The organism is Fictibacillus sp. b24, assembly GCF_030348825.1.
Lineage (GTDB): Bacteria > Bacillota > Bacilli > Bacillales > Fictibacillaceae > Fictibacillus.
Genome location: NZ_JAUCES010000005.1, coordinates 460617 through 691302, shown reverse-complemented (window position 1 = coordinate 691302; position 230686 = coordinate 460617). Strand labels below are relative to the sequence as shown.

The 230686-nt window shown below is 39.5% G+C and carries 193 protein-coding genes and 1 riboswitch (1 of these 194 running past the window's edge); of the genes, 40 read left to right on the top strand and 153 right to left on the bottom strand.

Going from position 1 to position 230686, the window contains the following annotated elements; genetic code table 11:
* The 6 genes from QUF49_RS03425 to QUF49_RS03400 form a co-directional block, all read right to left on the bottom strand.
* A protein-coding gene (locus QUF49_RS03425; protein ID WP_289494348.1) for a GlcG/HbpS family heme-binding protein crosses the window boundary here: on the bottom strand, positions 1-14 show its 5' end (the start). Its footprint begins 466 nt before the window's first position; 14 of the gene's 480 nt are visible here — the first part of the coding sequence; it begins with the start codon at positions 12-14; its stop codon lies beyond the left edge, outside the window.
* Between the two features lie 21 nt (positions 15-35).
* Complete coding sequence (locus tag QUF49_RS03420; protein WP_289494347.1) at positions 36-1499, bottom strand: aldehyde dehydrogenase family protein; 1464 nt, start codon at positions 1497-1499, stop codon at positions 36-38.
* A 96-nt stretch (positions 1500-1595) separates the two neighbouring features.
* The gene (locus tag QUF49_RS03415) at positions 1596-2315 is read right to left on the bottom strand and encodes a TenA family transcriptional regulator (RefSeq protein ID WP_289494346.1); all 720 of its coding nucleotides are present in this window, start codon (positions 2313-2315) and stop codon (positions 1596-1598) included.
* Positions 2316-2469: 154 nt separating this feature from the next.
* Positions 2470-3933 carry a hypothetical protein gene (locus tag QUF49_RS03410; RefSeq protein WP_289494345.1) on the bottom strand — a complete coding sequence of 488 codons (1464 nt, stop codon included), beginning with the start codon at positions 3931-3933 and terminating at the stop codon, positions 2470-2472.
* 38 nt (positions 3934-3971) lie between these two features.
* On the bottom strand, positions 3972-4736 hold the full coding sequence (locus tag QUF49_RS03405) for a creatininase family protein (RefSeq protein WP_289494344.1): 765 nt from the start codon (positions 4734-4736) through the stop codon (positions 3972-3974).
* A gap of 39 nt (positions 4737-4775) precedes the next feature.
* Positions 4776-5108 carry a 2Fe-2S iron-sulfur cluster-binding protein gene (locus tag QUF49_RS03400; RefSeq protein WP_289494343.1) on the bottom strand — a complete coding sequence of 111 codons (333 nt, stop codon included), beginning with the start codon at positions 5106-5108 and terminating at the stop codon, positions 4776-4778.
* A 232-nt stretch (positions 5109-5340) separates the two neighbouring features.
* On the opposite strand from QUF49_RS03400, the gene QUF49_RS03395 reads away from it, so the two are divergent.
* Positions 5341-5676 (top strand): hypothetical protein, encoded by a 336-nt coding sequence (locus QUF49_RS03395; protein WP_289494342.1) that lies wholly within the window; start codon positions 5341-5343, stop codon positions 5674-5676.
* Positions 5677-5734: 58 nt separating this feature from the next.
* On the opposite strand, the gene QUF49_RS03390 is transcribed toward QUF49_RS03395, so the two are convergent.
* The 4 genes from QUF49_RS03390 to QUF49_RS03375 form a co-directional block, all read right to left on the bottom strand.
* Entirely contained in the window at positions 5735-7117 is a 1383-nt protein-coding gene (locus QUF49_RS03390; protein WP_289494341.1) for a hypothetical protein, read from the bottom strand.
* Between the two features lie 128 nt (positions 7118-7245).
* On the bottom strand, positions 7246-8751 hold the full coding sequence (gene argH / locus QUF49_RS03385) for an argininosuccinate lyase (protein ID WP_289494340.1): 1506 nt from the start codon (positions 8749-8751) through the stop codon (positions 7246-7248).
* A gap of 205 nt (positions 8752-8956) precedes the next feature.
* Positions 8957-9079: a hypothetical protein gene (locus QUF49_RS03380; RefSeq protein WP_289494339.1), complete on the bottom strand. Its 123-nt coding sequence runs from the start codon at positions 9077-9079 to the stop codon at positions 8957-8959.
* A gap of 148 nt (positions 9080-9227) precedes the next feature.
* Positions 9228-9752, bottom strand: a complete 525-nt coding sequence (locus tag QUF49_RS03375) for a type 1 glutamine amidotransferase domain-containing protein (RefSeq protein ID WP_289494338.1) — start codon at positions 9750-9752, stop codon at positions 9228-9230.
* A gap of 139 nt (positions 9753-9891) precedes the next feature.
* Between QUF49_RS03375 and QUF49_RS03370 the strand changes: the two genes are divergently transcribed.
* Both QUF49_RS03370 and bglX read left to right on the top strand, forming a co-directional pair.
* Positions 9892-10119, top strand: coding sequence for a hypothetical protein (locus QUF49_RS03370; protein ID WP_289494337.1), 228 nt, complete (start codon positions 9892-9894; stop codon positions 10117-10119).
* Between the two features lie 216 nt (positions 10120-10335).
* Positions 10336-12507, top strand: coding sequence for a beta-glucosidase BglX (gene bglX / locus QUF49_RS03365; RefSeq protein WP_289494336.1), 2172 nt, complete (start codon positions 10336-10338; stop codon positions 12505-12507).
* Between the two features lie 37 nt (positions 12508-12544).
* Here bglX and QUF49_RS03360 read toward each other — a convergent pair whose 3' ends face one another.
* The 29 genes from QUF49_RS03360 to manA all read right to left on the bottom strand — a co-directional run bounded on the left by QUF49_RS03360 (position 12545) and on the right by manA (position 53090).
* Entirely contained in the window at positions 12545-12985 is a 441-nt protein-coding gene (locus tag QUF49_RS03360) for a hypothetical protein (protein WP_289494335.1), read from the bottom strand.
* Positions 12986-13427: 442 nt separating this feature from the next.
* Positions 13428-15839, bottom strand: coding sequence for a beta-galactosidase (locus QUF49_RS03355; protein ID WP_289494334.1), 2412 nt, complete (start codon positions 15837-15839; stop codon positions 13428-13430).
* Complete coding sequence (locus QUF49_RS03350) at positions 15836-17056, bottom strand: glucoamylase family protein (protein ID WP_289494333.1); 1221 nt, start codon at positions 17054-17056, stop codon at positions 15836-15838. The genes QUF49_RS03355 and QUF49_RS03350 overlap by 4 nt, the downstream gene beginning before the upstream one ends.
* A gap of 242 nt (positions 17057-17298) precedes the next feature.
* The gene (locus QUF49_RS03345) at positions 17299-18249 is read right to left on the bottom strand and encodes a carbohydrate ABC transporter permease (RefSeq protein WP_289494332.1); all 951 of its coding nucleotides are present in this window, start codon (positions 18247-18249) and stop codon (positions 17299-17301) included.
* 15 nt (positions 18250-18264) lie between these two features.
* On the bottom strand, positions 18265-19125 hold the full coding sequence (locus tag QUF49_RS03340; RefSeq protein ID WP_289494331.1) for a carbohydrate ABC transporter permease: 861 nt from the start codon (positions 19123-19125) through the stop codon (positions 18265-18267).
* Positions 19103-21391, bottom strand: coding sequence for a DUF5696 domain-containing protein (locus QUF49_RS03335; RefSeq protein ID WP_289494330.1), 2289 nt, complete (start codon positions 21389-21391; stop codon positions 19103-19105). The genes QUF49_RS03340 and QUF49_RS03335 overlap by 23 nt, the downstream gene beginning before the upstream one ends.
* Positions 21384-23399, bottom strand: a complete 2016-nt coding sequence (locus QUF49_RS03330) for a YIP1 family protein (RefSeq protein WP_289494329.1) — start codon at positions 23397-23399, stop codon at positions 21384-21386. The genes QUF49_RS03335 and QUF49_RS03330 overlap by 8 nt, the downstream gene beginning before the upstream one ends.
* Positions 23400-23419: 20 nt before the next feature.
* Complete coding sequence (locus tag QUF49_RS03325; protein ID WP_289494328.1) at positions 23420-24298, bottom strand: carbohydrate ABC transporter permease; 879 nt, start codon at positions 24296-24298, stop codon at positions 23420-23422.
* A 19-nt stretch (positions 24299-24317) separates the two neighbouring features.
* On the bottom strand, positions 24318-25214 hold the full coding sequence (locus QUF49_RS03320) for a carbohydrate ABC transporter permease (RefSeq protein ID WP_289494327.1): 897 nt from the start codon (positions 25212-25214) through the stop codon (positions 24318-24320).
* Positions 25195-28155 (bottom strand): extracellular solute-binding protein, encoded by a 2961-nt coding sequence (locus QUF49_RS03315; RefSeq protein WP_289494326.1) that lies wholly within the window; start codon positions 28153-28155, stop codon positions 25195-25197. Before QUF49_RS03315 ends, QUF49_RS03320 begins: the two co-directional genes overlap by 20 nt.
* Before the next feature lie 31 nt (positions 28156-28186).
* The gene (locus QUF49_RS03310; protein WP_289494325.1) at positions 28187-29557 is read right to left on the bottom strand and encodes an ABC transporter substrate-binding protein; all 1371 of its coding nucleotides are present in this window, start codon (positions 29555-29557) and stop codon (positions 28187-28189) included.
* Positions 29558-29802: 245 nt separating this feature from the next.
* Positions 29803-32193, bottom strand: coding sequence for a beta-galactosidase (locus tag QUF49_RS03305; RefSeq protein ID WP_289494324.1), 2391 nt, complete (start codon positions 32191-32193; stop codon positions 29803-29805).
* Positions 32194-32793: 600 nt separating this feature from the next.
* Positions 32794-33660, bottom strand: coding sequence for an ROK family protein (locus tag QUF49_RS03300; protein ID WP_289494323.1), 867 nt, complete (start codon positions 33658-33660; stop codon positions 32794-32796).
* Positions 33657-35189, bottom strand: a complete 1533-nt coding sequence (locus tag QUF49_RS03295; protein ID WP_289494322.1) for a DUF4127 family protein — start codon at positions 35187-35189, stop codon at positions 33657-33659. The genes QUF49_RS03300 and QUF49_RS03295 overlap by 4 nt, the downstream gene beginning before the upstream one ends.
* Positions 35161-36159 carry an acetylxylan esterase gene (locus tag QUF49_RS03290; RefSeq protein ID WP_289494321.1) on the bottom strand — a complete coding sequence of 333 codons (999 nt, stop codon included), beginning with the start codon at positions 36157-36159 and terminating at the stop codon, positions 35161-35163. The genes QUF49_RS03295 and QUF49_RS03290 overlap by 29 nt, the downstream gene beginning before the upstream one ends.
* Before the next feature lie 206 nt (positions 36160-36365).
* Positions 36366-36497: a hypothetical protein gene (locus QUF49_RS03285; protein WP_289494320.1), complete on the bottom strand. Its 132-nt coding sequence runs from the start codon at positions 36495-36497 to the stop codon at positions 36366-36368.
* Positions 36498-36607: 110 nt separating this feature from the next.
* Positions 36608-38293, bottom strand: coding sequence for an ROK family protein (locus tag QUF49_RS03280; protein ID WP_289494319.1), 1686 nt, complete (start codon positions 38291-38293; stop codon positions 36608-36610).
* 42 nt (positions 38294-38335) lie between these two features.
* On the bottom strand, positions 38336-40885 hold the full coding sequence (locus tag QUF49_RS03275) for a glycoside hydrolase family 38 C-terminal domain-containing protein (protein WP_289494318.1): 2550 nt from the start codon (positions 40883-40885) through the stop codon (positions 38336-38338).
* Positions 40886-42241, bottom strand: a complete 1356-nt coding sequence (locus tag QUF49_RS03270; RefSeq protein WP_289494317.1) for an FAD-dependent oxidoreductase — start codon at positions 42239-42241, stop codon at positions 40886-40888.
* Between the two features lie 40 nt (positions 42242-42281).
* Complete coding sequence (locus QUF49_RS03265; protein ID WP_289494316.1) at positions 42282-43103, bottom strand: carbohydrate ABC transporter permease; 822 nt, start codon at positions 43101-43103, stop codon at positions 42282-42284.
* Between the two features lie 19 nt (positions 43104-43122).
* Positions 43123-44067 (bottom strand): carbohydrate ABC transporter permease, encoded by a 945-nt coding sequence (locus QUF49_RS03260; protein WP_289494315.1) that lies wholly within the window; start codon positions 44065-44067, stop codon positions 43123-43125.
* 68 nt (positions 44068-44135) lie between these two features.
* Positions 44136-45464, bottom strand: a complete 1329-nt coding sequence (locus tag QUF49_RS03255; protein ID WP_289494314.1) for an ABC transporter substrate-binding protein — start codon at positions 45462-45464, stop codon at positions 44136-44138.
* A gap of 313 nt (positions 45465-45777) precedes the next feature.
* Positions 45778-48141 carry a glycoside hydrolase family 10 protein gene (locus tag QUF49_RS03250; RefSeq protein WP_289494313.1) on the bottom strand — a complete coding sequence of 788 codons (2364 nt, stop codon included), beginning with the start codon at positions 48139-48141 and terminating at the stop codon, positions 45778-45780.
* 175 nt (positions 48142-48316) lie between these two features.
* A complete protein-coding gene (gene nagB, locus QUF49_RS03245; protein ID WP_289494312.1) occupies positions 48317-49069 on the bottom strand; it encodes a glucosamine-6-phosphate deaminase in 753 nt (250 codons plus the stop codon).
* Positions 49066-50253: an N-acetylglucosamine-6-phosphate deacetylase gene (nagA, locus tag QUF49_RS03240; RefSeq protein WP_289494311.1), complete on the bottom strand. Its 1188-nt coding sequence runs from the start codon at positions 50251-50253 to the stop codon at positions 49066-49068. Before nagA ends, nagB begins: the two co-directional genes overlap by 4 nt.
* Before the next feature lie 33 nt (positions 50254-50286).
* A complete protein-coding gene (locus QUF49_RS03235; RefSeq protein WP_289494310.1) occupies positions 50287-51084 on the bottom strand; it encodes a MurR/RpiR family transcriptional regulator in 798 nt (265 codons plus the stop codon).
* A 15-nt stretch (positions 51085-51099) separates the two neighbouring features.
* A complete protein-coding gene (locus QUF49_RS03230) occupies positions 51100-51780 on the bottom strand; it encodes an N-acetylmannosamine-6-phosphate 2-epimerase (protein WP_289494309.1) in 681 nt (226 codons plus the stop codon).
* A 149-nt stretch (positions 51781-51929) separates the two neighbouring features.
* Positions 51930-52070: a hypothetical protein gene (locus QUF49_RS03225; RefSeq protein ID WP_289494308.1), complete on the bottom strand. Its 141-nt coding sequence runs from the start codon at positions 52068-52070 to the stop codon at positions 51930-51932.
* A 60-nt stretch (positions 52071-52130) separates the two neighbouring features.
* On the bottom strand, positions 52131-53090 hold the full coding sequence (manA, locus tag QUF49_RS03220) for a mannose-6-phosphate isomerase, class I (RefSeq protein WP_289494307.1): 960 nt from the start codon (positions 53088-53090) through the stop codon (positions 52131-52133).
* 215 nt (positions 53091-53305) lie between these two features.
* Between manA and pxpB the strand changes: the two genes are divergently transcribed.
* From pxpB to QUF49_RS03200, 4 genes are read left to right on the top strand one after another with little or no spacing between them, the layout of a single operon-like run.
* Entirely contained in the window at positions 53306-54007 is a 702-nt protein-coding gene (gene pxpB, locus QUF49_RS03215; RefSeq protein ID WP_289494306.1) for a 5-oxoprolinase subunit PxpB, read from the top strand.
* A complete protein-coding gene (locus QUF49_RS03210) occupies positions 54004-55017 on the top strand; it encodes a biotin-dependent carboxyltransferase family protein (RefSeq protein WP_289494305.1) in 1014 nt (337 codons plus the stop codon). Before pxpB ends, QUF49_RS03210 begins: the two co-directional genes overlap by 4 nt.
* A 15-nt stretch (positions 55018-55032) precedes the next feature.
* A complete protein-coding gene (locus QUF49_RS03205; RefSeq protein ID WP_289494304.1) occupies positions 55033-56223 on the top strand; it encodes an NRAMP family divalent metal transporter in 1191 nt (396 codons plus the stop codon).
* A 24-nt stretch (positions 56224-56247) separates the two neighbouring features.
* The gene (locus QUF49_RS03200; protein ID WP_289494303.1) at positions 56248-57039 is read left to right on the top strand and encodes a putative hydro-lyase; all 792 of its coding nucleotides are present in this window, start codon (positions 56248-56250) and stop codon (positions 57037-57039) included.
* 272 nt (positions 57040-57311) lie between these two features.
* On the opposite strand, the gene QUF49_RS03195 is transcribed toward QUF49_RS03200, so the two are convergent.
* Entirely contained in the window at positions 57312-58115 is an 804-nt protein-coding gene (locus tag QUF49_RS03195) for a YihY/virulence factor BrkB family protein (RefSeq protein WP_289494302.1), read from the bottom strand.
* 112 nt (positions 58116-58227) lie between these two features.
* Positions 58228-58365, bottom strand: coding sequence for a hypothetical protein (locus tag QUF49_RS03190; protein WP_289494301.1), 138 nt, complete (start codon positions 58363-58365; stop codon positions 58228-58230).
* Positions 58366-58545: 180 nt separating this feature from the next.
* On the opposite strand from QUF49_RS03190, the gene QUF49_RS03185 reads away from it, so the two are divergent.
* Both QUF49_RS03185 and QUF49_RS03180 read left to right on the top strand, forming a co-directional pair.
* Positions 58546-59949 (top strand): DHA2 family efflux MFS transporter permease subunit, encoded by a 1404-nt coding sequence (locus tag QUF49_RS03185; protein WP_289494300.1) that lies wholly within the window; start codon positions 58546-58548, stop codon positions 59947-59949.
* A gap of 157 nt (positions 59950-60106) precedes the next feature.
* A complete protein-coding gene (locus QUF49_RS03180; RefSeq protein WP_289494299.1) occupies positions 60107-60559 on the top strand; it encodes a hypothetical protein in 453 nt (150 codons plus the stop codon).
* A gap of 40 nt (positions 60560-60599) precedes the next feature.
* Here QUF49_RS03180 and QUF49_RS03175 read toward each other — a convergent pair whose 3' ends face one another.
* Positions 60600-61115, bottom strand: coding sequence for a DUF3189 family protein (locus tag QUF49_RS03175; protein WP_289494298.1), 516 nt, complete (start codon positions 61113-61115; stop codon positions 60600-60602).
* 163 nt (positions 61116-61278) lie between these two features.
* Between QUF49_RS03175 and QUF49_RS03170 the strand changes: the two genes are divergently transcribed.
* Positions 61279-62799: an ATP-binding protein gene (locus tag QUF49_RS03170; RefSeq protein WP_289494297.1), complete on the top strand. Its 1521-nt coding sequence runs from the start codon at positions 61279-61281 to the stop codon at positions 62797-62799.
* 402 nt (positions 62800-63201) lie between these two features.
* Here QUF49_RS03170 and QUF49_RS03165 read toward each other — a convergent pair whose 3' ends face one another.
* From QUF49_RS03165 to QUF49_RS03150, 4 genes are all read right to left on the bottom strand, one after another.
* Positions 63202-64575 carry a GntP family permease gene (locus QUF49_RS03165; RefSeq protein WP_289494296.1) on the bottom strand — a complete coding sequence of 458 codons (1374 nt, stop codon included), beginning with the start codon at positions 64573-64575 and terminating at the stop codon, positions 63202-63204.
* 90 nt (positions 64576-64665) lie between these two features.
* A complete protein-coding gene (gene pdxA / locus QUF49_RS03160; RefSeq protein WP_289494295.1) occupies positions 64666-65700 on the bottom strand; it encodes a 4-hydroxythreonine-4-phosphate dehydrogenase PdxA in 1035 nt (344 codons plus the stop codon).
* Between the two features lie 30 nt (positions 65701-65730).
* Positions 65731-67038 (bottom strand): four-carbon acid sugar kinase family protein, encoded by a 1308-nt coding sequence (locus QUF49_RS03155; RefSeq protein ID WP_289494294.1) that lies wholly within the window; start codon positions 67036-67038, stop codon positions 65731-65733.
* On the bottom strand, positions 67035-67832 hold the full coding sequence (locus QUF49_RS03150; protein WP_353958296.1) for a DeoR/GlpR family DNA-binding transcription regulator: 798 nt from the start codon (positions 67830-67832) through the stop codon (positions 67035-67037). The genes QUF49_RS03155 and QUF49_RS03150 overlap by 4 nt, the downstream gene beginning before the upstream one ends.
* Before the next feature lie 389 nt (positions 67833-68221).
* Here QUF49_RS03150 and QUF49_RS03145 point away from each other — a divergent pair, with 389 nt between their 5' ends.
* Both QUF49_RS03145 and QUF49_RS03140 read left to right on the top strand, forming a co-directional pair.
* The gene (locus QUF49_RS03145) at positions 68222-69352 is read left to right on the top strand and encodes a fused response regulator/phosphatase (RefSeq protein ID WP_289494293.1); all 1131 of its coding nucleotides are present in this window, start codon (positions 68222-68224) and stop codon (positions 69350-69352) included.
* A 98-nt stretch (positions 69353-69450) separates the two neighbouring features.
* Positions 69451-69588, top strand: coding sequence for a hypothetical protein (locus tag QUF49_RS03140; protein WP_289494292.1), 138 nt, complete (start codon positions 69451-69453; stop codon positions 69586-69588).
* Positions 69589-69613: 25 nt separating this feature from the next.
* On the opposite strand, the gene QUF49_RS03135 is transcribed toward QUF49_RS03140, so the two are convergent.
* The 3 genes from QUF49_RS03135 to QUF49_RS03125 form a co-directional block, all read right to left on the bottom strand.
* On the bottom strand, positions 69614-70468 hold the full coding sequence (locus QUF49_RS03135) for a CheR family methyltransferase (RefSeq protein WP_289494291.1): 855 nt from the start codon (positions 70466-70468) through the stop codon (positions 69614-69616).
* 13 nt (positions 70469-70481) lie between these two features.
* A complete protein-coding gene (locus QUF49_RS03130; protein WP_289494290.1) occupies positions 70482-73238 on the bottom strand; it encodes an ATP-binding protein in 2757 nt (918 codons plus the stop codon).
* Positions 73239-73625: 387 nt separating this feature from the next.
* Positions 73626-74393, bottom strand: coding sequence for a LamB/YcsF family protein (locus QUF49_RS03125; protein WP_289494289.1), 768 nt, complete (start codon positions 74391-74393; stop codon positions 73626-73628).
* Positions 74394-74500: 107 nt separating this feature from the next.
* On the opposite strand from QUF49_RS03125, the gene QUF49_RS03120 reads away from it, so the two are divergent.
* Positions 74501-74878, top strand: coding sequence for a hypothetical protein (locus QUF49_RS03120; protein WP_289494288.1), 378 nt, complete (start codon positions 74501-74503; stop codon positions 74876-74878).
* Positions 74879-74994: 116 nt separating this feature from the next.
* Here QUF49_RS03120 and QUF49_RS03115 read toward each other — a convergent pair whose 3' ends face one another.
* The gene (locus tag QUF49_RS03115) at positions 74995-76137 is read right to left on the bottom strand and encodes a glycerate kinase (protein ID WP_289494287.1); all 1143 of its coding nucleotides are present in this window, start codon (positions 76135-76137) and stop codon (positions 74995-74997) included.
* Between the two features lie 100 nt (positions 76138-76237).
* Between QUF49_RS03115 and QUF49_RS03110 the strand changes: the two genes are divergently transcribed.
* Positions 76238-76372 (top strand): hypothetical protein, encoded by a 135-nt coding sequence (locus QUF49_RS03110; protein WP_289494286.1) that lies wholly within the window; start codon positions 76238-76240, stop codon positions 76370-76372.
* A gap of 12 nt (positions 76373-76384) precedes the next feature.
* Here QUF49_RS03110 and QUF49_RS03105 read toward each other — a convergent pair whose 3' ends face one another.
* From QUF49_RS03105 to QUF49_RS03095, 3 genes are all read right to left on the bottom strand, one after another.
* Positions 76385-78058 (bottom strand): alpha-amylase family glycosyl hydrolase, encoded by a 1674-nt coding sequence (locus QUF49_RS03105; RefSeq protein ID WP_289494285.1) that lies wholly within the window; start codon positions 78056-78058, stop codon positions 76385-76387.
* Complete coding sequence (locus tag QUF49_RS03100; protein WP_289494284.1) at positions 78058-80721, bottom strand: glycoside hydrolase family 38 C-terminal domain-containing protein; 2664 nt, start codon at positions 80719-80721, stop codon at positions 78058-78060. The genes QUF49_RS03105 and QUF49_RS03100 overlap by 1 nt, the downstream gene beginning before the upstream one ends.
* Before the next feature lie 454 nt (positions 80722-81175).
* The gene (locus QUF49_RS03095; protein ID WP_289494283.1) at positions 81176-83137 is read right to left on the bottom strand and encodes a fructose-specific PTS transporter subunit EIIC; all 1962 of its coding nucleotides are present in this window, start codon (positions 83135-83137) and stop codon (positions 81176-81178) included.
* Between the two features lie 167 nt (positions 83138-83304).
* On the opposite strand from QUF49_RS03095, the gene QUF49_RS03090 reads away from it, so the two are divergent.
* The 4 genes from QUF49_RS03090 (at position 83305) to QUF49_RS03075 (ending at position 86016) form a co-directional block, all read left to right on the top strand.
* Entirely contained in the window at positions 83305-84051 is a 747-nt protein-coding gene (locus tag QUF49_RS03090) for a MurR/RpiR family transcriptional regulator (protein ID WP_289494282.1), read from the top strand.
* Between the two features lie 429 nt (positions 84052-84480).
* Positions 84481-85206, top strand: coding sequence for a CDP-diacylglycerol--serine O-phosphatidyltransferase (pssA, locus tag QUF49_RS03085; protein WP_289494281.1), 726 nt, complete (start codon positions 84481-84483; stop codon positions 85204-85206).
* 76 nt (positions 85207-85282) lie between these two features.
* On the top strand, positions 85283-85558 hold the full coding sequence (locus tag QUF49_RS03080; protein ID WP_289494280.1) for a hypothetical protein: 276 nt from the start codon (positions 85283-85285) through the stop codon (positions 85556-85558).
* A gap of 98 nt (positions 85559-85656) precedes the next feature.
* Positions 85657-86016 (top strand): hypothetical protein, encoded by a 360-nt coding sequence (locus QUF49_RS03075; protein ID WP_289494279.1) that lies wholly within the window; start codon positions 85657-85659, stop codon positions 86014-86016.
* 169 nt (positions 86017-86185) lie between these two features.
* On the opposite strand, the gene QUF49_RS20785 is transcribed toward QUF49_RS03075, so the two are convergent.
* Positions 86186-87247 carry an acyltransferase family protein gene (locus QUF49_RS20785; RefSeq protein ID WP_353958295.1) on the bottom strand — a complete coding sequence of 354 codons (1062 nt, stop codon included), beginning with the start codon at positions 87245-87247 and terminating at the stop codon, positions 86186-86188.
* 281 nt (positions 87248-87528) lie between these two features.
* A complete protein-coding gene (locus QUF49_RS03070) occupies positions 87529-87690 on the bottom strand; it encodes a hypothetical protein (RefSeq protein ID WP_289494278.1) in 162 nt (53 codons plus the stop codon).
* Positions 87691-87911: 221 nt separating this feature from the next.
* Between QUF49_RS03070 and QUF49_RS03065 the strand changes: the two genes are divergently transcribed.
* From QUF49_RS03065 to QUF49_RS03050, 4 genes are all read left to right on the top strand, one after another.
* The gene (locus QUF49_RS03065; protein ID WP_289494277.1) at positions 87912-89189 is read left to right on the top strand and encodes a helix-turn-helix transcriptional regulator; all 1278 of its coding nucleotides are present in this window, start codon (positions 87912-87914) and stop codon (positions 89187-89189) included.
* Between the two features lie 364 nt (positions 89190-89553).
* Positions 89554-90957 carry a spore germination protein gene (locus QUF49_RS03060; RefSeq protein ID WP_289494276.1) on the top strand — a complete coding sequence of 468 codons (1404 nt, stop codon included), beginning with the start codon at positions 89554-89556 and terminating at the stop codon, positions 90955-90957.
* Entirely contained in the window at positions 90944-92005 is a 1062-nt protein-coding gene (locus QUF49_RS03055) for a GerAB/ArcD/ProY family transporter (protein ID WP_289494275.1), read from the top strand. The genes QUF49_RS03060 and QUF49_RS03055 overlap by 14 nt, the downstream gene beginning before the upstream one ends.
* A complete protein-coding gene (locus QUF49_RS03050; RefSeq protein WP_289494274.1) occupies positions 92002-93120 on the top strand; it encodes a Ger(x)C family spore germination protein in 1119 nt (372 codons plus the stop codon). The genes QUF49_RS03055 and QUF49_RS03050 overlap by 4 nt, the downstream gene beginning before the upstream one ends.
* 94 nt (positions 93121-93214) lie before the next feature.
* On the opposite strand, the gene QUF49_RS03045 is transcribed toward QUF49_RS03050, so the two are convergent.
* Genes QUF49_RS03045 through QUF49_RS03030 form a run of 4 tightly spaced genes read right to left on the bottom strand, consistent with a single transcriptional unit; the run spans position 93215 to position 96651 of the window.
* Positions 93215-93508 carry a ferredoxin family protein gene (locus tag QUF49_RS03045; RefSeq protein ID WP_082820778.1) on the bottom strand — a complete coding sequence of 98 codons (294 nt, stop codon included), beginning with the start codon at positions 93506-93508 and terminating at the stop codon, positions 93215-93217.
* Positions 93509-94804, bottom strand: coding sequence for an FAD-dependent oxidoreductase (locus tag QUF49_RS03040; protein ID WP_289494273.1), 1296 nt, complete (start codon positions 94802-94804; stop codon positions 93509-93511).
* A complete protein-coding gene (locus tag QUF49_RS03035) occupies positions 94797-95822 on the bottom strand; it encodes an electron transfer flavoprotein subunit alpha/FixB family protein (RefSeq protein WP_289494272.1) in 1026 nt (341 codons plus the stop codon). The genes QUF49_RS03040 and QUF49_RS03035 overlap by 8 nt, the downstream gene beginning before the upstream one ends.
* Positions 95812-96651 carry an electron transfer flavoprotein subunit beta/FixA family protein gene (locus QUF49_RS03030; RefSeq protein WP_289494271.1) on the bottom strand — a complete coding sequence of 280 codons (840 nt, stop codon included), beginning with the start codon at positions 96649-96651 and terminating at the stop codon, positions 95812-95814. The genes QUF49_RS03035 and QUF49_RS03030 overlap by 11 nt, the downstream gene beginning before the upstream one ends.
* A gap of 379 nt (positions 96652-97030) precedes the next feature.
* Here QUF49_RS03030 and QUF49_RS03025 point away from each other — a divergent pair, with 379 nt between their 5' ends.
* Positions 97031-99004 carry a M6 family metalloprotease domain-containing protein gene (locus QUF49_RS03025; protein ID WP_289494270.1) on the top strand — a complete coding sequence of 658 codons (1974 nt, stop codon included), beginning with the start codon at positions 97031-97033 and terminating at the stop codon, positions 99002-99004.
* A gap of 41 nt (positions 99005-99045) precedes the next feature.
* Here QUF49_RS03025 and QUF49_RS03020 read toward each other — a convergent pair whose 3' ends face one another.
* Entirely contained in the window at positions 99046-99402 is a 357-nt protein-coding gene (locus QUF49_RS03020; protein ID WP_289494269.1) for a hypothetical protein, read from the bottom strand.
* A 208-nt stretch (positions 99403-99610) separates the two neighbouring features.
* Here QUF49_RS03020 and QUF49_RS03015 point away from each other — a divergent pair, with 208 nt between their 5' ends.
* Entirely contained in the window at positions 99611-100780 is a 1170-nt protein-coding gene (locus QUF49_RS03015) for an MFS transporter (RefSeq protein ID WP_289494268.1), read from the top strand.
* 90 nt (positions 100781-100870) lie between these two features.
* Entirely contained in the window at positions 100871-101584 is a 714-nt protein-coding gene (gene deoD / locus QUF49_RS03010; protein ID WP_289494267.1) for a purine-nucleoside phosphorylase, read from the top strand.
* A gap of 74 nt (positions 101585-101658) precedes the next feature.
* Here deoD and QUF49_RS03005 read toward each other — a convergent pair whose 3' ends face one another.
* The 3 genes from QUF49_RS03005 to QUF49_RS02995 form a co-directional block, all read right to left on the bottom strand.
* On the bottom strand, positions 101659-102480 hold the full coding sequence (locus tag QUF49_RS03005) for a hypothetical protein (protein WP_289494266.1): 822 nt from the start codon (positions 102478-102480) through the stop codon (positions 101659-101661).
* The gene (locus tag QUF49_RS03000; RefSeq protein ID WP_289494265.1) at positions 102470-103033 is read right to left on the bottom strand and encodes a sigma-70 family RNA polymerase sigma factor; all 564 of its coding nucleotides are present in this window, start codon (positions 103031-103033) and stop codon (positions 102470-102472) included. Before QUF49_RS03000 ends, QUF49_RS03005 begins: the two co-directional genes overlap by 11 nt.
* Before the next feature lie 131 nt (positions 103034-103164).
* Positions 103165-103923, bottom strand: a complete 759-nt coding sequence (locus QUF49_RS02995; protein WP_289494264.1) for a TrmB family transcriptional regulator — start codon at positions 103921-103923, stop codon at positions 103165-103167.
* 622 nt (positions 103924-104545) lie between these two features.
* Here QUF49_RS02995 and QUF49_RS02990 point away from each other — a divergent pair.
* On the top strand, positions 104546-105055 hold the full coding sequence (locus QUF49_RS02990; protein ID WP_289494263.1) for a hypothetical protein: 510 nt from the start codon (positions 104546-104548) through the stop codon (positions 105053-105055).
* 35 nt (positions 105056-105090) lie between these two features.
* Here the strand turns inward: QUF49_RS02990 and QUF49_RS02985 are convergent, their stop codons facing one another.
* From QUF49_RS02985 to QUF49_RS02945, 9 genes are all read right to left on the bottom strand, one after another.
* The gene (locus tag QUF49_RS02985; RefSeq protein ID WP_289494262.1) at positions 105091-106251 is read right to left on the bottom strand and encodes an O-antigen ligase family protein; all 1161 of its coding nucleotides are present in this window, start codon (positions 106249-106251) and stop codon (positions 105091-105093) included.
* Positions 106252-106533: 282 nt separating this feature from the next.
* Positions 106534-106767 (bottom strand): Ig-like domain-containing protein, encoded by a 234-nt coding sequence (locus tag QUF49_RS02980; RefSeq protein ID WP_289494261.1) that lies wholly within the window; start codon positions 106765-106767, stop codon positions 106534-106536.
* Between the two features lie 15 nt (positions 106768-106782).
* Positions 106783-109167, bottom strand: coding sequence for a S8 family peptidase (locus QUF49_RS02975; RefSeq protein ID WP_289494260.1), 2385 nt, complete (start codon positions 109165-109167; stop codon positions 106783-106785).
* 295 nt (positions 109168-109462) lie between these two features.
* Positions 109463-109903, bottom strand: coding sequence for a hypothetical protein (locus QUF49_RS02970; RefSeq protein WP_289494259.1), 441 nt, complete (start codon positions 109901-109903; stop codon positions 109463-109465).
* 38 nt (positions 109904-109941) lie between these two features.
* Positions 109942-110976: a hypothetical protein gene (locus QUF49_RS02965; RefSeq protein ID WP_289494258.1), complete on the bottom strand. Its 1035-nt coding sequence runs from the start codon at positions 110974-110976 to the stop codon at positions 109942-109944.
* Between the two features lie 18 nt (positions 110977-110994).
* Positions 110995-112530, bottom strand: a complete 1536-nt coding sequence (locus QUF49_RS02960) for a hypothetical protein (protein WP_289494257.1) — start codon at positions 112528-112530, stop codon at positions 110995-110997.
* Between the two features lie 373 nt (positions 112531-112903).
* Positions 112904-114781, bottom strand: a complete 1878-nt coding sequence (locus tag QUF49_RS02955) for a SpoIID/LytB domain-containing protein (RefSeq protein ID WP_289494256.1) — start codon at positions 114779-114781, stop codon at positions 112904-112906.
* A 147-nt stretch (positions 114782-114928) separates the two neighbouring features.
* On the bottom strand, positions 114929-115054 hold the full coding sequence (locus QUF49_RS02950; protein ID WP_289494255.1) for a hypothetical protein: 126 nt from the start codon (positions 115052-115054) through the stop codon (positions 114929-114931).
* Positions 115055-115211: 157 nt separating this feature from the next.
* Positions 115212-123485 (bottom strand): Ig-like domain-containing protein, encoded by an 8274-nt coding sequence (locus QUF49_RS02945; RefSeq protein WP_289494254.1) that lies wholly within the window; start codon positions 123483-123485, stop codon positions 115212-115214.
* Positions 123486-123670: 185 nt separating this feature from the next.
* On the opposite strand from QUF49_RS02945, the gene QUF49_RS02940 reads away from it, so the two are divergent.
* On the top strand, positions 123671-125842 hold the full coding sequence (locus tag QUF49_RS02940; RefSeq protein WP_289494253.1) for a S8 family serine peptidase: 2172 nt from the start codon (positions 123671-123673) through the stop codon (positions 125840-125842).
* 127 nt (positions 125843-125969) lie between these two features.
* Here the strand turns inward: QUF49_RS02940 and QUF49_RS02935 are convergent, their stop codons facing one another.
* The 12 genes from QUF49_RS02935 to QUF49_RS02880 form a co-directional block, all read right to left on the bottom strand.
* Complete coding sequence (locus QUF49_RS02935; RefSeq protein ID WP_289494252.1) at positions 125970-127997, bottom strand: hypothetical protein; 2028 nt, start codon at positions 127995-127997, stop codon at positions 125970-125972.
* A gap of 260 nt (positions 127998-128257) precedes the next feature.
* The gene (locus tag QUF49_RS02930; protein WP_289494251.1) at positions 128258-129217 is read right to left on the bottom strand and encodes a glycosyltransferase family 2 protein; all 960 of its coding nucleotides are present in this window, start codon (positions 129215-129217) and stop codon (positions 128258-128260) included.
* Between the two features lie 27 nt (positions 129218-129244).
* Positions 129245-129622 carry a GtrA family protein gene (locus QUF49_RS02925; RefSeq protein ID WP_289494250.1) on the bottom strand — a complete coding sequence of 126 codons (378 nt, stop codon included), beginning with the start codon at positions 129620-129622 and terminating at the stop codon, positions 129245-129247.
* Positions 129623-129640: 18 nt separating this feature from the next.
* A complete protein-coding gene (gene galE / locus QUF49_RS02920; RefSeq protein ID WP_289494249.1) occupies positions 129641-130633 on the bottom strand; it encodes a UDP-glucose 4-epimerase GalE in 993 nt (330 codons plus the stop codon).
* A gap of 20 nt (positions 130634-130653) precedes the next feature.
* Entirely contained in the window at positions 130654-132324 is a 1671-nt protein-coding gene (locus QUF49_RS02915; RefSeq protein ID WP_289494248.1) for a hypothetical protein, read from the bottom strand.
* A 165-nt stretch (positions 132325-132489) separates the two neighbouring features.
* Entirely contained in the window at positions 132490-132753 is a 264-nt protein-coding gene (locus QUF49_RS02910; protein WP_289494247.1) for an excalibur calcium-binding domain-containing protein, read from the bottom strand.
* 367 nt (positions 132754-133120) lie between these two features.
* Complete coding sequence (locus QUF49_RS02905; protein WP_289494246.1) at positions 133121-133567, bottom strand: VanZ family protein; 447 nt, start codon at positions 133565-133567, stop codon at positions 133121-133123.
* A 991-nt stretch (positions 133568-134558) separates the two neighbouring features.
* Positions 134559-135884, bottom strand: a complete 1326-nt coding sequence (locus QUF49_RS02900; RefSeq protein WP_289494245.1) for a hypothetical protein — start codon at positions 135882-135884, stop codon at positions 134559-134561.
* The gene (locus tag QUF49_RS02895) at positions 135881-136423 is read right to left on the bottom strand and encodes a sigma-70 family RNA polymerase sigma factor (RefSeq protein ID WP_289494244.1); all 543 of its coding nucleotides are present in this window, start codon (positions 136421-136423) and stop codon (positions 135881-135883) included. Before QUF49_RS02895 ends, QUF49_RS02900 begins: the two co-directional genes overlap by 4 nt.
* Positions 136424-136823: 400 nt before the next feature.
* Entirely contained in the window at positions 136824-137888 is a 1065-nt protein-coding gene (locus QUF49_RS02890) for an HIRAN domain-containing protein (RefSeq protein ID WP_289494243.1), read from the bottom strand.
* Positions 137889-138218: 330 nt separating this feature from the next.
* Positions 138219-138833 carry a tetratricopeptide repeat protein gene (locus QUF49_RS02885; protein ID WP_289494242.1) on the bottom strand — a complete coding sequence of 205 codons (615 nt, stop codon included), beginning with the start codon at positions 138831-138833 and terminating at the stop codon, positions 138219-138221.
* Between the two features lie 290 nt (positions 138834-139123).
* Complete coding sequence (locus QUF49_RS02880) at positions 139124-141208, bottom strand: ATP-dependent helicase (RefSeq protein WP_289497571.1); 2085 nt, start codon at positions 141206-141208, stop codon at positions 139124-139126.
* A 215-nt stretch (positions 141209-141423) separates the two neighbouring features.
* On the opposite strand from QUF49_RS02880, the gene QUF49_RS02875 reads away from it, so the two are divergent.
* Positions 141424-141843: a YbjN domain-containing protein gene (locus QUF49_RS02875; protein WP_289494241.1), complete on the top strand. Its 420-nt coding sequence runs from the start codon at positions 141424-141426 to the stop codon at positions 141841-141843.
* Positions 141844-142142: 299 nt separating this feature from the next.
* Here QUF49_RS02875 and QUF49_RS02870 read toward each other — a convergent pair whose 3' ends face one another.
* From QUF49_RS02870 to QUF49_RS02770, 21 genes are all read right to left on the bottom strand, one after another.
* The gene (locus QUF49_RS02870; RefSeq protein WP_289494240.1) at positions 142143-143270 is read right to left on the bottom strand and encodes a hypothetical protein; all 1128 of its coding nucleotides are present in this window, start codon (positions 143268-143270) and stop codon (positions 142143-142145) included.
* A gap of 310 nt (positions 143271-143580) precedes the next feature.
* The gene (locus QUF49_RS02865) at positions 143581-144714 is read right to left on the bottom strand and encodes a M20 family metallopeptidase (protein ID WP_289494239.1); all 1134 of its coding nucleotides are present in this window, start codon (positions 144712-144714) and stop codon (positions 143581-143583) included.
* A 41-nt stretch (positions 144715-144755) separates the two neighbouring features.
* On the bottom strand, positions 144756-145739 hold the full coding sequence (locus tag QUF49_RS02860; RefSeq protein ID WP_289494238.1) for an ABC transporter ATP-binding protein: 984 nt from the start codon (positions 145737-145739) through the stop codon (positions 144756-144758).
* Entirely contained in the window at positions 145739-146728 is a 990-nt protein-coding gene (locus QUF49_RS02855) for an ABC transporter ATP-binding protein (protein WP_289494237.1), read from the bottom strand. The genes QUF49_RS02860 and QUF49_RS02855 overlap by 1 nt, the downstream gene beginning before the upstream one ends.
* Positions 146729-146741: 13 nt before the next feature.
* Positions 146742-147668, bottom strand: a complete 927-nt coding sequence (locus QUF49_RS02850; RefSeq protein ID WP_289494236.1) for an ABC transporter permease — start codon at positions 147666-147668, stop codon at positions 146742-146744.
* A gap of 16 nt (positions 147669-147684) precedes the next feature.
* Positions 147685-148602, bottom strand: a complete 918-nt coding sequence (locus QUF49_RS02845) for an ABC transporter permease (RefSeq protein WP_289494235.1) — start codon at positions 148600-148602, stop codon at positions 147685-147687.
* A 57-nt stretch (positions 148603-148659) separates the two neighbouring features.
* Positions 148660-150231, bottom strand: a complete 1572-nt coding sequence (locus QUF49_RS02840) for an ABC transporter substrate-binding protein (protein ID WP_289494234.1) — start codon at positions 150229-150231, stop codon at positions 148660-148662.
* A 550-nt stretch (positions 150232-150781) separates the two neighbouring features.
* The gene (galE, locus tag QUF49_RS02835; RefSeq protein WP_289494233.1) at positions 150782-151792 is read right to left on the bottom strand and encodes a UDP-glucose 4-epimerase GalE; all 1011 of its coding nucleotides are present in this window, start codon (positions 151790-151792) and stop codon (positions 150782-150784) included.
* Positions 151793-151885: 93 nt separating this feature from the next.
* Complete coding sequence (locus QUF49_RS02830; RefSeq protein WP_289494232.1) at positions 151886-152950, bottom strand: N-acetylneuraminate synthase family protein; 1065 nt, start codon at positions 152948-152950, stop codon at positions 151886-151888.
* A 3-nt stretch (positions 152951-152953) separates the two neighbouring features.
* On the bottom strand, positions 152954-154585 hold the full coding sequence (locus QUF49_RS02825; protein WP_289494231.1) for a cytidylyltransferase domain-containing protein: 1632 nt from the start codon (positions 154583-154585) through the stop codon (positions 152954-152956).
* Between the two features lie 209 nt (positions 154586-154794).
* Positions 154795-155220 (bottom strand): serine O-acetyltransferase, encoded by a 426-nt coding sequence (locus tag QUF49_RS02820; RefSeq protein WP_289494230.1) that lies wholly within the window; start codon positions 155218-155220, stop codon positions 154795-154797.
* A 40-nt stretch (positions 155221-155260) separates the two neighbouring features.
* Complete coding sequence (locus QUF49_RS02815; RefSeq protein ID WP_289494229.1) at positions 155261-156082, bottom strand: 6-hydroxymethylpterin diphosphokinase MptE-like protein; 822 nt, start codon at positions 156080-156082, stop codon at positions 155261-155263.
* Between the two features lie 16 nt (positions 156083-156098).
* Positions 156099-157541: a flippase gene (locus QUF49_RS02810; RefSeq protein WP_289494228.1), complete on the bottom strand. Its 1443-nt coding sequence runs from the start codon at positions 157539-157541 to the stop codon at positions 156099-156101.
* Positions 157519-158757 (bottom strand): O-antigen ligase family protein, encoded by a 1239-nt coding sequence (locus QUF49_RS02805; protein ID WP_289494227.1) that lies wholly within the window; start codon positions 158755-158757, stop codon positions 157519-157521. The genes QUF49_RS02810 and QUF49_RS02805 overlap by 23 nt, the downstream gene beginning before the upstream one ends.
* Before the next feature lie 311 nt (positions 158758-159068).
* Positions 159069-160199 (bottom strand): UDP-galactopyranose mutase, encoded by a 1131-nt coding sequence (gene glf, locus QUF49_RS02800; protein WP_289494226.1) that lies wholly within the window; start codon positions 160197-160199, stop codon positions 159069-159071.
* Positions 160200-160295: 96 nt separating this feature from the next.
* On the bottom strand, positions 160296-161414 hold the full coding sequence (locus tag QUF49_RS02795) for a glycosyltransferase family 1 protein (protein WP_289494225.1): 1119 nt from the start codon (positions 161412-161414) through the stop codon (positions 160296-160298).
* 84 nt (positions 161415-161498) lie between these two features.
* Complete coding sequence (locus QUF49_RS02790) at positions 161499-162185, bottom strand: sugar transferase (RefSeq protein WP_425590451.1); 687 nt, start codon at positions 162183-162185, stop codon at positions 161499-161501.
* A gap of 434 nt (positions 162186-162619) precedes the next feature.
* Positions 162620-163504: a UTP--glucose-1-phosphate uridylyltransferase GalU gene (gene galU, locus QUF49_RS02785; RefSeq protein ID WP_289494224.1), complete on the bottom strand. Its 885-nt coding sequence runs from the start codon at positions 163502-163504 to the stop codon at positions 162620-162622.
* Between the two features lie 25 nt (positions 163505-163529).
* Complete coding sequence (locus QUF49_RS02780; protein ID WP_289494223.1) at positions 163530-164297, bottom strand: tyrosine-protein phosphatase; 768 nt, start codon at positions 164295-164297, stop codon at positions 163530-163532.
* Positions 164298-164477: 180 nt separating this feature from the next.
* Positions 164478-165239 carry a CpsD/CapB family tyrosine-protein kinase gene (locus QUF49_RS02775; RefSeq protein ID WP_425590450.1) on the bottom strand — a complete coding sequence of 254 codons (762 nt, stop codon included), beginning with the start codon at positions 165237-165239 and terminating at the stop codon, positions 164478-164480.
* Positions 165169-165918, bottom strand: coding sequence for a YveK family protein (locus tag QUF49_RS02770; RefSeq protein ID WP_289494222.1), 750 nt, complete (start codon positions 165916-165918; stop codon positions 165169-165171). Before QUF49_RS02770 ends, QUF49_RS02775 begins: the two co-directional genes overlap by 71 nt.
* Before the next feature lie 180 nt (positions 165919-166098).
* Between QUF49_RS02770 and QUF49_RS02765 the strand changes: the two genes are divergently transcribed.
* The 3 genes from QUF49_RS02765 to QUF49_RS02755 all read left to right on the top strand — a co-directional run bounded on the left by QUF49_RS02765 (position 166099) and on the right by QUF49_RS02755 (position 169440).
* On the top strand, positions 166099-167040 hold the full coding sequence (locus tag QUF49_RS02765; RefSeq protein ID WP_289494221.1) for an LCP family protein: 942 nt from the start codon (positions 166099-166101) through the stop codon (positions 167038-167040).
* Between the two features lie 233 nt (positions 167041-167273).
* Positions 167274-167576, top strand: a complete 303-nt coding sequence (locus QUF49_RS02760) for a hypothetical protein (RefSeq protein WP_289494220.1) — start codon at positions 167274-167276, stop codon at positions 167574-167576.
* A 190-nt stretch (positions 167577-167766) separates the two neighbouring features.
* Positions 167767-169440: a bifunctional metallophosphatase/5'-nucleotidase gene (locus QUF49_RS02755; RefSeq protein WP_289494219.1), complete on the top strand. Its 1674-nt coding sequence runs from the start codon at positions 167767-167769 to the stop codon at positions 169438-169440.
* Between the two features lie 49 nt (positions 169441-169489).
* Here the strand turns inward: QUF49_RS02755 and QUF49_RS02750 are convergent, their stop codons facing one another.
* The 4 genes from QUF49_RS02750 to galU (QUF49_RS02735) all read right to left on the bottom strand — a co-directional run bounded on the left by QUF49_RS02750 (position 169490) and on the right by galU (QUF49_RS02735) (position 172829).
* On the bottom strand, positions 169490-170365 hold the full coding sequence (locus tag QUF49_RS02750; RefSeq protein WP_289494218.1) for a hypothetical protein: 876 nt from the start codon (positions 170363-170365) through the stop codon (positions 169490-169492).
* Between the two features lie 113 nt (positions 170366-170478).
* The gene (locus tag QUF49_RS02745; protein WP_289494217.1) at positions 170479-170712 is read right to left on the bottom strand and encodes a hypothetical protein; all 234 of its coding nucleotides are present in this window, start codon (positions 170710-170712) and stop codon (positions 170479-170481) included.
* A 144-nt stretch (positions 170713-170856) separates the two neighbouring features.
* The gene (gene galE / locus QUF49_RS02740; protein ID WP_289494216.1) at positions 170857-171870 is read right to left on the bottom strand and encodes a UDP-glucose 4-epimerase GalE; all 1014 of its coding nucleotides are present in this window, start codon (positions 171868-171870) and stop codon (positions 170857-170859) included.
* 68 nt (positions 171871-171938) lie between these two features.
* On the bottom strand, positions 171939-172829 hold the full coding sequence (gene galU, locus QUF49_RS02735; protein ID WP_289494215.1) for a UTP--glucose-1-phosphate uridylyltransferase GalU: 891 nt from the start codon (positions 172827-172829) through the stop codon (positions 171939-171941).
* A gap of 497 nt (positions 172830-173326) precedes the next feature.
* Here galU (QUF49_RS02735) and QUF49_RS02730 point away from each other — a divergent pair, with 497 nt between their 5' ends.
* Positions 173327-174193: an SDR family oxidoreductase gene (locus QUF49_RS02730; protein ID WP_289494214.1), complete on the top strand. Its 867-nt coding sequence runs from the start codon at positions 173327-173329 to the stop codon at positions 174191-174193.
* 459 nt (positions 174194-174652) lie between these two features.
* Complete coding sequence (locus QUF49_RS02725) at positions 174653-175597, top strand: hypothetical protein (protein WP_289494213.1); 945 nt, start codon at positions 174653-174655, stop codon at positions 175595-175597.
* A 127-nt stretch (positions 175598-175724) separates the two neighbouring features.
* Here the strand turns inward: QUF49_RS02725 and QUF49_RS02720 are convergent, their stop codons facing one another.
* Positions 175725-176720 carry a hypothetical protein gene (locus QUF49_RS02720; RefSeq protein WP_289494212.1) on the bottom strand — a complete coding sequence of 332 codons (996 nt, stop codon included), beginning with the start codon at positions 176718-176720 and terminating at the stop codon, positions 175725-175727.
* A gap of 307 nt (positions 176721-177027) precedes the next feature.
* On the bottom strand, positions 177028-179340 hold the full coding sequence (locus tag QUF49_RS02715; protein WP_289494211.1) for a glycerophosphodiester phosphodiesterase family protein: 2313 nt from the start codon (positions 179338-179340) through the stop codon (positions 177028-177030).
* A gap of 180 nt (positions 179341-179520) precedes the next feature.
* On the opposite strand from QUF49_RS02715, the gene QUF49_RS02710 reads away from it, so the two are divergent.
* Entirely contained in the window at positions 179521-180084 is a 564-nt protein-coding gene (locus QUF49_RS02710; RefSeq protein ID WP_289494210.1) for a glycerol-3-phosphate responsive antiterminator, read from the top strand.
* Here QUF49_RS02710 and QUF49_RS02705 read toward each other — a convergent pair.
* The 8 genes from QUF49_RS02705 to QUF49_RS02670 form a co-directional block, all read right to left on the bottom strand.
* Complete coding sequence (locus QUF49_RS02705; RefSeq protein WP_289494209.1) at positions 180079-180855, bottom strand: HAD-IIA family hydrolase; 777 nt, start codon at positions 180853-180855, stop codon at positions 180079-180081. The genes QUF49_RS02710 and QUF49_RS02705 overlap by 6 nt on opposite strands.
* 22 nt (positions 180856-180877) lie before the next feature.
* Positions 180878-182578 (bottom strand): ABC transporter permease, encoded by a 1701-nt coding sequence (locus tag QUF49_RS02700; protein WP_289494208.1) that lies wholly within the window; start codon positions 182576-182578, stop codon positions 180878-180880.
* Positions 182575-183705, bottom strand: coding sequence for an ABC transporter ATP-binding protein (locus QUF49_RS02695; RefSeq protein ID WP_289494207.1), 1131 nt, complete (start codon positions 183703-183705; stop codon positions 182575-182577). Before QUF49_RS02695 ends, QUF49_RS02700 begins: the two co-directional genes overlap by 4 nt.
* 22 nt (positions 183706-183727) lie before the next feature.
* Positions 183728-184762 (bottom strand): ABC transporter substrate-binding protein, encoded by a 1035-nt coding sequence (locus tag QUF49_RS02690; RefSeq protein ID WP_289494206.1) that lies wholly within the window; start codon positions 184760-184762, stop codon positions 183728-183730.
* A 263-nt stretch (positions 184763-185025) separates the two neighbouring features.
* Positions 185026-186174: a non-hydrolyzing UDP-N-acetylglucosamine 2-epimerase gene (gene wecB / locus QUF49_RS02685; protein WP_289494205.1), complete on the bottom strand. Its 1149-nt coding sequence runs from the start codon at positions 186172-186174 to the stop codon at positions 185026-185028.
* 19 nt (positions 186175-186193) lie between these two features.
* The gene (tagH, locus tag QUF49_RS02680; RefSeq protein ID WP_289494204.1) at positions 186194-187864 is read right to left on the bottom strand and encodes a teichoic acids export ABC transporter ATP-binding subunit TagH; all 1671 of its coding nucleotides are present in this window, start codon (positions 187862-187864) and stop codon (positions 186194-186196) included.
* 11 nt (positions 187865-187875) lie between these two features.
* The gene (locus QUF49_RS02675; RefSeq protein ID WP_289494203.1) at positions 187876-188685 is read right to left on the bottom strand and encodes an ABC transporter permease; all 810 of its coding nucleotides are present in this window, start codon (positions 188683-188685) and stop codon (positions 187876-187878) included.
* Positions 188682-189959 (bottom strand): nucleotide sugar dehydrogenase, encoded by a 1278-nt coding sequence (locus QUF49_RS02670; RefSeq protein WP_289494202.1) that lies wholly within the window; start codon positions 189957-189959, stop codon positions 188682-188684. Before QUF49_RS02670 ends, QUF49_RS02675 begins: the two co-directional genes overlap by 4 nt.
* Before the next feature lie 482 nt (positions 189960-190441).
* On the opposite strand from QUF49_RS02670, the gene QUF49_RS02665 reads away from it, so the two are divergent.
* The gene (locus tag QUF49_RS02665; RefSeq protein WP_289494201.1) at positions 190442-192322 is read left to right on the top strand and encodes a hypothetical protein; all 1881 of its coding nucleotides are present in this window, start codon (positions 190442-190444) and stop codon (positions 192320-192322) included.
* A 41-nt stretch (positions 192323-192363) separates the two neighbouring features.
* Here the strand turns inward: QUF49_RS02665 and QUF49_RS02660 are convergent, their stop codons facing one another.
* The 8 genes from QUF49_RS02660 to QUF49_RS02625 form a co-directional block, all read right to left on the bottom strand.
* A complete protein-coding gene (locus tag QUF49_RS02660) occupies positions 192364-193341 on the bottom strand; it encodes a Two component regulator three Y domain-containing protein (RefSeq protein ID WP_289494200.1) in 978 nt (325 codons plus the stop codon).
* Between the two features lie 61 nt (positions 193342-193402).
* Positions 193403-196162: a glycosyltransferase gene (locus QUF49_RS02655; protein WP_289494199.1), complete on the bottom strand. Its 2760-nt coding sequence runs from the start codon at positions 196160-196162 to the stop codon at positions 193403-193405.
* A 1-nt stretch (position 196163) separates the two neighbouring features.
* A complete protein-coding gene (locus tag QUF49_RS02650; RefSeq protein ID WP_289494198.1) occupies positions 196164-197414 on the bottom strand; it encodes a methyltransferase domain-containing protein in 1251 nt (416 codons plus the stop codon).
* Between the two features lie 30 nt (positions 197415-197444).
* Entirely contained in the window at positions 197445-198734 is a 1290-nt protein-coding gene (locus tag QUF49_RS02645; RefSeq protein WP_289494197.1) for a glycosyltransferase, read from the bottom strand.
* The gene (locus QUF49_RS02640; protein ID WP_289494196.1) at positions 198688-199926 is read right to left on the bottom strand and encodes a glycosyltransferase family 4 protein; all 1239 of its coding nucleotides are present in this window, start codon (positions 199924-199926) and stop codon (positions 198688-198690) included. The genes QUF49_RS02645 and QUF49_RS02640 overlap by 47 nt, the downstream gene beginning before the upstream one ends.
* Positions 199927-200268: 342 nt before the next feature.
* Positions 200269-201426 carry an NPCBM/NEW2 domain-containing protein gene (locus QUF49_RS02635; RefSeq protein WP_289494195.1) on the bottom strand — a complete coding sequence of 386 codons (1158 nt, stop codon included), beginning with the start codon at positions 201424-201426 and terminating at the stop codon, positions 200269-200271.
* A gap of 51 nt (positions 201427-201477) precedes the next feature.
* Entirely contained in the window at positions 201478-201702 is a 225-nt protein-coding gene (locus QUF49_RS02630) for a hypothetical protein (RefSeq protein ID WP_289494194.1), read from the bottom strand.
* A gap of 135 nt (positions 201703-201837) precedes the next feature.
* On the bottom strand, positions 201838-202101 hold the full coding sequence (locus QUF49_RS02625) for a hypothetical protein (protein WP_289494193.1): 264 nt from the start codon (positions 202099-202101) through the stop codon (positions 201838-201840).
* A 376-nt stretch (positions 202102-202477) separates the two neighbouring features.
* Between QUF49_RS02625 and QUF49_RS02620 the strand changes: the two genes are divergently transcribed.
* Positions 202478-202681 carry a hypothetical protein gene (locus tag QUF49_RS02620; protein WP_289494192.1) on the top strand — a complete coding sequence of 68 codons (204 nt, stop codon included), beginning with the start codon at positions 202478-202480 and terminating at the stop codon, positions 202679-202681.
* 242 nt (positions 202682-202923) lie between these two features.
* On the opposite strand, the gene QUF49_RS02615 is transcribed toward QUF49_RS02620, so the two are convergent.
* The 9 genes from QUF49_RS02615 to QUF49_RS02575 all read right to left on the bottom strand — a co-directional run bounded on the left by QUF49_RS02615 (position 202924) and on the right by QUF49_RS02575 (position 209988).
* Entirely contained in the window at positions 202924-203856 is a 933-nt protein-coding gene (locus QUF49_RS02615; protein WP_289494191.1) for a type II secretion system F family protein, read from the bottom strand.
* 3 nt (positions 203857-203859) lie between these two features.
* Positions 203860-204831: a type II secretion system F family protein gene (locus tag QUF49_RS02610; protein WP_289494190.1), complete on the bottom strand. Its 972-nt coding sequence runs from the start codon at positions 204829-204831 to the stop codon at positions 203860-203862.
* A 1-nt stretch (position 204832) separates the two neighbouring features.
* Complete coding sequence (locus QUF49_RS02605) at positions 204833-206173, bottom strand: CpaF family protein (protein WP_289494189.1); 1341 nt, start codon at positions 206171-206173, stop codon at positions 204833-204835.
* Between the two features lie 23 nt (positions 206174-206196).
* A complete protein-coding gene (locus QUF49_RS02600) occupies positions 206197-207375 on the bottom strand; it encodes an AAA family ATPase (protein ID WP_289494188.1) in 1179 nt (392 codons plus the stop codon).
* Positions 207362-207958: an RcpC/CpaB family pilus assembly protein gene (locus tag QUF49_RS02595; protein ID WP_289494187.1), complete on the bottom strand. Its 597-nt coding sequence runs from the start codon at positions 207956-207958 to the stop codon at positions 207362-207364. The genes QUF49_RS02600 and QUF49_RS02595 overlap by 14 nt, the downstream gene beginning before the upstream one ends.
* Positions 207959-207993: 35 nt before the next feature.
* Entirely contained in the window at positions 207994-208896 is a 903-nt protein-coding gene (locus tag QUF49_RS02590; protein WP_289494186.1) for a pilus assembly protein TadG-related protein, read from the bottom strand.
* The gene (locus QUF49_RS02585) at positions 208893-209246 is read right to left on the bottom strand and encodes a TadE/TadG family type IV pilus assembly protein (RefSeq protein ID WP_289494185.1); all 354 of its coding nucleotides are present in this window, start codon (positions 209244-209246) and stop codon (positions 208893-208895) included. Before QUF49_RS02585 ends, QUF49_RS02590 begins: the two co-directional genes overlap by 4 nt.
* Positions 209243-209758, bottom strand: a complete 516-nt coding sequence (locus tag QUF49_RS02580) for an A24 family peptidase (RefSeq protein WP_289494184.1) — start codon at positions 209756-209758, stop codon at positions 209243-209245. The genes QUF49_RS02585 and QUF49_RS02580 overlap by 4 nt, the downstream gene beginning before the upstream one ends.
* Before the next feature lie 74 nt (positions 209759-209832).
* On the bottom strand, positions 209833-209988 hold the full coding sequence (locus QUF49_RS02575; RefSeq protein WP_289494183.1) for a Flp family type IVb pilin: 156 nt from the start codon (positions 209986-209988) through the stop codon (positions 209833-209835).
* A gap of 239 nt (positions 209989-210227) precedes the next feature.
* On the opposite strand from QUF49_RS02575, the gene QUF49_RS02570 reads away from it, so the two are divergent.
* The gene (locus tag QUF49_RS02570; RefSeq protein WP_289494182.1) at positions 210228-210569 is read left to right on the top strand and encodes a DUF192 domain-containing protein; all 342 of its coding nucleotides are present in this window, start codon (positions 210228-210230) and stop codon (positions 210567-210569) included.
* A 301-nt stretch (positions 210570-210870) separates the two neighbouring features.
* Here QUF49_RS02570 and QUF49_RS02565 read toward each other — a convergent pair whose 3' ends face one another.
* The 11 genes from QUF49_RS02565 to QUF49_RS02515 form a co-directional block, all read right to left on the bottom strand.
* The gene (locus QUF49_RS02565; RefSeq protein ID WP_289494181.1) at positions 210871-211197 is read right to left on the bottom strand and encodes a helix-turn-helix domain-containing protein; all 327 of its coding nucleotides are present in this window, start codon (positions 211195-211197) and stop codon (positions 210871-210873) included.
* 54 nt (positions 211198-211251) lie between these two features.
* Positions 211252-212625 (bottom strand): sugar transferase, encoded by a 1374-nt coding sequence (locus QUF49_RS02560; RefSeq protein WP_289494180.1) that lies wholly within the window; start codon positions 212623-212625, stop codon positions 211252-211254.
* 81 nt (positions 212626-212706) lie between these two features.
* Complete coding sequence (locus tag QUF49_RS02555; protein WP_289494179.1) at positions 212707-213759, bottom strand: glycosyltransferase family 4 protein; 1053 nt, start codon at positions 213757-213759, stop codon at positions 212707-212709.
* Positions 213756-214991 (bottom strand): O-antigen ligase family protein, encoded by a 1236-nt coding sequence (locus QUF49_RS02550; protein WP_289494178.1) that lies wholly within the window; start codon positions 214989-214991, stop codon positions 213756-213758. Before QUF49_RS02550 ends, QUF49_RS02555 begins: the two co-directional genes overlap by 4 nt.
* Complete coding sequence (locus QUF49_RS02545; RefSeq protein WP_289494177.1) at positions 214975-216444, bottom strand: oligosaccharide flippase family protein; 1470 nt, start codon at positions 216442-216444, stop codon at positions 214975-214977. The genes QUF49_RS02550 and QUF49_RS02545 overlap by 17 nt, the downstream gene beginning before the upstream one ends.
* Positions 216445-216452: 8 nt before the next feature.
* Entirely contained in the window at positions 216453-217085 is a 633-nt protein-coding gene (locus QUF49_RS02540; protein ID WP_289494176.1) for a CpsD/CapB family tyrosine-protein kinase, read from the bottom strand.
* On the bottom strand, positions 217072-217800 hold the full coding sequence (locus tag QUF49_RS02535) for a YveK family protein (protein ID WP_289494175.1): 729 nt from the start codon (positions 217798-217800) through the stop codon (positions 217072-217074). The genes QUF49_RS02540 and QUF49_RS02535 overlap by 14 nt, the downstream gene beginning before the upstream one ends.
* 52 nt (positions 217801-217852) lie before the next feature.
* The gene (locus tag QUF49_RS02530) at positions 217853-218776 is read right to left on the bottom strand and encodes a hypothetical protein (RefSeq protein ID WP_289494174.1); all 924 of its coding nucleotides are present in this window, start codon (positions 218774-218776) and stop codon (positions 217853-217855) included.
* A 47-nt stretch (positions 218777-218823) separates the two neighbouring features.
* Positions 218824-219663: a hypothetical protein gene (locus QUF49_RS02525; RefSeq protein ID WP_289494173.1), complete on the bottom strand. Its 840-nt coding sequence runs from the start codon at positions 219661-219663 to the stop codon at positions 218824-218826.
* 126 nt (positions 219664-219789) lie between these two features.
* Positions 219790-221169, bottom strand: coding sequence for a sugar phosphate nucleotidyltransferase (locus QUF49_RS02520; protein ID WP_289494172.1), 1380 nt, complete (start codon positions 221167-221169; stop codon positions 219790-219792).
* Positions 221166-222398 (bottom strand): glycosyltransferase, encoded by a 1233-nt coding sequence (locus QUF49_RS02515; RefSeq protein ID WP_289494171.1) that lies wholly within the window; start codon positions 222396-222398, stop codon positions 221166-221168. The genes QUF49_RS02520 and QUF49_RS02515 overlap by 4 nt, the downstream gene beginning before the upstream one ends.
* A 342-nt stretch (positions 222399-222740) precedes the next feature.
* Here QUF49_RS02515 and QUF49_RS02510 point away from each other — a divergent pair, with 342 nt between their 5' ends.
* Positions 222741-222866: an anti-repressor SinI family protein gene (locus QUF49_RS02510; protein ID WP_289494170.1), complete on the top strand. Its 126-nt coding sequence runs from the start codon at positions 222741-222743 to the stop codon at positions 222864-222866.
* A gap of 133 nt (positions 222867-222999) precedes the next feature.
* Here QUF49_RS02510 and QUF49_RS02505 read toward each other — a convergent pair whose 3' ends face one another.
* The 6 genes from QUF49_RS02505 to QUF49_RS02480 all read right to left on the bottom strand — a co-directional run bounded on the left by QUF49_RS02505 (position 223000) and on the right by QUF49_RS02480 (position 229701).
* A complete protein-coding gene (locus QUF49_RS02505) occupies positions 223000-224466 on the bottom strand; it encodes a zinc ribbon domain-containing protein (RefSeq protein ID WP_289494169.1) in 1467 nt (488 codons plus the stop codon).
* 69 nt (positions 224467-224535) lie between these two features.
* The gene (locus tag QUF49_RS02500; protein ID WP_289494168.1) at positions 224536-225942 is read right to left on the bottom strand and encodes a hypothetical protein; all 1407 of its coding nucleotides are present in this window, start codon (positions 225940-225942) and stop codon (positions 224536-224538) included.
* 209 nt (positions 225943-226151) lie between these two features.
* Positions 226152-226637: a zinc ribbon domain-containing protein gene (locus tag QUF49_RS02495; protein ID WP_289494167.1), complete on the bottom strand. Its 486-nt coding sequence runs from the start codon at positions 226635-226637 to the stop codon at positions 226152-226154.
* Positions 226638-227037: 400 nt separating this feature from the next.
* Positions 227038-227463 (bottom strand): hypothetical protein, encoded by a 426-nt coding sequence (locus tag QUF49_RS02490; RefSeq protein WP_289494166.1) that lies wholly within the window; start codon positions 227461-227463, stop codon positions 227038-227040.
* 537 nt (positions 227464-228000) lie between these two features.
* Positions 228001-228366, bottom strand: a complete 366-nt coding sequence (locus QUF49_RS02485) for a hypothetical protein (protein WP_289494165.1) — start codon at positions 228364-228366, stop codon at positions 228001-228003.
* A gap of 360 nt (positions 228367-228726) precedes the next feature.
* A complete protein-coding gene (locus tag QUF49_RS02480) occupies positions 228727-229701 on the bottom strand; it encodes an NAD(P)H-dependent flavin oxidoreductase (protein WP_289494164.1) in 975 nt (324 codons plus the stop codon).
* Positions 229702-229910: 209 nt separating this feature from the next.
* A riboswitch (cyclic di-GMP riboswitch) is annotated at positions 229911-229997 on the top strand.
* Between the two features lie 29 nt (positions 229998-230026).
* Here QUF49_RS02480 and QUF49_RS02475 point away from each other — a divergent pair.
* Together QUF49_RS02475 and QUF49_RS02470 are read left to right on the top strand one after the other, a co-directional pair.
* Positions 230027-230170, top strand: coding sequence for an anti-repressor SinI family protein (locus tag QUF49_RS02475; protein ID WP_289494163.1), 144 nt, complete (start codon positions 230027-230029; stop codon positions 230168-230170).
* A gap of 90 nt (positions 230171-230260) precedes the next feature.
* On the top strand, positions 230261-230581 hold the full coding sequence (locus QUF49_RS02470) for a helix-turn-helix domain-containing protein (protein WP_066245730.1): 321 nt from the start codon (positions 230261-230263) through the stop codon (positions 230579-230581).
* Positions 230582-230686 lie beyond the last annotated feature (105 nt).

Here is a 230686-nt window from a genome sequence, read left to right as displayed (position 1 = left end):
ATAGCTGTTCTCATTGTATTATCCCCCTTACTCTTTTAATAGCCAACATAGACCGTCTTGGTTTGTGTGAAAAACTCGAGACCTACTCTACCGGACTCACGGAACGTCGATGTACTTGATTTTTTTAAGCCTCCAAACGGTGCGTTCATTAAGTTTCCTGTCGTTGTACGGTTTACTTTAACTGTTCCAGCTTGTATGTTTTTAATAAATTGTTCAGCTAGCTGTATGTTATTTGTCACAATAGATGCAGACAATCCATACTCAATATCATTAGCGATATTAATCGCTTCTTCATAAGAATTTGCTTCCATAACAGCCACAACTGGACCAAAGATTTCTTCCTGTGCGATTCGCATGTTAGGTGTGACACTCGAGAATACCGCGGGGCTTACATAATACCCTTTTTCGAATTCAGACGATGTAAGGTGCTCGCCGCCACATAAAAGGTCTGCCCCTTCGTCGACACCGATTTGAATATAGTTTCGTACATTCTTTAACTGTTTTTCATTAGCAAGAGGTCCGATGAACGCATCGTTATTAAAACCATGCCCCACCGTTAGATCCTTTGTTCGCTGTACTAGTTTTTCTAAATAAGCATCTTTTACAGAACGCATAACAATAACACGGCTCGTACCTGTACACGCCTGACCAGTTAGAGAAAACCCACCATTAATCGTTAACGAGACAGCCTCATCCAAATCAGCATCATCCATTACAATAAGGGGATTTTTACCTCCAAGTTCCATTTGAGTTCGTGTTGTCATGGAAACCGTACGGTGAATTTCTTCTCCAGCACGTGTTGATCCTGTAAATGTCACCGCTCTGATCGCTGGATGCTTTACTAGAACCTCACCAATTTCAGACGATGAACCCGTAACAAAATTCAATACGCCAGCTGGAATACCCGCTTCATGAAACGCTTCTGCTAAACGGTAGCCAATCAGCGGTGTATCAGATGAAGGTTTAAATACAACCGTATTTCCTGTAACGAGTGCCGGAGCGATTTTCCGTGCAGGAATTGAGAGCGGAAAATTCCAGGGTGTTATAACCGAAATAACACCGAGCGGCTCTTTTTCGGTATACACTCTCATCTTAGGATCGTCACTCGGAAATGTTTCACCTGTGTAGGTCTGGCCTTCAACCGCATAAAAGCGAAGTGTATCCGCGGAACGTTTTACTTCACCTAAACTTGCTTTGTAAGGCTTCCCTTCTTCTCTCGTTAATTCTTCTGCAATTTCGTTCAAGCGGCTCTCTAGTAGATCCGCTGCTTTATTTAATAGTGTAGCTCTTTTAGAAGTGGATAGAGAAGACCACGCTGGAAATGCTTTTGCAGCTGCTTCAATGGCTCTCACTGCTTCTTCTGAAGAAGTAGATTGAAAGTTTCCCACCACTTCCTCTTTGTTTGCAGGGTTTAAGCTTTGAAATGTTTTGTTCGTATCTGACTTTACCCATTGCCCGTTAATATAGTTGTCGTACGTTTTCACTTGAGTGGACAGCATACAGAATCTCTCCTTTTTCTTCGATATAAAAAATGAGGGCAGCTTCCCTCATAGCGAGAAACTGCCTTTTATCAGGTAGCTAGTTATTTTAGTAGTTTACGATTTTACTGGATCCAGGTCTTTTGCAACATATGTGCTATAAAGACCGTCCATGTACATGCGGCGCATCTTTGCACCTGTTCTTACGACCTCTAAACAACGCTGCTGAAGTTCAACAGTGTCTGCACAATCTAGCACGATCTTGTACCCACGCTCACCGTGAATTTCATCCGATACGATGTGAAGATCAAAGAATTCAATTTCCTCATCACTAAATCCGTATTTTTCACGTAAAACAGGCGTTTGTTTACGATAGATGTCTGGCACTTGAGACTCAAGTCCAACAACTAAAGCAGCCGTTGCGACAACAAAGTTCTCACGCATCGCTACTGCATAGCACCAGCTTTGCAATCCTAGCGTTGTTGGTGCAATGTTATGTGGATCTTCTACTCGTTCACGAGTTGTTCCGCATGTTTCTGCAAAACGGATAAGCAAGTCTGTATGTCTGTCAGCTGCAATTTCTTCTTCATACATATTTTGAAGAGTGAAATCTTTAGCATCCGTATATTTTTCAGGAGTACTTGCATAAATGTAAGCCAGATAGTCTGCAAACGGCCCCACATAGTGATAGTGGTTTTCTGCCCAGCGAGCAAAATGCTCTCGAGTTAGCTTACCTGTTGCCCAAGCTTCTGTAAAAGGTGCTTTCTGACTATGATTACCTTTGATCGCTTCTTCTAATTGCTTTCGGAACTCATCTTTAGATAATAATTCTGCCATTGTGGAACTCCTCCTTAGAATAGTAACCGTGGTATGTATGATTGTATTACATCCACTTGGTATTTTGTATTTGGTATACCAACTTTAACACTATAGTACCTCTTATCTTTTTGTTAAGTCAACCCTTTTGTATGAATTTTCTAACTATTTTTTCTTACCAAATGAGAATAGCTAAGAATGTCGCTAGAAATAAGCCTGTTATAACCGGTAAAAAATTCTTTCGCGCCAAGTCCAAAACAGGAACACCACAAAATCCTGCAACTGCCACTAGTGAAGACCACGCAATAATGGTTCCTCCTCCAGTCCAGATCGCACCCATCTGACCGATGGCTGCTAACGTCGTTGGCTCGATTCCAGTTCCTTGATGAAGAGCTCCAGCTAACGCACCCGTTAATGGCAGTCCAGAAAAGCCCGAACCATCGAGTCCCGTAATGATACCGATGATTAGAATGCCGAACGCTGTTAAAAATCCGTTTTGAGGAATTGTGCTTTGAGCAGCTTGTACAAGATCAAACAAAAAAGCTGGTTTCAAAGCGTCGTCTGCTAATGAAAGAATGCCCCCTGCGAAATCACCGGAACCAAGGAAAAAGAATCCTGCGATCGGTATTACAGGCCCCATAGCACGAAACGCAAAAACAAACCCTTCTGTTATATAATCGCTGATTTTATCAAGTGCATGCATACGTGCAAAAGCCAGTGAGGCTAAGACAAGTAATACGATTGCTACTCCGCCTACAAAAGCAGCTCCGTCTCCACCCTCAAGTGCGACAGCTTTTCCACCCAATTTAGTAGAAAACATGTACAGCATAACCGCCAGCATTGACAGAGGAACAAGCACAGCGAACACTTTACCCCAAACGTTTAACTCTTTGTCCGAGATATATTTTTCTGTAGTAGCGGATACTTGTGATGCGGTTTCAAGTTCTAGCTGCAAATTGTATGCGCTTACATGTTCTGATACGTCGTTTTTTACTTCACTTGGCTTTTTGATATCTTTTCTAATCATGAGATAGATAATGCTTAATGCCGTAACTCCTGTAAATAAAGACATAACAAAAGCCTTTGTGGCTACAACTTCTGTCGATACACCTGCTGCTTTTGCAGAAAGCATAGGGGCAACTTGCATGATGTAGTCAGAAGACAAAGCCATGCCCTGTCCTGCCATTGCAACCGCCATTGCTGCACCCATCGCCGGCAAGCCTGCACGAATAGCTGCAGGAACTAGGAGTGCACAAATGAGCGGAATCGCTGGAGTCGGCCAAAAGAACAGTGAAATGACAAAAGTAATTCCGATTAAAACTAGAAAAGCAACGTGTCCATTTACCATAATCCGTTGAATCGGAGCGATCATCTTTTGATCGGATCCTAGATCTTTCAATGATTTTAATAATGCCACCATAAACGTAATAATTAGAAATATACTAAACAACTCTTTTGCAGCCACAAGGTTTGCATTAAAGACTGCTTTTAATCCGCCGATCATCGATCCTGAATAGACCCATGCCACAAGCAGTGTTCCAAGCAAGGTTGGCAGGACTACCCCTTTACGAAAAAGCATTGTTGTGATTACAGCTAATGTGACAAATGCATACAACCAATGAGCAAATGTTAACTCCATCCTAGCACCTTCTTCCTATTTGAAATAAAAAAGGAATATCAGACTTCTATTGTTGTTAACTCCAGTATTTCTTTGATTGTTTTTTCAACATTGTTCAGTGCTTCTTCAACAATTTCTCTGCCTATTTCTTCGCTTGCTTGAGTAGCGTCCCCAATACATCCATTCGCTGTCATTTCTTCATATTGATAGGGACCTTGAACAGCTTTATTCGGTCGCAACTCACGCCAGATACCAGGCTGTATGTCACCTTTTTGCAGGCGATCAAGCTTAACTAAGTAAGGTGCAAGATATAGCGCTTCGGAAACTTCACGCTCACAGCTGTGCCCAAATAAAGCTGATTTCACATAAGTGGAAATGGCGTTTTTAGCAGAAGCTGTTGTTTTTGCATAATAAATTTTAACGTTTAGTTCATGAGAAAGTTCTAAACTTGCTACACTTAGCGTCGATTGATTGCCACCATGTGCGTTTAAAAGTAAATAATTCGATATTCCGTGGGTCTTCAAAGACTCAATCATATCCTTTATGATGGAGATGAGTGTGGATGGCCGGAGCGAGATCGTACCGGCAAAATTCAAGTGATGATGGGACACTCCCATGTTTACCGTTGGAGTTACGATTACGTCTGGATATAATCGTTCAGCTAGTTTAATCGCCATTTTTTCTGCTAGTACACTATCACAGCTTTCAAGCATATGCGGACCGTGCTGTTCGTGTGCACCAATTGGAATGATGGCTAATTTCACCGTCTTTAAGGCTTTTTCCACTTCTGGATAGGTCATCTCTGTTAAGAGATAGGAATTCACTTGCGGATCACCCCTTTCTCAATCATTAGACAGTTCGCATTACTTTGTGGCTAGTTTGGAATATTGTATACCTTTCAAGTTAAAATTTTTATCCTGTACCAATTCAAGATCATCTCTTACTGTCAGCTGGCAAGTTAAACGAAAACCTTCCTGAAGACGATCTCCAAGCATCTTTTCCTCCTTCCAGTTAGGCGGATTTAACTGCTCAGCCCCACCTGTCACTTTGCATGCGCATTTCGTACATTTCCCCATGCCACATCCGTATCTTAATTTAGGAAACTGTTTAATGCCCGCTAAAACAACTAGATTGCTATTTTCTTTCACTTCTTGCTCAATAAGTTCTCCATCTTGAAATAAGCGAACAGTTGGCATTTTGTACACCTCTTTCTTGTATTTAAAAGTTTGAAATTTCTGAAACTTATTTCTGATTATATCATTTGCCCGCTTTTTGTAAAATGCAAATTTCGTAAAAAAAGAGAGATATAACAGGAATAAGGTCTTTTTTACTAAATATTCAATCTATTCTAAAAATAATTGCTTTCATAGTTTCGGTTAGGTAAAATAGAGTAGTATGGTATACAAAATACAATAGTGAGGTGTAGAAATGGAAAAGTATATTATTTTAACGAACAAAGATACGTATCAAACAACCATTAAAGGCGAAGGGTTAGAGCCGGTTGAAACTTATGATTTTATCTTTTTTGAAGAAATAAAAGCAAGCTACACCATTGCCAAAGTAACAGATGATTCTATTAAAATCAGACTATATGAAAAGTATGAAGGAAAAGAATTTGTAAATGAGATTCGTGTCAAGTTCTTTGAATCCTTCGAAACAGTAGAAGGTGCACGAGCAGAACTGGATGAGATGATCGCCGCTTCTGGCTCCGGTCCAGATTCAAAATATACGAAACTTGTACTCCGAGAAACATCCGCTGTTTAATTAAAGAAGCAGCTCCCTGAACATACAGGGAGCTGCTTTTTATTTGGGTCTGTTTACCTTAAAAAATAACTTGTAAAAGTAGTATGAATGCCATCAATAAACCAAGATAAGCCATTGTAAACGGTGCATTCCAGTTTGATAGTTTATAAGGGCTCTCTTCTACTATTGTGGCCATGAGTCCAATCGTTGCGTTAAAAGGCCCCATAAGAAATGCCCCCACGGCACCGCCCAACATGGACAGCGTCAACAGCTGACTTGAAATCTGCAGTGATGAAGGATCAAGTGATTCAGCCATTAATGCCACAGCTACTGCTGGATGCAGTCCCATAAATGCTAAAACCAGTGGAACGATTGGGAGCAAGACTAAAAACAGCTCAACGCCTATTGCATCCTTTATCTGTAATAGTCCCACATTGAATAGGTAATCGGTGTTAGAAAATTTCATTGCAGATATAAAGAACCCTGCTGATAAAAAGATGACAAACTGTCCGCTCATTTTCACTACATGCGTTTGAAAATGCTCTCCCATTCCTTTTATAAAGGATTTACCTTGTCTTAGAAGTAAGCTCCAAAAAAAAGCGACTGGTATAACAAGCAGCGTTACAATAAATAGAAAACTATACGATGTACGATATTCAATAATGGATACGACCAGGTTAAATAAGATTAAGGCAATTAAAATGTGAAACAATCTGCTTGTCCGATTTGCTTGTATCGCATGAACTTCAATTGCGGCAGCTGTTTCTTTTTCAGTAAACATGGCTGATTTCCGATGCTTATGATATTGACGAGTGGCAAGCAGCCAATCAAGTGTTAGTCCCATCAAACTTAACGGGATTAAATAAGGAAGCATAGACGCCCAGCTTACACCGTTCATTTCAATCACAATACCAACGATTGGCGTGACCGGTGTCCAAAGGAGCGGCATAGAAAAACCGTGTGTGATGGCTCTGCTCATAAAACGATATTCATTTGCTACGGAATAGCGTGCTAAAGAAGGTTTTATCGCGTGATAGGTCATAGGTAAACTAGCTAAATTGATAAAACTGCTAAAAAAGTAAGAAAGCCCTGATGTCATAAAATAAAGCTGCTTCGGGTTTCTGACATTCTTTCTGATGATCTCTTGTATAGATTCAGCATAGTTTCCTAATCGGATGGGATAAGCTAGAAGCGGAACAACCATAAATAAACACAAAAGGTTCAGCATGGGTCCGAATGACAGCAGATAATCATTCCATCTTGCATTACTCGACCAAAGCATAGCTAGTCCCATTATTAAAAAGAGTGAGCTTATGACTGTAACCGTCTTCCCTACACTTTTCAAATACATTGCAACAATGAGCAAACAAAGGGTAGATACTGCCAATTGCAATAGATGAGCGGGAAAGACAACGGATAATAAATATAAAGCCATACAAACAATAAATATTAAATACTTCATCCTATCACCACATGGCGCTTATTTTTCTGAATTATATTACAAAAAGAATGAATTGGGAAGTCTTAGGAAAAGAAAAGAACCTGCAGTTAGAAGAGCGGCAACAGGTTCTTTGATCAATGCTATGGAGTTTAATCGGTGATAAGCTGCTGTACTGCGTCCATTAGGAGTTTTTGTGCGAGTTTTAGTCGTGCTTTTTCATTGAAGAGTGTTGTTTGTACTCTTTGTAGATAACCATCCCGCTCTTTGGCCATCCTCCTCACTTCATCCGGATTCGGCCCGCCTTGTATACTGCGCCGCCGTACAAATTCAATCGGACAGATGATCTCTTCCCATTCTTTTTGAGTGAGGTGTACATTTTGGTGGTTGCGAATGAGTTCATTAACTGTTTGCAACCGTAGTTCGTATAGCTCGATACTTTGTTGTGAGCATTTTTTTGCGATAGCACTTGCGATTTGGTGAGCGGTTCGAAACGGGACGTGCTTTTCTTTTGCGAGAAAGTCGGCGAGCTCCGTAATCGTGATGCATGACGTTTTTGCCCGTTTGAGCGCGGTTTCTTTGTTTATTTCCATCGTTCGGATAACCGCATGCATAAGGTGAAGCACGCGGTTCGCTTTTTCATAGCTTCGGTAAAGATGGGGCTGAAGATCATCTTCTGTATCGACGATGTCTCCGAACGGTGTGTTGTGAATCATATGGATTGCCGCGAGTGCTTCTCCTGCTGCGGAACTGGCGAGTGCGCGCGAATGCTCGATAGAAACAGGGTTTCGTTTTTGCGGCATAATTGAGCTGATTTGCACGTATGGCTCAGCTACTTTAATGATGTTATGTTCACGGGTTACGAGTTGGAGGAGATCTTGGATCCACCTGCCGCTGTTCGTCATCAGAGTTAAGACCGCTGTTGCAGATTCTATCAGGTAATCGGCCCCAGCTACCGCGTCATAGGAGTTTTCGATGAGTTGATGAAAACCGAGCAGTTCTGAGACGCGGTTTCGATTAATCGGAAAGCTTGTTGTTGATAAGGCGGCCGCACCCATTGGAGAAGAGTTCACTGTTTCGTAAGCGGAATGAAGTCGTTTAATATCACGCAGGAGTATGTCTAGGATCGCCGTTAAATAGTGCCCGAGCGTTGTCGGCTGTGCAGGCTGGGTGTGGGTGTACGCGGTTATAACGGTTTCGGCATGTTCGTCGATTTTTTCTAAAAGGGCTGTTGCTAAAGACAGTGAGCTTTCTGTGAGGGTCAGGATGTGCTCTCTCAAAGCGAGACGGTACATGGCGATTCCCATGTCGTTTCGACTTCGTGCCATGTGCATTTTTCCGGCGAGATCTGGTCCAATTATGTTGCTGATTTTGTGTTCTATCATGAAAAAAAGATCTTCAAATTGAGGGTCATATTGGAGGGATTGCGGGTCAGTTTTAGCGACAGATTCTACTCCTTGCAAAATTTTTGCGGCTTCACCTTTATCTAGGATCTCCTGTTCCGCAAGCATCACAACGTGTGCGCGGTGAATGTTAAACATATATTTAAAAAGATAGTCTCTTTGGTCATTAAAGACGGGGCGCAGCAGGTGTTCAACGTACGTTTTTCCCGGAAACACCGTGCCCTCGGCTTTTATAAAGTCATCCTTAGACTGCATGTCAGTCACTCCTAACGGTAAAGGAATACGTGTTAGTAGTGTATAGAGATTGTGGTGGGTTGGGAACTCGGTTTTAAAAGTGATGTTAACATTAGAAACCCCGTCGTCATGAAGCGTCAGGTTTCTGTTTTTATAAAATTGTGTACCTGGTTGGATGGGATTTTGTTTTTGTAGCGATTTTATCTAGAGGATCATTAATTCTGTTTTAGTTGGAAGATTTCGAGGTCTTGTTCAGCAATTCAGCCAAATCGTCTTTTATTTCTAGGATTGTTTGATGAATTTGTTTATTCAATTCAAAGATTTGTTCTAACAATTCTCGGTCGCTCACCTTGCTCACCTCCTTCAATCTCATCATATCAAAAATCATGGTGGTCATCTGCTGTTAAAACAAATCACTTAAACACAATAACTCGTTCCAAAAACAAAAGAAAAACACCCGAATTTTATAAAACTCGGGTGTTCACCTCTACATGACATCATTTCTTTTCCAAAACTGCAACAAACTCTCTCATATAGTCCGGCAGATCTGGCGGACGGCGGCTAGAAACGAGATGGCCATCAACCACAACTGGTTCATCGATCCACTCAGCACCAGCGTTCTCCATATCATCCTTGATTCCTGGCGTGCTTGTCACTTTTTTACCATCTAGTACTTTTGCCGATACGAGAACCCAGCCGGCATGGCAGATCTGGCCGATCGGCTTCTGCTGTTCCTCCATATGCTGAACCATGGCGATCACTTCTGGAAAACGGCGCAGCTTGTCTGGTGCCCATCCGCCAGGAACGAGGATCGCGTCATATTGACTCGCATCCACATCACCAAAAGCAAAATTGGCTTCTGCGGGAACACCGTATTTTCCAATGTATGTTTCTCCTGCCTTCTCACCGGCAAGTTCCACCACTGCTCCTTCTTCACGTAATCGAAGAATGGGATACCACAATTCTAGATCCTCAAAATCATGGTGCACAAGACTCAGCACTTTTTTACCTTTTAAACGCATGTTTAACACCTCCATTATTTTTATATCCTAATTAGCGTAACATGAATCCTAGTCAAGACACTATTCTTTCACCAGCACCTGATCTATGATACGATTTCTTCACTAATTACAGCTACATATAGAGGGGGGTATTTTTAAAATGGGCAAATGCACGATTGACCACACGTTAGAAGATGTGAAGCAAAAGCTAGCCGAACAATCAGCTTTTATGCCGCGTGAACTGGTGATTGAGGTTGGCGATTCTTTATCTGCTGATGCTGATCAAGACTACTTAAACGAAGTCTTTCATCTTTTGAAGAAGTATGACCTAGCGGATGAAAAGGAAAGACAAGAACGTGATGCTAAACTAATTAAACTAGTAAAATGAGAAACCCGGTATCGAGACCGGGTTTTTGTTTTTTTATCGACCACTAACTGATAGATGCCACCTCTTTTTAGTCCTCTTTATTTTCTAGTGAATCGTTTCGATTTTTCATTGACTCTCAAAATGAAAGCGCTTATAATTTTTATTAACAGATTTATCGAAACGTTTCGATTAGCTCACCATTATACATTTAAAAGATATCCAGGAGGTACTTTCTTTATGCTTAAGCAGAACGTGCAACATTTAATTCAAGACATGACATTAGAAGAAAAGATTAGCCAGTTGGTTCAGCTTGCTACCCCTTTCTTTAAAGGTTCATCTGATCAAGGCTTTATCACGGGTCCCATGCAGGAGATGGGGATTTCGGATGAAGTGATCCGCAATACAGGGTCTGTTCTTGGTGGATCAGGAGCTCGTGAGACGAGAAACATTCAAGACGCACATTTAAAAGAAAACCGTCATGGCATTCCTTTATTGATGATGGCTGATATCGTACATGGTTTTAAGACGATCTTTCCTGTCCCTCTTGCGATTGGTTGTTCGTGGGATATTGATCTAGCTGAAAAGAGTGCAGAGATCGCTGCAAAAGAAGCTTCCGTTTCTGGTGTTCACGTTACGTTCGCGCCAATGGTCGACCTAGTTCGTGACCCGCGCTGGGGCCGTGTGATGGAATCAACGGGTGAAGATGGTTTCCTGAACAGTGAGTTTGCACGCGCATTCGTTCGTGGTTTTCAAGGAACGGATTTAACGAACGACAAAGACCGCGTGGCTGCTTGTGTAAAACACTTTGCGGCATACGGTGCACCTGAAGGCGGACGCGATTACAATACGGTGAACATGTCTGAACGCCAGCTTCGCGAATCTTATCTGCCTGCTTATAAAGCCGCACTCGATGAGGGCTGTGAGATGGTGATGACGGCGTTCAACACGGTAGACGGTATTCCGGCAACGGCGAACAAGAAGCTGATGCGCGATCTTCTTCGTGATGAGTGGGGCTTTAACGGTGTGATTATCTCGGACTGGGGTGCTGTAAAAGAGCAGCTTCCGCACGGTGTGGCTGAAGACGAAGCAGAAGCGGCATATAAAGCGCTCACTGCTGGTGTTGACATCGAGATGATGACAACGTGCTACATCGACCACGTGAAAGAGCTCGTGGAAAGCGGCAAGTTATCTGAATCTCTAGTTGATGAATCAGTAGAACGTATTTTAACGTTGAAGCAGAAGCTCGGACTTTTTGAGGATCCGTATCGCGGTGCTGATGAGAAGCGTGCGGAGGAAGTTATTTTGTGTGATGAGCACCGTGATGTAGCTCGTGAACTTGCTGCGAAATCTTGTGTACTTTTGAAAAATGAAGGTAACGTTCTTCCTCTTCAATCGACGCAAAAAATTGCACTTATCGGACCTTTTGCTACAAATGGCGATCTGATGGGACCATGGTCTTGGCAAGGTGCTTATGATGACGTGGTAAAAGTAGACACGGGTCTATTAAATAAGTTGGCTGATCCTTCTCTTTTAACTGTTGCGGATGGTTGTGAGGTTGAGTCAGTAACGGCTGAGCAATTGGAAAAAGCGGTTCGTGTTGCAAGTGATGCGGACGTAATCGTGTTGGCACTTGGAGAAGCTTCATTCATGAGCGGTGAAGCGGGTTGCCGTGCTGACATTAGTCTGCCTGAACCTCAGCTTCAACTGATTCAGGAAATGAAAAAGTTAGGCAAGCCCGTCGTGACTGTTCTGTTTAACGGCCGACCGCTTGACCTGCATGGTGTTGCAGATCAAGTAGACGCTGTGCTGGAAGCTTGGTATCCAGGGACTGAAGCGGGTGCTGCCATCGCGGATCTTTTATTCGGAGACGTGAATCCGTCTGGACGTTTATCGATGTCGTTCCCGTACTCTGTTGGACAGGTACCCGTTTATTACAACCACTTCAACACAGGTCGTCCACAGCCGACTCCTGACAATAAAGAGCGCTATCTGTCACACTATCTGGACATTCCGAACGAGCCTCTGTTCCCGTTCGGTTTCGGGTTGAGCTATACAGAGTTCAAGTATGACGATGTGAAGCTGTCTAATGATGTGTTGACGGAGGATGGATCCATTGCGGCTTCGGTAACCGTTACAAATACAGGGGATGTTGCTGGTGAAGAGCTTGTTCAGCTGTATATTCGTGATATTGCAGGTGATGTTGTTCGTCCAGTAAAAGAGTTGAAAGGCTATAAGAAGATTGTTCTTGAGCCAGGCGCATCTCTTGAAGTTACGTTCGAGATCACAGAGGAAATGCTTCGCTACCACCATGAAAACCTTGAGTTTAAGAGTGATGCTGGCAAGTTTGAGGCGTTTATCGGAAAGAACAGCCATGATGTGGTAAGTGTTCCGTTTAAATTAGTAAAGTAATAGAAATTGTGGACTTCTCGTTTTGAGAAGTCCCTTTTTATGGATGCATTAATCCAATAAGCATAATCAGAAAAAGCAGCCATCCAAAAAAGACATAGCTTGCTGCTCGTTTAAATGTTCTCATTTCATAGGGTAGAAGCCATTTGATTTGAAAATAAGGAATGACAGAGATTCCTACGATAAATATAGGGAAAAAGAACCCCGCAACTAAAGCAACGTTACCCAAAACCTCCAAGGTCATTTCACGGTCTGCCCCACCTGCGAGAAGAAGGATAAACCCAGCAAAATACACAAACCAAATCGATTTAAAAAAGCGCTTTAACTCTTGACTCGATTCATAACGAAGGACGCCTATTAGCAACAAACAGGACAACACATAAATCCACCATTCATTCAAATAGCTTGTCACAATAACAGTAACGCCGATTGTAGCGATAGAATTCCTTCTTATTTTGCTGTTTTTCTTTAACACATCCATTTTCACCGCTCCCCTATAGGTAATTTATACCAGTTAAGAAGAGTTCCGTAAATATATTTATTCGTTTTACGGTACGTGTTCTTATATTTATTCCACGTTCGCGCAGACGTGGGCTCTTTTCGCTCAATAGATCCTCCGTTTCGCTCAGTGAACCTCTGTTTTCGCTCCAACAACAATGCGTTTCGCTCCAACTGCCTTCCTTTTCGCTCAAGCGCCCAATATCACTGGTAGTCCGCATAAAATTTACCAATATTTTCTCTATAAAAAGTTTGAAGATGCTTACAATAGCTATAAATTAGAATAATGTTCAATTATATACACTTTTTTGTGTCTATTTTTAACTTCTATGATTAACTTTTCACCTAAATACAAAAAGCTGACTCCTAACAATTAACAATCTAAAAATAGAAAAAGACTGCTCCAAAAGAGCAGTCTTACCTAACTATCCCACCAAAATCCGCAACTGATCATCCACTTTTGCGTGTTTCTTGCTGCGAACGAGCGTCAACTCATTATTTTCTTCAATTACATAATCTTCACTCGGTAAAATCTTCGTTCCACTATCAAACGCGATCACATCTTCCACCTGTGTTAAGCGGAAATCAATATGATCCGCACTCACACCTGTAATCTCTGCTGTCGCGTAAGCTATCTTCGCGTTGCCTACTGCTAGATTCACAGGCAGCATCACACCGTCCTTGCTCTGCAACAACAGTTTCCTTCCACCAAACAACGCTTCTCCATCTTCATAAATGGTGAATTCCTTATCAAATCCATCCAGGTTCAGAAGATGGATGAACCGTTCACCGTCAACATTAGAGGTAGAGGTCATAAAGATTCCGTGATAATGACAGTCGTTAGTGAGCTTCGCACGTGAACCCAATCGTTCAAGCGCTTTTTTAAAGAACGGCAGATCGCAACGGTAAGATCCTGCTACAACGATTGCACACCCGTTACCGACCTCAGATTCAAAACCGCACACATCATTTGATCCGTACACTCGTAAAATCGGAGTCACACCTTCTGCTACTTCAAACCCTTGCGCAAAACCAGATCGAATCTCTGGCTGCCCCGACGCCCAATTGTCTCCATAAATAGAAAGATAGTTTTTGTAGCGGTCACGGTGATAACCCTTGCTTGTTACTCCAAGCGCATCCGCTAGAATCGTACATTCCTTCCCTTCCATATCAAAAAGTGAAACCTCACCATATAGAAGAATTTTTCCGCCATCGTTTAAATAGTTTACGAGCTTCTGCTGAATCGCACTGTCCATATAACGAGCAGACGGTAACGCGAGGACGGGTGTTTTTGTCACATCAAGCGGTTTGTTCTGAACATCAACCGCTGTAAACCGATAACCGTTGAGCAACATTGCACGACCCATGATCTCCCAAGCACCAGCACCGCGGTTTGCCTCGATGTTCGAGAGGATCTCTCGCATCACTTCACTCTTCGGATACCGATATTCTGTCATGTAATAGTCCGGAATGAACGCGAACGATACATCATCACGCTCTTCGTCCATTTGCGCAAGCTTATCACTTACTGCCATCACACTTTGGTTCACGCGTGACATGCGCGGGAACGTATAGTTGTAGTCGCCTTCTGGACCGATTGGTGCCGCAAAACCATGGCGTTCACCTGTTGAGGCGATGCGGTCGTTTCCGTCGTCAACTAGCGTATCGAGCCTAGTATTTTTCCCGCCGGCAAACAGATAATAGTTGATCAGTCGGTTTCCTTGAGCAAGACACATTCTAAATTTAAAATCTGCCGCTGATGGATCATAGCGCTCACCTAGCGTCTCACCAAAGTTTCCGTCACCACAGTTGAACTCAACAGACGTTAACGGTTGATCTTCGTTATGAACGGCTTCCATCAGACCGTTGATGATATAGAGATCTTGAAACGTTTTCATGTCAAGATCGCCAAAATAAATATCAGAGCCAGAGATGTATCCAGGTGCTTGGTTATACGTTTCATAAAGCTGACTGATTCCGATCGGATACGTGAAGCCTCGTCCTCCACCTGTTCCGTGGATGTTTACGACGAACGGAATGTCTTTCACCCCGAACTCTTCTGCGTACTCTCTTAAAATCGAGATATATTTTGCGAATCGATAGCGCATGTAATAGCCAAGATCTTTTAACAGCTGTGCCGCATACTCTTCTTTCGGAGAACGGAATGCAGCATTTCGCTCAGCACTTTCTTCCAACGAAAACGGATAGCGATCAGAAACGTTATCGCCGTATCGTTCGCACAACCAATTTGAGAAATCGTTCAGCACATTGTCTGTCAAATCGGGTGTGTTGCTCACCCAGGACAGCATTCCGATCTCGTTATCAAGCTGAAACGCAATGATTTTTCCGCCGTTCGGATAGATGCGCGGCGTGACAACTTCCATCACTTTTTCATAATACTTACGAACTTCTTGTAAAAATCCTGGTGCGAGATAATCCACGGTCGGCGTGGTTGGCTCGCTCCCGTCCCAGCCTACCGGAATGATTTCAGGATGCTTTTCGTACACCCAATATGGCAGTCCTTCATTTTTCATCTCGGCCATGATAAATGGACCTGGGCGAACGAAGAAATAAAAGCCGTTTTCCGTACACAGGTCGATGAACCCGGCAAGGTCTGTTTCAGGACGTGTTTTACCCGTAAAATCAAACTGCCCTTCGACCGGCTCATGCCAAAGCCAAGGCACATAAGTGGCCACGGCGTTACATCCTGTTTCTTTTAACTTGTCCAACCGGTCTTGCCAATCACTTTTATCAAGACGGTAGTAATGAATCTCACCGCACGTGATCAGAACGGGCTTACCGTCGATGATGATCTGTTTGTTCTTAATATCAATCATTTTGCCGGACTTCCTTCTGTCTTTTTCCAACCTAACAGGTCAGCACCTTGTTTCACATACTTGTTTTTCATAAACAGATCCCACACGAGACCTGATTGATAGTTTTCGATCATGAGAAGCGTGATACCCTTGTCGATTCCGATGACATGGTCTGCATACCATGCTGGGGTTACATCCAGGTTATAAGAATCTTGAAAACCATACTCACCCCAAAGCTTTGGATGTTCTTCATAAAAGTACTTCATCGCTGAGATCGACTCTTCTGGCGTAAACACGATTGAACCCCCAGCTCCTGTTGGGGCGATCGTACCTTCAAGCTCAGGCGTACACCCTTCGTAATAAGGAGGAGCACCTGGAACACGGTAGCCGGTAGGACTTGCACAAGCTGTTAATCCCCACGCGTTCTCGTGATACGTCTTGAACTCACTCGATTTTTCTTTACAAAACGCACGGTTCGCAAGGGATGCTTTTACCGAGTTCTCGAACCAGTTGATTCCGTCTCCGTCGACGATATTTCTAAAATCGATGAACGCATGCGAATATTGGTGAACGAACATCGCGTTTCCTGGTGCATGGATGTACTCGTAATCTTTGTACGTTCCTTTTCTGCGTTCAAACCCTTCATAAATTTTTGCAGGAACCGGATGGGTAGGTGAAGCCACGCCGAGTACGTATGTCATCATCTGTTCTGCGTACATGTCCCAATGGTGGAAACCGCCTGTTTCTGGGTTATAGCCCATGAAGAACTGATTGACCGGCTCATCATAGTATACATTCCAGTCGATGCGAGCATAGATTTTCTCGAACAGTTCCGCGATCTCTCCGCCAAAGTATTCAGCAGATGTTACGGCACCACACAAAAAGATTCCGGTATCGATGATCGACGCACAATCGTACCACTCTTCGTTTTTCTTCGCTGTTTGCATGTTTAAGAAGTGGTAAAAGAAGCCGCTCGCATGTTCCACGTTGTTCAGAAATGTCTCTAGCGTACCTTTCGTTCGTTCGTAGCCTTCTTCTTTCGTGATCCAGCCACGCTCAATCCCGATGATGATCGCAGTAAGACCGAACCCGTTTGATGCGATACTTGCTACTTTTTTATTCGCTGACTGATCCAGGATCAACCCATATCCCGGGCTATTTTTATCCGTGTTTGCTTCGTTCCAAAAAAAATCAAAGCATCCTTTTGCTTCAAGGTCCAATAGTTTCTGTGTATCCATCGTTATTCCCCTCTCTATCTTTAATTTTGAATTTTTCTATAAAAGATCGTGGATTGTATAAAGGTTTTGGTTTTGCATCATTGATAAGTTGATTGGAGTGTAAGGCGCGAGACTCCTGGGGGATCAGCGGGACAGGTGAGACACCTAACAGCGCAAGGCGCTAGGTGGCTCACCGCACGCCCCCCGGAAAGCGATCGCCTGGAACGCAAATCAACCACCCACATTACCCACATCAATAACTTTTACTCCCCCGTAATCCCCGAACGGTCTACACCTTCAACAAACCAACGCTGCGTGATAAAGTACACGATTAATAATGGAAGGATCGACAGAACGGTTCCTGCCATCTTAATTCCTTCGTTCAACTGGTTGCCGCCACTCACTCCCATCTCAGCCGGGAACATCTGCTGATACGTCGCAACGAACTTCTGCAGCTGCAGCGGTAGAGTTGTTAATGCATCTCCAAAATAGATTGCGGCCAAGTACGTCTCGTTCCAATACCAAACGAATGAGAACAAAAACGAGATGATGATCGCAGGCAATGCCATCGGTAGTGCTATCGTGAAGAAGATTCGAAAATGCCCTGCGCCGTCAAGCTGAGCTGCTTCTTCCAAAGCTTTTGGTACGGCTCTAAAAAACTGATAAAAAATCAAGATAAAGATTGCGCTGTTCAACCCTTGTCCGAACGTTGCCGGAAGCAAGAACGCACTCAAACTGCCGAGAATGTTCAGCTCATTAAAGAAGATGTACCTTGGAATAAGCGTCACCTGCGGCGGAATGATAAACGTTGCGAGCACAAGTACGAACATGATCTTTTTACCGCGAAAATCAAACCGAGCGAGTCCATATCCGACAACTGCTGCGACTGCTGTCTGCGCCAATGCAGGAAGAACAGTCACATACAACGTTTCCATCAATGTTGAGAAAAAGTTCAGAACCTTATTTGCCTGCTCATAGTTTCCTGTATAAAACTGTGTTGGAATCCAGTTAACCAGCGGGTTCAACAGATCATCCAAACTTTTAAAGCTGTACACACCCATGTAGAGAAGCGGATAGAGATACACGAATCCGATCCCCACCAAGAGTCCGTAGATCAAGAGCTTGTAAAGAAGACCATCTGTCCCCTGCATGCCCAAAAACATGCGTTTTGTTTTTAAGTAATACTTGTTCACTTGCTGTATTTTGGTTTGCACATTGATCACATCCTCTTAGGTGTATTTTTTCTTTCTTTTTACCGTCATCACACCAACAGCGATCGCAAGCGCTGCCGCGATGATTAGGAAGTAGATCCAAGATAGTGCTGAGGCATAGCCATAACCTGTGTCTACTTTAAACATGTTTTTCTGAATATGTTCGATGATCGGATTCAACGAGAATACCGAATACGTCACGATCGTGTAGATCAAGTTAACGATGATCATCGGCGTTAGGCTTGGCAGTGTGATCTTCCAAAAGAACTCCCAGTTGCTCGCACCGTCGATCTTCGCTGCTTCAAAGATCTGCTTGTCCATCTTTTGAAGAGCAGCTAAGAAAATTAAAATCTGCACGCCTGAATACCATAGGATTACGATCAGGTTTTTTATCAGATATAGAAGGATTCCGTTAAAGAAACCATCCGGGTTATCACTTAACGCCTGGTAGATCGCGTACTGTTCAATAGAAGGAATCGTCGTGATTCCTTGATCGATCAGCTCTTTGATCACCGGTCCGCTCGCGATGATAACGGGAAGGAAGAAAATCGTACGGAACAATCCGCGGAACTTAATCTTTTGGTTCAACAAAAGGGCGATAATCAATGAAAAGACGATGATAATCGGAACCGAGATGACCATCTCTTCTAGATATTTTAGGACGCGGTCTACGAATGTTCCGTCTACCGAAAACGCATATTCATAGTTTCCAAAGCTTACAAAGTTCGTTTTGATGCCATCTGTCGTGATCTTCACTTCCTGAAAGCTTAAAAAGAGCGAGTATAGAAGCGGAAACGCGGTAAAGATGAGAAAGCCGATAATCCATGGTGAAACAAACAGCAATCCTGTAAGGTTTCTATTGTTGCTTAGTCGTTTCATCGCTTCCGCCCCCCTCTGTTACCGCAAAATCTTTCGCTCCAACTTCCATTCCGTTTCGTTTATAAGAAGCGTTCGTATAATTGACGATGATCACTTTTCCGTTTGAGTATTCTACTTCCACGATGCCTGTTTGAGGCACATTACGGCTAACGATCTCTTCGCCTTCTACCTCACCAAGACTTTTCTTAATGTTTTCGTACTGATACAAAATCTTTTCTTTCCAGATCGAGTATTCCGATGTATAAACGTCACTCGATGCAGTTTTAGCGAGCAGATGTGACGCTTCTTTCGTTAAAAGATACGATGGATATGCCCCGTACTCAATCATGCGCAGCATCTGATCTTCTGAATCTGACTGAAAGTTCGAGAATGGTGCGTAGTATGGCATGTATCCTTTTAATACGATCTGCATGAAAGGTACGGTGTCTGTTTCAAACACGTAGTTAGACGCGTTCATCGGGATGTCGAGATAGCGGTCGGTCTGATTCCATAGATACGTGTTCGGTTCATAAAGAGCGACGTTCCCCACTTCTTTATTTAATGTGCCGAACAGCTTTTGATACGTTTTGATCGTCTGATTTCGCTCGCTCGATTTTTTTCCGCTAAAGTCAGAGAACAACGTGTATCCGCTCGTATCGATCGCTACGTTTGAGATGCCTTGTTCCTTAAAATCTTTTACATCCTCTTTCGCGATCGCTAGAGATTTTTCTGGTGATAGATAATACAATGTCTTCTTATCTTCACTGTGTGAGATCGTCTCGGCACTGATCTTCTTCGCTACGTCTTTGCTGCCGGAATAGCCGGATGCTCCGTCGTACGCTTTTGTGTAGTCGCTATAAAAATAGAGCGGAATGTTATCTTTTTTAAGACTGTCGATCGTGTCCTTTACGTCGTCACTGTTTCCGAGTTTACTTTCAAACGGAAACTTCTGAGGCAATGTGCCCGTTAGGCCGCCTTCCGACCAGCCTTTATAGACGACAAACAAATCATCGATATCTTTTTTGAGCTCAGATGTCATGCTTGGAATGTCTGTGACTTTCGTCATCGGCAGAACAGAGTCCCACAACAGACCTTCCTTCACTTCACCACCTAAAAACTCAAGTCTTACACCGGTTTGATCATCTTTCTTTTCTAGCTGTTTTGTCTCAGAAAGATAGTTTTGAAACGCTTTGGCCATCCCTACATAATCAGCGTCATCTTCTTGTAAGAACATGTATCTCAGCTTTACGCCAAACGGGTTCTTTGTTTTTTGATATACGTTTAGACCCTTCATGTTCTTACTCGTCGGCTGATAATATTCTTTTCTAAAATGGAATTCAGAAGAGATCCAGTTAAAATCAGTCGAAACACCTGACGGATACGCTAAAATGTCACCATGTGTGTAGCCTTCTTCGATCACGGCAAGAAATCCGTTCTGCTTCACACCATGAACCGTTCCGAATACTGGCATCTTGATCTGCTCAACCGGTGTTACTTTTTCTTCTTCTTCCTTCTTCACTTTCGTTTTCAAAAAGGCTTCATCATCACCGTAAATGGATCCCGTAAACGGCGCATCGGCTTTTGTTCCGTTCTTTTCATAACGAATCAATGCACCTGATCCGTCTGGTATGAACATATAGCCGTTAATCTCACTCTTGTTCACAGCACCTAAAAACGGATAAACGCGCATGGAGATGAGCTTTGTGTATTTGTTTTCTTTGATCTCATTCTCAGGAATAGTAACAACAAGGTCATTTTCTTGAAGTTCCACGTTCACTTCAAACTCTAATTTTGATTGATTCATGTAAAGCGAGGCCGTGAACCCTTTATCGTTCATCTTCACACGTGGTCTAGAATCGTTCGTCGTAATACTCTCGGTTTTCACCTTCCCGCGTCGATCCATATAATCAACGGTTATCGCTGATTGAGCCATCTGTTCCCACGTTTTGTTCAGTCGGTACTGATCGGGGCTATCGAGTCCGGAGTTCCAGACGTATTTCGTTTTTTTGTTTTCTACCTTGATTGCGAGCGTTTCTTCGTTCACATAAAGAGCAAGATTATTGTTCTCGGCTGCTTTTTCAAAACCTTCAAACGAGTTTTTCTGTTTGATCGGAGCACCATTCTCTTTCTCAGGCTTCGTAAACGATGAAGACGTATACTTCATCACGTTTTGACTACTTTCCGTTGGTACGGGAGGCTGCTCGGTACTTTTCTTATCATCTTGCGCGGCGAATACAGAGATCGGTACGAGCAAGGTAAGAAGCGCGATACTTATCTTTTTATACACGAAGAACAGCCTCCTTTATGATGGAATAAACAAAATCGTACACTTGGTCGATCAACACGAACACGATGAACACAACAAGAAGCATGATCACCATTCCGAACAGCGTGACGAAGATGTTTCGGATCGTGTCTGAGAACGTGTAGTTATGAATCTCTTTTAGCATGATGAAAAGGATGATCAGACACCATAAGTAGATGATGCGGATCGAGAAAACATAAATAAACGCTTCATTGTATGTGAGCACGTTCGATAAAAGGGTCAGAATCGGACTGAACACAAGGAACGGAGCGAGCGAATAGATCGTTCCGATATAGATGTCCTTGAACCTTCCTTCACCATCGTTAATTGTACTAACGAGATAGTTCACCACAATGAACAGTGCGAGCGGTACGAGTAATAAGAGAAGCTCGCCGACTAAGTTCGCATCGTTGCTCACCGTTTTAAAGATAAATCCGGTATAAAACCGGCTGTAAATATACTCGACGATTAAGATTACATATAGGATCGTCGCTGACAGGATCGACGCGTATCGTTTCTTTTTCAGATAATAAAAACTATCGATCGGATGACGGAAGAACTTGAACAGGAAGAGCAGTTCTCCTATCAATCTCTGTTTCTTAATCGCTCCGATCCTTCTGCGAGGCTGATCCAAGATACCTTTCTTTTTGTCGATCACTTTTACGACATAGTACAAAATGGCGAAGAAAATTAACGCGAATAACACCGTTTCCAGGTTCTCTTGCATCCACGCGTGACGGACTTCCCAGAACGAGTCGGAATAACCGTACACGTCGTTAGCAAACTGATATTCTTCTAACGCCTTATCATAGTCTTGCTGTTTGTAGTAAGCAGAACCCATGGCAGAATGCGCAAGACCGAACGAAGAGTTCATCTCCAGCACTTCTTCCCAATACTTCTGACTCTCTACATAACGGCCTTCTTTAAAAAGCGCGATTCCTTCATGCACTTGTTTTGAGAAAGCAGTAGATTCAAAGACTTGGATCATGCCGCGTTCTTTGTCTGTAACGTACAGTCTCCCGTCAGGATCGATCGTGATGCCTGTCGGCTGCTTGAACAACCCAAGACGATTCGTCCCGTCGTCTTTACCGCCGAAGATGAATAGTAAATTTCCGAAGCTATCATATTCATAGATCTCTCCGGTGCTTGATACGACGAACATGTTTCCGTCAGGATCGACCGCGATATCTTGCAGTGACTTCTCATCTGAGATATCCGGAAACAGCATGTTCTTGCCGGCAACGTTCAGCTTTTTGATGACTTCGTTCGTCGTTCCTTCTGTTACGGAATAGACGAGACCTTGATCATCAAGCGCGATGTTGTCTGGCGCGGGAGGTGTCTTCATGAACATATTTGCTTTTTTGCTCTCTGATGTGAGAAGCTTCTGCAAAAACGTGCCAAACGATCCTTCTGTGCTGTTTACGCCGTAATAACCGAGAAACCCGCCATCCTTACTAAGCTGAATGATTCCGTTCGTTGACCCTTCACTGATCACATAGATGCTGCCGCGACGGTCAACCGCTACTTTTTGTGGTTTAAAAGAAGAGCTTTTACCGAAAAGCGGTGAATCTGGCTTTCCATATTGCTCTTCGACCTTGCCGTCTTGTGAAAAGCGGAATACCTTTTCTTCTTCATAATCCGCTACAAAGATTTTTTCATTTTCGTCCACATAGACGCCAGTTGGTGATTTAAGAACACCTTTTCCGATCTCGCGTAAAAATTTCCCGTTCTTGTCAGCGACTAGAATCTTCTTGGCACCAGAATCCGCGATATAAAGGTTTCCTTTTGTATCAGAGAAAATATCTTCCGGGCTCATGATCTCAACGTCTGGTAACAATGTGCCGACCGGTGTGTAAGCAGTCTGTGTTTCGATCGTCTGACCGTCTGCTGATAACGTTTCTGTCTGATAAGGGACAGAAGCAGAAGCGATAGATGAGATCGGAACAAGCAGGAATACCAATAATGCTACAAATTGGGCAATGCGCTTCATTTCTCCCCCCTCCTACTTTCTTACTTGATTCCTGAGTGGGCCATCGTGTTCATCACCTGGCTCTGCAGAATTATAAAAATGATTAGATTTGGTACGAACATGATCAAGGAAGCCGCCGCTGCGAGTCCTTGTCCTGCTACGTTGTTTCCTTCAACGGTTGAAGTTAACGTCGACATGTAGAACGAGAACGTCTTCAGTCCTTCGTCGTTCACATAAAGCGACGAGCTCTCAACGCTGTTCCAAACGAGCTGGAACGATAGAATCGCAATGGTAGCGATCGCTGGTTTGACGAGCGGTATGATGATTCGTACGAAAATCTGAAAATCAGATGCTCCGTCTAGCCTTGCCGCTTCAAGCAGTTCATCCGGTATCTGATCGATGAACTGTTTGACGAGAAACAGACCGATCGGCATCGCGAGTAACGGTAGGATATGAACCAAAAACGTATTGATCAAGCCAAGTTCGTCGATCAACAGGTAACGCGGAATCATAACCGCTGCCGGTACGAACATGAGCGCTAACGTGTTGATCTCAAAGATCGCTTTTTTCATTCTAAAATTTTTCTTAGATAGCGCGTAGCCTGCCATCGTGCTGATGATAACGGTCAGAACGACAACGATAAGCGTAATCACAACAGAGTTGAACAAAAAGCGCGACATCGGAACACCGGTATCGTTCGTCTTTGTAAAAAGGTCTACAAAGTTTTGAAATGTCGGGTTATCTACAAAAAAGCGCGGTGGATACGCGAACAGTTCGTCGATCGGTTTGAACGCATGAAAGAATATATAGACGATTGGCAAAGCCATAAAGATAGCCAGTGGAATTAAAAATGCAAGAAACTTCAGCTGACTTCTATGAAACTTTGACGGGTTCATTCTTGTCCCTTGAAAGGCTGACATGTTGATCACTCCTTTTTCGCTAGTCCTTCTCTCCAAACAGCCTCCAGGCTACTTTCGAGAACAGATATACAACGATGAGCAGCACGACCGAGATCGCTGCTGCGTAACCCATCTCATAACGGATAAAACCATAATCCTCCAAATGGTTGACCATAAGCTGACCCGCATATTGCGGTGTCGGGTTAGCACCCGAAAGCGCTACCCCGATCGCACCAGCCTGAAACGTTCCAACGACTGCCATGACCGCTCCGAACAACATCTGCGGCTTCATGGACGGAATCGTGATATAGATGATCTCTTGAAAACGGTTGTTGATGCCATCGATGTATCCTGCTTCATAGATCTCGGTGTTAATGTTTAGAACACCTGATAACATCGCGAGGAATCCAACACCCATAGAGCCCCAAAGCGTTACAAAAATCATGATCTTCATCAAATACTCAGGTGACTGCAGCCATTGGATCGGCTCTAACAGCACACCCATCGTGAGAAGCAAGCTGTTTAGATAACCTGTTTCATCTCCAGAGAAGATGATCGTCCAAACAACGGCCATCGCAACACCTGCTGTCATGGATGGCGAGTAGATGATCAGTGCTAAGACCGTTCGCATGCGCTTTGGTACTTGAGCGAGCGCCCAAGCGAGTATGAACGATAAGATATACCCGCCCGGGCCCACTATCAATGCGAACGTTAAGGTGTTTGGCAGAATCTTCTGCATGAACACTTCATCCTGTGTGATCAGACCGACATAGTTGCTCAACCCGATGAACGTCGGTGTTTCGATCGCGTTAAAATACGTAAATGACAAAAGGATTGCCGCTGCAACAGGTATGATGATAAACGTTGTAAAAAAGATGATATACGGAGCAAGGAACATCCACGGTGAATAATCTCGTTTATTTGCTTTCTTTTTCATTCTCATCGCCTGCCCAACTTTTCACTTGTTCTATCGTAGGAATCGGATACGGCTTGACCATCTTGCCGTCTTTCACATATCCGAACTCTTCCATCTTTCGCTTGATCTCCCGGTCGATCGCAACGACTGAATCATCAACTGCCGATCTCGGGTTCACACCGTCGAACACGATGCGGTTCCAGATGTTCGAAAGCTCACGCTCAATCATGTACGAACCTGGATTCTTCGGTACTTCGTATAGATACTCCCATTGCTTCAGAATCGTTTTCTTATGCTGCTCTGGCCACGGAAGGTTCTTGAACGCCTCTAGGTTCGACGTGTTCCACATGTATTCTGGTCCATACAGCATCTGAAGATTGGTCGCGAACTCGGTCTGCGTATCTTCTGACAGCCACCATTTTAAAAGCTCCCACGAATCTTCCTTACTCTTTGTACCTTTGAAGATCATCGCAGACTGACCTGAACCAGTTGCCCAGCGCTCTACCGTTCCGTCTTCTTTTTTCACACCCGGATGTGGAGCAATATCCCACCATCCTGCGATCTCTGGAGCAGCAGCCGTAAGTTGCGTGTACGTCGTAAAGTTTGCTGTTCCGATCGGAAGTGTTGAATATCGGAAATGGTTATAAAAGTTTGGCACTTGTAACGGCATGCTGTAGATCGTGTTCAGCTCTGCCATGAACTGAATGCCTTTTAGCGATTCTTCTGTTCCGATCGCCGTCTTCATCCCATTTTTTCCGTACAGATCTCCGTCAAACTGATACACGAACGGAGCGGTCGCTTGGAACGGCTTAAAGCCTGTTGCACCAGCGATATGCGTATAATAGTTCATCCCAAAACGCTGCAGTTCTGGCAAGATGCCCTTCACGTCATCCCACGTATCCGGAACCGGAAGACCGAGTGCTTGCATAATATCTTTTCGGTAAAACTGCACAAAGAAATCTTGTGTTTCTGGCATCGCATAAACCGAATCACCGATCATGAGCGGAAGAAAAGCTCCTGGTGAGAACTGCTTGCTGAATTTTTCGAAGTCATCAAACTGATGCAGATCAACGGCTGCACCACGAATGGATAGCTCATATGGCAGCCACGTACTAATGCCAAGTGCGACATCTGGCTGTTTGTTCGATGCACTTGCTAAAATAAGCTTCTGTTCTTCCGGCATGATGGAGAATTTTACTTTGATTCCTGTCTCTGGTGTAAAGTTTTGATCGGATAGGTTTTGTAAAAGCTCTACATATTGACGTGGCCGGTTCACCCAAACCTCTAACGTATCTTCTTCAGCTTCACTCGCTGAATAATTTTCAGAGAAGAACGATAAGAAGAAGCGTTGAATCGAATCGATCAGCTTTTCCCAAAAACCAGCTTCTGCGTTCGGTACTTCTTTTTCATCACCATGCACGTAGAAGCGGTCGACCGTTAACGGCTGTTCGGGCAAAGTCACGAGCATGTTTCCGAGCAGCTGTGCCGCTGAAGACGATCCTTCTGACAGCTCTGTAAGTCGGCTTGGAATCTCATTCGGCTTTTTGCTAAGTGCTCTTAGCTTTTGAACCGCCATCTCAAGCGAGACCATATCTTTTGAATCTTCTTTTGTTTTATCAAGTGTTCTGAGATAGTTTAGTTCTTTCTCTAGCTCATCAGCCCAGCCAGAAAGTTTTTTATCGATACCTGGAATGTACTCGCTGATCTTCCAGCCACGAGACGTATCTGTCTGATTCCCTGTAAGCTTTCTGATTTCAAGCGTCAGCTCTTCCATCTCACGCATCACTTTGTTCGTCGTATGAAGAACTGGTTCAACAGGTGCGGCGTCAGCTTCTAGACCGATCTGATGCTTTCCTTTTGATAAATAAAACAGATATGCTTTTCCATCTTCGTCTTCTAACGTGACGTTATCCCAGTTTTTATTGAATGGGAACGTGACCGGTGAAGCTTCTTGAAACGGAACTTTGCCATCAATTAAAAGTTTTCGAAAAACCGGACCACCCGTCTCTTTGTTCTGCAGCACTTTAAATGTTAGCTTGTAAAAACCTTCTTTCTTCACGTTGACGTTCCAGTTCACCGTCTGTCCGGAGTCTTTCCACGATTCAGAACCTAGCGTGTTCAGAAGAAGGTTCTTTGGAGAACTCGGTATCGTTGATGAATCATCCGCCGCAAAAGGACGTATGTACGAGCTGTTCTTTTCATAGTCCTTCTCGGCTTCACGCGTGATCATTGTTTCGGCCAATTTTACGTTTTCATGCTTTTTTACGTAATCTTTATAGCTTGGTAGTTTGCTAGGTGATTTGACGTACGCTTTTCCTAGTAGCATCTCGCCTGATAGGTTCGTAAGCTGGATCGTATTTCTTCCTTTTTTCAGTTCGTAACGAAGTGGTTCTGGCTGAAGCTGACTCGCATCTTCCGCTGTTAACGTGTTCCAACGCTCGATCCGCTTCTGCTTCGGAATCATGTCGTTGTCGAACCGATCTTTCTCGAAGCTGTTTTTCTCGTTTTTCCAATCGGCCGGAAACACGATTCTGCGGCTTTCATAAAAAGGATAGTTACCGTTTACCTGAATGGCGCCCTCTATTGGAACAACCTCATTGCTCAGTGGATAATAATCAAACGCTAGCTCATATAGTCCTGCTTCTTCCACATTCACTTCATAAGAAACGGACTCACGGTTATGCCAATAGAAAACACGATCGTTATAGCCAATACTCTCTGAATCTGACAAAAGGTTCTTTTTGTCTTTGATCTTAAAATCAGAAGGAGAGACAGACGCTTCAAAATCTGAAGCGTCCCCTGTCCCTTTCTTCTCCCAACTGTTAAGGACGGTATGATAGTTTTCCTCCACGACTTGTTCGGCAGGCTTATTATCCTGACTGTTGCCTTCAGCAGATGCATATGGTTGTGGGAAAATGAGACACAGCGCTAAACCTAACCAAAGAAATCTTCTAAACTTCATACTATCAACCTCCCCTTAAACTTCAGGCTTTCTATTTATCTTTTAAAGCCTCACTTGCTTCTTTACTCTTTTGGTCTGCTAACTGATCAAGCTGTTTTGCATAGTCTTCGATCTTCAGGTTTCCTTTGATCACGTTATCTAAAATCACGGCCACTTTCGCGTTTGCTTCTTCTCCAACCTTCACGCCTGTTGGTGCTTCCCAACGTGCATCTACATAGCCAGGTACGGTCTTAACAGGCTCAACGACTGCGTTGTCTAAGTTGTCATAAGCTGTCTTGATTCCGGGCACTTCATTGATTGCGAAGTACTCATCTAAAATTTCAGGATCTGCGTTAACTGGTAGTGTGTTCAATGCTTTTCCTTCTTTTTCAGCGATCTCCATACGTTTCATGAAACCTTCTTTACCGAATGACATCCACTTAGAGAAAAGGAATGCTTCTTCAGCGTGCTTACTCGTTTTTGAGATTCCAACAAAGTCGTTCGTTACACCCGTTCTTCCACCCGGAAGTCCGATGAAGTCAAAATCAAAGGTTCCTTTTTCAACAAGTGCAGGAACTCCCCAAGTGCCGTCCCATTTCACAGCGACTTGTCCGTTCATCCATACTTCTTCTGGGTTTTCACCTTTAAAGTTAGCCTTCAAGTCATCTGGAAGTGACTCGTACGCGTAGTTGTTCGTTGTGATTTCTTTTGCAAGATTAGCTCCTGCGATGAATTCTTTTGAATCAAGAGAATATTGTCCGTCTTTAACCGTATACCAGCCCATGTCTGGGTTTGCCGCAGCCGGATACCAGTCGGTTACTGAAAACGCGTGGTTCGTTCCAGCTACACCTTTGTTGATGTTCGTTACTTCTTTAATAGATTTCGTGTACTCTTCTAGTGAAAAACCAAACTCCGGGTAATCTAGGTTCGCTTCGTTAAACAGATCTTTGTTTACTAAGTAGCCTAAGAAATGCTGTGCGAATGGAACTGCATACACTTTATCGTTATAAGTCGCTGATTCACGAACCGCTTCTGGAATGTTAGCAAAATCTTTATCTTTTTCTGTCATTTTCGTGATGTCCATCAACCAGTCGTTTGAAAGTGATGATGGAATCTGTGGCAGAGCAAAAACGTCTGGCATCTTGCCAGCACTTGCTGCAGCAGCGAGTGTTCCGTTCCAGTCTGTTGTGCTAATTGATTCATCGATCTTAACTTTAATGTTTGGATACTTTTTCTCAAACGCTTTGATCATAAGGCGCTCAAGGTTCTGTTCTTTTTCAGTACCAAGTGACCAGCTTGCATACGAGATCGTTACGTTTTCTTTTTTGCTGTCACCGTCAGTGCTTGCTTTTTCATCTGAACTACATGCAGATACTGAAAACAACAATGCGATGATCATGAAAAGAGCTAAAACTTTCTTCATACCTATCAACTCCTGATTTTTGATTTTTTTGGTTATTTCTACGTTGCTCCTGTAAGTGTTGATATCCGTTTCGGGTGCTTCGCTTTCCGCGGGGCAGGCGGTGAGCCCCTTGCCGCTATGCGCCATTAAGGGTCTCACCTGACCGCTTGTCCCGCAGGAGTCTCGCCCCCTACACTCCAATCAACTTATTCAGGGATGAGAATGAACAAAACGCCTTAGTTGCAACATTTAGAAATAGCCTTGTTTTATGGTTGAATAGCGTTCGCGAACGCCGGTTGAAACCGAATGGATGCTGTGTCTTCTGTTGTTTGAATCAGCACTTTAAACGTGTGTTCCTGAACTTCCTCAATGGTGATTCCTTCACTGTCTACAGGTTTCCAAGTAGAAGAACGGAAAATGAACTCTTCTTCTCGTTGGATTACTTTTAGCGTGAGTGAAATTTCATCCTGATGATGTTCAATCTCATAGATCTCACCCGTTCCGTATATGATGAACAAGTCCTCATTTAATGGAACGTTAACCAGAAGCATGAGTCCGCTTCTCATCGGAATTGAAATTTCTTTCCCGCCGAAAAGTGTTTTGCCGTCGTAAGTGATTGTCGTCGTCTTCTTATACTCATCAAAGTTTTGAAGGAAGAAGAAATCTCCCTTATCCGGATGAGATCGAATCGTGATATCAAGTTCTTCATGGAGGCTGAAGCGACTCTCGATACCCGCTCGTTTCGCAAGCTCGACGATAATGTCGTTCTGATAATGAAAGCCGTGATCCATTCCAACGCCGAACATGTAGAGCTGTCCTTTTCCAAGCTGCTTTTCAAAAGCGATCACTTGGTGAGGCTTGTCCTCAATATGTGCAAACACGCCACCCTTTGTCTCATAGATTTCAGCCCGGTCGATCAACACGTTGTCCGTCTGATCAATCTGACCGAACACACGATTGCTTACTCCTTTAACCGAAACGTCGATGTAATCTTTGAGGATCGTGCACGGTACGTTTTTTAGTGTTTTAGTCGGAATGGTCGGGAACAAGATGAGCTTACCGCCGTTCTCAAGATACGAGACAAGTTTTCGTTGAATGTACTCATCCATCCACTCGGTAGTAAACATCCAGAGAGAAGGAATCTGGCTCGGATCGATCTCATCATCAGCCTGCACGTTAACCGCATCATAGATAATGTTGTTCAGTCTAAGTGCCTTCGCGATTCCGTTCGCCATATACGTTTCACGATCGCGCTGAATCTGATCGACCATTGCTTTCGTATGCTCATCATGAAACTCAGTCATGTAATAATCCGGATAAAAACCGAGATGCGTATCGATCACTGGCTTCGTTTGGAGCAGTGAGCTCTCGAATGTCTGCAGCATCTTACCGATATGCTGAATCACAGGATAGTGCGGATTTCTTTGGCCGGTCTTAGTGAGCGGCGCCTGCCAATCATGCCGTCTTCCGAACAGTCCGATATTTTCATAGTTTTCACCAGCACCAAACATGTAATAGTTCACACCGTTCATACCGTCAGCGATACATAAACGCGTCGTTAGATCGAATGTCGTCGGTTGGAGCTTCGGCTTGTCGTGAATACTTCCACCTTGAAACTCAGCTGAGAACAGCGGTTGCTCTTTCCACTGAATCGCTTTTGTAAACGCGTTAGCCAGAACGATGTCAACGTAGCTGTCATACTCGATGTTCCCAATGTAATAGTCGCCAGCCATGAGCGTATTCTCAATCTTGGCGGTCTCGAGCAGCTGCGAAATCCCGATCGGGTACATCGTTCCCCGCTTTAAAATATCGATGCCGTGAAATCCATGAATGTTCACCACGAACGGAACGTCAATGCCTTTTTCTTCTGCTGACTGTTTAAGGTGCTCGATGAACCGCTTATAGTGCTGACGTAAAAAGAGTCCAAATTCATTTCGGAGTGCGTGAGCGAAAATCGCTTCAGGTTTTTTTGTCATGTTCTCCGCGAATGACTGGATGTCTCCATATGGAATGCGGAACGTATCTTGAAACGATTGCTCCGTGTAGTTTGTTTTCAAATGCTGCTGAAACTCTTGAAGAGTCGAAGCATTATAATCCGGCTGGTTCGTAACCCAATGGAACATCCCCACTTCGTTATCGAGCTGGAATAGGATGACCGGACCGCCGTTCGTTACAAGGAAAGGTTTAATGACCGAGCAAACCTCTTTATACCAAAGCTCCGTTTTTTCTAAAAATGTCGGATGACTGTAGCTCACGACTCGTGTTGGATGGATCTCGCCTGCGTTCGTTTTCGCTACCGCTTCTGGGTAGTTTTCAATGAACCACGTTGGAACACCATGGTCGATGATTTCCGCCATCACGTACGGGCCTGGCCGCACTAAGCAATACATCCCTTCCTCTTTTACGAGCTGAAGGAACGTTTGAAAATCACGCTCTGGACGAGAAGTCCCCGTCAAATCCGTTACGCCTTCCTCATACTCATGAAAGATCCAAGGTACATAAGTGCTGATCATATTGGCTCCTGCTTCTTTCACTTGTTGGATGCGCGTCCGCCAATCTTGTTTTGGAATACGAAAGTAGTGAAGTTCTCCTCCAAATAAGAAAACTTCCTTCCCCTCGACGATCACCTTCTCATCTTTTATCGTTACGCTTTTCATAAATCACCTCTTTATCCGGAAATCCGGTTTTGTAAAATAATTGTGTTTAATCGAAACGTTTCGATTAAACACAAAAAAATATGTTACTTCGAAAAATATAAACGTTTCAAATCTCTCGAAAAGAGTGAAATCCTCATTTTACCAATAGAAACGTTTCGCTTTTAGATATTATAAAACAACTTGTAAACGGTTACAATAAAATTTTCTAAAAATTATGACCGGGCGTGATCAAAGTTGATCAGCTAGTTGGATATGGTACGTGTTCTTATAATTGTTACACGTTTGCGCAGACGTGGGCTCTTTTCGCTCAATAGACCCTTCGTTTCGCTCAGTGAACCACTGTTTTCGCTCAAACAGCAATGCGTTTCGCTCAAACTGGTTACCTTTTCGCTCAAGCAGCCAATATCTCTAGTAATCCTCATAAAATTCACCAGTATTTTCTCTATAAAAAACCTTAAAATGCTTACAAAAGTCATAAATTAGAATAATGTTCAATTAAACACAACTTTCCTGTCTATTTTTAACCACTAACATCAACTTTTCAGCCTAATGCAAAAAGCTGACTCCTAATAAACTGGAATCAGCTTCATCATCAATCATCTATAGTCCTTTCGCTAACGCTAATGCCCCGCACACCCCTGCATTGTCACCCAAGCCAGGTGGCACAATATACTGATCAATATTTTTTACTATATTGTCATGCTGAATATACCCGTTTAACAACTTAATCGTATGTTCTCGTACAAACGGGAAAAGCTGTTCCTGCTTCATCACGCCACCGCCGATAATAATCTTCTTAGGCGAGAGTATTAGTATATAATTCACGAGTGCTTGTGCCAGATAGTACGCTTCAAGTTCCCACACTCTAGATTCACCTGCAAGTTCCACACCTTTTATTCCCCAGCGTGCTTCAATCGCAGGTCCTGCCGCCATTCCTTCTAGACAATCGTCGTGATAAGGACAGCTGCCACGAAACCCATCCTCTTCATGCCGCCTTACCAAAATGTGGCCCATCTCTGGGTGCAGCATGCCGTGAATGAGCTTTCCTTCCGCAACAGCCCCAACGCCAATACCCGTTCCAACGGTCATATATAAGCAGCTGTCGAGTCCTTTAGCTGCACCCCAAACCGATTCGCCTAGTGCTGCCGCGTTCACATCCGTATCAAACCCGATCGGAATTTTAAAATGCTTTTTCAGTTCGCCGACTAAGTTGAATTGATTCCAATATTTTTTTGGAGTGCTTGTGATATAGCCATACGTTGAGCTTGCCGGATCAAGATCAACTGGTCCGAATGAACCCACTCCAAGCGCATCAATCTCTTTCTCTTTAAAAAAGTCGATCACCTGCCCGAGAGTCTCTTCCGGCGTTGTTGTTGGGATGGAAATTCTTTCAATGACTTCTCCTTGTTCGGTACCGATTCCGCAAACAAACTTCGTGCCTCCCGCTTCAATCGCTCCTAGTCTCATTTAGAATCACTTCTTTCTTTCAACTTAAAGGAAAGTCCACATTCAAACATTCGGTTCCATGGCGCGAACGTTTCCAAATTCTCCACCTTATATGCTTGAAAGCTATTCAGAATCATCTCATTGAATCTACTTAACATCCGTTGATTGCGCTCTTCATTTACAATGTCTGCAGCCTCTTTTAAATCAAAATAATTCAAATCATACTTCGGCAGATAATCTGTGTTCATTTCCATACGAATCTCTGCTTGATAAAAATAATCATCAAAAAGGTGGTAAATTAGATTTTTTTGAATCTCCGTCTGCTTACCTTCAGCCCCCAACACACCTTGGCAGATTGTTGTGCCTAGCGTATTACAGTTCGTGTTCCACCCTTTGTATGACAGAAGCTGATCAAGAATACCCTCTTCATCTAAAAGGGTGATCAACTCGCGGTCTCCGCCATTCGCATATGCGGAATCCGCCACAATGACGTTTTTACCTGAATCTATAAAATGCTTAATTTCATCCACAAACGTGAGCATATTTCTAAAACTCGTGTACGTAATGTCTTTTACATTTTGTTCCCATGACTCTTGCATGACGCGTCCTGGCATATTATAAGCGAGCACTAGATCGGCATCCTCCGCACGATCCACCAACTGACACCCTGCTGCTAAAACATGCGCTTTTAAACTTTCTGCAAAAGGACGATCTTCATACATGGGCACAAGCTGCGGGCCGAGCGTACTGCTCCATATAGGAAAAATTTTAGGTTTCTGCCCCTTCAAATCATTATAAACCCTCGCTAATAAAGTCGCTCCTACTTCATCTGCACCAGGGTACATGTGAACTTTTTTATATAAACGCAGCTGTTCTCGTTTTGTCACCACCGCGCTTTGATCAATCGCAGTATATCCGAATTCGGAACTATCATCCTGAGGAATGGACATAAACGTCAGCACGCCTTCCTGAACCAAATCTAACATCTGTAAATTCATATTTGAGTTGAAGACACGTCTCGTCTCATAGTCTTCGATGTGTTCTTTTGGCAGCTTTTCTTGTATTTCGCTAAGCTGTTTCGCCTCATCTTCTGTTAACTTTTCTCGCTTTTCTTTATCCAGTAGATAAGCGCGTAAAAACAATTCTCTGCCCCAATGTTCATAATAATCCGGTTCCTCGTCACTCGAACTGTATTTTGGTGTACGCATGATTAAATTTGATGCGTAGATTCCTAGATTCGGATGTTCCTGGCGCAGCGAGCGTAAGCGTTCAATCCATACCGTACTCTCTTTTTGAGTCAAATAATGAAGTCTGGACGGAAGCAGCCCGCCGTAAACCAGCATATCAATGCTTAAAATAAGAGCATCCACTTTCCCTGCTAGATTCTTTAGCCAGTTCCACAAACCTTCTGTATTCGCCGCCTTTTTTTTATAACCTAAGAGTTCAGGTCCAGGAACAAACAACTCTACATCATGTGAAGACTCCGCAATCATCTGGACATATGTGATGTTGCAAGGGCGTTCATCTATTGGTAAATAAGCAATCTTCATGGATTTGGCCTTCTTTCGCTACATACTTTTTATGAATAAATTTCAGCTTTTCTTCCTCATGAAGCATAGGGACTTCGTGGCCGTATTCACGGTACGTTCTGATTTCCTTTGGACCGCCTAAATGATGATACAAAGCAAAAGCGCTTAACGGCGGACATACGGGATCAATCATCCCCACCGATAAAAGGACCGGACATGTTACAAAGGTTGCTAAATTCATCGTGTCCACATAACTGAGCGTTTCAAAGATTTTAGCTACCGTTAGATGCTGTGGATCGTGTACTTTAAAATAATGCGCAATCTCTGTATAAGGTCCTTCTGCAGCAAGTCCAACCGAACGTTCAAAGTCCGTCATAAACGGAATGTCGCATAACGTTAAGGTGATGTCCTCCTGCAAAGCAGCAGTGGCGATGGCCAATCCTCCACCTTGACTGCCGCCTTCCAGATAAACGTCTCTTTTTCCTGACAGTTCGCGAACAACGTCAACACTTCGGTAACAATCCATATAAACGTGCGTGTAATAATATTGGTCAGGATCGAAAATTCCTTGTGTGAGCCAGCCGGCTGCCCCTCCATTTTCGTAGTTGTTCTTGTCCGCGGATTTCACACTCTGTCCTCTTACATCTACTAATAAAACAGGCACACCTTGAATCACATGCTTAAACGTATAATGCGGCTGCAGCGTGTTCCAGTTGTAGCCATGAAAGATGACGGCAGCTGGAGCATCGTACTTAACAATTTCTGGTGTCACGTAAACACCGTGGATGCGAGAATTGCGAAATCCGTCAAATGCCACGTCATAGACTTTTACGCCCGGAACGCTGTATGCTCGCTCCTTTACTTCAACATTTAGCGGATACTCGTGATTTTCAACTTTTAACCTATCCCAAAATGCATCAAAATCAGCTTTTTTCGTCTGCTGAGGTTTGTAATTTCGCAGTTGTTCTATCGCTTCATCGTAAGCATTCATGACTGTTCACCCTTCATACGTAAAAAGGAGAAAATATTTGGTAGTATCATATTTTCTCCTTTCTTTTCAATTCGTTTTTATATAAAGCGTGCAGGCGCAAATGGTGCGATTGCACGCCCGGAAGTCGCCAGTTGGCTTCATTCCTTATCGGAACTGCAATTTGTCTGTTTTTACGGTACGTGTTCTCTTATTTATTACACGTTCGCTCAAACAAGGCCGCTTTTCGCTCCAATCACCTTCTGTTTCGCCCCGTGGACCAACTGTTTCGCTCCAATTGACCAGCGTTTCGCCCAGTGGACCCCTCGTTTCGCTCCAATACCCCAAAACACAAACTTCATCCCTCTTTTACCGCTTTAAAACCCTGTCCCACCCCTAAGTAAACATGTAAGATCAGCTCATTTACAACAGAATGGTTAATTTTAAGCGTAATTTGAGACGAAACAGCCAATTAAATAATCTCTTTTTGATGATTTTCTGCCTTATAGTCATTGCGCAGTTCTTTTAAAATAACATCCATCAGGTAGAATGCTGATACTTCACAAATAGAGTTATCATCACCCGCGATATCGTCTGTCGCTGGAATGAGTAAACGCGTATTCGAAACCTCTGATAACGGTGAATCCTGCTGGCTCGTCACTCCGATCGTTTCGCACCCTAACTTCTTCGCTTGCCTCAGCATACCAACCACTTCTGAATCATAACCAGAAGCACTGAGTCCGATTACCAGCGTGTCTTGGTTTAGTGTGTATGATGACAATTCCATCTCATAAGCGGACGAAAACGTATCGGCTCTCTTGCCAAGTCTCATTAGCTTGTATTTCATTTGATCCGCGATAAAAGACAGCTTGTTTCCGCCATACAAGTAAATTTGTTCGGCGTTTGCTACTTGATGTTTTACTTTTTCTACATCCTTCAATTCGTACAGCGTATCAAATTTTTTGAGCATACTCACATACGTCTCTTTAACACCTGTTAAATTGTGACTTTCAGAATGTTCAAATAGTCTTATGCTCACAGAAGCTTCTTTTGCCATCAATCGAAGCTTGTTGTATGAACCAAACTCGAGCTTTTGGCAGAACCTTGTAATCGTCGCTTCTGATACGTCGATCTGTCGTGACAGTTCTGAAATGGTTCTGTTCGGGAATGACTCTAGATTCGTGATAATGTATTTTGCGATCATCTGCTCGCGTTTCGTCAGCTTGTGTCTGTTCGATTCGATCATTGTCGTGATGCTCTTCAAAGGCTGCAGAGATTCTTGAAGCAAGAAATGTCGTAGAGCTCCGACCATGCCTGCATTATTTAAGTTGCGGGCGATCTCGATCTTCGTTTTTGCTAAAATGGCTGGAATCACATCGATCTCGAGCTGTTTCATGATTAAAGGCATAAGGTAATCCTTTTGAGCCGTAATGCCTCCGCCGATAATAATCGTTTCAGGATTCATCATGTATGCAATCGTTGCGATTCCTTTTGAAAGATAGTACACAAGGCGTTCAATTTCCTCGATGCATATTTCGTCACCTTTTTGCGCCATCTCAAAAATCATTTTGCCATCAAGCTCAGACTCCGCTACTTCTTTACGTTGTGTAACATTTTTTATTAAAACCCGTGTCGAAGCTAGTTCTTCAAACTGACCGCCTTCGATCGGAATATAACCGATCTCACCACCGCTAAAGCTGTGGCCGGTGTGAAGTTTGTTATCTAAAATATAGCTTCCGCCGATTCCTGTACCAATCGTCAGACAGAACAAGCTCTTCGAATCTTTTCCTGTTCCGATCCATGACTCCGCAAGTCCCGCACAGTTCACATCGTTTTCTACTTCTACTGGCAAGTTAAAGTGTTCCTCTAGTTCCTGCTTTAACTTAGTTCCGGTGTAATTTGGAATTAGAGAAGAAGCAAAAAGAATGACGCCTTCTTTGGAGTCTACTTGGCCAGCTGTGCTGACACAGATCCCGCTTATGTCATGCTTATCGATCAACTGCTCTCCACATTGCTTCACTTTTTGGACGATAACAGGTCCGCCAAGCTGCGCTTCTGTTGGCACTTCATATTTTTCGATAAACGTCCCATCTTCTGAAATAACACCGTATTTAATTAATGTCCCGCCTATGTCAAATGCTACAAACTTTCTCATCATGATCACCTTCATTTTCTAAGGACGGAGTATTTGATCCCTTCATTACCGGCCTTTCCTTTTTACACGAATGGTTTTGATTTGTTTAGGGCCAAACGTAATGGCTGTTTGTTTTGCTGCGGAAACGCTGGAAATGATTTTCCCAGTAAAATCAACTTCATACAGCTCTTCAGGATCAAAACCAAGAATTAAATCTGTGTTCACATCCTCAGCAGAAGGATTGAACAGACGAATATCAAACGTATTTTCTTCCTTCAACATGAATGAGGAAAAAGCAACACCTGCTGATGAAAGATTAAATAGCTTTTGATCCTCTTTTTTTACATATGATTGCTGAGTCAACACGTGCTGACGCAAAAATTTTCCGTTGTTTAAACTCATGTTGTTCTTACCAAGAACCAACCCGTATTCAAATTCGTACTCACCGAGGCATTGTGCGCCTGGTGTTTCAAAGCCTGGCCCAGCCCCATTTCCACGCGTACGCAGATCACGTCTCGACAACCATCCAACACTTCGGATCATCGTTAAGAAAATGTGGTCACTTCCTTCAAACTCGTCAACCTCGTATTCTTGTAAACCTCGGTGAAGAAGTTGATGTTCATTTGCGATCACTGTAGATTGAGTTGGATATTGATTCATGATCGCTTCTTTATTTTTCGGCATATCGAATTTCTTATCTCGAAGCGTTTCCCGTTGGATCAGGTCAAACGCTGTGTCTGCATAGCTTATATCGGCTTTAGCTGTAGAGAATCCAACCTTCAGCTTTTGGTCTTTCGCCGAATTGTTTATCTTCGTTTTAAAATAAATAAATCTTTTCCCTTTATGAAGGGTTATCGTTGTTCTTATCTTATTTGTGGTTTCAGTGTCACTTGCACCTGATCGGTCTTCGTTCAGTGAAGCAGGCAATTTCATCTCATAATGCACCGTAACGGACTGGAACGTCTCACCCTTACGAATATCCGATATTGCCGTAATAACAGCTTTACTGATTTTATCATTCAGAGGAGGTGAATAGTTGTACGTGTCTCCAGCATCTAAGGACGAAGTAAAATGATGCTGATCACCATGTGTCACGCCGGTTTCAAGGTCAGTGATGGATAAACTGTCGTCATTCCATTCTATTTTATAAAAGTCATTTTGAATGAACGGCAGCGAATGACTTTCAACAACTTTCGAGTCATCTTCCACCGTATCAATTTTAATCGCCTTTATTTCAGCTCCATCAAAAGGAATTGAAAAGCTTACATCATAGACCACATAATCTCCATAGTGAGGTTCAGCTAAAATATGATGAATAAATTCTTCCCGACGTTCTCTTTTCAACACGTCAAACGCAATATCCTCTTCGTTATGAAACAGTTTGATCGAACCTTTGTCTAATGGAGCTGGAATGCGGATCGATGCTGTTACAGGATAACGTGAGGCAATCGGTGTATTGTTAACCACATATAAGTAGCCGTTTTCTACTGAATCGTCAAGATACTCAAAGGGAAATTCATCGTGAAGGGTATCTTTTGAAAATCGGCTGATTGCATTTAACACTTTTTGCGTTCGTGTTTCCATCTCATCATGAACCGCGTCTACACTGCAACCGCAAATGCTGTCATGCGGCTGGTTCTGTAAGATCAGTTTCCACACATACTCCATGAACTTTGCAGAATCTGAAGAACCATACGTCCAAACGTTTAATGCTTCCATGATTCCAACTGCTTGGTCTTCGCACATTTGGTTTTGATTTTTCAAATAAGATCTCGTGGAATACACGCCAGGAAGAATGAAAATTTTTGATGGATCGCGTTGTTCTCCTGAGATTGTTGCCTCTGGTTCCACTCCAGCGAATGAGTTCACATACTCCGACATCAACGTTTGCTTAAACGCAATATGGGGCATTTCCTCACTCAACTTCTTCACTCTTTCATTTACATCAGAGCTTGTAAACGTATGATCCGCTCCGTTCATGATTAAAGCATTACCCGAAGTTAAATAAGGAGCATTTCCTTCTAGATAGGTTTTCGTCTTTTCAACAAAATCCTTAGATTTAAGGAATGTTTGATAATAACCTTCAAATAGCGGCAGTACGATCGTAAATACCTTTGTTCCGTCTGCACCTTCCCATGTGTTTTCAAAACGGTCCGATATGGCACCACGGAAAATGAGAGCAGAATCAATTCGATAATGGCATAAAATTTGCGGCATCTGACTGATGTGTCCAAACGTATCTGGCAAATATCCGATGTTATACGGTGAACCTAGTTTCTTGGCAGTACTTGTTCCGATCTCCAAGTTCTTGATCATGGACTCACCTGAAACGAGAAACTCATCCGCTAAAAGATACCATGGGCCAACTTCTATTTTTCCTTCTCTTATAAAAGTAAGCAGGCGGGCATACTCTTCATCACTTACAATCTCTTGGTAATCATCCAGAACGATCGTCTGTCCGTCTAAAAAGAAGTTATCGATCTTCCCCTCATTCAACAGGTCCTGTGTATAGCGTAGTCCGTTGCGAAGTCTGAAACGAAACTCTTCAAACGTTTCGTACCATTCACGGTCCCAATGCGTATGGTTCAATATGTTTACTGTATTTATGTTCTTCATTTAAAACTCCTCCACCATTTGAAGCTGCTGTTTCAGATGTGCACCGTTCAATGTGTTTAATGCCGTGTTGTTTTTAATTGAATACGCGCAGGCCATTCCTGCCGCTTGACCCATATCACGAACAGTCGGCTGAATGCGAAGAGAGGCTTGCATCAAAAATGTGCTAGAGATGTGTCTGCCTACAACAACTAAGTTTTCCACTTCAAACGTGATAAGTGAACGGTAAGGAATTTCGTAATATTCTCCACGAGAAAATTTCGCTTCGTTTACCGATTCCTTTGTAACACTGTGAACATCAATGTACCAGTCGCCTCGAGCAATTCCGTCTTCAAATCGAGCGCGATTCACATAATCCTGTTCAGTAAGTACGTATTGACCAACGATGCGGTATGATTCACGAATACCAAGCTGGTTCGCTTCTTTCAATAGAAAAGCGTTCTGGAATCCAGGAATGTATTTTGGTAAGAATTTTGCGAGTCTACGAATCATTTGTCTACCTTTTACAACAGCCTCTGAACGAAGGTTTGGATCTGTTGTTTTCGTTATGCCTGGAATGTGCGGGCAGTTAAATGACATGACCGTGGGTTTTCCCGGCTGGGTAAACGCTTGGAAATAGCGCAAATCTTCCTCAAGTAAGTCACCGTTTGCGAATGCTTCTCGGAAGTAAGGTTCTAATACATGCCCTTTACCAGGAACCATGGCAATCTCAAAAAAGTCAGGATTCTCAATCTTACAAAACGTCTCGTTCTGAGAGAGGATGAACGTCCTTAACTCTGGGATATCAATACCTCCCATTTCAAAACGGAATGAGATTTGCTGATTTTCTCCATCGTTATTTCCACTCACCACTCCAACACCTGCTGAACGAGAAAGAACGGCATCTGCTGTAGCATCAACGAACGTTTTTCCTGAAATTGCAGCAAGTCCATTGCATGTGTTTACGATAATATGTGTGATCTTTCCCTCTTCCTTAACGCAGTCTATAAAATTCGCATCATACAGAATGCTGCCTCCGCGCTCTGTGATGAGCTGTTCGAGCACATAACTTAATGACTCAACGTTAAACCAGCTGCATGCTGTCGTTCCGTCACTTGTTTTAACATTCTCTTTATTTAACCGTTCCGTGATCAAACCGTTGATACGCTGAGTTTTTACATGAGTCGGCATCATAGGAGAAACAAGGGAATTCGTTTGAGTTCCTCCGAGTGATATGGTTTTTTCTACGACTAGTGTAGAGAGATTTTCTTCTAATGCAGAGATCGCTGTTGCAGCGCCTCCTGTACCGCCGCCGACCACAACACAATCCACATCATGAATGACAGGTATTTCTCTTCCCCAAAAAGTTAAGGTACTCAAATGAATTCACCTCTAAAAAAAGATATCGTGATGTGACGGTTTATCCTTTTACCGCTCCGTCTGTTGCTCCTGAAATAAAGTACTTTTGCAGCCAAATGAAGATTAACAGTGTTGGAATCGTCGTTAAGATGGATGCTGCAGAAATTAATTTTAAGTTTGATCCGTCAAAGTTCTGTGAAAGCTGTGCGAGCCCAATGGATAACGTGTACATGCTGCTTTCTGTTGAATTAAGCAACGGCCATAAGTAATCGCCCCACGTGCCCATGAATGTGAAGATCGCCAACGTTACAAGTGTTGGTTTCACAAGCGGCAATACGACGAGATACCAAACTTTAAAGCGGTTTGCGCCGTCTAAGTATGCAGATTCTTCAAGTTCTTTTGGAATACGCAGATAAGCTTGGCGCATTAAAAAGATCCCGAATGCTGTTGAAACCTGCATCACAACAAGCCCAATATGTGTGTTTCTTAATCCAAGTTCTCCTGCTAGCTGAAAAAGTGGAGCCATATATAGCTGAAACGGAACCATCATGGTTGAGATGATGAGTGCCAGCACAACACTGCGTCCTTTAAAATCCATACGTGCGAGCGGATATGCCGCTAAACTGCAGAACAACAGATTTAGAGGAATCGCAATAGCTGTAATAATCGCTGTGTTCATAAAGTAAAGTCCAAAGTTTGCTTTTTCAAAGGCTGTTACGAAGTTTACGAGTGTTGGGTCTTTTGGAAGCAGACTTGTGTAGATACCTTCACTTCCAGATTTCATCGCCATAAATAACGTAATCAGAAACGGTCCGACCGTCAGTACAGTGATGAGAATCATAACGGCATAAAGCCATATTTTACTGTTTTGTTTTGATTTCATAAGTTATCCCCCCAATCGGTTAAACACGCAGATCGTCTTCGCGTTTACTTGTTAATTTCATTTGTAGAAGTGATGCTGCAATCGCAAGTATGAGCAGCACGATACCTGCAGCAGACGCGATACTTACGTCGAGACTCATAAATTTGTTATAGATGTACATAACGAGCGTCGTTGTCGCACCTGATGGACCCCCGCCCGTTGTTAAGGCGATCTCTTCAAAGACTTTCATTCCAGCAATGATTGTCATAACCGATACGAGTGTAATTGATGGTGTTAGCATCGGAATTGTAATCTTCGTAAACTGCTTCCAAACAGATGCTCCGTCAATACTTGCAGACTCATAAACATCCTTTGGAATCGATTGCAGACCTGCCAAATAAATGATCATATAATAGCCAAGCCCTTTCCATACGGTAATGGCTGCTACGGCTGTTAGTGCTGTTGATGACTGAACCAATAGATTAGTAGGACCGTCGAACACTCCTAGTTTTACTAAGAACTCAGAGATGATTCCGCTTTGTGAGTAAAGCATCTTCCACATAAGCGCGGCTACTACCATTGGTGTGATAACCGGGAGATAGTAAAGAACTCGGAACGTGCCAGCTCCTCTTATTCTTTGGTTTACAAGGACTGCTAAAATCATTGGTAAAAAGACGTTTAAGGGCAGGACGATCACAAGAAACGTCAGCGTATTGATTAACGCAACCCAAAAATACTTATCTGCAAACATCTCTTTAAAGTTAGCTAGACCAACATATTCTCCAGTACCCGCAATGATTTTATAATCCAGAAAACTCCACTTGAACGCTTCTAAAATCGGATACACTAAAAACGTTGCTAGAATTACGATAGCCGGCAGTAAAAACAGCCATGGTGTAAGGAACTTCATGCTAAACTTTTTCTTCTTTTTCGTTGTTGTGATTTTTGTTTTGACATTTGGCAGTACAACAGGTTCTCTGTTCATGTTAGAACCCCCCTTTTAAAAAGTAGAGACTAGGCTTTTTGTAAAAGCTAGTCTCTTCATCTACTACATTAGAATGTTACTTTTTCACCTGATTTTTCAAACGCTTTGTTCCACTCAGAAGCTAGTTCTTTTAACGCTTCTTTCGGAGATAGTTTACCTTGTAAGTTTTGGATGAAGATGTTCTTAGTGGCTGTACGCAGATCAGCACTGTTTTCCGTTGGAGGAATGAGTACTTCAGCACGGCTTAAAGACTTAGAAGCTTCTAACATACCAAATGCTTTTGGAGAATCTCCTGGATTCTTGAAGTAATCATCTTCTAAAGATTTCTTTGTAGCTGGAAGAACAGTTCCTGCCGTTTTAGCAAATTCTAATTGGTTTTCAGCGTTTGAAACAAACTCAGCAAGTGCAACTGCAGCATCTTCGTTCTTTGTTTTTGCTGGAACCGCAAAGTTCATAACAGCCACGTTCACTGGTGCTTCAGCTGCGTTCAACGGCTGTCCTGCTTTTGATGCTTTGTACACTTCAGGAGCCCCTGACTCGATTGGTCCTAGGAAAGTTACGCCGCCTTCAAGCATAGATACGTTTCCTGCCATGTAAAGCTCTTGACCTGTTTTAATAGATCCTTCTGCAGCTTCTTGTGGAATAATTCCTTCTTTATACATCTTCTGAGTTGCCTCGAAGAATTCTAATAGATCTTTGTTGTCTTCGATGTTTGCTTTTCCGTCCTCAACGATCGGTGTTCCGTTCGCGATTGAAACCATTTTTTCCATAATCGTGTTTCCGTCATTGATAACAGGGTAGTAAGACGGTTTTCCCGTTGCATCTTTTACTTTTTTCGCCGCTTCATAAAGTCCCTTCGTATCTGTAGGAAGCTCTGAAACGCCAGCTTTTGAGAACGCATCGCCGTTAAACCAAGAAACCGTTGTTGTTAAGTACCATGGCAAAGCATAAAGCTTATCTTCATACATACCTGATTGATACGGCCCTTCTACAAAAGAGTCCTTCGTCTCGTCACTCACCGCATCTGTAAGATCTAATAGTCCACCTTGAGCTGCAATGTTAGACATGTAGTGAGGATTCAAGTTAACAACGTCTGGAACATCGTCACCTGTAAGTGATGTCAGCACTTTTTGCTCCATTTCATTTTGAGGAACGTCTTCAATCACAACATCAAGTTTCGGATGAAGCTTTTCAAAATCCTTTTCAATGTTCTTGAAGTAAGTATCAAATGGCTCTCCTGCTAATGAAGCCGTCCAAAGCGTAACTTCTCCAGAAAGCTCTCCATCTTTAGAAGACCCTTTTGCCTTATCTTCCTCTCCGTTGCTGCACGCGATCAAACTTAATGACAACGCTGCTGCTAGTGAACCAGAAACCCAAGTTTTTGTACGTTTCTTCACTTTTCATTTCCCCCTCAGAAACATTTTGGTAAGCGTTTTCTTAATAACTCAATTATAAAAGTAAGATTGCGGAATTTCAATCCATTTTAAAAATAATTTTCGTTCGTTTTTATATTTTGAAAATAAATTTCTTTTTTTGCGTGTTAAAGTTGTCGATGCTGTTGGCGAGTCAGGAACGTGCGCTCTTTACTAAAGGTTGTTTTCGCAAACTTTGTTGCTCTTGAAAGTGATTGATTTCCGTTCCAGATGCTCGCTTTATCGCTTAGAAAAAGAACAGATCCTGGTCCTTCGATCTGTTCTTTCTATTTGCCTTCTATTTCTGATGATTTAACGAGTAATTCACCCACGTTTTTGCTTGGAGAAGATCAGCTTTAATTCTCTCTCCAACAACTGCAGCAAGTTTCTTCTCCGCAACCGCCTGCTCGACCTTCGCTACGGTAGAATCAAAAACAACAGCACTGTTCGCTATATCTTTATCCACTGCTTTATCTAGTTCCTTAATCGCTAGTTTAAGAGATATGCCGTCCTTTTCGCTTACTGCTCCTTGAGGAATATAGATTTTCATCATTTGCTTTTCAATATCTTTCAGTACAGTATGTGTCGCCAGAATCGGCTCCTCACCAGGGTTCACCGCTTGCTCACGCCAAGGCCCTTTACCGAGAGCATCTACAGACGGGGCACTCGCTTGGCCGAACGCAAACATGTTCACACCAGATGTTCCATATTTCGCAGACATGACGTCACTCACGCTCGCCATCTCACTTAAGTGATGATAGAACGAGTAGATTCCCGTGTAGTACATCGTTCCTTCTGGCATCAGCTTTTTGCTGTCTGTAACCGTTTTTTGAATGCTGTTAAAGTCGTGACCATACGCTTGCGGGATAACTCCATCGATATCTTCTTTCCAGTCGCTGATCTGTACCGCTTCAGGGCCTGGTTCAGGTGTTGCCGTCAGCATGAACTTTTTGTTCATCTCTTTTGTTTGAACGTGAAGCTTGTCCACAAAATCGTTCTCACGCTCACGCAGCCAATCCAGCCATTTTCCCCACTCATCAGGTGTTGCAGTTGGGGATAGTGTATACGGATCTATTCCAGTCTTCTCTTGATAAAGTAGTTTCGTTGCCTCACTAAACCCGTAGCTCTCTTCAAACTTATGATGAGGGTAACGCATATAATCGATGTTCAGTCCTTTAATGTCATAATCGGCTTGCATCTCTTTGTAAATGTCTAACATAAAATCCTGCACGTCAGGCTGTGCGATATCAAGCCAATAGTAGCGGCTTGCCGTGTCTGGCTTGTACATTCCTGTTGTGTTGCTGCGCTGGATGGCTGCCCACTCTGGATATTTCGCAAACTGAGAAGGAACGCCTATGCTGCTTTCCCCGATCATGAATCCATCGGTCCACGCTTGAATCGTCATGCCACGCTTTTTTCCTTCTTTTACGTAAGCTTCAAGAAGGTCTTTTCCATATTGGCCATAATCAGCATTCGCAAAACGCGGGTGCTGTGCAGGCAGACCATATTTCTCCATAACCTCACTCGGATAGATCGTGTATCCCCAGAATGTTGTTTCTAAATAGACGGAGTTAAAGCCTGCTTTTTCCATACGATCAAGAACTTGATTAACGCCAGCTAAAGTCGTCTCTTCTGGTCGATACCAAATTGCACGCTGTTCTGCTTTATGAGAAGCAAGCGAATAATAGTATGCGTCATAAGCGGATTGTGTTGCTTGTCTTGTTCTGTCCAATGATTTTACAGGATCACTTGTTTTGATCGCTTCTGCTTCAGCTAAAAGTGACTCAGCTTTTTGGATAGCTGCATCGGCTTCTTCAAACGCGACATCTAAGTACTCTGACTTCGCTTTTGCGATTGATAATTTTGCTTGATTGATCGCCTGCTGGCTTTGGTATTGGAAACTCTCTACATCTTGTACGATTTCGACAACACCGTTTGAACTCACATTAACCTTTGCACCAATAATGGAGTTAGAAGAGATCCAGTTGGAATTCACTCCATGTCCACTTACGACAAAACCGTTTTTAGGGATCTTAGAGTTTCCGCCTCCAAGTTTTGTAACAAAACCGTTCTCAACTGTTATTTCATAGCCATACTGATTCGTTTTGGTAGACTCACCGAACGCAGGAGTATAGACGATCAACTGATCGGGTCCGCGGAATCCATCAAACACAGCTCCACCTGGGTTCGATTCTCTGGTAGGGTCTACTGCATGGGACTGTTTTTGTTCACTTTTTTCAGTCGGCTCAGTCAATGTAACCGTTTCTCCCGCTTCCAATTGTGTTAAAAAGTTTCTGATTTCTGCTGTTGAAATATCTCCAGTCGATATAACAATCCCGTTCTCAGGAATAGCGCTGTCACCATCTGTGTTTTTTACAACACGGTATGTATTTACGCCCGTTTTTTCTAAGACTACTTCCATACTTCCTTTTTGTGTTTCGGTGTAATAACTAAATTCATCGTTAAATAAGATCAGCTTGTTATCATTGGCTAGCTGATTTTTGCCGTTGATTGCCATTTGATCGCCTGACTCATCTTTTACGGACAGGACATTATAAGGTACATTTTCTTGCGCTTTAACCGAACCTGACAAGTCAACAGCTGAAAAAACAAGACTTGTAGCAAGGAGAGAACCCGTTAAGACCTTAAATTTTTTCTTCATAATCAGTCTCCTTTTATTGTTTTGGTAACGCTTTCAAATAATTATAATGTCTTTCTAAATTATTTTCACTATTATTATTTTTATGAAATTTATTTTCATTTCATAGCATCCTTAGGACAGACAAGGGATTGCCGTTTGGAAACACGAAAAAAGACCCTGTAAAAAAAGGGTCTATTTACTTATATTTCAAATGTGCTTTTTTCACTAGTGAAAGCGCATTTTCATCTGCAAGAATCGTTACATTCTGATGTTTTTTCAGCGCTGAAGCTGGCAGCTGCTCATCAATTTCATTTGTTGTTAACAATCGCTTCATCACTTCTGCTTTTTTAATGCCTGAAACAAGAAGCAAAATCTGTTTCGCTTTTAAAATGGAAGCGATACCCATTGTAATGGCATGCGTTGGTACTTCTTCTAAACGTTGAAAAAACCGTGCATTCGCTTTTCGTGTTGTTTCAGCAAGCTTAACAATATGGGTGTGTGACGAAAAAGAAGTGCCAGGTTCATTAAATCCGATATGACCGTTGCTTCCGATGCCAAGAATCTGGATGTCCACGCCTTCTCCTCGGTTCAGTTCAACATCATACCGTTCACATTCAGCTTCCAGAAACTCTGCAGTACCATCAGGAATATGTATGTGAGATTCAGGAACGTTAATGTGCGCAAAGAGGTTTTTCTCCATAAAGTAACGGTAGCTGTTGGGGTCTTCGGGATCCATTCCAACATACTCATCAAGATTGTAGGTGCACACGTGATCATACGATGTACCGTTTTTTCTGTAATCTTGGATCAATTCCTTATAAAGTCCAATCGGTGTTCCGCCTGTGGCAAGTCCTAGTTTGCAATCTGGCTTAGATTTGACTTTCTCAATAATGATTCTCGATGCAATTGAGCTCATCTCATGATAATCTTTTACTTCTAAGACTTTCATGCTTCATCATCCCTCCTGTAAGCGATTTTCCCTTTACAAAAAGTCATCACCACTTCAAAGTCTTCGTCCAGAACAACGATGTCGGCATCTTTTCCTGGTGCGAGACTTCCTTTACGGTCAAAAATGTTTAGTTCCTTTGCAGGGTTAGCAGACGTCATCTGAATGATGTCAGAAATCGAACAGCCCGTAAATTGCATCATGTTCTTTACTGCTGTGTTCATCTTGATGATGCTGCCCGCGAGTGTTCCGTCTTTTAAAGTTGCTGTCTCCTTTTGAACGGTTACCTCCTGCCCGCCAAGATCATACTGCCCATCTCCGAGACACTTTGCCCGCATCGCATCTGTCACTAACACGACTTTCTCATTTCCTTTTTGTTTGAAAGTTAAAGAGATGAGCTCTGGCCTAACGTGGATTCCATCCGCGATGAGTTCAGTCGTTAGTTCATCGTGTAAAAGTGCCGCTCCGACAACTCCTGGCTCACGATGATGAAGGCCGCGCATTCCGTTATAAAGGTGTGTGACATGAGAGGCGCCGGCCTTCATTCCTTTAACCACTTCTTCATACGTTGCATCAGAATGCCCGATCGACGCAACTACATTTTTTTCACGGAGATATGAAATGACATCAAGACTTCCCTCAATCTCTGGCGCAATTGTAACGAGCTTAATGTGCCCTGAAGCTAGCTCTTGCAACTGTTTAAAAAGTTCTAAATCAGGTTTGATAATCGCACCAACAGGCTGTGCACCTGCTCTTTTTTCAGAGATAAAGGGGCCTTCCAAATGGATGCCGAGCGTTTCAGCAGTCCCCTCCACTTGCCCCGCTTCAATAAACAAGCCTGCGTTTTCCAATGCTTTTTCAATTTTGCTCTGCTCTTGAGTCATCGTTGTTGCCAGAAAGCTAGTCGTTCCTTCTTGAGGCAAAATTTTTGCAATGGTTTCGAGCGCTTCAAACGTTGCATCCATCGTGTCTGCACCAGCAGCTCCATGAATATGAACATCAATCATGCCTGGAACGATGTGATACGTTTCAGGAAGTTCAATAACCTCTGCTTCCTTATCCCCTAAATGCACGTCATGACCAAAGTCTTTAATTTTTCCTTTTAGTATCGTGATCGTGCCCTGTCTAATAATTTGGTCTTCACCGTAAACCGAAGCGTTCTTTAAAACGATTGTCTTCTCTAACATTACCCTGCCTCCTATAAATAGGTTTGGAGTTTACTAATTTTCCCGTGATTTGATCGCATCTACTGTTTCCATATATTTTTCTTGTCGTTTCTTTTCCGATAAAAAATGCAGACTAATTCGATCAATTAAATACAATGTGCTTAAGTCTAAGCCTGTTAAAAGGCTGTGATTTCTCAGCGGGTGTACAGTCCACAAAATTGCATCTGAGAGCTTGGTTAAAGGAGTTTCCCCGAACGCTGTAAAAGCAACAATCACCGCTCCATTTTCTTTTCCTTTGAACACAGACTGAAGCAGATCTGCCGTTTGCCCCGAACGCGAGAAAGCGATGATTACATCATCTTGCTGCAGCAGTGTACTTCGAATAATCATTAAATGTGGATCTGTAACGGCTTCACATATAAAACCCATCCGGCTTAAACGATAGTTTAATTCTTGCGCCGCTAACCCAGAGCTTCCGAGTCCATAAATAAAGATGCGCTTTGCTTTTGTGATGTAGTTTAAAACTTTCTGAAGCTGTTCACTGTCTTCAAGATTCTGGACGTCAGTCAACATATCTCGATAAGAGGAAAAAAGCTGCTGTTCGATCCCCTCTTCTTCCTTTGATCCTGAACCTCCAGCAAGCCGCACTTTCATCTCTACAAAATTCCGGCAAGATACCTTTTTCGCAAATCGGGTGATCGAGCTGATTGAAACGCCTGTTGTATCTGCGAGCTCCTGAATATGGCTTCTTGAGGCTTTTTCAGGATTTGCTAAAATGTAATTCGCTATTTTCTTTTCCTTATCAGATAGCGTCGAGAAAACGCTTTGTATTTCTTTGAGTAATGAAGCCATTAATAAACATCCTTTTTATTTCGGAATTTGAGCAACAAAACGAGCTGTGATCTGCTGCGGGCGCGTAATCGCACCGCCTACCACAACAGAATAAGCACCAATTTCGAGTACATCCCTTACCATCTCAGGAGTCATAATGTTGCCTTCTGCAATAACGGGAAGCTCTACTTCTTTTAATACCTCTTTTAAAAATTGAAAATCATTTTCATACAGTTTGTGCTCTTTAGATTCCTCCGTGTAGCCATAAAGAGTAGTAGATACACAGTCAAAACCTAGTTCCACAGCATTCTTGGCTTCTACAACAGAAGAGATGTCAGCCATGAGCTGCACGTTTGGATTCTTTGCGCGAGCGTATGAAACAAGATCTTCTAATTCCAGTGAATTTGGTCTTACTCGTGACGTTGCGTCTATTGCAATCATTTCACAGCCGCTCTCAATTAATTCATCTACTTCTTTTTTTGTTGCGGTGATATAGATTTCGCTGTCTTCATAATCTCTCTTCACAATCCCGATAACAGGCAGATCCACTTCCTGTTTGATAGCGAGTATATCTTCTTTGGAGTTCGCACGAATCCCAGATGCACCGCCTTCTTTTGCCGCAAGAGCCAGTTTGGACATAATGAATGAACTATGCAACGGTTCATTTTCTAAAGCTTGGCATGATACGACTAGACCTTTTTTAATTTGATTTAACATAACATTCCCCTGTCATATAGATTTAGTGAAAATATTCGTCAATTTATTAATATTATCGGTAACTATTTTCTCTTTGCTTATAAAATAGCACATTTTAATAGTTGCTAACAGGGGGGATTTTCATAGTTAAAGAATTTAATGGGGTACCGTTAGCCGTTTACGGTACGTGTTCTTTTATTTATTACACGTTCGCGCAGCGAGGAGTTAGTTTCGCTCAATGGACCGGTCGTTTCGCTCCAATCGCACAACGTTTCGCCCCAATCACCCTCCTTTTCGCGCACAAGCATCATCAGACAATCCCCCATACAAAAAAACAACCGGAATACCTTATTCCGGTTGCTTCATCTTCTCTATAGTGTTGGATGCGACACAATAAATCGCGCATCACCGTCCATTGCAAAGGTTTTTATTGTTGAAGGCACAATAAAGTGGTCTCCTTTTTCAAATGAGGAAGTCGTTTCACCATCTACCTTCAATTCTCCCTCACCATCCAGCACGCTAACTAATAAATACGATGGATTTTCCACTTCCGCTACCGCTCCGGACAGATTCCAGTGGTACACGGTAAAATAACTTTCCTTCACCAGCTTTTTAATTCTAAGATCATCATTCCCTGATAAAACAGGCTCGAAATTAGCATCCTCATGCGGGATCATCGCTACTTCAATCGATTTTTCAATGTGGAGTTCACGCGTGTTACCAGCATCATCGAGGCGGTCGTAATCATACACGCGATACGTAACATCTGAACTTTGCTGCGTTTCAAGAATCATCGTTCCCGCGCCAATCGCATGAATCGTTCCGTTCGGTACGTACACGAAGTCACCCGGTTTGATCGCAACTTTGCGAAGCAGCTCGTCCCAGCGGTTTTCGGCAACCATCTGCTCAAATTGAAGCTTGGAACTCGCATGATGACCATAAACGAGTTCTGCACCCGGTTCACAGTCAATCACGTACCAGCATTCTGTCTTACCAAAAGCTTCTCCTTCTACTTCACGCGCATACGAGTCATCAGGGTGTACTTGCACAGATAAATCCGTTTTCGCATCTAAAATTTTCACAAGCAACGGAAAATCTTCACCCTCTTGGTCAGCAAACAGCTCGCGATGCTCGTCCCAAACTTGATTGAGCGTCTTTCCTTTTAATGGACCGTTCACCACTTCACTTGGTCCATGTGAATGAGCGGAAATTCCCCAGCACTCACCGGTTGTTTCAGTAGGAATATCATAGCCGAATTCTTGACGGAGTTTCGTACCGCCCCAGATCCGGTCTTTAAAAACAGGTTTAAAAAAAATAGGTTCTTTATACACGATTTCACATCTCCCTATATGGGTATTCTCCCTCCCATTTTAAACGTTTGTTTAAAGATAAACCACCTGTGCGGCAAAATTTCGGACTAGAAATGATTACTATCGGGAATCTATGTATGTAGGTTTGATTTTAGAGCGGTTTCATATATACTAGACCTTTATAAATATACAAATATTCTGATTAATTTTACATAAAAAGACAGGAGATATTGACGATGAAATTTACCCTAGAGCCACTCGGCGACAACAGTTTAATCATTGAACTCGGGCTTGATATAAGCCGTGAAATCCAGCAAAAAGTCAAAAAAGTCTCCTCTTTCTTTGAAGAGCATTCCTTTGACTGGGTCATTGAAACAGTACCTGGTTTTACGACCGTTGCTGTCTTTTATGATCCATTAAAAATAAACAGTGACACTCTTCCCTATGAAAAAGTTTGCGAAGAATTGACAACTCACTTAGAAAAATTAGACGTCGATGAAGACGCCGAGCCGCGTATCGTAGAGATTCCAGTGTGTTATGGCGGAGAATTCGGATCTGATCTAGAGAGCGTCGCAGATCACAACGGACTTTCGACTGACGAAGTAATCGATATTCATTCGAATGGAGAGTATATCGTTTATATGATCGGGTTTGCTCCAGGCTTTCCCTATATCGGCGGTATGAGTGAAAAAATCGCGGCTCCAAGACGAAGTAATCCTAGACTTAAGATACCTGCTGGATCCGTTGGGATTGCAGGTAAACAAACGGGTGTGTATCCAATCGAAACACCAGGCGGCTGGCAGCTGATCGGAAAAACACCGCGAAAACTTTTTCTTCCTGAAGGCGAAACCCCTTCTCTTTTACAAGCAGGAGATCGAATTAAATTTGTGCCGATCTCAATCGAAGAATTTCAAAAAATGGAGGAGGACGAAAAATGATCAAAATTACAAAACCAGGCCTCCTAACGAGTGTTCAAGATTTAGGCCGTTACGGGTATCAAAAATACGGTGTCATCACGAGCGGTGTCATGGACACGACAGCACATCGGATAGCAAATCTGCTAGTTGGAAATGATGAAAAAGAAGCTACTTTAGAGCTTACGCTGCTCGGTCCAGATATGGAGTTTTCCGAGGATACTTTGATTTCGATCTGCGGTGGAAATCTGTCTCCTTCTATTAATGGTAAATCGGTAAAGCTTTGGCGTTCGGTGCTTGTGAAAGCAGGCAGCAAGCTAAAGTTCGGCGGATGCAAAACTGGATGCCGTGCATATCTTGCGGTCGCGGGCGGTTTTGATGTACCAGAAGTGATGAACAGCAAATCAACATACATACGAGCAGGAATTGGCGGGCACAACGGAAAAGCCCTGCAAAACGATGATGAGCTTTCTGTTGGAGAGCTTAATGAACTTTCTCGCCAGATTTCTGGAGTTTTAGCTGAAGAAGTCAAAGAGAATTCGTTTGCTGAGATGCAATGGACCATTTCGTCAGATTTTATCGTTTCTTCCGTTTCTAAACCGAATGTTCGCGTGATGAAAGGCAGACAATATGAATGGTTCACAAAGGACAGCCAAATGAAGCTTTTCACTGAACACTTTGAAGTAACATCACAGTCTGACCGCATGGGCTACCGTTTAAAAGGGCCAGAACTCTCACTTGAAAACGAACAAGAAATGCTTTCGGAAGCGGTGAGTTTCGGGACCATTCAAGTGCCATCAGAAGGGAATCCGATCGTACTGCTCGCTGACCGCCAAACAACAGGCGGCTATCCGAAGATCGGACAGATCGCGACAGTCGACCTATCAATCATGGCGCAGCTCAAGCCTGGCGATAAAGTACAGTTCGTTGAAGTTTCACACGAAGTGGCACAACAACTCTACTTAGATCGAGAAAAGAAATTACACCAGCTGAAACAAGGGATCGCACTCAAAATACGACAAAAAACAAAGTAAACTAGGAGGAACAGTATGAAGAAAGAGTCAAAAGCTAGCGTTCTGCTGGGTGCCGCGTTTTTAATGGCCACATCAGCGATCGGACCAGGATTTTTAACACAAACAACGCATTTCACGTCCATTCTCGCCGCAAGTTTTGGTTTTGTTATTTTAACTTCTATTATTATCGATATTGGTGCTCAGATGAACATTTGGCGAATTGTTGCCGTATCTGAAAAAAGAGCACAGGATATTGCAAACGATGTGCTTCCTGGGCTAGGGTTCTTCTTGGCCGCCTTGATCGTTATCGGTGGATTGGCCTTTAACATCGGAAACGTTGCCGGAGCTGGATTAGGGTTAAATGTCTTATTCGGTGTCTCTGCTGAGATGGGAGCGTTGCTAAGTGGTGTAATTGCCATTTTAATATTCGTCGTGCGTGAGGCCGGAAAAGCGATGGACCGTTTTACACAAGTGGCCGGGTTCGTCATGATCGGATTGACAGTGTATGTCATGTTCACAGCTCAGCCTCCTGTTGGCGAGGCCGTTGCGAAAACGTTCGTTCCGGATACAATTGATGTTCTTGCGATCGTAACATTAGTTGGGGGAACAGTCGGCGGCTACATCACATTTGCTGGTGCTCACCGATTGCTAGATGCAGGTATTAAAGGAAAAGAAAGTTTAGGAGAAGTTACACGCGGTTCTATTTCAGCAATTGGGATTGCTTCTGTCATGCGTATCTTCTTGTTCCTAGCCGCTCTTGGAATCGTAGCGCAAGGCTTGCAGCTGGATCCTAACAACCCTCCAGCATCAGTTTTTAAGTTAGCAGCTGGAAATGTCGGTTATAAAATGTTTGGTGTTGTTATGTGGGCCGCGGCCATTACATCGGTTGTTGGTGCAGCCTACACGTCCGTTTCGTTTATTCGAACGTTCAATGCAACGCTAGAAAAATATCATAAATGGATCATCATCGGATTTATCGCGGTTTCAACCATTGTATTTGCATTAGTTGGAAAACCAGTTGCCATCCTAATCTTAGTTGGTGCTTTAAATGGTCTTATTTTACCGATAGCACTAGGTGTTATGCTGGTTGCAGCACACAAGAAAAAAATTGTTGGCGACTATAAACACCCGGTGTGGATGACGATTTTCGGAGGCGTGATTGTTGTCATCATGGCCGCTATGAGTGTGTATATGCTGTACACAGAAATTCCAAAGCTATTCGCATAGTTTCTTATAAAAGGGGGAGCTTTTATGAAAGAACTAGATAGATTGAACCCAGCTGAGGCACGGGATCTGATCCGGCGCGGAGAATGGGTGAAGCCGACAAGCGGACTCGCAAACGGCTATACGCAAGGAAACTTAGTCGTGCTGCCGAAAGAGCTGGCGTTTGACTTTCTTCTGTTTTGCCAGCGAAACCCGAAGCCCTGTCCAGTGCTTGATGTAACTGAACCTGGTTCCGCAGTTCCAGCACTAGTGGCGCCAGATGCGGATCTGCGCGTGGATATTCCAAAGTACCGCGTCTATCGTGGCGGAGAATTGGCGGAAGAGCGAAACGACATCAAGGAACTCTGGAATGAAGACATGGTCGGCTTTTTGCTTGGCTGCAGCTTTACGTTCGAGCATGCCTTGATGAATAACGGCATCCCCGTTCGTCATATTGAGCGCGGATGCAATGTACCGATGTTTAAAACGAACATTCAATGTGTGAAAGCTGGGCGTTTTGAAGGTCCGATGGTAGTAAGCATGCGTCCGATTCCTGAACAAGATGTTGTGCGAGCTGTTCAAGTGACGAGCCGCTTCCCTTCTGTTCACGGTGCGCCTGTTCATATAGACAATCCCGAAGCGATCGGCATTCATGATCTGTATCAGCCCGATTTTGGTGACCCTGTCCAGATTCATGACGGCGAAGTTCCCGTGTTTTGGGCATGCGGTGTAACGCCTCAAGCCGTTGCGATGCATGTAAAGCCAGAGATCATGATCACACATGCACCTGGGCACATGTTTATCACCGATGTTCGGGATGAGAAGTATGGGATTTTGTAAATTTGAAGAAAGAACAACCGGAATTTTAATCATTCCGGTTGTTTTTTTTGCTATTTAGAGGTGGTGTGAACGCTATATCTTTGAAGCTAGTGAGATATCAACGCTAGCTAGATGGATATCAACGCTAGCTAGATGGATATCAACACAAGCTAGGTGGATATCAACACATAAGATGAATATATCAACAATTTCAATGAATATATCAACAATAAGTATTTTATGAACAATTCCTGCACAAAAAGGACTGACCCACACTTGGACCAGCCACATCTCTATTTTTCCGGATGAACCACCGTGTTCAGCAATCCCCCGATTATAATCATCATCGCAGAGAGATAAAACCACAGCATCAACACGACGAGACCTGCCACTTGCCCGTATAACGCGGAATAGTTGTTCCCGCTCACATATGAGGCAAAGCCCATCGAAACGAGCTGCCAGCCGATCGTCGCAAAAAACGCACCTGGAAGTACTTTGCGAAACCCTAGTTTGATGCTCGGGGCAAACGAATACAGCACGATAAAGAAGGTCAGCAGAAATACGGTCCCGATCCCCCACTGTACGATGATCCAGAGCTTTTGAAACGCTACATTAGAAAAAATGCCCTCTAAATATACACGCAGCACTTTTTCAAAAATCGGAACAATTACCGAGAAAAGCACGGCAATCATGAACCCTATTGTTAACAGCAAGCTTTCTGCGATTTGCTTCAGCATGTTTTCTTCATTTCTTACTTCATACGCATCATTCAATATGCGCTTCATGCATTGAAAACCCATGGATGATAGCCACAACGTTATGATCAAACTGAACGACAGCAGATTTCCCTCTTGTTTCATAACGGTGTAGGATAACGTTTTTTCAATCAATGCGTATGTGCTGTCTGGCGCATACGGCTGAATTAGCTCCAATATATTTTCTTCGCGCAGCGGCAAATACGTCAGCAGCGAATAGATCACCAATAAAAACGGAAAGACCGACATTAAGAAGTAATACGCCATCTGCGCTGACAGATCGTAAACCCTTAATTTAAAGAATCGGTCGCTTAATTTATTTAGGACTTCAATGATATTCATGTTGCAACACCTCTTATCTATGCCAGTCCTTAAAAGTAGTAACTATAATATATACGCAAAAAGTTGTCCAATCAGATCACTTTTTTTAAGAAAGACCTAATTAGGGCTGTTATCATATCGATGTTGCATTTGAAAGTGGTTGCTTTCCGTTCCAGGTGCTCGCTTTCCGCGGGGCAGGCGGTGAGCCACATTCGTAACGGTTCACTCTTAAGTGTCTCACCTGCCGGCCTGTCCCGCAGGAGTCTCGCACCTTGCACTCCAATCAACTTTTCAATGAAGAGAAAGAACAAAATTACTTAAAATCTACAACTTTTAGATAAGAGTCATTTTATAGTTCCCCGCCACTTACCTTAAGCAAGTTAATGTCATTACCATCCAAAATCCTGTAAGCTTTAAACATTACTTTTGTTAGATGGGAATGACACCACATATGGAAACGACACAAAATTATAAACATTCTACGATTGTTGCCTTGCTTCTTGCAGGTACGTTTATTGCGATACTCAATCAGACGCTGATGATTACTGCGATTCCGCCAATTATGAAAGAGATGAACATAACGGCCAACAGCGCTCAGTGGCTGACGACCGTTTTTATGCTTGTAAATGGGATAATGATTCCGGTGAGCGCCTTTCTGCTCGAGCGGTTCACGACAAGACAGCTTTTTATCACAGCAATGAGTGTATTCGCGTTCGGTACACTTGTGGCGGGCCTCGCGCCAAACTTTGAGATGCTGCTGCTTGGAAGGGTTATTCAATCCAGTGGAGCGGGCGTTATGCTACCTCTTATGCAAACCGTATTTCTTATGATTTTTCCAGTGAACAAACGGGGATCAGCGATGGGTTTAGTCGGGCTCGTCATTTCGTTCGCGCCTGCAATCGGACCCGCTTTATCAGGATGGGTCACGTCCCATTATTCATGGCGAGTGCTGTTCTTCATTATCTTGCCGATTGCGATCATTGATATCGTCATCGCTTTCTTCGCACTGAAAAATGTGACAGAGACGGCTAAAACGAAAGTGGATGTTTTATCAATCATCCTCTCTTCATTCGGTTTCGGAGGTTTGCTGTACGGGTTTACATGTGCCGGAAATCTAGGTTGGACAGCAACACCAACATTGCTCTGGCTCGTGATCGGTGTAATCGCACTCGTACTCTTCATCACAAGACAACTGCGATTAGCGCATCCCATGCTTGAATTCCGTGTGTTCGCTAATTCTATCTTTCCGCTCACGGTTATTATCGGGATGATCACGTTTATGGGATTGATTGGAGCTGAGACGATTATTCCGCTATTCATGCAAAACATGAGAGATTTCACTGCGTTTGAAGCAGGACTCGCTCTTTTACCAGGCGCACTGATAACTGGACTTTTGTCACCGATCACGGGAAGGCTTTTCGATAAGTTCGGCGCACGATGGCTTGCGTTTACGGGATTAGTCATTATTACGGGATCATCCTTCGCGTTCGCTACGTTGAGTCCATCAACATCGTTTACCTTCATCACAGTACTGTACGGGGTGCGGATGTTTGGACTCGCGATGGTCATGATGCCTGTTGCAACAGCGGGCTTAAACCGGTTGCCGAAACGATTGATTCCACATGGTGCGGCTATGGATAATACGATGAAGATGATTGCCGCATCAGTCGGCACAGCCATTTTGGTTACCGTAATGACAACAACAGCCTCGACCGCAGTACAAAATCCAGAAATTTCTCACCCGGATATGTACGGGGCAAACATGGCTTTTATCGTCGTAGCTGTTCTATCCTTAATCGGCCTTGTTATCTCTTTCTTCATAAAGGAAAAGCAAAAAGAAGCAGAAGGCAGCTGATCCCAGCTGCCTTCTTTATGTTAAATTATTGTAATTTAACTGAATATTTCGTGACAATCTATCTTTCATAAGTAATACTTAATATAGATAGCACTTTATCCATCTAAACCATTAAATTTCTTAATGTTATATAACATGTTAAAAGGAGGCTTGTATTTTGAATACGATTCAACAAAAATTAGCTGGAATTTTAGTTAACGAAGCTCCCTCCCTAGCTGAAAAAATCATTGGCCGACGCTTTGAGAAATACCCCGTAAAAGAAAATCAGCTGTTTGATCTTCAGTCCTCTGTTGATTACATCACGAAGTTTGTTCAACTATTAGGAAGTTCCCTTTTGCTGTCTTCAGATGTAAAAGAGGAAGGCCTTAAAGTGTGGTCGACCCATACCGCTCAATATGCGCTTCAGTATGGTCAGTCCCTTGATATTGCTATGCAGCCAAACCTTTTTATTCGGTCAGAACTCATAAGAGTGATCGCTCGACTATCTGAAGAAGAAGGTTACACGGTAAAAGAAACGATTGCGCTTGTTCAAGATCTTAACCAAATGCTTGATCTCTGCTTTCAATGCTTTACCGAAACCTACATGGAGAGTATTTTGCAAGCGATATAAAGCGAAAAGACACTTAATCTTAGTGATGAAGTGTCTTTTTTCACGTGTATAGAAACTCTTCTTTGTTTTCTAATATAACAACTTGTTGATTAGATTCTTTGGCGATTCTCTTCGTTTGTTCAACAAGATGAGCAATTTGTGCGGAAGCTTGTTTAGCCCCCTTTACTAAAAGCGGCACTCCGATGAAATCAATACCAAGTCTTCTGGAAAACAATCCACCAAACGTCATGGCCAGCGGGACTGTCGGTGATGTGTTGGAAAAGATGATTCTTTCACCTGTCGTGCTTCTATTCTCTAAAAGTTCAAATAAATTTTTCAGACCAGGAACAAAAATTTTTGACCTCCCCCGGCCTACCGTATAGACGGAATGACCATCCTCATCATTTCCGTGAAAGATGATCGTCCCCATATCGGACGTATTCAATTTATTGAAGTATGGCACGTTAAGTATCTGTTCTTTTGAAGGCTCCACATTTCGGGGCAGCTTGTTAAGATGAAATGCCGCAGCGAGTGACGTGGTATGCGTTCCTCCGTAATCATTATAAATATAAATCATTCCATACAGCTCCTAAGGTTACTTCATCCATCATTCTCTCCGTTTGACCTTCTGAAGATACCTTCCTTCATAAAGTTGCAATTCAAATCGTTAGAAGGGATATTTGTCGAAATGTCGAAGAGTTCTTCATAAACATTCGGACACTGTTCGAGGAGGCACTCATATGGAAGGTTGTAGAGAACTTGGAACAAAAATTATCAATAACAGCAAGCAACTTGTAGACCGATTATCGCCGATCGAGAACTTAGAAGCGAACTATACGAACTATTTAATAAAGTTACCCTATTGGATGGAAACGCTATTCTCCTATTTAGGGCAATCTCTTATGGAAGAAGGAAATTTGGTCGAGGAAAAGATCCAAAGGTGGGCTAACGCATTCGGGCAGCGCTCGTCTGAAAGTGAGATACCGCTCGATCACGCCCTTCACTTTATCTTTGAAACTCGCGTAGTTATTTGTGAGTTTTTAGAGGAAGAATCCATTACCGCTGATACCGTTACTAAAATCTGCAACAATATTCATCTACAGATTGATCTAGCAGCCCGTTCCATTGTCACTCACTATACGACATTTATGCATAACACAAAAAAAGCGCTTCAGCATACGAATCGGAATCTGGATATCTCCATTGCTGAGTTGAACAACATTCGAACTGCGCTCTTTGAAGCTACGATTTTTTCGATAACCGATAAAGATAATCATATCATTCAAGTGAACGACCACTTCTGCAGATTAACCAAATATGATCGAAACGAGTTGATCGGCCAAGATCACGGCAAAATCTTCGTATCAGGCGTTCATTCTGACGAATACCTAGATCATATCAAACAAGAAATTAAGGCCGGCCGAGTTTGGAACGGTGAGATCTGCAATAAAGCAAAAGACGGCTCTCTTTATTGGGTCGATACGACGATTATTCCGTTTCTAGATCCAGAGGGAGTCGCATATCAGCACATCTCGATTCAGTACGATGTCACAGAAAAGAAGAAAACAGAAGAAATTTTACTAAAGTCAGAAAAAGTCTCCTTAATCGGTGACTTGGCCGCTGGCATCGCACATGAGATCCGCAACCCGCTTACGTCCATCGGCGGACTCGTTCAGCTTTTCAATGAGTCAGATCCTGAAAAGAACGCTTTTTATAAAGACATTATCCTGACCGAGATTAACCGCATCAACTTTATCGTGAGCGAACTGATGGTCCTGGCAAAACCGCATGCCGTCTATTTCAGCTGGTTCAACATCACAGACAGTGTTCAAAACGTCATAGATCTCATGCAGCCTGAAGCGAACTTGAGAAACGTCGTCATCTCATTTGAAAAACAAGACCGTATTCCACTCGTTTATGGGGAGAAAAATCAGCTTACTCAAGTGATCATCAACATGATTAAAAACGCGATGGAAGCTCTGCCGAATGGCGGAAGAATTCAGTTATCCGCTGCGTCATCTGGTGACAACATTGTACTTTACATAAAAGATAACGGAGTCGGTATGACCGAAGAACAAAAAAAGAGGTTGGGTGAACCTTTTTATACAACCAAATTTAACGGAACAGGACTTGGACTAATGGTTTGCTTCAAAATCATTCAGAATCACCGGGGCACGATTGAGGTGGATAGCGTATTTAACGAAGGAACCACTTTTACGATTACACTGCCTATGCATTCTGCTGCGAATGTCGAACCTTGAAAGCTGATCACTTAACGTAAGAGAGGAAAAAGGTGCTCAGAAATAGCGAAATCCTGTGCATCTTTTTAAACGTTTGTTTAAAAAATGATGAATTTTTCCTAACGTGAATTTATTTAATATAACGTGAAATTATTGTGTTTATCGTGAAATTATAGAGATTATCGTGAATATAATTCAATTAATGTGAATATATTTTTGCGTGTTCATCCAAAACAATCAAAGAACAGTTATGTCTCTCCGAAAAACACAATCATCGCCTACGCAACACGCTCAATATAGGAATCTACTAAACAATTCTCTTATTTCACCACTACCTGCTTTTTTTAAATGATTTTAGAAAAAAAATACAAAAAAAGATGCTCACAGATTCGGAAATCCTGAGCATCTTTTTTAAACGTTTGTTTAAAAAATCATGTTCGCTACTAAAAGTGAAACTAATCCTACGAACCAACAGATTGTGGTTGGGACCGACCACACCATGATTTGTTCTTTTACATCTCTAATCCCTAGCATTCGGTTTACAACCCAGAAAAGGCTATCGTTAAAATACGAGAATACCATTGATCCCATCGCTGCTGCTTGAGCGGCTAGTGCCATGTTGACATCAAGCTGTGATAGAATTGGCGCGGAAATGGATGCAGCCGTAATCATCGCAACCGTTCCGCTTCCTTGTACTAAACGTACGATCGTGGCTACAAAGAAAGGAATCAAGATCGCTGGCAATGCAAGGCCTGCAATACTTTCCGCAATATAGTTACCTGCTCCGCTTTCACGAAGAACATTTCCAAGGGCACCGCCTGCACCTGTTACTAAAAGGATAATCCCTGCAGTTTGAATTCCCTCTTCCATTCGATCAAGCGATTCAGAACGGCTCAAGTTTCCTGCTAGAGCATATATCGCGACAATTAATCCAATGCTGACTGCGATAATCGGTTTACCTAAGAAAATCAGAACACCGTAGAATCCGGATGTTAATTCAAGCGCCGCTAAGGTTGTATTTAAAAAGATTAGTAGTATTGGCAGAACGATTGGTAATAATGAGCGGCCAAGTGATGGAAGATCATGTTCTCTCGCGCTTGCTAATTCGATGAACTCTTGATAGGCTGCTTGTTTATTTGGGCGTGTAAAACCTAACTCTGAATCATCTGGCACTTGATAGATTCTTTTGCCTATCCATTTTGCATACAATACACCTGCAATCATCGTCGGTATGGCGAACAAAAGACCAAGTCCGATCATAAGACCAATATCGACTCCAAAAATCCCTGCTACACCTAACGGACCAGGAGTTGGCGGTACTAGGGAGTGCGTGATGACGAGTCCGACTGCTAGCGCAACACCTAATGAAACGACTGACTTCCCTGTTTTCTTAGATAGTGCTTTTACAAGTGGATTTAAAATAACAAACGCTGAGTCTACAAAGATTGGAATGGAAACAACGTAACCCGCAATCGCCATCGCCCATTCTTCTTTTTTTCTTCCTACTGCTTTAATCAGAGAATAAGCTAATGTTTCTGCAGCTCCCGATACTTCTAGAATCCGTCCAATCATAACACCGAGACCAATAACGATACCAATAGATGCTAACGTACTGCCGAAACCTGCTGAAATGGTATCTGCCACTTTTCCAGGTTCCATTCCACCCACAAGACCCGCGATAGATGCTGCAATAAGTAAAGCTAAGAAAGCGTGAACCTTTGTTTTTAAAACGAGAAAAATTAATGCAATAACCCCAAGAACTAACCCAGCTACCATTTGTGCTCCTGAAACTTCCATTCAATTAACCCCCTTTAATGTAAGCGCTTTTATTTTATCGGAATAATAGTGAAGGGCTCTTACACCCTTCACATTATGGAATAAACCTTTTTACAAACTGTTTGCTGTAAACTTTGGTGCGTATTGAGCAGCAAGCTTAATGCACTCTTCCATACTTGTGCTTTCCGCAATGTTCTTTCCTGCAATATCAAATGCCGTTCCATGGTCTACAGAAGTTCTTAAGAATGGAAGACCATTCGTAATAGATATGGTTCTATGAAAATCTGTCATTTTTGCCGCGATATGTCCTTGGTCATGATAAAGAGATAGTACAGCGTCGTATTTTCCGTTTAAAGCTTGGAAGAAAACAGAGTCTGCTGGAACAGGACCTACCGCGTTGATCCCGTCTGCTACTGCCATCTCAATACCTGGCTTGATTTGTTCTACTTCTTCCCAACCGAAAAGACCGCCTTCACCGCTATGCGGGTTTAAACCAGCAACAGCCCATCTTCTGTTTTCAACGCCTAGGCGAGCGAGCGCTCGATCACAACGGATTAAGTAATCATGCACACGTTCTTTCGTCATGGCCGCAATGGCATCTTTCAATGATAAGTGACGCGTTAAGAAGAAAATTCGCATTCCTTTTACTTCAAACATCGTTAACGGGTCGTTTGAGCCAGCAAGAGCTTCAAGCATTTCCGTGTGACCGATATATGGAACGTTCGCTGCTTTTAGAGATTCTTTGTTGATCGGCGTTGTTGCAAGTGCTTTTACTTCCCCAGCTGTCGCAAGTTCTACCGCTTTTTTGATGTATTCAAAAGCTCCCTGTCCGCCTTGTGCAGAAACTTCACCGTACTGAAGCTGATTCATATCAATGTTGTTTAAGTTGATCACATCAACTGTACCTAGTTCGTACTTTCCTTCTGCTGGTGCGTTTACCTCGTTAATCGTAAGGTCCGCTCCAACAATCTCGATTGCTTTTTGGAGTACAGCAGCATCCCCGATCACGAGTGGTTTACATACATCGTAAATTTCTTTTTTAGCAAGAGATTTCATCGTGATTTCTGGCCCAATACCTGCTGGATCACCCATTGGAATAGCGATAATGGCTCTTTCAGTGGTTGTTGTTTTCGTTGCTGTTGTCATGTTTTTTCCTCCTTAGGAATCTATAAAATGTTATTGGACTTGTTTGGTAGAAGTTTGATTCGCTAAAAGATGTTTAACAATGGTATGAATCGCTTTTTTGTCGCCAACCATACCGCCTTTAGTAGCGAGTGGTATGCCATCAAAGTATCCTCCGATGAACTGACCGTATGCTACAAGAGGAAGCACCTCGTCTTTCAGCTTGATACCTTCAGCTCTTCCTACTGAACATAGAGACGCTGTAACATCGCCTCCACTGGAGAAGCAGCCGCCGATCTCATAGTTGGTAGACTGAATAACGATTCGTGTAATTTTCCCTAATCCATCCGCGATTCTTTTCGCTAATTGATCTTGGCTGACGCCTTGCTCTTCCGCTAAACGTTTCAGATCTAATTGCTTGGATGATGGCGAATTCGTGGTGATAATCAGGATATCTTGCTCATGTATCTCTTCTAAAGCCTCGTTCACCACACGCTCGACCTCTGCTTCCCAGCTGTCTGATAGACTTGCTAATTTTTCCGCATTCACATAGACCGGATTAGCATTCGTTTTATCAATGAGGTATGTCAATTGTTGAGCACTTAATGAAGTCACGCTGCCAACAGTGACGATAATCTTTTTACTTTGTGTGTGCTGACTCGAGTACGCTTTTGCATAAAGAGCGGTTAGTGGGCCTGGATCAACAGGAACAAGTTTGTAGTCCTCAATCAATGCCATTGCATGAGCTATATCTTCAATTTCTTCATCTGTCACTGCATCGAGCACGAGAATGCGATTGCCTGCCTTTATACTTTTCTTTAAATCTTGTAAAATAGTTTCTTTTCCTTGCAGGACGGTTTCAAGACCAATGTGTGCAACAGCGTGTACACTTTGTTTTCTTATAATAGAAGGAACGTACGATTCAGTCAGTGGCGTAACCGGGTCTTTCGCCACATCTGTGGCTTGAACCGGCACACCGTTTACGAGTAAGTAGCCGCCTGATGTGATGCGGCCTGATTCTGGAAACGATGCTACAACTACCGCAATCGACTGTTCTCCTAGTCCATGTAGAACATTATCAATCTCAATGCCGATGTTTCCTCTTACCGTACTGTCTATTCGCTTGCAGATTACGTCTGCTCCCCAACGCTGAAGATTGTTTAATGCTGTTTTGATTCTCATTTCGGAAACATCTTTTCGTGCATACCTGCTATCTGTGTCGATACAAACTGCATTGTAGCTTCCTGAAGCAGGCTCCTGATCGTAATAGACCATCGTCGCTGCTTCAAATCCCTGTTTTATGAGCTTTACTCCAGTTGCATTGGCACCTGTTAGATCATCCGCAATGACGCCAACTTTCATTCCTGCTCACCACCTTCAACGGTTACTACATCCAAGTATTCATTCAGTTTTTCTTCGGTTTCTTCTGAAATACCGCGATCCGTAATTAACCCGTGTATTTGTGTGAGATCGCATACTTTCGTAAGTGACTTTTGGTCAAACTTGCTGGAGTCAGCTACTAGCCATGTTTTTTCCGACGCTTCAATCATGAGCTTTTTTATGGAAGCCTTTTCAAAAGTTGGTGCTGTAACACCCGCTTTAAAATCAATGGCATGAGCTCCTAGGAAAAATACATCAACATGAATGTTCCTTAACATCAGTTCGGTTAAGGGACCGAATAAAGTACCAACATTATTTTGAAGTTCTCCGCCAGTAACAATCACTTTCACGTCGGTATCAGTAAGCTCGGCTGCAATCTTAATGTCATTCGTAACAACAGTGATCGTCTTTTTGTCTTTTAGTAGTTTCGCAATCTCTAGCGTTGTCGTCCCTGAATCTAAAAGAATTGTTGCGTGTTCTTGAATGAACTCCACGGCTTTTTTTGCAATCATCTTCTTGCGGTCATTGAACTTGCCTTCTTTTGTTCGGAATGAAGTTTCAATAACCAATGGTTTGTTTAGAATTGCACCGCCATGTGTTCTAATGATCTGATTGTTCTCTTCAAGGTAAGCAAGATCACGGCGAATCGTCATCGCTGAAACATTTAATTCACTTACCAAGTGTTCAATATCTATTTTTCCGTTTGTATTTAACTGTTTAAGAATTTGTTCTCTACGTTCTTTAGGCATCATCTTCATCACCTTTGTTAATTTCAAACACTTTATATCTTTTATATTGTTCTAAATGAACATTATTGTCAATAGTTTTGTTTAAAGTAAACAAAATATATTTGAGCTGGTGCATTCATTTACTAATGTGAATTTATTTCATTTAACGTGGAATTATTGAAATTAATGTGGATATTTTTTTGATGTTCATTTAAAACAAACACTTCAAGCTTATGTCTACCTCAAAAACACATGCGCCATCCTTGCACCTATCTTTCTCATAGGAATCTGCTTAAATTCCCTACTACATACTATATTTCACCTTTAAAGTACCTAATAATAGTCGCTTTTAACATTTACTTGTATACTAGATTTATAGAATTGAATGATCCTAGAAAAACACACAATAAATGGTACATAAGGGGAAGAATTTTAAAATGTCCATTCTGATCGTTGATGACAATACAGTAAATCTATTTGTAATACAAAAAATATTAAAAAACGCTGGATATGAGGACTGTACCTCTCTTTCATCCGCTCAACAGCTGTTTGATTATCTTGAACAAAACGAAAATCAGCTTAATAAAAAGTCAGTTGACCTCATTCTTCTTGATATTATGATGCCTGAGATTGACGGGATCGAGGCGTGCCATCGCCTACAGCAGGACGAACGCTTTAAAGATATTCCGATTATCTTCATCACGGCTCTTGAAGACTCTAGCAAACTGGCAGAAGCCCTAGATTGCGGCGGAATGGATTATGTAACAAAGCCGATCAATAAAATCGAACTGCTTGCAAGAATTCGAGTGGCACTTCGTTTAAAATACGAAAAAGATTGGCATGCCGAGCAGGAGCAAAAGATTCAAAATGAGCTCGATCTTGCCATGCAAGTTCAAAAAGGACTGTTAAATCCACCTATAAAAGAGGACAACATCACGATTAATGTGTCTCACCTTCCTTCCTTTAAGCTTGCTGGGGATATGTATTATTGGCACAAGTTTGATGACCACCGTTATGGTATCATTCTTCTCGACATGATGGGACACGGCATTTCATCCTCCCTTGTTTGTATGTTCATCTCTTCGGTTATGAGGGATACGATAAAAGAACTGAAAGATCCCGAACTCGTTATTAAAGAGCTGAATCGGTATATGGCGCTTCTTCACAATCCGAAAAACGATTACAACTACTATTTCACAGGCATCTACCTCTTGATCGATACGGAGAAGAAGACAGTAGAATATGTGAATGCAGGACACCCTGAAGGATATGTACTTGTTGACAATTCGCTTTGCACGATTGAACGGTGCTGTTATGCCGTTGGTTTTTTTGAACAGATCGAGGTTAAAAAGTCAGTGATTCAGTATGAAGACAACATTCAAATGCTGCTCTTTACGGACGGCGTGCTAGAAGCTGGGGATGATGAAGAGTTGATGCTTGAGAAGTTGAAATACGTGGCATCGGAAAAATGGAGCAACATCCGCTCGCCGATCCACCTCGTAATCCCAGAAGAGCAGCAAACTGAACAGAGCGATGATATGTGTATTATGATGATACAAGCGAACTAAAAAAGCAGGATGAAGAGGTCTCATATCCCCTTCATCCTGCTTTCATTTTGGCTCTTTTCTAAAAAATTGCTGCTTTTGGATGTTTTCTCCTATGATTGTTGATTGAAGTGGAAGGTGCGAGACTCCTGCGGGACAGGCGGGCAGGTGAGACACTTAAGAGTGTAACGTACGAATGTGGCTCACCGCCTGCCCCGCGGAAAGCGAAGCACCTGGAGCGGAAATCAACTACTTTTTAAGAGCAACAATGAATACGAAAACAGCCTATTTTTTACGATAAATCTTCACTTGGTCTGCAAAATCAGCATATTTATCTGCACAGTCCGCAAACTGAATCGATTCCTTATCGCCAAGGCCAAGGAACCCATTAGGGCTAAGGCTGTCATAAAACAGCTCATGTACTTGGTTTTGCAGAGCCGCGGTAAAGTAAATCAGTACGTTGCGGCAAAGAATCACATGAAACTCGTTAAAAGAATGATCTGTCACGAGATTATGCTGAGCAAAGCTGATCTGCTTTAATAACGACGGGTTCAGATAAGCGAAGTGACCGTCCGTTGTGTAGTACTCAGAAAAGGCTTGCGTACCTCCAGCCGCCATATAATTCTTGGTGTACGTTTTCATTTTACTAAGTGGCAGAATGCCTGAACGCGCCTTGTTCAGCACAGGTTCGTTCATATCGGTCGCGTATAATTTCGTCTTATGGCTCAGGCCTTCTTCTTCAATGAGAATGGCCATCGAATACACTTCTTCCCCAGTTGCGCATCCTGCGTGCCAGATGCGAATCTCAGGCAGATCCCGCAACTGAGGAACCACCTTTTCGCGGAACGCTTTAAAGAACTCTGGGTTGCGGAACATCTCAGTAACGTTAATGGATAAATCATTAAGCAGCTTCGTCATAAAAGACGAATCATGCAACACTTTTTCCAATACGCCTGTTATTGTTGGGATCTGCTCGATCTGCATGCGATTATGAACGCGCCGATGGATCGAGGACCGCATATACTGGCGAAAATCAAAACCAGATACGCGGTACAACCCTTCTAGCAACAAATCCATCTCAATCGTTTCCGTAATATTCATTTCCTGACTGTCATCGTTGTTCCAAATGAAATCTTTCATCGAAGATCTATCCTCACTTTGTCATCCAAACATGCATTACAGAAAAGAGCTGCTCGAGTTTCAATGGCTTGCTGATATAATCTGACGCCCCTGCTTCAAGACACTTTTCACGGTCGTTCTTCATCGCTTTTGCCGTCAACGCGATAATCGGAAGGTCACTATACTCACCCGTTCCGCGTATGCGCTGCATCGTTTCATACCCATCCATCTCAGGCATCATAATATCCATCAGAATGAGGTCGATCTTTTTGTTAGCATCTAATACATCAAGGCACTCCATCCCGTTGTTCGCGATCAGGATGTTCATCCCTTTTTGTTCAAGAGCCATTTTTAGTGCAAAAATATTTCGGTTATCGTCATCTGTGATCAGCACCGTTTTACCATAAAATACGTTCTCTTCATCAACCGCGATTGATGGTTGCTCTGCTTCAGGTTCAGCAGTCACAATCTTTGCAGTGATTGGTGCTTCTGCAACAAGGCTAGTTTGGCTGGATTGCTCGAGTGCTGTTGCCACTTCCGCTGACGCACCTAGGAACGTTTGAACCGAAACGGTTTCATCCGAAATACTCGGAATCAGCAGTTTAAACGTACTTCCTTTTCCTTCTTCACTTTGAAGTTGAAGTCTGCCGCCTAAAAGCTTCGCAAACTCACTGCTGATCGATAGTCCAAGACCCGTCCCGCCGTATTTGCGGATTGTCGCACCGTCCCCTTGCTGGAACGCTTGGAAAATCAGCTCATGCTTCTCTTTCGGGATGCCGATTCCAGTGTCTTTAATCGAGACTTCCAGCCAATAATCAACACCGTTATAAATTACGTCTGTCTGCACTTTTTTCACGCTGACTGAAACTGAACCTTTTTCCGTAAACTTAAACGCATTCGATAACAGATTTTTCACAATCTGCTGGAATCGTTTTTCGTCTGTCTGCAGAATGGTCGGTACGTCTGGTGCCACGTTTATCGTAAAATTGAGGCCCTTTTGATCGGCGATATGCGTAAAGTTTCTCTCCAGATTGGATGGGAACTCACTCAGATTCACTTCACTCAGCATGATCTCCAGTTTTCCTGCTTCAACTTTTGAAAGGTCTAAAATGTCGTTGATGAGATTCAACAGATCCTGACCTGATGAATGAATCACTTTTGCAAACTCTAGTTCTTCATCTGAAAGTGATTTATTGCTGTTTTCAGCAAGCATCTCTGACAAGATCAGGATGCTGTTCAGTGGTGTGCGCAGCTCATGAGACATGTTAGCCAGGAACTCCGATTTGTACTTCGAGCCGGTTTCCAGCTGTGATGCCTTCTCTTCCAGCTCTTTCTTCGCAACCTCAAGAGCCTTTGATTTTTCTTCAGCGTCTTGTGAACGGGATTCCAGCTGTTCGTTGATCATCTGCAGTTCTTCGGATTGCATCTGCAGCTCTTCCGATTGTGTTTGCAGTTCTTCGGATTGCGCTTGAAGTTCTTCCGTCATCGCTTGAGATTCAGATAACAATCTTGCAATTTCAATTCGGTCGACCACTCGATTGATCGTCAGACCGAACGTTTCTAATACTTTTTCAATAAAAGCAATGTGCTGCTCTGTGTATTCAGTGAGACTCGCTAGTTCAATTACCGCGACGATTTCGTCTTCATGAACAATCGGCGCGATTAGGATGCTTCTCGGTTTCGTTTCTCCGAGTCCAGAGGAAATCAGCGTGTAATCGACGTCGATCTTGTTAATCACTTGAACTCGTTTTTCCAATGCACATTGTCCGATGAGGCCTTGTCCAAGCTTGAAGCTGGCACGGCCAACATCGCCTGCAGAATCCGCGAAAGCTCCTTTTTTAACGAATCGAATGTTCTCTTCTTTGCCTTCTTTAATATAAAAAGCGCCATAAGAGGATTCCGTAATCTGTGCGGTCGCAGAAAGGAAGATCTCCGCTAAGTTTTCAAGAGATGACACCCCTTGGTTCTTGCTGACAACTTCTGTCACACTTCTTTGCAGCCAATCTCGTTCTTCAAAAGAACTCAGAAGCTCGTTCGTTGCGTCTCCCAAGTCTCTGATCTCATCGTTCGACTTCACATGAATACGGCTGCTCAGATTTCCGCCTGTCGTCATCGCGCGAATTGTTGCCACTACCGCACTGATTGTTTTGATAATAGAACCTGAAATCATCCATGCAAGAGCGATTGATGCGACAATAACAAATGCAAGCAAGCTAAAAAGACCGATCTCAAGATATTGGTTCTGTTCATTTAGATGGTCTGCTCGCTGCTGGGTAATCTCTTTTTCTTTAGCACGAAAAGAATCAAACTGTTGCAAAACTTGTTCTGTCTTTGATTTTCCAGGATCTTGTTTGAAAAATGCAGTGATTCCCGCCGTATCGTTTCGCTGCTTCATTTTAATCGGCGGATCACCCGCTACTATAATCCATTCCTTAATGTTTTCATTAATAGCAGCGATGTTTTTTTTCTGATTTGGATTATCAGAAAGCAATTCGTTTAAGTCGTTGTAGTCTTTCGCCCATTGAGATCGCGCATCATTAAAGAGCTGGAGATAACTTTCATCTCCTGTAATGATATACGCTCGTTTGTTTGTTTCCATCGTTAAAAGATCTTTTTCAATCTGATTGGTCAGATCCCTTACCGCAAAATCGTGCTCAATGATAAAGTTCCTTTCACTTTTCATCGTGTCCAGTTGATTGGTCACCGCAAGAATAGCCGCAATCAAACAAATAATGATGACAATGTAGCCAGTAATAATTTTCTGGCGAATCCCGAATCTAAAATTATTCATCCCCATGTATTCCTGCCTTTTTTACAATATATGTTTTTATGACTAATTATAATGCTTAATGTCGGATTTAGGTAGCTGGAAGACGCTTGGAATGTGCTGGGAAAATAAAAAACTAGATCTCGTTGGTGAGAGACTAGTTTTATGCGAGGAGTATTGATGAACCAGCCTACTTTTTTATGGATCGGCTTTTTCAGTTTTGTATACGGTACGTGTTCTTTTATTTGTTACACGTTCGCGCACGATTAGGTGCATTGCGCGCAGGTGAACCTATTTCACGCGCGGGACATGCTTAGTTGCGCGCACACCGCGGCTATATTCGCGCACCAACATAAAAACGGCTCAAGATGCGCCAGTAAAACGCACCTTGAACCGCTTTAAATCCTACTTTTAAAGACTTTCTCCAATTTTACGAACAGAAATCCCTGAATCCTCGAGTGTTTGCCGAATTTTTTTCGCAAAACTTAGCGCATGAGCACCATCACCATGAATACATACCGTATCCGCTTTAATATCAACGTCCACATCTTGCTGTGTCAACACTTTCCCCTCTTTTGCCATGCGAATCACCTGTGCTACAGCTTCATCATCATCTGTGATCATGCAGTTCGGCAGCTTGCGCGAAGTTAGCGTGCAATCTTGCTGATACGTTCTGTCTGCAAAAACTTCAGACGCTGTGCGAAGCCCTGCCCGCTCGCCTGCTTTCACAAGCTCACTTCCAGCTAGTCCAAACAATATCAAATCCGGGTTCACCTTATATACACCTTCTGCAATCGCTTCAGACAGGTCACGATTCACCGCTGCCATATTATAAAGTGCGCCATGCGGTTTAACATGCTGAATTGTTCCGCCTTCTGCCTGTACGAATCCCCACAACGAACCGATTTGATAAACGACCATTTCATACGCTTCCTGAGGTGAGATGTCGATGTTGCGGCGGCCAAACCCCGCAAGATCAGGCAAGCCTGGATGAACACCGATTCCAACACCATGCTCAAGAGCCAGCTTAACCGTTTTTCTCATGGTTGCAGGATCACCCGCGTGAAAACCGCAAGCAATATTAGCAGACGTCACATATTTTAGGATTTCCTCATCGGTTCCGAGTCGATATGCGCCAAAACTCTCACCCATGTCGCAATTTATATCAATGACACTCATTGAAAAGACCTCCCACTTTTTAAACACTTGTTTAATTTACCCCAACTGTACGACAAGTTTTATATAATGTAAAATGTTTAGGAAGACTAATGAAGGAGGTGATGAAGTTGGAAAAAGTATTGAATGAAATTTTAGTAAAATTACTGAGCATCGATAATAAAGTATCTGATTTAGATAATAAAGTTTCTGATTTAGATAATAAAGTTTCTGATTTAGATAATAAAGTTTCTGATTTAGATAATAAAGTTTCTAGTCTAGATAATAAAGTAACTAATCTGGATAATAAGGTTTCTAAACTAGATGTTAAAGTGACTAATCTAGATAACAAAGTAACAAACTTAGAAACAGGTCAGCAACAGATTGGTACTAGAATGGATACACTAGAAACCGATGTAAAAGAAATAAAAGACACTGTCAATCGAATTGAAGTTAGCCAGAATGATGCTGTGATCGCGTTACTCAAAATGCAAAAACAAAAGCACTAACCTCTCGTTTTGTGTGGATTGCTTCAATAAAAAAGTCCTCGATCATGCACTCCAAGAATCACTTCAAAAATTCTCAAATCCTATAAAAATGAGGAAAGCCCCTTGAGATCAAGGGGCTACTTTATTTTTAAAGATAACAAACGCGCGATGTTCTCCGCTGTTTTTTCAACATTAACTGATCCATTGGCCAGTGCTTCTTCTAACGTTACAACACCATTAACAACACTAAAAACCGCATCAATATCATGCTCAAAAACGGCCTCATAATCTGGACCGATGCTTCCGGCAATCGCAACGACCGGAACACTAGCTGTCACATTTTTAGCTCGTTTCGCCACACCAACCGGCGCTTTTCCATGAACGGTCTGAGAATCAATTCGTCCTTCCCCAGTAATGACAAGATCCGCACCACTAACAGCATCTTCAAATCCAATCACATCAAGCACAAGGTCTATTCCGCTCTGCAGTTTTCCGTCTAAAAACGCAACAACTCCAGCGCCTAGCCCACCTGCTGCACCCGCTCCTGGCAGCTCATCCACCGCAACGCCAAGATTGCTCTCAACCACTTCCGCGTACCTTTTTAAACTGTTATCTAAAACCCCAACCATTTCAGGTGTAGCACCTTTTTGCGGTCCAAAAACAGCTGAAGCTCCGAGCGGTCCTGTTAAAGGATTCGTCACATCACTAGCCACATCAACTTTTACCGATTTCAAGCGCTCATCAATTTCAGAAACATCAATGGAAAGCAGCTCACCAAGCGCCTCACCGCCTGGCCGAAGCTCCTTACCATTCACATCCATAAACTTCACTCCAAGAGCAGAAGCCATACCAGCGCCGCCATCATTCGTCGCTGATCCGCCGAGTCCCAGCACGATTCGCTCCACCTTTTTATCGAGCGCATCTAAAATCAGCTCCCCCGTACCGCGAGTTGTCGTCACCAAAGGATTCCGGAGCTCTCTTGGCACAAGGTGCAGACCGGAAGCTGCGGCCATCTCGATCACCGCCGTCTTCCCGTCACCTGTCAGACCATAAAAAGCATTCACTTTTTCCCCGAGCGGACCAGTCGCACGAACTTCCACAATCTCTCCATCTGTCGCATCAACAACAGACCGAACCGTCCCTTCTCCCCCATCACCAACAGGAACATGGACATATTCTGCACCACTAAACACTTTCCGAAATCCCGCTTCAACAGCTATGCAGACCTCAGCCGCTGTCATGCTTTCTTTGAACGAATCGGGAGCGATGACAATCTTCATTAGGTCCACCTTCTTTATTTTTAATTCTTTTCTAATAGGTTGTTGCCAGAAGATTTCTGCTAAATTCTCTTCCTTGATGACTAGTTGATTGGAGTGTAAGGTGCAAGACTCCTGCGGGACAGGCGGGCAGGTGAGACACTTAAAAGTGAAACGTACAAATGTGGCTCATCGCCCTGCCCCGCGGAAAGCGAAGCACCTGAAACGGAAATCAACTACTTCCAAGAGCAACCAATAAACATGTAATTGATTATTTTTTAATCCACATAAACTGATACGGTACGAGCTCTACCGATTCATCGACTGAATTCCCGCTCCATAAGTCCTGTCCTCCGAAAGGCAGCTCTACATCAACCGTTTCATTCAAGGCATTCATGACAAACAGCACCGTGTCTCCTGTTTCTTCATTTCTGCGAATGAGTGCAAATACCTGCTCACTTAAATCTAAAATCAACTGTGAAGCAAACGGAGAAAATGCAGGTTCCTGCTGACGGGTACGAATTAACTTCTTCAATCCAGTAAACACTTTTTGACGTCGAGTTGATGTCTCTAATTCGGCAACCAACTCTTCATACTGAAATTTTTCGCGATTGATTCTGCGGTTGATGCCCGATGACTCCAAGCCTTCATAATCATTTTCAGATCCAAGAAGCGAGTGATAGTACACAGCGGGAACACCCATCACTGAGAACAGCACAGAATGAGCCGCAAGCATCTTCTGTACTTGAGCATCTTCACTTACATCTTCTTCTTTATTGATAAGCGCATCCATGTAATTGATGTTCAGCTCATAAGGAGATTCCGTTCCGTCCGGATTACTTTTATATGAAACACGCCCACCGTTTGCTAAAACTTTTTTAGCTAAAGCCATTCGTTCTTCTTCGGTAAGAATTCCTTCTGTCGGACGCATGCCGATTCCATCATGACTCGCTAAAAAGTTAAAGTACGTTGCAGAGTCAGACACTTTTTCAATCGTTTTTGCCCATCCCGTCAACGTCTTCGTATCATGTGTCGTTAACGTATGCAAAACGAGCGGAGGCAGTGAAAACTGGTAAACCATGTGCGCCTCATTTTTGCCATCCCCAAAATAACTGATGTTTTCTTTATGAGGAACATTCGTCTCCGTAATCAGCAGCGTGTTTAGCTTTAACTCTTCTAAAATCTCACGCCATAACTGAATGATCGCGTGCGTCTGCGGCAAATGAATACAAGTCGTTCCAGATTCTTTCCACATGAAGCCGATCGCATCCAAACGAATGCTCGTCCCGCCCCGATACGCATACTCGAGCAAAATATCAGTCATCTCAATCAATGCAGGAAAATGCTTAAAGTTCACATCTACTTGATCTTCAGAAAACGTCGTCCAAGCTGTTTTTCCTTCTTCATACTCATGAAAAAGCGGTGAAGTACGAGGACGCACAACTTTTGACGCATCAAAACCATCTTCGCGAGAAATAAAGTAGTTCGCATATTCAGGGTCACCTTTTAAATAACCTTGAAACCACTTGCTCGATTTAGACATATGATTCGCCACAAAATCAAACATCAAACGGTAGTCACCAGAAAAACGCTCGATGTCTGTCCAGTCACCAAGATCCGGATGAATCTCACGGTAATCAACAACAGAGAAACCATCATCAGACGTATACGGAAACATCGGAAGCAAGTGAACGTCCGTAATTTCGTTCTTCGCAAATTCATTTATGAACTTGTTAAGTGTTTTTAGCGCTGGCTCTCCCTCTTCTTTAATAATGTCGCCATACGTAATAAGATAGACGTTTTTTTCAGAAAGTGGAGCCGTTTTGCTCCACTTCTTCTCTTTCCAGCTCTCAGCAAGCTTCACAATCTCGCTTTTATAATGTGGTGAGAAGTCTTCACCGTATATCGTTTGTAACAGATTCTCAACTTTTTCTGGAAAACTCATTACACATTCTCCTTCATAACCAATTTCAATGTTACGTATCCTTTAGGACGCACTAGCACGTCTCCTTTAACGTCAACAACAATTTTTTCATTTAATTTCGTTTGTGCAATAGACTGGATGTGTTCACTTGAAATGTTCACCGTTTGTTCTCCATCAGTCGGATTGAAAAGTCGCAAAATCACTGAATTGTCGTCATGCGCTTTTTTCATTGAGCAAAAGTACACTTCTCCCGCTGCTTCTAGGAAACTAAAGCGAGCAGGCAGCGCATCGACCGGATAAGGAATCTCAAAGCGATCCAGTCTCTCTTCAAATGTGTTTAAAGATTGCTTCTGATAACTCACACTGTGACCGCGATAATCATCCACAAGTTTAAACAACTGATTAATATCATTGCCTTCTCCAACATGAATACAGTACTCAAATGTCATCTTTGTCTGCATTTGAGCGTCAGGTGTAGTCACTACTTTGTTGTTGATGCCTGATGCACGGCCAGGTCTCCACGCTAAGTTATCACGACCAAGCAAACCAACACTTCGGAACAGCGTTAATGCCAGCTCCCCCGTTTCATTGATCAACTCATATTCCTTAATCCCTTTTGTCACCACAGCCGCCGTTAACTCTCCGTTCGTCACTCCAGCTATGTTTTCCAAAGGATAGATCGGCACTGGCGCTTCAGCAAACTTCTCCTCTTTCCACGTCGGCATGTAAGGATTAACCGTCGGACGCTGGATTATGCTGAATCCTTGATCGCCGAATGAATGCTCTGGTGCTTCAACAGAAGTCTGAAGCAGCACACGCACACGGTGATCTTTTACTTCATTTTCAATGTCGTGTGTCACACGGATAAAGTCTTCACCACTTAGAAGTTCAAAACGTGTAACGATCGCTAGACTTGTTGTTGCCTGTCCTTCTTTTCTTTCCTCTAAGTCCCCTGGCACCTGCAGCACATGAACCACTTCCATAAACTCTGTGCCTGAGCTCCCCTCTACATACACAGATTCAAGAGTCTTTGAATAGATTGCGGAATCACCTTCAAGTGGCGAAAAGTCATAGGAATCACCCGCATCCGCTACATTTTCGAACTTTATAAAATCCTTAATCGTTTTTTCTAGCGATTTTACGGTTAGATGAATCTGACTGTTTTCCTCAAAAATGGCGAAGTTTTCATTTTCTATTAAACGGTTGTTTAAAGTTTTCGGGTTAACCGCCTCATTTTCACTGGCACCTTCAACCACTTCAAACGTTTCATAACCCATAGCAGGCAGTTTCACATCACGTAAAAGCACTTCGTTTCGGTAATAACCAGGCGCGTCTACTTCTTTTTCACCGTCTGCCGTTACAACAATCGTCTTTCCGCCAGAAATGTATTCTTGGTTCAGCACATCGAACTTAACAGCGGCCCCTTTTAAATCACGAATACCAAACTCTTTTTCCTTAGTAAAAAGAACAACCTTTTGTGTACCTTCAAAACTCTTAGGCAGCAGATGGAACAGAACAAAAATTGAATCTTTTCCAAGCTTACGACTTACAGCTTCGGTCATCTGTTTTTTTAGCAGATTTAAGCAGCCATCAGCCATGCGGATTACTTTTGTCAATCGGTTTACGATTTCTTGATTCGTGTCATCCGAATTACACCCGCCGATGCTGTCATGCGCATGTACATCGAATAGCATCTTCCACATCTCATCAAGCCACTTCCCAGGATATTTAAACCCAAGAGTACTCGCAAAACTAGCTAAAGGTTCCAGCTCGCAGATCACTTTTTCTTCTGCCATATCGTTCAGCTTTTTAATGTCATAACGCTGCGAGCGAATCGTGTTGTGGATTCTGGATTTTTGAGTCGCTATCAGTTCGCCCTCAATCACGTTCTCAAAATCCCCTTTTTCCCACGTATCTTTCATAAACGTTTCATAATCGGAAAGCACATATTCATGCTTTTCATCTTTTTCGTTCAGCTTCTTCACCGTTTCAGGAAAATGCTCACGAACGAGGACTTGGTCACCGCCCGCTGGCAACAGCAAGTTGTCCGTACTTGTGTTCATGTCTGCAATCTTCTCTAAAATCGGAAGCAAACGCTCTTCCATGTACTGAGGATCATCCGATAAAAACTTCCCTGGTCCGTAGCCGAAGTAAATGTTGTTCGCCTTTACGCTCTCTCCGTCGGGTGATTTCCACGTGAAGTTCAGATCCCCATTCAGCTGATCTGTATAAATACCGCGCTGCAACACGCTATAATCGATATCAAACTCTTTGAACATAGACGGCAGATACGTGTTCTGACCGAAAATATCTGGCAGGTAACCGACATTCATCGAGTGCCCCATTTTTTCAGCAATACGCGTTCCGTACATCAAGTTACGAATCAACGACTCTCGGTTCACAAGAAGTGAATCAGCCTGCGTGTACCAAGGTCCTACAAAAATACGCTTAGCGGTAATTAAACGGCTCAAACGCTCTTTCTCTTCTGGACGGACTTTTAAATACTCATCGATAATCGAGCTCTGCGCGTCAAACACATAGCCTGTATATTCCGGATCGTTCTCCATCACATCCATCAATCGATCCATGTTCTCAACGAGTAAAAGGTTCGAATCTTCTATTGTAAAATACCACTCGCGATCCCAATGCGAATGCGGTACGACATATACTTTTTTCTGTTTCATGCTGGTTCCCTCCCAAGTTGCTTGCTCCACTTTTAATGAAAAGAGGGGTCATCTTTTTTATAAGATGCGCCCCCTTTTCTTTTTTATTTTTTAATAAAAAGTTGTTCGGTTTGTTCGATGGAAAAATGATTTATGCGCATTGTATCAGCGAGCGGTTTGTGATCGGTCTGTTGTGATTTACGGTACGTGTTCTTTTATCTGTTACACATTCGCTCAAACAGGGGTGGTTTTCGCTCACAAAGTTCCTTGTTTCGCTCAGTAAGACCTTCGTTTCGCTCACATCGTCCCGTGTTTCGCTCAATAGGACCCCCGTTTCGCTCACAACAGGAAAATATCCGCTCACACCGCTTAATTTCACCTCTTTAATATCAGTAATAACCGGCTTACACTCTCTTTTTATTAAAAATCGGCTCACTTTTTATATAAATGAGTAAATGTGCACTTCACTCGAAATTTACGCTTGTCTCTCTTTTTTCTTTAAAATCGCGAAACGTACAAAGATGTTTGCAAATGCGATAAACGCTGCACCGACAATGAGTCCTAAAAGGTACGCCCATAGGTTCTCAACGAGCGGCCATCCCCAAATCGCCGGAAGCGGCAGCCATTGAACAGCTCCTAACAAGACTGCTGTACTCGCACCAAGGATCGCACCGATAATGTTGATCGGAATCGTAATGATCGGGTTGCGAAGCATGAACGGAATCGCGCCCTCAGAGATTGCAAGGAATCCAAGTAATAATGACGTGTTACCCGCGACACGAAGGTCAGCTGGGAACACACGACGTCCTACTACATATTTGTCGATAATAACGGCAAGTCCAAGCCCGATTGGCGGAATAACGATCGCCAATACACGAGCCGTTAACGGATAAACCTCGTCAGCCGCAAGCCCAATCGCGATCGCACCTGCCGCTTTGTTAATCGGTCCGCCTAAGTCAAAGGCAGTTGCAGAAGCAATGATAGATGCAAGAACTACATCTCCAGTCCCTTGTGCAGACTCAATCCAGTTGCGCAGCACAACATTCAGACCGCCAAACACAGGGTCTACAATGTAAAAGTTTAAGAAGAAAATTGATAATACTGAGACTGCTGGGATGATGAACATTGGTTTCATCGCAGCTAAGTTTTTGTTTAACTGTATTTTACGGTTTAAGAAACGAGCAATATAACCCGCGGCCAAACCAAGAATCAATGCACCTAAGAAACCAGACGGAATACCTTCCGGATTGTCCCAGAAAGTGTAATGAAGCCCGCCTGCAAAAGCTCCTCCGATAAATCCGGCTACTAAACCAACGCGGTCAGCCAGGGAATAGGCAACAAATGCAGCGAATATCGGATACATGAATTTAAAGATCAAAGCTCCAAACTTATCTAAGTGATGCAAAATAACGAAAAGTTCATTTGAATGTGTTGCATATTTCGGATCACCAAGTTCGTTCACTAGACCAAACGGCATCGCACCAAGCTTCGCGATTCCCATCATAAGACCACCGGCAACGATAACCGGGATCATGTATGAGATTCCTGTCATAACGGCTTGGACCATGTCTTTGAAGAAACCACCGCCGTTTGAAGATGTCGTTGATGACTCGTCTTCGTCACCTGCTTCAACCACTCCATCAGGATTGTCTAGCGCTTTTTGAATCAATTCTTTCCCGCGTCTGAGCGGTTCAGCGACACGTGTTGCAACATAGGTTTTCCCAGCAAAACGTTCTTTTCGTTTTGGTGCGATGTCTGTTGCGAAAATTACAGCATCTGCGTTTTTAATAACATCTGCAGTTAGCTCGTCCTCAATCCCGTTTGCCCCTTGCTTTTCAACGAGTACACGCACACCTAGCTCACGACCTGCTTTTTCTAAAGCTTCAGCCGACATGTACGTATGCGCGATCCCTGTGGCACAAGCGGTCACGGCAACAACGGTTTTCGTAAATTCTTTTTCAACTGGAACTTCTGTCTTCTCTTCAACATCCAATCTGTTTAAAAATTCTTCTGGGGTTGATGCAGCCATCAAACCTTCCAAATAGCCGTCACGCATCAAGTTTGTGCTTAGTGTTGACAGTACTTTTAAATGCGTTGTACCCGCTTCACTTTCTGGAATAGCGATCAAGAACACGAGTTGAACTTTGTTGTTCGGATCGATGCTTTCCCAATCTGCGAGTGGCGTTTTTAATCGCGCTACAGCGAAAACGGCTTGTTTTACCGTTGAAGATTTACCGTGCGGAATGGCTAATCCTTTTTCCATTCCTGTCGGTGATTGTTCTTCGCGTTTTATAACCGCTTCCAATAATGCTTCTTCTGATTCTATATAATCTTGCTTTTTAATCTTTGAAATTAGCTGTTTGATAACTTGCTCTTTATTTTGAGCATCAACATCGAACAGAACTAAATTCGGATGGGTCATGTTTCTAAGTTCCATGACGTTCACTCCAATCTTTCCTAGTATGAAAGCACTTCCAACTTTCTATACTCTATTTGTAACATGAAAGTAAGCGTTATCTTTGTACATAGTCTGTACATTTGTACAGAATGAAAAATGGGCTATACTATTAGGAAAGAATCGTTCGGAAAAGAGGAAGTGCAAACATGGGGAAGTTTCTAGATCAGTTCGGAAGCCATTTGGCCGATCTTACGCCAACCGAAAAACAAGTACTATATTACATCGACAATCATATAGATGAAGCGAAAAAACATTCATTAACGGAGATCGCAAAAGTAAACAACGTGAGCACCACAACAATCGTTCGCATGTCCCACAAACTAGGATTGGAAGGTTTTTCAGAACTAAAATTCATGTTGAAAAAGCTAGAGAACCAGCAGGTGTTGATGGATGACAATCCTGTCGATCGCTATAAAGACGAGTTTGTATCAGCGTTTGAAACCATTCAAACGCGTGAGCTCGAAAAATTGAGTGAAAAGATCGTTAGTGCAAAGCGTGTAATCGTCATTGGAGTCGGGCTTTCTAAGATGATGGCCGAGTATTTCAGCAAACTTCTCATGCAGACGAACAAGCAGACGCACTATACATACGAGTCACATATGATTGATCTTTTACCAAACATGGTCGAACCAAATGACCTTGTGTTCTTCATCTCATCGAGCGGCGAAACAAAAACATTGGTGCAAGCTGCCGAAAAGCTATCATATAAAGTGGTTGACACAGCTGCGATCACGAACGCATCAGACTCTACTTTAGGTAAGATGGTGAAAACAAATTTAAGTATGACGGTCGGCCGCGTGAAGTTTGCTGGCTATGATATAACCGCAAGATCCACTCTGATGCTGCTGATTGACCTTCTGTTTGAAAGTTATTTGAAGAGAAGTGTGAAGTGAGTGAGATGGGACACCTAAAATTTTATTCAGGTGGATAGTGTTGGGGATGGCTGGGGGCGGGGTTACGGTACGTGTTCTTATATTTATTACACGTTCGCCCAGAAATTCACCCGTTTCGCTCATTGGTGCCCTTGTTTCGCTCACAGCAAGTCCCGAGCAGCTAATGAGCACAAATTTTAGCCGATCAACGGCATCAAGTGTTTACTGAATGACCTTTTGAGTCAGCTTTCACTCTTAACGAAGCTGTTTTTTTATATGTTTTGGTCGAGTTCTTGATCTATTCTCCCGCCCCTGCCTCTACCACCCTCTCAACCAGCTCTACAAACAAATTAAAAATATGTTAAACTACTCATTCAACCAAAAAAACATAACTTTTTCCAATAAAATCATCTATTATATAGAGAAGAGTATTTTTTAAGGACGTGAACAATGAAAAAGCATATACCGAACTTATTAACTTTAGGAAATTTATTTTGCGGCTTTCTGTCTATCGGATACGTAACAAACGGTGACATCAGAAATGCTGCAATCCTGATTTTTATCGCGATGATGCTGGATGCTGTTGACGGAAGAGCAGCGAGGATTTTAGGCGTTTCAGGCAACTTAGGGAAAGAACTGGATTCTCTTGCAGATGTCGTTTCGTTTGGCGTAGCTCCTGCCTTTTTTGTGGCCAACACATACTTCGCACATTTAGGCATGTGGGGATTCCTGTTTGCTGGTTTGTTCCCGTTATTCGGCGCATACCGCCTTGCCCGATTTAATATCACAGATGCGGATGAATCCATGAAATATTTTAAAGGGATTCCAATTCCACTAGCTGGTGGAATCGTCGTCTTTTTAGTATTTTTCGTAAAATGGATTCCGCTTTGGATCTTTGTCCTTCTCTTTTACGGGCTTGGCCTGTTGATGGTCAGCACGATAAGGATTCCAAGCTTCAAGGACATTCCGATGCCACGATACGGGACCATTATCTCGCTGTTTCTGTTCTACATGTTTTACCTGCTAGCGAAGAACCAGTTTGAAAGTGTACCGATTTTCTTTTATGTCGCTCTAGCTACGTATTTCTTGTTTATCGGAGTTCGTTTCATTAAAGTAAAAGAGATTAAAATCAGAAGACCTCGAAGACCGCGCCGCAACAAAAGAAGACGTTTCTAACAGAATGTAATTATTCCAATCCAGGTACTGACCTTTCAGTATCTGGTTTTACTTTTGAGCAAAAGGATGTATAAACATGAATCCTCTAACATTCGGATTGTTATTTTTCATTCCAGGAGTCGCTTTTTTTCTATTGATTTTATTTAAATATACAGAGCAAGAACATCAAAAGGAGCTTGAACAATACGCATGGTTTCGTGAAGACAAACGGAAATGGCTTTGGGACTCGGATTTTGCTCTATTCACGAAAATAGCGGAAAAGTCGTTTATCATTACCAAAATTATTATGCTGCTGCTCTCATTATATATGGTGGCTGCAGGCGTACTTGGTCTCTGCATGTATTTCTTCTGATCCCTATCATCTTTTCCCCTCTCCCTTCATATAATGTCTTAATAAGAAAAACATGTACTTTGTGAAATGGACAAATCATGTTTGAAAGGAGAGAGGTTATGAGCAACTACCCAAATCTTAGGGAGTTTTACGAAAGAGTCCCTATTCTGATCGGAGAAAACGATCGAGCTGCTCTTTTAAGAAAAGCAGAGGAAGACGAGGCGCTCGAAAGCTCGACACACTGGCTGATCGCGATGGAAGGCAGTGAAAAGCAGCGGGACGTTTATCACTGGAAGGTTCTCATCTACCCTTCCCAAACGAAAAGCGTGCACTGCTATAAATCGCCTTACTACACATCAAAGCACTTTGCATCCATATACGACGCGATCGACTACTCCAACGAGCTGAGTCAAAAAGCACAGGAAGATCTTCTAAGCACCCTCGAAAAGGAACAGCATGCCTTACAAAGAGAAGCATAACCCGATTCACCCTCGCTTTTCTTTTTACCCTGGATTGTGAAATAGTGTACATAGGCCGGCAAATTACATAAGTAAAGCAACAATGAAGTGGATTATCTGCCAGTTCATTTTTATTATGTCTTTTTTAAAAGCTAATGGCTCTACCCTCTCAACGTAGGAGTAGACAAAATTATAATGCTCTTTCGTGTAACACATCCTTCAATTGTTGCCTCCCCCTCAATATCCCCTTTATATAATTTGTAAACTTTTTCTCAATCCAAATATAAGACAAATGAGAAACTATTAAGGAAATGACAACAGATAGCAGGCTGAAAGTGAAGAACAATAGCCATGGAGATTGAGGAAAATGGTAGACCTTGTTCATAACTAGTTTCAACGGAAACATGATTACTGTGTGCCAAATATACAAACTATAGCTAATGTCTCCTAGGTACTTAAATATCTTTGTTTTTAAAATTGTAGAGAGTATACCTTCTTCGTTAGTAATGGAAATAAAAAGAAAAAAGCTTAAGACTAAAGAAATTGTTAAGTTAACCTTATCGTAAAATACATAAATGAATATGAATAAAATCAGGCCATTAAAATAAAAAATTGGCTTATAATTTCTTATCGTATTGATTCTTCCTATCCATTTATATATCAAGATACCCACAACAAAAAAACAAGCAATTGGATGAAAATACAGAAATAGGGTAGCTAGTAAAACCGTAAGTAATAACAATAGTTGATTTTTGTAGTTATTACCTTTTTGCCTCGAGGTAAAATAGGAACCTATTAAAAGATAAAACAAAAACTCGTAGCTTAATGACCATGCAACAATCTGAGCCTCTGGAAGGAATGAAAAGATCCCCGGCAAAAGAAACAAATTTGAGAAGAAGTGGAGGAGATAATCGCTTAATGAAAGGTTCTCCATCCATTTGTATCCTATCATTGGCCCCGCCGTAAATAATAATAAGTGAACCACAAGAAAAACGGGATAAATCCTTAGTATACGATCAATTAAAAAACGATTTGCGTTTTGGTGTCGATATAAACTTTGGAGGATAAGGTATCCACTTATTACAAAAAATAGATTCACAGAAACCAAACCTGCAGATTCGACCCATTTTAGATGTCCTTGTAAGGGATGAATTTGCTCTGAAGATACTAAACCTCGATATGAATGAAAAACGACTACTAATAGAGCCAATAATCCTCTGAATCCTTGTAGGGTTAGATTTTGTTTGTTCATCCCATCATCCTCAAACAGACATTTTCTTTTTTAGAATATTTTACCACCAAATACATAATATTTTCTTAACTACAAAAAATAAAATTATTACATAACTACGCTAAAAAGACTCAAAAGCGATTCATCTCACTTTTGAGTCTTTTATATGCTTATGCTGATTTAAAGAATTCCTAGGATGAGATAATTACGAATGGTAGGTTATCAAAGCAAAAGAAGACTTAGAAGTGGAGTGGTTACTTTCACTTCTGAGTCTTTTTATAATAAGCACGGATAGCAGTAAATTATGTATTTCCGAATGTAACCTCTGATTTATGAACCAAAATGACTCGTGACACGTAACGTTCATGTACCTTCCTGATCTCAAGAAAGTCTGAAGAATACACGTGTAATACTTGGTGTAATTCATCTTGATATGTAACGAGATCTCCTCTTTCAATAGTCATGTTCTCACCCTAGTTGTTAGTTTCTATAGTTAATTATACCTAAAATATGAGGAAGTAAAATTGGGAAACATGCAGGGTTTTTGGCCATTAACTTCATTAATTTGATACTAGTTTCCTCTTACAGTTTAAGTTACTGTATATTTAGGTAAGATGATACATGCTCTATATTTATTTCTAATAACTGCAAATAAATTTTTTCTAAAAAAGGCGGGATAACAACTATGAATGTAGGAGAAAAGATACGTTATTTCCGAAAAGTCAAAAATTTGTCCCAACAAGAACTGGCTGCCGGAATTTGTTCGGTTCCATATTTGAGCAAGATAGAAAATAGTGTCACAGAGCCGTCTGAGGAAATACAGCAGCATTTAGCGAGTCGATTAGAAATCAGACTAAATTCCTTAAATGAAAATGAGCTGATACATAAATATGTAGATTTGTTTCATTCTCTTTATAAGAGAGACCACCTATCTGCTGAACGAAAATTTCAAGTATTGGGTGACTCACCTACACAATCTGTTGATGAAGATATTTTACATAAAATTTTCAAGAGCATTTACGTTATGATGACGACTTTAGATGTACATGGTGTTCAAAATCTGTTAAATGAAGTCGGATATATTGAAAATGTGATAAAAGGGGAAAAGGCGTTTTATTACTTACTTGCTAGAGGGCAGCTCAGCTACTTCTTAAAAGATTACGAGAATTCCTTTAACTACTTTTTATTGGCTGAAAAACAATTAGAGGATAGTCGTTTTCAAGAATGGGAAAAGGGATATTTGCTGTACATGATCGGTCTTTCAGCCAATCAGCTATATAAAAATATTGTTGCCTTGGAATACACCAATCAAGCTTTAATGATATTTGAGAAAAGCTATTTCTTTAAGAGATGTGCCGATTGCAGAATAATACTCGCTATCATTCATCTTCGCATAAGAAATTTTGATGAATCAACTAAACAATTGCTGCTCGCTGAAACGATCGCAAACACCTTTGATGACGGGGTGTTACAGGGAATTATCTATCATAACTTAGGAAGTATCGCCACCCATAAAGGGGAAACAGAAAAAGCGATTGATCTCTTTTCTAAAAGCTTAAAAGCAAAGGAAAAAATCCCCCTAACTGAAAAACTATCAACGATTTATATGTTGGTGAAAGAATATCAAAACACACACAGCCGCGAAAAAGGTGTAGAACTCATAGAAACCTGGCTGGGAGAGCTACATGAAAATCCGCTGTATCGAGAATATGAGCTTCATCTTCTCTATCACAAACACCTATTCACAAACGGCGATCATACTGAAACTAGCATTCGTTTTATGGTAAAAGAGCTGATCCCTCACTTTGAACAAAGAAACGAATGGATTCACCTAGCCGAATATTACCCCGTACTCGGAAAATACTTTGAGAAAAATCAAAAGTATAAACAAGCGAGTATGTATTATTCGATGGCCTATGATGCGCTAAGAAAAATGCATGAAGTCGGTGTTACGTACGTTTAAGAAAAAAGAGAAACCCAGCATGGTCGTCCATGCTGGGTTTTGCTATTAATTAATACCTACTGCTTTTTCTTTTAAAATCAAAGAGATCTGTTCTGCAACGCCCTCCGCGATTACCTTCAAGTCCAGATTATACGCCTCTTTTTTATGGTAGACGTTTTTTACTGTAATTGTTCTTTTAATCTGTTACACGTTCGCTCCGAAATACCCCGTTATGCTCAAAATGCTCCAGTATCGCTTAAACCTAACAAAAAGGTAATTCATAAGAGCGTATTTCCCCTTATGTATCACCTCTTCATGGAATATTCACCTTCATTCACGTCTATACTGCATACTATCGACTTTAAAGAAAGAAGATGGATGCCATATGGCCGAATCTCATAATGAATTGCTTAGTTCTGATCTAACGCAAAACTTAGAAATAATAGAAAAAAAAATGAAGCAGACGGCGGATTTAAAACGAAGAAAATTAGTTTTTCATGGTGAAACGATTATCCTTCTGTACCTTGATACGATGACGGATAAAGAATCGATCGAACTCCATATAATTAGTCCCATCAACAAGCAAGCATCTGAAAATATCGAGAATGCATTAGGTACTAAACAATTTTCTATCATGACAACATATAAAGACATAAGCAGCTCTTTAGCAGAAGGAAATACTATTTTGCTTACGGAGAACTGCAAAATTGCCTATTCCATTGCGACTTTATCGGATGAAAAACGTGCGATCAATGAATCTTTGAACGAAAAAGTAACGATGGGCGCACATGATAGTTTTGTGGAAAGCGCCGCTACAAATATATCGTTGCTTCGCAAAAGGCTCAGAACACCAGAGTTTAAAGTGGAATATCAAACTTATGGATCGGATACAAATGTAGAAGTTGCGATATGTTATCTCGAGTCAAAAGTGGATCAGACTGTCCTTCATTCGATCAAAAGCCGGTTAGAAAAGATCAAGAATGATGATGTCATTAACTCCAGGCAGATACAAGAGGCGCTTGAAGATTATCCGTATTCCCCCTTCCCGCAATCCTTACGAACGGAAAGACCGGATCGGGCAGTCTTTAATCTCCTAAATGGGAATACTGTAATTTTTCTTGAACACGAACCTTCTGCATTGATTACACCAATATCTTTTTATTCCTTTTTAAGAAGTCCTGAGGATTATAACTCACGCTGGTTCGTTAACTTTTTTTACTATTCATTGCGATTACTGGCTTTTATCTTGTCGGTCACACTCCCGGCTTTTTATATCGCTGTTAATGCGTATCATTCTGCTATCTTACCGGTGAGCACTTTTTACACACTCAAGCTTTCCGTTTTGAACGTCCCGTTTCATCCTCTTATTGAAGCGGTCATGATGCAAATTGTTTTGGAATTATTGAAGGAAGCTTCCGTCAGACTCCCATCAGCAGTTGCACAAACGATTGGTACAGTAGGAGCTATTGTGATCGGTTCAGCAATCGTTCAAACCAATTTCATTTCCAACACCATGGTTGTAGTAATTGCGATTACAGCCGTTTCATCCTTTGTTATTCCAATCGGCGAAATGAGTACAAGCATACGGCTCATGAGTTTTCCATTAATTTTCCTGGCAGCTATTTTCGGTTTTATTGGAATCGCATTTGGATTGATGGTATATACGACACACCTTGTAAAGCTGACTTCTGCTGGGAAAGCTTATGTGGAGGCACCTAAAATATTTCAGTCATTCTTTAACACAAAGCCTAAAAACAGAAAGGGTCAGGATACGAATGCTCACGAATAAGAATTTGTTTTTCTTAATCATTCAAGCTCAGATCGGTATCGGTATCCTAGGTCTGCCCTATATTCTATATAACGATGTGCAGCAAGACGGCTGGATGTCACTTCTGATCGCTGGAGTTTTGGCACAAGGAATCATCATTATACTTGTCGCGTTAAGCAGAACGTCACCGAACGAAACGTTTTATGAAATTAACCTTAGACTGCTGGGAAATGTTTTAGGAAAAATCGTTAACATAAGTTATGTGTTGTATTTTATTTCGTTTTCCCTGCTGCTCATGATCCTTGTTACAGATGTGATCAACACATGGATTCTTCATCAGACACCGAGATGGGCGATCATCTTAATGCTGCTGATCGCAACATCTTATATTGCGAAGGAACGAATACTGACGATTTCAAGATCGTTTCTCTTTTTTTCATTTTGGTTTATCGTCCTGATCTTTTTACTTATTCTGGTCTACCCGCAAGATATTCACTTTGGAAGACTGCAGCCTATAGGTTCAAATAGTTTTACAGAAATAATTAAAGCAAGTCCTGATGCATTCGTTTCATTGATTGGTTTTGAGCTCATTTTGTTCATCATGCCATTTATAAAAAATCCTAAGAAGAGCTTAATGGTTCTCACGTTCGCAAATTTGTTTGCTCTTACGCTGTATATATTCTTATTTATCACTTGTGTAATTTCCTTTAGCGGCGTGCAACTCAGCCTTATTCAAGCGCCGTTACTATATCTTTTTCGAGGTCTGTCATTTGAATTTGTTGAGAGAATCGATATTCTATTTCTTTCATTTTGGATTGTGCCTATATCGACCACACTGGTTATTCAGCTTTTTAATGCAAGCCTTGGTGTCCAGAAATTATTTTCGATTCAGAGGAAAAAATCAGTGTATTTACTTTCTTTCATTTTATTATGCTTAGGTTTGTTGCCAATAAATTTAACTGTGACAGAATCACTGTCTAGTATCATGATCTATTTAAATATCATCTTTGTATTTATCTTTCCGGCACTATTACTCATAATCGCTAAACTGAAGGGGATAAAGGGATGAAGAATACGACTCAAAAAATAATCACTCTATTGTTCATTTTCCCTCTGCTGACCGGCTGCTGGGATCAAAAATTAATTGTGGACCAAGAAGTGATTAACGGTGTAAGTTTTGATTTAGAGGATAATAAAATAAAGTCTACGATCGTAGTCCTTAACATCATACCAAAGGGAACAAACTTTTTTGACTTTAAAAATCAGATGTCTTCTGCAACTGGTTATTCTTTAGAAGATACATACCGTGAATTAAGAACGTATTATACAGGTCCTTTAACCGCTTCAAAGTCACGAATCATTTTGCTCGGAGAAAGTTTCGCAAAGAAAAATTTAAACGCCTATCTCGATTTTTTCTACCGTGTTCCTGATCCCTATTTAGGAAGTAAAGTAGCGATTGTAAAGGGTGTGGAAGCGAGTGAACTCTTATCAACAAAAGAGATCGGCACAAACCCTGTTGCCTTTGGATTGTATGAAATCATTGATGCTGCTGAAAACAATTCTACGGTTCCCAAAGGGACGCTGAACACGTTATTTACTTATTTTAATGAAGAAGGAAAAGACTTTGTCCTCCCAATCTTAGAGCAAAGAAATGGCAATATACGAGTATCAGGAGCTGGTTTAATCAGTAATAACGCTTATTCTGGAGAGATGATTTCATTAAAAGAATGTACGCTTCTTTTATTATTAATGGATGATTACGGAGAGCTTGTCGATCTAGAATCATATCTGAATGATAAAAAGAAATTAAATAATCAAGTTTCCTATCGAATTAAAAATTCCAAGCGGAAGTTAGATATAAAGAAAGATGCTTCAGGAAAACCAATGGTTGATATTCATTTGGACCTTAAAGTAATGGTTCATCAATACCCCAGAACTGAAAAAATCAGCTCAAAGCAGATCAAAGAGTTAGAAAAAACCATTTCTCAGGATTTAACGAGAAAATCTCAATCGATTATGAAAAAAACACAAAAAGCCAACAGTGATGTATTAGGAATTGGAAGAAGTATAAAAGAATCAGATCCAGCAGCATGGAAAGCTCTTGATTGGGGGAAAACTTATCCCGCCATAAAGATAAATACGAAGGTTGAAGTGGCGATTGAGAAGACCGGCATACTTAAATAAAGACTTAAATAAAGCATAAAAAAGCACGGCTCAGCGTGCTTTTTTGGCTTACATTTAAACACTTGTTTAAAAATATCCCTTTATCCCAGCCCCTTTACCCCAACCGAAACACAATCCCATGCCCGCCTTTTGGGTATTCCCACTTAATGTTCTGGTGCGGACACCCGATTCGGCAGCTTCCGCACTCGTGGCAGCCTTCGTACCCGACATGCATCCGAATCTCTTCCCACTTATACACCTCTGCCGGACAAAAGATCGTACAGATTTTATCCGGACAGTGGTTCAAACATACATCCGCATCCATGACGGTAAGATGTGACTTCGTGTCTGCGTTAAAACGAACGAGATACTGCTTTTCTTCGATGGTCTGACACTTTCTTTCGCTCATTTACTTCATCACCTTCCACGCCCGGTATGCGTCACGAGCTAATTTTAGTTTCTCTCCTGCTGTCCCAACATCACGCCAAATCTTCTTTTGTTTCTCCCATTTAGATGTGCCATCAACTGTAAACATCTGACTCATTGCCTTATTCGCCATCGGGATGTACTTTTCAAAGTACTGCGGGAACTTATCGAAGTGGTGCGTAGAATCTTTGTACTTTTTCATGTCCTGACCGACGAAACTGCTCATCAACCGCTTTTTATAATGATTGAGCGTCGCTTCTGAATAGTCGTCATGTTCTTTTGCCAATAAAACCGCTTCTGCCGCAAACTGACCGGACTTCATCGCAAGGTTCGAGCCTTCGCGGTGTATGGCATTTACGAGCTGAGCCGCATCACCAACAACGAGCACCCCGTTCCCCGCCACTTTTGGCATTGATTTATAGCCGCCTTCAGGAATCATGTGCGCCAAATACTCGACCGGCTCACCACCCGCAATGTAAGGACGAATCATCGGATGGTTCTTCACGTACTCAAGCAACTCATACGGTTTAATTTTATGCTTAATCAGCCCAGATAGAAGTGAACCAACCCCAAGACTGAGCGTGTCTTTGTTTGTATAGAGGAATCCAGTGCCGAGAATTCCCTTTGTTGCGTCACCAAAAAGCTCAATTGTTGTGCCCTGATTTTCTTCTAAATTAAAGCGGTCTTCTATCGTTTTTTTATCGAGCTTGATGATTTCCATCGTTGCCAGTGCGACTTCATCTGGACGAAATTCTTTATGAAATCCGAGCGATTTAGCTAATAGTGAATTAACACCGTCCGCCAAAACCACAACATCTGCATAAAGATCGCCGTCTGGCCGATCCGTTCGAACACCCACTACTTTTCCGCCCTCAACGATACATTCTAAAACAACAGTTTCATTTACAAGCAACGCACCTTGTTCAACCGCTTTTCCAGCAAACCATTGATCAAACTTTGCGCGCAATACCGTAAAGTTGTTGTACGGCTCTTGGCCCCATTCCATTCCTTTGTAGCCGACCGTTACCGCTGACTCCTTATCCATCATCATGAATCGCTGTTCAACAATCGGTCGCTCAAGGGGTGCTTCCTTCCAAAACTCAGGGATAACATCCTCCATCATTTTGCGGTAGAGTACCCCGCCCATAACGTTTTTTGAACCTGGATACTCACCACGTTCAATTAAAAGAACATTCACTCCCGCTTTCGCAAGTTCATACGCACAGGATATCCCGGCAGGCCCTGCCCCGACAACGATTACATCAAATTTTTCAGACATGGTCTACCACCTCCTGGTTAAACGCTTGTTTAAATTGTTGGATTAAAAGGGGTACAATTTCAAACGCATCTCCTACAATTCCGTAGTGACTGGATTGGAAGATAGCGGCCTCAGGATCATTATTGATCGCGATAATCAGACTAGAATTCTGCATCCCAACAATGTGCTGAATTGCTCCAGAAATCCCTATTGCAAAATAAATTTTAGGCGTCACCGTCACACCGGTCTGACCCACTTGATGATGGTGCTCCACCCAACCCGCTTCAACCACATCACGGCTCGCACCAACCGCTCCACCCAGCGTTTCAGCGAGATCATGAACGAGCTGAAACCCATTGGCACTGCCGAGCCCTTTTCCGCCAGCGACAATAATATCCGCTTCATCGATCCTGACCTTTTTCGTTGTATGCTGCACGATTTCCAGCACTTTTGTTCTGATGTCATCTTCTTTTAAAGAAGTCTTCTCTTCTACTAATCTACCGGTTCGGCCAGGTTCTGGCGTGAGTGCCTTCATCACTTTTGGTCGGACTGTCGCCATCTGGGGACGATATTTTTTACATAGAATTGTTGCCATAATGTTACCGCCAAATGCTGGTCGGCTCGCTAGCAGCAATCCTGTGTCTTCTTCAATGTCTAAAATGGTAGAGTCCGCCGTGAGTCCTGTTGGCAGGTCTGTTGCAACCGCGCTCGCTAAATCCTTACCCGTTGATGTAGCACCGTACAGAATGACTTCCGGCTTGTATTTTTCGCAGCACTCCAGCAATGCCTTCATGTACGATTCGGTGCGGTAGTTTTTAAAAATGGCATGGTCATACACATAGACGGTGTCGGCTCCATACTCAAACACCGTGTCTGCCAGATGTGTTACGTTCTCTCCGATCAAAACACCTGCAAGCTCGGTGCCACGTTTATCGGCGAGTTCCCTTCCCGCTCCTAATAACTCGAGCGAAACGGGAACAACCTCACCGTCTTTCACCTCAATAAAAACCCAAATACCAGAGTAATCCTCAAAGCTCAACGCCAGACCCTCCCTTCACTGCAAAAAGTTCTTTTTTCTCTAATAAAATGTTAAGCAGCTGCCCAGTTTGCGCGGCTGCGTCCCCTTCTAACATCTCACCGCCACTTGGTTTTGTTGGTGCCCAAACTTTTGAAACGATGGTGGGTGAACCTTTCAATCCGAGCTGTGATCTCTCCACATCCTCTAGATCGGCGACCGCCCAAATAACTGGCTGGTAACGAGCCGCTTTCAGCATGTTTGTCATCGATGAATATGGCACTTCGTTGATCTCTTTTTCAACTGACATCAAACAAGGCATCGTCGACTGAATCACTTCATATCCATCCTCAAGCTTTCGGTGAACAACCGCATACCCTTCTTCCAAGTTGATCTCTTTTACTTTATTGACGGAAGTAAGCGGAGGCATGTCTAACCGCCGCGCGATTCCTGGCCCAACTTGTCCGGTGTCACCGTCAATCGTCATCTTCCCGCAGATGATAAGATCCACTGGTTTGATCTTAGAGATTTTTTCAATCGCTTTTGTGAGCGCATAACTTGTTGCGAGCGTATCGGCTCCAGCAAACGCACGGTCAGAGATCATGTAGCCTTCGTCTGCTCCGATCTCGATGCATTTTTTAATTGCTTTCACCGCTGGCGGCGGTCCCATCGTTAGAACCGAAACCGTCCCGCCGTATCTCTTCTTTAAACGCACCGCTTCTTCCACCGCATGCGCGTCATATGGATTTAAAATAGCAGGCGCACTCGCACGGTCCATCGTATTCGTCTTCGGGTTCATCTTGATGATCTTCGTATCAGGCACTTGCTTGATGCAAGCTACAATATGAAGCATTCGACCCCTCCTCTAATCACTGGCATTTCTCACATAAGAAGCCACTAGTATGATGATTACTACTACTATATGGGGGGCTTATCCGATACATGACGGTTTTTGATACGAATTTCCAATTACAATAAAATTCCCACCCACAAGCGGGTAAATTACGCGCGCAAAACATAGATTTACGCGCACTACATTCATCCACGGTCCTATATCTACCTTTCTAGCACTATTCTCACACGCTATTTTCCCTACTTTACAATCCTCTCACGTCCAACATGGGATATCCTTCCTGTTTTGTCGACAAACGAGTTCTACTGCATGCAATTACCAGTCATTTCATGTTATTTATAAAATTGTCAGACAATTTATATAGGGAGTTGTTGCGTTAATGTTGAGTAAAAAGTCCTTTGCCTCCTTTTCCCTTAGTTTGCTTCTATTGACCGTCTCGACCACCGCGTATGCGGACAAGCCTGGATTGCCAGCGTTCCCTGAACCGGTGGACAAAGAATCCTGGACGCTACCAAGAGACATGACGTGGAATGATTACCGACCAGTCCCAGGAATTGATTGGCGTAATTCAGATGTTCAGCCAGAACGCGTCATTAAAGGTGCACTTATTATCGTAGATTTCCCAGATCGTGAATTTATCCTCAGTCAGCCTGAAGGTTCAGAAATTGCCGGCAACCCCATCAACACGGGTAACATCCCTCGAGAACAGATGGGACAATTTTGGCTAGACTTCTTAAACAAACCTCAAGCCCTTAACAACTACAGAACAATCGATGAATATTGGCGGGAGAATTCCTATGGAAAGTGGGCAGTTGAGCTCGATGCTTTCGGAACATACCGCATGGATCACAACGAATTTCAATATGGACTGAACGAATTTAATCAGATGCAGAACATGCCAGCAGGTTTTACTGGTAAAACCCTCCGATCGGAAGCTATTCAAAAAGCGCAAGCTGATATCGATGCATCTGGCGAAGAATACGATTTCCGTTTTATCGTGCATGCCGGCTATGACGAATCAGGTGTGTGGCAGGAGTTAGGCGAGATGATGTTCCAAACACCTGAATCTGTAACAAAACCGTTTGGACCCCCATATGCGGGGATGCCGAATTCAGCCGTAACCCGTTACGTACCATGGACTTCCTGGTATGCGGCTAAAAGTATTTGGTCTAGCGCGAGCAACGGAACTTCCATTCAAGGTGAAAACGACGGTATGGGAACCTTCGCTCATGAGTTCGGGCACATTATGAAACTCGGTGACAACTACAACAATCCTTATGCGAACCCTGTTTCTCGTACCTATTCAGGTCCGTGGGAGTTAATGAGCCGAGGCAGCTTCAACGGCCCAGGCGGACCGCACACGAGATGGATGGTGCCATCTCCACTTGGCGCATCGGCTCCAGCACACCACATGCTGCGTAACAAAATCAAACAAGGTTTTCTGGATGAAGACCAGTATTTGAGTTTGAACCGTGACGAGCTTGCGGAAACCGGGCCTGTTTTTGCAGATATCCTAGCGCGTGAAGTACCAACAGGTGAACAATTTGGACGCACGGGACTCCACGGAATTCAAATCGCCATGGAAGATCTGACACCAGCAAACTCGTTAAAAGATGACTGGCGTGCCGACATGCAGCGCGGTGCAAAATGGTACAACAACTATACAGTTGAAGTTGTCGACCGTGTGGGCTACGATTCATTTGCCCCTGATGCTGGCGTATTGCTCGCAAAAACAAAAAACACCGAATCACCACCAAACATCTGGGTGATCGACTCTCATAAAGAAGACATCAATCAAGTGGATTTCAAGCGACCTGACGGAACAGAAGCTATGATGTCAAAAGGCGATTTCCAGCAGCTCGCCGACTCCCTTTTTAAAGCAGGAACAGCCGATGGTGTTGTGAGTGAGTATAAAGACGAGCACAACCGTCTTCACTTTTATGTGTTGAAGAAAAAAGTAGATGATCAAGGCGCTCTTAGTTACCGAGTGGCTGTGAGGCATATGGATGGAGCCGGTCCTTATACACGCGGCGTTCAGGCAGCGAGAGGTTCAGAGGAATTTGCTGTACCTGGCCGTGTAGCTGTTTACAACTTCAACGTAACCAATACAGGTGAAGCAACGGATCTTTTCAGGCTTAATGCAACAACAGAAGCTGGCTGGGAACTTCAGTTAGAAAACAATGTGATTGAAGTGGAATCTGGAGAAACCGTACAAGTCCCTGTTTATGTGAAGATCCCCGATGCGAAGAACGGCCCAAAGCCCACAGAGCTAACATTCACAACTACATCTGAAACAGATAACAGTAAAACCTCAACCGTGGTTCACAAAGTCGGTCCTGGTAAAGGTAAATAAAGTGGAAAGGAGGAGTGATCGAAATGATCTCTCCTCCTTTTTTAAAACGCATATCGAAACAACCCATAATACAGCGGGCCAATCATAATAATAGCCGTTAGACCAAAGACAACAGGTCGAGCCGCTCTTGGAATCTCGTTCGCATCTTCATTAAACCTTTTCAAGCCGTAAGCAAGATCCCACAGAAGTCCACCGAAGAAAACAAACTTCCATACCAAAGGTGTTAACAGCTCGTTGCTTGTTACATAACCAAATAACCCGATCCACGTAATTATTGAGATCACAAAGTCCAGTTTTGCAGAGTGCGTTTTGTAGCCACCTTTTATGAGGTAACCAATCGCAAAAGCACCGAGAATCCCTAAATAAATCGTCCATAGAATATCTGTCATAATCCCCATGTCCCCTTTTTCTGTCTATGAATTCATTATAAATCTTAGGAATACTTGGGGGAAGGTGGAAAATTGTATCTTTACATTCGCCGATTCACCGACAACGTTTCAGAACGAGTCAGAAATACACTTCTCCTCTTAAAGTTTTGATTGATATCACCTCCCAAATAAGTTACCATTACAGGGGTAACTTTTATTAAAAAGAAGGTAGATAGATGTGAATAAACGTGTTTACTTATTAACGATCGTTTCGTTTGTTGTGGGAATGGTCGAGTTGATTATAGGCGGGATTCTAGATCTTATCGCAGAGGATCTTGGGGTTGGCCTTGGAAAAGCTGGATTTCTTATCACGATTTTCTCACTCGTGTTTGCGATCGCAGCTCCAATCTTACTAACGATAACGGCACACATAGAGAGAAAAAGACTAACCCTCATCGCGTTAATCGTATTTTTACTAGGAAACGCACTCGTTATCGTAAGTCCTACGTACACGATGTTATTGTTTGCGCGGATCTTGTCCGCTGCAAGTGGCTCGTTACTCGTGGTACTTTGCGTAACAATGGCATCCAATATTGTTGAAGAAAAATACAGAGCTCGTGCGATCGGCGTCGTATTCATGGGGATCAGCGCTTCCCTCGTACTCGGAATCCCAGTGGGCTTGATGCTAGGAAACGCATTCGGCTGGCGCGCACCATTCATATTAATCACAGCACTTACCGTTTTATCCATACTCGGCGTGCATTTCTTTATGGGACAACTTGATCCAAAGCCTGCGATTCCAATTAAGCAGCAGCTGCAAACATTAAAAAACAGACGCATCTTATTTGCACAGATTACGTCGTTTCTTTTCTTAGCAGGCCACTTGACGTTATACGGATATCTCACACCATTTTTAAAAATGACGCTTGGACTTAACGGAACGTGGGTCAGCATCGTATACTTGATATTCGGTATTGCAGCCGTATTTGGCGGCGGGATTGGTGGCATGCTCGCTGACCGATTCGGCACCAAGCCTACCATTTTAGGCGTTACAATAATCTTTGGTATCTCAATCTTTTTGATTCCATATACAACGTTTGCTTTTCCGCTGTTTTTAGTAGTGATGATCATTTGGAGCATGCTCAGCTGGGCCATCACTCCTGCGATGCAGAGTTACTTGATCGAGTCGTCTCCTGAAACATCCGACATCCAGCAAAGCCTGAATAATTCCGCGCTTCACTTCGGAATTGCTTTCGGATCCATGATTGGCGGAATTGTGATTGAGAGCGCGTCTGTCGAGACTAACGCAACTGTCGGCGGATTGTTGGTTATACTGGCTTTAGGGACAGCTGTCATTTCGATGACCAAACGAAAGAGTTCCAAAGTCAGCGCACATACAATTAGCTAGGTTGCGAAAACTATGGCATGATAATAGTAGAGAAAATTATTTTTGTAGGAGGTGAAACCATTACAATTTATTCGTTGTAATGGTGAACAAATGAGTATCCATATTGGAGCAAAACAAGGTGAAATCGTAGAAAGCATTCTATTACCAGGAGATCCGCTTCGTGCAAAATATATCGCAGAAACATTTTTAGAAGATGTAACGTGCTATAACGAAGTCCGCGGTATGCTTGGATTCACAGGAACATACAAAGGAAAGCGCGTGTCTGTTCAAGGGACAGGCATGGGAATCCCATCAATCGGGATCTATGCAAATGAATTGATTCGTGAATACGGCGTGAAAAACTTGATCCGTGTAGGAACTTGTGGCGCCATTCAACAAGATGTAAAAGTACGTGACGTAATCCTAGCGATGACAGCATCTACGGATTCACGCATGAATCACTTAGCGTTCCCTGGTATCGACTTCGCACCTTGTGCAAACTTCGATCTTTTGAGAAAAGCGTATGAAGCTGGAACAGCAAAAGGTTTAAAAATCAAAGCGGGTAACGTGTTAACAGCTGACCTGTTCTACCGTGACAGCATGGATATCGTGAAAAAACTAGCTGAGAACGGCGTACTAGCCGTTGAGATGGAAACAACAGCTCTTTACTCCATCGCATCAAAATACGGCGTAAACGCACTATCGATCTTAACAGTTAGTGACCACATCTTCACTGGTGAAGAAACATCAGCTGAAGAGCGTCAAACGACGTTCAATGATATGATTGAGATGGCGTTGGAAGTTGTGAGTTCGGAGGAAAAATAAAACGAAAAGAGGATGGCTCAAAAGCAAACTTTGATGCCATCCTCTTTTTTAAAAATATCAAACTTTACCATAAGCTAATGTCTATATAACGCTTCAAGTTCATTTACATTTTGTCCATCCAATTGATGTGAAACACCATACGTCTCACCTTTCCCATCCTTATTTATCGCAACGTCAATATCGTGTAACAACTGTTTCATATACTCAAACGCTTTTAATGTTTCTTCATTTGCAGGTTTCCACTCATTCATATATTCAGTCTTTTCTTTTGCGTTCCCATTAGAATCAAGGTGTGCGGTACGAACAAATTGGTCGTGACCAATAAGTGCAGTAAGAGTCCCTAAGTTTTGGAAATCCTTTTCTAGGTCTTCGCCTTCTACACGAATATATTTGCCTAACATATTACGTAGCATTTCTGATTTTAAATAAATATCATAACCTTCATCAACACCAGCTCCTGGGTATTTATCTGGCACTGGTTGTTCTAATTTTTCTAACGTTTGCGGTACCCATTCTTTCACATTCGTTGCAAAATCGGGTTTTTCCAAATTTCCGACTGAAGAAAGATCTCTCCATTCTTTCCTCTTATTTTCATGAATATCGTTAACCTTATTGGTATTCTCTTTTTTATCGATATTTTCCGCACTTCTTGTATCACTATTATCAGAATAATCCAGTTGGTCAGACACAAACATAGAGAGACCAAACAATAAGGATGTCATAAGTACCGTACTAAGAGTAAATCGCCAAGTTCGAGATAGATTAATTTTTAACAAAGGTGGTTCCTCCCCTTTAATCTCGCGTAAAACATGTCTTTGACGTCTTTCATTAAAATCTAAATCTTTCAATAACGTACTATTCATTTTTTCTTTGAGGTCTCTTAGTTTATCTTCCATATTGCTCACCTCTCTCCAACTTCTTTTTCAACTGTTGTTTACCCCTTAACAGCCTTGATTTGACGGTATTTTGATTGATACCTAGAAGGTCAGAAATTTGCTCAATTTTCATTTCTTCATAATAGTAAAAGATAATAACTTCTCTTAACTTAATAGGTAGAGATACTACTTTACTCGAAATGTGTTTTGCTTCTTCATAGAGAAGGATTTCCTCTTCAGGTGATTTATCATGGTTTGGTTTAGATTGAAAACCCGCAAAATTGTAAAGTATAAGATTTTTAAAGCTCCAGCTCTTCATAACATCCTTACATTGATTAATCGTAATTTTATACAACCAAGTTTTATAAGAAGACTCTTGCCTAAATAGATGCAAATTTTTATAACACTTAACGAAAACTTCTTGTACAATATCTTCTGCTAGTTGTTCCTGTTTTACATACGTAAAGGCCACCCTCACTAAACTTTGCCCATACTCATTCATAAGCCATATCATCATTTCTTCCTTGCTATGTATGCAGGGTTTTGACCTAAATTCACTTTCAGCATTTTCCATTGTGTTCACCCCTATTCCTATAATAGACGATAGCAAGTTGTGAATAGGTCCATATTTTTAAAAACCACTTATAAGGACATCAAAAAAGACGCCTTATTAGACGTCTTTCTAAATTGGAATTTTTCTAATTGTTAGTACCTCAACTTCATCAATACACTCTTAATTTCTTCATCATTCATCATTAGATCCGAATGCTTTTCGGTGATTTTCGCTAACGCCACATCATGATAAAAGAACTCAATGAAAACTTTTATGAACGGTCGGGATTTAGTCTTCAATGCTTGCCAGCTTTGCCCTTCCATACCCGCAAAGATGACCTCGGTTTCATCAACGACCACTAAGCGGAACCTTTCCAACGAATGATGCTCTTGTGCCGGGATCAGCGTATGTACGTGGGAAAGTGTTGACTTCAGCTCACCTACCACAAGGACCTCCACATCTACTCCCTGCTTTTCTTTTTCTTGAAGCAAAGGCAAGATCTCCTGGATGTCGTCCTGCCAGCCAGAAACACGAATTGATTTCTCCGCCGTTTGTAAAAGCTGCTTCGTCTGTGCGCGAATGGACGAATCCACCTTCAGGCTCCAAACGTGTTCATCATAGAACTTTCTCTTACTCGTATTGTTTTTAAGCTGCTGCACGTTTTCCTGAAACTCAGTCGTCAGCTTTTCAATCACGATTGCTAATGGAAGCGCCGTATACAGCTTCTTTTTTTCCGAAACTGAATCCAGGACCATCCCTTTTTCAATCATGCGAGACAGCACTTCATAGATCTTAGACTTTGGGACACCTGAATATTTAACGATGTTCGTCGCATCCATCGGTTCCTCACTCGATGCGAGGACCTCGAACACCTGACTTTCATATTGTGAAAAACCGAATTTTTGTAACATGGTTCCTCCTATTGCTGTTTATCAAAAACTACCTAAAATCATAATACCATTTCCCAAACTTCGAAGGTTTAATTACCATAATTATGTTATTATTTAACATGAATACTACATTCATGTAAAGGCTGCTGAACCAATCAAATGAAACCCTTATTAAATGCTTTGATCATCTTAACAGGTATATATTGTATCGCACACGTTCTGTTCGATTTCACTTTCCATCCTATTCTGAGAGTAGTTACGCATGTGGTGGAAGCTCTCTTTTTTCTACTTCTTTACTTACGGATATTTGTTTATAAAAAAACGTGAATACATCACCATAAACTCTATTTTACTATATGCTCCTAACCTCATCTAACCTCGGTATCTTTTCATTAAACAGATACTTGCCGTCTTTGAAGATCGGTCCGATTTTCATATCATCATCGCTAAATCGGTTTTATCTCCAATAGTCGCCCATCACTTCAGCGTATTATCTGTTATACATTCGCGCAAGATTGAGGTGTTTACCTCAGCTGCAACAATTTTTCACGCACCACACCACTCCACCTACGTAAAACTCACTTCAATTACACAGTCATAGGACAATTTTCACCATGAATACAGTGATTGAGGGAGGTGGCTGATGAATTTAATGAAAAAATGTGTGTTAGCGAGTATTCTCACGTTCATTTTTATCCTTTCAGGGTGCGGTGACCCGATACAGGATGACCTGCTAAACTATGTGAACGAACAGATGCCTGCATTAGCTGATGACGAGACAGAAATTGTGGGAAAATATGCGGATGTGACCGGCATAAACTACACGGATGATTACACACTTTACGATGCGCTGAAATTAGAGATTATCCCCGAGTACAACGCGTTTATTAGTGATCTAGAAGCGGTGGACATCGAAACAGAGGAACTCCGAAAAATTCACGAAGACTATATTGAGGCGGCAAACATACAAGCGAGCGCGTTTTTGTTAATTACGACAGCAATCGAAAACCAAGACAGCGCCATGATCAACGAGGCGAACCAGAAACTGAACACCGCTCGTAAAATGATGAGGGATTATCGAACGGATGTAGAAAAATTGGCGAAGAAACATGATGTGAAGTTGAAAAAAGATAAGAACAGTGAGCCCCTTTAACATCAGGGGCTTGTTAACGTTTACGCTCCTATTTACTACTCGCTTTTTCCCAATCGTTCGTTCGCTGTTTTCTTACTCTTAAAAAAAGATAGATTCATTACTTTTGTCTTTATTTGAACAAGGTTAATGCTAGTTAACGAAACCTTCGCCGTATATTGATCCCAGCATGCTAAAAGTGTCACAATCATGATGGCAACCTGTGGAGAGTATAATACATAATCAAAAATACCTGTTAAAAAAATTACAGGTAAAGAGAGCAAAAAGTGATCGAGATAGATCTTGTTATTTTTCACCGACAAAGCCAAGTAAACGATCTTATATCCATTTATAAATAAAACCATAAGCAAAGCTATCCCGCCTAAAGCACCATACTCTGTAAAAAACCCTATAATCATGTTATGTGCATGGGGAACATGTTCACTGAAACGATAATAATATCCTTCGTAAAATCCAATAGGTGTTACTCCGAACAAAGAATGTCCTTGCCACAGGTTAATAGAATTTCTCCATATTTCTTTTCTTATCTCTGCAGATACAAGCAGTTCGTCACTTCTTGGCATCAAGTTTGTGATCAACGGAATATTTAGTAGCATCAAAGTAATAAGTGCAACAGAAATCCACTTGTTCCATTTGAGTAAAAAGAAAACAAATATAATAAGCATTGTAACGAATCCTGCTTTGGAACCCGTTAATAAAATGGCGTGACTGAACATGCAGACAGCACCCAATTGAATGGATAATTTAGTATACGTACCTTTCTCAAGACTCTTCAAGCAATCAGCAAAAAGAAAGGATAATCCCAAAAGCAGCAGCGCAACAGAAAAATTTGGATTATACGTTGAGCCGATCAGTCTCGTATATTGCTGCGGATCTATCCCCGCCGTTCCGATTAGCGCTGCACCTGTAAAATAACTTAATACTGGCATTTCCATCATCCACTGCTGAAAGGGGTATATTCCATAAAAGTATACGCCGCCAAAGATAACAACATATTTAAACGAGCGAAATACTTTCAAGCGATTGTTTGCAATTTTCATATACAAACCCATGTAAGCAAGAATCAATGCAGACACTAAAAAATATGAATAATTGTTCATTGCGATGGATGCACATATTGTGGAAACAAACATGCAGCCTAGCAAAAACAAACCTAGTGTTAACTTTACCTTCTCGCCTTTTTTCCATGCCTTGTGCAAGTGGAACCACCCAATAAACAATAACAGGAAAATACCGACGGGAGGCACGATTATACTAAGAAAAAGGCTTAATGTAAGATAATGTTTTTTTAGAGTAAAAGTTGTCATAAGTGACCTCTTCTTCATTTCTGATTCGCATAATAACTCATCATACTAGAAAGAACAGGTGATTAATCTACTTTTACAAAAAACAGATAAACACTTAACCTGCTTCATATTTACTTCATAATTTATTGCTCCATAATAAAGACCCAGAGAACGATAGCTCTCTGGGTCTACATATTATACTACCTTTACAGCACGGGCTGCACTTACATTCCCTGCTTTGTCTTTCACCGATACTTGTAAAGTCGTTCCTTTCTTTTGCACCTTGATGGTTGCTTTATAGTTGCCTTTTGAATCTGCCGTTCCAGTTCCGATCACTTTAGTTCCAGCCTTAATCGTAACAACCGCTGCAGCTTTTGTCTTACCCGTAACCATTTTGGTTGTAGTATTAACTGTATTTACGGTAAGCATAGCTAACTGAAAGTTTTATTTTACAATTATTTTAACGGAAGTACTTACATTCTTGGCAGCATCTGTTGCGGTCACAGTTAGCGTTACCTTTGCTTTTTGTACGGGAATTTTCACTGAAAAAGTTCCGTTTGCAGCAGCCTTTGCTGAATAGCTCTTGCTTCCGATTTTCACAATAACCGTTGCGTTTGCTTCACTTGTCCCCGTTACACTCGTAGATTTGTTTGTAACTGCTTTTACGACAGGTGATTTTGGAGCTGTTTTATCCTTTGTCGTCACTTTTGTAACTTTACTTTTATTCCCAGAAGCGTCTACAGCCCATACTTCAAAGACAGTTCCCGCTTTTTGTAAGAAAATGGGAACCGCATATTTCCCATCTCCAGCTACTGTGGAATACGTATTGAAACCGAACTTGACTGTAACAGTAGAACCTTTTTCTGCCGTACCCGATACTTGTGTTGATTTATCAGAGATTTCACCCACTGTGGGTGCTGTTGGTGGTGTTGTGTCTTTTACGGTAACCTTTTTTACCGAGCCTTTATTACCAGCTTTGTCTGTAGCCCATACTTCAACTGCTGTTCCTGGTTTTTGTAAAGGGATAGTTACAGAGAATGATCCTGTACTATATGCAGTAGCAGTATAAGTTTTTGTACCAATTTTAACAGAAACTTTTGCTCCTGCTTCAGTCTTTCCTGTTACCTTTGTTGCTTTCTCTGTAATATCATTAACACTTGGTGCTGATGGTCCCGTTTTGTCCTTTACCGTATATGTACTCGTGCTGCTATAATAACCAGCAGAATCCTTTGCCCATACATACACAGTTGCCCCCGCTTTTTGAAGCGGAATGGTAATAGAAAATGCGCCTTTGGTATTTGCTGCAGCAGAATAAGTACTATCTCCAATCATTGCATAAACGGTAACTCCTGCTTCAGCCGTTCCCGTTATCGTTTTATGCTTGTCCGAAATTTCATTAACCTTTGGAGCTGTTGGAGCTGTACCGTCTTGAACCGTTATTTCTACAGCATCACTAGACTTATCACCTGATTTTGCCGTTACGTAAAGTTTTGTTCCAGCTTTTTGCTTAGGTATAGTCACCGAAAAATAGCCATAATCATCGGTCGTTCCAATTACTTTTTGACCATCTGTTACTTCAATATCGTAATTATCATATCCACTTGTATATCCTGTAACAGAAGTATCATAATCATAAACAGAGTAAACAGTTGGTGAAGCAATTTTTTCAGCGATTCCTAGTGCTTTCCTAGCATTAACTCTTCCATATCCATAATAATAGGATGAACCTAAGTAATCGGCTGAATCATACAAGCGCTGTTCTACTTCATCGTTAGAAAGGTTAGGCTCATTGGCTAAAAGTAGAGCCGCTACTCCTGCAACAACCGGTGAAGCCATTGATGTACCGCTCATGGAACCGTATGAAGAATAAGGCAGTGTTGAATAAATGTACGAACCTGGAGCCATTATGTCTACCCAGTAACCATAATTTGAAAAGTAAGAGCGCACATCGGATTGATCTGTTGAACCGACCGCAATTACGTTGTCATAAGCTGCAGGGTAATGCATTGTACTTGTTCCAGAGTTACCTGCTGCCGCTACAATGACTACTCCACTATCATGTGCATATTGGATAGCAGCATCATATGAGTAGTTATAATTAGAGCTGCCTAAACTCATGTTAATAACATCCGCTCCATTACTAACTGCATAATAAATTCCTTCAATAACATCAGAGGAGTATGCCCCATCACCTGTAAAAACATCGATAGGCATAATTTTAGAATTTGGAGCCACACCTGCCGTCCCAATATAATTGTCAATGGAACTGCCAATAATCCCAGCAACATGTGTACCATGATCCCCCGCAGTCAGCGTAGTAGATGAGTCATTAACCGTATCGTACGGTGAGACAATTTTATTCTTCAAATCAGAGTGGTTTAAATCAATACCGTCATCAATAACAGCTACGGTAACGTTAGAAGAACCTTTGGTCTGATCCCATGCACTCTCTGTTTCGATTGTTTGATGATGCCATTGATTGTCAAAATAATAGTCATTTGGCGTATAGTCTAATTTAATGAGATGATCTGGTTCTGCATATTCTACATCATCTCGACTCTCTAACTCTTTAATATATGAATCTAGCTTTTTACCATCTGGAACATCTACTGTTACAATCGGTTCCTTTACCGATTCTTGGCTCGCCAGCACTTCCATGCCTTTTATATTTGTTTTTTCTGCAGGTTTTTTGAGCTTAACGATAACTCGATCTGTCCTCTGCACATTTAAAACTTCCTTTGAATCACCGGCAGCATTCACTCTATCATGAGTCCAACTGCTTCCCAATAAAAATGCAGATGCAATAAACAATAAGCCGATCCTTTTCATACACAATCCCCTTTAGACTTATAATGTGAACAAGTTTTTTACTCTCTTATTTAATCGGCAAATTTCCAAATTTTATAATACATCCACAAAACTTTTTTCCTATTACATATGGACTATAAAAGAGGTCTTATTTATGGTCTGGAGGTCATCGAGGAGGTATGCACACGCCTCGCAGTGAGCGAGTATCCTGTTCGGTAGTATAAAACCACAACTCTCTTTAAGTACGTACTTTCTTTTATTTATGATATATAAAAACCCCTCTCAAAATTGTTGAGAGGGGACTGTAATGTTGGTTTTACCATACGAGTTCGATGTCTTCTTCATACAATGAGATTGCATAGTCGATGAATTCCATCAAACGTGATTTATCTATTGCATCAATCGAAATTTTGTACATTTCACCAAACTTCATGTTGAGCTCCAGTGCAGATATATCCATTCCTAAGAATCGATCTTCGTTGATAAATGTATAATCAATGTCCTCATATTTTGCGATGAACTTTGTTGTGCTATTGGCAGAATCCCTTATACACACAGAATTAACCGTGAGTACAAGTCCAGATCTTCCGTTGCTAGAGACGCTGGTGTCTGTAATATCTATAAGGTCTTCGCTAGTATATTTCCCTTGGCAGATAATAGCACAAGCATTTTTTACACGTGGGGCATAATCACTTCCAGGCACGTAGCCAAATAACTCTTCAAACTTATTAAGTAGAGCTAATTTTCGATTGTTCATATTATAGACTCCTTTTGCAGGATTTGGATTATTAGGAATTATACTTGTGCTAAAGAACGAAGGTATTGGTTACCTTGTTCAACTATTTTCATAGATACTTCATCTAACTGACCTTCTTGATTCAGTAAGGGACTATCCAAGATAACTTTAATGGTTTGAGCCAACTGCACACATTTATAAATATCTTGTTGCTGTTTGGCAGTGTAATCTGTCCAATCTACTCCGTACTCATCAATGATTCTCTCCAAGTTAATTACATGGTCAATAAAGTGTCGATTAAGTGCGATTAAAAGTTCTGTCAGTTGGTTTGCTCGGGTATAGATTCCTTTTAACGCTGTTCCGATGTTATAAGCCTGACGCTTAAATGCTTTTGCTTTATCGTAATTACCATAGGCATCATTCAAGGCACTTTTGGCTTGACTCGCAAATATGACACCACCAATCGCTAGAGCTGGTCCAACTACTAACCCTCCAAGGACCACCATTCCTCCAGCCATTCCAAAGCCACTTGCTGAGAGGGCACCACCACCAAGCCAAGCAAGTGTCGCGTTACTTGCTGCTACACCAGTTAGGGAGGAAAGAGTGGCACCTGTGGTTGCCGTTACTAACAAACCACCTAATCCCCCCATCACTACACTATAAGTACCGTATGCAAGGAGTGCACCTGATCCGATAGCAGCTAGGCCGTTCACTGTAATCTGTTTTGCTTCATATGAAGCTTTCTTCAATTGTTTAAAGTTCTCGCTTGAAGGATGAAGATCTTTTAACTCTTCAATTCCTGTGCTGCTCTTTAAATTAATGTTTTTGATTTTCTCAAAATGAATAACAAAGTCGTTAATGGAAGAAGAAAGTACGTGTATCTTCTCCTGACCGAGCTTTTTTATTGCATCATTCGTTTTAATCTTTGCTTTTAAAAGAAACTCCTCTGATTCTTTTGCAATATCTTGTGACGATGCGTTCAGAGCTTTCGCCTGACTCATATCACGTTTAGCGTCTAGCCCTTTCTTAACTCCTGTTGCAGCTGTAACAGCTGCAATACCTGCTGCTATTACGGGTATCAATGGTAGTGGCATTTGTATTTCCTCCGATTTTTAAAAGTCTAATGCTTTTTCTTCATCTATCATAAAGTGATCGAACTCATTAAAATTTTTAAACTTTAACGATTTTCCCATCTCAAGCGCTATCTGATTCAATCCTTCTGTAAACCTCTCGATATTATTTTCTAATCCTGCAGAATGGATAGTCATAAGGCTATCGGAGAATACTTTGTATCGATTTTCGTAAAACTGATCAATTAACTGTAATAAATCTTCACCTTGGGATTCCATTGCGTCCATAGCAGCCGTCGCAATCTTATGAATTTTTTCTCGTCGCTCAAAAGAGAGCTGTTCCTCTCTTAAAACCTGCATACACGAACTATAGATAGTTGAGCTCGCCATGTAACCGACCATCCCCCCGACGATAGTCCCGATTCCTGGTAAGATTGCCGTTCCCACAGCAGCACCAAAACTAGCTGCCATCATGCCTGTCCCTTTTTCGCCAAGTTCTTGAGCTAATTCCAAACTGTCGATTTCTCCTTTGGAATAGCGAACCAGGGATTTTCCGACTTGAACGGATGCTGTTGCAATCATGGCGGGCATGTTTGATTTGGAGAGGTTTTGAAGAACTTGAGTCTTGCTAGATGCAAGCATACCCCTTATAGCTGTATCCCCAGCACCGATAGCATAAGCTGTTACCATCCCAGCTCCTGTATCTTTTACGACGTCTTTCGCAGCATCAACTGTCTTTTTCTCACCTCTAAATACACTCGTAATGTTTTGTGCAGAGGAGACTACTGCTGAAATGACGGCTGCATTTTTAGCGTTCTCCATTCCCGATCGATGCGCAGTCTTCGCCACATGTTTGGCTGTAGTAAGCTTTGGGTGTTTTCGTATAAATACGGCTTCTTTTGATGTGATCCCACTGTTCTCTAAATCTTTCGAGACTTGTAAATACTTTGCTGCTTTTTCCTCAAGTAGGTTTGCTTTGTCAAAGTTACCTTGGTTTCTAAACTGATCAGCTTTATCCGATAACTTTTTGGCCGTGTCTTCGGCGTATTTCTTCGCAATCTCATATTGTTCTTTAGGAACCAAAACTTTAGTCCCTCGATATTTTGTCCACTTTTTACCCGTCAATTTATTCACTAACTGTTTGGAACTCTCGCTCACTTCTTCAGGGGTTCTAAATTTCCCACAAAATTTCATCTGTGCCCCATAAGAAGGATTACCAAATTCATCGATTGAGAGAATATCAATCTGAGGGTCATTTCCTCTGCCGATATCGTTGGAACGATGAAAACGCGTTTTCTTCTTATCAATTATATTTTCAGCATTCTTTTGATTTACATAGTCAATCTCTGCTGAAAAACCCGCTTGTTGCTTTAGATTCTGTTTTATATAGTCAGGATGTACACGAGAGTTAGAAACCTGCTTCAATCCTTTTTTTACAACAACCCCATTCACAAGCTTACCTTTGTAACCTTTTATGTATTCAGAAGTTGCCCGCCCATAACGTTCTATTGCTTCAGTGGTCTGAGCTCCAATTACAGAATCAGAAAAACCACTATGTTCTTTCTTGCTTTTATCCACAGAAATAATTCCTTCCGTCATTTTATACCATTATTATACATTTATTGTTAATGTAATATCTAGTTTGATTTATTGGATTATTCAATTAATATCTATGGTTTAATTTATAAAATGAGAATTTTTATTACAGGGGATCGTTTTTTTAAGCGTCATGACCCGCTACAGTCTAACTCCATAGGGGCAATACAAGCATACTTAAGCAAGTGTTCTGTAAAAAGTGAAGAAAAGAATTTTTTACACAATGTTTGCCCTGGTTTCACGCACATCCAGTTCACCTTACCTTTACACGAACACTTCCATCCTAAAAAACATCATCAAAAAAAACTGACTACTAAAGGTTACTTTATGCACCTTTTGAGCCAGCTTCCTCTATTTATCTATTAATCCATAGTGCGCCTTCTGCTTTTTCTTCATAATAAGATGCTAATCCTGTTTCACTCAAGAACGACGCAGGCACATACACCACTTTATTAATCGTCTTTGGTCTTACACTTAACATCTTTTTAACACCATTAACCGTTGCGGTGTTGCTAACAAGAGAAGCTGTAACTTTTCGCGTTCCAGATGTGATCGAAATGGTAGATCCTGATACTTTCGTAGTCATAGCATAACGCTTGGATAAGCCCGCAAGTGGAACATAAATGGTATTCTTTTCTTTTACAAGAGCACTTCCCAAGTATTGAATTCTGCCAGATGTGATCGGCGTAATACCATTCTTATAAGCTAATTCCTGCTTCACTGTCACATATTCTTCATGCATGTATCCTGTCAGCGACCCAATCTTAATTCTGTACCATTCTTTCGTCTTGCCTAGGACCGTTACAGCTTGTCCTAGTTTACCCTTGCCTAAGGAAACGGATGATGTTGTGGCTGATTTCCGAATGTTAACACCTTCATAATTCACCGTTCCCGTTACCTGAAGAGCTGAAGGAATGGATGACGTTTTGTCATTCTTTAAAGTCGTAGTTGGATAATAGAAAGCTAGAATTTCGCGATAGCCCCATCCAGCCTTCGCTCTTGCATTGGCACCTGTCTGACTCAGCCCTACCCCATGCCCATTACCAAGGCCTATTACTTTGAAGAGTGTTGATGTTTTACTTAAGCCCGTTACATACTTGCTTGTTAACCCAAGTGCACTCGTAAACTGGTCTGCCGTTATGGTAACTTTTTTTCCGTACAGTTTTGCCTCACCATTAGTATTCTTCAAGACCTTACCGGATGCATCTTTAATGTAATACCTCACATAAAAAGCTACGTGCAACAACCTCTTGCCTTCTGTTCGTTCCTTAGGAAGTGCAACAGAAGTAATCTCAACAATTTTAGACGTTTGATTTGAAGCTGTTAGTTTCCCTCTTAATACATTTGCTAAAGCTTTATCCTTCTCAACTACACTTCCCCACCAAGATTCTGGCTTTTTTAAATTTTTTCCTACTAAAGAGATCTGTTTTCTAGAAAACGTTTTAGTCCAAGCTATTTTGCTATCATACGTATCTGGCTTAGCCGTAAAATACGGCAGCTTAGGAGCGCCAACTCGTGGCCAAGCGCCTTGATTTGTTTCTGTATAGCCGCCATTTGAAGCATTATATACAGCCTCTACCACATTCCCTTGATAGGTTAAGACTTTTCCTTTCGTCTCCATAATCGCTTTATCGGTTTTATTATTTTCTGAATCGTAACCTGTATAATGCTGAATATTTGGTGTGTCATTTATAGCTTTTTTTGCATTCAACCTATACATCACGTAAGATCTTGCAATAATAGCCTGCGCTTTAAGAGCTTGCAAATGGTAGCTAGAATCCATTTCACCAGGTACAACACCCTTAATATATTCCTCCAAAGGTAGAGTATTAATCGGGCGAATATACTTAGAACTCTCAATAGTAAACTTCATCGTTCCTAAATACGAGAGTGTCTTATTGCCGTAAAGGGTCATAAGATGTGTACTTGCAACCACATTAGGCTTAACGGTAAGGGTCTTGCCTTTCGAAACTAGCGTACTTCCGTAATAGAGGTGTAGTTCTCCTTTTACCACTTTAATCGTGTACTTCTTTCCGGAGCCCAACGTCTTTCCACTTTCAGTCACCTTATAAGTGCCTTTTGGCAAAAAGGAGAGAGCAGTAGCATTTTTTATGTACATGTTTAAAGACACAGACACTACTGGATCAGCAGCGTAGGCTTCTTTCGGTTTTGTAAAAAAAATAGAGCCCATAACAAGGGTAACGACTAGCAAACTAACTAAATACTTTTTCATTATCCACCAACTTATACAATTATTTACAAAATATAGTATACCAGAGTAGTAGATAAATAGTAACAGAAATGGTGTAGATCACTTTTTGAGCATTAAAAAAATGAGGTACCTAACAGGCTCGCCTCATTTTATGGTAACTCTCTATCTCTATTTTTTACTCTCGTTTAATCTTTTTTCTATAGCTGAATTTACGAGCATTTGAATCTCTAACAAATTCTCATAAGGTGCATCTTGATATATATAACGAATCGCTTTTTTTATGCATTTAGGCATGATTTTAAAACCGTTCAACATAAATCTCCTCTTTTATAATCCAATAAATAACAACTTATCATATCTTACAATATTTTCTTAAAAATGAATATATCTTTTTAAATATATATAGCAAAAACCCTCTTCTCAATAAGAGAAAAGGGTTTTACGTGGCTTTTTATGCTTTTACTACTGTTATTACTGTTCCTTTGCTAACGTTTTTTGCCGTGTCTGTAGCTGTTACTGTCAGCTTTGTTCCTGTTTTTTGCGCAGCTATTTTAATGGTATATGTTCCATTGCTCAAAGCTTTTGCTGACCCTAACGTTTTTGTTCCTACTTTCACTATTACCGTAGAACCTGCTTCTGCTTTTCCTGTTACTTTTAGATCGTTGTTATCAACTTTATTTATAGTTGGAGCGTTTGGAGCAGTTTTGTCAATAACCGTTTTGGTTGTTGCAGTACTTTTATTCTTCGCTTTGTCTGTTGCTGTAACTGTTAGTTTCGTTCCTGCTTTCTGCTTCACAATGGTTACGGAGAATGTACCCGTACTTATTGTAGTAGCTGTTCCAAGTGTAGTTGTTCCGACCTTCACCGTTACTGTTGATCCTGCTTCTGCTTTTCCTGTTACTTTCAAGTCGTTATCATCGACCGTGTTCACCGTTGGAGCTGCAGGCGCGGTTTTATCAATTACCGTTACAGACCTTACAGTACTTGTATTCTTCGCTTTATCCGTTGCTGTTACAGAAAGTTTTGTTCCTGCTTTCTGCTTTACGATGGTTACGGAGAATGTACCCGTACTTGTTGTAGTAGCTGTTCCAAGTGTAGTTGATCCGACCTTCACCGCTATTGTTGATCCTGCTTCTGCTTTTCCGGTTACTTTCAGGTCGTTATCATCAACCGTGTTCACAGTCGGTGCTGCAGGCGCGGTTTTATCGATTACGGTTTTTGTAGTCGCACTACTTGTGTTCTTCGCCGTATCTGTTGCTGTTACAGAAAGTTTTGTTCCTGCTTTCTGCTTTACGATGGTTACCGAGAAAGTACCCGTACTTGTTGCAGTTGCTGTTCCAAGTGTAAGTGTTCCGACTTTCACTATTACAGTTGATCCTGCTTCTGCTTTTCCTGTTACCTTCAAGTCGTTGTCATCGACCGTGTTCACTGTCGGTGCTGCAGGCGCTGTTTTATCGATTACGGTTTTTGCAGTCGCACTACTTGTATTTTTCGCTTTATCTTTTGCTGTTACAGAAAGCTTCGTTCCTGCTTTCTGCTTCACGATAGTCACAGAAAACGTCCCTGTACTTGTTGCAGTAGCCGTTCCAAGTGTAGTGGTTCCAGATTTCACTGTTACAGTCGACCCTGCTTCTGCTTTCCCTGTTACCTTCAAATCGTTATCATCGACCGTGTTCACAGTCGGAGCTGTTGGAGCTGTTTTATCGATTACGATTTTTGCAGTCGCACTACTTGTATTTTTCGCAGCATCTGTTGCGGTCACAGAAAGCTTTGTTCCTGCTTTCTGCTTCACGATAGTCACAGAAAACGTCCCCGTACTTGTTGCAGTAGCTGTTCCAAGTGTAGTTGTTCCATATTTCACTGTTACAGTTGATCCCGCTTCTGCTTTTCCTGTTACTTTCAAGTCGTTATCATCAACCGTGTTCACCGTTGGAGCTGGTGGAGCTGTTTTATCCGCTACAGTAACCTCTGTTTCTTCTCCTACGTTACCTGCAGCGTCCTGAGCCGTTATCGTTAACTTCACACCTGCCGCTTGTTTTGCAATGGTAACAGAGAAACTACCTGTATCAGATACAGCACCAGCACCTAGTGTTGTCGTGCCAGCTTTAACCGTCACTGTTGAGCCTGCTTCTGCTTTTCCAGTCACTATCACGTCATTGTCATCCACTGCATTAACAACTGGTTTTAATGGTGCCGTTTTGTCTATTACAGTAACTCCTGTTTCTTCACTTTCATTATTAGAAACATCCAACGCTGTTACAGAAAGCTTAACACCAGCTTTTTGCATTGCGATCTCTACAGAAAACACTCCAGTTTCGGAGGCTGTTGCTGTTCCTAATGTTGTAGTTCCAGCTTTCACGGTCACTGTTGATCCTGCTTCTGCAGTACCTGTAACCTTAACGTCGCTATCACCGACTTCGTTTACAACTGGTTTATTGGGAGCTGTTTTATCTGCTACTGTTATTTCAGATTTTTCACTTTTATTTCCAAATATATCTGTTGCAGTTACAGATAGTTTCGTGCCTGCTTTTTGTTTTTCAATTAAGACAATAAATGTTCCATTATCTGACGCTATTGCGGTTCCGAGTGTTGTTGTTCCTGTATTTACTGTGACAGATGAACCTGCTTCTGCAGTACCTGTTACTTGCACATCGCTGTCTCCAACTTCATTTAAAAACGGCTTTTCTGGAGCAGTTGTATCAACAACTGTCACTTCCGCTGCTTCACTTACATTTCCTTCACTATCCATTGAAGTAACTGTAAGTTTTGTACCAGCTTTTTGGTTTACAATCGCAACCGAAAAAGCTCCATTTTCTGATGCTCGCGCTGTTCCAAGTAATGTCGATTCAGCTTTTACAGTTACCATTGATCCTGCTTCTGCAAGACCAGTAACCGTTGTATCGATTTCATCCACTTCATTAACTTCAGGTTTATCTGGTGCTGTTTTGTCTTGAACCGTGATTTTAACAGCTTCACTTATACGGTTGCCTTCCTTGTCTTCAGCTACCGCTTCAATCATTGTTCCCGCTTTTTGTTTGCCGATTTCTACAGAAAATCCACCATTTTCATTTACATCTGCATAATAGTACTTTTCTTCAATAAAAACAGATACAGATGTATTCGCTTCTGCCGTTCCAGAAAGAATGGTATCTTGGTCGCTAAACGGATAAACAACTGGCGGTTCCATAATTGACACGTGTTCTACATACACATATCTTGGATTACTTGTATTTCCTTCTGAATTCGTTGCTGTTACTTTTAATTCAGTGCCAGCAGCTTGTTTAGGGATCGTAATGGAGAACTTCCCTTCTTCATTTGCGGTGCCAGTGCCAATCACATTTTCATGAAAATCATATATACGAATTTCATGCCCTGGCAGTGCTTCTCCTGATAGTTCCGTAGAGTTTTCATTAAATGTGTTCACATTCGGCTTTTGAACATAATGATCATTAACCACTTGGAATTTACCAAAAGTATCAGGATACGTTTCATAATAATCATGATTACCTCTGTTCGTTGCTTGGTCACGAACAAAAGATGAACCAACTTTCCATTCACCAGGCTGGACGCTATCTGGGAGCTGAACGGAACCATAATACAAATTGCCTTCATTGTTAGTTAGTTCTACATAAATCCATTCAGAGTCGTCTGGAGATTTTAAATGGAGCCCTGCATCCTTTACTCCAGATTGATCGTCCTCAATAACTGATGTTACTTTAAGCACATCACCAGCTTGATAGGATTCTTGCTCAAACGATACAGATTTAATCTCAGGAATTGTTACATCTGGATTTTCATTCTCAACTGTAAAAGTATCAAAAGTGCTTGCGAAAATTCCCTCTGATTCGTAATATCTAGTGTTGTCATTTACATCTGAAACGTAAGCATAATTCACTTTCCATTCGCCAGGTTCTGCAAATGGTGAAACTTGAAACTCTGCAAGCCAGCTGCCGTCTAGTTGTTTCGTTATCTCATTGTACACATGTAAAACCTGACCTGATGGGGATTTAAAACTGATTCCAAGATGTGAAACTCCGGATAAATCATCATTGGCTACGATCTTCGCATAACCAGTCTCACCAGCCTGAAGAACAGACTTTGTAAAAGAGATACTTTCGATTACAGGTGCTGTTATATCAGGATGTTCATTTTCAACGGTAATGGTGTCAAAGCCTGCGGGATTTTCTTTATCATAATTCTTTTCGAATGCATTTCCTGCATTGTCAGACACGTAAAGATATTTAACTTTATACTCACCTGGCTGCAAATAAGATGAAGTCTCCCAATTGCTGATCCATTTGCCATCCTGGTTTGTAAAACCACTTATAAATTTCATATTCCCAGCTTCGTTCTCTAATCCGACTGTTATATAGGAAATACCAGAAAGATTATCTGTTGCTTCAACTCTAATTTCAACAGAGTTTCCGGCTGTGACAAGATCTGTTCCGAATTGAACGTTTGTTACCACAGGGGCCTCACTGTCAAAATTATTATTCGTTAAAATAAATGACCCTAAATGTTCAGGATACTGACCTGGATTATAAGTGGTAGTTGTTTCGTTCCCATTATGATCCTTAGCTCTGATTTCGGATATTTTCCAAACGCCAGGTTCAGCGTATTCATTTAACTTGAAGGTGCCTTTATATACGCCTTCATTAACTTCTTCCCAAACGTAAACAAACTTATGTTGATTTCCACTCGGACTAGTCAACTGAATATCCGCATAATCAACTCCAGAAAAATCATCAGTCATTTTTACATAGATCGTATTATAGTCAGAAACCTCTATATTTTCTTTCTCAAAATAGACCTCTGATATAACTGGTGCAATTACATCTGGATTATCGTTGATAACGGTAAATTTCGAAAATGGATTGTTGTTTTTCTCATAATTCTTACTGAATTCATTATAATTTTTGTCGTACACATACAGAGAAGATACGTACCACTCTGCATTTTTATAATAAGCCGGGATGTTAACAGTTCCCTTCAAGCGGCCGTCTGTTTGCTCCGTAAATTCATTTACATACAGCGACATTTCGCCGTTAGAGAACTCAACGTTAACAGAATTAATCCCCGATTGATCCTCTGCCGTAACGTAAACTTCTAATGAATCTCCAGCATTGACTTCACTCTTACTAAGTTCTATGTCTAAGAGGGTTGGAGGCACATTATCGTAATTTTCATTATCCACGCTAAACGTATCAAATGTTTCAGGATATTGATCCTCAGTGTAATCAATCGTTATTTCATTGTTGTTAGTATCAAACAAAGTGATGTAACGGACGCGCCATTTACCAGGTTCTGCGTTGGTTGGCACTGTAAAAGATCCTGATAAATCTTCATTAGACAGCTCTACATATTCATTGTTTTTATTATTTGGACCAGCCAATCCTATAGCAGCATACTGAATGCCTGATAGATCCTCTGCTTCCAATTGAATGTTTACCATTTCACCTGGCTTAAGAGTATCTTTATCAAAATCAACTGCAACTGCGGTCGGTGGGTCATTATCAAAGTTCTCATTGATAACGTTAAACAAACCTATGTTATTTGGATGATCATGCTTGTAATAATAATTACTTGAATAATTATTTGCTGTATCTCGAACGTAAATACTGCTAACCAGCCATTCTCCTGGTCGAGTAGAGTTCGTTATATCAAACTCTCCCTTCCATTGGTTGTCTACAAGAGTTGTTTCCACATAGATATACGTGTTGTTACTGGCGTTAACTAATTGAATTTCAACGCTTTCAACAGGCGATGCATCCTCAACAGTTACATATACTGTATTGTTTTCACCCGGCTGCACAGTGTCTTTTGCAAAAGACACTTCTTTTACTACCGGTGAATCATTATCTTCGTTTTCATTAAACACATTAAATGAAGGATAAGGATTAATATCGAATTCATTGTAGTATGCATAGAACTCGTTCCAGACCCCATCATAAACAGAAATGCCCGATAAATGAAATTGTGAACTTTTCGTTGTTAGCGGAATGGTTACTGTACCTTTCCAGCGGCCATCGAATTGCTGCTCAAAATTATTAACCCATAAATATTGACCATTATAGTCAGTCAAATTTATATCAATACTATTAACTCCTGATTTGTTATCATCAGCCGAAACAAATACCTCAACCGTTTCACCAGGAACAAAAGTATCTTTGCTGAATTCAATGTGAGAAACAGTTGGCGCTTGTTCATCAAATTGATCGTTCGTTACATGTAACCTCTCAAAAAGCTCTGGATAATTATCCTCATTATAAAAGTAAGTTTTATCGTTACCGTTTCGATCTCTTACGGAAATTTGACCTACGCGCCACTCACCTGGTTCTGAGTAATAAGGCAGACTGAATGATTCTGATAGTTTATTTGTTTCATAGTTTGGAAAGTACACATAAGATTCGGTATTACCAGCAGGACTAATGAGCGATAATGATGCAAATTCGACTCCTGATGAATCCTCAACTGTTAAATTGACCATATTATGTTCATCCACATTCATTGTTTCTTTCTCGAAATCAACAGAAACAATTGTTGGCGGCTGATTATCATATCCTTCATTAATGACTGCAAAGGAGCTTAAATATTCAGGATAGTACTCGTCAGAGTAATAATAATTTTCCGAGTTATCAGCAGCGTCTCTTACATAAATACTTTCAATTTCCCAAGTACCTGGTTCAGTAAAAAGATCTACCTCAAAGTCTGCTGTCCATTGACCTGCTTCATTCTTATCTAAGAAGAGAGACTTATAATTATTTTTTGTTTCACTTATTAAATAAACAATTACACTGTTAACTTCAGATGAATCCTCAACAGCAACATTAATGGTATTGCTTTCACCAGCTGGAACGGATTCTTTACCAAAAGAAACCCCTTTTACAATTGGTGGAGTGTCATCTTCGTTTTCGTTATAAATCGTAAATGTAGGAAATGGATTATCTTCTAAATCATAAGATTTCCAAAACTCATTATTATTTTGGTCACTTGCAGAAACACTTTCAACATACCATGTTTCATTTTTAGCGTACTCCGAAATGGCTATACTGCCTTTCCAGCGACCATCAGACTGTTTCTCAAAAGCATGTATCGATAAACCTTTCCCGTCACCATTTGAAAAATATAAAGAAATCCAACCTATACCCGAAAGATTATCTTCTGCCGTTACGAATACATCCAATGTCTCACCGGCATTTACTGTTTCTTCGCTAAATTCAATGTTTGATAGGACTGGTGGCTCGTTATCGTTATCTGTATCAGTCGTTACATTTAATTTTTGAAAGGATGATGGATAGTTCTCTAAAGTATAGTACGTCCATAATTCTTCTTCATTTGTAAAAATATTTGCAGATTCTACTCGCCACTCTCCTAGTTCGGCATCTTCAGGAAGAGTTATCGCTTGTTTTAAATGATTTGACTCCAAATCATAGAATGTAACTTCCAGTGTTTGGTTCCCCGAAGGGCTCATAATCTTAAGTGTCAGGTTGTTGATCTTTGTATAATCTGACACTTGAACATAAACATTGGCAGTGTCACCCGGCTTCATATCACTTTTTTCAAATTCAACAGCCGTTACCGTTGGCGCTTCTTCCTCAGCACCCCCATCCCCTATTTGAATAGCAGGGATTTCAACAGGAAAGTCACTTTCACTAAAGTAATTTTGCGTTTTACCATACAAATCTTCCATAGAAATGTAAGTCACTTTCCATTGACCTTGCACCATTTCCCCAGAATCATTCAGTTCCCCTGTTAACACGCCATCTTCACCAATTTCAAAATAAACCGAATGATGTTCTTCATTTGGTCCGGTTAATGACATCATGGCAAAGCTAATACCTGACTGATCTTGTGCAGTCATGGTTACTTTTGTTTTTTCACCAATGGCCAAAGATGTTTTTTCAAAATTAACTCCTGTCAAAACAGGAGCCTCTGTGTCGTAGTGTGGGTTATCCACTTCGTACTTTCCAAACTCAGCAGGATAATTATCAATAGAATAATTAAACTCCTGTGATTGGTCACCTGCTCTTAAACGAATATGCTCAACTTTCCATTCACCTGGTTCTTCGTTCTCACTTAAGGTAAATGTTTTGGACCATTGACCATTCTCATCCTTTTCTAGAAAAAGATCTTCATAACTTAACCAATCATCAGAAGGACCTTTGAGCTGTACATATACTTCTGTTAAGTCTTGATCAGCTGTTGAAACATGAATGGTTAAATTTTCTCCAGCATTCACAAAGTCTTTATCAAAACTCACTTGTGTTGGCTGAGTTAATTCTGCAGAGACCGATTGTTTGATAGTGGTTTGCGTCTCACCAACTACAAAATCCACTGCACTTTGATCTGTAAGCGCAGATGCTGGCAAAATGGTTTTATAGCCGTTCTCACTTGTTGCCGTAATGGTTGAAAGTGACCATTTGCCGCTGTCTGCTACACTGGTCTTGTATTCTCCATTCCAGCCATTATTCGTATGTTGAAGATTAATTTCTTTGTTCTGTTGTTCTTCATTTATGTATGAAAGTATAATATCTTTTACATTTTCATCGCTGGTTTTGAGACTAAAGGTGACCATTTCACCTCCATTTACTTTACCTGGCGAAACTTGTAAACTATCAATCTTGACAAGCTCTTCGCCTGTTTGTGCATGTGCTAAGCCGGCGTTCAATAAACCTGCATGTAACACAAGCAATGTGATTAGAAGCAATGAAACGATGCGCTTCATGTACCATTCTCCTTTTTTGGTTAAATTTAACTCCAATAAAAATCATAATACATGAAATGGTTTTTTAATAGTTATTTTTTCACAGGACTTTATAATTACAGAAAATGACGAAAAGTTAACATACTAAACTCCTAAAACCCCCATATATATTGTCTTTGTAGGTCAATTAAGAAAGGGGATATTCAATGAGTTTAAAAATGAAGGTACTCAGTTCTTTAGTAGGAGCATGTTTGCTCTTTTCTGCATCAATCGTGTCCGCACAAGAACCTCCAAAAGAAAGTAAAACATTGAAGAAATTTACTAAACAAGAGAATTCAATTATTCATATCCCTAAGAACACCATGAAAGAGAAAGCTGCTTATTCCCTTTATAAACAAAAACCGTCAAGCTCAAAAAGAGGCATATCTAAAGAAGATGCTGCACTTGGTTATAAAAAAGGAGAACTGCTTGTAAAGTTCAAACCAAATAAATCTATTCAAAGTCTAGGAACATTGGCAAAAGATAAGGGGTTAAAGCTTAATAAAGTACTCGATCGAAAGACTGGTCTACAGCTCATAAAGTTTGAAGATAAAAAAGGATCCATGAAAGATATGATACGGCAGTTAAAAGCAAACCCTGCTGTTGAATATGCAGAGCCTAACTATATTCTAAAACCTTCTGCCGTTACTGATCCCTACTATAATAATTTGTGGGGCCTAAAGAATACAGGACAGTCCATATTAGGTGTACCCGGCAAGTTCGGCATCGATATTAAAGCCGAAGCAGCATGGGCTAAATCGAAAGGAAGTACTTCACTCGTTGTAGGCATCATCGATACGGGTATGGATATTAATCATCCAGACCTAAAAGATAATGTTTGGAAAAATCCTGGGGAAACACCGAACGATGGTATTGATAATGATAAGAACGGCTACATCGACGACGTAAACGGCTGGAATTTCTTTGACAATAATAATGATGTGTATTATTCAGCGTATGAGGACGATCATGGTACACATGTTGCCGGAACGATTGCGGGCAGAGCCAATACAACAGGAGTAATCGGAATAGCTCCCAACGTAAAAGTAATGCCGTTAAAATTCCTAGGCCCTGGCGGCGGTTACACATCAGACGCTATATTAGCCATCAATTACGCAAAAGGAAAAGGGATTAAGATTACAAATAACTCATGGGGCGGTGGTTCTTATTCACAGGCTCTATATGATGCAATTAAAAATTCAAATTCGCTGTTCGTAGCTGCAGCAGGAAACGACGGATATAATTCCGATAGTTCCCCTTCTTACCCAGCAGCATATGACGCTGCAAACATCTTGTCAGTCGCTGCCATTGATAACACAGGCAATCTGGCTTACTTCTCTAACTATGGTGTAAAGAGTGTAGATGTTGCTGCACCTGGAGTTTCAATCTTAAGCACCCTGCCGGAAAATTCTTACGACTATTATGACGGAACCTCAATGGCTGCACCTCACGTTACCGGAACGGCAGCATTAGTCGTGAGCACCAATCCATCTTTTACAACTGCACAAGTTAAAGATCGGATTATGGGTTCTGTTACTAAATTATCTTCACTAACGAATAAAGTCGTTACAGGCGGGTTAATTAATGCCGGAGTTGCTACAGGCGCTGTGGACTCAGATGGTGAAATTCCAGGCGTGGCGTTAACAACGACAAGTGTCAGTTCAACGTTGGACGCAACGAGTGATAAGAACGACGTGTATTCTGTAACCCTAGTAAAAGGAGAAAAATTAGCAGTTAGCATGTCAGGCGCGACAGGAACAGACTTTGATGTGTATTTATATAACTCTAGTGCGAAGACGGTTAATTCAAGCGCAGGAATTGTCGCTTACTCTGAAAAAATTAATACGTCTAGTGAAAGCTTCTCCTACACAGCTCCTGCCACAGGAAAATATTATATTGACTTCTATGCTTACAAAGGAAAAGGAAGCTATAAAGCATACTTCAAGCGAGGGGTAACTGCAGGCACCTATCAAGATACGAGCTCGAATATTGCCTTTACGGATAACTGGACAAAAGTAACAAGTACCAGTGCTTCAGGCGGAACGTATAAGACGGTTAATTATTCGGCAGCCACTTCTGAATTCGTGTTTTACGGTACGGGAATCACCTATTATGCGCTAAAAAGCAGCACACAAGGAATAGCAAAAGTAACGCTTGATGGAACAGCCTATACCGTTGATCTCTGGTCGAGCTCAACTCAGTACAAAGCACCTGTATTCACCAAGACGGGATTAAAAACAGGCAGACATACCTTGAAAATTGAGTGGACAGGAAAAGCTCATTCGGGAGCGAAGAAAACTGCTACAAAAGTTAATCTTGATAGTTTGGTTGTAAAGTAGAAAATGGAGTGGCCCAAAAGAGGGATAACCTTTTTTGGGTCTATTTTGATTCTAATTTCTGTAAGATGATGCCTATGTTTCTCATATAATTAAAAAGAGCCTGTCCCACTAGACAGGCTCTTTCTTATTATTCTTTAGTATAACGAATTGCTGTTCTTGTGCTTTCCTTCATGCCCGCAGGTGTAATCGTCATGTATACAGTACCTGCATTTGTACCAACTTGCTTCAAAGAAATACTCAAGCTTGTTCCCTTAGAAGTAGAAGAAGCCAGCAGTTTTCCACCTTTAGAAGCACTGTATACTTTAATAACATCACTTTTTTTCAGTTTTGATACATAGATCGAATCATTTTTCTTCTTATTATTTGTAATTTTAACTTGGCTGGAAGCAAGAGCGTTTGCTTGTTCCCCTGCGAAGGTTACTGCAACTCGATTGCTCTCTGTATATCCAGTTTTCGTAACCGTTACATAAACTTTCCCGCTTTTTGTTCCAAGCTGCTTAATGGATAGAAGAGCTGAGGAGCCAGTAGATGTTTTTGTTGCAAGCAATGTACCTTTGCTGCTTGCATTGTACACTTTGACAACATCACCTTTCGCTAATCCGCTAACAGAAACGGAATCCGATTTACTTTTATTATTGATTACTTTAACGCTTGATGTTTTTACTGAATTTGATTTCATGTAGAGCTTAAATTCGTAAGTCTTTTGATAGGCATTGGGATAGCCCTCAACAACAAAATAATACGTTCCTTTTTTTAACCATGCTGTTGTATATTTGTTTCCACTAAATGCATGGTTGTCTGTAACAAAAGAGCTATATTCTTTTCCAGTACTATTTTGAATGGTACCTTCCCAGTTAACACCATTTTGCTCTTTCATTAATAAAGTCACATTTCCATCAACTGGAACAGAAAACTTAAAAACGTCTACATCATCATATTGTGATAACTTCCCTTTGTAATATTGGTTCAATTTGGCTGCATTGGCCTTCGTGATTTCATTATTGAATTCTTTTTCATAAAAATTTGTACTAACAAAACCAGCTTTGATTTCATAAGGAGTGTCTTCCGTACCATAATAATCACTTAGATTAATATAGTACGTACCTTTTGGCAGACCTATTTGTTTTGTTTCATAACCTGAAACAATAGAGCTTGCATTAGTATTTAAATCTTCCAGTTTATCACCTTTAGTATTAAAGAGTTCTGCCTGCCAGCTCATGCCTGATTTACGATTTACAGATAATGTAACAATACCATCTGAGGGAAGGGTAATTTTATAAAAGTCACTATCATCGTAATCTTCCATTTTACCTTTATACGTCTGATTAAGCTTGATCGTATTAGCTGTTGAGGCATCATTATTAAATTCTTTTTCATAATAACTGCTTGAAGTAAGCTCTACTTTAATTTCATAGGCTTCATGCCTTGTATAAAAGCCATCTTCAATTTTGATATAATAAGTACCCTTCGGCAAACCAATTTCATTTGTTTCATATCCATTTACTGTTGTACTGCTGTCTGTTTCAATTTCTTCGTGTAGTTTTCCGTTACTGTTATATATGCTGGCATACCATTTTACTCCGGATTTTTGTTTCATAGAAAATTTGACTTTTCCATCTGATGGAAGGGTAAATGTATAAAAATCCTCGTCATAATCGTCTTTCATTCTGCCGATATAAGATTCTTTTAATTTAATTGAGTTAGCCGTTGCCATGCTGTCGTTAATTTCTTTTTCGTAATTATTTGATGCCATAAAACTTACTTTAAATTCATATGTACTTCCATACCCGCCATCATTTTTTATATAGTAAGTACCTTTTGGCAAACCTACTTGAGCGATAGCATATCCTGAAACCAATGTATCGTAAGACGTATCCACTTTACTTAACGTTTCACCATTTTGATCTAAAATCTCACCAACAATATAGCCATCACTTGCTGTACTTTTCACCCATAGTGCAACATTTCCGTCATTAGGGATCGTAAATTTATAATAGTTACCGTAATAGGTATCAAGCTCACCTGTATAGTTTTTATACAAATTAATTTGTACGGCATTTGAAACGCTCGCACTTACTAGTTTGCTTTGGTCAAACAAAAAGATCGCCATGAACATAAAGCTAAAAACAATAATCTTTCTTAAACTAAACTTCAATTCTCTCATCCTCCCAATTATGTAAACACTAGAATATTTTACCTTATACTCAAATGAATAGGTATAGTTTACTGATATTTTTTTACTACATAATTGGTAAATTATAAAAGTTTATGAACAGTAGCTTAAATAGAATAGGTGAAGTCTTATATAAATAGGTGGTTTCCTAACTAATGGTTTGATGACAAAACTCTTTCGACTCTATAAAAAAGACAAGCTTTTTAACAGCTTGTCTAGTTGAATATGCACTTGTTATATAATCAATGATGAACCACTTTCGCAACTGCTTCCTCCACATTCACCGTATCCTTCACAATATATATCGGACGGTTCTTACTCTCATCATAAATTCTTGCTATATATTGTCCCACAATTCCAAGACCTAACAACTGGATCCCACTGAAGAATGTAATGGCTACCATGAGTGACGCCCACCCAGCTTCTACTGGCTGTCCAGATAGTTTGACGACTAGTGCGTAGATGAATACACCTATTGAAATAAGTACGGATATAAAACCAAGAGTCATAACTAAGCGTAATGGCTTGGAGGAAAAAGCAATGATTCCATCTGAAGCAAAACGAATCATTTTCTTTAGTGGATATTTCGTTTCTCCTGCAAACCGCTCGTCCCGTTCGTATTCGATAAAAGTCTGACGGAATCCGATCCACGAAAACATCCCTCTTACAAACCGGTTACGTTCTGTCATGTTTTTAAATACATCAGCTACTTTTCGGTCAATGATACGAAAATCACCCGTATCTTTTGGTATCTCAATATCAGACATATAGTTTAAGAAACGATAAAAGTATTTTGCCGTAACCAGCTTAAACCAAGATTCACCGACTCTCTTTTTACGTTTGGCATAAACAGTCTCATACCCTTCTTTCCATTTCTCAATTAAAAGAGGGATAATTTCTGGCGGGTCCTGAAGATCAGCATCAATGATTACGATCGCATCACCTTTTGCATAATCAATGCCAGCGGTCACAGCCGTTTGATGACCGAAATTGCGAGCGAAATTAATAACCTTGACTTGTCTATCTAGTAAAGCGATTTCCGTTAAGATATCCATCGTACGGTCGGTGCTTCCGTCATTCACAAATATAAATTCATAGTGTATGTCGTTCTTATCCATCACCGCTTTAAGTCGGTTATAGCATTCCTTTGCCACTTCTTCTTCAAAGTACATCGGAACGACAACGGATATTATATCTTTCATCGTTCTTCCCTCCATAAACCTTTGCCGTTAACTGGATGACTTCTTATTTGTAAAAGTCCATTTTTTATTTAATGTAAAGTTAAATATCAACCCTACACCTGTAGCAACTACTTGGGCTAGTATGGCGTGAATCTGAAAATACTGAACAAGTATATATAAAATGCTTGTAGTCATTCCTAGTGTCAGCAGATTAACTAAAACGAATTTCAAAAAAACATATTGTTTAGCCGACACTTTAAACACCCAACTGCGGTTCCAGTAGTAACTATTCAAAACGCCTAATCCGTACGCCATAATATTAGCCAATAAATAATTTACCCCAAGATAAACCAGAAACATGTAACTAATAATCGTAATGCCAGTATTAAGAACACCTACAGTACCGAACTTTAGAAACGTCTTCATTTCATTTCCCCATGAGATTTACTGGCTAACCTTATAACCTGCAGGATGGCTCTTATGCCAATTCCATGCCGATTCAATAATTCTTTCCAGTGAATATTCTGGTGTCCATCCTAGTTCACGATGAATTTTATCCGCAGAAGCAACCAGTTCGTCTGGGTCACCCGCACGTCTATCCGTTTCAACAATGGTCGCCTTTATGCCAGTAACATTTTCACACGTTTCAATAATTTCTCTGACAGAATAACCTCTACCTGTGCCTAGATTATAAACGGCATTCGTATTGTTACCTTTTAACAAGCTTTCTAATGAAAGAACATGTGCTTTTGCAAGATCTGTTACATGAATATAATCACGTATACACGTACCATCAGCAGTATGATAGTCAGTGCCAAAAACAGAGATGGTCTCACGCTGTCCTAGCAAATGTTGAAGCACGATGGGAATTAAGTGAGATTCTGGTGTATGGTCTTCACCTATTTCACCTGTTTCATAGGCTCCTGCAGCATTAAAGTAGCGCAGAGCTACATAATTCATGCCATAGGCAGCATGAAAATCCTCAAGCATATGCTCGACCATCAGCTTGGATCGTCCATATGGATTTATAGGTGCCACAGGCGTTGTTTCTGTTATAGGAGTTGTATCAGGAATGCCATATGTCGCTGCAGTTGACGAGAAAATAAAATTAGAAACGTTGTATTTCCTCATCTTTTGTAGAAGTGTTAACGTCGCTGCTACATTATTCGTATAATATTTCGCCGGATCCTGAACGGATTCACCAACAAGGCTGTTGGCTGCAAAGTGCATAACCGCTTCGATCGAGTATGTCGTAAATACATGGTCAAGCAGTTCTTCATTGCCTAAATCACCTTCAACAAATTGAACGCGGAAATCTATGCTTTCTCTATGTCCTGTAGACAAATTATCGAGAACAACTACCTCGAATCCTTTTGAAAGAATCTCTTTAATGGTGTGGCTGCCGATATAACCGGCTCCTCCTACTACTAAAATCATCTATATCCCTCTTTCACTCATTATTTTTTCTGTAACAAATCATAATATTGGTTGGTATGAATGATTTTGTACTTTTCTTTTATCAAATTGTTTAATTCATCTTTTTTGTAATAGCGCAGCGGTGTTAAATTACCATCCACTAAAACTTTCATTCTAATTACGGTATCCGGTTCACCGTTTCTCTCTAGATAGTCCGCATGGATATACCGATTTTTAGAATAATAGAAAATCCATATGGTGTTACCTGCAGGTTTAATGTCTGAAAAGAGATACCCAGCTGGAAAGTGGTTATAAAAAAAGATAGTTTTAGAATCCTTAGCGTACAGATCCATATCCTTTCTTAACGTTTTCATGAAATCAGACTTAATCTCACTTGTATATAAGCCTTTATAAGGACCAGATTCTACTTTATTCGTTAACTCATTTATATCTTGATCGCGATAGACGCTTTGCTGCTGAAAGAGTAATAAATTGATGATGATAAATAACGGTACAGAAAACGAGAGTAAGGTTTTAACCAGTTTATGACTCTCAGATTGTTGAATAAGGTAAATAATAAGACCTGACAGTGCAAGAAATGCAGGGAAAAGTCCTAACCCTGACGCAAGGTAACCGTTACTGCTAGACCATAAGTATGTTATTCCTGCAAGTAGGGATGGTACGAAAATAAGTATAAACATGCGACGAACGGTCTTGTCTTTCATATGAATGATAAATAGAAGGAGCATCAGCATGCTATAATTTGTCACCCAGATCTGCGAATGAACAAATAAAGGCTCTTTTAACTGAAATGGAAAGCTTAAGACTGGTAATAGAATCAAAGACAAAAGATATAGCGTGTTTTTCTTTTTAGCAGTTAAGACAATAATCAGAAGAATAATAAGCAACAGCCACTTATTAGGAAAGTTCGAGTACCATAACCCAATGTGATCCCAAATCTTTTCTGCTCCCCCACCCTGTTTTCCAACATACCCTAAGTTTTCAATAAAATAGAGAACGTTCTCTATTCCTGCATTCCACATCATAATTAGGACAGGAATGGCTGTAAGGGTACTACCTGCTATAAAAAGAAACCATGATTTAATGATGCCTTTATTAAATAAATAGGCTAGCAAGATCAATACATACACGATAAACGGAATGATTAACGTTGGATAAGAAACAACAGCTAATCCCAGTGCAAAACCAGATAAAAGAAAATAGAGAGGCTTACGATTATGATAGATGGCGTAATAGCTTAAGAAAAAGCCAATGGTAAGCATCCCTGTACTTAACGTATTGTAGCCGAGCGCCGGGATATTTAGAGGAATAAACGCCAAACATGTGGCAGAAACAAGTATTGCTGCTTGAACCGAAATTACTCTTCGCAGCACAAAAAACACTATGCTTGAAACTAATATAAAAAAGAGCAAAAATAAAAACCTGTTGTACAGTATCAAGCCTTCCGTTCCGTTGTTCAACATATAAAAGACTTTTATAAATGGATAAAGGATTAGACTCGGAAATGTTAGGAAATTCAGCTCATCTATAAACGGACGAATGCCTAGTACGAATTCGTAAGGAATGCCAGAGTAAAAAGCTTCATCCGTAAAATCGACACCATAAAATAGGCGTCTATATGTAAATGCTAATGTTGTGATGACTGCCAAGAAGGCAAAAAGCATGGAATACGATCTCTTATTGAATTTCATTTCATATAACCTTTCCCATAATTGGTAGTGTTAGAATCATTTCTCATTATACTAGAACATAAAATAAAAAACCGCATTATCAGCGGTTTCTCGTTATTTTTTCCCTGCTACTTTAATAATGCCCTCTGCAAAAAGAATAGCCCCTTTATTTAGGGACTCTTTTAATTATCTCTCACACGCAATTAAATCTTTATCACGATCGCTTTTTTTGTTAGCATCGTAAAGTGCTTTTGAAACATATGGCTTATACTTTGTTTTTCCGCCTTTGTTCTTAACATTGGCAGCGCGGGAAACTCCGCCTTTGTATACCTTGTTTAGCTCCGTACAATTCTTATACGTTTTTACCTTTGGTGTAGCCGCTTCTGTTGGAAACGAAGAAACACCAAGAACCAAACCTGTAGCAAGTACGATTGGCATCATCTTTTTCATTTGTTGCACCCCCTATTATTTACATTTTTTATTGTAATTCATTACTTATAATTGATACAACCAAATATTAGGAAGGAGCGCATAAAAAAACACCCCTTCTCAGGGACGTCGTCTCTACATTTTTTCTCTTAATGACTGTATCTGTTGTTCATGGAAGTCTATTCTTTTGGAGTACTTTTCTCGCAATGTTTCATCTTTACTGCTTTTAAATAGTGTGACGTTATAGATAAACATTAGTCTGTGATACTTCAATCTAAGTTTTAGCAAGGCTGCACCACCAAAAATAAACTTTTCCATATCATTATCGTTTTTACAACTGTGTTAATAAATAGTAAAATTGTAGAGTTTTCCGACTGGTTCTTTTTAACTATTCAATCGTTCTCGCCGCTTTAACACGATTCTTTTCACTGGATTTCCCCTTAATGGATATCACATAAAAAGTTAAAAATAGAAACGCACCAAATGAATCAAGCATCATATCGTTTCCCGAGCTCCCTCTATCCGGGACAAATTGTTGATGAAATTCATCAAGCATACCAGCAAGACTCGCAAGCTCCCAGGCTAATATATATGCATAAAGTGATGATATAAACTTATTCAGGAAAACATATAGTATGATCGCAAAGCTTCCAAATAAAATAACATGAGCTGCTTTCCTAAGCATACTATTTGTTAATCCAATGTCCAGATGAAACAAACCTGTTTCTTGTATAAACGCACCTGTTTGTCCACTAGTGAAGTTGGGTGATGCCGTAAAATAATAGATGAACCACACCCAAACAAGAACGAGCAGCCCCACTACATATTTCTTCATAAAAGTCACTCCTTGGAACGAAACGTTATCAGGACCAAATAAATTTTATCCAACCCAATACGGAAATCCAAAGAGGTACACTAAAGACTGTCCCCCACACCAATCCGGCAAAAAAGTTACCTTCCCCTTCCATATCAACGCTCCTGACTGTAAGTAAAGTTACTAACCTACTAATCAGTGTTAACACGAAAACGAATATGCATACTTTTTGCAGTATCAGATTGTAATTTACGGTACGTGTTCTTTTATTTATTACACGTTCGCACAAAGATAGGCTCGTTTCGCTCGAACAAGTCTGTTTTACGCTCAGAAAAGCTGAAGTTTCGCTCACAAACATACTCTTTTCGACCACGAATGACGTCGTTACGCTCACAACAAGAGAAACAAGCTTCTTAAAATGACTATTCCAACTAAAACATCATTATAAAAATGAAAAGCTGACATCAAAAGGTCATTTTATCTACCTTTTGAGTCAGCTTCGTTACTTTTTATGCTTCATTTGCTTGCTTAATTTACTCTGCATCATGAGAAGTGGTATTACATGAGAGATGCATCTTGAATATTTAAAAGTAAGCACGAGAATCGTGCTTACTTTATTTAAAATAGAATCCACATGGTAACAATGACTAGGATGACAACCAACCATATGGGAAGGGATAGTAAGATTCCCCAGAAAAAGATTTTTGCTATTTTCTTCTTTCGTGTAAATGCCATAAAAAAACCCTCTATCTTTTACGTATAATCGGTACTAGCTTGTACTTATTTTATACGCTTCATAAGATAGAAAGTTTCGGCTAAACCCCCTAAATACTGCCTATTTTAAATAATTCTTATGCCTTAATCTGAAAAATGAGAGAAACGTATTCTATAAAATAGAGAAAGCCTTCTCTCCAATAGAGAGAAGGCTCACCTTTAATCCACTTTAACACATTAACGCTACACACTTTAGTTGAATGATGGGGTCTGACCCGGGTCAGACCCCTTTCTTTTTTTACTCATAATTATAGACGAACGAAGTATCACTGGAACTAATAGCAGCCGTAAACTCATGGTCCGCATCTTTAACATTAAAGACGTACACTTTTGATCCATTTACTTGAATCTCTTTTTGAAACGTTACTGTATTTGTTTGGGTAGAAATTAGTTTAGCTGCTTCTTCTTTCGTTAATCCAAGGTTTGCCCCTTGAAGGGTCGACTCTTCCCATTGATCCAATTTCCACTGATTATCTTCTTTTGCTAATCTAAATCTCCATAGTTTCCCGATATTGTTCATATCTGATGGTGGTTCAATTCCAGATATTTCGATCGTGTCCTCAGTAATAGCATTAACATTAAAGCGTACCTCTTGATGAATCATTGGAAGCATACCACTATCACATTCACAAAAGTATTCAGGCAGGAACGTTTTTAATACAGAATTAGAGAAGTTATCCGTTACATAAGGTTCAAAGTCTGGGCCTGCCACTTCATAAGAAGCAGGATTGTCAGAATGCCAATTGTTCTTCTTCTCAGATTCTAGCAAGGTTTGTTTAATATTCGCTAAATTATTATTTAAAATTTGTCTGGCTTCGCCTTCTGATATTGCAACTGGTACAACTTCCTCTTCCTTTTCTTCTTCCTTTTCTTCTTCCTTTTCAACTTGTTCTTGTTGAGGTACAACTCCTATATCTTGATATGTTTCATACTTAATCGTATCAATCACAAACGAATGATGTGTTTTGCTATCACTAATCGTTTCTACTTTAATTGCATTTTCCAAAGAATCTTTCGCTACATCCTGAGTTAGATTAAACTCCTTACTTATACTCTTCGTATCACCTGATTCAAATGAAGAATACTTAGGAGGTTCTATCGTGAAAGATTCTGTTCCTGTTGCTTTAACTAAGTCACTATTTAAAAAAGTTATACGGTATTTTAAACGATTTGTTATCGTGCTATCCGAATTGTTAGTAATACGCAAAGAAATCGTTAATTTTTTTTCACCTACATTAGACGTATATACTGCCGAGCTGCCTTCACCCGAAACATTTGGAATACTAACTGGAGGCTGTTCCGGTTTCGTTACAACATTTGGCTGTGAATGCTGTACAGGTTCTTTATCAAAGTAGATATACGTTGAAAAGATGATGCCTGAAAAGAGAGCTGCTGTTAAAAATTTTGGCAGAAGGGAATGTGGTCTTTTGGAACGAACATCTGGAACGGACAACTTTCTTATGCGTGTAAGAATCTGCTGTTTATCTTTGTCTGTAAATACCTTCCCTTTTGAAATCCCTTGGTCCATAGTGGTTGAGAGCTTCTTTAATTGTTCTTCCATCATCTTTCACCTCCTAGTTTAATGAATTGGTCATGAAGTAATTTCCTGGCACGGCTTAGTCTTGTTTTTACGGTAGCTTCTTTTATGGAAAGGAACTCGCTCGTTTCTCGGATTGAAAATTCCTTATAATAGTGGATTAAAATTACTTCTCGATATTTTAAAGGCAGTTGCAGAACCGACTCATATAGAATGCGGTCTTCCGTATTTGAAATAACATGTATTTCAACAGCATTCTTCCCAGTGGTGGATTCACCTTTTAATTTATCGGTCACCTGCAACTTCCGAAAGTGCCAGCTTTTTAAATAATCTTTTGTTTTATTTATAGCAATGGAATAGATCCAACTCCGTATGTTAGACTCTCCACGAAATGTGTCCAACTTTGTATATAGCGTTACAAATACGTCCTGTGTAAGATCTTCTGCTTGAGGCCAACTCTTCACAAAAGAAAATATGAGACGTTTTATCTCTTCGCCATACATATCCATTAACTGGTTAAACGCGTCCTCACGACTGGGTGCGTTTCGGTTTATTTTCGCAATCAAATGATCTTCCTCCACATCACACGACCTCCTTGTCGTTCTAATGGTAAGACGATGCAGGGGGAGATTGAGTTTCAAAAAATGGTAAAATTGTTTATCTATAGGCAAACAAATTGAAACAAAAAATATTTTAATTACGATTTAGTTTGTGTTTTACAGGAAATATCATATAAATGGTCACTTATATAGCAACAGCATTAGATCTGAAAAACCTTTAAATTATACCCGCCGGCTACTTTTAGCTACTTTTATCCGACAGAAAAAACTCTAAGAAACAAAAAAAGGAAGTGCTAAAACCATGCCTGTGCTTAACACGCGCTCCCTGTAAATAATGAACAAACCCCATCTCAATTAAATTTGAGGTGGGGTTTGCCTATGTTTAAAACGGCAATGAATACCGCTTTTAATACTTATCAATATATCGTTTAAAATTGCTGCCTAACTCTGTAAGATTAGATAGGACATAATGAATTTCATCTATATCCCATAAGGATACTTGATTGCCTTTATAAGAATCATATATGACTGGGGATTCACCGTTTATTTTTACATTCTCGTTAAAGAATCCTTGTAATAAGTTAGTTTCCAATCTTACATCCATAGTACTGAGCCAATTCATTTTATTTTTTGCATATGTAGCATATTGGCTTTCTGGTATTAGTCGCTCAATTAAGAATCCTAATTGAAACGCCAATTGAACCAACAATGCTTTGTAATGCCGATGTACAAAATTTGATTCTGAACCGCCAGCGAGCATGATAGTATTATCAAAAATGCTTTCCAAATCACTAACCAGTAAACCACTTATTTTTTGTCTGTTCATGTAAGGTAATGTTGCCTTTTTGTATCTCGCAAAATCCAATAATACTTGTTGTACTTCATCATATAATTCCTTATTTACATGCCTAAGCAGTACACTATCTAAGTAAATCAATTCTGAAATATTAGAAGGTATTTTTGATTTTACTGCAACTGCAGTATTAGACTTAGTAGCTATTGAGCTCTGGATTGAAGCGACACCGGTTTTAATTTCTTTCTGACGCTTTTGACTAGTAGAATTGTAGGTTGTTAAGGCAACAGGCTGGGTCTTTCCTTTTTTGCTTGATTGTTCTGTATGTGTAGTATCTCTTGTAATGCTCGTGTCTCTCATTTTTGAAAGATCATTTGAAATTCTTACTTGAACTCCATAATTGTACCCATTACCGCCAACTATATTTTTTATCTCTGCATAAAATTCAATTCCTTTGTCCATATGTGGGGCTATGTTTGCAGCATAGCCTTTCGGAACCCAACCTAAGCTCTTCCCACGTGCATTGTACACACCTACAGCATTACGGTCATACTGATTATTTTTATCACGCTTTAGTTTAATAGGGTCTAATGTTTTAGTTTGAGCAATAATTTCTTGCCGACCTTCATATGTAACACCTGCAAGGTTTGTAGTGAAATGAAAATGCACTTTTGTCATACCCCATCCACATTTTTTACAGTTGCTTATAGTAGTATTATTACTATGATGACACTTTGCGCATTTTCGTTCTTTATATGTGTTTGTTTGAGATAAATTGTTAGAGCTAACAGAACTAGTTGTAGAACTAGAACTGCTAGAATGCGAACTATTATTACCATATTTCTTGTACGCGTTGTTGTTTGCATTTGAGCTATTGCTACTAGTACTATTTCCGGAACTATTGCTTCCGCTACTACCTGCTGAAACTAAGAACCAGATAATACCGATGATAATAAGTATTGTGAACAAATTAATATGCACTCCTAATAATAATATTTTCTAAATAGATTATGTAAAATATAAGTTAATTACATCAGTACTGTGAAGTTGATTCCATTTTAGATTGTTAATCAAAAACTTTCGACCCCAAGGAATGTAAAATTCTTCATCCTGCCTCATCTGGTTGCTTGTTGACATCCTATGTTTTTGCAAGATTCTTTCATATGAACCGTCTCCAAATATATGTGAATGATATATTTCACCATATATCGAGAGGCTTGGATTTTGTTCTAGAACAGCTCCAGAAAGATCTGCTAAGGAGTGCGCTAAGTGCCTAGGTGTATTCCCATCAATAAAAATAATAAATGCCGATTTCTTTGGCAAAGAATTTAAAACCTCTGGAGGGAATGAATCATATTGAAACTTTAAATGCAATGGCAACTTATTTTCAATTATGGCCCGTTCTACTGGAGAGATTTGCAAATGTGTTGAAGCAAGATAACATTTCACAGATAGATCTTGCTGTCCTAACAAATATGCAGTTTTTCCAAGGCTAATATACGTCATCATATTAGTTGGATCTACTTCTAATGCCGAAATATAACAGTCCCTTGCAGCCTCAAGATTTCCTGAGCGCTTTAAACTAACTCCTCTGTCCAGTAATTGTTCTACAGAATAACTCATAGTTATGCCCCCAATTTTTATGTCTAAATACACAGATACAAATGAGTATTTATTACTAATTTAAATTATAGTAAACATATTGTTAATTTGATACATAAATTGTATTTAATAGAAAAATAAATGTCTATGAGTAGAGAATTAATTAAAATATCCTTAAATAAAAAAGGCATGCTAGCCCTAAATAACACCTTACTGTTCGAACAAAGATTTTAACAGTGGAATTATTAAGGGTTACTAGCAATGCCGAGAGTGAACATGAAGATATGGTCATTTGAGATTGATTATCCTATTTACTTTGTCTCATAGTTTGAAAATGCTTCTAATAAAAATGAGGAAATGTCCACTTCTTTATTACGGTATAGCTTTGGTGAAGAAAGATAAAGCTCTTCTTGTGCACGGGTTACAGAAACATACGCGAGTCTTCTTTCTTCTTCTAAGGCAACATTTCTTAATTCTGATTCGCTAATATTTAAGAGAATAGTTCGATCCTGTTGTTCGTTCACCGACAAGGCAGAAGCATGTGGTAAGATAGTTTCACTAAAGCCAATTACATAGACTACAGGGTATTCCAATCCCTTTGACGAATGAATGGTCATAAGTTGCACACAATTTGCATTGGGCTTCTTCCGCAGTTCTTCCATTTGTTCGTTCTTCTTAATAATTTTGTCCACAAACAGAAGGAAATCTTCTATTCTCGTAAATCGAGAGGCTGATGCTTCTAATTCATCTAGAGTTTCTCGAATCAGTTCCTTATGAAGAGTTAACGTTTTTCGCGAATCACTTTCTAGGTATTCATCGTATTTCGGAACACCCATTCTAATTTCTCGTATCGCATCTGCTGGAACTCTTGTATTGAGATTTTCTATAAATTCTATTCGTTCGCTAATTTGCCTCATTTGAAATGGTTTTAAATTTGAAATATTGAGGATGGATCGCAGCATATTCTTTTTCGTATGTCCTAATGTAAATTCTAAAGCATGCTGAACAGTTTTTTCTTTATTTAAGTATAATGTCGGAGCAATGCCTTCAATTGCATTTGTATCATTAGGATTTAAGGAAACTCTCAAGTAATCTAAAACTGGTTTTACAATAGGCTGTTTATAAAATACTTTATCGTTTTTTGATATAAATGGAATGTCCCTAAGTACAAATTCATCAAACAAAGCTCGACAATTATTATGAGTACGGTAAAGAATGGCATAATCCTTATAGTCTCTTTTCCCTAACTTAACATCAGCTTGAATATTATCTGCTATACGTACTGCTTCCTCTAATGTTTCAGAAGGTCGAAAGTAAAAGGGGGTAACATGGCTTGTTTTCGTTGCTTTGAGTTTTTTCCCTAGACGTTGTTTATTATGCTTTATAATTTCATTGCCTAAACCGACAATTGAGTCTGTACTTCTATAGTTGGTCTCTAACGTGATTCTCTTTAAATGAGGGTATTCTTTTTCTAAATTTAGAATAAAATCTGGCGAAGCTTGCCTGAAATTATAAATTACCTGATCTTCATCGCCCACAAAGAATACATTTTCTTGAGGCTTTTTTACTATAAGTTTTATCAATTCATGTTGTGCCTTATTCACATCCTGATATTCATCGACCTGTATATAGCGAATGTGATTCTGTATTTTGTTTAAAAGAACTTTATTATCTTTAATTGTGTAATAGCTTTCTATTAAAATATCGTCAAAATCCATTAGATCTTTTTTGTTTTTTAAAAGCTCATATTTTTCATAAATACTTTGAATTTCACGTTCAATAGGCGTATTGGTTTTTATATCTTTGGGTCTTAATAAATTTGACTTATAGGAAGAAATACTTGTTAAGATTGTTTCGGGTTCATAAGAGTCAAGTAGATTTTGTTCTCTCAATATCCCCTTTATTAGAATCTCTTTATATTTTTCACTGTTAATAATTTTTTGATTGAACCCCTGGTTTCTAAGAATGCGAAGAAATATGGAATGAAATGTACCGCTAACCATATCATTTGCCATCTTCCTTGAAATACCAGGTAGACTCTGAATTCGGGTAATCATTTCTTCTGCTGCTTTACGCGTAAACGTAACTAGCATAATATTATTCGGTTTTATAGACCTATCAAACGTCAAAAGATATCCTGCTCTAGATGTTAGCACTCTTGTTTTTCCGCTTCCCGCTCCTGCAATAATAAGATGCGGACCATGAGACGCTCGGACCGCATTTAGCTGAGCTTCATTTAAGTAGATTCCACTTCGTTCTAGTGCTCGAAAGTAGTGTGCGTCATTTTCCTTATCACCTACAAGTTGGGTTGTCGTTTGATGGTTAATAATAGAAGAGTAAGGGATCTTATTAGTTTTAGACCCTTGTGGAAGTTTGTTAAGATATTTATCTTTCATCAATAGTATGCACTCCTAAATAAAAGAACTTTATCCGTATTGTTACAGGTTATCTGAAGTAATCATACCATTTATTGTAATTACTGCGCTAAAAGTTGAGCGTTTTTAATATTAAAAAATTCTGAGAGTAATCCTCAAAAAATGTATTAAAAAACTGATTGATGGACCGATATAGGATTTAGGAATTACAATTTTATTAAAGGAGTAATCGCAATATGTCAAATAATTTTGAGCTTTTTAGAGATTTAATCAATCAAGAAAACCTATATATGGAAGAAGGTCGAAATGAAGATGGATCTTCTTTTTTTAGAGTTGAACAAAGGTTAAAAAGTGGAGGGTCCGTTATTCTGGCAGTAAATTTTTATACAAATGATGACCTAGTCGAAATCTATGTATTCAATATCGCCGAAATTAGAGATGCCTATAAAAAAGAAACTGCACTTAAACTCATTAATGAATTAAATAGAGAGTATAGATACTCAAAGTTTACATTAGAAAATGATAGTGTTAATAGCACCTATTGCATGATGTTTGAAGATAACTTCAACCCTAGTTTAGTTTTGAGGCAATTGATTTTAGCATTAAATTCAGCTGAGGATGCTTACCCTAAATTTATGAAGGTAGCATGGGCTTAATTTCAATATTAAGAATAAAGACTAAACAATATCTTTTTAAATTTTTTTAGAATAACGCAGTCCCTGCTGCGTTATTCTTTTTTTTAAACATAATAGATTGAATACCATAATGCCTACCTCACCCAAAACATCTAAGCAATTCTTTGTCTTGCTAAATAGATTTTATTGCAGCTATCAATATATCTCCATACTAATGTTTTAATGCGCACTTAAGGGTTGAATTTTTTCAAGTTAATTTCATCAAATTGGTTTTAGCACTTATTAAAACTTTTACCTCTTAAAATAACACTAGATTGTTGTTATATTTCTTCTATTTCTTTAGGAGATACAGTTCTAAAATTCCCTAAATCATTGTATACAAAAATGGGGTACTTAACAAAAAACACTTTTTTGTTAAAGGTAAATTGTAATTTGACTGCAATCCCAATTATTTGTTTCTTCTCCAAACTTGGTACATATTCACTGGGCATAACTTTTAAATCAAACCATATTCTCATTAATCTTATTTTATGATTGTTTTTATTTTCTTCTACAATATGTACAGAGTTGCCACTGAGATAGTGCGTATAAAAATAATTCCAATCCCCATTTGAGTCTTTTCTATAATATTTTATTGAAATTAAGCTTACTTTGTAATTATCAAATAATAGTTTTTTATCTTCTATACCGGCGTTAAGTGTACAAAAATGTAGTTTTCTTAGATATGTAGTAATAGAAGAACTCCCCATTATTAAGTATTCAATATTTTCAATTAAATGCTCCTTTGCAAGAGTGTCAGAGGATTCTATTTTTAAAGTGTAATTAATACTTTCTTTAATTAATCTATCAACATTTGGTAAATCTGTTACTTGATCAATTTGGGATAACTTGTTAAGGAGCTTATAAAAATTTATTAATAGTATACAAATAGTAAGAATAGAAGTATTAATCCAAAAGAAACTGACGGTATTTATCTCTTCAGATAATAACAAAATAATTCCAGAAATACCCCATAGAAATGAAACAAAAAATATCGTACTATTTATTACTTTTATAACGCGATAAATAAATCGATCTTTACGATATATTAATTTATACGAACAATATAAATCATAGAATTCCCTCGCTAGCTTCTGGAAATCACCTACATTTTCGGAAAAATAAAAATACCTCCCTAACTTTTGCATTTCCCATAATAGTTCGCGTATTTTTTGAATAATTTGCTGTGTGTTTAACGAAATAAAAATAGATAATAAACCTATTAAGGATAGCACTCCAGCGGAAATACCTAAAATATAGCCTAATATTTTTTCGTAATTAGGTATCTCTACATTATTTATCAGACTATAAATAATAAACCCAATAACGCATTCTATAGAAAACAGTAATGAAAGCAATTTCAATTCATGTTTTATATTCTCATATTTTCGATTATTATATTTACCCATCTTTTTTATTTACTCCCTTTAAAAATCAGGGAAGCTGAAGGATGATTCTTCTATTTCCCTAGTTCCCAAGATTTTCGTTATTAAAATAAAAGAAGCGCTTAAAATTCGTCCCACCGGTGTCTCACAAAATTTACTCCCATTTAAAATATTATCGATAGCTTTCATTATTGAATACTTAATAAAATTATTTAAAAGTAAGTAAGATTTATAAAAAGGAATGTCTCTCAATAATACTTTATTTAACTTAATCAATTAACAGATAAAAAACTCGATTCATCTCTTCTATAGATGAATCGAGTTTCTCTTTCTTTTAGACCGACAACCGCTGAATCGTCTTAGCCAACAACAACGTCCTTTCAGTCAACGTCGGTATATCCAAATATTCATCTTCACTATGTGCATTTCCGCCGACTGGTCCAAGTCCATCGACCGTAGCTACCCCGGTGGCTGAAGTAAATGATGCATCCGATCCGCCGCCTGTTGCGGTATCAGATAAGTGCAGCCCCATCTCTTCACCGACTTCTTTAATGATTTCCAACAACGACTTCGTTTGCTCGTTCTTCTCCATCGGCGGTCGGCTGATGTCACCTTTGAGCTCAATTTTGGTTCCTGGAACATCGGTAGTTGCGCAAATTTCTTCTATCTTCTCTTTTAATAATTGGGCTTGATTTCCTTCAGATATCCGAATATCCACATGCGCAACAGCGTTTGGCGAGATGGTGTTTACGGAAGACCCACCTTCAATTAATCCAACGTTTACACTGATTCCACGTTGGTGATCGGATAAGGAATGCAGCTGGATAATCTTGTGCGCCAGCTCTTCAATGGCACTCCGACCTCTTTCTGGTTCAATTCCAGAATGCGCCGCTTTCCCCTTAATTTTAATGGTGTAACGCCCACCGCCTCGACGGGCACTCACCAATGAACCGTCTTTTCTTGCAGGCTCCATGATCAACGCGTATTCCTTTCCAACCGACATCTCTTCAATCAATGAACGGGAAGTTGGCGAGCCAATCTCTTCGTCGCTATTCAAAATTACTAGCACGTTTTTATACCCTTTCACACCTAGCTCCTGCATCGTTTGTAGCGCAAAGATCAACTCCACCTGGCTAGCCTTCATGTCGACTACACCAGGTCCATACGCTCTATCGCCTTCTATACGAAAAGGACGTTCAACCGAAGTTCCAATCGGAAAAACGGTATCCATATGAGCAACGAGTATGATCTTTGGATCGACGGCATCCTGATGCTGAATAATCATGTTGTTTCCGAACTTCGCCTCTTCCCTTACCTTTACGACAAAACCCATCTCTACGTATTTCGCCTTCAATACAGACCCTACAGTATCCACACCGACTTTGTAGTAAGATCCACTATCAATGTTGACCAGTCTCTCTAGTAATTCCAGCATTTCATCTTGCTTCTCTTTTATATAAGACTCCACTCTTGACCCTCCATGTTTTTTCGTTACTCTCATTTAAATCTTTATATTAACGGAAAATGACATGCCACTTGATGTTCTGGCTTTACCTCCACAAGTTCTGGCGTATCTGTTTTACACACCTCTTGTGCATACGGACAGCGAGGATGGAAGCGGCAGCCTGAAGGCGGATTTGTCGGACTCGGCATATCTCCTTCTAAAAGTACCCGCTTCTTTGCATCCCGAAGCGTCGGATCCGCAATCGGTACAGCTGACACTAACCCTTCTGTATACGGATGCAGAGGTTTTTTAAACAGTTTCTCTTTCGTCGTCATCTCTACGATTTTCCCTAAATACATAACGGCTACTCGATTACTGATATGTTTGATGACAGGCAAACCGTGTGCGATAAAAATGAATGTCAGGTTGAACTCTTTTTGCAGCTTCACCATTAAGTTCAATATTTGCGACTGAATGGAAACGTCCAAAGCCGAAACAGGTTCATCACAAATAATCAACTTTGGTTTTAAAGCTAGAGCGCGCGCGATCCCAATTCTTTGCCGCTGACCGCCGCTGAACTCATGCGGATAACGAGAGGAATACGACCGATCGAGCCCTACAACATCCATTAGGTCATATACCTGCTTCTCAAGCTCTTTCCCTTTCGCCACTTTATGCGTTCGCAACGGTTCAGCGATAATATCAAACACTCGCATTCTTGGGTTCAACGACGAATAGGGATCTTGAAAAATCATCTGGATATCCGACCGCTTCCGACGGAGTTCTACACTTGAAAGCTTCGTTAGATCGACGCCTTCAAAAATGATCTCGCCTTCTGTTTTCTCAAGCAAGTTCATGATCAAGTTTCCTGTCGTTGACTTCCCACAGCCCGACTCCCCAACGATTCCGAGCGTCTCGCCTGGTTTCACTTTAAAATCAATGTCATCTACAGCCTTTAAATATTGCTTTTCTTTCTTCAGCCACCCGCTAGAAACATCAAAGTACTTCTTTAACCCTCTTACTTCTAACAAATAATCTTGCTGTGTCATTAGATGGCCACCTCTTCTTTCTGGTACAGCCAGCATCGGACTTGCTGATTGTCGGCCACTTCTAATAACTCTGGTTGGGCTTCTAGACACTTTGGCATCGCATGAGGACAGCGTGGGTGGAAGCTGCAGCCGCTTGGCATATTGGCTGGACTAGGTACTGTCCCTTCGATCGAACGCAATTCTTCGTTCAGCTCATGAATTTTAGGTGTGCTATCCAACAAGCCTTGTGTATATGGATGCTTTGGACTGCTATATAAACTGAACACATCTGTATATTCCACGACTTGCCCGGCATACATAACAATGACGGTATCTGCCATCTCGGCTACAACACCAAGGTCATGCGTAATGAGCATGATTGAGGTGTTAAATTCCTCAGTCAAACCCTTCATCAACTCCAAAATCTGTGCCTGGATGGTTACGTCCAAAGCCGTCGTGGGCTCATCGGCAATCAACAGCTTCGGATTGCAAGACAAGGCGATCGCAATCATGACACGCTGTCTCATCCCTCCACTTAACAGATGTGGAAACGAATGATACACTTTTTCGGGACGCGGAATCCCAACTTTCTTTAACATTTCGATGCTCTTTTGTTTGGCAATTTCTTTACTCACTTTTTGATGCAGCTTGATTGATTCAGAGATTTGATTTCCAACGGTAAAAAGAGGATTCAGCGATGTTAACGGTTCTTGAAAGATCATTGCGATATCGTTTCCGCGCAATTTGCGGATCTCACTCTTCGATAAATTTGTCAGATCTTTCCCTTCAAACAAAATCTCACCGTCTTCAATCTTACCTGGAGAACTGACAAGCCCCATGATAGAAAGGGACGTTACACTCTTCCCACAGCCTGACTCTCCTACGATTGCAACGGTCTCTCCTTCTTTTACCGAAAAAGAAACGCCATTTACAGAGGGGACGACGCCGTTCTCTGTATGAAAGTATGTATGTAGATTCTTCACATCCAACAAGTTATTATGATTCGGCACTTCTAATCCCCCCTTACTTTCTGCTAAACGAACGCGGATCTAACACATCACGCAGCCAGTCACCAACAAAGATGATACCTAACACGGTAATCGTAATAGCGATCCCCGGGAACGTGGAAAGCCACCAGCTTGTCGCCAAATAGTCGCGCCCATCACTCAAAATGCCTCCCCAAGAGATCGTCGGCGGCTGAATCCCCAACCCGAGAAAACTAAGTGAAGCTTCCATAATAATGGTCGTAGCAACACTTAACGTAGAGATAACGATGAACGGTGAAATAACGTTCGGCAACACGTGCTGACGGATGATCATCGAGTTACGTACACCGATGGATCGAGCTGCTTTTACAAATTCCCGCTCTTTAATGGACAACACTTCCCCACGAATCACGCGCGCATACTGTACCCAGTTCGTTACACCTAATACGACAATAAGCGTCGTTACACTCGGTCCGAAAATCGTCAGGATAACAAGTGCAAACAAAATCGTCGGAATCGCCAAAAAGGAATCTACTAATCTCATTAAAATGTTATCTAGTATTCCTCCATAAAACCCGGCTACTAACCCCACAACGACGCCAATCGCTCCTGCTAGCAATACAGCTGCTATCCCGACTAAAAGTGAGATTTGAGAACCATGAATAATCCGGCTTAACATGTCTCTGCCTAAGTTATCGGTTCCGAGTAAATGTTCCGTACTTCCTCCTTCTAACCAAAAAGGAGGTTTTTGCATAGCAGCCGCATTAATGAGATTCGGGTCATGCGGTGCCAAGACATCAGCAAAAATAGAAACGAGGATGACCGTTAAAACAATGACCATACCCACCGTTCCCGTGTAGCTTCTTAATAAAAATTTCATCCATCGTTTAAGACCATTTTTCCCTGGTTTTACGACTGCTTGACTGGATATCTCTGTCTTCGGTTCACTCACTTGTGGATACATGGATATCATCAGCCTCCTAATTAAACTTGATCCGAGGATCTAGAATGCGATACATGACGTCAGCGACTAAGTTCATTAAGATAACAAGGAACGCGATGATGAACACGCTCGCCTGAACGATCGCCATATCTCTTGTGTTGACCGCTTGGATGAGAAGCTGACCGAGACCAGGCCAAGAGAATACCGTTTCGGTTATTAATGCTCCGCCTATAACGGTGGACGTTTGAAGAGCCGTAATGGTGATAACGGGGATCAAGGAGTTACGAAAAGCATGCTTGTACACAACAAAGAAATCTTTTATCCCTTTACTCTTAGCTGTACGAACATAATCTTGACTCAAAACCTCAATCATACTCGACCGGATGAGTCGGGTCATCTCAGCGGCGATCCCTGTTCCGAGCGTTATTGCTGGTAAAATCAAGTGCGAAAACGTCCCCCGACCTGAAACCGGAAGCCAACGTAACGTAACGGAAAACAATAAAATCATCATAATACCTAGCCAAAAGTGAGGCATTGCTTTTCCTAGTACGGCTCCACCTGTTGCAAAGAAATCAAGCGGTGAGTTTTGTTTCGTCGCTGACCAGATGCCAAGTGGAATCGAGATCACAATCGCAACGACCATTGCGGCAATGGCGAGTTCCATCGTGGCTGGCAGTCTTTCTAGCACGATTGGAAGCGCACTTTGGTTATAGCGGAACGATTCACCAAAATCACCTTGAACAAGTCCCATCACATAATTTCCATACTGCACTAAAAACGGCTTGTCCAAGCCTAACGACTCACGAAGAACTTGAATGTCTTCCTGACTCGCGTCTTCCGGCAGCATGAGTGCTACAGGATCACCCGCGACAAACACAAGTGTGAAGACGACAAACGAAATAATGAATAACACGGGAATCAGTTGCAGAATCTGTTTCACCAAGTACTTTCCCATTCTTTCACCTCTTGTATGAAAGGACTAAGGAATAGATCCTTAGTCCTTCGTTTCTGATTATTTTCTTGAAATGGATGGTGCGTAAATCATCTCGTCAGCTGTTGGCTTGAAATCGATACGGTCGTTTACCCCGTTATTGATTTTTTCTTGATACAGCATGATTTCAGCTGTATCTTCAGCTGCGATCTCTTGGATCTTCTGGATTTGTTCTGCACGAGACTTCGGATCCATGTTCACTTGTGATTCTGTTAACAGTTTTTCGATCTCATCGTTCTTATAATCGGTTTCTCCTTTAAAACGTTCTGCACGGTAAAAGTCTACAGAATAAGCGCCATCAAACATAGAGTTACCAAGTCCGATTAAGTAAGCATCTTTGTTCGTTTTCGCCGTTCTCATTTCAACAAAGTTACTCCACTCCATGAACTCGATATTTACTTTAATGCCAACAGCAGAAAGCATACCTGAGATCATTTCCACTACTTCAGCATCTTGTAGGTAACGCCCTTTTGGAGAGTGAAGCGTCATTTCAAAGCCATCTGCTTTTCCAGCTTCTTTTAATAGTTTCTTTGCTTTTTCGACATCATAGCGGAACGTGTTATAAAGATCCGGGTTGTGACCAAAGTTATTCGGACCTACACGCGTACGAGTTGGAATCGCCCCACCTTGAAGAACATTTTCTGCTAATGCTTTGTCATCGATCGCATAGTCGATCGCTTCACGAACCTTTTTATCAGCTGTCGGGTATCCTTCCGTCGCTCTCACCGTCAGCATGATGTTACGGTTAGATGTTTCAGAAACCATATGCGTTCCATCGTTCTTATCAACGCGCTCCCAGTCCGTTGGAGGTACGTTGATCGCGATATCCACGCCGCCTGTTAACAATTCAGAAACACGTGTGGAGTTTTCAGGAATAACACGGAAAATCACTTCATCCCACTCTTCGACTTTGCCTTCGTAATAATCTTCAAATACCGTTAAAACAATCTTGTCATCACGAACCCACTCTTTGAACTTGAAAGGTCCTGTTCCAACCGGGTTATTTAAGAAGTGATCCCAGCCTTTTTCATCGATATACTTTTTAGGAAGCATACCAGAACCTAGACGGGAAAGGCGGTGTAAAAGGGATGGCTCTGGTTTATGCGTGATGATCTTAAATGTCAGATCATCCACCACTTGTACTTCTTTGATCTGTTTGTAGTTTGGGTATTCCTTTAACGTATCGTCCGTCGCTACTCTTTCAAGGGTGAACTTTACATCCTCAGAAGTTAGTGTGTCACCGTTATGGAACTTCACGCCTTCTTTCAGCTTCATCTCAACGGTTACATCATCGATCTGCTTGTAATCTTCTACAAGCTCTTTTTGGATCTCACCTTTTGCATCTTTTTTGAATAAATAGTTGAACATGTTATCATGAACAGCTTCCGTAGACGTGTTGTTATGGTTATGTATATCAAAACTTACAATATCCGTTCCCATGGCAATCTTTAACGTCTTGTCCTCTTTGTCGACAACCGTTTTCGTCTTGCTAGCACCCTCACCATCTGAAGAACCGTTACTGCTGCAACCTGCTAAAAACAAAGAACTCATTAAACAAGCCACTAAAAAATAAAGAATTCCCTTCCGATTCATGTTGTTCCCCCTCTTATAATGTATAACTCTGAGAACTTAAGTATATTTATAAGTTTCAGAATATTATTATAATATATATTATTCTAAAAATATGGTAAAATCAACATTATTTTCTATTTTTTAGGTAATTTGTCGGATAGAAGGGGATTATGGGTAAGTTTTATAACATTTCTGCTTAAACAATATCATAGGACTTTTAGATCGATATTGTGGATATTAAATAAAGAGGAATATGTAAATTAAAAAACCAATACGATTTCTAAAATGTAGAATCAAATGCCTGTACGTAATTGGTGTAAGGTAGAATACTGAAATATTCGAAAAAACATAAATAATTGAGAAAAGGTATTATATAACTGATTGTAGCATCTTTTTTTAATCGGTAAGATATTTGACTTATATGGGTAATATTGTCAAAATATATATGTATTAATAGAAAGAATGAAATCCAGAGAATTCTATTATGTAGTGGAATTAATTAGCTGAAGTTACCCATATAATTACAAATAAACCCGCTGGACTTAGATGAAATCCAGCGGGTTCCTTTAATTTATTTTGCTTCAACAAAATCTTTATAATTCTTTTCAAATCCCCATGCATCACGGCACATGGCAATAATATCACGTTTAGCCTCCCAGCCAAGCTCGATCTTTGCTTTTAAAGCATCAGCATAGCATGAGGAAATATCTCCAGGTCTACGCTCTACAATTTCATAAGGAACTTCAATACCATTAGCTTCTTCAAATGCTTTCAATAACTCTAGTACACTGGTACCTTGACCAGTTCCCAAGTTATAGACACGAGCACCTTCTTTGAGGTTATCTAACGCTGCAACATGTCCTTCTGCGAGATCTAACACATGAATATAGTCCCTTACACCAGTACCGTCTAAAGTTGGATAGTCGTTTCCAAAGATTCTGAGTTTCTCCAATTTGCCTTTTGCCACTTGAGTAACATAAGGCATTAGGTTGTTGGGAATGCCATTAGGTACTTCACCAATTAAACCACTTTCATGAGCACCGACTGGATTAAAATATCGAAGAAGAGCTACTGAAAATTCAGGATTTGCTTTAGCTATATCTGTTAGAATTCTCTCACTTATTGCTTTTGTTTCACCATAAGGATTCGTAGTTGGTAACAGACCCATACTCTCAACAAAAGGAACTTTATTTTCTCCGTATACTGTTGCTGATGAACTGAATACAAATCGATTCACACCATATTTCTTGCAGGCTTTTGTAAGAATCATAGTGCTAACGATATTGTTATAATAATAAGTTAGTGGCAAATCTACAGATTCACCCACTGCTTTCAATCCGGCAAAGTGAATAACACCGTCTATTTTATTATTATTAAAAATAACACTAACAGCTTGTTCATCCGTTACATCAGTCTCATAAAAAGTTACTTCTTTATTTGTAATATCTATAATTTTCTCAACGGTCTCACGCTTACTATTACAAAGGTTATCAGCAATTATTACTGAATGTCCTGCCTCCAGCAAAGCAACACAAGTATGGGATCCTATATAGCCAGCGCCACCTGTTACTAATATATTCATAATTAAACCTCCGCTCAAATTTAAATAACTTTAAATAGAATGATCTATAATTTCTCATATAAAATACAAAGTCTAATTCACGGAAGTTTATTTTTAAATCATTTCATACTGAAGAATTGAATCTTCTGATATATCCACTAAAGCTTTCTTTCCAATAACATTTTTTATATCAGCAGGAGAAATACCTGTACCCGGTCTTTTAAACGTAAGCATATCATTGGTTATAACTTGTCCCTTTTTTATAGAACTTGCTGCTACTAAAGACCTTCTAGCATTTTGTCTGGAGTTTAGCTCTGTCTCAAGGTAATTAATCTCATATGATCCTCTAATTTCTTGTAAGAAGTTAATACCTTCAACTATTTTTTTTGCATCAGCAGGATCCATCGCATGATAATGGTCATTACCAGGAAAATTTTTATCTAAAGTGAAATGTTTTTCTACTACAATTGCACCTAAATTAAATGCTGTTTTAACTATATCTGCATCAGCATCAGGTTTTGTATGATCAGAATAACCGATAATTACATCTGGATATCTATTCTTTAAGCTAACTATCTTATTAAGGTTCGCATGAGCATATGGAGTTGGATATTCTAGTACACAATGCATTATAATTAAAGGCTGATTATTATACTCTCTAATTGTTGCAATAGTATGATCAATTTCTTCAACATTTGCAGCTCCAACAGATAGTAGTATAGGCTTCCCTTTTTTAGCTTGGTACTCAACAAACGGTAAATTATTTAAATCAGAAGAAGATATTTTATATACATTCATCAAATCATAAAGATAATCAGCTGACTCTATATCAAAAGCAGTTGATAAAAATTCAATCTCTAAGTCTTTACAATACTGAGCTAACTCTTTATATTCTTGATAAGTAAAGCTATCAAACTTTTTAAAGAGTTCGAACTGCGAAGTTGTTGCCTCTTCATTTGTATCCCAGTAAGAAGGAGACTCTTTAGCTGCTAACGTTTCAGCTTTATAAGTTTGAAATTTGACAGCATGAATTCCAGCTTCCTTGGCTTCCTTCACCATCAGTTTTGCTGCTTCCATTACTGTAATGTTCATTTTTTTTGCTATATCATAATAATTTACACCTATCTCCGCAATAAGAACAAACTTTCCATCTTTTACTCTCTCAATTATTGTTTTCATACTTTAGTCCTCCTTTATTATTATATCTATCACTCTATTTATACCTTTTTTCAGTTCATGCCTTAACATAAGTTCTCGCATTTCAAATCTGATTTGGTTAGCCTCTACTAACCATTTAAATGTAGCATCAATTGTCTCTATAGATATATTTACACCTAATCCTAAATTCAAAAAACCATTTTGCATTTGGGCAAAAGTATGCAATTGCTCTCTTTCATTTTGCGCTAATACAATAGAAGGAATTCCTAAAGATGCCAGTTCAAATACAGTTCTGCCCTGTGATGTAAATGCAATATCTGCATTTTTCATATGATCACTTACTCTTTTTACATCGTTTAAGACGAATATATTTTCATGTTCACTTGAATAAATACCTTGCTCATGACTGTTATAACCTTTACCAGTAATAAATGTGAATTTAATCTTTGAATCTATTGAATTAAATAATTTTGCCCAAGTATATATTTTATTCGTCAGATTGGAAGGATCTGTTCCTCCAAAAATAATCAATACATTAGTAACTTCTTTACAGAATTGCTTTGGCTTATTAATAAGGAATTCATCCCTAAGACAAACATAGTTTTCACCAGAATATTCGTGAGGTAATTTTAATTGATTATTATAGAGCGCATTGATCACCGCATCAGCATAAGTTGCACCTTCACCTAAATCTTCAATAGTAATTACTCTATTTACTAAGTTTTTTAATTTTATAATATACCTTTTATCTGTGTCTAAGCAGTCATTAACAACAATATCTGCCTTCCAATTTTCTAGGAAATCAAAAAACTCATCATTAGAATTAATTAAGATATAAGGCATAAAGCTACTTTTTATCTTATTTATGCCTTCTGAATGTTCTTCTTTCAAAACAAACATAATTTCATGACCTGTCAAATTATATGCTAAGGTTAAGCAATGATAAATATGACCCATACCAAGTTCCTTAAATCCATCCACTCGAAAAACAATTCTTTTTTTCTTTAACACATTTTCACATATTATCCAATCACTTTTAGTATCAATATCAACCGATTCTTCTTCGGGCACTTCAAAAATAGAAATATTCTTGCCCATACGAGTACCCGGTGTGACATATTCTCTTTTAGTAATAAAAAAAGCTCCTGTTTCGATAAAGTTAGGTGGCAACTCTTGTCTATTTACTCTTTTTTGATAGTTAGGGATATATCCACTTTCATTTGCCGACCAAGTTAAATGTGGATTGTTAACCGCACTTATATAAGTATCTTTCCCACTATTTAAAAAGCATTCCAAAGCTGTATTTAACGTTTTACCTTTTAGTAAAGGAGAGGTAGCTTGAAGTGTTATAACAACATCATATTTTATTTTCCTAATTTGTTCCATTTTAACAACTGCGTCGTAAATAACTGGATCTAGCGTCACTTTATCCCCAGCTAATTCTACTTTTCTCTTAATGCTGTTAACATTATTTAATTTAGCAATCCCTAGAATTTCTTCATCGTCTGTAGTCACTACGATATCTGTAATAAGGGAACATGATTTAGCATTTTCTATAGAGTATGATATCATTGGTTTCCCATTCATTAATCTTACATTTTTTCTTGGTATACCCTTCGAGCCTCCTCTTGCGGGTATTACAGCTAATATGTTCATTTTCCGCCATCCCTCTTGACATTACTTTTTTGCTCAATATTACAGTTTGACAAAATAGTTGCTTTTAATTTTTAAAAAATCTTAACTAGAAATTTATCTTTAATTGGTTATATGTGATAAAATCTCATTAACTTCTTGACTCTAGGTACCATGCTTCGTCATTTTAATTTCTAGGTACTTACACGTAAGCAACTGCATCATGTAATACTCTATAAATCCCCTTCAACTTTTCTAACTATTTTAGCTGGAGATCCAACTGCAACAGAATTTGGTGGTATGCTGTTAATTACAACAGATCCAGCACCAATAACTGAATTCTCACCTATTATTATATCTCCCAAAACTATAGCTCCTGCTCCAATATAGCTTCCTTTCTTAATTAAAGGGGCACCACCACCGGGGTTTTTTTCACCAATTGTAACGCGATGCTGAATCGTAACATTTTCTTCAATTATAGATTTCGGATTAATTACAGTTCCAAAGCCACTGTGACAGAAATGTACCGTTTCAGCAATTGAAGCATCTAGTGAGATGTCACTTGAATAGTATGCTTTCATTATTACTGTCACCAATTTACGTTTTATGTTAGAATTGGATGTTAATCCGCTTTTCAACAGTTTATTGAATACTCCCATTTCCCATATTGTCTCCTTTACAATACAGTTAATTTAAATACTACTTAGATGGTTTGAATAGATTCCAAAAGTTAACACGATTAAAAATTTCTAATTCTCCACCGACTGTAGCATTAAATATTTTAATATTTTTCATGTCACAATATTCTTTTGCTGACAAATATGCGCACTCCATGTATTCAATGTTAGCAACTACTTCATTTGGTTTTTCATCACTAAATGCATGATTCTTAACAGCATTTCTTTTTATTATATTTCCTTTATCATCTGTAATATTTGCATATGTATGGTCCATTCCAATCAAATAGATTTCATCATAACCTAAATATACAGCAAATTGGATCATTGAATACGTTACCGTAGCAGCAGCTTGAACATAGTTGGATATTTCTTCACTAAAAGGCAAATCTTTTGTTTGGTGCAATTTCCTTTTTATGTGATAACAAATTGCTTTAGGATTCTCCATCCCATGCATCCTCCAATAATAATCCGAGACAAACAAATATCGAACGTCTAAATTTTCATAAATACCCTTAGTCATATCATATGGGTCTTGTATCACATAATATTTTGGTCTCCAATCAGTTTCAGAGAACAACTTATATACTCGATTGGCGCCAAAACAATCTTCGTGCTTAATCTTTTCCAACTGTTCAAATGTCAGACTAGGACCATTCCCTACTATAAAACACCGTTTACCTTGTTCTGTATTTTTAATACTTTTAATAGTCTCAGCATGATTCCCCTTAATATTCAAGGAGGAATAAAAGAAAGAATTACTCATATTAACAATCCAGTTACTTAATTCACGAGCAAAAGGTAATTTCAATATTTTCCTTCTTGCATTTGCGCTTAATAACATATTTAATTTCTCCACCTTATAGATATCGATTATATATTCTACCAAAAAGAATTTGTACCACATCATTTTTCATAATTATACATACAACCATATATGAGACAGCACCTACAACCATACTAATCATTAGTTGATTAAATTGATTCATCTGCAACAGACCTACCGCCTTAACCGATATTATTAATGAAATTAGAGCAACAGACAAACTTATTATATACATCTTTCCAATTTTAACATTTAAATCCTTTTTCACCATAATTAATAAAGCAATACAAATAAATAATTCACTCATAACAGAGGCTATAGCAGCTCCTATCCCACTGTAAATAGGGATAAGCAATGAATTTAGTGATATGTTAAAAATCATTGCACTAAAATAAACTTTAGTAGCCGCTGTATCTTTGTTAACACTTAACAATACTTGTAAAAAAAGATTAGAAAAACTTTTTAATAGTACCAATAAACATAAAATTTTCATAATATCTATAGAGGGATAAAAATTTTTCCCAAAGAGGATCGCAATAATGTATTCTGCTGTTAACCATAGTCCAACCATACTGGGCAATGTAAACCATAAAAGAACCTGAATCGCCTTTTTGATAATTACATTAAATTTACTAGTTTCTCCTTCGTATTTAATACGGCTTAATTTGGGAAGGACTGCAATTCCCATAGCGGAGCAAACATTAACAATAATATTTATCAATTTTATTGCATTAGAATAATACCCCACAGCAGAATTACCCGACATTATGCCTAACATAACAGTATCAACGGTTACATAAACCTCATTTGATACAAACGTTATTGCAAGAACAGCTACAAATTTCAAGTGCTTTTTAGGGTTTACACCTTTCAAAGTAAAATAAGCATATTTTCTTAAATTCACAATATTAAACAGGTAATTCCCTACGTATGCCATAACGAATATAGTTGCATATGTGAAAATATCATTTTCATTCTTAACAAATGCAAAAATCGCAAAAACAGAAAGGAATTTTATCAAGGAGCTTCGTAATGTAATATATTTAAACTCTTCTTTACCTTGATAGAACCAGTCGACATTTATTATATTTAACAATATAATAATTCCTAAAATATTATATAATTCCTTATTTACAATAAAATCTGTTGAATTAACAATTGAATAGTAACAAACGCTAATGATTAGTGTAGAAATAAAATTTGTAATAAATAATTCTGAAAACAAAATACTTGTCTCTGCTCTAGTAGATCTCTTGCTTATTTCACGAACACCATAGTTTGGAATTCCAAGGGAAGCACAAGCAACTAAGAATATTACAACTGTCTGTGCTACAGCAATTTCTCCAACACCTTCAGGTTTTAATATTCTAGACACGTACGTTGCAGTTACCAGAGGATAGATAACGTTTATCACACGGTACAATATATAGTATATTGAATTTTTGTATAAAGACTTACCCAAGCCTCGCCTCACCATCCAGCCTGTAATTTTTAATTTGTTTCTCCCCTTGTAACGCAGCTATTCTGTCACTATAACCAATCAAAACAAAAGTCGCCCAAAAGAAAACTTTATACTGTGTGGAATTTACTATTTCGCCGAGTAAGAAGACAAAAATAGTGACAAGAATTATCTTTCTAACTGTATCAGAATGGGAGTGGATAAATTTGTAAATAAATATTATAGTGAGAAAAATAAAGCAAAACAGCATTATTATCCCACCTTTGTACATAAAATCCAGAAGCAAAGAATGAGGATGTGGATAAGCGTGACCGTTTGGGCCAAGAACAGTTCTGCCCCCAGCTCCAATACCGATTAACAAATTATAATTTGTTTGTATGACGGATATTGCGTAATCCCAAAGAAACGTGCGCCCAGTAAAGGTTAAGTCTTTGCCCATAACTCCTATAATAAAATCAGCAAAATAATCTTGTATTCGAAATACTGTTAATAGAAAAGTACTTACATAAAAAAAAGCGAAAAAGATCGCTGGTCTTAATAATTTTTTAAACATTCTATAATTAACAAAAAGAATCAAAAGTATGAATGTAACAGCCTGTATCATCCCTGTTCCAGTTTTTACATATATTACAGATACCAGCATTAATGCAAGAATAGACAACGAACTCTTTGAAAATATCTTATTTTTAATAACGAAAGAATAAAGTATTGAAAAACAACAAAGTGGTAATAAGTTATATATCATACTATTGTCAAACCCCATTAAATAAGTATCTCCAACAACATACTCTGTTTGATACATTCCTTCGGGATAATACAACAATATAGTAATGAAGTTAAGAAAATATAAAACACCTAAAAATTTAGCAGTAGTTTTGAGATACAATTTCGGGTTATTTTGAAGAGCATAATCCGTAAACATACAGATTGCAATAGCTGGACCAGCAGTTTTTATAAGTGTTAAATAATCTTTAGAAACTAGGATTGTCGACAATGTTAATGACAGGAATAAACATATAATACAAGTTGATATTGCACTTATTTTATATTTTCTCATCAGTAGTAACAAAGCTAAATAAATTATTATAGGACCGTTTAATACAATCAACAAAGTATCAAGCCATGATAATCCTAAATATGACAAAGAATCAGGTTTTAAAAATGCTAATAGTACGAGTGAATATAGAAATGATTTGCGCGTTTCTTTAGGGTTAAATTTAATATCAAACTTCATTAGTAACGTTCACCTCCTATCTGAAGTAAGGACATAGAGATGTCTATAAAGTATAATTAATTTTCAATACAAAATAATTAAAGTAATTCAATGGAAAATATTATTTGATTTTTTTCATAACAGATTTCTAGTACCAATCAACACTATATAAATAATCTTATTTGCGTCTTACGTTTTACATCCTGATCATAGTTGTCTATTAAAACCTTAATGGCATCTTCAAGATACAATAACCCACAAAAAAGGGTGGGATTAAAATTTTAAATTAAATATCAAAGCATACGTCACTTACTAATTATTCTCCGGCTTATTCACTGATTTTCATTTTGCAGTACTTTGTTATTTTTTTGTAATTCTTTATTAACGCAATTTAATGCCGAGGCTATAATTTGATGCATATCATAATATTTATAATTAGCCAGCCTACCCCCAAAGATTACATTTTCTTCAATTTCAGCTAATTCTTTATATTTTCTGAATAACTCTGTATTCTTTTGATCGTTTATAGGATAGTAAGGTTCATCACCTTTTTCCCATTCTGTTGGATGTTCCTTTGTAATAACTGTTTTCTCCTGATTCCCAAACTCAAAGTGTTTATGTTCAATAATTCTTGTGTACGGCGTCTCAGGATCCGTATAGTTTACAACCGCATTCCCTTGAAAGTTTTCGTTATCTATTAATTCTGTTTCAAATCGTAAACTTCTATATTCTAATACACCGAATTCATAATTATAAAATTCGTCAATCATACCTGTAAAAACTATTTTTCGGCTTGTCTTACTCAATTCTTCTCTTTCTTTAAAATAATCAACCCCTAATTTCACTTCACTTCCTTCTAACATTTTTTCTATTATTCTCGTATATCCCCCAACTGGAATACCTTGGAATTTATCATTGAAATAGTTGTTATCATAAGTAAACCTTACCGGTAACCTTTTAATGATAAAATCTGGCAATTCATTTGCAGGTCTCCCCCATTGTTTTTCTGTATAACCTTTTATTAGCTTTTCATAGATGTCAGTTCCAACAAGTGAGATAGCCTGTTCTTCCAAATTTTTAGGTTGCGTTATACCGGCATTAAGTTTTTGCTCTTCGATTTTTTCTTTTGCTTGTTGAGGTGTTATAACTCCCCAGAGTTTATTAAAGGTATTCATATTAAAAGGGAGGTTATATATTTGCCCCTGATAATTTGCTATAGGTGAGTTTATATAACCATTAAATTCTGTAAACTGATTGACGTAATCCCATATCTCTTTATTATTTGTATGAAAGATATGAGCACCATATTTATGAACATTTATACCTTCAATATCCTCACAATAAATATTGCCCCCAATATGATTTCTCCTATCAATAACTAAACATTTTTTTCCTCTTTTATTTGCTTCATATGCGAATGTTGCACCGAATAATCCTGCACCAACGATTAAATAATCGTACATTAAATACTCCCCCTTACAATTAGTTAGATTCTGCTATTATCTCCTCATGACAATATTGATAGAGTAATAGTAAGGATATATATTAAACTGAACAAGTTATTTATTATTTTTTTCAATAGATGTCATATAATATTGCTGTAAATTTTTCGCTGCTGCTTTTATGTTATAACCAGCCTCTGTCATTTCTTTAATTTTATTTTCCCTTGTAGCCCCTTTTAGACTCACAATAATTTCAGCCCATTGCTTCACACCGTCCTTAAAGGACAATCTCTTAGATGTATCGAGAATTCTAACTTCTTCAGTAATAGTATCAGAAAAAACAAACGGTAATCCCGCTGATTGAGCTTCTATTCCAACTCCTGGAACCCCTTCATATAAAGAAGGAAGAACAAACACGTCTAACGCTTGATACAGTTGGGCAACATCATTTCTTTTTCCTAAGAACTGTACTGAATTTGTCAAATTAAGATTAGAAACTTTCTCCTTTGTTTCATTTAACAATTCACCATCACCAGCTAACAATAATACAGCATTAGGTTCTATGGATTTAATTTCTTTAAATACATCAATTAAAAAAGAATGGTTTTTTTGTGCCACAAATCTCCCAAAATGTCCAATCGCAAATTTATTGTTTATTCCCAATTCCGTACGGACGGTATCTCTCACCTTTTTATTATAAGTGAATGTTTCCACATCCCTTGCAACAGGTAAATAATACATGTCATAAGTCTCAAAACAACCATTTCCAAAAAGCCACTCACCACCAAGTCTAGAACTAGCTGCTAAATGTGTGGGAAAGATTTTTGATAAAGGTCTTAATGAGTATTTCATAATATTTTTAAAGACTTCACCCTTACCTGCAGTTGTATGGCAATGAGCTATTCGAATTGGCACCCCAGCTTTTTTAGCTGCATATAAGGGAAATACGGAAAGAGTACTAATGTGAGCATGAACAATTTTATATTTATTTTTTTTAAACAACTTAGTTAATTCAGATATATATTTATTTATTTTTTGATATGGAGGAACAATAATTACTCGACCACCCATTGATTCGATTTCATCACGTGGTATGCCAACAGAATCTTCATCTATAATAAAGTCAAATTGAATTTTTTCCTTGTCAACATGTCGATAACAATTAAACACTAAGGTCTCCACACCATAGTTTATCCACTTTCCAATAACTACTCCAACTCGATTAACTTCACTCAAAACTTTTACCCCTTTACACTCTTATTTGTTTGCAAATAAGAATATTATTTATATCCACTTATTAATTTCCACTTAATTCTTTTATTAATAAGCGTTTTTCCCAAATACAACAGCAATGGTTTTAAATATAATTATTAAATCTAAGGCTAGATTTCTTTTAGAGATGTATTTCAAATCTAATTCAACCATTTGCTCAAAACCTAGTGAGTTTCGGCCACTAACTTGCCACAATCCAGTACAACCAGGAATTACCGCTAATCTCTGCTTATCATAATCGGTATACAATTTCACTTCCCTAGGCAATGGTGGCCTAGGGCCAACTAAACTCATTTCTCCTTTAAGCACATTAAAAAATTGAGGTAATTCATCAATACTTGTCTTCCTAATAAACATTCCAACTCTTGTTATACGTGGGTCATATCTCATCTTAAACATTGGACCTGCAACTTCATTATATTCCAATAAATCCTGAAGTTTATCTTCAGCATTTGATACCATTGAACGAAATTTGTACATATTGAATTCATTTCCATCTTTACCCACGCGGACTTGTTTAAAGAAAATAGGTCCATTTCGATCTTCTAATTTTATAGTTAGTGCAACAAGTAAAAATATAGGAGATAATAAAACTATCCCTATAATCGCTGATAATATATCTATTAATCTTTTATTAAATAAGTAATACTTATCCCCATCAACTTCTAAATGATGAAAAGGGTTATTCCTTACATTTTGTGCAGCGTTTGATTTATTAGACGATGTCACAGCCAATTCTCTCCACCAGCCTTCCTTTACAAAAAATTATTTCAATATAAATTAGTGTTTAATTTCTGAGAAGACCATTGTCTAATTATAATTCTAGTATTAAATAAAAAGTCATTCGTACACTTTAATAAACTTCATTTCTTATATATAGCTATCTGTTTATCTACATAAACCAACTGATTGAATTTATCACCCTGTTCACCGTTTTCAAAATACGACACTCATTTCAACACATAAACAGAACAACGAATATTATTTCTTGCAAACTAAAATATTTGGCCAGATACTTAACAACAGCAAAAAAAAAAAGCGTGAACTGGACCATTATTCCAACTCTTGTAACATTATGGAAAGCGTACTTCCTCGTACACTTTCCTCAAATTTCTATTTTCATGAACCGTAGCGGGACTTCCTTAAAAGGCGGTCGCACCCGAAACGAATTAGCTTATTACCTTTAATTCTTCTAGTAATCGTTCAAGATCTTGCAGCAACTGCTTATTAAGATCTTTATCTTTTAATGCAAATTCTACCGACGTCATTATAAACCCTAACTTTTCCCCAACATCATACCGTTTACCTTCGAAGTCGTACGCAAATACTCTTTGGAATTTATTTAATTTTTGAATAGCGTCAGTTAATTGAATTTCCCCACCAGCACCGGTTTTTTGTTCATCTAAATATTGAAAGATTTCTGGTGTTAAAATATAGCGACCCATGATAGCAAGATTTGATGGAGCCGTTCCTTCCTTAGGCTTTTCAACAAAGTTTTTAACTCCATACAAGTTATTAAAAGAACTTGATGGTTCTATAATTCCATAACGATGAGTCTCGTTCTCTGGAACTTGCTGAACCCCAATAATTGATGCGGTTGTTTCCTCGTATCTTTCAATCAGTTGCTTTAAACAAGGCTTGTCTGCTTGTACGATGTCATCTCCAAGTAGTACGGCAAAAGGCTCATCTCCAATAAATTTTTTTGCACAATTTACAGCATGACCCAAACCTTTTGGTTCTTTCTGACGAATATAATGTATATCGACTAAATTTGAAGTGTGCTTGACCTTCTCAAGCAGTTCGAATTTACCCTTTTCAAACAAGTTCTGTTCGAGTTCGAAGGCATGGTCAAAATGATCTTCAATCGCTCGTTTCCCTTTACCTGTTACAATAATGATGTCTTCGATGCCCGATTCGATTGCCTCTTCCACAATGTACTGGATAGTCGGCTTGTCTACGATTGGCAGCATCTCTTTAGGCATAGCTTTTGTTGCCGGCAGAAAACGGGTCCCTAATCCTGCTGCCGGTATGATAGCCTTTTTTACTTTTTTCATTGTTTGTTGTTGTCCTCCTTTAGATTTAAAAGATACCTAAAAATTTCTTTTTCCGTATATGCAATGGTTGAGGTACATAGATACTTTCGCCTTTTAACACATGTTCTGCGTTTTCTTGCAGATAATATCTTGTGTCTATTCCATGCTGTTTTTGAATCATTTCGTAAGCTCCGCTCAAATGAAAACCACGGCTGTTTGTATTGTGTGCATCTGACGCGATGAAGTGTGCCATATTCGCTTTGATTAAGTCGTGTGAAAATTGCAAAATCTTCTTTCCGAAGTTACCGACAACTGAACTTGCTGTAACTTGAGTTAGTGCACCAGTAACGACTAAATCGTATAACAGATCCGGGTTTTCTATAATCTCACTGTTGCGCTCTGGATGAACAATAATCGGTTGGTAGTTTCTAAGACTTAGTTCAAATAGAATTTCTGCGGCATATGTCGGGACACTGTTCGAAGGAAGTTCAATAAGTAAATATTTCAACTCGTTATTTAATGGTGTAAATATTCCCCGGTCGAGATCCTTTATTATTTCTTTGTAAATGCGAACCTCTTGTCCCGGGATGATTTGGAGCGGTATATTTCTTTCAGTTAATTCACCATTAAAAAAATCAACTTCATGAAGAATCGAACACCTATCATTCTCGTATCTTCCATTCCTATGATGTGGTGTTGCATACAAATGGGTAATGCCTTCCTTCACTGCGGCATCAGCCATTGCAATCGCTTCTTCTAAAGTTTGAGCTCCATCGTCAATTCCCGGCAATATGTGACTATGTATGTCTATCAAAAAAGTTCCCGCCTTTTACATGACCATAGAACTAGCAACCTATTTTACTAGTTCTAACGGCTTAATTCTGGAAACATATCGCTATATTACCATAGCTACCAAATTTTACAATGGGGTTTTTTTGTCGAATTTTGCATTTTTATGTTTTTACGTGCAAGTTTATGTTACTTGTCGCCAAATTTAATTGTTACCATAGTAGTAATAATAGTTTTCTTTTTTAAACTCTTTTCCGTTCAAAACGGTTCCAAGCAGTTTTGCTTGTGCGTGTTCAAGAAGCTCTTTTGCTTTAACGGCCCCTTCAATCTCCGTCTTACCGCTTGAGATTACAAGAATAACTCCATCTACTTTGTTAGAAAGTAACTGACCATCGGTGACAGCCATAACTGGAGGCGTGTCGAATAATACATAATCATACTGAGTGCTTGCCTCTTCAATTAATTGATCCATAGACTTTGAAGCGATTAACTCAGAAGGATTTGGCGGTACAGGGCCACTCGGCAAAACATCAAGATCTGGAATTTTCGTCATAACGGCCGTTTCTTGTAAAGTCTTCTGTCTGGCTAATACATTTGTTACCCCATAAATATTACTCACCTTAAACGTGTAGTGAACGGTCGGCTTACGAAGGTCCCCATCAATTAAAAGCACACGTTTGCCTTGTTGAGCCAACACGACAGCTAAGTTTGCAGCTGTTGTTGATTTTCCTTCTCCAGGTCCAGCTGATGTAACCATTAGTGTTTTAAACTCTTCGTCAACGGAAGCAAATTGTATGTTTGTTCGGATTGTACGGTATTGCTCTGAGATTGGAGACTTGGGATTCATATGACTAATAAGACTTCTTTGAGTTAAGTCTTGTATGGTTTTTCTTAATTTACGAGCCAATGGTTTCACTTCCCATCCTGTTTCTTGCAGCTGCTTTATTAGAATGTAGTGCTTTTTCATCTTCCACAGAAATCTTCGGAATAACCCCTAGTACAGGTAACTGCAAAATTCTTTGAATGTCTTCTTCCGTCTTAATCGTGTTATCTAAGTATTCCAGTAAGAAGGCAATGCCTACTCCCGCCATCACTCCGACCACTAATGCGATCGCAATGTTTAATAATGGCTTCGGTTTAATAGGTGATTGGTTATCTTTTAATACAGCAGGTGAAAGAATCTTTACATTATCCACGTTCATGATTTCTGTGATTTCCGTACTGAACGTTTTTGCAATACCGTTTGCAATCTTCACCGCTTCCGCTGGATCTTCATTTTGTACCGTTAAATTAAAAACCTGTGCGTTTTGTTCACTGTTTACGGTAATTGTCCCAACAAGAGCATCTGTTGTTGTATTTAAATTTAATTCTTGTACGACTTTATCAAGAATGGTTGGACTTTTAATAATTACGCTGTACGTGTTGATAATATCTACATTGGATTTAATTTGATTGGCGTCGATAATTGGCTGTTCACTTGTTTTTTGGTTTACGAGGATCTGAGTTGAAGCCTGGTAGATAGGTGTTAGAAAAAAGTAGGAAACTACACCACTAACCGCTACTGCCACCGCAGCAATGATCATGATTAAAGAAAGCCGTTTTTTCAGTGTAGCGGCAATTTCTTTTAACGAAATCGTTTCTTCCATATATGCCTCCATATGTAATTTTATAGTGTTAATTCGATGTATTATAGCACAATTATCGGTTAAATTACGTGTTTTTTTATATAAATTTGAAATTTTTGGTCGGTTTCTAACAATATACTAACATAATGTCATGAATTTGTAATTTAAAAGTTTAATTAGAATATTCAAGTTTCAAAACCCATGATATACTCCTTAATGTGGTATGAATTTATAAAGAAAGTAGCGAAGAAAATGAAGAAAATACTTCTCATAATTGGGATAATAGTCGGAGTAGCGGCACTCAGCATAGGAGGATATGGGTATTACTTGTATGACAAAACCAAAACAGCGGTAAATGACATGCAAGAAGATGTAAAAATGGATACGCCTAAACCAGTTGTACAAGGGGAAAATCTAAAGCCTTTCTCTGTTCTTCTACTAGGAGTGGATGAGCGTAAAGGTGACAAAGGACGTTCAGATACGATGATTGTTGCATCAGTTAACCCGAATACTGAAAAACTGTTCATGTTCAGCATCCCACGTGATACACGAACTGAGATTATCGGTAAGGGATATGAAGATAAAATTAACCACGCTTATGCATTTGGCGGAACGCAGATGGCACTAGATACAGTAGAGAACTTCTTGGATACACCCATTGACTATTACGTAAAAGTAAACATGGAATCTTTCCGTGATATCGTAGATGCCGTTGGCGGAGTTGAAGTTAACAACCCTCGGGCATTTGAGTACGAAGGTAACTCTTTCCCTGTAGGTGTTCAGGAATTAAACGGAAAAGAAGCGTTGTCCTATTCACGTATGCGATACGAAGATCCAAAAGGTGATCTCGGGCGTAACGATCGTCAACGTCAAGTAATTGCATCAATCATTGATAAAGGAGCACGCGTCTCTTCTATCACGAAATTCGACAACATCTTGTCAATTTTAGGAGAAAACGTAAAAACAAACATGACGTTTGATGAGATGAAAGATATTCAAAAAAATTATAAGAATGCGAGAAAACAGATCGAATCAACAGAAATCAAGAGTTCAGGCAAGATGATCGGCGGCATCTACTATGGCATTGTAGATGACGAAGAAAGAACACGCGTTCAAAATCTATTAAAAGAAAACTTAGAATAATAGGTAAATGGAACCAACTCTTGCAAAGAGTTGGTTTTTTTCATATACTTTTCTAGAATTATATTTCGTAGACATTCCGCTTATGAAAATAAGGTTTAACATGATCGTTTTTACTTTGTTAAAAAAATTCACGTTTTTTGAATCTTTCGACAAAACTCTTCATTTTACACCCCTTACCATTTTTCCAAGCCTATGATACTATGATAAAAGTAGGATAAAAAGGAGGTATTTCATTGTCTACGATTTCTGTACTTATGGTTGAACCCTCTAAACGTCCAGCCATTGTATCAATTGATAATGATCTACAAGTGTTCGAAAATATTGTAAACGGGCCGCTCGATATGCAGCCTTTCTATCGCTCCCCTTTTAAAATGGTGTGCAATGTAGATAATGGATATGAACTTACATATGGCAAGAAAAAACCGCAAGACAGTTTCTTTATCGTAAAACATGATGTCGATTTCCAAAGCATGGATCGTTCAGAAGCTGAGGAAGTCAGGGATTATCTAAAAGACAAAATGAAGAAATGGAAGTAACAAAAAGCCTCACGCAATGTGCAGGCTTTTTGTTTTGCAGTAAATTACCTTAGCACTTTAGTTCCTTCTTACCATTTACTTAAGTTTTAAAAGTTCTTTACGATTTTCGACAGAATTCGACTAGCATCTTTTCGCCTCAATGCTATAGTTAGGACGTGTGAAAAAAGTTGAATAAAGGGGTTGTAATAGTATGTCAATGAATCAAACGTTTAAAAGATTACTAGCTTCCACTCTTGCAGTAGGGTTAATTTCTTCTCAGGTAGCTGTAACATCTTTTGCAGCACCAAAGGAAACAAAGAAAAAAGATCCAAACTTTAATTTATCACTAATGCACATTAACGACACACATGCTCGTCTAGATAACGTGGCAAAGCGTGTAACCGCTATCAAAGAAGTGCGAGCAGCTAAACCAGATGCATTGCTTCTGGATGCTGGCGATGTATTCTCCGGCAGCCTTTATTTTAACGAATTTAAAGGACAAGCTGATCTTGAATTTATGAATCTATTAGATTACGACTTAATGACATTCGGAAACCACGAGTTTGATCTTGGTTCAAGTCCTGAAGGTCACCAAGCATTAGCCGACTTTGTTAAGAATGCTGATTTTCCTTTTGTAAGCACGAACGTTGATTTTTCTAAAGATGAAAAATTAAGCCCTTTATATAAAGAACAATATGCAAGCAATCCAAAAGACAGCAAGATCTACCCTTCCGTTATTAAGAGAGTGAACGGTGAAAAGGTTGGTTTTATTGGATTAACAACAGAGGAAACGGCTGATATCTCTAGTCCAGAAGCTGTAGAATTCCAAAATTATATTGAAGAAGCGCAAAAAGCTGTAAAAGAATTAGAAGAGCGTGACGTAAATAAAATTGTTGCGATTACACACCTTGGTTTCGATGACAATCCACAGTACGATAACGACCTAGAACTAGCAAAGTATGTAGATGGCATTGATGTCATTGTTGGGGGTCACAGCCATACACAATTGAATGCTCCTGTTGTCGTTTCAGCAGATGAAAATGGTGAACAAAAGGACTCTACGGTTATCGTACAAGCCTATCAATATAGTGAATACTTAGGAACGTTAGATGTTCAATTCGATAAAAAAGGTAAAGTTATTTCTCAATCTGGAAAGTTGATTGAAATTAAGTCAAAATCAGAAGATCCTGAAGCCGCTGAACTTTTGAAAAAGTACTCAAATAAGATTAATGAAATTAAAAACATGCCAACTGGTGGTTTTGCTGAAAATGCGCTAGAAGCTCCGCGATTGAGTACTAGTCCTATCAGTGTAAGAGCTCATGAACTACCAATCGGCAACTTAATTACTGACGGTATGCTTGATAAAGCAAAAGACTATAATCCAAATGTAGTTATGGCCTTCCAAAACGGTGGCGGAATTCGTGCAACCATTGACCAAGGTGAGATCACGTACGGTGATGTACTAACGACTCTTCCTTTTGGAAACACGCTTGCAACAATGAAGTTAACTGGTGCAGAAATTAAGGAAGCACTTGAACACAGTGTAAGCCAAGCTCCTGGTGAAAATGGCGGCTTTCTTCATGTATCTGGCATGAAGTTTACGTATGACAGCAGAAACGCTGCTGGCAACCGTGTTCTTTCAATGGATGTTAAGAACGCTGATGGAACATTTACAGCTATTAATCCTGCTCAAGAATATGTAATTGCAACAAACGCGTTTACAGCTAAAGGCGGAGACGGATTCACAGTCTTCAAAAACGCTTATGAGCAAGGACGCGTTACAGATCTTGGTGCATCTGACTGGGAAAACCTTCGTGATTATGTTGCAGAGTTAGTGAATGTTAACCCTGTGGTTGAAGGCCGTATTGTTGATGTAGGTAGATAATACTTATGGTTACCAGACTGGTTCAAAGTTTTTTTTGAGCCAGTCTTTTTTATTCCTCTAACCAATTATAGCGAGGTATTGTTTGATACGCTGCTTGCTCTCTCCTCTTTTCGGCACTGAACATACCACTTACGGTTCCATAGAAGTATTGCGTAAAACTCGTTTTAATTTTGCGTTTTTTATAGTGGAAAACGGATGTTTTGAACACTTCAATCACTGTAGAAGTCAGTTGCTCAATCGGTGTTCGAAAGTTAAACTTTTTATATGCAATTAGTGCTTTGTACCAAAACGTATAGATCTCTTCTGCTCGATCAAAGAATGGTCTGACTGACTGAGTAAATGATTGTGGAACGTTATCAGGAACAAACGTGTAATCCAGGTCTTGAAATTGAGGAGTCGTTAAAGAAGATTGAGCTGTGATAGTAACGTTCTCTTCCTGACGTATGTTTAGATCTTTATTTTCTAGATTTAGAAAGAGATTCAAAGATTCCGGTGATGATTTTGTGACTTCCTCCTTACTCTCTGAAGGGATTTTGTCGCTGCCTCGATACGTCATTTGTGTTTCACTCGCTACATCAATCGGGTGAAAAACAAATACATTATGAGCGAACCCTCCGTTGGATCGATACGTTTTATGCATCTTAAGAAAACCTGCTGTTTTCGCTTTTCGCAGCATTCTTGTAAAAGAAGCCCTGGATACTCCTCCTTGCTTTTGGGCACATGCGGAAACAAGTGTTGCAATCTTCGCATTCGCCACCCCTGGCACCACCACACTGTACTGACTTAACACTTCAAACGCAATGTACTCCGATTGGGTAAAAAGATCGGGATGTTGCTGAAGAAACCTGTCTTTCTGCTGGTTAAACTCTCCTACACTTTTAAATTTACTCAAATGCTTAAACTGATAAATGTTCCCTGCTCTCAATTTTTTCTTCCTCCCTTTAATTGACTCATCTATAAGTGTTTGGAGAAAGTGAAAAAGAGCCATAAAGAAGAAAAAAATTAAAAAAAGATGACTCCTCACGGGAAGCCACCCATTTATATCGACTGATCAAATTCAGATAAAAACTCTTTAAATTCATAGTTTTTTATTTGTGAGGTGTTCCACGATTTTTCAAACTGACCTAATTTCTTTTTTACATAATCAAATGGAGCTGTTCCTTGAAGTTCGTCTTCCAGGTACAGTTCGCAGACATTGTTTCCTTTGTATACCACTTTGATACGGTGGCCATTTAAATGGCACACATACCCGCCCTTACTCAACCTAATCATGTAACCACGCCTTTCATTAAAAGGGAATGTTTCTACTACCTTATGTTTTAAGAATGTTAATTATATGAGGTGTTAAAGTTCTTAATTAAGAACATCTTGAGTAAAAAAAAGAGGTGCCGCATTACTTAATAAGTATGTGATTTTTTACCCGTTCTTTAGAGTGCGTGAGTGCGTTTGCCACTTCCATGCATCTCGACACATTTCAAATACACTTCTTTTTGCTGCCCACTTTAATATTCGATTGGCTTTTGAAGGATCAGCAAAACATACAGCCACATCCCCTGCCCGTCGCTCTTGAACGTGGTACACAATCCGCTGCCCTGTTGCCTGTTCAAAAGCATGCACCATTTCAAGCACACTATGACCTATACCTGTCCCTAAATTGAAAGTTTCTACCCCTGATGACTGACTTAGATATTTCAATGCACTTACATGTCCAATTGCCAAATCTACCACATGAATGTAGTCTCGTACCCCTGTCCCGTCATGTGTTTCATAGTCCGATCCAAAGATTGAAAGATGAGGCAGCTGCCCGCTAGCCACTTGAGAAATATAAGGTAGTAAGTTGTTTGGAATACCTTTTGGATCTTCTCCAATCAGACCGCTCTCGTGAGCACCAATCGGGTTAAAATAGCGCAATAAAGCGATACTCCACATGGGGTTTGCTGCTGAAAGATCTTGAAGAATCTGTTCGGTCATCAACTTCGTTTGTCCGTAAGGGTTCGTCGCCCGCAAAGGAAAATCTTCTGTGATTGGTACCTGATCGGGGTCGCCATAAACAGTTGCAGAAGAACTGAACACCAAGTTATAAACATGATACTTATCCATTATTTCACAAAGATTCAAAGTGGAGATTAAGTTATTTATATAATAGCGAAGAGGCATTTCTACAGACTCGCCTACTGCTTTAAAGCCGGCAAAATGAGCAACGGCTTCAATTTCATGATTAGAAAAGATGGCTTCTAGCTGTCCTTTCTCAAGTAGGTCAGCTTCATAAAAAGTAAGAATTTTACCTGTAATCAGCTGTATTTGTTCCAAAACATCACGATTGCTGTTCGAAAGGTTGTCGACCACAACGACTTGGTAACCTGCATTTAACAGTTCAACACACGTATGACTTCCGATATAGCCCGCTCCACCTGTAACCAAAACGACCATCCATTATTCCTCCTTTTTATATGCATAAAAAACCGCCTTACAGCCCACTAGGCGTAAAACGGTTGTTTTTACTTGGCACGTACATTAGCTTTTGCTGCATTTACAATCTCTGTTAAGTAATTCAGCAAGTCGTATTTAAGATCATCTCGTTGAAGAGCAAAATCAAGGGTGGTTTGTATAAAACCCAACTTTTCTCCGACGTCATATCGAGTGCCTTCAAAATCATAGGCATACACGTTTTCTGTTCGGTTGAGAGAGGCAATTGCGTCTGTGAGTTGAATCTCGCCTCCTGCACCAGGGTGTTGCTTCTCCAAGATCTCAAATATTTGAGGCGTAAGGACATAGCGGCCCATGATGGCAACATTTGACGGCGACTCCTGTTGCTTTGGCTTTTCAACAAGGTGATTGATACCATACAACCGATCGTTTAGCTGTTTCCCATCAATAATTCCATATCGCGAAACTTGGTTCTCTGGCACTTGCTGGACCCCAATAATGGATGATTTATGCTCGTTGTACTGCTGGATCAGCTGTGCTAAACAAGGTGTATCTGATTGAACAATATCATCACCAAGCAGGACAGCAAACGGTTCGTTGCCGATGAACTTTCGCGCACACCAAATCGCATGCCCTAATCCCTTTGGTTCTTTTTGGCGAATATAATGGATGTCTGCGAGTTTGGAAGGTTTCTGTACTTCTTCTAAAAGACCAAGCTTTCCTTTTTGAAAGAGGTTTTGTTCCAATTCATAAGAATAATCAAAATGATCTTCAATCGCCCTCTTACCTTTACCCGTTACGATGATAATATCTTCTATGCCAGAGCGAACTGCTTCTTCCACGATATATTGGATCGTCGGTTTGTCTACAATCGGAAGCATTTCTTTCGGCATCGCTTTTGTGGCTGGCAAGAATCGTGTACCTAATCCTGCTGCAGGAATAATCGCCTTTTTAACTTTCATGTGGTGAACTCCTTTTTATCGAATTTCACTTTGCTCTTCTAATTATATCGTACCCCCTTCTCTTTACGTTCCCTGTTTATTGAATCTTCACTTCTCTTTTACAATTCATATGCAATTCTTCCGAAAATCATACTGGGCATCTAACCCACCCTCACATCATACTAGCGACGACAAGCGTCTAAGGTTAGTTTGTACACTAACCCACAATATGACCGAGCTCCTTCATTGTTAACGATAAGAAGGGATCACCGGTTCTTAATAAAGAACAATTATACTAAAAAAGGGGTGTTCTTTAAAAGAAACACCAGATAGCTTCTATATTTCGATTTGTCATAGTAATACCAATTAGTATAGTTCTTTAAAAAGAACAAATCAACTGTTTTACTTTTGTGATGTTCGACGAGATTTTACGAATTTACAGCGGAAATGTTTATTCAGTTGTGAGTTGGGAAAGGTAGTTTTAGAAGAAAAAAAACATAAAAGGAGTGCTTGCATACATGTCTAATCAAAATCATCCAACTGGTCAACCCGCTCAGCATCAAAACCAACAACCTGGTGTTGAATCTGAAATGACACCAAAGCCACAATCCGAAAGTTCCGCCTATAAGGGAAGCGGAAAATTAAAAGGAAAATCAACGTTAATTACTGGTGGAGACAGTGGAATTGGTAAAGCGGTCGCAATCGCTTATGCCAAAGAAGGTGCAAATGTCGCGATTGTTTATTTAGAAGAGTCTCAGGACGCAGAGGAAACGAAAAGACAAGTGGAAGAAGAAGGCGTGCAGTGCTTGCTGATCCGCGGAGATATCGGTGACGAATCATTCTGTGATCAGGCGGTTCGAGATGTAGTCGGTTCTTTCGGTGGACTGGACGTATTGGTGAACAATGCCGCCGAACAGCATCCTCAACAAAACTTAGAGGATATAACAGCTCAGCAGCTCGAGAAGACCTTCCGCACAAATATATTTGGAATGTTCCATCTGACGAAAGCTGCTCTTCCTCATTTGAAGCAAGGAAGCACGATTATCAATACAGCTTCGATCACAGCGTATCAAGGTCATCCGGAGTTAATCGATTATGCTTCAACGAAAGGTGCAATCGTGTCGTTCACAAGATCGTTGTCAAATAACCTTGTGAAGAAAGGTATCCGTGTAAATGGAGTCGCACCAGGCCCAATCTGGACACCACTCATCCCGTCAACGTTTACAGCTGATAAGGTGGAGCAGTTCGGTAAAGATACACCGATGGGCCGACCAGGACAGCCAGAAGAGCTTGCGCCTGCGTATGTGTACTTGGCGAGCGAAGATTCGTCTTATGTGTCCGGTCAGATGATTCATATTAATGGTGGTAAGGTCGTGAATGGTTAAGAAAGTTATATGATTGTAGTCCCCTTTATGAAGGGGGCTTTTTAATTTAGAGGTATTTTATATTTTACGGTACGTGTTCTTATATTTATTACACATTCGCGCACGAGTTCATGGTTCTCGCGCAGTTGAGTTGAAATGCGCGCAGTTGAGCCTAAATTATGCCCGCATCGAGCCTCGTTTCGCGCAGGGTGCTCGCCGTTACACCCGGTTACCTTTGATTTACTCGTAAAAAGCATTCAGAACTACCCCTTGAGCCATTTGGTAAGGTAGTAAATGATTAAAAAAGAGATAAAATGAACTCAGGTGATGAAGATCATTTGAGTTTTTTGTGTTTGAAGCATTCTCAATATTACGTAGGAATTTTAGTAACATTGACCCCTTCTATAATTTGGAAAATAAAGTATACTATATTTTGAAAGTATTTACATATAAAAAGTAAGTTCACTAGGGGGCACCATATTGAAGACAAAACGTTTTTCTTTCTTTATCCTTATCCTCATTATCCTTTTGTCTGCTTGCAGCCAAAAGGATACAGTCAAGCCAGCAAAATCTGAGACAGCTAACACAAAAGACACCACCACTACTGAAGAACAAGACTCGAAGCAGCCTGAGGAAGAACCTGAACCGGAAAAAACACCTGAACAAGAAGAACCAGTTGAGCAAGAAGAACCAGGTGAACAAGAAACAGATGTTATACCTGATTCCAACTCTTCAACTATTGAATGGGACGGCCCATGGACCCGCGTCGGTAAATTTAATGGCGGTTCACTTGAGATCAAGAATGTTTCTGACAAAACGTTTGGTTTTACACTGAACGTAGCTGACGGGGGAAATATCGGTATAATTGAGGGTAACGCTAATGTTGAAGCAACTACAGCCACTTATTCTGATAACAGTGCAACAGGTGGAGAAAGCTGTGTCCTTACATTCTCTAACAAAGGGGATAAAATTGTTATCACTCAAACAGATTCCTGCCTAGGATATGGAGGCAATGGTACGACCTTTGAAGGAGAGTTTGTTAAAGGCCATGTAGAACCTGAACCTAAAACGTTATCTGATGTTCAAATCATATCGAAGAAAGCCGATGACCAGCTTCAAAAGTTGACTGGTGATAACTATCACGTTTTTGTAGACAATATGCAAATGGTTGGAGAAGGCATTAAAGATCATGATGGCTGGGGTGCCAAAGTAGTAAACGGCGGGGTTCGTGGACTTTACTCCATCATGGAGGCCATTATCATCACAGATGAGAAAAACGGCTTTATTTATGCCGCTGCCATAAAAGATGGGGAAGAAGTCATCTATTATACGAACAATAAAAAGTTTGCTGCTCAATTACCAAAGACTATTGAAGTGTGGAGAGAACAGTTTACTCAATACCCTGTTCGCTATATGACAAAGTGAAATAGTTAAAGGTATTTTTGATAGGAACTCAGTTTATGAAAAGGTTAGTTGGGTTTCTTTGCGAGAACGAACTGAAATAGTAGATATAAAAAAGAGCAACTTAAATTTCGGTTGCTCTTTTAAAATTTCATATTTGATTTTCTGCCTTTGTAGCTGCAACTTCAACGTGTTTTGAATCCATTTCCTTTTCATAATCGATTTCACAGGTTTCAATGCTTATCAAATTATTTTCTATAGCTGGGGTAATATGGCTAATATATTTTTCCTTTGCATATTCCAAATCTGCATTTTTATTAAACTTTTCATCTGGGTGGTTTACCAATATTAAAATTAACTTAGTAGGAATTCTATTTATCTCTGAATACCCTTTAATATCAGCAACCATATTATATATCCGATCTATACGTTCACGGCGAAATGGTCCATGTAGAACTTCAAAGAAATAATGGATATTGGAAGTATCCAGGAATCCAGAAAAACGTCTCTTTCTCCCTTTAATCAAGTGATCTGAAAAACTCATACTGATATAGGGTACAATATCAGAAGATGATAAACCCATATTAGAGGCCACATAATTTATTGCAAATATTTCTGAGTCTTTTAATAACATAGTTGTATGAATTTTTGAGCCATCAGTATTTCCCGATTCATTTAACGGTTCAGAACTTGTCGTATGATGACTCTGATCACTACCATCATCTTGTGTTTTTTCATCGATTTGCAGCTCTGTTACCTCGTCTTCATATTCTTCTTTTAAACTTGAAGGTAAAACATTTACAACCTGACTTTGATTATTCTTTTGATTGGATACTTGATTTAAAGAATTAAACATTAAAGAAAACATTTCTTCTTTAAATTTAATATTTTCTTTTTGTATTTCATTTTGCTGCTCCGTAATATCTTCATTTTGTGACTCTACTTCATTAAGTTTTTTCTCAATTGAAAACAATTTCCCTAACATTAACTTATCAAACGAAAAGCTGAGCCCGAGAATGGCTATCAAAAGGATTAAAGTTACATGCGAGGCAGTAAGAATAATATTACTTTTTAAACTCCAGACTAAAATAATACCTACGAAAATGGATATTAGAACAATGAAAATTGGATATAAATATTTATTCATCTTATGTCCCAACCTTTATACGGTAAAATTAAAGTATTTGTTTTATTTTAACATATTTTTACACATTTTGTAGGTATATAGTTCATTAATTCCACTTTTCGCCAAGCATATTAAACAAATGTTTAAACAACCTGTACTTTCTCTTGATGCTACACCATTCACTCTTATACCACTCTGTTATCTTCATCCACAAATTATCAACTCACGAAAAGGTAGAGGATCGTAAATTTCATTTGAACATTTCGTGTTATTATCTATAAAAAAGAGCTGGAAACCCCACCAAGAGGGCCAGCTCCTCACTATTAAGCTATTTTACTGTCACTTCGATCGGCTCAGAGACCAAATTCCACTCTTCACCCAACATTTCAAACGTATGTTTAACAAAAACTTGTGCTTTACCTGGTGCAACAGCTTCAATTGTGTTTCCATTAACACGCACAACACCGTTATCATTAGCAACAAACAGCTCAGTCTCAACATTTTCACGCTGATCCACGCGATAACTCACTTTCGCCTTCGCATTTACCGTGTGTGTCTTTCCTACATTCAGGTTAAGTTTCTTTAAAGGCGTTTCCAGCTGAATCGGTGACGCTGTTAGCCATTGTGTGTAGTCTGTAATCGGCCCGATCAATCCTTGCTTCAGCTTGTCCACAAACGGTGCTTCTGCTCGGAACGTCCAGTGCATACTCATCTGACCGCGCTGACGCATGTACTTAATGAACTCTGCATATACCGTTCCATAGCTGGCATTCAGCGTCACATCATTCCTTGTTCCATAGTCCACCATCTTTTTGGCGTTCTTTAGTTTTGCATCTAACGTTTTTGGCTCAGCAGCTGAAAACAGATACCCAATCGGCAACTCAGGCGCAATCTCGTTCATCAGCTGCATGCTGTCGAGATAAAAGCTCTGCATAGAAACTTGATCCATCATGCCTTCACTCTTGATTTCATCGATTACTTGCTGTTCGATCCCGTGGTCTTTTAGTTCAACTAAAAGCACGACATCTTTGCCTTTAAACTCTTGTAAGAATTCTTTAAAAGTTGGTACTTTTTCACCTGCAAATTCTTCTCCCTTATAAATCCCTGCATCCAAAGCTCGGACCTCTTCCAACGTTAACTGGTCAACCGCTCCTGTGCCGTTCGTCGTTCGATCAACTGTGTTATCATGCATGATAACCAAATGTCCGTCCTTCGTGATCTGCACATCTGTTTCAATCTGATCAGCACCTAGATCGTAGGCCATGCGGTAGCCAACCATCGTGTTCTCAGGAGCAAGTGATGGAACACCGCGGTGAGCAGCAACGATCGGACGCTGAATAATGGTTCTTTCAGGATACTGACTAAAAGCGGTAACGGCATAAGCTGGCTGGTTCGTTACAATACCATCCACACCTAGATGAAGCAGTTCATGTGTATCGGCCATCGTCTCACCGCCAACACCCCAAACCGAAACCATTCGGTTATGCAGGTAATAAACGTTATCCGCCGTTAGGTTCTTAAGCGGAATCATCACCATCTTACTTCCACTTTCGTGAACGTCTTCCACGATCTGCTGCAGGTCATGCTTGTTTAGTGCACTTTTATCATAAACATGTCCACCGCGAATCTTCGGATTTATCTCTTTAATCGCTCTAATAATGTTCGTGTCGCTTGAAACGACCTGAACATCCGTTGTAGACGTCTCATTTAAAGCGGCAACTACTGCTTCTTCTATTCCAGTCTGTTCAATATGTAAAACTGGAATCTTTTTTGTTTTAAGGTTATTCAACTGGTCTTTTAACAATTTATCGTTTCCGTACAAAGTCCCATCTCTAGACTCGACTTTTAATAAAGCGGATCCGGTCTGATCATTGTAAGTCGCAACGGCAGATCCTTCAATTAAAGTCGGTGCGTTGATCATATTTGTTGGGGCTTCATCTGGCAGAAGTACGCCTGAACTCGGAACCGGCGGCAAATCACCGCTAAATGAAGTCAGTTTCACATTATCGTATTGAACTGTTGCTCCTGCTGCTTGGAATCCGATATCGCCATCCAGCCATTTTGATGCTCCAGCCGTGTCTACTACTAGTTCTCCATTAACAAACTGCTGCACACGATTTTTGCTCGCAATTACTTTCAGACGATAACTTTTATTGTACTGAAAGTCCTCCCTATAAAAGTTGGTTTCGGTAACATTCCAGGCGTTCTTTTCGGTACGTTCCGCAAATTCCAGTCCGTTTAGCGCAGTCGTTCCGCGTCTAACCGCAAACTGATAATACGGATAGTTCTCTTTTTGCACACGATACATGATAGATGCCCACCGTGTATTTTCTACCGCTGAGACAAAAGTCATATCCGCTTCAAACACGTAGTTCCCATTGTTATCATCTGCTAAAGGTACCACTACTCGTGCAGGTTTACCGGTTGCGGGTGAATTCAACACAAGCTTTCCATCCTGCACCTTTCCATCTCCTTCAACCACTTTCCAGCCATTTGGAAGAGCTCCGTTACTTATACCATCAAAAGATTCGTTTACGATAACTGTGTCATTCGCTTTTACCGGACTTGATACTTGTGGAACCACAAGACTTAGTGCTAAGGCAGACGTTACAACTAGATGACGCAATGAATGAGTTTTCACGTTATTAAACACCCTCCTGAAATAATAGTTTGTGAAAAAATGAGCATAAAGACCTACTTCACCTCCTTAAAAGAATCTAAATAAGTCATCAGTACCGTGCATTTCTGCTAACATATGGTAAACTTTTCATAGAGAAATCGTATAAATATTCAAAAAATAACTAACGGGGTGGGAACAGAAATGGAACTTGTTAATATGGTAGAATCACAGATTATCGCTTCGATTAAGGATCAGAAAGATATTGATAAGGCGATTAAAAGTTCAGCTAACATCGCTTTTCTTTTAACAGGGGACATCTCGACAGTTGAAAACTATATCAATCAATTGCGTGAAGCAGGTATGTATATTTTCATTCATCTGGACTTTATGGAGGGCCTGTCCAATTCTAGAAGTGCTGTTAAATACATTGCTGACGTGTGGAAACCAACTGGCATTATCACAACAAAAATAAACATGATTAAATATGCGAAAGAAGAAGGATTAATTACCATTCAACGAATTTTCTTAATTGATCGTGCTGCCATTCAAAAAGGGATTGAAATGGTCAGTTCGTGTAAGCCAGATGCGGTAGAAGTGCTGCCTGGCTTAATGCCAAAAGTCATTGACCAGCTGTCGCGCCAGCTCAAGCTTCCTCTAATCGTCGGTGGTCTCATTCAAGAAAAAGAGGATATCCTGTTAGCGCTTGAAGCTGGAGCGCTAGCCGTGTCGTCTGGCGATCCACGTATGTGGAAGTTTGATCTATAGATTTACTACCTCTTTAATACTATCAAGAACATAGGACGGCTTGTATAAAGATTTTGTTAACATTTCTTTATTCGTTACACCTGTCATAACGAGTACAGATTGCAGACCATTCTCGATTCCCATGCGTATATCGGTCTCCAGCCGGTCACCGACCATGTAGCATTGAGAAGGATGTAGTTTCAGAACTTGCGAAACGACATACTCAGCCATCCATTTGGAAGGTTTTCCTGTAATGGACTCAATGCGCTGACCCGTTACTCCTTCTAGTGCACCAATCATGGCACCGCAGTCCGGGATTTCTCCTCCTAGTACAGGACATGTTCGGTCAGGGTTTGTCGCGATAATGGTCGCTTTGTTTAGCCATGCTTGAAAAGCGAGATTGATTTTTTCATAGCTGAACTGGCGGTCCCAGCCGAGTACAACGAATTTTGCTTGTTTGGCGTCATACGTCATCGGGATCCCTTCATCGGCCAGTTCTTCAATAAGTGGCTGCTCCCCTATCACGAGTGCAGCTTCACCAGATTCTAGTGCTTCTTTTAAAAATTTTGCAGTAATGAAGTTGGAGTTGATCACTTCATCCAACTCGACTTCAATGCCTAGTTTTCTAAGTTTTTGTACATAGTCCATGCGGGTGGATATGGATTTGTTTGTTAAAAAAACGACCTTATCTCCCCGCTGTTTGAGGGCGGCAATCGCTTCTGCCGCTCCCTCAATCATCTCTTCATCTAAATACACCGTTCCATCCAAATCAAAAATAAACCCTCTAGTCAATGTTCTTCCTCCACCATCCATCTTATAGTTGATTTTTCGAAATGCGGTTTGCTATGGCTTGCAGAATTAAAACGATGATTACGAGAACGACCGACATGGCCGCTGCTGTGTAATATTCACCGCGCAAAATGTTCTGGAAAATCGCTAAACTCATCGGTGCCCAGTCTGCTGGTGCTAATAATATAGATATACTCGTTTCTTTAATAACGGTGATAAAAACAAGAATGGATCCAGCTGCAATTCCAGGCAGCATTAATGGTCCGATGATTGTAATCGCCGCTGTTAACGGTGTTGCACCTAGGTTAACCGCTGCCTCTTCAATGTCCTGTTTAATCGCACGCATCGTACCCATTGTCGAACGCACCATGTACGGAAGTCTTCTGATCGTGTAAGCGACGATTAATAGAAGCGCCGTTCCCGTAAGATGAAGCGGTGCCGTGTTAAACGTTTGAATGAGCGCGATACCAAACGCGATACCTGGCACAACAAGCGGAATAGACGTCATAAAATCAAGCTTGGACGAGTTCTGCCTTACTACGAAATACGAAACAAAGGTCGCGATGATGACGCTTAGAATTAATGCTCCAAGTGCAAGGACGATGGAGTTTTGAATGTTGCCCATCGAACTCGTGAAAATGGTTTGATAGTGTGATAGTGTATATCCGTTCGGAAGCGGATTCTTTCCCCATGTTGTCGCAAGAGATTGCAGGACTATGGATAACATGGCAAGCACAGGGATGATCACAAGTACGAGCGAGTAAACCGATAGCGTACGCGTTAACCCTTTAGAATCATTGAGCTTCTGCTGTTTCGGTTTCCCAGAAACAGAGCCATAGTTCTTTCCTTTTGTAAAAAGGTGCTGCAGCCAGAAGAAGAATGCTGCGACAAGTACCATGATGACGGTCAGAATTGCCGCTCCACCCCAGTTGAAGAATCCCGCAATTTCACGGTACGCTTCAACAACCAGCAAGTTCAGATCTTTTGGCGCTAGGATAATCGGTGTTCCAAAGTCTGAGAACGAGACGGTGAAGATAAGAAGCGCACTCGAAATCACACCGGGAATCGCGAGCGAAAACGTGACAAAAATGAACGTGAACCAGTTCCTTGCACCTAGGTTCAGTGAAGCTTCCTCAAGTGAGATGTCACTCACTTTAAACGCTGCCACCATTGGCCAGAGTGCATACGGGAAAAAGAAGAACACCTGTACAAGCACGATCCCGGCCATCGAGTAAGGATTGAGCAGCATTCCTTCCCCGCCAAGTGAATTGTAGATATACGTCACCCAGCCCGCGCGGCCAAACATGATAATGATGGCGTATGCCGAGATAAATGTTGGAACGATGAGTGGTATTGTACATAATGCTGCGATCGTCTTTTTAAAAGGCATCGTCGTGCGCGCAATTCCATAAGCAATGGGAATACACATTACGATAACGATTAGAGAAACTAAAATCGCGAGCTCTAAGCTATTTTGAACCGCTGAAAAGTACGTTTTGTTCGTAAAAATCTTTTCATAGTTATCAAATGACGCTGAACTGAACTTTTCAATAGTAGAGTTTAAGATATTTGGATCAGTAATGGACCCCAGCAAATTGATAGGCTGACCTGTGAAGCTAACTAAGAATACCGAAACGAGCGGCAGCAGCAGGAAAACACCGAAAAAGGCATAAATTAAAATTTTTACTAGGGTAAGTCCGTTGAAAGAACTGAGACGGTTCTTCATATTAACAACACCCTTTCAGGATCAATTGTTAACTGCACCCTCTCTCCTTCTGTCAGGATCGCCTCACCTGGAACAAACGTTGTATCCACCACCAGCTGGTATTCTTCTACTTTGATGTCGTACCGAACAATTGAACCAAGGTATGTCGAAACGTGCACCGTTCCTTCAATAATGTTGGTTAACTCGTCAGAGCTAATCGTTCCTGGTTTGAACGCTTTAATGTTTTCAGGACGCACGATGACGTTTACTTCTTTTTGCTCGACATGATTTGTCGATTTGATAAGAAAGCCGTGTCCTTTTACGACAGAATAGCCATTTTCCTGACCAACAACCGTTCCTTTTAACACGTTTGACGTACCGACAAAATTCGCAATGAATGGTGTAGATGGCCTGCTGTAGAGCTCAATCGGTGTTCCGATCTGCTTCACTTCCCCGCTATCCATAACGGCTACTCGATCTGCCATACTCATCGCTTCTTCTTGATCATGTGTTACAAAAATCGTTGTAATCCCGAGATCTTGCTGGATGCGGCGGATCGTGTTACGCATCGAGTGACGCAGCTTTTGATCCAAGTTCGATAATGGTTCATCCATTAAAAGTACAGCTGGTTCCATGACAAGCGCTCTTGCCAGTGCCACACGCTGCTGCTGACCGCCAGACAGTTCACTTGTGAGTCGAGTTGCGTGCTTATCCAGTTCAACATATTCAAGGATTTCCATTACCTTTTGCTCGATCGGTTTCGGATATCTTCCTAGTTTTCTATTGAGAAGCCTTAAGTAGATAGGCAGTTTTGCCGCGATATTGCTTGAATTTAATTGTTTAATGTTCAAGCTGTAGGCGACATTTTCAAATACGTTCATATGCGGAAAAAGCGCATAGCTTTGGAACACCATCCCACAGTTTCTTTTGTTCGGAGGAATATGGTTGACTTTTGCCTCTCCGATTTGAATGGTTCCTGAAGTTGGCTGTTCAAAGCCCGCGATACATCTCATGGTTGTTGTTTTGCCGCAGCCTGACGGGCCAAGAAGAGCGAAGAACTCGCCCTCTTGGATATCCAGGTTTACATTTTTCAAGGCATGAACACCAGAAAACTCTTTTGTTAGTTGTGAAACTTTAACTGAACCCATTCTCTACCACCCCTAATGTGTATTACTGAAATTTCTCTTTCCACTCGTTTCTTACGCGGTCGTAGTTCTCATTTACCCAATCAATATCAAGATCGACAGCATGAGATTTTACTTTATCAAGTGTAAGAGGAGTCTTGGATTCCACATCTGGATTGATCGGGATATGGTACCAGTTCGCTAAAATCTGTTGTCCTTCTTTAGAGAGCAAGAAATCGATCAGCTTCTTTCCGCCTTCAGGGTTTGGTCCGCCTTCAACGATTGAAACCGGGTTAACAAGGATTGGCGTCTTATCAGGCACAACGAAATCTACGCTTTCCCCTTTTGCTTTTTGCTCGTATGCCATGAAGTCAAATCCAACACCGATGTGTGCTTCACCCATAGACACGGCTTTTGTTGGAGCTGAGCCTGAATCCGGCATAGAGTTTGCTTGGTCTACTAGCTTTTTAAAGTAGTCCCAACCTTCTGCCTCACCGCGCTGCATCATTTGGTTCAATACCATAAGCGTTGCCGTACCAGATGCCGCTGGGTTGGAGAACTGAATTTTGCCTTTCCATTTTGGATCAAGAAGATCATCCCAAGTCTTTGGTGCTTCTTCTGGTTTTACTAGGTCCGTGTTATAAGCAAAACCGAGTACGAATACTTCAACACCTACATACTTGCCGTCTTGATGCTTCACTTTAATTCCGTTTTCTACCGTATCCCAATCTTTTGCAAAGTCAGGAATGTATTTTCCGATAATGCCTTTGTCGACAGCTGCTTCAAACGGAAGGATTCCTCCGCCTCCGTACCAAACGTCACCCTGTGGATTGTCTTTTTCCGCCATCATACGGTTCACAAGTACGTTCGTACCCGCGTATTGCACGTTAACAGAGCCGCCATGCAGCTCTTCGAATTTTTGCCCCAGTTCTTTAGTCATATCAGGTGTTTCTGGAGAATAAAACGTAATCTTTCCTTTACCACCGCCATCTCCAGAATCTTGGTCCCCTGCACATGCCGTGAGCAAGAGTATACTCATCATTAAAATTAAAGAAGTAAAAATCGATAAAGACCTTTTCATTGTTCAACCCCCTATAAGTTTATGATCGATTTTCGGCAAAGAAAAAAGAGAAGAAACACCAATGTAAACCCTTTCAAAAGAAAGGATTACAAATTGGGTTTCTTCTCATGGTCTCTTCCCGTCCATATTCGATTACTTCCATTATACAAAATTATCAGAATTTTACAACCTGTTTTGTAATAAAAAATTTACAATTAGGCACATATAGGACAATTATACCAAAAAGAGGGGCTAACCTCTTAATTGAAGTCAGCCCCTGCTTATTATACGTTCACATAAAAACTTTCTGGACGTTCACTATTCTTCTCGAAATGATAGAGGATCGCTTCAACAATACGGCGAGATGCTTCCCCATCACCATAAGGGTTGGACGCTTGGGACATTCTTGCGTACTCTTCTTCATCCGTTAACAATTCTTTCGCTAATGAGTAGATATCTTCTTCTTCTGTTCCTGCTAGCTTCAAAGTTCCAGCTTGGATACCTTCTGGACGCTCTGTTGTATCACGAAGAACCAATACTGGCACACCTAATGAAGGAGCTTCTTCTTGTACACCGCCACTGTCTGTCAGGATGATATGAGCGCGAGAAGCAAAGTTATGGAAATCTACGACACCAAGTGGCTCGATCAGATGAATTCTAGGGTCGTTCGCTAAAATCTCATCTGCTGTTTCTCTAACAACAGGATTTAAGTGAACAGGGTATACCACTTGAATGTCATCATGCTCTTCCACTAAACGCTTGATCGCACGGAACATGTTACGCATCGGTTCACCTAGGTTTTCACGGCGGTGAGCCGTTAGAAGGATCAGACGGTCATCACCTAGCTTTTCAAGAACTTCATGGTGATATTCTTCAGCAACCGTCGTTTTCAGCGCATCGATCGCTGTATTCCCTGTTACAAAGATATGATCTCCAGACTTTTTCTCATCAAGCAGGTTTCGTGCTGCAATGTCTGTCGGCGCGAAATGAAGATCTGCCATTACACCCGTTAACTGGCGGTTCATCTCTTCTGGATACGGAGAATATTTGTTCCACGTACGAAGTCCCGCTTCAACGTGCCCTACAGCGATTTGGTTATAAAAAGCAGCCAAGCTCGCAACAAATGTTGTCGTTGTATCACCATGAACCAACACGATGTCCGGCTTCACTTCTTTCATAACGCGATCCAGACCTTCAAGTGCTCGGCTTGTTACTTCGATAAGCGTCTGACGATCCTTCATAATGTTCAGATCATGGTCAGGTGTAATCCCAAAGATTTCAAGTACCTGATCCAACATCTCACGGTGCTGCGCTGTTACGGTAACAATGGATTCAACTTCTTCATGTTTTTCAAGTTCTAGAACAAGTGGTGCCATCTTAATCGCTTCAGGTCTTGTTCCAAAGATTGTCATAACTTTTAGTTTTGTAGCCATTCTTAGTGAATTCCCCTTTTTATTTATTCTTTCTTTTGCTAAAAGAGAATGATGTTACTGAATTATCTCTAGAATCAACATTCATCTTAATCATCAAAGTGTCTGTTTTTGCAAAGTAAAGGTCTTCTACATCTTTTGTTATCTTAGTTGAACTAAACAGCGGTATAAAAGGTTCAGCACTCGTGTATACATTTGTTAGCAACAATTCAGTCAGTTGGTCCGATTTCACAATCAACATAGCATCAGAAGTGGTAATAACCGTTGCATTATTTAGTTCAGCTTCATTCTGAATAACATTCACAATCTTTGACCGATCAAAAGAGTCATTGAATAAAGAAGAAACTTCACTATGGCCTACTGGCAGATTACGCTCGGTCAAATACGTTTCAAAAGTCGAAAGGTCCTCGAGAGTCGGAATATCTTTACTATCAATGGTTTCTGCAACCGAAGAACTTACCCATGATTCAGATTCACCCGGTATATCGAGCTGCAGCCAAGTCATGTCTTCATCCGTGTCTTCAATCGATTGCTTAATTGGATAGACATCACCAAAAATCCCCTGGCCAACAATCGTGCTGTCTAGGCTAGCCTTATTTCGAATGTTGATAAAATCTTTATTGATAACAGCAACCTTTAATTCAGGTTCAGCTGGTTTTTTTGTGTTTTCAGAAGGTTTAGGTTTCTTTTTTTCTTTAACAACGTCTGTACTTTCTTTGCTCTTAAACAGAGAATTTTCCATTACCATGGCTTTGACCTTATCAATAGAAGGATGGGAAATTGTCAAAAAAGCGTTCAGTACTAAAGCAGATAATAAGAAACCGATACCAACAAGCTGCTTGATATCTCTCTTTTTTCTTTCTTTTTGCTTTCTTCTCATTCTTGGTTTGTTTTCTGCGGTTGCACTTTTTTCAATTTTATCAAGTTCTTCTTTTTTATACTCTTTACGTTCAGATGTTGAAAGTGCATTATAGGTTTTTAGAAACTTAACATAATTACCTACAACTTCATTTACTTCTCCGTATTCTCTTACCGTACCGTAATGAAGCCATAATGCTTTATCACAAAATTTCTTAATCTGACTGGCAGAATGACTGATAAAGAAAATCGTTTTCCCGCTATCCTTAAACTCATTTATCTTTTTTAAACATTTGTTTGTAAAAGTAGAATCTCCAACAGATAATGCTTCATCTATCACTAAAATATCAGGATCAATATTAATAGAAATAGCAAATCCTAATCGGGCTTTCATTCCACTCGAATATGTTTTTACGGGCTGATCAATAAAATCACCGATCTCAGCAAATTCAATAACATAGGGAACGATATCCTTAATCTGTTCCTTTGTTAAACCAAGCATTAAGCCTTTTAGTTCAATATTTTCTAAACCGGTTAATTGACCATTAAGTCCCGAAGAAATAGCAATTAAGGAAGCCTGTCCGTTTATTTGAACTTTTCCTTGTGTCGGGATGGTAACTCCAGAAATCAAATTAGATAGCGTACTTTTTCCTGCACCATTTAATCCAATAACCCCTACAATTTCACCTTTTTGAACACTAAAAGAAACGTCTCTAAGTGCATAATGATAGTCACCTGTTTCTTTCCAGGTGACTAAGTCCTTAAAGCGTTCTGATGACTTATGATACTTTTTAAATTTTTTGGTTACACCATCAAACTTGACTGTTGTATTCATGTGTATCACCTTTACAGACTATCGACGAATTGTTTTCTAAACTTCACATGTAAAAAAGCACCAATAAAGAATAGGACCAACACTACATTCCAATAATATAATGTGTTGTAGCTAATAATAGTATCAGTATCTCCAAATAAGAGAAGTTCCCGATAACCGTTTACAAGATAATAAAAGGGATTCAAGTAGAACATAACTTTAAAAAAGTAAGGAAGTTCACTGAGATTTGGGACCCAAATTATTGGAGTTAAGTAAAAAAGCATTCGTACAATAGACTGAATTAATATATTTACATCACGAACTAAAGTAGAAAGCGTAGATGTAATTAAAGCTATAGCTACCAGTAAAAAAATTGCCGCTACCGTAAAATAAAAAACCAAGAACAGGTTTAACGAAACAAGTCCTATTGAAGCAATTACCGTTAAAATAAGCAGCATCAGCAAAATAAGATGATTGTATAACTGAGCTGTAACTGTATATGTGGGAACAATACTTAAAGGAAAGTTCATCTTAGAAACAGTATTTAATTTGGAATAAATAGAATTCGATCCATTAGTTATAGCTTTGCTAATAAAAAACCAAGGAATAATTCCACTTATTAACCAAATAAAGTAAGGAACGCCGTTAACCGGCGCTCCACCTCTAATTCCTAAACCAAAGACTAACCAATACACAAAGATTTGAATGAGAGGATTTAAAATAACCCATATATTACCCAGCATAGTTGCTGAGTACGTATTCTTCAAATCATAAAGAGATAGTCTTGATATTAGATATTTATTTTGAAGATGTTCTTTCAAAATAATTAAAGCTGATTTCATACTAATGCCACTTTTTCCTCTTTCTGTTTATAAAGGCTACCGAAATTAATCATTTCCGCCTTGTCGAATGTACCCGCAATACAGTTTCGAGTGTCAAATACTTTAGGTGTGCGCATAAGTGAAGCAAGTCTGTCATAATCTAGTGTTTTAAACTCATCATGATCTGTAAGGACTAAAATCAAATCAGCTCCTGAAGCTGCAACTTCAGCACTTACAAAATCATAATATTCAGAGTAAACATGTGGATCATGAATTGCCACTTCAAATTCATCAGATAATAAGTTGATAACATCCATTGCTGGGCTTTCACGCATATCGTCAACATTACCTTTGTAAGTAACACCGAATGCAGCTACCTTAGGTTTTGAAACTTCTTTTAACATCATTCTTACGCTATCTACCACATATTGAGGCATTGAGACGTTTGTGTCACGTGATAACTTAATGATATTTGCAAGTTCAGGTGCTTTTGCTACAACAAAGTATGGATCAACCGCTAGACAATGTCCTCCAACTCCTGGACCAGGTGAATGCAAGTTAACACGCGGATGCTTATTAGCCATTTCAATTACATCAAGAACGTTTATATCTAAAGAGTTACATACTTTAGCTAGTTCATTAGCAAGTGCAATGTTTACATCACGGAATGTATTCTCCATTAGTTTAGACATTTCAGCCGTTTTTGCATCTGTTTTGATAATTTCCCCTTCTACAAATAGGCTATAAACTTCTGCTCCCGCTTGCGCACAAGCGTTTGTAACTCCACCAACAATACGGTTGTTGTGAACAAGTTCATGCATGATTTGTCCTGGAAGTACGCGCTCTGGGCAGTGAACGAGGAAAATATCTTCTCCCACTTTAAACCCAGCTTCTTCAACCAAAGGCTTAACATGGTCATCCATGCTACGAGGGGCAATCGTAGATTCAATAATAATGACGTTGCCTTTCTTTACTAATGGCAAAACAGATTGAGTAGCCGTTAATACATATGTTAAGTCACATGATTTGTGCTCATCATTAAGGTTTGGCGTTGGAACCGCGATAATAAATACATCTGCTTCTTCCGGAAGAAGTGATGCTCTAAATTTACCGTTCTCTACTACATTTTTAACTACTTCTCCAAGGCCAGGCTCTTCAATGTGAATCTCACCTTGATTTAATTTATCTACAACTTCAGGGTACAGATCAACACCTACAACCTCAGCTCCGTATTTAGCAAACATAGCAGACGTAGGAAGACCTATATACCCAAGACCCATCGTACAGATTTTCATTATATGCACAACCCCCATAATATTTTATTAACATAATATCCAATGAATAAATAACTATTTTTAATCATATGTTTTGTCGAAATAATGTAAAAAGCTGTTAAACTAACATTAATATTAAAACAGATTTCAACATTAAAGTCTACCATTCTTTTATAAATTTTGGAATTTTTTAAGTTTGTAACATAAAATTTGTCGAAATAAAATTATATACTCTAATACTTTATATCGGTTGATAATTCTTCTCTTAAATATATTAAGATTAATAATGGGCAATTTAAGTCTAGTTCTAAAGAAATACAATACTTGTAATATTTTCATTTGATAGATTTATATGTAAAAGAAATATATAATAGTGTGGTGTTTTGTTAATTTTCTATTTAGAAGTAAGAAGTATTCTCTGTAGATATACACATACATCATCACTACCATCAATTTGTTATCACTACCATCAATTTGTTATATGATCATTGGAGGTCAGATTCATGAAAGATGAAATAAAATATCCATTTGGTTTCTTATTAACCAGAAAACACTTTGAAAATCGTTATAATTGGAGAGAGTTCAGCTTACCAGGGGAATGGACCTTATATTTTTCACCTAAAAATGAGTTTGTATCTTCAAGCTCTAACGCAGTACATATTGCAATTCTCGGTTACTTTTTTGACATTAGAAACGGAAATCTTAAGGAAGACTCTATTATAGATAAATTAAAACGTTCTCTGGAGCAGAGCAATGAATTATTTCTTGATGAAATCAGTTACTTAAGTGGCAGATTTTTAATTATATTAAGTCAAAATGGAAAACTAAACCTTTTTCATGACGTAAGTGGATTACGGTCGGTCTGTTATCATTCTCACTATGATGTTGTCGCCTCTCATGATTCTCTAGTATCTGAAGTTGTTGGAGATACAAATGTAGAGCAGGTTTATTTTAAACCTTCCGAAATCAGTTTTTCTTATCACACTCGTTATAAGTCCATTGAAAAGTTAATACCCAATATGACGTACGAAGTCAATACAAGAACACTCGAAAGGTATTATCCTACTAAGGATTTTCCTTCGAAATCAAAAGAAGAGATAAAAACAGAATTAAAACAATATCTTAGCGAAACCGTTAAATGGGTTAGGCGCTCCCACTATACTCCCATTCTATCGTTAACAGGCGGCGGTGACAGCAGAACTTCATTAGCCATTTTAAAACCTATAATTAGAGACCTAGAAACTTTCACTTATATGAAAGATACGAGCAATGCTAGTGATTACGCAAAGAAAACATTTCTTAATGACAAGAAAATTGTTACTTCTATTGTAGATAATCTTAATTTAAAGCATAGATTCTTTGAAATCTCTACAGATGAATGTGTAGACCCTGAGGTTATTAAAACCATAAAACATAATGTACTTTCGAACCACGGTTTAAATTTAGCTAATGATTATTACAACTTATATGGTAAAAAGGATTATCTACACATAAGGTCTACAGCATTATTTAACGTTGGTAAGTACATCTTTCAAAATAGCACATTAAAAATAAAAGAATGGAATACTCAATTAATAGCTAAAAATGTTCAAAAGTGGACACTTATAGAGGATGAGCAGCAAAATATAGAGCATTTAGATCACCTATTGAATCATGCTCAATTAACAAACTGGTATAATTATAATCCATTGGAATTACTTTTTGTTTCCTATCGCTTAATACAATGGCATAGCGGTGTGGTCGGAGAGTCGGATATCGCCTTTAATACCATGCTTCTATTAAATTCTCGTCAAATATTAGATTTAATGCTTTCTTATCCAATAGAAGAACGAAATGAAAATAAATTATTTAATGATCTCATTGAAGATTTGTGGCCCGTTTTAAACTACTGGGACATTAATTCTACTGAAAATTTGAAAACGAAGTATATTGAAGCAGATAAACAAAAAGAGCGACTAGCTCAAATAAATAAACAATTATTCCAAAACATCATTACTCCTTCTACATCACAGTCAGATCAACTTACACGTACCTATGACAATCAAGGGGTAGTTTATAAGTTTCAGAATCAAGATATACAATCGAACGATTCATACACACTGACTTTTAACTTATCTGGTTTTAATGATGACGACATCTTATGTTTTACAACGCAGTTATTTTACAATAATCCTAAAGGAAGAGATAAAATTACTGTTACATCTAATTTTCTTGGGGAGTCAGATCTTTTAGATTTGTTTGGGAAAAGAGAGATAAGACTAACTATTAAAGACTTCAGCCCAAATGAACCTCCATATATAAAAATACTGCATCATCAAGCTACATCAACTAGATCATGGGTGGAAGCTTCTAGAATTTGGGTAGGTGACTTTTCTATCGTTTAAATAAATGAAAGCAGCGGAATCGTAAATTCCGCTGCTTTCATTTATTTAATTTCAATATTTTTTGTAGTTATTGTCGTTTTAACTTTTTTAGGATTGATTGCAAACACTTTGACTTTGTAATTGCCTTTTTCCTTAAATTCGTAATTAAAACTATTATCTTCTTTATACATTTGCTTATGAATGGCGTCTTTGTCTTTATAGACATACCAAGCAAAACTATTTGTTCCTTTAAACTTATCTATAGTAAAAGTTACCTGATGTCCCAATTTGCATTCCTGTTGGTTAAACTGGAGCTTATTAATAAAAGGTAAATCTAGACTTGAACATACATTTCTACGTAAATACTCAGGATAATACAATGACACATCACTATGTTTACTATAATCTCCTAAATCTAAATTACACTTTATACCTTTTTGTTTTAGCAATTCAACCATCGGTTTAACATGCAATTTATAATGACTCTCGCCACTCCCAACATGTATAAAGATAGTAGGACTGTGAGGTGTATTAATTATTGTATTTGGGAGGATATCATTAAGGTATTTAACATCCTCTTCTTTAGTACCACCTGCCATAAATGCAGCTACCTCAGTAGCAAACTTATTTACATAATCACCCACAAAATACTGAGGTGAAGCCGCAATAACTTCATTAAAACCATACTTAATTCCATAGTATAAAGCTGCATATCCGCCTTTACTAGACCCTGCTGAAATAATATGATCTATTTTATACTGATCTACTATGTAATCGATTAAGGCTTTTACTGACCTCTCAATCTTATAATCTCTATTTTCACAAAGATAATAACTTGCTCGACACCCAAAATCATCTAGAATAAATAATTTATTTGTATCTAAACCTTCTATTGTATTCATGTAATTGTATCTAGGTTTTGAATTTTTGGTAGGAAATGCCGAAAAAACAATTACTAGTTTATTGTTTTGAGTTGCTGATCTTTTAAAAAGATAATTTACTTTTACTTCACCATTAAAAACCTTGTCCTTAATAATCATAAGATACTCACCTCTATAGTTTTTAAAAGAGGATATAAGTTAAACTTATATCCTCATCTGCTTATCTTACAAATTCCTTAATAGTTGTTTCGTAATCCTTATTCTTCACTAACTCACTAAACCTAACAATTTCCGGTTCCGCTAATACAGCCTTTGACTTATATATGTTAAAGATTTCAAACAGTAACCTAACAGATTCTAAAACGTCATCTTTTTGTACTTTCTTTAACTTTTCTAGGTACCAATTCTTAAAGTAGTATTCAAAACGTTTATCCAAGTAATCCTCTAAAATCCCATACTCTTTATATGCTTTGTATCTAGCTTTCTCTAGGATTAAGTACTTTTCAAAAAACCTTTTAGATATGCTGTTTACGGCAGAACCTGATACAGCTGCATAATAGACATGTATATCAAGATCAATTGCCTTTACTTTCTCAGAATGAAGCAACAACTCCTGGAAGAACAGAGTATCTTGTCCAACTGCACCCTCTACCATTTGTAAGGAATGGTCAGCAATTAATTCTCGTTTTAAGATTAAAGCTTGAATACTCATGGCTTTGAATTGAGTCTTAGCCAAATATTCCTTCATGTTTCCTTCTAAAACATCTTGTTTATTGTTGTATTGAATCACAGTTTTGAAATAGTTGAAGTGCATGTTATTATCTGCAACCCTCACCATATTTCCTACGATGAAGTCATAATCTGTACCCTGTATTTCTTCATACATTCTGTAATAACCGTCATTGATAGCTTCATTATCTGGATCTAAATACGTTACGTAAGGTGCCGTTGTAAGTTCAAACCCTTTATTACGAGGTCGTGAAGCACTTCCGCTGCCACCTTTTTCATAAAAGTATGTTTTCACATTTGGATTTTCAGTTGCAATATGATTAATAATCTTCAGGGTTATTTCATCTGATGATCCGTCATCAACTATGATAATCTCCATGTCATTGAAAAGCGAGCTGCGTTTTAAGCTGTTAAAACATTTGTTTAAAAGATGCTCACCATTATTATAAGTAGGAACAATAACGGATAATTTATAATCAATCGTTTCCTTCTTAACTGTTTTTCTCTTGTTATTAAATTCAAAGTGGTCAATACTGTATCCATTTGCTAAGTCTACAGAACCTTTCAGCTTCTTAAGTTCATCAACTGAGAATGATTCACTCCAGAATACAGTTCTGTATTTATCCTGCATTGTTGTAACATAATCATGCTCTATGCCTGTTTGCAGCTCGTCACCATTATAATAAGCTTCTTTTGTAATATAATCGGAATTCGTGTACTTAAAGCCATTAATCATGTCTTCTAAGTAAAACTCACCATATTCCTTATCCTCATCAAAGAATGCGATCATATCGAATTGTTTTTTACCTTCTTCATTTAGACTGCTCTCTAAAACCAATTCTTTATCTGAATATGTTTGAGCATCAAACATTTTCTGAATCTTATCGTTAGTCTCTTTAACAACAACCGCAACTTTTCTTTTAACTTGTTCAAAAGGAGTTCCAATTGCTTTTAGTAGCTGTTCTAAACGGTGATGTGTTGTTTCACGAGACATCACTCTTCTTACTCCATATATCTGATGTTTGTAAACTTCTTCATCAGAAAAACCGTTAATAATCTCTTTTACTTCGTTTTTATCATGAACCATGAATACATTCGGAAATATATCGTTTACAGCCTTGCTATAATTTGAAATTAAGATATTACCAAGTGCTTGAAGCTCATAAACCCGATTGGCAAACATAGTGGAACTGTCTTTAACGGTGTTAAGGTTAATTCCCCAGTCATAGAGTTTGTGGAGCTTTTGCAAGTATGCATGTTCAACAGCAGGTGAAGTATATTTTGCATACTCTTTAGGGAAAAAGTATTGTGCCAGTTTCAAATCAAAATTACGGTCAATAATCTTTAAATCAAGGCCAGATTCAATGACACCATCAAATAAAATTCTAGTATCTACATGTCTATGAGGGTATTTGTTATACCATGAACCTGCAAAGAGTACCTCTTTTCTCTTTTGAAACTTCTTCATCCCAACAGGGTTATGATACAAAGGATTAACACCAAAACTTAAAACTTCAACCTTGTCATTTTTACAATGTTTTTTATAGTCATCTACTTTTTCTGCTGCTGTAGTGAAAATATAATCACATTTTGTTGGCAGCTCTTTAAACACATCATAGTTAACTGGATCTTCCTTAGAATAAAAGACAATTTTAATATCTTTTTCACGGTAAAAATCAACAATTTTGAATAGATCTTCTCTATGCTTACGGATTTTCGGGTTGCCTAGGCCCTTCCATTCCATATTCAAACCTTTCCAAGCAGAAACGATTAGAAAGACATCTAGCTTGTCCCCATGTTGCTTATAGTTCTCTCTTGTAATATAGGTAAAGTTAGCTGTCCCATCAAAAGAATTAAACAAAAACTCATCTGCGATAATGCCGATATTTACGTTGGATTTAGGATAGTATTTACTCCCATTGCTTTCTGGTATTTGGTCAAGCATGCCTTTTACTTTCTTAAAGAACTGTCTGTCAGCATGTTGATCTCGGTATTTTAAATATTCCAAGCGTTCTTCACCATCTAAAACTTCATTGGTATCACTATGTTTTGCAGTTATCTTTTTCTTAACAACCGTTTCTTTTATTACCGGTGTTAGGTCTAGTTTGTTTACGGAAATCCCTTTTTTGATCTTTCTTAATACTTCTTTATCTTTTTCAATTTGTTTATTCTCTAAAGCTATATCATCATTCAAGCTGTCTTGTATCTTTTTTAGTGTCTGTAATCTTTGCTCTATCGAATTTAAGTCCAAATTACTTTCCTCCAAGTTTCTTTTTACGTCGCCATTGCCAATATGATACTGTAAATTTCCCTAATTTGGATGAACGTAATGCACTGTATCTTTTTTCTAATTGTTTATTTGTTTTTAACAGTTTTTTATAAGTGTTAAGTAACTTTTCTTCTTTGTTGTAGGAATTTAGTAATTTCTCTTGAATGCTAACCTTTTCTTTTCTTACTTTAATTACATCAAGTTTAGTTTCTTCAAAGAGTTTTCTAAGTTTTTTCATTTCTTTTTCTGTATCGGGTTGTACTTTAGGGGTTACATAGGATTCTAACTTTTTCTTAAAAGAATTAACTTCTGCTTTTAACTTTGAAATTTGTATATCTTGTTCAGAAATAACTTCATCTTTTTGATCAATAATTGCCTTAGAAAGTGTTTCACTGTTTTTTCGTTCCAGCCCTGATTCAATCAATTGATCATTTAACATTGAAACTTTTTCATTCAATTCATAGATTTGTTTCTCATAATCGGCAATCGATCGGTCTTTTTGACTGATTTTCGCTTTAAAATTCTTTGTTTCTTCGTTATGTTTTTCTTTAAGCTTTTTTATAGAATTGTTCTTTGAAGCTATATCTTTAACATATTGTCTTTCCATCGAATAGAAAGCATCTTCAAGTCTATGAAGTAAAACTTCATCAATTTTAATACCTTGTTCTAATGTATTACTAAGTACGAGACCAACCCATTTACCGAGAAAATTAATTTCTTCAATCTCAATACCCTTATCTAATAACCTGAAAAGATCTAAAAGATAATATGTTTTTTTGTGATCGAAGTAGTCATTTATTCCAAATGGTACCGTAATGATGATTTTTCCGTTTTCACTTAATAGCTGTGAAGCCTTTTTAACAAAACGTTGAGGATCTGTAATATGCTCAAGAACTTCTCCCATGATGATACAATCAAATTTCTTATCACTGAAGTCATAATCCATAAAATTTGCTGAAACAAACTGAACATACTTTTTAGTGATTTCTTCCTCATCTTTCAACATATTGTTTGCATAATCAATTGATTCTTGAAGCAAATCCATTCCAAGGACACGCTTTCCTTCACGTCCTAAGATAATGGAAGTAATGCCCTGAGAGCATCCAACATCTAGAATCTGCTCTCCTTTTGCATGTTCACAGATCCAATGGATTCGATTCCTAATTCTTTCCCCAAATGAATCTCCTAGTTCATTAAAATATGCATCTGTCACTTTATCTAATGGCTTCTTCATAAAATGCCTCCAATTGTTTATAAAAAAAGATTATGAAACAGTTCTATATATTTTTAAGAAGTTTTCTTTCTCAACATCCCAATTATATTTATGTCTAGCCGTAAAACAGTTTTCTTTCATCTGCTGGTGAACATCAGGATTGTCTAACAAGAAGTTCACGCCTTCTGCAATAGATTCTGGAGAATGAGAGTCAATACATATCCCCGTATGGTTTCCTTCGACTACTTTCTTGATCTCAGGAAAACTGCACGCAACTACTGGAATTCCACACATCATATATTCAAACAGTTTGTTCGATGACGCTGAATAATGGTTGTAGCAAATGTTGTTCAGTACTTGGAAACCTAAGTAAGCATTTCGCGTGTAATGCAACAGCTGTTCAACGGGAATCTTATCTATGAATCTTATCTTATCTTCTAGACCTAACTCTTTAACTCGCTTTTGGAGGGAAGGCTTTTGTTTACCATCCCCAATGAATACCATTGTTCCTCGCTTGAACATTGGAACAGCTTCTACAATCTTCTCAAGGCCTCGCCCGATTTGAATACCGCCTTGGTAGAGAAGGATTGGTTCGTCTTTTGGTAAATTTAAAAGTTCATGCATGTTCACACTATCGTTCAGTTCAGGTCTTTGCACGAACGGATAATTATGAAGAACCTCCGGATACGTTCCATACAGTTTTTCGTGATAAGCAGCACGGGTATGGTTTTCATGAATCGTTACATCAACAAATTTCAGATAAAAATTTTCAGCGATTCCGTACCATTTGCTGTTATAACCTGTCCGACTTGTTTGAATCTCATGTGAATCGTAGATTAGTTTCTTCCTTTTAAATGTCAAAATCTTAGAACAGAGAACACCTTGTGGAAGTGTGTTTAGGTCATTGGAATGATAAATAGAATAATTCCGTTTTAAACCATGATAAATCATTTGAGAAGCAATGTAGCTTCTTGATAGATTTTGTCTTATTTTCTTAACAATCAGCATACTGAATAGCGCTAATAGAATTAACGTAATGATAGGGGCTTGCCATAGAGCTAAAGCTGCAAACAAAACGGATGCTGCTTTTGTAACGATATTACGCATGGCGATTCTTTTCACTCGGTTTGCCACACCTAAAATCTTTAAACGGTTGTTTACTCGAATCAGATTAAACTTCTCATTTCTCTTTTCACGTTTCGCCATGTTTGGCTGCTTCCAATCATGTATAGCGATTAGATCGACTTCATAACCCGCTTCAGATAATGCTGTACATTCTCGAAGCACACGTGCATCATTTGTGAAGTGGTTCCATACGAACATGCATACTTTCTGACTCATTTCTTTCCTCCAACATATTTATAAGTACGTTTATATTCTTTTTCCATCGTAAATTTTCAAAAGCAAAGCGATGACCGTTTCGCCCGTACTCTTCCCGCAGCGCTGCATCATTAGCAAGTTCCACGATCTGCTGGGCGAGGAGTTCAACGGATCTTTCCTCTGAAGTCAAACCGCAACGTGCTTTTTCAATAACCTCTTGCGCATACCCCGAAACATCTCCAACAATCGGTTTCCCCATCGACATGTAGTCAATAATCTTACCAGGCAACACTTTCTTAAAGACAGTCTCTTCAACAAGACTGACATACGCGATATGAGCTGAAGCTACTTCTTTAAGCGCGTTCTTTCTATTAAGTGCATCAAGGAATACGATATTCTGCAAATCCTTCTCTTCTATCACTTGTTTTAGTTCTGATCTCTTATAGCCATAACCGATTACTTTGAACCGAATATATGTATGAGATTTTAACAGTTCGGCGACTTCAATCAGCTTGCTGATATCTTGCGCTAAGCCGATATTCCCTGTATATATAACTTCAACCTTATCATTGGCAGATTGCAGAAGAGATGTGTTGAGTTCTTTTTCCGTTAAAGAATTCGGCATAAACTGTATACGTTTTTTGTTTATTCCTTTAGCTGCAATGTACGATACAAATCCTTCGCTGTTCACGATGATGTGATCTGCTTTTTTATATAGAAACTTTTCTAGTGCGAATGCCATTTTTAGTATCAAATTGTTTGTGAAAACACCAACACCGAGCAAGGATTCGGGCCATAGATCCCTTACATCTAAAATCAGTTTAGAACTGAATTTATGTTTAGCAAACAGCCCTGCTAATCCAACGAATATAGGCGGGGTAGATACAAACACAAAATCATATTTCGTATCCATCTTCTTGATTTTAAAGATGAACTTTAACGCAACCTCAAGATAAAGAAGCAGTCGATTGAAGATACTGCTCGTATATTTGCGTGTATTTGTATGAATTCTAACAACATCATTCATCTGACCTTGATCATTCCAAAAATCAGTATTTTTATATAAATTGCGGTTTGGGTAGCTTGGTTCTGTAGTGAGTATGGTGATGTCATATCCCTTACCTTTTAACTCTTTGTAAATATTCGTTATGCGATTAGCGGCACTGCCAATCTCGGGATAGAAGTTTTGTGTGATAATCAGTACTTTTTTCATTAAAGAAACACACCTATTCTGTGTATAGCAAACCGTACACTTTTTCCTAAAATAGTAAAATACATAAAACAATCTGCTGTATTATACCATATTTAGCTACCAAAAAACGACATTATTTTTACTTTGTATTTAAATATTGAACATGTGTCCCATATTTGATGAAAAGGGATTAATACTTCGGTTGTATTAAGGATTAAAAAAAAGAAACTGACATCAAAGTTAGAGTTTTGATGTCAGTTATGGATTACTGAAATTGTTCCAACAACCAATAGTTTTTTAGTTGAAGGGGAACGTATCTTCCTAGTCAATGACTTTTCATTTAAAGGGTGTAACTGTGAGTTTTTATTTCTCAACTATAGGATTCACCAATAACACATCAAGTTGTTTACCTTCATCTGAGCCCATCATTTCTGAAATGTTATTCGTGTCATATTGAATGGTAAGCGTTTGAACCCCTGTTACATCTACTGTGTATATTTCCGGCTGATCAGTGCCTTTTAGCTTTTTATGAAATAAAGGTTTCCCTTGAAATTTATCAGTATCAGGAATATTTTCAAAGTCGTCTCCAAATATATAAAAGTCATATGCACCTGTGCTTACTTTCGTGTCTTTACCTTCAGCAAGGGTAAATGTCAGTTTTTTATACTTTCCTCCAAGCACAAATTCGTACGTAGCCATTTCATCATGTCCTATCCCCCAGTTCCAATACGGCTGACCAAGGGATAAAAGTTTATACACCGTTTTATCTTCATTCGTTTTTACCCCGTTTAACGGGACTGTATCCATATACTCTTCATCATCTTGACCCGTCCGGCTTAATAGAGGTAGCGGTTCTTGGGATTCTTCTCCTGTCCTCATGTCTATTGCAAATAAAGCATTATCTATCGTGAAATAAAGGTTCGCACCATCATTATCACCTACTCTGTTTTCTAATGTAAACGGGATAGAAAAGTTAACAGGAATCCCTGAGAAGTATTCCCCCTCTAAAGAGTTTCCGTCTCCTTTTGCCAGTTCATGATAGTGGGGTCGGTATAGAGCTATTCGTAACGCTTTATCACTGTCTTGTTTAAAATTGATTGTACCGTTGACGGTCACGGTCATTTCACTGTCATTATAGGAAATATCATTTAGTGTTATTGTTTTTTCATCATCTTCATGTGTAAGATTCGGGGTGTGGTAATCGTTTTCTAATGCATAAACAGCAGGTATATCCATTATTTCTTCTGTGTCTTCAACCATTATTGTTTTCTTTCCTTCTTCCCCTAATTTATCCGAAAATTCATCTTCATTGAACCCATAGTCAATACGCTTTAGGGTTTTCATCCCCATTGTCTCATCGTTTCCTATATAAAAAGCAATGTCTGATTCACCGTCCATACGGTGCTCTGTTTTTCTATTTAGGTTGATATATTCATCCGTGCCATCTTCAAAAATAAACCTAAAGAACAAGTTTGGTTCTGTCGTATAACGAAGATCACCTTCAAGCTTGAGCGCAAACAAAAAGACGCCAGTATCGTCCTTTCCTTCACCAAGGTAAGTGATTTTGTTCGGTCAGTCTTCAAATAAAACGTACTCTCTTTTTGTCAGTTGAATACTAGGTATGACGGCAACACGTTCCGGCACTACCTCTTCTGGTTCATCTTCAACTTCCACAACCGTCTGTTCTGCATCCTCTTTTTTATCTTCCTTTTTTTCTAGCCTAGGCTTCTTTTCTTGTGTTTTCTCTTCAGAGCAGCCGAAAAGTGCTAAACTGATGACTAAAAATAATAAGCTCATTTTTTTCAAAATAGAAAACTCCACCCTTCTTACACTAAGAATCTATTCTTATGTTAGCTCTCAATGAAGTACATATAAAAAAGCAAAAAAGAAGCTCTCTTTTGCTTTTTTAATCCATATAGTAGTTAAATTTACTTAACTAGCCCCTATAATAACTAGGAACCAAAAACCAAACTTATAAACGAATGCGCCAAGCCCTAATATTAGTCCTGTGTAACTCATGCCTTTACTTTGACCTTTTTTCACGCCGACTGCTCCAAAAATGATGGCTAAGATCCAAGCCGGTAACATAAACCATCCTAAAAAAGGTACAAGTCCTAAAACAATTCCAACAATACCGAGTACTAAGGAGGAAACCGCCATACCATTGCTTTGTGGTGCTGCTTTTTGTAATTCCATCCAACCATCTCCTTTTGGGTTAAAAATGTAAGCGTTTTATATGTATGAGGATTTGTTCTTTAAATAGAACTAAACACCTATTTAACTTCCAATTTTTAACACATATGTAACAATAGGCCGTTGGACATTCCTTAGGTTGTATTTATAGAAGAACGCATCCGACAAGACCGAAAATAAAACTAGACTTTAACGATAGTCCGCTACACTGAAGAAAAGGAACGACCACTTTATTGGAGAACTTTTACCTTAAAGTAGAAGCTCTTTTGGACAATAAAGGCAAAGTGAAATTTTAGAATATCTAAAATTAAAATTTTGTTTACAGTTAATATTTTCCATAATATGATTAATGTAAATTGATACTAAAGGAGAGCGGTACATGTTCATCATTCCAAGCGGTAGTTCTCTTACTTATGATTTTGATTTCCATAATCACCGATATCTGCTGGTGAAAGTAGAAGTAGTTTGCATAAAAGAAAAGAAAACCGTAGACTCTGGCTATATTGATGACTTTAATGAAAAACTGGTCGTAGTTAACGGCAAAGCGTTTAACCGGAATGACTATTTGTTCATATCAAATTGAATGGATGATCTTCTTTTTTAAGGATTGTTTGACGGTACAGGTTCTTATATTTATTAAACGTTCGCGCAGGATAGCTCGCTTTTCACTCCACAAAGTGTCTCTTTCACACAATGTGTCTTCGCATCACGCACACCACACTCAAAAGCATCTTAGAAATGATTATTCCTGATCCACAAAACGTTATCAAAATTAAAAAGCTGACAACAAAAGGTCAGTTTATGTACCTTTTGAGTCAGCTTTTCTTATCTAAGACCTTCTGTAATCAGTTTTACCACCATAGGGCCTAAAATAACGATAAACAGTGAGGGGAAAATGAAGAACACCATAGGAAACAGCATTTTGATGGGAGCTTTCATTGCCATTTCTCTCGCCTTTTCTCGTCTTTGTTCTCTTACTCGAACCGTTAAGGTCGTAAGCACTTTTGCCATTCCGACTCCTAGCTGATCGGCTTGAATTAGAGCGGTAAGAACACTTTGCAGCGAATCGGATGGAACTCTTCTGCGAAGTTCGTAAAAAGCTTCTCTCTTCGATTTCCCGCGTTTCATTTCCTCTAACGTGACCATGAATTCTTCTGCTAAGGGTCCATTACTTTTTTGACAAACGGTTTTAATCGCAGCGTCCAAACTAACACCCGCCTTGATGAGTAGTGTTACCGTATCAAAAAAATCAGGCATGTTTTTATCAATCTGATTCACACGAATGGTTCTCTTTTTCGCTAAATAAAACATGGGGTACCTGAAGCCTAAGAATCCGATCATCAGACCTAATAACCAGCCCATTGCCTTGTTATCCGTCAAAGGCAGAATAAAGAACAACACTAGAAGACTGCAACCCGAACTGATGAGCAGTTGAATTAAACGAAATTCAACTGCTGATAGTTTGAAACCAAGACCCGCGTCCCGAAGCAGATAGTCTAATTTCTTCTTCTCTTTAGAGGATAGTTTTTTATTCAGATAGTTAACTCCGTTTTTCCACATTCTTTGAAGAAGCTGCAACTCTCTTTTTTCTTTTTTCTCAGTCTTTAAACTTCCCGAAGTACTATTTGTCTCAATACTGAAGTAAGATTGAACCCTTTCATCAAAAGCAATCTGTCTGCGAAAAACTGAGGAGAGTGTCGCTACGGACAATAATGTAAAAAACGTTGCCGCAAATAAAATAAAGAAAACATTTAGCATTTTCTACACCTCAATCTTTACGATTCTTTGTATTAAAAACCATCCGAGAATGGTAAAGAAAGCACCACAGAATAATAGGACTTTCCCCAATGGTTGATCCAGCATTGGGCCAAAATAATCCGGACTCACCATATGAAGATAAAGACCCATCCCTACAGGCAATAGGGTGATTACCCATGCAGACATTCTGCCTTGCGCAGTAAGCGTCTTAAGCTCTGCTAGAATTCTTACTCTTCCCCTAATCGTATCTTCCATCGTTTCCATTAATTCAACTAAGTTCCCGCCACTTTTTCTTTGTGCAACAATAGCGTTCAGCGTTACCTCTAGTTCCTTGTTTGGCAGACGCAGCGTTAATTCTTTAAACACTTGTTCAATCGGAATCCCTAAACCGATTTCACGAACGCACCGATCAAATTCATGCCCAATGGGGTCCGGCATTTCTTTTCCTGCCAACTGCATGGCTTGAAGAAAACTAAATCCAGCCCGTAATGAATTCGATATCATAGCAAGTGAATCAATTAGTTGATCGGGGACCTGGCTAAGTCGTTTTTTTCGTTTGTTTGAAATATATACATTCGGCAACTGAAGTCCTGTTAAAAAGAAAAGAGCCGTAACGAACCATTCAAAATGTAATATATAAGATAAAGCTGCAGCTGTTAATGCACTCATAATCTTTAGTACTAGAAATTCTTCAAACTTTAATGATACTCCCGCTTGAAGCAGTTTCGTTTCTGCTTTTTCACTATGAAGTCCCCGAAAAAGTTTAGCGATAGAAGAAATAGATCGTCTTATCGCACTTTGCTTTTTTATCGGAATGTTACTATCAACAGCAAAATCACTTGCTGCTGCAGTGTGCGGAATATAGTCTTCCATTCTTCTTTCAACGGTCTTTCGTTTTAAGATGGCCGTAGTTAAAAGATAAAACCAAATGGAAGCGATAAAAAAGACTAGAATCGGTATATACAGCTTTTCCATGCTACCACTCTCCATCAAACCAGGCATGTGATACTTCAAATCCATTAAGTTCTAGCTGCTCAATGAACTTTGGTCTTATTCCTGTTGATACAAATTTTCCTTCTGTTTTCCCTTCTCGACTGATGCCTGTTTCTTTAAAAACAAATAAGTCTTGCAGAATGATGGTGTCTCCTTCCATCCCTAGTACTTCTGTAATATGCGTAATCTTTCTAGAGCCATCTTTTAATCGGGACTGTTGAACAATCAAGTCTATCGCATTGGAGATTTGCTCGCGGATAGCACGGACAGGCAAGTCAAATCCCGCCATTAACACCATTGTTTCAAGTCTGGCCAGCATATCGCGAGGTGAGTTGGCATGACCTGAACTTATGCTGCCATCATGACCGGTATTCATCGCTTGCAGCATATCCAAAGCCTCCGCTCCACGTACCTCACCAACTACGATTCGATCTGGACGCATACGCAGAGCGTTACGGACAAGATCTCTAATCGTAATTTCTCCTTTCCCTTCAATATTAGAAGGGCGAGATTCCAGTGAAACAAGATGATCTTGAGAAAGTTTTAGTTCAGCAGCATCCTCAATCGTTACAATGCGTTCATCATTCGGAATAAAAGAGGACAACACGTTTAGAGAAGACGTTTTACCAGAACCGGTACCTCCGCTAATAAAAATATTTAGTCTGGCCTTTACACATACATCTAAAAACTCAGCCATTTCTTCACTTAACGTGCCAAACTGTATAAGGTCATGAATGTGAAAAGGTGTTTCAGAGAACTTACGAATCGTGAGCGTCGGTCCTTTTAAAGCAAGGGGAGGAATAATAGCATTCACACGGGATCCATCTGGTAGTCTAGCATCTACCATTGGTGAACTTTCATCCACACGCCGACCCATAGGAGAAACAATCTTCTCAAGTACACGGCTAACATGCTGGTTATCTCGAAATGAAATGTGGCTTTTGTTAAGTCTGCCGTCCTGCTCATAATAAATTTGGTCTGCTCCGTTCACCATAATCTCTGATATTGTTGGATTCTCCAACAGTGGGGTAATAGGACCATATGCCAACAATTCATACTGAACCATTGATAAAATCTCTTCTTTTTCTTCAAATGTTAAACGGTCGCCCTCATTATTTAAGAATTGTTCACCTAGTTCTCTTATTTTTGTCCTTTCTTGTTCTTCACTTTGTATAGGAATTTTCTTTAATTCGTCTAGTAAATACGTATGAATCTTTGACTCTATCTCTTCATACTCAGCTGTTTTTATAACAGGAGTATGGTAGGAAGCTTGTCTTTTTAAGAACGTTGTATCTTTTTCTAACGAACGATTAAAAATAGACATCTTGAATCCCTCCTGTCTTTACACTATCTATTAATCAGTAAGTACTTCTTGCTTCCCGTATTTACTGGGTTACTGTCAGATCCAGAAAGCTGGTTTACTAGCGAAAAGATTGACTTGGCAATAGGTGTTTTGGATTGCGAAAGCACATACGGTATTCCCTCATTTATGGAGGAAACCGCTATGTTTTCTTGATGAGAAATCCCTGCAAAAATAGGCTGTTCCAGAACTTGCTCGATCTTTTTAGTATCCATTCTTTTCTTTGGCATTTCTCGATTGATAATTTTAATATCTGCATTCAACTGAAAAGACTGGAATGTGTCCAATAGCAGCTTCGTTCTTCTTAATGTTGGCAGTTCATTTGTAGTTAGCAGCAAGACATCATCAGATTTTTCTAAGCATGCAAGAAGAATTTCACATAAGTAAGAGGGGGTATCGATAATGACAATGTCAAAGGAAAGTTTTAGTTCATCAATTGCCCGTTTGATATGTTCATCCGAGATCATCTCAAAAAACTCCGGACGTAATGGAGCTGCAAGTATAGAAGCTCCACACACGTGTTTCACCATATATTTATCCAGGGAAAAGTAATTTCGCTCATATCCTTCTTTTACCCATTCGTAAATGGTCTGTTTGGGTTTGATGTCATAGTACATTGCCACATCACCAAACTGGAGGTTCGCATCCAAGATGGCTGTTCGTTTTCCGTTCTTCACAAAGGCTGCGGCAAGGTTTACAGATACTGCTGTACGACCGATGCCACCTTTTGTACTTGAAACAGATATGACTCTGCTATTTTGTTCTATTAAATAAGACGAGTAGTTTTCTTGATTCATTCTGTAGGTCATATATTTTTCTGCTTGTACGATAACGTCCTGTATTTCGTCTATGCTCTGAGGCTGAGTAATCATGTTTGAAGCACCTGCATGCATGGCTTTTTTAATATTTATCATGGTGTCAGGCGGCATTAAAACGATATAAACATATGGAAATTTAATCGAAATCTCTTGGCACAGTTCATAGATGTTGTAAATAACATTTGTCTTCATGAAAAGAACGATACTATCATTCATTTTCAAATAACTGTAAAGATCTTCTGATCGATTAAAACTGACTAGAGCAGATTGTCTTTTTTGAAGCAGCTCTTCTACTAGATTTGCAGGGGCATTCGTATCCGAAAAATAGCACCAATTAATTTTTTTCATTATCATCGGCTCCTTCCTTAATGATTTCTCTCATATGCTTGAGTGGTTCTCCTTTAATTGCTTTATCACTATCGTTACGCAGCATTAGATAGAACCCATCCTTATCAAGGGCAGCTAAGCTTAACTTCAATCCCTCATCAGGTGTAACTTCAACAGTTACCGTCTCATAGCGAAGGGCTTCCTCAGGTCCATCCACTGACTTTCCAGATGTAAGTACTCTAACATTTTGCATAACTAAAACAGATGAACGGTATTCTTTTTTAGCTTTTACATCCTTATGAGTTTCATAAGCGATAATGTCCACATGTGAGTTTGGTTCAACATACCCTGAAACACCCTGTTCAAGCAGGACTTTTAATGAAATCGCCCTTTTCCCATCACTAACCTTGAGGATCTGGTTTTTCATGTCCCGTTTTTCAGGTTCCTTTTTTTCTTCCTTTTTCTCTTTTGGCGATGAATCCGCTTTAATAATAGGTGCTGAGTTTGTTGCTTGTGATTTATCTGAAAACACACCTACATAAGCAACCAGCGCTGCTACCATTCCAAACACCAATGACCAAATCCAAATCCGTTTTGTCTTCATACGATCCTCCTGTAAAAAGAAAAATAAATAAGATATTATTCAACCAACTTCACACCGTATAAACCATAACCAGTTCCACCAGCTGTATCCATTTCACCTGGGGCTAGTGTTTTAATAAATTGTCCGATCACTTTTTTCGGTTCACTCACTTCCTTAACCCAATATGCAGCTAATCCTACAACTGTAACCGTGTCTCTTCCCTGCGCATCAGCCCAAGAGTCAATTACTATGACATAGATTACTCTTTCACATTTGTTGTCAGCTGTGTTCGAACTATGGCAATGAGTCTTGCTTGCATCACGTTCTATTAATTCCTCAAAAGCACTTTTTACAGGACCCCATTTCTGCCCAGGTTCAGTAACTACAGGTTGCCCTGATCCTACACTTACTTCTGAACCATTTAATATGCCATCTGCTAGAGTATTTGCACCACTTCCCTCTAGTGCCAGATATCCGCAATTCCCGTTATGACTACCTGTATTTTCACATTTCAATTCAGTTGCATGTGGAATTTGGCTTTTTTCTATAGCAATCGGGGTAATACGAATTCCTTTTTTTAAAGGTGCAGTCATTGCTTTAGCACTTGCTTTTACAGGTATACTATTGATCCCTATCACTTTTGCAAGTACGGTAGGTACCGTCACTTCTTTTGTAACTTTAATAGAGTTACTCGTTGTTGAAATTGACGTTCCTTCAAGTGAATACGAGTTTTTTAGTGATATATCCTTGGCAACTGTTACCGCGTGTGCCTCGCTTTTCATGACAACCTGTCCCCCGCCAAGCACGGCAGCGTCTAGAGCTTTTTGGAGTGAACTTTTCTCTAAGTAAACCCTTCCGCCATCTGTTACAAGCGCAGCTATTCCAAGTAAAAACACCATCATCAAAGCGACTAGTACAAGGACATTTCCTTTCTCATTTTGTATGAATCTATTCATCATTCAATCCTCATTACCGTTGTATTTGTTAACGTGATGGGGCCTATAACGTTGCTGATAACCGGAGTGAGAAAGCCGATGGGATACACTATAGTAATTTTTGCTTCTCCATTAGCTTTGGAAAAGGATACCTGACTGGAACTTAGGTTAATTCCGGAACCTTTCGATACGGCTACAGAAACGGGATTAGAGTTTCCAATACTCGCAGACCTTGCTGCTTCTCTCCCAGCATGATCGAGCGTAAGGTAAGCGTGGAATATTCTTCCGAAGTCTACGATGCCAAGCAAGAGGAAGAAGAGAACTGGAACGACTAATGCGAATTCGACTAACGACTGACCTTTTTCATTTTTCATGAAAGCCCTCCTCCCCAAACAATTGCGCTGATCGTGCCTAAAACAATTGCGACACCATAGGGGAATGAAATGCTAGAGTAATTGTTTTTTTTTATGATATTGGATCCGATGTTACTTCTTAAAAAAGGAATCATATATATGCTGGATCTAACGGAGTTAATTAGTCCTTTTTGTTTAATTATGAGAAGGATAGATATCCCTCCGCCAATCAGTGCAATAAAAACAAAAGCTTGAAGGGTAAAGTTCATTCCGGTTAATGCTCCGATCGCAGCCATCAACTTTACATCACCCGCTCCCATACCTCCTAATAAAAACGGAACTAAAAGCAGGCCAAAACCTAAAAGAAAACCAAGACCACTATATGCGATGCCACTCATGCCATTTAATATAGAATGGTAGATTAAGCCGAAAAGAATAGCAGGAAACGTAACGATGTTTAATATCTTTCTTTCTTTAATGTCAGTTACGAATGAAATAAGTAATACAGTACTAAGGATTAAATAGATCGTCATATTAAAACCTCAAATCTGTTTTAAAATAAGGAGCCCTACTTTTGGCGTAGGGCTCAGTTTAGTGAAGAAATTTTTTATGGAAGTAGGCCTGTAAATAATGTAGTAATTTCATTTTGAAGTAATACAATTGCTGCTCCTACAACAACTACTACACCAGCCAATAATAATCCATACTCCGCTAACCCTTGTCCTTCTTCTTGCACCATTAGATTCTTCATTTTGTTTAACATGTTATTTCCTCCCTATATTCTCTTATCATTTTTGTTAGCGTTCAATATAAAGTTAAAATCAAGGCATTTTAGTTCTTTATAATGAACAACTTGTACTATTATCATAGTTCTTAATATCTATTTTGTAAACCATTATTTGTTAAAAAATCGGGATAATCTTTCGACAAAATTCACTATAGAGAACAACAGCATTATAGTTTATACTTTAATCATCAGTATTTATAAAGGGGTTGACCTGAATGGTTCATTTTAAAGAACAGTATTTTTATCGAAAGATATCTTATTCTGTTCATGAAGCTAATACTTTTTTTTCACGTCTAAAAGGCCTAATGTTTAAAAAAACCCTACTTGATAACGAAGCTCTTTGGATCAGACCCTGTAATTCCATTCATATGTGTTTTATGTTCTTTCCCATTGATGTCATTTTTCTCGATCAAAATAAACAAATTGTAAAACTGGTAAGCAACCTTCAGCCTTGGAAGTTTATACGTCCTGTTAAAAATGCCTATTCCGTTCTTGAATTGCCGGTTAACACGATAGAGAGATCCAACTTAAAAGTTGGAGAATACTTGGAATTTTAAGGTGTATAATATGTCCTGTTTCGTATGTAATGTTATTTCCCGCTAAAAGACTCGGTTTCCGCAGGATGTGCGGAAAGCCCGTTCGCCGCTTTGCGTCACTGAATAGTCTCACATTACCAATCATCCTGCAGGAGTCTCGCCCACCCTCTCCAATAATCAAAAAAGGTAGTCGAAAACTTCTACACAATCATCTAGAGAAGACCCTATACATAAAACAAGCCCAACCCTATGCTTATAAAGCTTTGGGCTGAGCTTGTTTTATGAGTTAGAGCATATGGTCTTTTTGCTCAACATCCTCCACTCACTTCGTGTAGACATCTCTCTTTAAGTATTGCTTCCAAGACTCATAAGCCAAGAACGATCGTACTTCTTCTTTACTGATGCCTTCGTTCTTCGCTTGAAGGATTAACTCTGTCCATTCAGGGTCTAGCTTATCTTCAGGGTTATTGATCAGAATTTCTACTTTTATTTCTAATGCTTGAGCTAGTTTATTTAAGATATGAATAGATGGATTGCATTCATTGTTCTCTATATTACTCAAGTGCCCTTTCGATATTCCCGCTAATGCAGAAAGGGTTGTTATACTTAATCCTTTATTCAAACGTAAACTTTTTATATGCTCTCCCAACCTTAAATTATCAATAACACTTCCCCCCCTTATGTACCCCTTTTAGCTGTTAAGTTACACTTTGCGTTGTTTGTTTATCTTTAACGAAGGTACGGTTAATTCTTTAGGAGGCGCAAACGAAGATATACGGACTCCTTTCGCCTGATCTCTTTGAAGGATGACTCGTAACGTCTGCAAAAGAATTTTCACATCCAATACCAGAGAGTATTGACGAATATACATAAGGTCATAACGAAGCTTGTCTTCTACAGAAGTGGTATAGTTTCCTAACACTTGAGCAAGTCCTGTAATTCCAGGTTTTACGGAAAACCGTTGTTTATACTGAGGGATTTTATCCTTAAATTGCTGAATGAAGTAATCACGCTCTGGCCGGGGTCCGACGATACTCATCTCCCCTTGCAGAACGTTAAAGAGCTGCGGCAATTCATCTAAACGTGTTGCTCTTATCCACTTGCCAAGTGTTGTGACACGTGGATCATTATCCCTCGCAAGGATAGGGCCCGTTTCCTCCTCCGCATTTTCCTCCATGCTTCTAAATTTATAAACGAAATAGGACTTACCATTTAAGCCGATTCGCTCTTGCAGGAATAACGCGGGACCTTTTGAGGTCAACGGGATGATGACATACAGCAGCAGCATGATCGGACTGCTTACAACTAAGAGGCATGAAGAGATGACGATATCGAATAACCGTTTTAGCGTATGATCTCCCCTTGATAAGGTAGACGGCTGGATGGAATAGACCATCATGTCATGCACCTGCTGAGGCTCGCTTGTTGCTACTAAAAGGTCCGTTAAGTCCGGAATAAACAAGATCTCTTTCTTGGCAGAAGAGAAATAGTCGATGATTTCTTTTTTATGGTGGTCTTTCACGGAGGCACATATTAAAATAACATCCAGGTCACTTTTGTATGCATATAGTTTCTTAAAATCTTTCGATAAAACAAAACCTGATAATTCGAACCATCCGTTTGTGTGGTTCAGTACTTTATCAATTATTGTATTTGTTTCATCAGGGTCGTCCGAAATGACCCAAACCTTTTTTTGCCCCATGTTCCATTGTGATCTGTACCATAACCCAAAACGAAATAAGCTGATTAACACGACTTGGATCATAAAAGTAAACAGAATGAACCCTAGACTGTTTACAAAGAGCTGCGATACATTTAAAAGTGATAAAGCTAAAACAGAATTAATAAGAATGGATTTGATCCGTTTTCTTTTCACGAAAGAATAACAATCGAAAAAGAAAAAGAGTCCGATTGAAGCGAACGAGATGGATAAGACAAAGGTATTGGATGGAAGTAATATTCCATAATCCAAAAAACCATACAGCAAGTTAGCCAACAAAAAACTTGTAAAAACAAGTATGGAATCACCCATTGCCATAATCAGCACATAAAAACGGTCTTTGTAGCCTTCTAACACTTTTACAACTCCTCTCCATTCTACATAGTTCTTTTTAAAATATATAACGTTCTTAATAAAGAACTTTCTCTCAAAAAAAATTTACCCATGTCTGCTGTATTCTTTATAGGTACGATCCACCATCTGATCTAATGAAAATTCACACATCACTTTGGATCTTGCTTTTTGTATAAGCTTTAACTTTAATGATTTATTTTGGTGCAGCTCCTTTATTTTGTTACTGAATGCCCCAATTGAATGATTTGGTATGAGTATGCCCGTCTCGTTGTTTGTGATTGCTTCTTTAATGCCCCCTTTATCGATTGAAATCATTGGAGTACCTACTGCCATTGCTTCCAGAACAACCATTGGAAACACTTCTCTTTTTGAAGTTAAGAGGAGAACATCCATTTCTTTAATAAACTGTTCCGGATGCGAGATGTTTCCTACAAGTCTGACTGTATCCTCCAAATTTAAGTCTTGAATCCTTTTCTTAACGGACTCTTTCGCTGGCCCATCACCTGCTACATAAAATTCAATATTTTTAAATGGTTTAAGTTCATTTGCAATTTCTAAGAATAAATCATGATTTTTTTCTTCTGATATTCTTGCTAAAATTCCAACTTTAAATACAAGCCCCGTTTTTTTGTAATGATACCGAAATTGATTCAAGTCGACCCCATTGTAAATTGTTATTATTTTTTGCTTATGCACTCCTAATCGAATAAGGTTCTCTCTCTCAAAATCGCTGACGGTAATTACCCGAGTGACAAAATAGTTTAATAGAAGAGCAAGCACTGGGGGTGCTTCCCGTTCTAAAATCGTTACATTGTGCTTTGTGTAAACGCAATGAAAAGACCGTAAAATGGTCATTCGAATAAAAAACAACAACAAGACTGCACGCAGACTGTTCGCGTGAATCATCTGAATCTTTTCCTTAAGAATCAGATTACGAACACGCCAAAAATTGTATATCGGATTGGATCGTCTTAATTCCACAAACCGTTCTTTATGTTTAATATGACTGAATAGTTCTCCTGGTGCTGCAGCCGTATAAATTGTAACTTCTTTATCAGGAAGATGATTTTCGAGTTTACAGAAGTACATCTCTGCTCCACCTGTAGTCAGTTTGTCTGTTAATAAAAGAACATTCACAGGGTAACCCCTCCTCTCCATAGATTTGTTGTTTGTTTAGCATGTTCGAGCTCTTCTTGCTGAAAGTAAACAGAAAGAATCGCTAAATACATAAAGAATAGATCATTTATGATGACCGATAAGGACACCATCTGCAGTAAGAAACCGAAAAAGGCTAAGAATAAATACGGCTTCTTTTTATGAACGCTATGTTGAAACAACTGGACAACCGTAAAGAAAAGAAAGAGCAGAAAACAGAATATTCCAATCGCACCTGACTCTGATAAAACTTCTAAAAACGTATTGTGCACTTGTAATGAATCACCGAACTGGTATTGATTATATGGGAGAAAGTTAGATGCCCCTACCCCAAACCATGGACTTTCCGTGAAGTAATGCCATGCCCTGCTCCATAATTCGAACCTGCCGCTCCCACCATCACTCGAAACATCGTGCACTCTGGATTGTATGACACTATAAATATCTAAACGAAAAAATGTTACGGCTATATAAAAGGTAGCAGCTAGAGATAAAAAAGCACCGAACAACAGCTTTGCTTGCTTAATTGGATTGTTTAAGATGACAACATACAGCAAGAAAATAACGACATATGCTACCAACCCTCCTCTTGAAAAAGTGAGCAGACTCGTCAGGACACATAATAGTAAACCGATTTGATTTCTTTTCGTGTTGAGGTTACATAAAAAATACGCAAAAAATAGAGTATTGTAGAATACGAAATAGTTGGGATCAGCAACTAACCCGATTAACCGCGGATATTCACGATCCATGAAAACACCTAAGGAATATATCCCATCACCTTGCATGATAAAGTTCAGCTTCTTTAATCCTAGAAAATAGAGAAATAGACTGCTGATGTTAAAGACGATGCCTGCGTATGAAAGCGAACGTTCAATTCGTTCATCTGTCGAATGTCCCATCAAACTTTTCATTAAGAAGTAACAGCAAAGGTACAATGCGATACCGCAAACAATCCTAAGACTTGCTGAGCCATAAAGAGCGAATATGCCAGATAGACAATAGATTAAATAAAAGAGCAGCATCCCACATTCAAACAACTGGAGCCTCTGGAATTCTATACGAGAAAGGTGAATGGTGAAGAAAAGAACTAAAAAGATCATGTAAGGTTTTAAGGCAAAGCCAAAATCAAGGCTGTATTTGCCTAAAAAAATGAGCAGAATCAACAAAAACAAGGCTATCGAATAGCTTTCGTTTTTATTTATGTATCGCATTTCCCACCTTCTCCCTCACTTTTAGTTTTGTACGTAATTGGTGAAGCAGGATGGACACCTTTCCCTTCATCTCTTTATCAAGGTAGATTAGGAACACTATGCTTAACAGATGGATACTCGCAGCTGTATATGGATGATTGGATAAAGCCATTGTACAAAGTGAAAAAAATAAGCCGAAATAAATCAAATACGGCAAGAGTGTTTGTTGCGCGATTACTTTTTTATTCGGAATAAAGAGCCAAAAACCGATAAGTGCCATGATTTCAACAGCTAGCCCGGCATACGCTCCACCTGTTACACCATAGCTGCGACTTAACAGGATATAGGCTAGGATACCTGCTAAGACGGAAAACAATTGGACTCCTGTTCGAAAACTCTGCCGTCCGCTAGTTGTCAGGCCGTCAGCTAATCCAATCCCAATTGCTTGGAATAAGATTAACAGGGACAATATGCTCACCGCTTCTGAGGCTGGCAGCCAACTTTCTCCAAACAATAGCAAAACCAACTCATCCGAAAGGTAGTAGAGCGGTACTGTAATCACCATGCCAAAGAGTGCCATCATTTTAATAAGCATAACATTTAGTTTCAGATGTTCATGAGCCTCTTTGCTGTGGTAACGGTTAAACATCACTGGTCTGTAAGCTCCCGCAATAATTAATGGCAGCTGTTGCAGTGCCTGTGGTATGCGGTAAGCAACCGCGAACAATCCAACTTCTTTAAGAGTTAACGTTTTCTCCAATATGATAGGACCTAGCTGTGGAGTTATGATAAACAATAACCCGCTGCACATAAACGAAGTGAAATTTTTTAAAAAGCCTGGTAAAAAAGGAAGCTTTAAAACAATACGAACATGGGAGGCGACTAATATCAAAGCAAATACACCGGCCATACAATAGGAAAGTCCATACATCAAGCAGACCATAATGGGAGGTAAGGAAAATAAGATACTTAAGGTAAGTGTACAGATCAGCAATAGCGCTGACAGCATTTTAATAAACCCAATAAACTGCATCTTCTGAATCAATTGAAAGAACATGGTGCCAACACCTTGCAGGGCTAACCCGATTACCATAGGTATTGATAAAAAATACGCGACCTTTATTAACTCTTGGTTTAAGTGATAGAAAAAATAAATAAAACATGAGCCGCCTAAAATGGTAATCAAAAGCAGAAGCGTTCTAACTTTTATATAAGAAGCTAAAATTGTACTTAAATCTGCATCTTTTTTTGAACCTTCTCGTATTGCGATCTCCGTTAGACCCGCATCCGTAAAGTACCCCATCACCATAGCTGAAGCTAACGCAACACTAAACATACCGTAATGATAGGCTTGTAGATAAGAAGCTAAATAGATTAGAACAAGCGCATTCAGAAAACTAGCGGCTGCCGTACTATAAAACAAGTGAAAGATGTTTTTTGTAATGGAATTAGGTCTAAATTCATTCATGTTCATGCACCTTTCTATCTCGTTTGATAGATGACACCAAGTATCGGTTTATTAGACCGTTCAATCTGCAGCTTCGCGTCGCCAGCATCTTTCCGTTTCGTTTTGCCTGATTGAACGACAAGCAGAACGCCATCGCAATGATTGACCAGCACTTGAGCATCTGATAGTTCTAAATAGCTAGGAGCATGAAATAAAACAAGATCAAACTTCTCTTTCCAGTTGCCTATAGCATATTGAATCTTTTTACTAATCCATAAATCGATTGGCGTATTAAATAGATTGCCCGCTGTCAAAATAGATAATCTATTGATATAGTCAGTACGAGCATGTGTAAATACATTGTCACCATGCAAAATGACATCTAAGAAACCTTTTGAATTAGGCAGGTTAAAATACGTATGCATTGTCGGATTTCTTAAATTAGCATCTACTAACAAAACTTTTTTTCCGTGTTCTGCAAAAGAGATTGCCAATTGAGAAGAAATAGAAACGTGTGGAGACACCCCTTTTGGTGAAGTGATCAGAAGAACATGAGCTTGATCATCTTCTATTTGTTTTTCAATATTACTTCTTAGAATTTTCACCTGCTCTTCAATTTTGCTAACTTTAGCAAAGAAAGAAGAACGTTCTCTATTAACCCCTAGCACTTAAATCACCTCTTTGCTTCATTATTGGCCGGTATGCTATCAACTTTTTTTGATTTTTCTTAACATGAACTATTCCTAAAACTGGAAGCCCTAACAGTTGTTCTACCTCAGATTCATCTTTGATCGAGTTATCAAGGTATTCTCTTACCATTCCTAAAACGATTCCTAAAAATAATCCTACAAACATACCTATGGCAATGTTAAATAAGGGGTCTCCAACTTTTTTAACTGAGATATCCGTTTCTGATTTGCTCACTATTTTTAAATTTTTAACATTTAATATTTCATTTAACTTTTGAACTGAAACATTCCCAACGGCATATGCCATTTGTTTTGATCGTTCAGGATCTGATCCTTTGATGACAATGTGAATAATCTGGGAATCCTTATTGTTTTGTACAGATATCTTTTCCTCTAACTCTTTAAGGGTATCTTGATTGCCTAGCTCAGCCCTTACAGCATTAAGGACAATGGGGCTTTTGATTAAATCAACGGCGGATGCCAATATTCGAATGAGTTCCTGATTTTCTGTATAATTGTTCTCGTTCTGTTCTTTACCTACAACGATATATTCCGTCGCTTCGTATGATGATTTTACAAAATAGATAGAGGCTATCACGGCAATAGAAGTAATAAACAAGGTGGTTACTATTATCGTAACCGCTCTATGTTTCAATATTTGAATAAATCTTTGTAAGTCTATTCTCTGTTCCATCATTAACCTCCTTAAGTTTGTTCTAAATAAAGAACGTATTGTCCAAAAAAAATTACTCTGTATAGCTATTTAAAACTCCTTCATCTTCAATAGAAAAAACATCGACATTCATATCCATTTTGTTATTTGCAGATTCTTGAGTAAAGTGGACAACACGTTTTTGATCGCTTAACAGTTGCTGATCCCATACCATTCCTTGAAACGTATTGTATGACCCGCTTACTTTCATGATTGTTTTAGAAATCTTAGATAGTTGGATTTGCAGCCCAGTAAACTGATTGCCTGAACTTTCATTCGGAATTGTTACAGATGAATTGATAACAATAAAACTTACACAATCATCTAATGTCATATTTACAAAACGATTTCCGTTAATCCAACTCTGCCCTTCTTTTTTTTCGTCCACCTTCATTTTAATTCCCGTATTAAAGCCCGCTGTTTTAATGTCTGTAAAATTTACAAAGCTTATAAAATTCTCTTTACCTTTTGCATAAAGGGAAATCGCTGTCCCTTTATGTGAGCCGCTTGAATTAATGATGGATAGATTGTGAACGGCAGTTCGTTCCCACGACCAAAATTGATGCTTTCCATCTAAATAAATGACTTCTGATTTAAAGTTTGGATCGACCACTTCTATGATTCCATTTATAATTGAGGCATTTTTTTCAAGTTGGATTGCTCTAAAGTTCCCATCGATGAGTAGTTTAGTATTATGTCCGAGCTCTAAGGTTACCCCTTCTCTTATAATGAGGCCTGATCGGATCACATAGCGTTTGTTGCCTGGTAGCTTAACCAATCCTCCTTTATTTTTGTAACTTTCATTAATTGCTTGTTGAATAACTTTAGCATCATCTTTCGCATCTTCCCCATAGCTCTCCAAACTCATCGCCTCGTTGTACATTTTTTGAACGACTAGCGTCAGTGCAGTTGCTAGGAGAGCTGAGATCAAACATGCGGCTGCCATTTTTTTAAACATGTAGACCCCCAATTAAAAAACTCCAAGTGATTGGAGTTTCTAACTATTTACTTTACATTAAACCTTCCTTTATCTGCGATGCGAGATGCTGGTATGCTTCTGATGCTTATTTTGTTATAAGAGCTTTGGGAAGTGAATTCTACTAGTGTATTATTTTTTACTAGTGATAGATCCCATGCCATACCATAAAATTCATTGTACTGGCCAGATATGGTAAACAATTTAACAGTTTTAGCAGATGGCTGTATTTGCATGTTCGTAAAAAAATTCCCGCTGCATTCATTAGGAATACTTTCACTCGAGATAAATATGATTCCTTGCACACAATCGTCAATAGACACATCGGTAAAACGATTTGCATTGATCCAGCTATACCCTGTAGCTGGTTTAACGCTTTGTAATCGAATGGCTGTATTTAATCCGGCAATATTTATATTCTCGAAATTCACAAATGAGATCTCGTGACCTGTTCCGTTCGAGTAAAGGTGCAATCCAGTTCCTTTGTAACTGCCGCTCCAGTTCACAATATTAATATCCTTGATCTTGGTTTTATTCCACGTGTTGTAATACTTATATTTTCCGTCAAGGTAGATAACCTGCGAATTGAAGTTAACATCATCAATCGCAATATAAGCACCTTCTAAGGACGCATTTCTTTGCAGTTCCAACACTCGGAAATTACCACGGATCACAAAGCGAGAGGCATAACCAAACAGCAATTTAACGCCTTGCTTAATTACAACCTTGGCTGTAATCACATAATCTCGATCTGAGAGAAGAACGGTTTTGGAACCTTTATTAGCAAAAGCATAATCAATGGCCGCCTGAACGATTGCTGCATCATTCGCGCCTTTAAAGTTATCCGCTAGGATTGTCATGACTATCATACCTTTCCTAACAAGCTTTTCTGCTTGTTATTCTACTAAAATCCCGCCTCTTCCAAAGGATAAGACAAGCTTAATAGATACTATAAGATATGAAGTCAACCGTTAAACTGCCACCTTTTCTATCGATTAAATTGCATTAGAGGTCTTATGTGCTAGAGTCTCGAGCTCATGCCAGTTTCTGTATAGACTTAATTTGTCTTCTTCCATTAATTTTGGACCCGTTTGTATTTCTATGATCTCTAGATCTGTTGTTGCTTTTATACTGTGTTTGGCGTTGGGGGGAATCTCCAGTACTTCTCCTGCACTCACTCTTTTAATAGCTCCATTTAGAGCAAATTCTCCGGTACCTTTAATGATGGTCCATACTTCATGTCGAAGAAAGTGTGTGTGATAACTTAAGTTCTTTCCTTTATGGATCACTAACCTTTTTGTAAGTACTTCATGGTGTTCATCAATTGCTGCATGTTCTAACACTTTATACCAGCCCCATCTCCGTTCTTCATACATAGGTCTTTGATGAGTACTTGAATTGTAGTTTTTTATTAAAGGACTTTTCTCTTTATCAGAGACGAGGATGCCGTCAGGGCTTGCTGCCACGATTAAATTCGTACCACCGATTACTGTAATCGGAATTTCCAACTCATTGATTAGGTGGGTATTTACAGAATCATCGCTAATAGTTCCTTTCCCTAATAAGTTCCTGCTCATCTCATCAGTTAATGTATTCCAGGTACCAAGATCTTTCCAATACCCATCGTATTTTAAAACAATCACGTTCCTTTCCTTTTCTATCACTGCATAGTCCATGCTGTCTTTAGGAAGAACAGAATAGTTTTCTAGCAACTCTTCATAATCAGTCGGGATATCCATGTTGCGTAATAGCGATAGAATATAACCTAATTTAAAGGCAAAAACACCGCAATTCCATAGACCGCCTTGACTTATGAATTCTTCAGCTAAGATCTGTGTTGGTTTTTCCTTAAAATGCAGTACTTTTTTCCAGATAACATCCTCTTCATCCTGCGGGATGATGTAGCCGTACTTTTCAGATGGAAACGTTGGCTGCACACCCATTAGAGCAATGTTTGCATCAGATTGCTGAAGAGCTTTTTCAAGTTCTTTTACTTTATTAAAAAATTGATTTTCTACATAAGGGTCAACAGGTAAAACAACGATCACTTCATTGGGATCGATATTTAGCTGTGAATAGAGATAAGAAGCAGCTAAACAAACCGCCGGAAATGTGTCTCGCCGCTCAGGCTCAACAATAATACCGTCTGTAAATTTCAGCTGATTCGAGATCATATCCACTTGTGAAATGCTGGTGGATATGAGAGTAGAGTCTGCAAGATCCGCTTCCTTCAATTGACTCCATACACGCTGAATCATAGATTGGCTTTCGTTGTTCTCATCTTTTAACACTTTTAAAAACTGCTTCGATCGCGCATTATTTGATAATGGCCATAACCGTTTTCCAGACCCTCCAGATAGAAGAACTATTTTCATCGTGTCACCTCAATCTTTATTTGAGTTTGTGATGAACGGTTTTGTTTATTTGCATGATTCTCAATGGTCTTATTATAAAACTCTGCTAATTGAGCACTTAAATGACCCCATTGGTAGTTTTTCTCTACAAACGTTCTTGCTTCGTGCCGAATATTGTTTAACTGGTATCCGTCAGAAAGCAATTGAACGATAGCTTCAGCAAATTTTTCATCTTGATCTCTGACAATAATACTTTGACCTTCTTTCGCTTTGATCGGATCATTGACGATTGAAGTCGTAATAACAGGTATACCGCATGACATCGCTTCTAACACTTTGTTCTGCAAGCCTGCACCCGATTTTAAAGGACAAACGAACAGTTTAGCATTCCAAAGATATTCTCGGACATCGACTACTTCCCCCGTTACAATAATATTTTCATGTTCTTCACAGAGTCGTAAAAGATCTTTTGTTGGATTACGACCAACTATATAGAATGTAAAATCTTCTCTTTGTTTTTTGATAAGAGGATAGATGTGTTTGATAAAATACTTAACACCTTCCCGGTTTGGAGCGTAACTCATATTTCCAACAAAAACTAAGTTATTCTCATTTGTTAACTGTTGTTGAAAGGAAAAATATTTAAGGTCTACTCCGTTTGCAATCGTAGTTAATGTACTGCGATTCATAGAAACGTTATTCTTATCGACCTCCGAGATGAAAATTCCCCCGTCATAAAGTGAACTCGCCTGCTGTTCCATCTTGTGCACGTTTTTTGCTTCCCACTGGATGAAAGGATTTGCAAGCGATTTTTTCATATTTATGGACCGATTAAGATTTAAAGAAATGGAATCGACAAAGTCTATTACGTTAGGCAAGTGATTAATAGAAGATTGATAGGGAAGTAAACGAACGAGTTGATGATGAACAATATCATAGTTATTATCTGATGCAGCGTGTCTTATCTCTTGCAGAAGTTCATCAGAATAGTAGAGTGATGTTTGTAACGGCCAGCCTTTAAACAACCCAAAGACGATGTTTTTTAAAGCTTCTGTTTTGCTAAAAGGGACCACTGTTACCTTGGTGCACAGTTGTTGAAGTTGATAAGGAATAGACGCTTCAGTTCCAAAGGAGATAAGATGAACTTCATGACCTAAAGACTTTAAACCTATTAACTGGTTATAAGCTCTCAATTGATCTCCCTTTTTTGGTGGATAAGGCATTCTAGGTGAAACGTATAAGATCTTCAAAAAATCACCTGCCGTTGTTTTTTATAATGGTTTTTATGTTCACTAAAAAGAACACTTTTATTGATTATAGAAGGTACTTCACTTTATTGCAAGATTTTTGAACACACTTATATTCATTTTTGAGAACATACGTCTTAAATGCCCGTCTGATAAGTTAATAGAAATTAGAGAAAGAAAATTAATAGATAATTTTTTTTCTCCTATTTTTTGACAACCTTTTCATAGGTTTCTGTTTTATAATCAAATACAATATTACCTTCTGACAAAAACCAATGGAGTTTAAGCCTTAAGCTAAGCTGGACAAGTAACCTAAATAATAAGCTTAAATGGAGGGATATTTAAGTGGAGAACACCTTGTCGCTGGATCAAGAGTGGGTTGAATTGATACTAGAAGCAAAAAACCAAGGGTATACGAAGGAAGAAATAAAAGATTTTTTAAGGGGTCTGACCCCAAACAATTACAAATGAGACTGTTTTGTACGTATGGGACGAACACTATTGTCTTGCAGTATGGTCATTTCAATACCTCCCTCTTCATGCACGCACAGCCACACATACAAAACCCTTGAATGATCAATATTCATTCAAGGGTTTTGTGTCATTAATATTCTTCTAATTCTTCTGTACTGATTAACTTGTGTACGCGATAATTCCCGCCATAATAAACAAGCTCATAGTTGCTGATAAACTTTTTGTACTTCGATGTTCCATCTTTATAATAAATTTCATATTCTTCCAGCGTGGTTACTTTTACCGTATTTTGATCGACTGGCTCTATATCTCCTACTTCAAGGGATAGAAATTCTTCGGTTATTCCTTTTTCGTTCGTGTATACAATATATTTCTTTAATTCTTCATAAGCAGGACCGTTCGGATTAAGAAAATTTTGTACGATTGAAAAATCATTATTATTGATAGCTGCCACTGAATATGCGACATATTCTTGCATAAATGTTGTGAAGTAGTCGTCATCCCATACATCTACAACCGGCTTTTCTTCCTCTTCCTCTTCCTCTTCCTCTTCCTCTTCCTCAGGCTGTGGTACCAGCTCTGGTGCTGGTTCCGGTTCTTTGTAGTCTATGTCCAGATTAATATCATAATCGCTAGTAATCGTTACTTCCCGGCTTTTCATTGTACCCGTTTCAAATTCTTTTTCTGCATGAACGGTAATAGAGCCATTAGTGGACATTGGTCCCACGTCATATGCTTCTTCTATCAACATGCCGCTATCTTTTCCATTAATAAAAAGACGTGCGTCATCATAGTTGGAGGAGAAGGTAATGTATTTTCCTTCTAACGTTAGATCGGCCTGTAATACTTGATTTTCTGCCTTTGAAAAATCCAACTTCACTTTTTCTTCCAATGTACTGTACTTTCCTTTGTAAACGACTTTTATCTCATGCTCACCTGGGAGAATGGATGGAATGTTAAGGTATTCGTCTTTCATTACGGTTCCTCTGCTATCTCCATTAAGATAGACAATAGAGTCGTCAAAGTTTGAAGCCACTTTCACCTTATAAGCTTTTGCTTCTATTACATATCTATCAAATATGAACCACGTTTTACCGTCTTTTCTTATATGGAATAGCTCGTTTTTAAACTTCTCATTGTTTGTTGATGTGCTATTCTCGAGATTTTCTCCCTGCTTTTTGAGTTCATTAATCGAATCGGAAAAAAGTTTATTGTTTTTGTTTAAATAATCCATATAGGTTTTTGTTGTTTCTATATCTAGATTCACATCTGTTTGACCGAGGTTAATCGCTTGCATGACACGCTCAACGTCATTATTTTCTACAGCATGAACAAATTCCGCAATAACCGCTTCTGGCCCAGTTTGTTTTTTGCCAAACAGATAACCCCCGTATCCGCTCATCATTAGAAATAACACGACTATAACGAGGATATACATTCCTTTTTTCTTCTTATTTGCTTTTTTCTCAGGAGTCCTACCCTTATTTTCAACTCTTAATTCCACATGTTTCTGCTCTACAGCATGCTTCGTTCCACATTCTGAACAGAATTCTTGGTCCATGCTTAACTGATGTCCGCATTCTATGCAAAACTTCATACTTATCCTCTCTTTCTTTTCCCAACAAAACAAACGAACTATTTTAAAGTTCGCTTGTTTCCTGAGCGATTAAGTTTGCTTCAGTCTTGCAAGATAACCACCCGCATATGCTAATACTGTTGCTAGGATGAAACTAAACACAAAGGCCGGTATGATATTAAACCCTATAAACAGTTCCATCTTCCCCATATCAAATTCTGCATCGGCTGATACAGCTGCTCCAATCTTTGTGATCGCTACGAAAAACGATAGCAAGAGAGAGTATGTGAAACTAAAAATTAGGATATTTCTCATATTCATGCCAGATTGCAGTGCTATTCTGTACCCTGCATATATAAAAAGCACGACCAAAATAACGATGCTTGGATATAGCACGGTCTCAATATTTATCACTTCATCAAAAAAACTTTGAATGATATTAATCGCTGGTGAACCGGAAGCCTTTTCATCTAATCCGCCTAATAGCGAATAATTCATGGAAAATTCTTCACCATCACCAGACACTTGCAGCAATAAGCTTGGAAAGTTAAGCAGATTCCACATATACAAACCTGCTTGTGCGCAAAAGACTATGAGTATCCCCCATTGAATATTTTCAAGGTCGTCAGTTTTCACAAGCGCTGCTATTAGTGCAACCACACCCATGATCACTACGCCGCGAAAGAACGTCCCAATTCCTTGATGAATGGATTCACCATAACGGTATGAATGGGATAGATTTCCGAAGCTTTTAAAAGACCCTGGCTGAACAAGTGCGCCTAATCCTGCAAAAAGGGTACCAAGCACAAACCCATTAACAAGTGCACCAAGGAAAGAATAGTTATTATCAATTTCAATTGCTATCTTCGCAAACTCCTCGTCGATCTTTGCATCATAAGAAAAGCCGCTAAATAGTGTAGCTAATGCCAATAGAAGTCCGTATACTGCACCTAGGATGGCTGCGGCTTTTAATCGCTGTGATATCGTATCGGCTGCATTTTTTTTAGCATAAAACAAACCTCCTGCAAACAGAGCAAGAAATGGAACGATCAATAGGATGAAAGTGCCTGTCGCTGTTTTAATATTCATGCCTACATCAAATTCATCGTCCTCAAAGCCACTGCTGCCTTCTACACTTGCAGAAACCTTTGAGTCTACCATGTTCGACAATAGCACGTAATCGGATGCACCGATAAAAGGATCTGGTTTAGTCACATCTGTTTCATTCTCTAGCTCTTCAAAAACACTATCTAAACTATAGGAGTTAATCCCTTCACTTTTTAGGAACTCGTTTATTTGATCAGAAGCGATTTGATTAAGTAGCACTGAAAACGCAATCAAAATTAGGAATGATAAAAATGCTCCGAGTGCTGCAGTTTTTACTTGTTTTGAATGGACCACAGCAGTTGTTTTTTTATCTTTAATTCTGGAAAGTCCTATCGAATTTATGACATTTTCTGCTGATTGAACCATGTCTTTTTTATATGTAAATCTCAATTGGTTCTTTCCGCATGAATGACAATAATTTGAGGAAGATTGCCCTGATGCACCACATGAGGAACAGTAGCTCGAGTTCTTTTTTGTAAGTGAACCATTCTTATTTTTTGCACGATGCAACTTGACACCATCTTTAATGCAATAATTAATAGCATCATTGTTTAGATGACCACAGCTGTTGCAATACATTCTGATTCCTCCTTCTGCTATCAAATCTTATTGCCGCAGCACCCACAATAATGCGAATCGCCTGGATTCAACTCTTTACACGTATCACACTTAAGCGTGTAATCATCCTGTTGGTCTTTGTTACGACTTTCTACTTTCTGTCCACATCCTCCACAAAACTTGGCATTTGCATTTAAGTGTACCCCGCATTCACATGTAAGGTCGGTTTCCGTTTTGGCATTCATCTCATTTATGGTTTTGTTGGTTTCATACATTAGACGATCTTGGTCAAGAATAGCCTGGGCTAAGCCTGTTAAACCTGCAAGAGTAATTTCTTCTTTTCTCAGCAATTCATATGTTTGTTCACCAAGAGCAACAATTAACTCAAGACGTTTGGCAGCTGCTTCTGCAGAATTTTTCTTTAACTGTGCAACCTCCTGCGCTGTTGCAAGCTTTTGTTTCCCTTGTTGTAAACTTCCTTGGATTTTAGTAAGTCCATCCCCTATTTTCGCTTGTAAATCGGACATAAAAATCCTCCCCTTTCCATTGTTTCACCGACTTTACATGGGTCGGTAGATTTTAACCAAGACTTTAGTATGATTATGTATTAAGTTGGTAAAAAATGTATGAAAATTCTTATGCGAAAAGTGTCAAGATGTGGCTCACTATATGTCAGCGTAAGACAAAATTAAAAAAGCTTGCAGTAAATGAAATGCAAGCTCTTCTTTGTTTAACTATTTATTTCAGACTAAGAATTAAATTTGGGCATCATCCATATCTTCGGGAAGATCGATGAAAAATTTGAACGATGCAGTATATAGTTAATACTATAACGGACAGCTAAACATATAGAACTTTTATAATTGTTTTCAACATAAAAAATTCCGCAGACCTATATACGCCTGCGGAATGATAGAAATTATTTTATTAACGTGCAGTTTTTCTAAACTTGAACACGAATCCGATGACGAATGAAACAATCGTCATGATAAATAGTGCTGTAGTAATGGTAGTAACACCAGCATTGATGTTTAGTGCGTGATAAACTTGGGCACAGATTCCAAATGGAATAGCGAAGAACAAGAATACCATACCGAAAACTGCATTTTTTGCATTATAGAGTTCCGTTTTATGCGCAACGTCTAAAATTTTCAAACTTAAAATCCAAAACGTACTCGTTATTGACCAGAATAGAAGTATAGAAGAAATAAATGAAGTTGATGTTAATCCCATAATTCGCTCGAAGAACAAATTAATATTTCCCCATACCATGACTGTTTGATAAAGCCCCAATGCGAATAGTGCTGCTAAGAAGATAAAAGCAAATCCAAACCCTGAAATAGTATGTTTCATCCCCAAATATACTCTCCTTCCCTAATTCCAATAAAACGAAACCTGATTTTCAAATTATTTTACTATATTTTTCAGAGAATTTAAACCCTTTTGTACACTTTCAATAAATTTCATGTTACTAAATCTATTTCTATACGAAGGAGATGTTTATTGATTGAGTTCATTTTTTATTACCAATGACCCTTTGAATACGTTTATATTTAAGTATGGATCAGGGCATTAAATTTAAAATTTGATGTGTTACTTATCCTAAATTTTAAGTTCCGTTAATCAACAAAAGTTGGTGGATAAATTAAGGCATAAAAAAGACCAGACATAATCTGGTCGTATTTAATGTTATTTGCATATCTATAGTTCTATTTCATCTGCTAAAAAGCTTACAAATTTCGATTTACTCCCCAAAAGAGAACCCGTGATTCTCTGGAATATTTATTTCTATACATCGCAAAAAAGCTTTAGCCTCACCAAATGAGTTCATTTTGAACTAAAAAAAGATAACTCGTAATCTATCGGAGTTATCTTTTTTGTTTTTTTGTTTTAAGAGAAAATTTTCTCTTTTTTATTCATGATTAGATCAAGGTTGCTCTGTAATAACGCAGCTTTCTTTAAGATTCCTTCTTCAAATTGTTCAATTGTTGTTTGATCGCCATTACTTTTAACTGGCTCAACATCAATAATATCTTCTAACTGCAAGCGAGCAGATGAATCACCTTGCTCTAACTTTCTCATGAAAATAAATGTATCCATATCTCGATAATTTAGTTCAATTTCAATTTCTATTTGGTCATTTGTATATAAGAAGGTTGTCTTCCAGCTCCCATCTGTATCGACCGGTTCAGAAAATCCATAGTCTTGTATTAAGTAGTTAAAACTTTCTTCCGTAATGGATGAGAATAAATTCATGGTAACACCTCCAATTTTAATGGCTGAACATACATTTGTATTATTGTAATGAAGTCCTTATAGTTTACACGGTTTATTCACATAAAGATAATACTTATTACTTTCGCTCTCTACGTGTGTACTCCTCTTTCATATGAAAATTAGATAATAAAAAGTTATTAGGAAAGGACACGGCATATGCCGTGTCCTTTCCTGGTGGACGAATGTGTTGTTTTTGTATTTGTTTGGGGTCAGACCCCACATGTCCAAATTGGTATCAACCTTCAAATTGAATACAATCACACTCACAAAATCCATTTTCATCCAAATTCACGTTTATCCACAGGGAATTTGGGGGATTAGTTCTAAAGGACTAAGACTCTATTTAATTAGTATGTTCTCTTCTTTTATTTGCAATGCCTGGTGATACTCAGCCTTCAAGTCACCTACAACTTCTTTTATAGAAGAGATTTTCTTAACACTTCCAACACCTTGTCCCGCTGACCAAATATCTTTCCAAGCTTTTGCTTTTGATTCAGAGAATGAAAGGTCTATGGAATCCTTTTTCATCATGTTTTCTACATCAAATCCTGCCTTTTGTAATGAAGGAAGCAGATAATTTCCTTTTATTCCACTGATCGCGTCTGTATAAACAAGATCTTCAAGTGTAGAGTTGATCAACATCTGACGGTATTCTTCACTTGCGGAAGATTCTTGTGTCGCGATAAATCGCGTTCCCATATACACGAGGTCGGCTCCAAGAATTTTTGCGGCAAGGATCTCCTCACCTGTAGAAATTGCTCCAGCTAGAATCGTCATTCCATCCCAGAATTCTTTTACGGCTTTTAAGAATGCAAATGGATTTAACGTACCACCATGACCACCAGCACCACTGCATACTAGTATCAGCCCGTCAATGCCAGTTTTTGCAGCTTTTCTTGCATGATCCAGTGAGATAACATCTGAAAATACAAGGCCACCATAGTCGTGAACGATTTTGGCTACATCACTTGGGTTTCCTAATGACGTAATGACAATGGGCGGCTCATACTTTTTAATGAGTTTTAAATCTTCTTCAAAACGCTTGTTGGTACGGTGAACGATTAAGTTTACTCCCCACGGCGCAATTTTGGCAGATGGGTCTTCATTTTTTGATGTTTGAAGCACTTCTGAAATGTGCTTCATCCAATTTTCTAAAAGATCGGAGGTTCTTGCGTTCAACAAAGGAAAGGTTCCTATAATACCATTTTTACAGCTCTCAATGACCATTTCTGGACTTGAAACTAAAAACATGGGGGCATTGATGACGGGTAAACTGAGTTGATTCGACAAATCTAAAGGTAATTTATTCGACAATCTGTTTCATCCTTTCCGTATCCTTGGTTTGTTTCAGTTAAGTTCTAGGAAATATCTTCAACATAAGCCCCATCATTCCTTTAAATTTGTTTTTAGGGGGTAAACAAAATTTTATAATATTACATTTATGTTACAGTCATTTTCTGACAACATTTTCTTATCTGCTTGTATATAATCAATTTGTGTTAGGAACTTATACCTACTTATCCTTCAGTAAAGGGCAAACATTCTCGAAAGAAGTGGGCGCAAAGCCACGGGTCTAAGGCTAAGATAGCTATGATCGCCGGGTTACCTGGATAACATATACTTTCTGGAGGGATTTTTAGTGGAAAATACTTTGACATTGGATCACGAGTGGATTGAGCTAATGAAAGAAGCAAGAGATCAGGGTTTCACTAAAGAAGAGATTATTCGTTTTTTACAGAATCCCCAGCTGATTGCAACAGAATACGTTGCACAAGAAAATTAAGTAGTAAACAGGTCACAGAATTTATTTACTTCCCTATTGTTGAAAGATATAATAAAGGCAAATTACTACTTAAAATGGGGATTGCAAATGATGATTGGTGAACGTGTAAAAAAATACCGCACTGAAAAAGGGCTCTCCATTACAGCTTTAGCTGATAAAGCAGGGGTAGCAAAGTCTTATATAAGTGCACTAGAACGAAATATCCAACAGAATCCGTCTATTCAGCTTCTTGAAAAGATTGCAGATGTGCTGAATATATCTGTAGATCACTTAATCAAACAGGAAGTTGATACACAAAGCCTAGATCAAGAATGGGCCAACCTAGTAAAAGAAGCTATGGGTTCTGGTGTAAGCAAAGAGCAGTTCAAAGAGTTTTTAGAGTTTAATAAATGGAAAAACAAACAAAGCTAACCACCTGATTGTAATCAGGTGGTTTTTACGTGTAGTTATGATTTTTTTGGTGTCTGCGTGGAATGGACAAAATGAGGGTTTGTCTTTGTTTGGGGTCAGACCCCC

Bases quoted from the DNA above. Each gene is read 5' to 3' on its own strand.
- QUF49_RS02840 (WP_289494234.1), bottom strand. From the start codon at position 150,231: ATGAATCGGAAGGGAATTCTTTATTTTTTAGTGGCTTGTTTAATGAGT.
- QUF49_RS03005 (WP_289494266.1), bottom strand. From the start codon at position 102,480: ATGGAAGATAAACTAAGAGACCTCAAAGAAAAAATGAATAGTACGTTA.
- QUF49_RS02805 (WP_289494227.1), bottom strand. From the start codon at position 158,757: ATGAAGTTTGATATTAAATTTAACCCTAAAGAAACGCGCAAATCATTT.
- QUF49_RS03020 (WP_289494269.1), bottom strand. From the start codon at position 99,402: ATGGGGATTATGACAGATATTCTATGGACGATTTATTTAGGGATTCTC.
- QUF49_RS02900 (WP_289494245.1), bottom strand. From the start codon at position 135,884: ATGATGGAAGAACAATTAAAGAAGCTCTCAACCACTATGGACCAAGGG.
- QUF49_RS03305 (WP_289494324.1), bottom strand. From the start codon at position 32,193: ATGAAAAGCGTAACGATAAAAGATGAGAAGGTGATCGTCGAGGGGAAG.
- QUF49_RS03055 (WP_289494275.1), top strand. From the start codon at position 90,944: ATGCTCACGAATAAGAATTTGTTTTTCTTAATCATTCAAGCTCAGATC.
- QUF49_RS03260 (WP_289494315.1), bottom strand. From the start codon at position 44,067: ATGAACAGAGAACCTGTTGTACTGCCAAATGTCAAAACAAAAATCACA.
- QUF49_RS03130 (WP_289494290.1), bottom strand. From the start codon at position 73,238: ATGAATAATTTTAGATTCGGGATTCGCCAGAAAATTATTACTGGCTAC.
- QUF49_RS20785 (WP_353958295.1), bottom strand. From the start codon at position 87,247: ATGAACAAACAAAATCTAACCCTACAAGGATTCAGAGGATTATTGGCT.
- QUF49_RS03230 (WP_289494309.1), bottom strand. From the start codon at position 51,780: ATGTTAAATCAAATTAAAAAAGGTCTAGTCGTATCATGCCAAGCTTTA.
- QUF49_RS03375 (WP_289494338.1), bottom strand. From the start codon at position 9,752: ATGCGTTTAAAAGGTAAAAAAGTGCTGAGTCTTGTGCACCATGATTTT.
- QUF49_RS02910 (WP_289494247.1), bottom strand. From the start codon at position 132,753: ATGAAAAAGATGATGCCAATCGTACTTGCTACAGGTTTGGTTCTTGGT.
- QUF49_RS03390 (WP_289494341.1), bottom strand. From the start codon at position 7,117: ATGAAGTATTTAATATTTATTGTTTGTATGGCTTTATATTTATTATCC.
- pssA (WP_289494281.1), top strand. From the start codon at position 84,481: ATGAAAAAGCATATACCGAACTTATTAACTTTAGGAAATTTATTTTGC.
- QUF49_RS02605 (WP_289494189.1), bottom strand. From the start codon at position 206,173: ATGTCTATTTTTAATCGTTCGTTAGAAAAAGATACAACGTTCTTAAAA.
- QUF49_RS03095 (WP_289494283.1), bottom strand. From the start codon at position 83,137: ATGGAACTTAGAAACATGACCCATCCGAATTTAGTTCTGTTCGATGTT.
- QUF49_RS03205 (WP_289494304.1), top strand. From the start codon at position 55,033: ATGAAGAAAGAGTCAAAAGCTAGCGTTCTGCTGGGTGCCGCGTTTTTA.
- deoD (WP_289494267.1), top strand. From the start codon at position 100,871: ATGAGTATCCATATTGGAGCAAAACAAGGTGAAATCGTAGAAAGCATT.
- QUF49_RS03415 (WP_289494346.1), bottom strand. From the start codon at position 2,315: ATGGCAGAATTATTATCTAAAGATGAGTTCCGAAAGCAATTAGAAGAA.
- QUF49_RS02495 (WP_289494167.1), bottom strand. From the start codon at position 226,637: ATGTCCGATTTACAAGCGAAAATAGGGGATGGACTTACTAAAATCCAA.
- QUF49_RS02885 (WP_289494242.1), bottom strand. From the start codon at position 138,833: ATGAGTTATTCTGTAGAACAATTACTGGACAGAGGAGTTAGTTTAAAG.
- QUF49_RS02485 (WP_289494165.1), bottom strand. From the start codon at position 228,366: ATGAATTTATTCTCATCCATTACGGAAGAAAGTTTTAACTACTTAATA.
- nagA (WP_289494311.1), bottom strand. From the start codon at position 50,253: ATGTTAGAGAAGACAATCGTTTTAAAGAACGCTTCGGTTTACGGTGAA.
- QUF49_RS02520 (WP_289494172.1), bottom strand. From the start codon at position 221,169: ATGAAAATAGTTCTTCTATCTGGAGGGTCTGGAAAACGGTTATGGCCA.
- QUF49_RS02745 (WP_289494217.1), bottom strand. From the start codon at position 170,712: ATGATTAGGTTGAGTAAGGGCGGGTATGTGTGCCATTTAAATGGCCAC.
- QUF49_RS03420 (WP_289494347.1), bottom strand. From the start codon at position 1,499: ATGCTGTCCACTCAAGTGAAAACGTACGACAACTATATTAACGGGCAA.
- QUF49_RS02660 (WP_289494200.1), bottom strand. From the start codon at position 193,341: ATGATTATTAAGGACAAGGTTTTTAATGGTGAAGTAAAAGTAAATTAT.
- QUF49_RS03185 (WP_289494300.1), top strand. From the start codon at position 58,546: ATGGAAACGACACAAAATTATAAACATTCTACGATTGTTGCCTTGCTT.
- QUF49_RS02525 (WP_289494173.1), bottom strand. From the start codon at position 219,663: ATGATAGTCATGACAATCCTAGCGGATAACTTTAAAGGCGCGAATGAT.
- QUF49_RS03070 (WP_289494278.1), bottom strand. From the start codon at position 87,690: ATGACTATTGAAAGAGGAGATCTCGTTACATATCAAGATGAATTACAC.
- QUF49_RS03060 (WP_289494276.1), top strand. From the start codon at position 89,554: ATGGCCGAATCTCATAATGAATTGCTTAGTTCTGATCTAACGCAAAAC.
- QUF49_RS03280 (WP_289494319.1), bottom strand. From the start codon at position 38,293: ATGATGAGAAAGTTTGTAGCATTTGACATAGGCGGGACATTAATTAAA.
- QUF49_RS03410 (WP_289494345.1), bottom strand. From the start codon at position 3,933: ATGGAGTTAACATTTGCTCATTGGTTGTATGCATTTGTCACATTAGCT.
- QUF49_RS03395 (WP_289494342.1), top strand. From the start codon at position 5,341: ATGGAAAAGTATATTATTTTAACGAACAAAGATACGTATCAAACAACC.
- QUF49_RS02875 (WP_289494241.1), top strand. From the start codon at position 141,424: ATGTCAAATAATTTTGAGCTTTTTAGAGATTTAATCAATCAAGAAAAC.
- QUF49_RS03275 (WP_289494318.1), bottom strand. From the start codon at position 40,885: ATGAAGAACATAAATACAGTAAACATATTGAACCATACGCATTGGGAC.
- QUF49_RS02595 (WP_289494187.1), bottom strand. From the start codon at position 207,958: ATGAAGACAAAACGGATTTGGATTTGGTCATTGGTGTTTGGAATGGTA.
- QUF49_RS02470 (WP_066245730.1), top strand. From the start codon at position 230,261: ATGATTGGTGAACGTGTAAAAAAATACCGCACTGAAAAAGGGCTCTCC.
- QUF49_RS02915 (WP_289494248.1), bottom strand. From the start codon at position 132,324: ATGAAATTCAATAAGAGATCGTATTCCATGCTTTTTGCCTTCTTGGCA.
- galU (WP_289494215.1), bottom strand. From the start codon at position 172,829: ATGAAAGTTAAAAAGGCGATTATTCCTGCAGCAGGATTAGGTACACGA.
- QUF49_RS02625 (WP_289494193.1), bottom strand. From the start codon at position 202,101: ATGGAATTACAAAAAGCAGCACCACAAAGCAATGGTATGGCGGTTTCC.
- QUF49_RS02575 (WP_289494183.1), bottom strand. From the start codon at position 209,988: ATGTTAAACAAAATGAAGAATCTAATGGTGCAAGAAGAAGGACAAGGG.
- QUF49_RS02905 (WP_289494246.1), bottom strand. From the start codon at position 133,567: ATGAAGAAATATGTAGTGGGGCTGCTCGTTCTTGTTTGGGTGTGGTTC.
- QUF49_RS03100 (WP_289494284.1), bottom strand. From the start codon at position 80,721: ATGAAACAGAAAAAAGTATATGTCGTACCGCATTCGCATTGGGATCGC.
- QUF49_RS02695 (WP_289494207.1), bottom strand. From the start codon at position 183,705: ATGGGTTCAGTTAAAGTTTCACAACTAACAAAAGAGTTTTCTGGTGTT.
- QUF49_RS02925 (WP_289494250.1), bottom strand. From the start codon at position 129,622: ATGAAGACGTTTCTAAAGTTCGGTACTGTAGGTGTTCTTAATACTGGC.
- QUF49_RS03040 (WP_289494273.1), bottom strand. From the start codon at position 94,804: ATGTCTGAAAAATTTGATGTAATCGTTGTCGGGGCAGGGCCTGCCGGG.
- QUF49_RS02690 (WP_289494206.1), bottom strand. From the start codon at position 184,762: ATGAAAAGGTCTTTATCGATTTTTACTTCTTTAATTTTAATGATGAGT.
- QUF49_RS03105 (WP_289494285.1), bottom strand. From the start codon at position 78,058: ATGAGTTTTCCAGAAAAAGTTGAGAATCTGTTACAAACGATATACGGT.
- QUF49_RS02620 (WP_289494192.1), top strand. From the start codon at position 202,478: ATGTTCATCATTCCAAGCGGTAGTTCTCTTACTTATGATTTTGATTTC.
- QUF49_RS03030 (WP_289494271.1), bottom strand. From the start codon at position 96,651: ATGCTTCATATTGTAGCTTGCATCAAGCAAGTGCCTGATACGAAGATC.
- QUF49_RS02615 (WP_289494191.1), bottom strand. From the start codon at position 203,856: ATGCTAAATGTTTTCTTTATTTTATTTGCGGCAACGTTTTTTACATTA.
- QUF49_RS03090 (WP_289494282.1), top strand. From the start codon at position 83,305: ATGGGGAAGTTTCTAGATCAGTTCGGAAGCCATTTGGCCGATCTTACG.
- wecB (WP_289494205.1), bottom strand. From the start codon at position 186,174: ATGGCTACAAAACTAAAAGTTATGACAATCTTTGGAACAAGACCTGAA.
- QUF49_RS02665 (WP_289494201.1), top strand. From the start codon at position 190,442: ATGAAAGATGAAATAAAATATCCATTTGGTTTCTTATTAACCAGAAAA.
- QUF49_RS03265 (WP_289494316.1), bottom strand. From the start codon at position 43,103: ATGAAATCAAAACAAAACAGTAAAATATGGCTTTATGCCGTTATGATT.
- QUF49_RS02610 (WP_289494190.1), bottom strand. From the start codon at position 204,831: ATGGAAAAGCTGTATATACCGATTCTAGTCTTTTTTATCGCTTCCATT.
- QUF49_RS02940 (WP_289494253.1), top strand. From the start codon at position 123,671: ATGAGTTTAAAAATGAAGGTACTCAGTTCTTTAGTAGGAGCATGTTTG.
- QUF49_RS02975 (WP_289494260.1), bottom strand. From the start codon at position 109,167: ATGAAAAGGATCGGCTTATTGTTTATTGCATCTGCATTTTTATTGGGA.
- QUF49_RS03360 (WP_289494335.1), bottom strand. From the start codon at position 12,985: ATGGATGTGTTAAAGAAAAACAGCAAAATAAGAAGGAATTCTATCGCT.
- QUF49_RS03315 (WP_289494326.1), bottom strand. From the start codon at position 28,155: ATGAAGTTTAGAAGATTTCTTTGGTTAGGTTTAGCGCTGTGTCTCATT.
- QUF49_RS03225 (WP_289494308.1), bottom strand. From the start codon at position 52,070: ATGATGCTTGTGCGCGAAAAGGAGGGTGATTGGGGCGAAACGTTGTGC.
- QUF49_RS02535 (WP_289494175.1), bottom strand. From the start codon at position 217,800: ATGGAACAGAGAATAGACTTACAAAGATTTATTCAAATATTGAAACAT.
- QUF49_RS03075 (WP_289494279.1), top strand. From the start codon at position 85,657: ATGAGCAACTACCCAAATCTTAGGGAGTTTTACGAAAGAGTCCCTATT.
- QUF49_RS02570 (WP_289494182.1), top strand. From the start codon at position 210,228: ATGGTTCATTTTAAAGAACAGTATTTTTATCGAAAGATATCTTATTCT.
- QUF49_RS02730 (WP_289494214.1), top strand. From the start codon at position 173,327: ATGTCTAATCAAAATCATCCAACTGGTCAACCCGCTCAGCATCAAAAC.
- galE (WP_289494233.1), bottom strand. From the start codon at position 151,792: ATGAATATATTAGTAACAGGTGGCGCTGGCTATATAGGATCCCATACT.
- galE (WP_289494249.1), bottom strand. From the start codon at position 130,633: ATGATTTTAGTAGTAGGAGGAGCCGGTTATATCGGCAGCCACACCATT.
- QUF49_RS02590 (WP_289494186.1), bottom strand. From the start codon at position 208,896: ATGATGAATAGATTCATACAAAATGAGAAAGGAAATGTCCTTGTACTA.
- QUF49_RS02650 (WP_289494198.1), bottom strand. From the start codon at position 197,414: ATGAAGAAGCCATTAGATAAAGTGACAGATGCATATTTTAATGAACTA.
- QUF49_RS02970 (WP_289494259.1), bottom strand. From the start codon at position 109,903: ATGAACAATCGAAAATTAGCTCTACTTAATAAGTTTGAAGAGTTATTT.
- QUF49_RS02990 (WP_289494263.1), top strand. From the start codon at position 104,546: ATGAATTTAATGAAAAAATGTGTGTTAGCGAGTATTCTCACGTTCATT.
- QUF49_RS02505 (WP_289494169.1), bottom strand. From the start codon at position 224,466: ATGAAGTTTTGCATAGAATGCGGACATCAGTTAAGCATGGACCAAGAA.
- QUF49_RS03045 (WP_082820778.1), bottom strand. From the start codon at position 93,508: ATGAGCGAAAGAAAGTGTCAGACCATCGAAGAAAAGCAGTATCTCGTT.
- QUF49_RS03250 (WP_289494313.1), bottom strand. From the start codon at position 48,141: ATGAAGAAAAAATTTAAGGTCTTAACGGGTTCTCTCCTTGCTACAAGT.
- QUF49_RS02490 (WP_289494166.1), bottom strand. From the start codon at position 227,463: ATGAAACATACTATTTCAGGGTTTGGATTTGCTTTTATCTTCTTAGCA.
- QUF49_RS02815 (WP_289494229.1), bottom strand. From the start codon at position 156,082: ATGTTATTAAGCGCAAATGCAAGAAGGAAAATATTGAAATTACCTTTT.
- QUF49_RS03170 (WP_289494297.1), top strand. From the start codon at position 61,279: ATGGAAGGTTGTAGAGAACTTGGAACAAAAATTATCAATAACAGCAAG.
- QUF49_RS02775 (WP_425590450.1), bottom strand. From the start codon at position 165,239: ATGAAAAAGCACTACATTCTAATAAAGCAGCTGCAAGAAACAGGATGG.
- pdxA (WP_289494295.1), bottom strand. From the start codon at position 65,700: ATGACAACAGCAACGAAAACAACAACCACTGAAAGAGCCATTATCGCT.
- QUF49_RS03135 (WP_289494291.1), bottom strand. From the start codon at position 70,468: ATGAAAGATTTCATTTGGAACAACGATGACAGTCAGGAAATGAATATT.
- QUF49_RS03175 (WP_289494298.1), bottom strand. From the start codon at position 61,115: ATGATTTATATTTATAATGATTACGGAGGAACGCATACCACGTCACTC.
- bglX (WP_289494336.1), top strand. From the start codon at position 10,336: ATGCTTAAGCAGAACGTGCAACATTTAATTCAAGACATGACATTAGAA.
- glf (WP_289494226.1), bottom strand. From the start codon at position 160,199: ATGTACGATTATTTAATCGTTGGTGCAGGATTATTCGGTGCAACATTC.
- QUF49_RS02870 (WP_289494240.1), bottom strand. From the start codon at position 143,270: ATGGGTAAATATAATAATCGAAAATATGAGAATATAAAACATGAATTG.
- QUF49_RS03300 (WP_289494323.1), bottom strand. From the start codon at position 33,660: ATGAGACTAGGAGCGATTGAAGCGGGAGGCACGAAGTTTGTTTGCGGA.
- QUF49_RS02545 (WP_289494177.1), bottom strand. From the start codon at position 216,444: ATGAACATGAATGAATTTAGACCTAATTCCATTACAAAAAACATCTTT.
- QUF49_RS02995 (WP_289494264.1), bottom strand. From the start codon at position 103,923: ATGTTACAAAAATTCGGTTTTTCACAATATGAAAGTCAGGTGTTCGAG.
- QUF49_RS02845 (WP_289494235.1), bottom strand. From the start codon at position 148,602: ATGGGAAAGTACTTGGTGAAACAGATTCTGCAACTGATTCCCGTGTTA.
- QUF49_RS02890 (WP_289494243.1), bottom strand. From the start codon at position 137,888: ATGACAAAAGTGCATTTTCATTTCACTACAAACCTTGCAGGTGTTACA.
- galE (WP_289494216.1), bottom strand. From the start codon at position 171,870: ATGGTCGTTTTGGTTACAGGTGGAGCGGGCTATATCGGAAGTCATACG.
- pxpB (WP_289494306.1), top strand. From the start codon at position 53,306: ATGAAATTTACCCTAGAGCCACTCGGCGACAACAGTTTAATCATTGAA.
- QUF49_RS02630 (WP_289494194.1), bottom strand. From the start codon at position 201,702: ATGAGCTTATTATTTTTAGTCATCAGTTTAGCACTTTTCGGCTGCTCT.
- galU (WP_289494224.1), bottom strand. From the start codon at position 163,504: ATGAAAAAAGTAAAAAAGGCTATCATACCGGCAGCAGGATTAGGGACC.
- argH (WP_289494340.1), bottom strand. From the start codon at position 8,751: ATGCAGTCTAAGGATGACTTTATAAAAGCCGAGGGCACGGTGTTTCCG.
- QUF49_RS03235 (WP_289494310.1), bottom strand. From the start codon at position 51,084: ATGGCTTCATTACTCAAAGAAATACAAAGCGTTTTCTCGACGCTATCT.
- QUF49_RS02670 (WP_289494202.1), bottom strand. From the start codon at position 189,959: ATGAAAATCTGTACGATGGGTCTTGGGTATATAGGTCTTCCTACGTCT.
- QUF49_RS03115 (WP_289494287.1), bottom strand. From the start codon at position 76,137: ATGAAGATTGTCATCGCTCCCGATTCGTTCAAAGAAAGCATGACAGCG.
- QUF49_RS02955 (WP_289494256.1), bottom strand. From the start codon at position 114,781: ATGAAAAAGTATTTAGTTAGTTTGCTAGTCGTTACCCTTGTTATGGGC.
- QUF49_RS02645 (WP_289494197.1), bottom strand. From the start codon at position 198,734: ATGAGTCAGAAAGTATGCATGTTCGTATGGAACCACTTCACAAATGAT.
- QUF49_RS03125 (WP_289494289.1), bottom strand. From the start codon at position 74,393: ATGAGTGTCATTGATATAAATTGCGACATGGGTGAGAGTTTTGGCGCA.
- QUF49_RS02820 (WP_289494230.1), bottom strand. From the start codon at position 155,220: ATGGGAGTATTCAATAAACTGTTGAAAAGCGGATTAACATCCAATTCT.
- QUF49_RS03080 (WP_289494280.1), top strand. From the start codon at position 85,283: ATGAATCCTCTAACATTCGGATTGTTATTTTTCATTCCAGGAGTCGCT.
- QUF49_RS02550 (WP_289494178.1), bottom strand. From the start codon at position 214,991: ATGCGATACATAAATAAAAACGAAAGCTATTCGATAGCCTTGTTTTTG.
- QUF49_RS03200 (WP_289494303.1), top strand. From the start codon at position 56,248: ATGAAAGAACTAGATAGATTGAACCCAGCTGAGGCACGGGATCTGATC.
- QUF49_RS03330 (WP_289494329.1), bottom strand. From the start codon at position 23,399: ATGAAGCGCATTGCCCAATTTGTAGCATTATTGGTATTCCTGCTTGTT.
- QUF49_RS02860 (WP_289494238.1), bottom strand. From the start codon at position 145,739: ATGACACAGCAAGATTATTTGTTAGAAGTAAGAGGGTTAAAGAAGTAC.
- QUF49_RS03210 (WP_289494305.1), top strand. From the start codon at position 54,004: ATGATCAAAATTACAAAACCAGGCCTCCTAACGAGTGTTCAAGATTTA.
- QUF49_RS02850 (WP_289494236.1), bottom strand. From the start codon at position 147,668: ATGTATCCACAAGTGAGTGAACCGAAGACAGAGATATCCAGTCAAGCA.
- QUF49_RS03310 (WP_289494325.1), bottom strand. From the start codon at position 29,557: ATGAAGAAAGTTTTAGCTCTTTTCATGATCATCGCATTGTTGTTTTCA.
- QUF49_RS02950 (WP_289494255.1), bottom strand. From the start codon at position 115,054: ATGCCTAAATGCATAAAAAAAGCGATTCGTTATATATATCAAGATGCA.
- QUF49_RS02765 (WP_289494221.1), top strand. From the start codon at position 166,099: ATGATATACTCCTTAATGTGGTATGAATTTATAAAGAAAGTAGCGAAG.
- QUF49_RS03145 (WP_289494293.1), top strand. From the start codon at position 68,222: ATGTCCATTCTGATCGTTGATGACAATACAGTAAATCTATTTGTAATA.
- QUF49_RS03295 (WP_289494322.1), bottom strand. From the start codon at position 35,189: ATGAAGATTGCTTATTTACCAATAGATGAACGCCCTTGCAACATCACA.
- QUF49_RS02700 (WP_289494208.1), bottom strand. From the start codon at position 182,578: ATGAAGAACCGTCTCAGTTCTTTCAACGGACTTACCCTAGTAAAAATT.
- QUF49_RS03065 (WP_289494277.1), top strand. From the start codon at position 87,912: ATGAATGTAGGAGAAAAGATACGTTATTTCCGAAAAGTCAAAAATTTG.
- QUF49_RS02830 (WP_289494232.1), bottom strand. From the start codon at position 152,950: ATGAAAACAATAATTGAGAGAGTAAAAGATGGAAAGTTTGTTCTTATT.
- tagH (WP_289494204.1), bottom strand. From the start codon at position 187,864: ATGAATACAACAGTCAAGTTTGATGGTGTAACCAAAAAATTTAAAAAG.
- QUF49_RS02580 (WP_289494184.1), bottom strand. From the start codon at position 209,758: ATGACGATCTATTTAATCCTTAGTACTGTATTACTTATTTCATTCGTA.
- QUF49_RS03195 (WP_289494302.1), bottom strand. From the start codon at position 58,115: ATGAATATCATTGAAGTCCTAAATAAATTAAGCGACCGATTCTTTAAA.
- QUF49_RS03355 (WP_289494334.1), bottom strand. From the start codon at position 15,839: ATGATTGATATTAAGAACAAACAGATCATCATCGACGGTAAGCCCGTT.
- QUF49_RS02825 (WP_289494231.1), bottom strand. From the start codon at position 154,585: ATGAACATATTAGCTGTAATACCCGCAAGAGGAGGCTCGAAGGGTATA.
- QUF49_RS03165 (WP_289494296.1), bottom strand. From the start codon at position 64,575: ATGGAAGTTTCAGGAGCACAAATGGTAGCTGGGTTAGTTCTTGGGGTT.
- QUF49_RS02600 (WP_289494188.1), bottom strand. From the start codon at position 207,375: ATGAAAAAAATTAATTGGTGCTATTTTTCGGATACGAATGCCCCTGCA.
- nagB (WP_289494312.1), bottom strand. From the start codon at position 49,069: ATGAAAGTCTTAGAAGTAAAAGATTATCATGAGATGAGCTCAATTGCA.
- QUF49_RS02755 (WP_289494219.1), top strand. From the start codon at position 167,767: ATGTCAATGAATCAAACGTTTAAAAGATTACTAGCTTCCACTCTTGCA.
- QUF49_RS03285 (WP_289494320.1), bottom strand. From the start codon at position 36,497: ATGAAGTTTGTGTTTTGGGGTATTGGAGCGAAACGAGGGGTCCACTGG.
- QUF49_RS03325 (WP_289494328.1), bottom strand. From the start codon at position 24,298: ATGTCAGCCTTTCAAGGGACAAGAATGAACCCGTCAAAGTTTCATAGA.
- QUF49_RS02930 (WP_289494251.1), bottom strand. From the start codon at position 129,217: ATGAAAGATATAATATCCGTTGTCGTTCCGATGTACTTTGAAGAAGAA.
- QUF49_RS02585 (WP_289494185.1), bottom strand. From the start codon at position 209,246: ATGAAAAATGAAAAAGGTCAGTCGTTAGTCGAATTCGCATTAGTCGTT.
- QUF49_RS03155 (WP_289494294.1), bottom strand. From the start codon at position 67,038: ATGAAAGTTGGCGTCATTGCGGATGATCTAACAGGTGCCAATGCAACT.
- QUF49_RS03350 (WP_289494333.1), bottom strand. From the start codon at position 17,056: ATGGATACACAGAAACTATTGGACCTTGAAGCAAAAGGATGCTTTGAT.
- QUF49_RS02980 (WP_289494261.1), bottom strand. From the start codon at position 106,767: ATGCTTACCGTAAATACAGTTAATACTACAACCAAAATGGTTACGGGT.
- QUF49_RS02810 (WP_289494228.1), bottom strand. From the start codon at position 157,541: ATGGTGAGGCGAGGCTTGGGTAAGTCTTTATACAAAAATTCAATATAC.
- QUF49_RS02640 (WP_289494196.1), bottom strand. From the start codon at position 199,926: ATGAAAAAAGTACTGATTATCACACAAAACTTCTATCCCGAGATTGGC.
- QUF49_RS02770 (WP_289494222.1), bottom strand. From the start codon at position 165,918: ATGGAAGAAACGATTTCGTTAAAAGAAATTGCCGCTACACTGAAAAAA.
- QUF49_RS02675 (WP_289494203.1), bottom strand. From the start codon at position 188,685: ATGAAATCAGCTTTAATTATTTTGAAAGAACATCTTCAAAATAAATAT.
- QUF49_RS02720 (WP_289494212.1), bottom strand. From the start codon at position 176,720: ATGAATAAATATTTATATCCAATTTTCATTGTTCTAATATCCATTTTC.
- QUF49_RS03025 (WP_289494270.1), top strand. From the start codon at position 97,031: ATGTTGAGTAAAAAGTCCTTTGCCTCCTTTTCCCTTAGTTTGCTTCTA.
- QUF49_RS02880 (WP_289497571.1), bottom strand. From the start codon at position 141,208: ATGAAAGATAAATATCTTAACAAACTTCCACAAGGGTCTAAAACTAAT.
- QUF49_RS02530 (WP_289494174.1), bottom strand. From the start codon at position 218,776: ATGTTTAAAAAAATGGCAGCCGCATGTTTGATCTCAGCTCTCCTAGCA.
- QUF49_RS03370 (WP_289494337.1), top strand. From the start codon at position 9,892: ATGGGCAAATGCACGATTGACCACACGTTAGAAGATGTGAAGCAAAAG.
- QUF49_RS03000 (WP_289494265.1), bottom strand. From the start codon at position 103,033: ATGGAAAATGCTGAAAGTGAATTTAGGTCAAAACCCTGCATACATAGC.
- QUF49_RS03320 (WP_289494327.1), bottom strand. From the start codon at position 25,214: ATGAAAAAGAAAGCAAATAAACGAGATTATTCACCGTGGATGTTCCTT.
- QUF49_RS03290 (WP_289494321.1), bottom strand. From the start codon at position 36,159: ATGAATGCTTACGATGAAGCGATAGAACAACTGCGAAATTACAAACCT.
- QUF49_RS03050 (WP_289494274.1), top strand. From the start codon at position 92,002: ATGAAGAATACGACTCAAAAAATAATCACTCTATTGTTCATTTTCCCT.
- QUF49_RS02710 (WP_289494210.1), top strand. From the start codon at position 179,521: ATGGAACTTGTTAATATGGTAGAATCACAGATTATCGCTTCGATTAAG.
- QUF49_RS02945 (WP_289494254.1), bottom strand. From the start codon at position 123,485: ATGAAGCGCATCGTTTCATTGCTTCTAATCACATTGCTTGTGTTACAT.
- QUF49_RS03340 (WP_289494331.1), bottom strand. From the start codon at position 19,125: ATGAAACGACTAAGCAACAATAGAAACCTTACAGGATTGCTGTTTGTT.
- QUF49_RS02965 (WP_289494258.1), bottom strand. From the start codon at position 110,976: ATGCCACTACCATTGATACCCGTAATAGCAGCAGGTATTGCAGCTGTT.
- QUF49_RS03400 (WP_289494343.1), bottom strand. From the start codon at position 5,108: ATGCCAACTGTTCGCTTATTTCAAGATGGAGAACTTATTGAGCAAGAA.